This is a genomic window from Escherichia sp. MOD1-EC7011 (assembly GCF_002965005.1).
GTDB lineage: Bacteria > Pseudomonadota > Gammaproteobacteria > Enterobacterales > Enterobacteriaceae > Escherichia > Escherichia ruysiae.
Genome location: NZ_PTRD01000010.1, coordinates 56,740 through 287,425 on the forward strand (window position 1 = coordinate 56,740; position 230,686 = coordinate 287,425).

Annotated in this window: 225 protein-coding genes, 2 tRNA genes, 1 other RNA gene, 7 pseudogenes and 1 other annotated feature (2 of these 236 running past the window's edge); of the genes and pseudogenes, 112 read left to right on the forward strand and 123 right to left on the reverse strand. The window is 50.1% G+C overall.

Annotated elements, in window-relative coordinates:
• The 4 genes from A7098_RS04160 to pabB all read right to left on the reverse strand — a co-directional run.
• Positions 1-422, reverse strand: partial view of an EAL domain-containing protein gene (locus A7098_RS04160; protein ID WP_010345817.1) — the 5' end (the start) only. The gene continues 1,177 nt to the left of window position 1, outside the view; 422 of the gene's 1,599 nt are visible here — the first part of the coding sequence; its start codon is at positions 420-422; the stop codon falls past the left edge of the window.
• A 129-nt stretch (positions 423-551) separates the two neighbouring features.
• Entirely contained in the window at positions 552-1,916 is a 1,365-nt protein-coding gene (gene sdaA / locus A7098_RS04165) for an L-serine ammonia-lyase (protein WP_105280381.1), read from the reverse strand.
• 183 nt (positions 1,917-2,099) lie between these two features.
• Positions 2,100-2,678 carry a CoA pyrophosphatase gene (locus A7098_RS04170; RefSeq protein ID WP_105280382.1) on the reverse strand — a complete coding sequence of 193 codons (579 nt, stop codon included), beginning with the start codon at positions 2,676-2,678 and terminating at the stop codon, positions 2,100-2,102.
• A 3-nt stretch (positions 2,679-2,681) separates the two neighbouring features.
• On the reverse strand, positions 2,682-4,043 hold the full coding sequence (gene pabB, locus A7098_RS04175; protein WP_085460645.1) for an aminodeoxychorismate synthase component 1: 1,362 nt from the start codon (positions 4,041-4,043) through the stop codon (positions 2,682-2,684).
• A gap of 73 nt (positions 4,044-4,116) precedes the next feature.
• Here pabB and A7098_RS04180 point away from each other — a divergent pair, with 73 nt between their 5' ends.
• Positions 4,117-4,296, forward strand: coding sequence for a YoaH family protein (locus A7098_RS04180; RefSeq protein WP_000457334.1), 180 nt, complete (start codon positions 4,117-4,119; stop codon positions 4,294-4,296).
• 186 nt (positions 4,297-4,482) lie between these two features.
• Here the strand turns inward: A7098_RS04180 and A7098_RS04185 are convergent.
• Both A7098_RS04185 and A7098_RS04190 read right to left on the reverse strand, forming a co-directional pair.
• Positions 4,483-4,781: pseudogene (locus tag A7098_RS04185) on the reverse strand (DUF1889 family protein).
• Between the two features lie 441 nt (positions 4,782-5,222).
• The gene (locus A7098_RS04190; protein ID WP_024165131.1) at positions 5,223-5,567 is read right to left on the reverse strand and encodes a RidA family protein; all 345 of its coding nucleotides are present in this window, start codon (positions 5,565-5,567) and stop codon (positions 5,223-5,225) included.
• A 131-nt stretch (positions 5,568-5,698) separates the two neighbouring features.
• On the opposite strand from A7098_RS04190, the gene A7098_RS04195 reads away from it, so the two are divergent.
• From A7098_RS04195 to rnd, 5 genes are all read left to right on the forward strand, one after another.
• On the forward strand, positions 5,699-7,609 hold the full coding sequence (locus tag A7098_RS04195) for an ATP-dependent DNA helicase (RefSeq protein ID WP_000128845.1): 1,911 nt from the start codon (positions 5,699-5,701) through the stop codon (positions 7,607-7,609).
• 57 nt (positions 7,610-7,666) lie between these two features.
• Positions 7,667-8,362 (forward strand): tRNA (adenosine(37)-N6)-threonylcarbamoyltransferase complex dimerization subunit type 1 TsaB, encoded by a 696-nt coding sequence (gene tsaB, locus A7098_RS04200; RefSeq protein ID WP_001220989.1) that lies wholly within the window; start codon positions 7,667-7,669, stop codon positions 8,360-8,362.
• Positions 8,363-8,401: 39 nt separating this feature from the next.
• The gene (gene yeaY, locus A7098_RS04205; RefSeq protein WP_000290579.1) at positions 8,402-8,983 is read left to right on the forward strand and encodes a Slp family lipoprotein YeaY; all 582 of its coding nucleotides are present in this window, start codon (positions 8,402-8,404) and stop codon (positions 8,981-8,983) included.
• Between the two features lie 204 nt (positions 8,984-9,187).
• Positions 9,188-10,873 (forward strand): long-chain-fatty-acid--CoA ligase FadD, encoded by a 1,686-nt coding sequence (fadD, locus tag A7098_RS04210; RefSeq protein ID WP_010345823.1) that lies wholly within the window; start codon positions 9,188-9,190, stop codon positions 10,871-10,873.
• 81 nt (positions 10,874-10,954) lie between these two features.
• A complete protein-coding gene (gene rnd / locus A7098_RS04215; protein WP_021550660.1) occupies positions 10,955-12,070 on the forward strand; it encodes a ribonuclease D in 1,116 nt (371 codons plus the stop codon).
• A gap of 54 nt (positions 12,071-12,124) precedes the next feature.
• On the opposite strand, the gene yeaX is transcribed toward rnd, so the two are convergent.
• From yeaX to dmlA, 4 genes are all read right to left on the reverse strand, one after another.
• On the reverse strand, positions 12,125-13,090 hold the full coding sequence (gene yeaX, locus A7098_RS04220) for a carnitine monooxygenase reductase subunit YeaX (protein ID WP_105280383.1): 966 nt from the start codon (positions 13,088-13,090) through the stop codon (positions 12,125-12,127).
• A gap of 55 nt (positions 13,091-13,145) precedes the next feature.
• The gene (yeaW, locus tag A7098_RS04225) at positions 13,146-14,270 is read right to left on the reverse strand and encodes a carnitine monooxygenase, oxygenase subunit YeaW (protein WP_105280384.1); all 1,125 of its coding nucleotides are present in this window, start codon (positions 14,268-14,270) and stop codon (positions 13,146-13,148) included.
• 31 nt (positions 14,271-14,301) lie between these two features.
• Positions 14,302-15,912, reverse strand: coding sequence for a BCCT family transporter YeaV (gene yeaV, locus A7098_RS04230; protein ID WP_105280385.1), 1,611 nt, complete (start codon positions 15,910-15,912; stop codon positions 14,302-14,304).
• Positions 15,913-16,161: 249 nt separating this feature from the next.
• Positions 16,162-17,247 (reverse strand): multifunctional D-malate/3-isopropylmalate/tartarate dehydrogenase, encoded by a 1,086-nt coding sequence (gene dmlA, locus A7098_RS04235; protein WP_000978478.1) that lies wholly within the window; start codon positions 17,245-17,247, stop codon positions 16,162-16,164.
• Positions 17,248-17,349: 102 nt separating this feature from the next.
• Here dmlA and dmlR point away from each other — a divergent pair, with 102 nt between their 5' ends.
• The 5 genes from dmlR (at position 17,350) to A7098_RS04260 (ending at position 20,142) form a co-directional block, all read left to right on the forward strand.
• A complete protein-coding gene (gene dmlR / locus A7098_RS04240; protein WP_032225515.1) occupies positions 17,350-18,267 on the forward strand; it encodes a DNA-binding transcriptional regulator DmlR in 918 nt (305 codons plus the stop codon).
• 121 nt (positions 18,268-18,388) lie between these two features.
• On the forward strand, positions 18,389-19,027 hold the full coding sequence (leuE, locus tag A7098_RS04245) for a leucine efflux protein LeuE (RefSeq protein WP_000457214.1): 639 nt from the start codon (positions 18,389-18,391) through the stop codon (positions 19,025-19,027).
• 172 nt (positions 19,028-19,199) lie between these two features.
• Positions 19,200-19,559 carry a DUF1971 domain-containing protein YeaR gene (yeaR, locus tag A7098_RS04250; RefSeq protein WP_032225341.1) on the forward strand — a complete coding sequence of 120 codons (360 nt, stop codon included), beginning with the start codon at positions 19,200-19,202 and terminating at the stop codon, positions 19,557-19,559.
• Between the two features lie 3 nt (positions 19,560-19,562).
• Positions 19,563-19,745, forward strand: a complete 183-nt coding sequence (locus tag A7098_RS04255; protein WP_000513737.1) for a DUF1869 domain-containing protein — start codon at positions 19,563-19,565, stop codon at positions 19,743-19,745.
• 148 nt (positions 19,746-19,893) lie between these two features.
• Entirely contained in the window at positions 19,894-20,142 is a 249-nt protein-coding gene (locus A7098_RS04260) for a GlsB/YeaQ/YmgE family stress response membrane protein (protein WP_000512152.1), read from the forward strand.
• A 57-nt stretch (positions 20,143-20,199) separates the two neighbouring features.
• Here the strand turns inward: A7098_RS04260 and yoaJ are convergent, their stop codons facing one another.
• The 3 genes and pseudogenes from yoaJ to A7098_RS04275 all read right to left on the reverse strand — a co-directional run bounded on the left by yoaJ (position 20,200) and on the right by A7098_RS04275 (position 21,433).
• Positions 20,200-20,274 carry a protein YoaJ gene (gene yoaJ, locus A7098_RS04265; protein ID WP_001386836.1) on the reverse strand — a complete coding sequence of 25 codons (75 nt, stop codon included), beginning with the start codon at positions 20,272-20,274 and terminating at the stop codon, positions 20,200-20,202.
• 2 nt (positions 20,275-20,276) lie between these two features.
• Positions 20,277-20,375 carry a YoaK family small membrane protein gene (locus A7098_RS04270; protein WP_032225340.1) on the reverse strand — a complete coding sequence of 33 codons (99 nt, stop codon included), beginning with the start codon at positions 20,373-20,375 and terminating at the stop codon, positions 20,277-20,279.
• Between the two features lie 32 nt (positions 20,376-20,407).
• A pseudogene (locus A7098_RS04275) lies at positions 20,408-21,433 on the reverse strand (sensor domain-containing diguanylate cyclase).
• Positions 21,434-21,617: 184 nt separating this feature from the next.
• Between A7098_RS04275 and A7098_RS04280 the strand changes: the two are divergent.
• A complete protein-coding gene (locus A7098_RS04280) occupies positions 21,618-21,872 on the forward strand; it encodes a DUF333 domain-containing protein (RefSeq protein ID WP_000691925.1) in 255 nt (84 codons plus the stop codon).
• 21 nt (positions 21,873-21,893) lie between these two features.
• On the opposite strand, the gene A7098_RS04285 is transcribed toward A7098_RS04280, so the two are convergent.
• Both A7098_RS04285 and nimT read right to left on the reverse strand, forming a co-directional pair.
• Positions 21,894-22,241: a DUF488 domain-containing protein gene (locus A7098_RS04285; protein WP_010345838.1), complete on the reverse strand. Its 348-nt coding sequence runs from the start codon at positions 22,239-22,241 to the stop codon at positions 21,894-21,896.
• A gap of 54 nt (positions 22,242-22,295) precedes the next feature.
• On the reverse strand, positions 22,296-23,477 hold the full coding sequence (gene nimT / locus A7098_RS04290; RefSeq protein WP_105280386.1) for a 2-nitroimidazole transporter: 1,182 nt from the start codon (positions 23,475-23,477) through the stop codon (positions 22,296-22,298).
• Positions 23,478-23,573: 96 nt separating this feature from the next.
• Between nimT and A7098_RS04295 the strand changes: the two genes are divergently transcribed.
• Complete coding sequence (locus A7098_RS04295; RefSeq protein WP_105280387.1) at positions 23,574-24,368, forward strand: helix-turn-helix domain-containing protein; 795 nt, start codon at positions 23,574-23,576, stop codon at positions 24,366-24,368.
• Here the strand turns inward: A7098_RS04295 and A7098_RS04300 are convergent.
• The gene (locus tag A7098_RS04300; RefSeq protein WP_000460713.1) at positions 24,352-24,798 is read right to left on the reverse strand and encodes a DUF441 domain-containing protein; all 447 of its coding nucleotides are present in this window, start codon (positions 24,796-24,798) and stop codon (positions 24,352-24,354) included. The two genes, A7098_RS04295 and A7098_RS04300, sit on opposite strands and share 17 nt — an antisense overlap.
• A gap of 169 nt (positions 24,799-24,967) precedes the next feature.
• Here A7098_RS04300 and yoaI point away from each other — a divergent pair, with 169 nt between their 5' ends.
• Complete coding sequence (gene yoaI, locus A7098_RS04310; RefSeq protein ID WP_077629632.1) at positions 24,968-25,072, forward strand: small membrane protein YoaI; 105 nt, start codon at positions 24,968-24,970, stop codon at positions 25,070-25,072.
• Here the strand turns inward: yoaI and yeaK are convergent, their stop codons facing one another.
• The 5 genes from yeaK to yeaG all read right to left on the reverse strand — a co-directional run bounded on the left by yeaK (position 25,073) and on the right by yeaG (position 32,254).
• Positions 25,073-25,576, reverse strand: a complete 504-nt coding sequence (gene yeaK, locus A7098_RS04315) for a mischarged aminoacyl-tRNA deacylase (RefSeq protein WP_000138047.1) — start codon at positions 25,574-25,576, stop codon at positions 25,073-25,075.
• Positions 25,577-25,618: 42 nt separating this feature from the next.
• Positions 25,619-27,109: a diguanylate cyclase DgcJ gene (gene dgcJ, locus A7098_RS04320; RefSeq protein WP_010345844.1), complete on the reverse strand. Its 1,491-nt coding sequence runs from the start codon at positions 27,107-27,109 to the stop codon at positions 25,619-25,621.
• A 180-nt stretch (positions 27,110-27,289) separates the two neighbouring features.
• Positions 27,290-28,633, reverse strand: coding sequence for a GGDEF domain-containing protein (locus tag A7098_RS04325; RefSeq protein WP_105280388.1), 1,344 nt, complete (start codon positions 28,631-28,633; stop codon positions 27,290-27,292).
• A 280-nt stretch (positions 28,634-28,913) separates the two neighbouring features.
• Complete coding sequence (locus tag A7098_RS04330; RefSeq protein ID WP_000219690.1) at positions 28,914-30,197, reverse strand: YeaH/YhbH family protein; 1,284 nt, start codon at positions 30,195-30,197, stop codon at positions 28,914-28,916.
• Positions 30,198-30,319: 122 nt separating this feature from the next.
• Complete coding sequence (yeaG, locus tag A7098_RS04335) at positions 30,320-32,254, reverse strand: protein kinase YeaG (RefSeq protein ID WP_001019859.1); 1,935 nt, start codon at positions 32,252-32,254, stop codon at positions 30,320-30,322.
• Between the two features lie 435 nt (positions 32,255-32,689).
• Here yeaG and mipA point away from each other — a divergent pair, with 435 nt between their 5' ends.
• Positions 32,690-33,436, forward strand: coding sequence for a scaffolding protein MipA (gene mipA / locus A7098_RS04340; protein ID WP_105280389.1), 747 nt, complete (start codon positions 32,690-32,692; stop codon positions 33,434-33,436).
• A gap of 89 nt (positions 33,437-33,525) precedes the next feature.
• Positions 33,526-34,380: a methylglyoxal reductase YeaE gene (yeaE, locus tag A7098_RS04345; RefSeq protein WP_105280390.1), complete on the forward strand. Its 855-nt coding sequence runs from the start codon at positions 33,526-33,528 to the stop codon at positions 34,378-34,380.
• A 49-nt stretch (positions 34,381-34,429) separates the two neighbouring features.
• On the opposite strand, the gene A7098_RS04350 is transcribed toward yeaE, so the two are convergent.
• Together A7098_RS04350 and gapA are read right to left on the reverse strand one after the other, a co-directional pair.
• Complete coding sequence (locus A7098_RS04350) at positions 34,430-35,314, reverse strand: D-hexose-6-phosphate mutarotase (RefSeq protein WP_105280391.1); 885 nt, start codon at positions 35,312-35,314, stop codon at positions 34,430-34,432.
• An 83-nt stretch (positions 35,315-35,397) separates the two neighbouring features.
• Positions 35,398-36,393 (reverse strand): glyceraldehyde-3-phosphate dehydrogenase, encoded by a 996-nt coding sequence (gene gapA, locus A7098_RS04355; RefSeq protein ID WP_000153502.1) that lies wholly within the window; start codon positions 36,391-36,393, stop codon positions 35,398-35,400.
• Between the two features lie 341 nt (positions 36,394-36,734).
• On the opposite strand from gapA, the gene msrB reads away from it, so the two are divergent.
• Both msrB and A7098_RS04365 read left to right on the forward strand, forming a co-directional pair.
• Complete coding sequence (msrB, locus tag A7098_RS04360) at positions 36,735-37,148, forward strand: peptide-methionine (R)-S-oxide reductase MsrB (protein WP_001284610.1); 414 nt, start codon at positions 36,735-36,737, stop codon at positions 37,146-37,148.
• A 41-nt stretch (positions 37,149-37,189) separates the two neighbouring features.
• Entirely contained in the window at positions 37,190-37,462 is a 273-nt protein-coding gene (locus A7098_RS04365) for a YeaC family protein (RefSeq protein ID WP_010345857.1), read from the forward strand.
• A 156-nt stretch (positions 37,463-37,618) separates the two neighbouring features.
• Here A7098_RS04365 and pncA read toward each other — a convergent pair whose 3' ends face one another.
• The 3 genes from pncA to sppA all read right to left on the reverse strand — a co-directional run bounded on the left by pncA (position 37,619) and on the right by sppA (position 41,310).
• A complete protein-coding gene (pncA, locus tag A7098_RS04370; RefSeq protein WP_085460649.1) occupies positions 37,619-38,260 on the reverse strand; it encodes a bifunctional nicotinamidase/pyrazinamidase in 642 nt (213 codons plus the stop codon).
• 10 nt (positions 38,261-38,270) lie between these two features.
• Positions 38,271-39,287: an asparaginase gene (gene ansA / locus A7098_RS04375; protein ID WP_001170164.1), complete on the reverse strand. Its 1,017-nt coding sequence runs from the start codon at positions 39,285-39,287 to the stop codon at positions 38,271-38,273.
• Positions 39,288-39,453: 166 nt separating this feature from the next.
• Positions 39,454-41,310, reverse strand: coding sequence for a signal peptide peptidase SppA (gene sppA / locus A7098_RS04380; RefSeq protein WP_105280392.1), 1,857 nt, complete (start codon positions 41,308-41,310; stop codon positions 39,454-39,456).
• A gap of 161 nt (positions 41,311-41,471) precedes the next feature.
• Here sppA and A7098_RS04390 point away from each other — a divergent pair, with 161 nt between their 5' ends.
• The 3 genes from A7098_RS04390 (at position 41,472) to topB (ending at position 45,143) form a co-directional block, all read left to right on the forward strand.
• A complete protein-coding gene (locus tag A7098_RS04390) occupies positions 41,472-42,023 on the forward strand; it encodes an NAD(P)H nitroreductase (protein WP_032225327.1) in 552 nt (183 codons plus the stop codon).
• A 116-nt stretch (positions 42,024-42,139) separates the two neighbouring features.
• Positions 42,140-43,183 (forward strand): selenide, water dikinase SelD, encoded by a 1,044-nt coding sequence (gene selD / locus A7098_RS04400; protein ID WP_010345861.1) that lies wholly within the window; start codon positions 42,140-42,142, stop codon positions 43,181-43,183.
• A gap of 4 nt (positions 43,184-43,187) precedes the next feature.
• Positions 43,188-45,143, forward strand: a complete 1,956-nt coding sequence (topB, locus tag A7098_RS04405; RefSeq protein WP_105280393.1) for a DNA topoisomerase III — start codon at positions 43,188-43,190, stop codon at positions 45,141-45,143.
• Positions 45,144-45,215: 72 nt separating this feature from the next.
• Here topB and gdhA read toward each other — a convergent pair whose 3' ends face one another.
• Entirely contained in the window at positions 45,216-46,559 is a 1,344-nt protein-coding gene (gene gdhA, locus A7098_RS04410; protein ID WP_000373051.1) for an NADP-specific glutamate dehydrogenase, read from the reverse strand.
• Positions 46,560-46,881: 322 nt separating this feature from the next.
• Here gdhA and A7098_RS04415 point away from each other — a divergent pair, with 322 nt between their 5' ends.
• The gene (locus A7098_RS04415; RefSeq protein WP_000091758.1) at positions 46,882-47,154 is read left to right on the forward strand and encodes a YnjH family protein; all 273 of its coding nucleotides are present in this window, start codon (positions 46,882-46,884) and stop codon (positions 47,152-47,154) included.
• Here the strand turns inward: A7098_RS04415 and nudG are convergent.
• Positions 47,114-47,527, reverse strand: coding sequence for a CTP pyrophosphohydrolase (gene nudG / locus A7098_RS04420; protein ID WP_105280394.1), 414 nt, complete (start codon positions 47,525-47,527; stop codon positions 47,114-47,116). The genes A7098_RS04415 and nudG overlap by 41 nt on opposite strands.
• An 86-nt stretch (positions 47,528-47,613) precedes the next feature.
• Here nudG and A7098_RS04425 point away from each other — a divergent pair, with 86 nt between their 5' ends.
• Positions 47,614-48,234, forward strand: coding sequence for a CDP-alcohol phosphatidyltransferase family protein (locus A7098_RS04425; protein WP_000886996.1), 621 nt, complete (start codon positions 47,614-47,616; stop codon positions 48,232-48,234).
• An 8-nt stretch (positions 48,235-48,242) separates the two neighbouring features.
• On the opposite strand, the gene ynjE is transcribed toward A7098_RS04425, so the two are convergent.
• From ynjE to xthA, 9 genes are all read right to left on the reverse strand, one after another.
• Complete coding sequence (gene ynjE, locus A7098_RS04430) at positions 48,243-49,550, reverse strand: thiosulfate sulfurtransferase YnjE (protein WP_105280395.1); 1,308 nt, start codon at positions 49,548-49,550, stop codon at positions 48,243-48,245.
• A gap of 66 nt (positions 49,551-49,616) precedes the next feature.
• Positions 49,617-50,270, reverse strand: a complete 654-nt coding sequence (locus A7098_RS04435; RefSeq protein WP_085460653.1) for an ATP-binding cassette domain-containing protein — start codon at positions 50,268-50,270, stop codon at positions 49,617-49,619.
• A complete protein-coding gene (locus A7098_RS04440; RefSeq protein ID WP_105280396.1) occupies positions 50,270-51,805 on the reverse strand; it encodes a thiamine ABC transporter permease in 1,536 nt (511 codons plus the stop codon). Before A7098_RS04440 ends, A7098_RS04435 begins: the two co-directional genes overlap by 1 nt.
• The gene (locus A7098_RS04445; RefSeq protein WP_105280397.1) at positions 51,778-52,944 is read right to left on the reverse strand and encodes an ABC transporter substrate-binding protein; all 1,167 of its coding nucleotides are present in this window, start codon (positions 52,942-52,944) and stop codon (positions 51,778-51,780) included. Before A7098_RS04445 ends, A7098_RS04440 begins: the two co-directional genes overlap by 28 nt.
• Positions 52,945-52,953: 9 nt before the next feature.
• Positions 52,954-53,502, reverse strand: coding sequence for a carboxymuconolactone decarboxylase family protein (locus A7098_RS04450; RefSeq protein ID WP_000524100.1), 549 nt, complete (start codon positions 53,500-53,502; stop codon positions 52,954-52,956).
• Positions 53,502-54,209, reverse strand: a complete 708-nt coding sequence (locus A7098_RS04455) for a TVP38/TMEM64 family protein (protein WP_105280398.1) — start codon at positions 54,207-54,209, stop codon at positions 53,502-53,504. Before A7098_RS04455 ends, A7098_RS04450 begins: the two co-directional genes overlap by 1 nt.
• Positions 54,210-54,223: 14 nt before the next feature.
• On the reverse strand, positions 54,224-54,901 hold the full coding sequence (gene ydjY / locus A7098_RS04460) for a lipoprotein YdjY (protein WP_105280399.1): 678 nt from the start codon (positions 54,899-54,901) through the stop codon (positions 54,224-54,226).
• Between the two features lie 4 nt (positions 54,902-54,905).
• Positions 54,906-55,616 carry a TVP38/TMEM64 family protein gene (locus A7098_RS04465; protein WP_010345873.1) on the reverse strand — a complete coding sequence of 237 codons (711 nt, stop codon included), beginning with the start codon at positions 55,614-55,616 and terminating at the stop codon, positions 54,906-54,908.
• Between the two features lie 166 nt (positions 55,617-55,782).
• Positions 55,783-56,589 (reverse strand): exodeoxyribonuclease III, encoded by an 807-nt coding sequence (xthA, locus tag A7098_RS04470; protein ID WP_105280400.1) that lies wholly within the window; start codon positions 56,587-56,589, stop codon positions 55,783-55,785.
• 443 nt (positions 56,590-57,032) lie between these two features.
• Here xthA and astC point away from each other — a divergent pair, with 443 nt between their 5' ends.
• The 7 genes from astC to ves all read left to right on the forward strand — a co-directional run bounded on the left by astC (position 57,033) and on the right by ves (position 64,653).
• A complete protein-coding gene (gene astC / locus A7098_RS04475) occupies positions 57,033-58,253 on the forward strand; it encodes a succinylornithine/acetylornithine transaminase (protein WP_000082024.1) in 1,221 nt (406 codons plus the stop codon).
• Positions 58,250-59,284 (forward strand): arginine N-succinyltransferase, encoded by a 1,035-nt coding sequence (gene astA, locus A7098_RS04480; protein WP_105280401.1) that lies wholly within the window; start codon positions 58,250-58,252, stop codon positions 59,282-59,284. The genes astC and astA overlap by 4 nt, the downstream gene beginning before the upstream one ends.
• Entirely contained in the window at positions 59,281-60,759 is a 1,479-nt protein-coding gene (gene astD, locus A7098_RS04485) for a succinylglutamate-semialdehyde dehydrogenase (protein ID WP_105280402.1), read from the forward strand. The genes astA and astD overlap by 4 nt, the downstream gene beginning before the upstream one ends.
• The gene (gene astB, locus A7098_RS04490; RefSeq protein WP_105280403.1) at positions 60,756-62,099 is read left to right on the forward strand and encodes an N-succinylarginine dihydrolase; all 1,344 of its coding nucleotides are present in this window, start codon (positions 60,756-60,758) and stop codon (positions 62,097-62,099) included. The genes astD and astB overlap by 4 nt, the downstream gene beginning before the upstream one ends.
• Positions 62,092-63,060, forward strand: coding sequence for a succinylglutamate desuccinylase (gene astE, locus A7098_RS04495; protein ID WP_105280404.1), 969 nt, complete (start codon positions 62,092-62,094; stop codon positions 63,058-63,060). Before astB ends, astE begins: the two co-directional genes overlap by 8 nt.
• Positions 63,061-63,389: 329 nt before the next feature.
• Positions 63,390-63,875: an ATP-independent periplasmic protein-refolding chaperone Spy gene (spy, locus tag A7098_RS04500; RefSeq protein ID WP_001228965.1), complete on the forward strand. Its 486-nt coding sequence runs from the start codon at positions 63,390-63,392 to the stop codon at positions 63,873-63,875.
• Between the two features lie 202 nt (positions 63,876-64,077).
• On the forward strand, positions 64,078-64,653 hold the full coding sequence (gene ves, locus A7098_RS04505; protein ID WP_010345878.1) for an environmental stress-induced protein Ves: 576 nt from the start codon (positions 64,078-64,080) through the stop codon (positions 64,651-64,653).
• On the opposite strand, the gene cho is transcribed toward ves, so the two are convergent.
• Together cho and nadE are read right to left on the reverse strand one after the other, a co-directional pair.
• On the reverse strand, positions 64,613-65,500 hold the full coding sequence (gene cho, locus A7098_RS04510) for an excinuclease Cho (RefSeq protein ID WP_000252346.1): 888 nt from the start codon (positions 65,498-65,500) through the stop codon (positions 64,613-64,615). The genes ves and cho overlap by 41 nt on opposite strands.
• 229 nt (positions 65,501-65,729) lie before the next feature.
• Positions 65,730-66,557: an ammonia-dependent NAD(+) synthetase gene (gene nadE, locus A7098_RS04515; protein ID WP_000175015.1), complete on the reverse strand. Its 828-nt coding sequence runs from the start codon at positions 66,555-66,557 to the stop codon at positions 65,730-65,732.
• A gap of 200 nt (positions 66,558-66,757) precedes the next feature.
• On the opposite strand from nadE, the gene osmE reads away from it, so the two are divergent.
• The 7 genes from osmE to chbG all read left to right on the forward strand — a co-directional run bounded on the left by osmE (position 66,758) and on the right by chbG (position 72,642).
• A complete protein-coding gene (gene osmE, locus A7098_RS04520; RefSeq protein ID WP_001039038.1) occupies positions 66,758-67,096 on the forward strand; it encodes an osmotically-inducible lipoprotein OsmE in 339 nt (112 codons plus the stop codon).
• Between the two features lie 300 nt (positions 67,097-67,396).
• Positions 67,397-67,717 carry a PTS N,N'-diacetylchitobiose transporter subunit IIB gene (gene chbB / locus A7098_RS04535; protein ID WP_000412169.1) on the forward strand — a complete coding sequence of 107 codons (321 nt, stop codon included), beginning with the start codon at positions 67,397-67,399 and terminating at the stop codon, positions 67,715-67,717.
• An 81-nt stretch (positions 67,718-67,798) separates the two neighbouring features.
• Positions 67,799-69,157: a PTS N,N'-diacetylchitobiose transporter subunit IIC gene (chbC, locus tag A7098_RS04540; protein ID WP_105280405.1), complete on the forward strand. Its 1,359-nt coding sequence runs from the start codon at positions 67,799-67,801 to the stop codon at positions 69,155-69,157.
• A gap of 50 nt (positions 69,158-69,207) precedes the next feature.
• Positions 69,208-69,558 carry a PTS N,N'-diacetylchitobiose transporter subunit IIA gene (chbA, locus tag A7098_RS04545; protein WP_000968919.1) on the forward strand — a complete coding sequence of 117 codons (351 nt, stop codon included), beginning with the start codon at positions 69,208-69,210 and terminating at the stop codon, positions 69,556-69,558.
• 7 nt (positions 69,559-69,565) lie between these two features.
• Positions 69,566-70,408, forward strand: a complete 843-nt coding sequence (gene chbR, locus A7098_RS04550; RefSeq protein ID WP_105280406.1) for a transcriptional regulator ChbR — start codon at positions 69,566-69,568, stop codon at positions 70,406-70,408.
• A 119-nt stretch (positions 70,409-70,527) separates the two neighbouring features.
• On the forward strand, positions 70,528-71,880 hold the full coding sequence (gene celF, locus A7098_RS04555; RefSeq protein ID WP_032225306.1) for a 6-phospho-beta-glucosidase: 1,353 nt from the start codon (positions 70,528-70,530) through the stop codon (positions 71,878-71,880).
• A gap of 12 nt (positions 71,881-71,892) precedes the next feature.
• Complete coding sequence (chbG, locus tag A7098_RS04560) at positions 71,893-72,642, forward strand: chitin disaccharide deacetylase (protein WP_105280407.1); 750 nt, start codon at positions 71,893-71,895, stop codon at positions 72,640-72,642.
• A 46-nt stretch (positions 72,643-72,688) separates the two neighbouring features.
• On the opposite strand, the gene katE is transcribed toward chbG, so the two are convergent.
• Positions 72,689-74,950 carry a catalase HPII gene (katE, locus tag A7098_RS04565; protein ID WP_105280408.1) on the reverse strand — a complete coding sequence of 754 codons (2,262 nt, stop codon included), beginning with the start codon at positions 74,948-74,950 and terminating at the stop codon, positions 72,689-72,691.
• A 182-nt stretch (positions 74,951-75,132) separates the two neighbouring features.
• On the opposite strand from katE, the gene cedA reads away from it, so the two are divergent.
• Positions 75,133-75,396 carry a cell division activator CedA gene (gene cedA / locus A7098_RS04570; RefSeq protein WP_001241547.1) on the forward strand — a complete coding sequence of 88 codons (264 nt, stop codon included), beginning with the start codon at positions 75,133-75,135 and terminating at the stop codon, positions 75,394-75,396.
• Positions 75,397-75,441: 45 nt separating this feature from the next.
• Here the strand turns inward: cedA and tcyP are convergent, their stop codons facing one another.
• The 3 genes from tcyP to hxpB all read right to left on the reverse strand — a co-directional run bounded on the left by tcyP (position 75,442) and on the right by hxpB (position 78,387).
• A complete protein-coding gene (tcyP, locus tag A7098_RS04575; RefSeq protein WP_001010734.1) occupies positions 75,442-76,833 on the reverse strand; it encodes a cystine/sulfocysteine:cation symporter in 1,392 nt (463 codons plus the stop codon).
• Between the two features lie 132 nt (positions 76,834-76,965).
• The gene (locus tag A7098_RS04580) at positions 76,966-77,556 is read right to left on the reverse strand and encodes a metal-dependent hydrolase (protein WP_105280409.1); all 591 of its coding nucleotides are present in this window, start codon (positions 77,554-77,556) and stop codon (positions 76,966-76,968) included.
• Between the two features lie 162 nt (positions 77,557-77,718).
• Positions 77,719-78,387: a hexitol phosphatase HxpB gene (gene hxpB / locus A7098_RS04585; RefSeq protein ID WP_000106829.1), complete on the reverse strand. Its 669-nt coding sequence runs from the start codon at positions 78,385-78,387 to the stop codon at positions 77,719-77,721.
• A 146-nt stretch (positions 78,388-78,533) separates the two neighbouring features.
• Here hxpB and A7098_RS04590 point away from each other — a divergent pair, with 146 nt between their 5' ends.
• Positions 78,534-79,070, forward strand: coding sequence for a YniB family protein (locus tag A7098_RS04590; protein ID WP_105280410.1), 537 nt, complete (start codon positions 78,534-78,536; stop codon positions 79,068-79,070).
• Between the two features lie 40 nt (positions 79,071-79,110).
• Here A7098_RS04590 and A7098_RS04595 read toward each other — a convergent pair whose 3' ends face one another.
• From A7098_RS04595 to pfkB, 3 genes are all read right to left on the reverse strand, one after another.
• Positions 79,111-79,971 (reverse strand): fructosamine kinase family protein, encoded by an 861-nt coding sequence (locus A7098_RS04595; protein WP_105280411.1) that lies wholly within the window; start codon positions 79,969-79,971, stop codon positions 79,111-79,113.
• 105 nt (positions 79,972-80,076) lie between these two features.
• The gene (gene ghoS / locus A7098_RS04600) at positions 80,077-80,367 is read right to left on the reverse strand and encodes a type V toxin-antitoxin system endoribonuclease antitoxin GhoS (protein WP_000896962.1); all 291 of its coding nucleotides are present in this window, start codon (positions 80,365-80,367) and stop codon (positions 80,077-80,079) included.
• A 98-nt stretch (positions 80,368-80,465) separates the two neighbouring features.
• Positions 80,466-81,398, reverse strand: a complete 933-nt coding sequence (gene pfkB / locus A7098_RS04605) for a 6-phosphofructokinase II (RefSeq protein WP_000251748.1) — start codon at positions 81,396-81,398, stop codon at positions 80,466-80,468.
• 282 nt (positions 81,399-81,680) lie between these two features.
• Here pfkB and A7098_RS04610 point away from each other — a divergent pair, with 282 nt between their 5' ends.
• A complete protein-coding gene (locus A7098_RS04610) occupies positions 81,681-82,439 on the forward strand; it encodes a YdiY family protein (RefSeq protein WP_000771389.1) in 759 nt (252 codons plus the stop codon).
• 59 nt (positions 82,440-82,498) lie between these two features.
• On the opposite strand, the gene yniD is transcribed toward A7098_RS04610, so the two are convergent.
• A complete protein-coding gene (gene yniD, locus A7098_RS04615) occupies positions 82,499-82,606 on the reverse strand; it encodes a small membrane protein YniD (RefSeq protein WP_105280412.1) in 108 nt (35 codons plus the stop codon).
• 300 nt (positions 82,607-82,906) lie between these two features.
• Here yniD and thrS point away from each other — a divergent pair, with 300 nt between their 5' ends.
• The 14 genes from thrS to selO all read left to right on the forward strand — a co-directional run bounded on the left by thrS (position 82,907) and on the right by selO (position 95,663).
• A complete protein-coding gene (thrS, locus tag A7098_RS04620; RefSeq protein ID WP_001144207.1) occupies positions 82,907-84,835 on the forward strand; it encodes a threonine--tRNA ligase in 1,929 nt (642 codons plus the stop codon).
• 3 nt (positions 84,836-84,838) lie between these two features.
• The gene (gene infC, locus A7098_RS04625; protein WP_001700733.1) at positions 84,839-85,381 is read left to right on the forward strand and encodes a translation initiation factor IF-3; all 543 of its coding nucleotides are present in this window, start codon (positions 84,839-84,841) and stop codon (positions 85,379-85,381) included.
• A 92-nt stretch (positions 85,382-85,473) separates the two neighbouring features.
• Positions 85,474-85,671, forward strand: coding sequence for a 50S ribosomal protein L35 (gene rpmI, locus A7098_RS04630; RefSeq protein ID WP_001124225.1), 198 nt, complete (start codon positions 85,474-85,476; stop codon positions 85,669-85,671).
• 52 nt (positions 85,672-85,723) lie between these two features.
• The gene (gene rplT / locus A7098_RS04635) at positions 85,724-86,080 is read left to right on the forward strand and encodes a 50S ribosomal protein L20 (protein WP_000124850.1); all 357 of its coding nucleotides are present in this window, start codon (positions 85,724-85,726) and stop codon (positions 86,078-86,080) included.
• A gap of 116 nt (positions 86,081-86,196) precedes the next feature.
• Positions 86,197-86,321, forward strand: a sequence feature (Phe leader region).
• The gene (gene pheM / locus A7098_RS23840; protein ID WP_001386830.1) at positions 86,203-86,247 is read left to right on the forward strand and encodes a pheST operon leader peptide PheM; all 45 of its coding nucleotides are present in this window, start codon (positions 86,203-86,205) and stop codon (positions 86,245-86,247) included. It overlaps the preceding feature by 45 nt.
• A 210-nt stretch (positions 86,322-86,531) precedes the next feature.
• On the forward strand, positions 86,532-87,515 hold the full coding sequence (gene pheS, locus A7098_RS04645; protein WP_000018588.1) for a phenylalanine--tRNA ligase subunit alpha: 984 nt from the start codon (positions 86,532-86,534) through the stop codon (positions 87,513-87,515).
• Positions 87,516-87,529: 14 nt separating this feature from the next.
• Complete coding sequence (pheT, locus tag A7098_RS04650; RefSeq protein WP_105280413.1) at positions 87,530-89,917, forward strand: phenylalanine--tRNA ligase subunit beta; 2,388 nt, start codon at positions 87,530-87,532, stop codon at positions 89,915-89,917.
• A 4-nt stretch (positions 89,918-89,921) separates the two neighbouring features.
• A complete protein-coding gene (gene ihfA, locus A7098_RS04655; protein ID WP_001229265.1) occupies positions 89,922-90,221 on the forward strand; it encodes an integration host factor subunit alpha in 300 nt (99 codons plus the stop codon).
• A gap of 100 nt (positions 90,222-90,321) precedes the next feature.
• Positions 90,322-91,302 carry a vitamin B12 ABC transporter permease BtuC gene (gene btuC / locus A7098_RS04660; protein ID WP_000956541.1) on the forward strand — a complete coding sequence of 327 codons (981 nt, stop codon included), beginning with the start codon at positions 90,322-90,324 and terminating at the stop codon, positions 91,300-91,302.
• Positions 91,303-91,364: 62 nt separating this feature from the next.
• Positions 91,365-91,916, forward strand: coding sequence for a bifunctional thioredoxin/glutathione peroxidase (btuE, locus tag A7098_RS04665; RefSeq protein WP_001154183.1), 552 nt, complete (start codon positions 91,365-91,367; stop codon positions 91,914-91,916).
• A complete protein-coding gene (gene btuD, locus A7098_RS04670) occupies positions 91,916-92,665 on the forward strand; it encodes a vitamin B12 ABC transporter ATP-binding protein BtuD (protein ID WP_000029447.1) in 750 nt (249 codons plus the stop codon). Before btuE ends, btuD begins: the two co-directional genes overlap by 1 nt.
• Before the next feature lie 77 nt (positions 92,666-92,742).
• Complete coding sequence (locus tag A7098_RS04675; protein ID WP_001209788.1) at positions 92,743-93,207, forward strand: NlpC/P60 family protein; 465 nt, start codon at positions 92,743-92,745, stop codon at positions 93,205-93,207.
• Between the two features lie 243 nt (positions 93,208-93,450).
• Positions 93,451-94,164 carry an EAL domain-containing protein gene (locus tag A7098_RS04680; RefSeq protein ID WP_105280414.1) on the forward strand — a complete coding sequence of 238 codons (714 nt, stop codon included), beginning with the start codon at positions 93,451-93,453 and terminating at the stop codon, positions 94,162-94,164.
• A gap of 62 nt (positions 94,165-94,226) precedes the next feature.
• A complete protein-coding gene (gene selO, locus A7098_RS04685) occupies positions 94,227-95,663 on the forward strand; it encodes a protein adenylyltransferase SelO (protein WP_085460663.1) in 1,437 nt (478 codons plus the stop codon).
• Positions 95,664-95,666: 3 nt separating this feature from the next.
• Here selO and hemP read toward each other — a convergent pair whose 3' ends face one another.
• The 3 genes from hemP to ppsR form a co-directional block, all read right to left on the reverse strand.
• Complete coding sequence (gene hemP / locus A7098_RS04690) at positions 95,667-95,858, reverse strand: hemin uptake protein HemP (RefSeq protein ID WP_010345977.1); 192 nt, start codon at positions 95,856-95,858, stop codon at positions 95,667-95,669.
• 131 nt (positions 95,859-95,989) lie between these two features.
• Positions 95,990-97,036 carry a 3-deoxy-7-phosphoheptulonate synthase AroH gene (aroH, locus tag A7098_RS04695; protein ID WP_085460665.1) on the reverse strand — a complete coding sequence of 349 codons (1,047 nt, stop codon included), beginning with the start codon at positions 97,034-97,036 and terminating at the stop codon, positions 95,990-95,992.
• Positions 97,037-97,192: 156 nt separating this feature from the next.
• Positions 97,193-98,026, reverse strand: a complete 834-nt coding sequence (gene ppsR, locus A7098_RS04700) for a posphoenolpyruvate synthetase regulatory kinase/phosphorylase PpsR (RefSeq protein WP_000368057.1) — start codon at positions 98,024-98,026, stop codon at positions 97,193-97,195.
• 331 nt (positions 98,027-98,357) lie between these two features.
• Between ppsR and ppsA the strand changes: the two genes are divergently transcribed.
• Positions 98,358-100,736: a phosphoenolpyruvate synthase gene (ppsA, locus tag A7098_RS04710; protein ID WP_105280415.1), complete on the forward strand. Its 2,379-nt coding sequence runs from the start codon at positions 98,358-98,360 to the stop codon at positions 100,734-100,736.
• Between the two features lie 55 nt (positions 100,737-100,791).
• Here the strand turns inward: ppsA and fadK are convergent, their stop codons facing one another.
• From fadK to A7098_RS04735, 5 genes and pseudogenes are all read right to left on the reverse strand, one after another.
• On the reverse strand, positions 100,792-102,438 hold the full coding sequence (fadK, locus tag A7098_RS04715; RefSeq protein ID WP_105280416.1) for a medium-chain fatty-acid--CoA ligase: 1,647 nt from the start codon (positions 102,436-102,438) through the stop codon (positions 100,792-100,794).
• A 56-nt stretch (positions 102,439-102,494) separates the two neighbouring features.
• Complete coding sequence (locus A7098_RS04720; protein WP_085460667.1) at positions 102,495-102,788, reverse strand: ferredoxin family protein; 294 nt, start codon at positions 102,786-102,788, stop codon at positions 102,495-102,497.
• Positions 102,785-104,074, reverse strand: coding sequence for an FAD-dependent oxidoreductase (locus tag A7098_RS04725; protein ID WP_105280417.1), 1,290 nt, complete (start codon positions 104,072-104,074; stop codon positions 102,785-102,787). The genes A7098_RS04720 and A7098_RS04725 overlap by 4 nt, the downstream gene beginning before the upstream one ends.
• Positions 104,075-104,129: 55 nt before the next feature.
• A pseudogene (locus A7098_RS04730) lies at positions 104,130-105,067 on the reverse strand (electron transfer flavoprotein subunit alpha).
• Between the two features lie 19 nt (positions 105,068-105,086).
• Positions 105,087-105,851 (reverse strand): electron transfer flavoprotein, encoded by a 765-nt coding sequence (locus A7098_RS04735; RefSeq protein WP_032225288.1) that lies wholly within the window; start codon positions 105,849-105,851, stop codon positions 105,087-105,089.
• A gap of 315 nt (positions 105,852-106,166) precedes the next feature.
• On the opposite strand from A7098_RS04735, the gene A7098_RS04745 reads away from it, so the two are divergent.
• The gene (locus A7098_RS04745) at positions 106,167-107,078 is read left to right on the forward strand and encodes an AraC family transcriptional regulator (RefSeq protein WP_000284824.1); all 912 of its coding nucleotides are present in this window, start codon (positions 106,167-106,169) and stop codon (positions 107,076-107,078) included.
• Positions 107,079-107,120: 42 nt separating this feature from the next.
• Here A7098_RS04745 and A7098_RS04750 read toward each other — a convergent pair whose 3' ends face one another.
• The 9 genes and pseudogenes from A7098_RS04750 to ydiK form a co-directional block, all read right to left on the reverse strand.
• Positions 107,121-108,272: an acyl-CoA dehydrogenase gene (locus tag A7098_RS04750; RefSeq protein WP_000347836.1), complete on the reverse strand. Its 1,152-nt coding sequence runs from the start codon at positions 108,270-108,272 to the stop codon at positions 107,121-107,123.
• A gap of 13 nt (positions 108,273-108,285) precedes the next feature.
• The gene (locus A7098_RS04755) at positions 108,286-109,881 is read right to left on the reverse strand and encodes an acyl CoA:acetate/3-ketoacid CoA transferase (protein ID WP_000805716.1); all 1,596 of its coding nucleotides are present in this window, start codon (positions 109,879-109,881) and stop codon (positions 108,286-108,288) included.
• A 145-nt stretch (positions 109,882-110,026) separates the two neighbouring features.
• Entirely contained in the window at positions 110,027-110,785 is a 759-nt protein-coding gene (gene aroD, locus A7098_RS04760; RefSeq protein WP_000860206.1) for a type I 3-dehydroquinate dehydratase, read from the reverse strand.
• A 30-nt stretch (positions 110,786-110,815) separates the two neighbouring features.
• Complete coding sequence (ydiB, locus tag A7098_RS04765; RefSeq protein WP_105280418.1) at positions 110,816-111,682, reverse strand: quinate/shikimate dehydrogenase; 867 nt, start codon at positions 111,680-111,682, stop codon at positions 110,816-110,818.
• Positions 111,683-111,693: 11 nt separating this feature from the next.
• A pseudogene (locus A7098_RS04770) lies at positions 111,694-112,948 on the reverse strand (MFS transporter).
• 226 nt (positions 112,949-113,174) lie between these two features.
• Positions 113,175-114,386, reverse strand: a pseudogene (locus A7098_RS04775) (MFS transporter).
• A 99-nt stretch (positions 114,387-114,485) separates the two neighbouring features.
• Complete coding sequence (locus A7098_RS04780) at positions 114,486-114,842, reverse strand: YdiL family protein (protein WP_105280476.1); 357 nt, start codon at positions 114,840-114,842, stop codon at positions 114,486-114,488.
• Positions 114,843-114,977: 135 nt separating this feature from the next.
• An RNA gene (rprA, locus tag A7098_RS04785) (antisense sRNA RprA) lies at positions 114,978-115,085 on the reverse strand.
• A gap of 186 nt (positions 115,086-115,271) precedes the next feature.
• Positions 115,272-116,384 carry an AI-2E family transporter YdiK gene (ydiK, locus tag A7098_RS04790; RefSeq protein WP_105280420.1) on the reverse strand — a complete coding sequence of 371 codons (1,113 nt, stop codon included), beginning with the start codon at positions 116,382-116,384 and terminating at the stop codon, positions 115,272-115,274.
• Between the two features lie 388 nt (positions 116,385-116,772).
• Between ydiK and A7098_RS04795 the strand changes: the two genes are divergently transcribed.
• From A7098_RS04795 to ldtE, 10 genes are all read left to right on the forward strand, one after another.
• Positions 116,773-119,829, forward strand: a complete 3,057-nt coding sequence (locus A7098_RS04795; protein WP_105280421.1) for an FAD-binding and (Fe-S)-binding domain-containing protein — start codon at positions 116,773-116,775, stop codon at positions 119,827-119,829.
• Positions 119,826-120,236, forward strand: coding sequence for a 1,4-dihydroxy-2-naphthoyl-CoA hydrolase (gene menI / locus A7098_RS04800; protein WP_000637977.1), 411 nt, complete (start codon positions 119,826-119,828; stop codon positions 120,234-120,236). The genes A7098_RS04795 and menI overlap by 4 nt, the downstream gene beginning before the upstream one ends.
• 99 nt (positions 120,237-120,335) lie before the next feature.
• A complete protein-coding gene (locus A7098_RS04805) occupies positions 120,336-120,524 on the forward strand; it encodes a YdiH family protein (RefSeq protein WP_001296104.1) in 189 nt (62 codons plus the stop codon).
• Between the two features lie 552 nt (positions 120,525-121,076).
• Positions 121,077-121,445 (forward strand): Fe-S cluster assembly scaffold SufA, encoded by a 369-nt coding sequence (gene sufA / locus A7098_RS04810; RefSeq protein ID WP_105280423.1) that lies wholly within the window; start codon positions 121,077-121,079, stop codon positions 121,443-121,445.
• A gap of 8 nt (positions 121,446-121,453) precedes the next feature.
• Positions 121,454-122,941 carry a Fe-S cluster assembly protein SufB gene (gene sufB / locus A7098_RS04815; protein ID WP_024212343.1) on the forward strand — a complete coding sequence of 496 codons (1,488 nt, stop codon included), beginning with the start codon at positions 121,454-121,456 and terminating at the stop codon, positions 122,939-122,941.
• Positions 122,942-122,950: 9 nt separating this feature from the next.
• The gene (sufC, locus tag A7098_RS04820; protein WP_000948879.1) at positions 122,951-123,697 is read left to right on the forward strand and encodes a Fe-S cluster assembly ATPase SufC; all 747 of its coding nucleotides are present in this window, start codon (positions 122,951-122,953) and stop codon (positions 123,695-123,697) included.
• The gene (gene sufD, locus A7098_RS04825; protein ID WP_105280424.1) at positions 123,672-124,943 is read left to right on the forward strand and encodes a Fe-S cluster assembly protein SufD; all 1,272 of its coding nucleotides are present in this window, start codon (positions 123,672-123,674) and stop codon (positions 124,941-124,943) included. Before sufC ends, sufD begins: the two co-directional genes overlap by 26 nt.
• Positions 124,940-126,160: a cysteine desulfurase SufS gene (gene sufS / locus A7098_RS04830; RefSeq protein WP_000144611.1), complete on the forward strand. Its 1,221-nt coding sequence runs from the start codon at positions 124,940-124,942 to the stop codon at positions 126,158-126,160. Before sufD ends, sufS begins: the two co-directional genes overlap by 4 nt.
• A 12-nt stretch (positions 126,161-126,172) precedes the next feature.
• Positions 126,173-126,589, forward strand: coding sequence for a cysteine desulfuration protein SufE (gene sufE / locus A7098_RS04835; protein WP_000279732.1), 417 nt, complete (start codon positions 126,173-126,175; stop codon positions 126,587-126,589).
• A 148-nt stretch (positions 126,590-126,737) separates the two neighbouring features.
• Entirely contained in the window at positions 126,738-127,739 is a 1,002-nt protein-coding gene (gene ldtE, locus A7098_RS04840; protein ID WP_105280425.1) for a L,D-transpeptidase LdtE, read from the forward strand.
• Positions 127,740-127,802: 63 nt separating this feature from the next.
• On the opposite strand, the gene lpp is transcribed toward ldtE, so the two are convergent.
• The 3 genes from lpp to A7098_RS24130 form a co-directional block, all read right to left on the reverse strand.
• Entirely contained in the window at positions 127,803-128,039 is a 237-nt protein-coding gene (gene lpp, locus A7098_RS04845; protein WP_000648420.1) for a murein lipoprotein Lpp, read from the reverse strand.
• Positions 128,040-128,349: 310 nt separating this feature from the next.
• Positions 128,350-129,762 carry a pyruvate kinase PykF gene (pykF, locus tag A7098_RS04850; protein WP_010346010.1) on the reverse strand — a complete coding sequence of 471 codons (1,413 nt, stop codon included), beginning with the start codon at positions 129,760-129,762 and terminating at the stop codon, positions 128,350-128,352.
• A 7-nt stretch (positions 129,763-129,769) separates the two neighbouring features.
• The gene (locus A7098_RS24130) at positions 129,770-129,964 is read right to left on the reverse strand and encodes a hypothetical protein (protein WP_242664678.1); all 195 of its coding nucleotides are present in this window, start codon (positions 129,962-129,964) and stop codon (positions 129,770-129,772) included.
• Between the two features lie 354 nt (positions 129,965-130,318).
• Here A7098_RS24130 and fumD point away from each other — a divergent pair, with 354 nt between their 5' ends.
• The 7 genes from fumD (at position 130,319) to ydhT (ending at position 136,728) form a co-directional block, all read left to right on the forward strand.
• Complete coding sequence (gene fumD / locus A7098_RS04855; protein ID WP_000528337.1) at positions 130,319-130,528, forward strand: fumarate hydratase FumD; 210 nt, start codon at positions 130,319-130,321, stop codon at positions 130,526-130,528.
• Positions 130,529-130,985: 457 nt separating this feature from the next.
• A complete protein-coding gene (locus A7098_RS04860; RefSeq protein WP_001070270.1) occupies positions 130,986-131,612 on the forward strand; it encodes a ferredoxin-like protein in 627 nt (208 codons plus the stop codon).
• A 20-nt stretch (positions 131,613-131,632) separates the two neighbouring features.
• The gene (locus tag A7098_RS04865; protein WP_105280426.1) at positions 131,633-133,735 is read left to right on the forward strand and encodes an aldehyde ferredoxin oxidoreductase; all 2,103 of its coding nucleotides are present in this window, start codon (positions 131,633-131,635) and stop codon (positions 133,733-133,735) included.
• Between the two features lie 12 nt (positions 133,736-133,747).
• On the forward strand, positions 133,748-134,398 hold the full coding sequence (locus A7098_RS04870; RefSeq protein WP_123056745.1) for a YdhW family putative oxidoreductase system protein: 651 nt from the start codon (positions 133,748-133,750) through the stop codon (positions 134,396-134,398).
• Between the two features lie 63 nt (positions 134,399-134,461).
• Positions 134,462-135,130 carry a 4Fe-4S dicluster domain-containing protein gene (locus A7098_RS04875; RefSeq protein ID WP_050545344.1) on the forward strand — a complete coding sequence of 223 codons (669 nt, stop codon included), beginning with the start codon at positions 134,462-134,464 and terminating at the stop codon, positions 135,128-135,130.
• Complete coding sequence (gene phsC, locus A7098_RS04880; protein ID WP_105280428.1) at positions 135,127-135,912, forward strand: thiosulfate reductase cytochrome B subunit; 786 nt, start codon at positions 135,127-135,129, stop codon at positions 135,910-135,912. The genes A7098_RS04875 and phsC overlap by 4 nt, the downstream gene beginning before the upstream one ends.
• Positions 135,913-135,915: 3 nt before the next feature.
• On the forward strand, positions 135,916-136,728 hold the full coding sequence (gene ydhT / locus A7098_RS04885) for a protein YdhT (protein ID WP_105280429.1): 813 nt from the start codon (positions 135,916-135,918) through the stop codon (positions 136,726-136,728).
• Here ydhT and A7098_RS04890 read toward each other — a convergent pair whose 3' ends face one another.
• The 4 genes from A7098_RS04890 to A7098_RS04905 form a co-directional block, all read right to left on the reverse strand.
• Positions 136,729-138,333 (reverse strand): FAD-NAD(P)-binding protein, encoded by a 1,605-nt coding sequence (locus A7098_RS04890; RefSeq protein WP_105280430.1) that lies wholly within the window; start codon positions 138,331-138,333, stop codon positions 136,729-136,731.
• Positions 138,334-138,458: 125 nt separating this feature from the next.
• Complete coding sequence (locus A7098_RS04895; RefSeq protein WP_000212666.1) at positions 138,459-138,764, reverse strand: monooxygenase; 306 nt, start codon at positions 138,762-138,764, stop codon at positions 138,459-138,461.
• Positions 138,765-138,870: 106 nt separating this feature from the next.
• A tRNA-Val gene (locus A7098_RS04900) sits at positions 138,871-138,947 on the reverse strand.
• A 4-nt stretch (positions 138,948-138,951) separates the two neighbouring features.
• Positions 138,952-139,028, reverse strand: a tRNA-Val gene (locus A7098_RS04905).
• A gap of 307 nt (positions 139,029-139,335) precedes the next feature.
• On the opposite strand from A7098_RS04905, the gene A7098_RS04910 reads away from it, so the two are divergent.
• On the forward strand, positions 139,336-140,592 hold the full coding sequence (locus A7098_RS04910; protein ID WP_105280431.1) for an AIDA repeat-containing protein: 1,257 nt from the start codon (positions 139,336-139,338) through the stop codon (positions 140,590-140,592).
• Between the two features lie 38 nt (positions 140,593-140,630).
• On the opposite strand, the gene mdtK is transcribed toward A7098_RS04910, so the two are convergent.
• A complete protein-coding gene (gene mdtK, locus A7098_RS04915; RefSeq protein WP_085460687.1) occupies positions 140,631-142,004 on the reverse strand; it encodes a multidrug efflux MATE transporter MdtK in 1,374 nt (457 codons plus the stop codon).
• 215 nt (positions 142,005-142,219) lie between these two features.
• Between mdtK and A7098_RS04920 the strand changes: the two genes are divergently transcribed.
• A complete protein-coding gene (locus A7098_RS04920) occupies positions 142,220-142,846 on the forward strand; it encodes a riboflavin synthase (RefSeq protein WP_000493959.1) in 627 nt (208 codons plus the stop codon).
• 48 nt (positions 142,847-142,894) lie between these two features.
• Here A7098_RS04920 and cfa read toward each other — a convergent pair whose 3' ends face one another.
• Positions 142,895-144,043 (reverse strand): cyclopropane fatty acyl phospholipid synthase, encoded by a 1,149-nt coding sequence (gene cfa, locus A7098_RS04925; protein ID WP_000098889.1) that lies wholly within the window; start codon positions 144,041-144,043, stop codon positions 142,895-142,897.
• A gap of 289 nt (positions 144,044-144,332) precedes the next feature.
• The gene (gene punC / locus A7098_RS04930) at positions 144,333-145,544 is read right to left on the reverse strand and encodes a purine nucleoside transporter PunC (RefSeq protein WP_001182342.1); all 1,212 of its coding nucleotides are present in this window, start codon (positions 145,542-145,544) and stop codon (positions 144,333-144,335) included.
• 112 nt (positions 145,545-145,656) lie between these two features.
• On the opposite strand from punC, the gene punR reads away from it, so the two are divergent.
• Positions 145,657-146,589: a DNA-binding transcriptional activator PunR gene (punR, locus tag A7098_RS04935; protein ID WP_000269487.1), complete on the forward strand. Its 933-nt coding sequence runs from the start codon at positions 145,657-145,659 to the stop codon at positions 146,587-146,589.
• On the opposite strand, the gene purR is transcribed toward punR, so the two are convergent.
• Positions 146,586-147,611, reverse strand: coding sequence for an HTH-type transcriptional repressor PurR (gene purR, locus A7098_RS04940; RefSeq protein ID WP_000190978.1), 1,026 nt, complete (start codon positions 147,609-147,611; stop codon positions 146,586-146,588). The genes punR and purR overlap by 4 nt on opposite strands.
• 297 nt (positions 147,612-147,908) lie before the next feature.
• On the opposite strand from purR, the gene cydH reads away from it, so the two are divergent.
• Positions 147,909-147,998 carry a cytochrome bd-I accessory subunit CydH gene (cydH, locus tag A7098_RS04950; RefSeq protein ID WP_000102278.1) on the forward strand — a complete coding sequence of 30 codons (90 nt, stop codon included), beginning with the start codon at positions 147,909-147,911 and terminating at the stop codon, positions 147,996-147,998.
• A 165-nt stretch (positions 147,999-148,163) separates the two neighbouring features.
• The gene (locus A7098_RS04955; protein WP_000701028.1) at positions 148,164-149,333 is read left to right on the forward strand and encodes an MFS transporter; all 1,170 of its coding nucleotides are present in this window, start codon (positions 148,164-148,166) and stop codon (positions 149,331-149,333) included.
• A gap of 145 nt (positions 149,334-149,478) precedes the next feature.
• On the opposite strand, the gene sodB is transcribed toward A7098_RS04955, so the two are convergent.
• Both sodB and mepH read right to left on the reverse strand, forming a co-directional pair.
• Positions 149,479-150,060, reverse strand: coding sequence for a superoxide dismutase [Fe] (gene sodB / locus A7098_RS04960; protein WP_000007280.1), 582 nt, complete (start codon positions 150,058-150,060; stop codon positions 149,479-149,481).
• A 127-nt stretch (positions 150,061-150,187) separates the two neighbouring features.
• Positions 150,188-151,015, reverse strand: coding sequence for a peptidoglycan DD-endopeptidase MepH (gene mepH, locus A7098_RS04965; RefSeq protein WP_000101173.1), 828 nt, complete (start codon positions 151,013-151,015; stop codon positions 150,188-150,190).
• 334 nt (positions 151,016-151,349) lie between these two features.
• Between mepH and grxD the strand changes: the two genes are divergently transcribed.
• Positions 151,350-151,697, forward strand: coding sequence for a monothiol glutaredoxin 4 (gene grxD / locus A7098_RS04970; RefSeq protein ID WP_000108172.1), 348 nt, complete (start codon positions 151,350-151,352; stop codon positions 151,695-151,697).
• A gap of 50 nt (positions 151,698-151,747) precedes the next feature.
• Here grxD and A7098_RS04975 read toward each other — a convergent pair whose 3' ends face one another.
• The 5 genes from A7098_RS04975 to nemR form a co-directional block, all read right to left on the reverse strand.
• Positions 151,748-156,364: an ATP-dependent helicase gene (locus tag A7098_RS04975; protein WP_105280432.1), complete on the reverse strand. Its 4,617-nt coding sequence runs from the start codon at positions 156,362-156,364 to the stop codon at positions 151,748-151,750.
• Positions 156,365-156,456: 92 nt separating this feature from the next.
• Positions 156,457-157,110: a ribonuclease T gene (rnt, locus tag A7098_RS04980; RefSeq protein ID WP_032225261.1), complete on the reverse strand. Its 654-nt coding sequence runs from the start codon at positions 157,108-157,110 to the stop codon at positions 156,457-156,459.
• 102 nt (positions 157,111-157,212) lie between these two features.
• On the reverse strand, positions 157,213-157,620 hold the full coding sequence (gene gloA, locus A7098_RS04985) for a lactoylglutathione lyase (protein ID WP_001237802.1): 408 nt from the start codon (positions 157,618-157,620) through the stop codon (positions 157,213-157,215).
• 80 nt (positions 157,621-157,700) lie between these two features.
• The gene (gene nemA / locus A7098_RS04990) at positions 157,701-158,798 is read right to left on the reverse strand and encodes an N-ethylmaleimide reductase (RefSeq protein ID WP_105280433.1); all 1,098 of its coding nucleotides are present in this window, start codon (positions 158,796-158,798) and stop codon (positions 157,701-157,703) included.
• Between the two features lie 38 nt (positions 158,799-158,836).
• A complete protein-coding gene (gene nemR / locus A7098_RS04995; protein WP_032225259.1) occupies positions 158,837-159,436 on the reverse strand; it encodes a DNA-binding transcriptional regulator NemR in 600 nt (199 codons plus the stop codon).
• A 102-nt stretch (positions 159,437-159,538) separates the two neighbouring features.
• Between nemR and A7098_RS05000 the strand changes: the two genes are divergently transcribed.
• The 3 genes from A7098_RS05000 to sodC all read left to right on the forward strand — a co-directional run bounded on the left by A7098_RS05000 (position 159,539) and on the right by sodC (position 161,324).
• The gene (locus tag A7098_RS05000) at positions 159,539-159,778 is read left to right on the forward strand and encodes a DUF1289 domain-containing protein (protein WP_032225257.1); all 240 of its coding nucleotides are present in this window, start codon (positions 159,539-159,541) and stop codon (positions 159,776-159,778) included.
• Between the two features lie 48 nt (positions 159,779-159,826).
• The gene (locus tag A7098_RS05005; RefSeq protein WP_000250650.1) at positions 159,827-160,723 is read left to right on the forward strand and encodes an aldo/keto reductase family oxidoreductase; all 897 of its coding nucleotides are present in this window, start codon (positions 159,827-159,829) and stop codon (positions 160,721-160,723) included.
• Positions 160,724-160,802: 79 nt separating this feature from the next.
• On the forward strand, positions 160,803-161,324 hold the full coding sequence (sodC, locus tag A7098_RS05010) for a superoxide dismutase [Cu-Zn] SodC (protein ID WP_000819796.1): 522 nt from the start codon (positions 160,803-160,805) through the stop codon (positions 161,322-161,324).
• On the opposite strand, the gene A7098_RS05015 is transcribed toward sodC, so the two are convergent.
• The 3 genes from A7098_RS05015 to A7098_RS05025 are packed head-to-tail and all read right to left on the reverse strand — an operon-like array spanning position 161,325 to position 164,433.
• Positions 161,325-163,337, reverse strand: a complete 2,013-nt coding sequence (locus tag A7098_RS05015; RefSeq protein WP_105280434.1) for an FUSC family protein — start codon at positions 163,335-163,337, stop codon at positions 161,325-161,327.
• Positions 163,337-164,194 carry an HlyD family secretion protein gene (locus A7098_RS05020; protein WP_010346022.1) on the reverse strand — a complete coding sequence of 286 codons (858 nt, stop codon included), beginning with the start codon at positions 164,192-164,194 and terminating at the stop codon, positions 163,337-163,339. The genes A7098_RS05015 and A7098_RS05020 overlap by 1 nt, the downstream gene beginning before the upstream one ends.
• Positions 164,195-164,196: 2 nt before the next feature.
• Positions 164,197-164,433, reverse strand: coding sequence for a DUF1656 domain-containing protein (locus tag A7098_RS05025; RefSeq protein ID WP_000671001.1), 237 nt, complete (start codon positions 164,431-164,433; stop codon positions 164,197-164,199).
• A gap of 200 nt (positions 164,434-164,633) precedes the next feature.
• Here A7098_RS05025 and slyA point away from each other — a divergent pair, with 200 nt between their 5' ends.
• Complete coding sequence (slyA, locus tag A7098_RS05030; protein WP_016158207.1) at positions 164,634-165,068, forward strand: transcriptional regulator SlyA; 435 nt, start codon at positions 164,634-164,636, stop codon at positions 165,066-165,068.
• Positions 165,069-165,114: 46 nt separating this feature from the next.
• On the opposite strand, the gene slyB is transcribed toward slyA, so the two are convergent.
• Positions 165,115-165,582 (reverse strand): outer membrane lipoprotein SlyB, encoded by a 468-nt coding sequence (slyB, locus tag A7098_RS05035; RefSeq protein WP_000597203.1) that lies wholly within the window; start codon positions 165,580-165,582, stop codon positions 165,115-165,117.
• Positions 165,583-165,856: 274 nt separating this feature from the next.
• Here slyB and anmK point away from each other — a divergent pair, with 274 nt between their 5' ends.
• The 5 genes from anmK to pdxY all read left to right on the forward strand — a co-directional run bounded on the left by anmK (position 165,857) and on the right by pdxY (position 170,431).
• The gene (anmK, locus tag A7098_RS05040) at positions 165,857-166,978 is read left to right on the forward strand and encodes an anhydro-N-acetylmuramic acid kinase (protein ID WP_000835032.1); all 1,122 of its coding nucleotides are present in this window, start codon (positions 165,857-165,859) and stop codon (positions 166,976-166,978) included.
• Positions 166,979-167,068: 90 nt separating this feature from the next.
• Positions 167,069-167,392, forward strand: coding sequence for a C-type lysozyme inhibitor (gene mliC, locus A7098_RS05045; RefSeq protein WP_000734947.1), 324 nt, complete (start codon positions 167,069-167,071; stop codon positions 167,390-167,392).
• Between the two features lie 58 nt (positions 167,393-167,450).
• On the forward strand, positions 167,451-168,107 hold the full coding sequence (pdxH, locus tag A7098_RS05050; protein WP_001282324.1) for a pyridoxamine 5'-phosphate oxidase: 657 nt from the start codon (positions 167,451-167,453) through the stop codon (positions 168,105-168,107).
• Between the two features lie 128 nt (positions 168,108-168,235).
• Positions 168,236-169,510 carry a tyrosine--tRNA ligase gene (tyrS, locus tag A7098_RS05055; protein WP_001516333.1) on the forward strand — a complete coding sequence of 425 codons (1,275 nt, stop codon included), beginning with the start codon at positions 168,236-168,238 and terminating at the stop codon, positions 169,508-169,510.
• Between the two features lie 60 nt (positions 169,511-169,570).
• Positions 169,571-170,431 (forward strand): pyridoxal kinase PdxY, encoded by an 861-nt coding sequence (gene pdxY / locus A7098_RS05060; protein WP_085460694.1) that lies wholly within the window; start codon positions 169,571-169,573, stop codon positions 170,429-170,431.
• A gap of 38 nt (positions 170,432-170,469) precedes the next feature.
• On the opposite strand, the gene gstA is transcribed toward pdxY, so the two are convergent.
• The 12 genes from gstA to blr form a co-directional block, all read right to left on the reverse strand.
• The gene (gstA, locus tag A7098_RS05065) at positions 170,470-171,075 is read right to left on the reverse strand and encodes a glutathione transferase GstA (protein ID WP_000765735.1); all 606 of its coding nucleotides are present in this window, start codon (positions 171,073-171,075) and stop codon (positions 170,470-170,472) included.
• Positions 171,076-171,180: 105 nt separating this feature from the next.
• Positions 171,181-172,683, reverse strand: coding sequence for a dipeptide/tripeptide permease DtpA (gene dtpA / locus A7098_RS05070; protein ID WP_000100947.1), 1,503 nt, complete (start codon positions 172,681-172,683; stop codon positions 171,181-171,183).
• Positions 172,684-173,292: 609 nt separating this feature from the next.
• Complete coding sequence (nth, locus tag A7098_RS05080) at positions 173,293-173,928, reverse strand: endonuclease III (protein WP_001030332.1); 636 nt, start codon at positions 173,926-173,928, stop codon at positions 173,293-173,295.
• Positions 173,928-174,623: an electron transport complex subunit RsxE gene (rsxE, locus tag A7098_RS05085; RefSeq protein WP_001289640.1), complete on the reverse strand. Its 696-nt coding sequence runs from the start codon at positions 174,621-174,623 to the stop codon at positions 173,928-173,930. Before rsxE ends, nth begins: the two co-directional genes overlap by 1 nt.
• A 3-nt stretch (positions 174,624-174,626) precedes the next feature.
• Positions 174,627-175,247, reverse strand: coding sequence for an electron transport complex subunit RsxG (gene rsxG, locus A7098_RS05090; protein ID WP_000920784.1), 621 nt, complete (start codon positions 175,245-175,247; stop codon positions 174,627-174,629).
• A gap of 3 nt (positions 175,248-175,250) precedes the next feature.
• Positions 175,251-176,309, reverse strand: coding sequence for an electron transport complex subunit RsxD (rsxD, locus tag A7098_RS05095; RefSeq protein WP_032225245.1), 1,059 nt, complete (start codon positions 176,307-176,309; stop codon positions 175,251-175,253).
• Positions 176,310-178,436 (reverse strand): electron transport complex subunit RsxC, encoded by a 2,127-nt coding sequence (rsxC, locus tag A7098_RS05100; RefSeq protein WP_105280435.1) that lies wholly within the window; start codon positions 178,434-178,436, stop codon positions 176,310-176,312.
• A complete protein-coding gene (rsxB, locus tag A7098_RS05105) occupies positions 178,429-179,007 on the reverse strand; it encodes an electron transport complex subunit RsxB (RefSeq protein WP_000991799.1) in 579 nt (192 codons plus the stop codon). Before rsxB ends, rsxC begins: the two co-directional genes overlap by 8 nt.
• Positions 179,007-179,588: an electron transport complex subunit RsxA gene (gene rsxA, locus A7098_RS05110; protein WP_000133195.1), complete on the reverse strand. Its 582-nt coding sequence runs from the start codon at positions 179,586-179,588 to the stop codon at positions 179,007-179,009. Before rsxA ends, rsxB begins: the two co-directional genes overlap by 1 nt.
• Positions 179,589-179,664: 76 nt before the next feature.
• Entirely contained in the window at positions 179,665-180,105 is a 441-nt protein-coding gene (locus A7098_RS05115; protein WP_105280436.1) for a DUF2569 domain-containing protein, read from the reverse strand.
• 86 nt (positions 180,106-180,191) lie between these two features.
• Positions 180,192-180,407: a transcription modulator YdgT gene (gene ydgT / locus A7098_RS05120; RefSeq protein WP_000126621.1), complete on the reverse strand. Its 216-nt coding sequence runs from the start codon at positions 180,405-180,407 to the stop codon at positions 180,192-180,194.
• A 272-nt stretch (positions 180,408-180,679) separates the two neighbouring features.
• Complete coding sequence (gene blr, locus A7098_RS05130) at positions 180,680-180,805, reverse strand: division septum protein Blr (RefSeq protein WP_032155957.1); 126 nt, start codon at positions 180,803-180,805, stop codon at positions 180,680-180,682.
• 240 nt (positions 180,806-181,045) lie between these two features.
• On the opposite strand from blr, the gene A7098_RS05135 reads away from it, so the two are divergent.
• On the forward strand, positions 181,046-182,086 hold the full coding sequence (locus tag A7098_RS05135; RefSeq protein ID WP_001282509.1) for an oxidoreductase: 1,041 nt from the start codon (positions 181,046-181,048) through the stop codon (positions 182,084-182,086).
• A gap of 67 nt (positions 182,087-182,153) precedes the next feature.
• On the opposite strand, the gene add is transcribed toward A7098_RS05135, so the two are convergent.
• The 3 genes from add to malX form a co-directional block, all read right to left on the reverse strand.
• Positions 182,154-183,155 carry an adenosine deaminase gene (add, locus tag A7098_RS05140; RefSeq protein WP_000567476.1) on the reverse strand — a complete coding sequence of 334 codons (1,002 nt, stop codon included), beginning with the start codon at positions 183,153-183,155 and terminating at the stop codon, positions 182,154-182,156.
• A gap of 103 nt (positions 183,156-183,258) precedes the next feature.
• Positions 183,259-184,431: a bifunctional maltose regulon transcriptional repressor/cystathionine beta-lyase MalY gene (malY, locus tag A7098_RS05145; protein WP_105280437.1), complete on the reverse strand. Its 1,173-nt coding sequence runs from the start codon at positions 184,429-184,431 to the stop codon at positions 183,259-183,261.
• 9 nt (positions 184,432-184,440) lie between these two features.
• Complete coding sequence (malX, locus tag A7098_RS05150; RefSeq protein WP_105280438.1) at positions 184,441-186,033, reverse strand: PTS maltose transporter subunit IICB; 1,593 nt, start codon at positions 186,031-186,033, stop codon at positions 184,441-184,443.
• A gap of 174 nt (positions 186,034-186,207) precedes the next feature.
• Here malX and malI point away from each other — a divergent pair, with 174 nt between their 5' ends.
• From malI to uidC, 6 genes and pseudogenes are all read left to right on the forward strand, one after another.
• Complete coding sequence (malI, locus tag A7098_RS05155) at positions 186,208-187,236, forward strand: mal regulon transcriptional regulator MalI (protein ID WP_000179525.1); 1,029 nt, start codon at positions 186,208-186,210, stop codon at positions 187,234-187,236.
• Between the two features lie 111 nt (positions 187,237-187,347).
• Complete coding sequence (hdhA, locus tag A7098_RS05160; RefSeq protein ID WP_105280439.1) at positions 187,348-188,115, forward strand: 7-alpha-hydroxysteroid dehydrogenase; 768 nt, start codon at positions 187,348-187,350, stop codon at positions 188,113-188,115.
• A 231-nt stretch (positions 188,116-188,346) separates the two neighbouring features.
• Positions 188,347-188,934, forward strand: a complete 588-nt coding sequence (gene uidR, locus A7098_RS05165; RefSeq protein WP_105280440.1) for a DNA-binding transcriptional regulator UidR — start codon at positions 188,347-188,349, stop codon at positions 188,932-188,934.
• A gap of 371 nt (positions 188,935-189,305) precedes the next feature.
• Complete coding sequence (gene uidA / locus A7098_RS05170) at positions 189,306-191,117, forward strand: beta-glucuronidase (protein WP_105280441.1); 1,812 nt, start codon at positions 189,306-189,308, stop codon at positions 191,115-191,117.
• Positions 191,114-192,486 (forward strand): annotated as a pseudogene (gene uidB, locus A7098_RS05175) (glucuronide transporter). Before uidA ends, uidB begins: the two are co-directional and overlap by 4 nt.
• A gap of 38 nt (positions 192,487-192,524) precedes the next feature.
• A complete protein-coding gene (gene uidC, locus A7098_RS05180) occupies positions 192,525-193,790 on the forward strand; it encodes a glucuronide uptake porin UidC (RefSeq protein WP_085460700.1) in 1,266 nt (421 codons plus the stop codon).
• Positions 193,791-193,834: 44 nt separating this feature from the next.
• Here the strand turns inward: uidC and A7098_RS05185 are convergent, their stop codons facing one another.
• Both A7098_RS05185 and manA read right to left on the reverse strand, forming a co-directional pair.
• A complete protein-coding gene (locus tag A7098_RS05185; RefSeq protein WP_001043388.1) occupies positions 193,835-195,343 on the reverse strand; it encodes a YdgA family protein in 1,509 nt (502 codons plus the stop codon).
• A gap of 99 nt (positions 195,344-195,442) precedes the next feature.
• Positions 195,443-196,618: a mannose-6-phosphate isomerase gene (gene manA / locus A7098_RS05190; RefSeq protein WP_105280443.1), complete on the reverse strand. Its 1,176-nt coding sequence runs from the start codon at positions 196,616-196,618 to the stop codon at positions 195,443-195,445.
• Between the two features lie 198 nt (positions 196,619-196,816).
• On the opposite strand from manA, the gene fumB reads away from it, so the two are divergent.
• Together fumB and fumC are read left to right on the forward strand one after the other, a co-directional pair.
• A complete protein-coding gene (gene fumB, locus A7098_RS05195; protein ID WP_000066634.1) occupies positions 196,817-198,463 on the forward strand; it encodes a class I fumarate hydratase in 1,647 nt (548 codons plus the stop codon).
• Positions 198,464-198,605: 142 nt separating this feature from the next.
• Positions 198,606-200,009, forward strand: a complete 1,404-nt coding sequence (gene fumC, locus A7098_RS05200; RefSeq protein ID WP_105280444.1) for a class II fumarate hydratase — start codon at positions 198,606-198,608, stop codon at positions 200,007-200,009.
• Here the strand turns inward: fumC and tus are convergent.
• The 3 genes from tus to rstA all read right to left on the reverse strand — a co-directional run bounded on the left by tus (position 200,006) and on the right by rstA (position 203,034).
• Entirely contained in the window at positions 200,006-200,935 is a 930-nt protein-coding gene (tus, locus tag A7098_RS05205) for a DNA replication terminus site-binding protein (protein ID WP_000135175.1), read from the reverse strand. The genes fumC and tus overlap by 4 nt on opposite strands.
• A gap of 74 nt (positions 200,936-201,009) precedes the next feature.
• A complete protein-coding gene (rstB, locus tag A7098_RS05210) occupies positions 201,010-202,311 on the reverse strand; it encodes a two-component system sensor histidine kinase RstB (RefSeq protein WP_105280445.1) in 1,302 nt (433 codons plus the stop codon).
• A 3-nt stretch (positions 202,312-202,314) separates the two neighbouring features.
• Complete coding sequence (gene rstA / locus A7098_RS05215) at positions 202,315-203,034, reverse strand: two-component system response regulator RstA (protein WP_105280446.1); 720 nt, start codon at positions 203,032-203,034, stop codon at positions 202,315-202,317.
• A 128-nt stretch (positions 203,035-203,162) separates the two neighbouring features.
• Between rstA and A7098_RS05220 the strand changes: the two genes are divergently transcribed.
• The gene (locus A7098_RS05220; protein ID WP_000524885.1) at positions 203,163-203,498 is read left to right on the forward strand and encodes a GlpM family protein; all 336 of its coding nucleotides are present in this window, start codon (positions 203,163-203,165) and stop codon (positions 203,496-203,498) included.
• On the opposite strand, the gene folM is transcribed toward A7098_RS05220, so the two are convergent.
• The 3 genes from folM to ydgH all read right to left on the reverse strand — a co-directional run bounded on the left by folM (position 203,495) and on the right by ydgH (position 206,765).
• A complete protein-coding gene (folM, locus tag A7098_RS05225) occupies positions 203,495-204,217 on the reverse strand; it encodes a dihydromonapterin reductase (RefSeq protein WP_000520631.1) in 723 nt (240 codons plus the stop codon). The two genes, A7098_RS05220 and folM, sit on opposite strands and share 4 nt — an antisense overlap.
• Before the next feature lie 36 nt (positions 204,218-204,253).
• The gene (locus A7098_RS05230) at positions 204,254-205,636 is read right to left on the reverse strand and encodes an amino acid permease (protein WP_000412364.1); all 1,383 of its coding nucleotides are present in this window, start codon (positions 205,634-205,636) and stop codon (positions 204,254-204,256) included.
• Positions 205,637-205,820: 184 nt separating this feature from the next.
• The gene (ydgH, locus tag A7098_RS05240; RefSeq protein WP_000769335.1) at positions 205,821-206,765 is read right to left on the reverse strand and encodes a DUF1471 family protein YdgH; all 945 of its coding nucleotides are present in this window, start codon (positions 206,763-206,765) and stop codon (positions 205,821-205,823) included.
• A gap of 520 nt (positions 206,766-207,285) precedes the next feature.
• Here ydgH and pntA point away from each other — a divergent pair.
• Entirely contained in the window at positions 207,286-208,818 is a 1,533-nt protein-coding gene (gene pntA / locus A7098_RS05245) for a Re/Si-specific NAD(P)(+) transhydrogenase subunit alpha (protein ID WP_105280447.1), read from the forward strand.
• A 10-nt stretch (positions 208,819-208,828) separates the two neighbouring features.
• Positions 208,829-210,217 (forward strand): Re/Si-specific NAD(P)(+) transhydrogenase subunit beta, encoded by a 1,389-nt coding sequence (gene pntB / locus A7098_RS05250; protein WP_000014065.1) that lies wholly within the window; start codon positions 208,829-208,831, stop codon positions 210,215-210,217.
• A 24-nt stretch (positions 210,218-210,241) separates the two neighbouring features.
• On the opposite strand, the gene tqsA is transcribed toward pntB, so the two are convergent.
• Positions 210,242-211,276, reverse strand: coding sequence for an AI-2 transporter TqsA (gene tqsA / locus A7098_RS05255; RefSeq protein WP_105280448.1), 1,035 nt, complete (start codon positions 211,274-211,276; stop codon positions 210,242-210,244).
• 411 nt (positions 211,277-211,687) lie between these two features.
• Between tqsA and mdtJ the strand changes: the two genes are divergently transcribed.
• Together mdtJ and mdtI are read left to right on the forward strand one after the other, a co-directional pair.
• Positions 211,688-212,053, forward strand: coding sequence for a multidrug/spermidine efflux SMR transporter subunit MdtJ (gene mdtJ, locus A7098_RS05265; protein WP_000276160.1), 366 nt, complete (start codon positions 211,688-211,690; stop codon positions 212,051-212,053).
• Positions 212,040-212,369, forward strand: coding sequence for a multidrug/spermidine efflux SMR transporter subunit MdtI (mdtI, locus tag A7098_RS05270; protein ID WP_105280449.1), 330 nt, complete (start codon positions 212,040-212,042; stop codon positions 212,367-212,369). Before mdtJ ends, mdtI begins: the two co-directional genes overlap by 14 nt.
• Before the next feature lie 38 nt (positions 212,370-212,407).
• On the opposite strand, the gene A7098_RS05275 is transcribed toward mdtI, so the two are convergent.
• From A7098_RS05275 to asr, 3 genes are all read right to left on the reverse strand, one after another.
• Positions 212,408-213,229 (reverse strand): serine protease, encoded by an 822-nt coding sequence (locus tag A7098_RS05275; RefSeq protein WP_001260826.1) that lies wholly within the window; start codon positions 213,227-213,229, stop codon positions 212,408-212,410.
• A 99-nt stretch (positions 213,230-213,328) separates the two neighbouring features.
• Complete coding sequence (locus A7098_RS05280) at positions 213,329-213,412, reverse strand: hypothetical protein (protein WP_000233094.1); 84 nt, start codon at positions 213,410-213,412, stop codon at positions 213,329-213,331.
• A 92-nt stretch (positions 213,413-213,504) separates the two neighbouring features.
• Positions 213,505-213,813: an acid resistance repetitive basic protein Asr gene (asr, locus tag A7098_RS05285; RefSeq protein WP_000756321.1), complete on the reverse strand. Its 309-nt coding sequence runs from the start codon at positions 213,811-213,813 to the stop codon at positions 213,505-213,507.
• 269 nt (positions 213,814-214,082) lie between these two features.
• Here asr and A7098_RS24380 point away from each other — a divergent pair, with 269 nt between their 5' ends.
• Entirely contained in the window at positions 214,083-214,187 is a 105-nt protein-coding gene (locus tag A7098_RS24380) for a KPN_01571 family protein (protein WP_212592170.1), read from the forward strand.
• Positions 214,188-214,238: 51 nt separating this feature from the next.
• Here A7098_RS24380 and A7098_RS05290 read toward each other — a convergent pair whose 3' ends face one another.
• Positions 214,239-215,492 carry an MFS transporter gene (locus A7098_RS05290; protein ID WP_000091808.1) on the reverse strand — a complete coding sequence of 418 codons (1,254 nt, stop codon included), beginning with the start codon at positions 215,490-215,492 and terminating at the stop codon, positions 214,239-214,241.
• A 106-nt stretch (positions 215,493-215,598) separates the two neighbouring features.
• Here A7098_RS05290 and A7098_RS05295 point away from each other — a divergent pair, with 106 nt between their 5' ends.
• The 3 genes from A7098_RS05295 to bioD all read left to right on the forward strand — a co-directional run bounded on the left by A7098_RS05295 (position 215,599) and on the right by bioD (position 218,668).
• Positions 215,599-216,492, forward strand: a complete 894-nt coding sequence (locus A7098_RS05295; protein ID WP_105280450.1) for a LysR family transcriptional regulator — start codon at positions 215,599-215,601, stop codon at positions 216,490-216,492.
• A gap of 134 nt (positions 216,493-216,626) precedes the next feature.
• On the forward strand, positions 216,627-217,847 hold the full coding sequence (gene mlc / locus A7098_RS05300) for a sugar metabolism global transcriptional regulator Mlc (protein ID WP_000225268.1): 1,221 nt from the start codon (positions 216,627-216,629) through the stop codon (positions 217,845-217,847).
• A gap of 125 nt (positions 217,848-217,972) precedes the next feature.
• On the forward strand, positions 217,973-218,668 hold the full coding sequence (bioD, locus tag A7098_RS05305) for a dethiobiotin synthase (protein ID WP_000919217.1): 696 nt from the start codon (positions 217,973-217,975) through the stop codon (positions 218,666-218,668).
• Here the strand turns inward: bioD and clcB are convergent.
• The 4 genes and pseudogenes from clcB to A7098_RS05320 all read right to left on the reverse strand — a co-directional run bounded on the left by clcB (position 218,621) and on the right by A7098_RS05320 (position 221,200).
• Complete coding sequence (gene clcB, locus A7098_RS05310; RefSeq protein WP_105280477.1) at positions 218,621-219,913, reverse strand: voltage-gated ClC-type chloride channel ClcB; 1,293 nt, start codon at positions 219,911-219,913, stop codon at positions 218,621-218,623. The two genes, bioD and clcB, sit on opposite strands and share 48 nt — an antisense overlap.
• Before the next feature lie 157 nt (positions 219,914-220,070).
• The gene (dmsD, locus tag A7098_RS05315; RefSeq protein WP_000148722.1) at positions 220,071-220,685 is read right to left on the reverse strand and encodes a Tat proofreading chaperone DmsD; all 615 of its coding nucleotides are present in this window, start codon (positions 220,683-220,685) and stop codon (positions 220,071-220,073) included.
• Between the two features lie 42 nt (positions 220,686-220,727).
• A pseudogene (locus tag A7098_RS24140) lies at positions 220,728-220,866 on the reverse strand (dimethylsulfoxide reductase); the annotation flags it as partial.
• 28 nt (positions 220,867-220,894) lie between these two features.
• The gene (locus tag A7098_RS05320) at positions 220,895-221,200 is read right to left on the reverse strand and encodes a DUF1161 domain-containing protein (protein ID WP_000690952.1); all 306 of its coding nucleotides are present in this window, start codon (positions 221,198-221,200) and stop codon (positions 220,895-220,897) included.
• Between the two features lie 106 nt (positions 221,201-221,306).
• On the opposite strand from A7098_RS05320, the gene A7098_RS05325 reads away from it, so the two are divergent.
• Positions 221,307-222,017 carry a YnfC family lipoprotein gene (locus A7098_RS05325; RefSeq protein ID WP_105280478.1) on the forward strand — a complete coding sequence of 237 codons (711 nt, stop codon included), beginning with the start codon at positions 221,307-221,309 and terminating at the stop codon, positions 222,015-222,017.
• A 2-nt stretch (positions 222,018-222,019) separates the two neighbouring features.
• Here the strand turns inward: A7098_RS05325 and speG are convergent, their stop codons facing one another.
• Together speG and A7098_RS05335 are read right to left on the reverse strand one after the other, a co-directional pair.
• Positions 222,020-222,580, reverse strand: coding sequence for a spermidine N1-acetyltransferase (gene speG / locus A7098_RS05330; RefSeq protein WP_000199501.1), 561 nt, complete (start codon positions 222,578-222,580; stop codon positions 222,020-222,022).
• A 34-nt stretch (positions 222,581-222,614) separates the two neighbouring features.
• Positions 222,615-222,956, reverse strand: coding sequence for a DUF1283 family protein (locus A7098_RS05335; RefSeq protein WP_001027858.1), 342 nt, complete (start codon positions 222,954-222,956; stop codon positions 222,615-222,617).
• Positions 222,957-223,089: 133 nt separating this feature from the next.
• On the opposite strand from A7098_RS05335, the gene A7098_RS05340 reads away from it, so the two are divergent.
• The 5 genes from A7098_RS05340 (at position 223,090) to A7098_RS05360 (ending at position 228,854) form a co-directional block, all read left to right on the forward strand.
• Entirely contained in the window at positions 223,090-223,416 is a 327-nt protein-coding gene (locus A7098_RS05340) for a YnfA family protein (protein ID WP_010346477.1), read from the forward strand.
• Positions 223,417-223,632: 216 nt separating this feature from the next.
• Positions 223,633-224,847, forward strand: coding sequence for a starvation-sensing protein RspA (rspA, locus tag A7098_RS05345; protein ID WP_105280451.1), 1,215 nt, complete (start codon positions 223,633-223,635; stop codon positions 224,845-224,847).
• 14 nt (positions 224,848-224,861) lie between these two features.
• Positions 224,862-225,881 carry a Zn-dependent oxidoreductase gene (locus tag A7098_RS05350; protein WP_105280452.1) on the forward strand — a complete coding sequence of 340 codons (1,020 nt, stop codon included), beginning with the start codon at positions 224,862-224,864 and terminating at the stop codon, positions 225,879-225,881.
• Between the two features lie 57 nt (positions 225,882-225,938).
• On the forward strand, positions 225,939-227,306 hold the full coding sequence (gene ydfJ / locus A7098_RS05355; RefSeq protein WP_085460709.1) for an MHS family MFS transporter YdfJ: 1,368 nt from the start codon (positions 225,939-225,941) through the stop codon (positions 227,304-227,306).
• Between the two features lie 87 nt (positions 227,307-227,393).
• A complete protein-coding gene (locus A7098_RS05360; RefSeq protein WP_032225213.1) occupies positions 227,394-228,854 on the forward strand; it encodes a mannitol dehydrogenase family protein in 1,461 nt (486 codons plus the stop codon).
• Positions 228,855-228,889: 35 nt separating this feature from the next.
• Here A7098_RS05360 and ydfZ read toward each other — a convergent pair whose 3' ends face one another.
• From ydfZ to ydfG, 3 genes are all read right to left on the reverse strand, one after another.
• A complete protein-coding gene (gene ydfZ / locus A7098_RS05365) occupies positions 228,890-229,093 on the reverse strand; it encodes a putative selenium delivery protein YdfZ (protein ID WP_000214710.1) in 204 nt (67 codons plus the stop codon).
• Positions 229,094-229,267: 174 nt separating this feature from the next.
• The gene (gene rspR, locus A7098_RS05370; protein WP_000215570.1) at positions 229,268-229,954 is read right to left on the reverse strand and encodes a DNA-binding transcriptional regulator rspR; all 687 of its coding nucleotides are present in this window, start codon (positions 229,952-229,954) and stop codon (positions 229,268-229,270) included.
• Between the two features lie 88 nt (positions 229,955-230,042).
• A protein-coding gene (gene ydfG, locus A7098_RS05375; RefSeq protein WP_105280453.1) for a bifunctional NADP-dependent 3-hydroxy acid dehydrogenase/3-hydroxypropionate dehydrogenase YdfG crosses the window boundary here: on the reverse strand, positions 230,043-230,686 show its 3' portion. The gene runs 103 nt beyond the window's last position; the window shows 644 of its 747 coding nt (coding positions 104-747); its start codon lies beyond the right edge, outside the window — the gene reads right to left on this strand; it ends in the stop codon at positions 230,043-230,045.

The following is a 230,686-nucleotide window of genomic DNA, read 5'->3' on the forward strand; positions in this document are numbered from 1 at the left end:
ACGCGATCGGTGGAAAGACGCAGAAGAGGCCGTGGGGCAGGCAAATCGGCTTGAATATCATAAACAGGGACATTTCGATAGCCAAAAATACTGGAGCAATAGAGCGTACCGTTTTGAACCAGACCAATAGAACGCACGGTTTGCAGTTTTGCGGCCTGCTTGCGTAGAGGCAAATGAGCGACTGAGCAGGGGAGGCCAATCAACGGAAGTAAAAGCTCGCGTCCTTCCTGAAGGGGCTGCAAGACTTTATCCAGCTCTTCAACAGCGTGATTGGCGAAGAGGATCACCCGCTGTTGATTTAAGTTACGCTGTGAAATAAACCGCACGCTTAGTGTCGCTACAAGCGTAAAAAGTGCGCAAATTGTACAAACAATCATTCGATTACGGCGATAGGTTTTAATGATCCGTTGTGCTTTTTGCATGCGGGCCGCCCTGTAAGCGCATGGCAACAAACGCCTGACGCAACAGTGGAAGTGTAGTGGGGAAATTTACAGCAGACGAGAAAGCGAGAGAAATTCGCCCATCCGTTGCAGATGGGCGAAAGAAAAGTATTAGTCACACTGGACTTTAATTGCCAGACCGCCGCGAGAGGTTTCACGGTATTTGGCGTTCATGTCCTTACCTGTTTCGTACATTGTCTCGATGACCTTATCCAGCGAGACGCGCGGTGCACTGGTGCGGCGTAAGGCCATGCGTGCGGCATTGATCGCTTTCACAGAGGCAATGGCGTTACGTTCAATGCACGGCACCTGAACCTGACCTGCAACCGGGTCACAAGTTAGACCAAGGTTGTGTTCCATGCCAATTTCCGCCGCCACACAAACCTGTTCCGGGCTACCGCCCAACAGTTCTGCAAGACCCGCAGCAGCCATTGAACAGGCAACACCCACTTCGCCCTGACAACCCACTTCAGCACCGGAAATAGAGGCATTCATTTTATATAATGCGCCAATTGCCCCGGCCGCCATAAAGTAACGGGTATAGATGTCCGGGCTGACCGATTCAATAAAGTGGTCATAGTAAGCCAGCACTGCCGGAACGATGCCGCAGGCTCCGTTGGTTGGTGCAGTTACCACGCGACCACCGGCGGCGTTTTCTTCGTTTACCGCCAGCGCAAACATATTTACCCAGTCGATGACATTCATCGGATCGTTAGACAGTTTATCGCTGGAAACCAGCATCCGGCGCAGGGCAGACGCACGGCGTGGAACACGCAGCGGGCCAGGCAATACGCCTTCGGTATTCATTCCGCGATCGATACATGCCTGCATGGTTTGCCAGACATGAGCAAAATATTCATCGATCTCTTTTTTGCTGTGCAGCGCCAGTTCGTTTTGCATTGCCAGACCGGAAAGGGAATAGCCAGTTTCATTACAGTACGTCAGCAGCTCAGTGGCGGATTTGAACGGATACGGCACGCTCACGTCGTTTGCGGCATCCTGACCAAAATGTTCTTCATCGACGATAAAGCCGCCGCCGATGGAATAATAAGTTTTGCTGTAGACGACTTCATCACCGTTATAAGCATGGATTTGCATACCGTTTTCATGCAACGGCAGGTTGCCGTTATGAAAACGCATACCGTTGTCACGCGGAAAATCCACTTCATGCCGTCCCTGCGCCAGCAGCAGGCGTTCGCGCTCTTCTACGTCGCGAATAAAACCGGGAATACTGTCGATATCCACGGTGGCAGGTTCGTTACCTGCAAGACCCATAATAATGGCGATATCGGTATGGTGGCCTTTACCCGTCAGCGACAGTGAACCATAAACGTCCACGGCAACGCGGGTAACGCTATCCAGTAAGCCTTTTTCGACCAGATCATCGACGAACTGTTTACCTGCCTTCATAGGCCCTACGGTATGGGAAGATGAGGGACCAATCCCCACCTTAAACATGTCGAATAGACTAATCACGATAATACTCCTGACAAGGTGACTGGACTTCCAGTAACGAACTAATAACAACGCATAGTGTAAGAGGGAACGCGGCGACAGGCTTAACTATTCACATGAATTAAACTAATCAAAAACCGCGATTTAACTAATATTGCGATGATTGTCTCAAGTAGTGTTTTGTAGATGTAAAGATAAGTATAGTCAGGATTTCACACCAATTTGCAGCGCCAGCTCACGAATTATGCCTGCGGTCATTCCCCATACAAAATACTGTTCGTACCAGGAAAGCCATACCCGATGTGAATCACCACGGCGGTAGATATCTAACGGGTGATAACGACCCAGATGTAATGCCTGGGCGAGCGGCATTTCAAACACTGTGGAAACTTCATCTTCACTGGCACGATAAGGTAAATCAGGCGGGATAATGCCGACCACTGGCGTTACCTGGTAGCCAGTTACGCTATCGACGGGCGGTAGCACGCCGATAACTTCGACGGCGGAAGGGGGGATAGCAACCTCTTCTTCGGCTTCGCGCAACGCAGCGGCAATAACTGACGCATCAGTGTCATCTACTGCACCACCAGGAAACGCCACCTGTCCGGCGTGTTTGCGCAGATGAATAGAACGTTGAGTGAGCAATAACCCCGGCTGCGATCGGCGAACGATAGGGATTAACACGGCAGCCTGACGATGATTTAAGGTTTCCCGGTTTATTTGCGGGCGTAAAAGTTGAAAGCGCGATAAAAAATCATCAAGCGTCAGGCTACGGTAGTCCACGTCTTACTTCTCCAGTTGGCGTAATATCCTATTAACTTTATCAAAAGTTTCCTGATATTCCGCTTCTTCCTGACTATCGGCGACAATACCGCCGCCCGCAGAACAGTAAATTTGACCGTTAATGGCAGTCAGCGTGCGGATAGTGATGCTGGTATCCATATTGCCACAGAAGCTCAAATAGCCAATGCTTCCGCACCAGGCGTTGCGTCGCTGCGGTTCCAGTTCATCGATAATTTCCATTGCCCGAACTTTCGGTGCCCCGGTGATTGAGCCACCAGGAAAAGCCGCGCGCAGCAGATCGCTGGCATGAAGTTGTTCGGGTAGTTGAGCTGTAATGGTGCTCACCAGGTGGTGCACAGCGGGAAAAGGTTCCACCACAAACAGTTCCGGCACTTTTACTGAACCAGGCACCGCAACGCGACCAATATCATTACGCATTAAATCAACAATCATCAGGTTTTCAGCGCGATCTTTTGGCGAGTTCGCCAGTTTTTCTGCCTGTTTGCTATCTTCCAGAGGAGCGGGCAGACGTGGCAGTGTGCCTTTAATTGGACGGGTCTGGATCTCACCGTCATCACAAAGAATAAAACGCTCTGGCGAGAGGCTTAAAATTGTGCCTTGTTCCAGACGCAGGAATGCACTAAACGGCGCGTGATTGGCCTGATTAAGCTGAACGAATGCCTGCCATTCATCACCGCAATAGGTAGCCTGAAAACGCTGGGCGAGATTCACCTGGTAACAGTCGCCACTGTGCAAATATTCCTGCACCTGACGAAATTTTTCGCCATACTGTTCGCGGCTCATATTAGATTGCCAGGCTGAGGTTAGCGCAAAATCACCCTGCGGTGTGATTTGCTGGTTTTCCAGCCAGGCCAGACGGGCATTGACATCATCATGACTCAGCAAAGAAACAGTCTGGCGCTGGTGGTCGACAATCAGTGCCCAGTCGTAAATACCTACCGCCATATCAGGCAGGTCGATATCTCTCTGCGCCACTTCTGGCAGTGACTCAAAACGGCGACCCAGATCGTAACCAAATAAACCCAGCGCGCCACCCTGAAATGGCAAATCATCGTTATGCGACGGGTGAATGTTTGCACGCTCCAGCGCCTGCTGGAGTACTGTTAACGGATCGTCAGCGGTTGTTGTGCGGGTTTCGCCTTTACACAAAACAGTTTCACTGCCGTAAGTTGTTAAGGTGCAAATCGGGTCTGCCACCACAATATCAAAGCGGCTATACGGATGCTCGGCATAGCCAGAGTGCAAAAGCATCGCCCATGGCAGGTGGCTTAAGCGGGAAAAATAAAATTCAGCGGCGTCCTGACGCCAGGGTAAAGTAATCACAGCGGGAGATAACGTCTTCATCAGTCCTGACTCTACTGGCTATGTGCCGGGTAGCATGAAATAATTAGCGCCAACAATTTAGCAGGAGTTAACAATGTTTGCAGGTTTACCTTCACTCACCCATGAACAGCAGCAAAAAGCCGTTGAGCGTATTCAGGAACTGATGGCACAGGGGATGAGCAGCGGTCAGGCAATCGCACTGGTAGCTGAAGAGTTACGCGCCAACCATTCCGGCGAGCGGATTGTGGCGCGTTTTGAGGATGAAGACGAGTAATACAATGTTAGTTTCAACAGGGCGCATTATGACAAGCGAACCCTTTGGCCCGTAGCGTTTGAACCAGAAAATTGAGGGGCTGTACTGGTTGAATGAATTAAGTAGTGTTTTTGATGGTTAGAAAAAAAGGACGCTTTTATGTGATAAAAAAGCGTCCTGGCTCATTTGGGCTGGTAGAGATTTAACTTATACCAGTGCTTTAAGCTCTTCCTGCATATAGGACGAGAAGTATTCTGGATTTTTAATCACCACGCGTTCGCCAGATTCCATTTTTTTGCCCATCCCACCATTTTTTCCGTGAATCCAGGATTCCAGCCTTCCTGTTCGGCTCGCGCAGTAATATCGGCGGTACTCGCGGGTACTCCCAGTTCTTTCAAATATTTAAATATTCCCTTCGCCGTACTTTCATTCATAGAGCTGGGGGTTGGTGTTGATATATCCATGGCACCAATAAAATCCAGGGCTTTATCTATTACAGCAGGCATATTCTTGTCCTTAAATTAACCACGTGATCGATAAGGCTATATATGACATTAAATTGCGCCTAATATCAAAAGGATTATAACGATATCTCATTAGTTAACCTGTTGACATTCAGGTATTTTAAAGGTAGCAGGTCATGGCGGGTTATCTAGTGATGTGCCGAAAATTAACAGCAAATCGTAGTACCGCAGCCAAGTTGTTCAGGCAAGGAAGGGCAAGAAAGAAAAGCAGCGTAAGTTAATCAAGTGATTAACATAATGGTTTGATTTTTGCGATTAATATCATTTTTGTATAAATACAGCAGTAATCATAAAAATAAATTATCAGCCAGGGTACTACCCATTTAAAGTAAGACCTTAAGCACTGGCCGATTTGTTCATGATCGACCAGTTTTTCGATAAATTATCGTGTGATTTTTGCCTTGATATAATTATCTTCCGGAATTAAACCGCCGCAATAATTTTAATTTCAACTTTATACTTCGGGTTCATCAATCCCGCTTGCACCGTGCAGCGCACCGGCGCGTGACCCGCGACAACCCAGGCGTCCCAGGCTTTATTCATTGCAGCGAAGTCGTTTTTATCGGCCAGGAAAATCGTGGCATCCAGAATACTCGACTTATTGCTGCCCTGTTTTTCCAGTACCGCGTCAATTTGCGCCAGCGTATTCGCGGTCTGCTCAAACGCATCGGCGTCAAGGTTTTCCGGTACACCGGTGTAGTAGAGCGTGTTGTTGTGGATCACCACATCAGACCAGCGGGCTTCGGCGTCAATACGAACGATAGTCATCATTTTGTCCTCATCATCATTCCATTTTTGTGCTGCAAAGACTGCCACAATGTAAGGTCGCCGTCACCACTTCAGCTGGCGAAAAGCAACCTGGCCTGACATAATCCCTGTTCAAATCAACAGGGGGTAGTGTGACGGACGATTTTGCACCAGACGGTCAACTGGCGAAAGCGATACCTGGCTTTAAGCCGCGTGAACCACAGCGACAGATGGCGGTAGCCGTCACCCAGGCGATAGAAAAAGGCCAGCCGCTGGTGGTGGAAGCAGGAACCGGTACGGGCAAAACCTACGCTTACCTGGCTCCTGCGCTGCGGGCGAAAAAGAAAGTCATTATCTCGACTGGCTCAAAAGCGTTGCAGGATCAGCTCTACAGCCGCGATTTGCCAACAGTCTCAAAGGCATTGAAATATACGGGCAACGTGGCGCTGCTGAAAGGGCGCTCAAACTACCTCTGCCTCGAGCGTCTCGAACAGCAGGCGCTGGCGGGCGGCGATCTGCCGGTACAAATTTTAAGCGATGTGATCCTGCTGCGCTCCTGGTCCAATCAAACAGTCGATGGCGATATCAGCACCTGCGTCAGTGTCGCGGAAGATTCGCAGGCATGGCCGTTGGTCACCAGCACCAACGACAACTGCCTCGGCAGTGACTGCCCGATGTATAAAGATTGCTTTGTGGTCAAAGCACGCAAAAAAGCGATGGATGCCGATGTGGTGGTGGTAAACCATCATCTTTTTCTGGCGGATATGGTGGTGAAAGAGAGTGGTTTTGGCGAACTGATCCCGGAAGCAGACGTCATGATCTTCGACGAAGCCCACCAGTTGCCGGACATTGCCAGCCAGTATTTTGGGCAATCACTCTCCAGTCGACAATTGCTCGATCTGGCAAAAGACATCACCATCGCCTATCGCACCGAATTAAAAGACACTCAGCAGTTACAAAAATGCGCCGACCGTCTTGCCCAGAGTGCGCAGGATTTTCGTCTGCAATTAGGCGAGCCAGGTTATCGCGGTAACCTGCGTGAGCTGTTAGCTAATCCGCAAATTCAGCGGGCATTTTTACTGCTCGATGACACCCTGGAACTTTGTTACGACGTGGCGAAACTGTCACTGGGGCGTTCCGCCTTGCTGGATGCGGCATTTGAGCGCGCCACGTTATATCGCACTCGACTGAAACGGCTAAAAGAGATCAATCAGCCGGGCTACAGCTACTGGTACGAATGCACATCGCGCCATTTTACTCTGGCACTGACGCCGTTAAGCGTGGCGGATAAATTCAAAGAGTTAATGGCGCAAAAGCCCGGTAGCTGGATCTTTACCTCGGCAACATTGTCGGTGAACGACGATCTGCATCATTTCACCTCGCGGCTTGGGATAGAACAGGCGGAGTCGTTGCTATTGCCAAGCCCGTTTGATTACAGCCGCCAGGCGTTACTCTGTGTGCCGCGCAACCTGCCGCAAACCAATCAACCGGGTTGTGCACGGCAACTGGCGGCAATGCTGCGACCGATCATCGAAGCTAACAACGGTCGTTGCTTTATGCTTTGTACCTCGCACGCCATGATGCGCGATCTGGCCGAGCAGTTCCGCGCTACCATGACGCTTCCCGTTTTGTTGCAGGGGGAAACCAGCAAAGGACAACTGTTGCAGCAATTTGTCAGCGCCGGTAACGCGCTTCTTGTGGCGACCAGCAGTTTCTGGGAAGGGGTGGACGTGCGCGGCGATACGCTGTCGCTGGTGATTATCGACAAGTTGCCGTTTACCTCGCCAGATGACCCGCTGTTAAAAGCGCGCATGGAAGATTGCCGTTTGCGTGGCGGAGACCCGTTCGATGAAGTGCAGCTACCGGATGCGGTGATTACTCTTAAACAGGGCGTAGGGCGACTGATTCGCGACGCCGACGATCGCGGTGTGCTGGTGATTTGTGACAATCGGCTGGTGATGCGCCCTTACGGTGCGACGTTCCTCGCCAGCCTCCCGCCCGCACCGCGTACCCGTGACATTGCCCGTGCGGTTCGTTTCCTTGCGATACCATCCTCCAGGTAATTTGTTATTGAGTATGGTATGATGCGCGCCTTTTTATTGATCTAAGCACGAAGACCCATGCGAATTCTGGCTATCGATACCGCGACAGAGGCCTGCTCTGTCGCCCTGTGGAACGACGGTACTGTCAACGCTCATTTTGAGCTTTGCCCTCGTGAACATACTCAACGAATCTTACCGATGGTGCAGGATATCCTGACCACCAGCGGAACTTCCCTGACTGACATAAACGCTCTGGCTTACGGACGTGGCCCTGGTAGCTTTACCGGCGTGCGCATCGGTATTGGCATTGCGCAAGGGCTGGCGCTTGGCGCGGAGCTGCCGATGATTGGCGTCTCCACGCTAATGACGATGGCGCAAGGGGCGTGGCGCAAAAACGGCGCAACCCGCGTGCTGGCAGCCATTGACGCGCGAATGGGCGAAGTTTACTGGGCCGAATATCAGCGTGATGAAAACGGTGTCTGGCACGGTGAAGAAACCGAAGCCGTACTCAAACCAGAACTCGTTCATGAGCGGATGCAGCAGCTTTCCGGAGAATGGGTGACGGTGGGAACGGGCTGGCAAGCCTGGCCGGATCTCGGTAAAGATAGCGGGCTGGTTTTGCGCGATGGCGAAGTGTTACTGCCCGCCGCAGAAGATATGCTGCCGATTGCCTGCCAGATGTTTACCGAGGGTAAAACGGTAGCGGTGGAACATGCCGAGCCGGTTTATTTACGTAACAACGTCGCCTGGAAGAAACTTCCGGGCAAAGAATGAATCTTAAGAGTATGCCCTGAGAAAAAAAGGAGTCGCATCATGGCGGTTCAAAAGAATGTTATCAAAGGCATACTGGCAGGTACGTTTGCGCTAATGCTGAGCGGTTGTGTCACTGTGCCGGACGCCATTAAAGGCAGCAGTCCCACGCCGCAACAAGATTTAGTTCGGGTGATGAGTGCGCCGCAGCTGTACGTTGGTCAGGAGGCGCGTTTTGGTGGCAAAGTGGTCGCGGTACAAAACCAGCAAGGGAAAACCCGCCTGGAAATTGCTACCGTACCGCTGGACAGCGGAGCCAGGCCGACGCTGGGAGAACCTTCTCGCGGTCGCATTTATGCAGATGTGAACGGTTTTCTGGACCCAGTGGATTTCCGTGGACAACTGGTCACAGTTGTTGGGCCAATCACCGGTACGGTTGACGGCAAAATCGGCAACACGCCCTATAAATTTATGGTGATGCAGGTAACGGGTTATAAACGTTGGCATTTAACCCAGCAGGTGATTATGCCGCCTCAGCCGATTGATCCGTGGTTTTATGGCGGTCGTGGCTGGCCCTATGGCTACGGCGGATGGGGCTGGTATAATCCTGGCCCCGCGAGAGTACAAACAGTTGTAACTGAATAATTGCTTGTTTTTAAAGAAAAAGAAACAGCGGCTGGTCCGCTGTTTCTGCATTCTTACAGTAACGATAAAAATAAATAGTGACGCGCCTCGCAACCTTTTCGTTGGGTAATTATCAAGCTGGTATGATGAGTTAATATTATGTTAACGGCATGTATATCACTTGGGGTTGCGATGACGACGAACACGCATTTTAGAGGTGAAGAATTGAAGAAGGTTTGGCTTAACCGTTATCCCGCCGATGTTCCGACGGAGATCAACCCTGACCGTTATCAATCTCTGGTGGATATGTTTGAGCAGTCGGTCGCGCGCTACGCCGACAAGCCAGCGTTTGTGAATATGGGGGAGGTGATGACCTTCCGCAAATTGGAAGAACGCAGTCGCGCGTTTGCCGCTTATTTGCAACAAGGGCTGGGGCTGAAGAAGGGCGATCGCGTTGCGCTGATGATGCCTAACTTATTGCAATATCCGGTGGCGCTGTTTGGTATTTTGCGTGCCGGGATGATCGTCGTAAACGTTAACCCGTTGTATACCCCACGCGAACTTGAGCATCAGCTTAACGATAGCGGCGCATCGGCGATTGTCATTGTGTCTAACTTTGCCCATACCCTGGAAAAAGTGGTCGATAAAACCGCCGTCCAGCACGTTATTCTGACCCGTATGGGCGATCAGCTATCTACGGCAAAAGGCACGGTAGTCAATTTCGTTGTTAAATACATCAAGCGTCTGGTGCCGAAATACCATCTGCCAGATGCCATTTCATTTCGTAGCGCCCTGCACAACGGCTACCGGATGCAGTACGTCAAACCCGAACTGGTGCCGGAAGATTTAGCTTTCCTGCAATACACCGGCGGCACCACAGGTGTGGCGAAAGGCGCGATGCTGACTCACCGCAATATGCTGGCGAACCTGGAACAGGTCAACGCCACCTATGGGCCGTTGCTGCATCCAGGTAAAGAACTGGTAGTAACGGCACTGCCGCTCTATCACATTTTTGCACTGACCATTAACTGCCTGCTGTTTATCGAACTCGGCGGGCAGAACCTGCTTATCACTAACCCACGTGATATTCCGGGGCTGGTGAAAGAGCTGGCGAAATATCCGTTTACCGCTATCACCGGCGTAAACACCTTGTTCAATGCGTTGCTGAACAATAAAGAGTTCCAGCAGCTGGATTTCTCCAGTCTGCACCTTTCCGCAGGCGGTGGGATGCCCGTTCAGCAAGTGGTGGCAGAACGCTGGGTAAAACTGACCGGACAATATCTGCTGGAAGGTTATGGCTTAACCGAGTGTGCGCCACTGGTGAGCGTTAACCCGTATGATATTGATTATCACAGCGGTAGCATTGGATTACCGGTGCCATCGACTGAGGCCAAACTGGTGGATGATGACGATAACGAAGTACCACCGGGGCAACCGGGCGAACTTTGTGTCAGAGGTCCTCAGGTGATGTTGGGCTACTGGCAGCGTCCGGATGCCACCGATGAAATCATCAAAAACGGTTGGTTACACACTGGCGATATTGCGGTAATGGATGAAGAAGGATTCCTGCGCATTGTCGATCGTAAAAAAGACATGATTCTGGTTTCCGGTTTTAACGTCTATCCCAACGAGATTGAAGATGTGGTCATGCAGCACCCTGGCGTACAGGAAGTGGCGGCTGTTGGCGTACCTTCTGGCTCCAGTGGTGAAGCGGTGAAAATCTTTGTGGTGAAAAAAGACGCGTCGCTCACTGAAGAGTCACTGGTGACCTTTTGCCGCCGTCAGCTCACGGGCTACAAAGTACCGAAGCTGGTGGAATTTCGTGATGAGTTACCGAAATCTAATGTCGGAAAAATTTTGCGACGAGAATTACGTGACGAAGCGCGCGGCAAAGTGGACAATAAAGCCTGAGCGTTAAGTCAGTCGTCAGACGCCGGTTAATCCGGCGTTTTTTTTGACGCCCACTAAAGAGAATACAATTTGAATTACCAAATGATTACCACGGACGATGCGCTGGCTTCTTTGTGTGAAGCCGTCCGTGCCTTTCCGGCGATAGCCCTGGATACTGAATTTGTACGTACGCGCACCTATTACCCGCAGCTGGGGTTGATTCAACTTTTCGATGGCGAGCATCTGGCGCTAATCGATCCACTCGGGATCACCGACTGGTCACCGCTGAAAGCGATCCTGCGCGATCCGTCCATCACAAAATTTCTCCATGCAGGCAGTGAAGATCTGGAAGTATTCCTCAATGTCTTTGGCGAATTACCTCAACCCCTGATTGACACGCAAATCCTCGCCGCATTCTGCGGACGCCCGATGTCATGGGGTTTTGCCTCTATGGTAGAAGAGTATTCCGGCGTTACGCTGGACAAGAGTGAATCGCGCACCGACTGGTTGGCCAGACCGCTAACCGAACGTCAGTGCGAATATGCGGCGGCGGATGTCTGGTATCTGTTACCGATCACCGCAAAGCTGATGGTAGAAACGGAGGCCTCTGGCTGGCTACCTGCGGCGCTGGATGAATGTCGCCTGATGCAAACACGTCGCCAGGAGGTCGTTGCGCCGGAAGATGCCTGGCGTGATATCACCAATGCCTGGCAATTACGGACGCGCCAGTTGGCTTGTTTGCAACTGTTAGCCGACTGGCGATTGCGCAAGGCGCGGGAGCGCGATCTGGCGGTGAACTTTGTCGTGCGTGAAGAACACTTGTGGTCGGTAGCGCGTTATATGCCAGGGAGTCTGGGCGAGCTGGACAGTCTGGGCTTATCCGGTAGTGAAATTCGCTTCCACGGTAAAACGCTGCTGGCGCTGGTAGAGAAAGCGCAGGCATTGCCGGAAGAGGCCTTACCGCAGCCAATGCTTAACCTGATGGATATGCCCGGTTATCGCAAAGCGTTTAAAGCGATTAAGTCGCTGATTACTGACGTGAGCGAAACGCACAAGATCAGCGTCGAATTGCTGGCATCGCGTCGGCAAATCAACCAACTGCTGAACTGGCACTGGAAATTAAAACCGCAGAACAATTTGCCTGAGCTGATTTCCGGCTGGCGTGGTGAGTTGATGGCGGAAGCATTACATAATTTATTGCAGGAATATCCGCAGTAAAACGTTCGTAAGCCGGACAAGGCGCAACCAGCGCCGCATCCGGCTTCGGATAAACTACAGATCCAACACCAGTCGTTTACCCTTCGCGCGCGAACAACAGATCAACATACTCTGCTGGCTGGCGCGCTCTTCATCGCTAAAATACTGGTCCCGATGATCGGCTTCACCTTCCAGAATTGCTGTTTCACAGGTTCCGCATACCCCTTCACGACATAAACATTCCACTTTTGCCGCTTTGTTATTTTCAATGACCTGCAAAATGGTCATCTCTTCTGGTACTACAAACTCTTTTCCGGAACGGGCAAGCACCAGGGTAAAGGCATCGCCGGTTTTGTCTTCGATAGCAAATTGCTCAAAGTGCAGCGTATCGGCGGAGATGCCCAGACGCGCTGCTTCACTTCTTACCGCATCATTCAGAGCTTCGGGGCCACAGGTATAAATGTGTGTGCCAGGGGCGACACCCGCCAATAATCGCACTAATTCGAGTCGCGTTCCGATCGATGAGTGATGAAAATGAATCTTATCAGTCTGCGGATGTTGGTTTAATTCATCACGAAATGCGCAACTTTCTGGATTTCGCGAGCAGTAATGTAGCTGCCAGTCGACGTCGCTGTGCTGCAACTCTGCCATGTGCGACAGGAAAGGGGTGATACCAATACCGCCCGCGATAAACAGATGCTTTCTGGCCGAGGGAATTAGCGCAAACAGATTATTAGGCGTCGAAATGGTCAACCGATCGCCTGCTTTCACCTGCTGATGCAAAAAGCGGGAACCGCCGCGCGAGTTTTCCTCCAGCCGAACGGCAATCTGATAATGAGTTGTATCGAGCGGCGAACTCAGTAGTGAATACGCATTGCTGTACTGGTTATCACCATCACTCATCTGCACAATGACGTGACTTCCTCCGGTAAACGCAGGTAATGGTTTGCCATCGGTTGCCACCAGCGTGAAGCGTTTCACCTGTTCGGTAAGCGGTTCAATCTGGCTCACCTGTACTTCAAACATTTGATAGTCTGACATTGCTGTACTCCATCAAAAATCAGCCCAGCGGCGGAAAATACCGCCGCCGATGTCATTAGTCCTTAAACACCTGCGCCAGCAGATTATGGAAATGGGCGATACCATGTTCGGAAATTCCGCTACCGCTACTGTCGGCCATGATGCGCCCCTGACCACGATAGCCACGCGATTTCAGCCCTTTCTGTACGCTTTCAACCAGACGTAAATCTTCCGGACGGAACACATCGCGATACCACTCAATCAGCGATTTTTGCTCGTTGGTTAACTCTTCATTGGTGAAGTAAATATCGTAGTTTTGCAGGGTAGTTTCAGAATCCACCGGGAATTCATAAATGACCGTCATCATCCCTTTGATCGGCGTGACGTTAAGCATCGTGCACGGCCACAACCAGAAACCGTGGAATGCCGCATCCGTGCCCTCTTCGAATTTGAAAGACTGTTCTGACGGTTTGGCGAAACCGTATTGCAGCGTCCAGTTACCGTGCATGGTGTGCCAGTAACGATCAACCTGAACGGAGTCGGAGAAACCTGGATGCGCCGGACCACAGTGATAGCACTCGAGATAGTTATCGACAATGTTCTTCCAGTTGGCAGGCGTGCGGGTGGTAAAGCGGGCCGCCAGTTTCAGATCGTGGACTTCCGGGCAGGCTTCCAGCACTTTTGCCGCCAGGCCTGGTAACTGATCTTCTACGCTGGTGGCGTTGGGATCCATATTGATGAAGACGAATCCGGCATATTCTTCCAGACGCACCGGAACCAGTTGCGCTTTGTCACTATCGAAATTGGCGACGTTTTCACAGTTACGCGCATGAGCCAGGTTGCCATCGAGTTTGAATGCCCAGGCGTGATATGGGCAGGTAATTACATTTTTCGCTTTCCCTTCACCGCTCAATAACTGATGACCACGGTGCGGGCAAACGTTATAGAACGCGCGCAAAACCTTATCACGACCGCGTACCAGCACGATGCTTTCGCCAATGATCTCACGCGTTACGTAATCATTGGCATTCGCCAGCTCGCTACTGTGAGCGACGCAAATCCAGCTTTTGGCGAAGACGTTCTCTTTTTCGTGTTCAAAGGCGTTCTGATCAGTATAAAAGCGGGCAGGAATGGTCCACGCTTCCTGTGGGTTAGCGCAAAAATTTCCGGGTAGTACAAAGTCAGGGCTCAGATTGCTCATAGGGATACCTTTATCGTTAGGATGATGGCGCTCAGTTGTCGCCTTTGAATACGGTTCCTGCAGGGAGCACTGGCGTTTTTTCCGGGGCTTCAACCGGTGTCTGCGGGAGATAATGTTCAATTTGATGAGCCGGAATATCGGCGTAATCCTGTTTCAGCCAGCGAATAAATCCGCCCACTTTCACCAGTAAAATGGCGAGAAAGGGAAGGGCTGTAAGTACGACGGTAGTTTTCATGGTTTCCAGCGACGCGCCGGTGAACAGAATTGAAAGCGGGATCAGGGTGATTACCACGCACCAGAAAAGACGCAGCCCTCGGTCTGGATCATCACCTTCCTGAAGATTTCGCGTGCTGGTCGCCGCCATGGTGTAGGCCACCGCATCCATATGCGAGGCGAGGAAAATAATCATCACGCCCAGATAAGCGGCAAGGAACAATTTACCGGCTGGCAACGACATCAGAACTTGTTGAACAGCCGTTTCACCGCCCAACGTTTCCAGCACCTGCGGAACGTTGATTATCCCTTTGATAAACTGATGAATGGCGAAGCTTTCCATCACGCCGAAGAAGAACCAGCAGCCGACGGTGCTACCGAGGATCAGCCCCCAGATAACTTCTTTGATCTTACGACCACGTGATACGCGGGTGACAAACATTGCCACGCCGGGGGTGTAAGAGATCCACCACAGCCAATAGAAAACGGTCCAGTTGCGGGTAAATGAACCATCGCCAAGCGGATCGGTAAATAAGCTCATCTGTAAGAAGTTTTGTGTGGTCAGTCCGATGGCATTGATGATGCTGTTGGTAATAAACTCGGTTGGACCGACAATCAAAACCAGCAATGGCAGCAGGAACGCGCCCCAGCCGACCATTTTGCTCAGACGTTGTAAACCGTTGTTGATACCTATCCACGAGCTTAGGCAAAAAATGCCGCCGGAAAGCAGGATCACAAATGCCTGCACGGTGAAGTTATCGGGTAAACCGGTCAGCGCGGAAAACCCACGGGTAAAGGTTGCTGCGGTGACAACAAGGGAAATGGTCAGTGCGCCGACAGTGGCGATCAGGAACATTAAGTCCACCAGTTTTCCCCATGGGCCTTGCGGGCGAACGCCGGTAATAGCAGCAATAATGCCGGAAAGACTCAGCCCTTTATTTTTCCGCACATGAAAGTGGTAAGCCATGATTAATGAGGCCAGCGTATAAGTTGCCCAGGCGCTGATGCCCCAATGGAAAAAGGAGTAGGGAACGCTAAATTCCAGTGCCTGCTGTGAACGCGGCACGATATTTAAACCCGGCGTTTGATAATAATAGGCCCACTCCGCTACGCCCCAATAAAGCGTGGAGGAACCTAATCCGGCGCAAATAAACATAAACAGCCAGGAGAGCGTACTGTATTCCGGTTTACCTTCGCCAAGACGAATATTGCCGTATTTGCTGGTGGCTAAATAAATTACCAGCCCCATTGCCAGCAAAACTAATACCTGTACGGCGGAACCCAGCGTGCGGGTAACTAAACTGTATATTGCGTTGGCCGCGTCGGCCGACTGTTGCGGAAAAAGGCTTAATGTGGCTGCGATGAAAAGAATGGCCACCAGGCTGATGCTAATCAGCGGCAAATCTTTTTTCTTAACATTGCTCATCATGAGTCATCTCCTGGGCATAAAAGCCCGTCGCTGGCTTTTGCCAGTTGTAATTATTTGCAGGGTAATGAACTTTTGTTGTGTTTAACAAATTGATTATTTGCATGTTACATAAATTAAACAATTAAGAATACGGAAAGCCATAAAACACGAAACGGAAACAATAAAAGGTGAAATGACGCAGGTTATTTACTGTAAAGAACGAATAAAAAAACCGCGTCAGTGACGCGGTTCAAATAAACTGGTTTGACCTTAACGCAAAATAATTTTGCAAATCGCGTCGGCAACCTGTGGCGTGGTGGCATTACCTTTCATATCGGGTGTTTTCGGCCCGTGAGCAATCACTTCTTCAATCGCTGCCAGAATGCCGTTGTGCGCTTGCTGGAAACGCTCATCGCCATTGCCAAGGAAATCCAGCATCATTGCCCCGGCCCAAATCGTCGCGATAGGGTTGGCAATATTTTTACCGTAGATATCCGGCGCAGAGCCGTGGACTGGCTCGAAGAGCGACGGGAAAGTGCGTTCCGGATTCAGGTTGGCGGATGGGGCAATGCCGATGGTGCCGGTGCAGGCCGGGCCAAGATCGGAAAGAATATCGCCAAATAAATTGGACGCTACCACCACATCAAAGCGTTCCGGCTGCATCACAAAGCGCGCGCAGAGAATATCAATATGCTGCTTGTCCCAGTGGATTTCCGGGTAATTTTCTGCCATTGCTTCTACTCGCTCATCCCAGTACGGCATACTAATGGCTAAACCGTTAGATTTCGTGGCAGAAGTCAGGGTTTTGCGCGGGCGGCTTTGTGCCAGCTCAAAAGCATATTGCAAAATGCGATCGACGCCACGGCGGGTAAATACCGATTCCTGGATGACAACCTCATGTTCCGTTCCTTCATTCAGTCGACCGCCCAGAGACGAGTATTCGCCTTCCGTATTTTCGCGCACCACGTAAAAATCGATGTCGCCAGGCTGTTTACCCGCCAGTGGGCAGGGAACGCCGGGAAAGAGGCGTACCGGGCGCAGGTTAACGTACTGATCAAACTCGCGGCGAAATTTCAGCAGCGATCCCCATAACGAAATATGATCCGGAACGGTGTCCGGCCAGCCGACGGCACCAAAGTAGATAGCGTCGAAACCGCTGAGTTGTTCATGCCAGTCGTCCGGCATCATTTTGCCGTGATGGCTGTAATACTCGCAACTTGCCCACTCCATCTGCTCAAAACTTAAGGCAAAGCCCCAGCGTTCAGCAGCAGCTTGTAACACACGAATCCCTTCAGGAAGGACTTCTTTGCCAATCCCGTCTCCAGGGATCGCAGCAATACGCATCGTTTTCATCATTAGGTTCTCACTTCCTGATCAGCAAAATTGACAACTCCACCATCCTATAATTGACTGATCAGGAATTAATCCCCGCAACTGGTGAAACATAAAACACGAATCATGAATAATTTACCGCTGCTGAACGATTTGCGCGTCTTTATGCTGGTGGCTCGCCGGGCCGGTTTTGCTGCCGTGGCGGAAGAACTGGGCGTTTCACCGGCCTTCGTCAGCAAGCGCATCGCCTTGCTGGAGCAAACCTTGAACGTGGTGCTATTACACCGCACCACCCGTCGCGTCACCATTACCGAGGAAGGCGAGCGGATTTATGAATGGGCGCAGCGGATTTTGCAGGATGTCGGGCAGATGATGGATGAGCTTTCCGACGTGCGCCAGGTGCCGCAGGGAATGCTGCGTATTATCAGCAGTTTTGGTTTTGGACGGCAGGTGGTAGCTCCGGCACTGTCAGCACTTGCGAAAGCGTATCCGCAACTGGAGTTACGTTTTGATGTGGAAGACCGGTTGGTCGATTTGGTCAATGAAGGGGTCGATCTGGATATTCGTATTGGCGACGACATTGCACCTAACTTAATTGCCCGCAAACTGGCGACCAATTACCGTATTCTCTGCGCATCGCCGGGGTTTATTGCGCGATATGGTGCACCGAAACATTTAACGGATCTTTCTGCGTTACCCTGCCTGGTCATAAAAGAGCGCGATCATCCGTTTGGTGTCTGGCAATTGCGCAATAAAGAAGGTCACCATGCCATTAAAGTCACCGGACCGATGTCGTCTAATCATGGTGAAATTGTCCATCAGTGGTGTCTCGATGGGCAGGGAATTGCGTTGCGCTCCTGGTGGGACGTTAGTGAAAATATTGCCAGTGGGCATCTGGTACAGGTTTTACCTGAATATTATCAGCCAGCAAATGTCTGGGCTGTTTATGTCTCAAGGCTGGCGACATCCGCAAAAGTACGGATTACGGTAGAGTTTTTGCGCCAGTATTTTGCAAATCATTACCCGAATTTTTCACTGGAATGAGTGCAATTTTTTACTCTATTCTCAGGTTACAACCTGATTTTCTCCTTTCTAAGCCGTTGCGGATTGGTTAGCATATTCACCTTTAATCGCGCATGATCCAAAGAGAATTAAAGAGGTTAATGTGTTCGCAGAATATGGGGTTCTGAATTACTGGACCTATCTGGTTGGGGCCATTTTTATCGTGCTGGTGCCAGGGCCGAATACCCTGTTTGTGCTTAAAAATAGCGTTAGTAGTGGAGTGAAAGGCGGTTATCTTGCGGCCTGTGGTGTATTTATTGGCGATGCAGTATTGATGTTTCTGGCGTGGGCCGGTGTAGCAACCTTAATTAAGACCACACCGATATTATTCAATATTGTACGTTATCTTGGCGCGTTTTATTTGCTCTATCTGGGGAGTAAAATTCTTTACGCAACTCTGAAGGGTAAAAATAGCGAGGCCAAATCAGATGAACCTCAATATGGCGCTATTTTCAAGCGTGCGTTAATTTTGAGTCTGACCAATCCAAAAGCCATTTTGTTCTATGTGTCGTTTTTCGTACAGTTTATCGATGTTAATGCGCCACATACGGGGATTTCATTCTTTATTCTGGCGACAACGCTGGAACTGGTAAGCTTCTGTTATTTGAGCTTCCTGATTATTTCAGGTGCTTTTGTCACGCAGTACATTCGTACCAAAAAGAAACTGGCTAAAGTGGGCAACTCACTGATTGGTCTTATGTTTGTGGGTTTTGCCGCACGACTGGCGACGCTGCAGTCCTGATGCTTTCAGCCCGCGATGCTGCGGGCTTCCCTCCTCAAATACATCTATATTCACCGCCTGGATGACGCTAAAAAGTAACCAATAAATGGTATTTAAAATGCAAATTATCAGGCGTACCCTGAAACGGCTGGAATAAATGGTTTTCAGCACATTTACCGAAGGAGGGAAAAGGATGCTGCAAATCCCAAAAAATTACATTCATACGCGCTCAACACCGTTCTGGAATAAACAAACTGCGCCTGCCGGAATATTCGAACGTCATCTTGATAAAGGAACGCGTCCGGGTGTTTATCCACGCCTGTCCGTTATGCATGGGGCGGTCAAATATCTCGGCTACGCCGATGAACACAGCGCAGAACCTGATCAGGTGATCCTCATCGAAGCAGGTCAATTCGCAGTGTTCCCGCCGGAAAAGTGGCACAATATTGAAGCCATGACTGACGATACTTATTTTAACATCGACTTCTTCGTTGCTCCTGAAGTCCTGATGGAAGGTGCAAAACAACGGAAAGTCATTCATAGCGGGAAATGAATTATGGGCAAAGCAACGTATACCGTAACCGTCACCAATAACAGTAATGGCGTTTCTGTCGATTACGAAACAGAGACGCCGATGACATTACTGGTGCCAGAAGTGGCGGCCGAAGTGATCAAAGATCTCGTCAATACCGTGCGCTCTTATGACACGGAAAATGAGCATGATGTTTGTGGTTGGTAATTATTGCTAATGTAGATGGCGCTAATTCTGCGCCATTGTAAAAAAAAATGCTCTGTGACACATATCACAATTCTTGCCTCTCTTATGTTGTGCTATGCTTTTTATCAGCGACTAACCCGCTAATGCAAAACAGATAAGTGAGGAAACAATGGGCATTCTGTCATGGATTATTTTTGGACTTATTGCCGGTATTCTGGCGAAGTGGATCATGCCTGGTAAAGATGGTGGTGGATTCTTTATGACCATCCTGCTGGGAATTATCGGTGCCGTAGTTGGTGGATGGATCAGTACACTGTTTGGTTTTGGCAAAGTCGATGGCTTCAACTTTGGTAGTTTTGTGGTTGCCGTGATTGGTGCGCTTGTCGTGCTGTTTATCTACAGAAAAGTCAAAAGTTAATACTGAAAAGTACAAAGGCTGCCTACAGGCAGCCTTTGCTATTTTATCGACGCGGTATTACCACCATCCCAGCTCGGTGCCAAGAACGACAATAATCGCCACGCCCATCATAATAATCGTTGTTTTTTTCATCTTTATGCCCCTGGGGCCGCATAGCCACCAATAAAAAACCACGCTAAAAATACGACTGCCGTAATAAAGATCACGACGGGAAAAACAATACCGATTCGCATGTTACCACCAAAGAAAAGGATGTGAATACGCCTCAGGAATGCCTGTCTGAATGCGCGACAAAAGGGGTTTTCAGTTTGTGTTTTTTCTCCTGATACATCGCGATATCGGCAGCATGTAGGGCACTGTCGGCATCGGTGGTTTCAGGATCCACTTCTACTACGCCAAGACTGGCGCCAGGATAAAACAGGTCAATATCACCCAAGTGATATTCTCCACGTATTTGCTGTTGGATACGCTCACGCAGTGACTGGATATCGGCGTTTTCATTAGCCAGGGAAACGACCAAAAATTAATCACCGCCAAGACGACCAATAATCTCGCCATTCTGATGTAGCCTGGTGAGGCGCTCGCCAACCTGAATAAGAAACAGATCGCCACTATTGTGGCCAAATCGGTCGTTGATTAATTTGAAGTTATCCAGGTCGATAAAAGCAATAATTGCCTTACGCTTCAGATGCCGAGCGAGGGAAAACAGCGTCGTCAGATTATCAAAAATCGCCCGTCGATTTGGTAGGCCAGTCAACGAGTCTGTGTAAGATTGCGCAATCAGGGCGGCATTGGCTTCGCGCAGTTGTTCAACCAACACCTCTTTTTGAATATATTGTGCAATCAGCCCGGCGAATAGCTGCAAAACCTGCTCTGCGCGTTCACTCCACGGGCGCTTTTCACTGCTGGCGGCGCAAAGCGTGCCATAGAACGAACCATCCGGTAAGTGAACCGGCGTGCTCAGGAATGTGGTAATACCGAGATTGCGCGCCGCAATGCAGTCACCCCAACGGTCGGGAACTTCATCGCTGAAAAAACAGTTTTCATCAATGGCGCGTTTGCACAACGAGTAATCCCACGAGACGGTAAAATTCTCCGGGATGTGCATTTTCTGGCTGTTACGGGCAAACAGGATATGTTGCAGACGTGCGTCAATATCCACCTTTGTCAAATAGGTCGATTCCATGTCGGTAACCATTTCCAGCATCTCCAGAAGTTGCCGAACCAGACTTTCCAGAGAATGTTCTGAGGCGAGTGACTGCGAGACGCGGGCAATAATCTGATCTGACACGAAAGAACTCCAGGATACGGCGGGTAAAATGCTGATTATTTAATCTTTGCAGGCATGATAAAACATCATCAAAAAAGATGAAACTAGCCGTAATATATTTTAAGTGAATGTAAAATAAATAGTGCTGCAAAACAAAACGATACCGCGATACTCTAAGGCGTAGATAAACGTGTGAGATCAACGAATGAAAATTATCAGTTTTACTCTGCCTTGCCTGTTAATTCTTGCGGGATGTTCAACCACTTCTCAGCCCGATGCACCAAAACCGCCGCATGTTGGGATGGCGAATCCGGCGTCGGTCTACTGCCAACAGAAAGGCGGTACGCTCATTCCCGTGCAGACATCGCAAGGGGTCAGCAACAATTGCAAATTACCGGGCGGTGAAACCATTGATGAATGGGCATTATGGCGACGGGATCATCCGGCTGGTGAAAAATAACCGCCGGATGCCAGGCTAAAATCACAAGCTTCGCAGCCAGTCGGCCAGCACCAGCGCATGGTTTTGCGTGGTATTTTTTGCTGAGTAGAGCAGGGTCAGCGGCTGTTTTTGGGCGATTTCCGCCAGCCGCTTCCCTTCTGGCTCGTGTTGCGCCAGTTCTGCAATATATTGTTCGCGAAAGGTTTTAAAATCGATCGCTTCGCCGTGAAAGGCTTTGCGCAGTTCCGTTGACGGCGTGATCTCTTTGTCCCACTCATCAAGTGCTAAGTCTGTTTTCTTGATACCACGCGGCCAGAGACGGTCGACCAGTACGCGATAACCATCGCTCTGTTCAGCCGGATCATAAACGCGTTTACACTGAATATTCATCGTGTTTGTTCTCCCTTTCACGCATGATTTGCCACGTCACTATAGCACCGGACATCAACGAATTTCTTTGTCTCTTCCGGCGCAAAGTCCAAAAATCGCCATCAGCAGCGAAAGAATTGCGACAACAATCAGTGGCGTGGACCAGTCACCGTTAGCATCGTGTATTTTGCCCATTAGCGGCGGCTCACAAGCTGCCAGCAGATACCCGACGGATTGTGCCATACCCGAAAGAGCAGCAGCCTGATGCGCAGAGCTTGCTCGCAGTCCGATAAACGTTAGTCCAAGTATCATTGTTGCTCCGGAACCAAAACCGAAAAGCAGAGTCCAGGTGACAGCGTGTGCTGGCATAAAGCAGAGCCCAACCGCACCCACTGCGCACATTAAGGCGACCAGAGCGGCAATACCGCGCTGATCTTTCACATGATGTAAGAAAAGTGGGATCAGCAAACCGGGAGCAGCAGTGGCTAATTGCAACAAACCATGCAGCGAACCAGCCTGTGCCTCGCTGTAGCCGTGGCTGATGAGGATCGCCGGAAGCCAGCCGATAATCACGTAATAGACCAGTGAGTTGATACCGAGAAACAACGTCACTTGCCAGGCAAGCGGCGAACGCCAGATATGCCGGGTATGTAAGGCGCGTGAGGTACTCAAATTCACATGTTGTTGATTACGCCATTGCGGCAGCCATATAAATAGAGCCAGCAGAGGAAAACACATCAGCATAAGCAACGCGCCCTGCCAGCCAAAACCGTTCAAAGCCAGCGGCACCACCAGAGCTGACCCCAGCGCCGCTGCAGCGCCCATCGTCAGGGAATATGCGCCGGTAAGTCTGGCGACGGAATGGGGAAAATCGCGTTTAATGAGACCAGGTAGCAAGACATTCCCTAATGCAATCCCACAGCCAATGATAATCGTACCGCCAAATAATAAGTAAGCAGAAGGAAGAGAGCGAATTGCTATGCCAGCACAAATCAAAAGTAATGCAGCCACCAGACTGCGCTCTATACCAAAACGACGAGCCACCGACGCGGCAAGAGGGGATATCAGGGCAAAGGCTAATAAAGGTAAGGTCGTCAGTAACCCTGTTTGCGCCGTCGTCAGTGAGTAAGCGGAACGAATGGTATCCAGTAACGGTGCTACGCCGGTGAAGGTAACACGGAGTGTGGTGGCAATCATTAGAACGCCGGCTATCAGGACAATCCTGTTTTTGCCGCTTAATGAAGTTGAACGGATCATAGATATCTCATTGTTACAAGCGAGGCTGTACCTTAGCGTTTTTATTGCTATGTTGAATCAAGCTAAAATGACAAATTATCGCTAAATTCGGACAAAATGATGCACAGGTTAAATCTCAATGGTTATGAACCCGATCTTCACCATGAAACGGCGGTCGCATTTTGTATTCATGCCGGAAAGGATGAATTGACCAGTCCTGTACATCAGCACCGCAAAGGACAACTGATACTGGCGCTGCGTGGAGCCATTACCTGTACGGTGGAAAATGCGCTGTGGATGGTGCCGCCACAATATGCAGTATGGATTCCCGGTGGTGTGGAGCATAGTAATCAGGTAACAGCGAATGCCGAGCTTTGTTTTTTATTTATTGAATCCAGTGCGGTGATAATGCCGGGCAAATGTTACACGCTGAAAATTGCGCCTTTATGTCGTGAATTAATTTTAACGCTGGCAAAAAGAACAGCAGCTCAACGTGCTGAACCAATGACGCGCAGATTAATTCAGGTGCTGTTTGATGAACTTCCTCAGCAACCGCAACAACAGTTGCAGTTACCCGTTTCTTCACACCCCAAAATCCGCGTGATGGTGGATACGATGGCAAAAGAGCCCGTTGAATGGGGGACATTGGGGCAATGGGCAAATTTTTTTGCGATGAGTGAACGCAATCTCGCCAGATTGATAGTTAAAGAGACGGGGTTGAGCTTTCGTCAGTGGCGTCATCAGTTGCAGCTCATTCTGGCACTTCAGAGGTTAGTGAAAGGCGATAGTGTTCAGAAAGTGGCGCATATGCTGGGGTATGATTCAACAACGGCTTTTATTACCATGTTTAAGAAAGGCCTGGGGCAAACCCCAGGCCGATATATTGCAGGATTAACTACTGTTTCCCGATGATCAGGGAGACCAGACCTGCGGCAATAAGCGGACCGACCGGCACACCGCGAAACAGCGCCACGCCTAAAATCGTGCCCACCAGCAGCCCGGCAACCAGTTGCGGCTGGCTGCCCATCAAGGTCACGCCGCGTCCGCCAAGCCAGGAAACAATAACGCCTACTGCAATTGCCACCAGCGATTTCCAGTTCAGAAACGAGTGAATAAGTGTCGAGGGTGGCAGTGTCCCGCTGGCTACAGGAGCCATTACGCCGATAGTCAGAATGATTATCCCGATACTCAGTCCTTGTTTTTCGATCCACGGGAAAAAGGTGCTTAACGGTGTGACGCGGACAATGATCAACACCAGAATTGAAACAGCGACAGTGGTGTTGTGGCTGATAAAGCCCAGCGCAGCTAACCCGAGCAGGATCAGCAAAGTGACATCAAACATCGTGGTTTCCTTGCCAAAAAATAATAAACCTGCCTACTTTACGCCTGCTGATGAGAGGAAGCAGAGAACAATTACGTGCTATGCATAAAAAATCAGGCAAATTGTCATCAAATTGCCATTTGTGCGCGCTAACAATAACGTGAAAACAGGTATCTCCTGGGATAAGACCATGAACGATCAAATGCTCGTTGAGACACTGATTATCACGTCATCGTTTTTTGCCATTGCAGTTGTGCTGGTGCTGTCTGTTCTGCTTATTGAACGGAGCAGCTAGTTACGTAGTACGACGGAATTTGACCAGCTCTGGTTGTGCAATGCGTAAATAATCTGCGGTGTTCAGGATAACGGATTTATCCAGCATACCCGCATTGAAGGCGATCTCATCGAATCGCTCAAAAAGTAGCGGGTCGGCGACCAGTTTGAGTTTTGGATGGAAGCTGAATGGAGGGATAGCACCGAAGACACAGCCTGTCAGTTCATCGACTTCAGCCGGGCTGGCCAGCGAAGCACGCAACCCACCGATATGGCTGGCGAGTTGGCTAAGGTCGGCCTGTTGATCGGCAGCGAGGATCGCCAGAACATGCTGATTTACGCCATTACCTTTGACTTTACACACCAGTGCCTTAGCACCCTGACCCAAAGCGGTGCCACGAATTTCTGACACCGCTTCGCATTTACCCACCGCGTCGTGGGTAACGATGCGGAAGTTAGCGCCTTCTTGTGATAATAAAGCGATTAACCGCTGATGCGTCACGCTTCCTTTAGCCATTTCAGTCATTTCACGCTCCTGGGATTACAAGCAAACAACCACAGAAGATTATCATGAACGGCTGTTTTTGTTCTGCTTATTGACATATAAACGCTCATCGGAAGCTTTATATGCATCATGCAGCGTATCGTTTTCTTTCATCGCGTAAATACCGGAAGAGAAGCCGATCTCTTTCTGCGGCGCGATATGTTGCAGACGTTTTTCGATACGTTCAGGCAGTTGTGCTGCAATTTGCGGCGTCGAATCGACAAGAATGATACAGAATTCATCGCCACCGAGACGGATAGCATAATCGCTTTTACGAATCGACTGTTTAATCGCCTGAGCTAATAACGTAATGGCTAAATCCCCCTCCTGATGACCGAGGGTGTCATTTATTTGCTTTAACTTGTCCATGTCAATTGCAATAAACATCACCGAAGAACCGGACTGCACCAGTTTCTGCAAACGCTGCTCAAGTTCAGGCGTTAATATTTTGCGATTATACAGTCCGGTCATCGCATCACTGATATTTTCACGAGTCACGTTTTGGTACAGGCGGAAGTGCATCCGTACCATGTTGAGTAATATCAATGCTGTCAGCAGCCAGAATACAACGCTTTTCCATGATGATGTAATAAAGTAAAGAATATCAATGGATAACGAAACACGAATGCCGCCAGGTAAGTCATGGACGTAACTGACATACTGAAACAGATTATCTTCGCTCTGATTGATAATAATGTCGCGTCCCGAATCTGTATCGGTTAGCGTAACATTGAGAAAACGCCAGAGGAGAGGGCGGTCATGAGTGTAAAAAATATTGCGCAGATTGTTTTTACTAATATCCAGCAACACAATACCTTTTAATTGTCCGGCAACATAGACGGGCGTCAGCAAACTCATCACGTTCTGTTTAGTACGCTGATCCTGGTAAATGCTTGATAATACGGTGCGACCGGTAAATACTTTTTCAATATCTTTACGATCAATACCAATGCTTCCTGACTGCAAGAAGGACCAGTTATTCATCGCGAAGTATTCAACATTTACCGGCTCATAAAAATAGACATAGCGATCATTGAGATCGAGATAATAGTGAAATTTCTCTTCGGCCATCCCAAGGCCGGAACCGTAATCATCCTGGTGGCGGTTACCTTCCACCGCCTGATCAAATGCCGGTAATAGCGCCGCTGCTTCGACAATTGTGTCGCAGTCAGTGGATGCAGTCTGCAATGTTCCGTGTAAATCTGCATAAGTATGGGCAGTCAGGTTTAAGCCATGGGTATTGTTGGCAGACTCAAAAGCCTCACAGATGGCTCGTCGCTGTTCTGGCGACACCTCAGACTGTTTAGCAGCAAGCGCGCGCATCACATGTGCGGCAATACTCTGATTTTGATACTTGTCGTAGAGAAAGGAGGAGTCTGCTTTCTGGACGATATAGCGCAAATAAGCACTCATTGCCCTGTCGCTGGCGACAAGTTCAAAAATAAGGAAGGAAGATGTCAGCACAATGACACTTGCGGCGATAAAATGCCGGAGCATTCTATGGTGCAATTTCATGATAAATGGCACTCCTTCGGTTAGTGAAACGAGAAAACCAGATAAAGTTCGATTGCGGCCTGGTACAGGGGCGCTAATTATACTCATCTCTGCGCCGCTGGGGAGGGGAAATTTAGGGGTATTGGTAATAAATTGTATGCCAAAGCCACGCAAAATGCATGGCTGTGAATAATTTTGCACTCAAATATGATGAATAATCACTTTGTTACCGCCATCGGTTTTCGCCTCACGTAACGCTTTATCTGCTTCTGTCATGACAAGCGAGATATTACGCGTATCACCCGTGGAAAAAACACAGCCAATGCTGATGGTCATTTGTTCAGGGACATTATATCTATTACTAAAACCGGTCAGGAGCTCGACATTTTTACGCACCCGATCGGCGATAATTTTTGCCTGGGCGGTATTCAATTCGGTAAATATCAAGCCAAACACTTCACCATCCAGACGTGCGAAGATGTCATCGGGGCGGATACTTTGCTGGATAATATCGACAATTGAAACCAGAACTTTATCGCCCACATGATGACCCCATTGAGCATTTATGCGTTTGAACTGGTTAATATCTACCAGCATAATACAAAAATCCTTCACAACAGGGCGAGAGAGTAATGACTCTACACTGTTGAAAAAGTGACGACGGTTATAAATATTGGTTAGTACATCATGAACCGCCAGTTTGCTGGAAAGTTGTAGTTCCTGAAATATGTTATATATCAAGAAGGTGACAACAAACAGTTTACTCGAAACCTCAATGCCACGACTGATATACCAGATGGTATAATTATATTCATCCAGAGTCAGTAGTAACAAGTTACAGCAGAGCGATGCCAGACATAATAATGCAATTGACGGCCACATCTCGCTTGCTAATTGTGTACGCATGATAATAAAAAACAGTAAACACGCCCACAGACAGACCAAAATCTTGGTGTAGTTAATTCCCCAGCTCGCCGTATGACTATCCGGACAGTAATCTACGACATATAAAGAGTAGTCAGGATTATAGCTGCTCAGGTTATGTGCCAGAAAAGGGAAAAATATAAAAGGTATCAGCGCCAGCAACAAGATACAGGTTTTTTTCTTGTTGTTCGTCAGGATGCTATTTCGTCCATAACAGTAGAGAGCCAGTGCGGTTAAGAAAATAAAACTTAGCTGGCGAAATAGATATAATATGGAAACATCATTCGCCTTCGTCTGAATAAGGATGTTATCATTGATAGGTTTATGAATAATGAAAATGGTTTCAGTTAAATAGAAAAGACCACTTAAAAAAGCAAGGCTTAAAATGAGTGTTGGAAAAATATCACGATTAGTGAAATATTTCATTAGCATGAAAAGAAAGATGATGGAGTTGAGGAAAAATAAAGCCACAACAACCATCAGGTAATTCATCTGTGGGATGAGTTTTACATTGGTTTTTTCATTATATAAGGTGGTGATGCAAAATAAAATTAATGTCAGTAACAAGCTGAAAATAAAAAAGCTTTGTGCTTTTAATTTTTGTGTACCCATAGGAACCATAAAAAGGAGAGCAATGTGAGTGCTGGATTTTATTGATGGCAGAGATATATAGTTTTGACCAGGATCAAATTTCTTTGCCGATGAAAAAATAATTAAAGAATACCCCTGAAAAAAAGCGTGTTAACAGAATCATTTTTTCCGAATGATTTTTTTATGGAACTAAATTCTGTAAAGCTGATGCTGACATATTTAAAACAATTGTAAGGTAATGTATGTAATAAATGAATTAATTTACAGTGAGCTAAAAATCAGCCAGGTAACAATGACCCGACTGACTATTTTAGTCTTTAGTCGTTGCATTTTGTTTATGGAATAGCTCGCGGAACACGGGATAAATATCATCCTGATCGCGTATATGCTGCATCGCAAAGTTTTCGAAAGTAGATTGCAGATGCTCATATTCCCGCCACAATGTTTGATGAGCGCGGCGGGTAATTTCGATATAGCTGTAATAACGAACAACGGGCAACAATTTTTTCGCCAGAATCTCATGGCAAAGCGGAGAGTCATCAGCCCAGTTATCGCCGTCTGACGCTTGTGCAGCATAGATATTCCACTGCGCCGGGTTATAACGCTCTTTCACCACCTCATCCATCAGTTTCAGGGCACTGGAAACAATGGTGCCGCCAGTTTCCTGTGAGTAGAAAAACTCATGTTCATCAACTTCTTTCGCCTGGGTATGGTGGCGGATGTAAACGACTTCGACGTTCTTGTATGTTCTGCTGAGAAACAGATACAGCAATATATAAAAACGTTTGGCCATATCTTTGGTGGATTGATCCATCGAACCGGAAACGTCCATCAGGCAAAACATTACCGCCTGACTGGAGGGATCGGGGCGTTTCTCATAATTCTTGTAACGTAAATCGAAGGTGTCGATGAATGGAACGCGTTCAATTTTGGCGCGTAATTCGGCAATCTCTTTGCGCAGCCGTTCCTCCTCCAGTAATTGCGCAGGTTCACTGTTGCTGATGATGGCCAGATTTTCTTCCAGAGCATGAAGTTCCCGTCGCTTGCCTGCGGTCATCGCGGTACGCCGCGCCAGTGAGTTCTGCAATGAACGCACCACGCTGATATTGGCAGGAACGCCGTTAGCGGTGTAGCCTGCCCGATGCGTTTTATATTCGGTCAACTGGCGTTGCTGGTTTTGTTTCAGATTTGGTAAGGCTAAATCTTCAAACAGCAGGTCGAGATATTCGTCTTTCGAAATCTGGAAGACAAATTCATCCTGACCTTCACCGTCCTGGCTGGCTTGACCCTGACCACTGCCGGAGCCACCTCCGCCGCCCTGGGGACGTTCAATTCTGTCATTCTGTACAAAATGGTCATTGCCCGGATGAACGCGATGGCGCAGGCCGCCACGCCCCTGATGAAACATCGGTTCGCTAATATCTTCCGTTGGGATAGAAACGGACTCGCCGCTGTCGACGTCGGTCACCGAACGCTTATTGATGGCCTCGGAGATCGACTGTTTAATTTGCGCTTTATAACGGCGTAAAAAACGCTGGCGATTCACCATGCTTTTGTTTTTGCCGTTCAGACGCCGGTCAATAAACCAGGTCATATGCCCCCCGTACTGCATTTGCCAACAGTATGTTGCACCTGTATTGCCGGATGCGCTCTGCTTTTCCGGCCTACGGTTCGCTGTCATTGTCGGCCCGGTAACATGTGCACCGGGCCATTGTGTTAAGACGATTTACGTACGCGCAAATACCATTCGCACAGTAAACGCACCTGTTTACGGGTGTAGCCTTTTTCCATCATACGGTCGACAAAATCGTCGTGTTTCTTCTGCTCGTCGGTTGAGGTTTTGGCGTTAAACGAAATGACCGGCAACAACTCTTCGGTATTGGAGAACATTTTTTTCTCGATAACCGTGCGCAGTTTTTCGTAGCTGGTCCAGTTCGGATTGCGTCCGCTGTTATTCGCTCTGGCGCGCAGCACAAAGTTGACAATCTCGTTGCGGAAATCTTTCGGATTGCTGATCCCCGCCGGTTTTTCGATTTTCTCCAGCTCGGCGTTAAGAGATTCGCGGTCAAACAACTGACCGGTATCCGGGTCGCGATACTCCTGATCCTGGATCCAGAAATCCGCATAGGTGACATAACGGTCGAAAATGTTTTGCCCATATTCGGAATAGGATTCGAGATAAGCTGTCTGGATCTCTTTACCGATAAACTCGGCATATTTCGGGATCAGATAACCTTTCAGGAACTCCAGATAGCGTTCTGCCTGCTCTTGCGGGAACTGCTCGCGCTCAATCTGCTGTTCCAGGACGTAGAACAGATGAACCGGGTTAGCCGCCACTTCTACGTGATCGAAGTTAAACACGCGCGAGAGGATCTTAAACGCGAAACGCGTGGACAGACCATTCATCCCTTCATCGACGCCTGCGTAATCACGATATTCCTGATACGACTTGGCTTTCGGGTCGGTATCTTTCAGGCTTTCGCCATCGTAAACGCGCATCTTTGAATAAATGCTGGAGTTTTCCGGCTCTTTCAGACGCGAAAGAATGGAAAAACGTGACAGCGTTTCCAGCGTACCAGGCGCGCATGGGGCGTGAGTCAGTTCACTGTGATTAAGCAGTTTCTCGTAGATTTTGATCTCTTCGGAAATGCGTAAGCAATACGGAACCTTCACGATATAGACACGGTCGAGGAAGGCTTCGTTGTTCTTGTTATTACGGAAAGTGACCCATTCGGATTCGTTCGAGTGAGCGAGAATAATCCCGTTAAATGGCAGGGCGGAGATACCTTCCGTCCCGTTGTAGTTACCTTCCTGGGTGGCGGTCAACAGGGGATGCAGCACTTTGATCGGTGCTTTAAACATCTCGACAAATTCCATGATCCCCTGGTTTGCACGGCACAGCGCACCGGAATAACCATAGGCGTCCGGATCGTTTTGCGCGTAGTGTTCGAGCTTCCGAATATCGACTTTCCCTACCAGCGCGGAGATGTCCTGGTTATTCTCATCGCCCGGTTCCGTTTTGGCGATGGCAATTTGTTGCAGAATAGACGGCCAGACCTTCACAACCCGGAATTTTGTGATGTCACCACCAAACTCATGCAGACGCTTCGCAGCCCACGGCGACATGATGGTGCCGAGATAACGGCGAGGAATGCCATACTCTTTTTCCAGAATCTGCGCATCTTCCTGTGGATTGAACAGACAGAATGGATGATCGTTGACCGGGCTACGCTCACCATTGGCGCTCAATACATAAATAGGCACGAGCTGCATTAATGATTTCAGTCGCTCAGCAAGCGATGATTTACCCCCACCTACAGGCCCCAGCAGATACAGGATTTGTTTCTTCTCTTCCAGCCCCTGAGCCGCGTGTTTCAGATAAGAGACAATCTGTTCAATCGCGTCTTCCATGCCGTAAAACTCTTCAAACGCCGGATAACGTGCAATGACCCGGTTGGAAAAGAGTCGAGAAAGTCTGGGTTCCTGGGCCGTATCGACCATGATCGGCTCACCAATAGCCATCAATAGCCGCTCAGCCGCGTTGGCATAAGCACTGCGATCTTGCCGACAAGTGGTAAGAAACTCCTGCAGTGTGAACTCTTCGTCCTTGGCAGCTTCATATCGCTGGCGATAGTGATCGAATATATTCATGGTATGCCGTCCTTTCGTTTTTTAGCACAGGTTAAGAGCCGTTCATATGAATAGTAGAGGCTCCCGGAAGAGGTAAACTGAACGACGTCGCTTGCTAAAACACAGCAACTCTCATGCCATCTTACCGACTGTGAGAACAACGTGCCCGGTGATACACCTTCAAAATTAAGCGTAGATGGCAATTGGAAAACTTGCCTGCATGGCTTTCTGGATTTCAATGGCATATCAACAACTCATCCATAAAAATTGCATAATTAATGTAAAGAATATTGCCGCCAGTAACGCAAAATTCATTCAGGTGTAAGCCCGATGTCATCAGCGTCAGGAAAATTAAACAGTTACCTTTAGAAATGAAAATGTAAAAAGGTTGGGTTTCGATGTATTGACGGGTAAACTTTGTCGCCCGCTAAACATTTGTTTAAGGAATGATTAATTGTGACCAAACTCAAACTTCTGGCACTTGGAGTGCTTATCGCAACGTCTGCAGGCGTAGCGCACGCTGAAGGTAATTTTTCCCTGGGCGCAGGCGTAGGTGTCGTTGAACACCCCTATAAAGATTACGATACCGATGTTTACCCAGTACCAGTAATCAACTATGAAGGCGATAACTTCTGGTTCCGTGGCTTAGGTGGTGGTTACTACCTGTGGAATGACGCAACGGATAAACTTTCAATTACCGCTTACTGGTCGCCGCTCTACTTCAAAGCCAAAGACAGTGGTGATCACCAAATGCGCCACCTGGATGACCGTAAGAGCACTATGATGGCTGGTCTGTCCTACGCACACTTTACCCAGTACGGTTATCTGCGTACCACCCTGGCAGGAGACACACTGGATAACAGCAACGGTATCGTGTGGGATATGGCCTGGTTGTACCGTTACACCAACGGCGGCCTGACCGTGACTCCGGGTATCGGTGTGCAGTGGAACAGCGAAAACCAGAACGAATACTATTATGGCGTATCGCGCAAAGAGTCCGCTCGCAGCGGTCTGCGTGGCTATAACCCGAATGACAGCTGGAGTCCTTACCTGGAGCTGAGTGCCAGCTACAACTTCCTCGGCAACTGGAGTGTTTACGGCACCGCACGCTACACCCGCCTGTCTGATGAAGTTACTGACAGCCCGATGGTGGATAAATCCTGGACTGGTCTGATTTCTACCGGGATCACCTACAAATTCTGATAATGCATCTTTCCAGGGCATTTTGTGCATAAAAACAGGGCGTCACGCCCTGTTTTGCATTACGGTGGTGCAAAAACCGGGAGGAAACAATGCAACAAAAAATGATTCAGTTCAGTGGCGATGTCTCACTGCCAGCCGTAGGGCAGGGAACATGGTATATGGGCGAAAACGCCAGCCAGCGCAAAACCGAAGTGGCTGCACTACGCGCGGGCATTGACCTCGGTTTAACCCTCATTGATACCGCCGAAATGTATGCCGATGGCGGTGCCGAGAAGGTGGTCGGTGAAGCATTAACCGGTCTGCGTGATAGAGTCTTTCTCGTCTCTAAAGTCTATCCGTGGAATGCTGGCGGACAAAAAGCGATTAACGCATGTGAAGCCAGTTTACGCCGCCTCAATACTGATTATCTCGATCTTTACTTATTACACTGGTCTGGCAGTTTCGCTTTTGAAGAGACTGTCGCAGCAATGGAAAAATTGATCGCCCAGGGAAAAATCCGCCGCTGGGGCGTTTCCAACCTTGATTATTCTGACATGCAGGAGCTCTGGCAGGTGCCGGGTGGAAATCAGTGTGCCACTAATCAAGTGCTTTATCATCTCGGCTCGCGAGGGATTGAGTATGATCTACTCCCCTGGTGCCAACAACAGCAAATGCCAGTGATGGCTTACAGTCCGTTGGCGCAGGCCGGGCGCTTACGTAATGGTTTGCTAAAAAACGCAGTGGTCAACGAAATAGCTCATGCTCACAATGCCACTGCCGCGCAAGTGTTGCTGGCGTGGGTAATCAGCCATCAGGGCGTGATGGCGATTCCAAAAGCGGCAACTATCGCCCATGTTCAACAAAATGCAGCTGTGCTTGAGATTGTGCTTTCGTCAGAGGAATTAGCCATGCTGGACAACGCGTATCCGGCACCAAAAGGCAAAACTTCGCTGGATATGGTGTGATGTTGGGAAATGCCGGATGCATCGCACCCGGCACATAAACTAGCACAAATTAACGTTTGGCAACGCGAATGGATTGTGCCAGATGGGAGGGGTGCTCTTTAGTCACTTTTTGAGTTTCTGAAGCGTAAGCTGTTTCTACACAAACAAAGGTCTTGTAGCCATCATCCGGCATATCGCCCATGCTGACTGAAAGTGCCGGGCCAGGGTTCCAGCCGACGACGTTCAGATGATGCTGGTGACCAACGGTAATAGTACGATTCAACGCTTCGTCATTAATCACACTGCAATCTTGCGGATTCAGATACACGCGATCGGTACGATCAGGGAAGGTCTGAATACCGTCGGTCAGTACATCTTCTTTCGCATCGTTCACTTTATCAATGAAGCGATCGCCCAGACCACTGACGCTTACCTTAGCAATATCACCCACGTTAAAGTAAGTATGCAGAGCAGAGGTGGTTTCAAATTCGCCGTGCGCTTCAAGATCGATTTCACAGGTTTCACCCACGCGGAAATGCGCTAACAGCGTAAAGTCGTGCGGCCAGTATTTTTTTGTCTCGTCGCTTTGCGTCAGTTCGAAAGTCAGTGTCACGCTATCGGCATCTTCACTATGCGATTTCAGCGTCCACGGCAGAATACGGGCAAAACCGTGCGCAGGCAGACCTTGTTGTGCTGCCGGACCAAACCACGGCCAGCAAACCGGCACGCCACCGCGAATGGCGACGCCATTTTTGAACGGAGTGTTATTGCTCAACCACAGGACGTCTTCTTCACCCGCAGGTTTCCACGAGAGAAGGTGTGCGCCCTGTAATGTAAAAGAGGCTTTTACCTGGGGATGTTCGACCACAATAAGGTCCAGTTCATCCAGTTTACGACGGGAGAGGACAGGGGAAATTTGTTCGATGACCGAAAGGGCGAAAATTTTCTTAATCATGACGCAGTCCTTTAACTTCATTTCATCAGGTAAAAAAAAGAGCGACCGAAGTCGCTCTTTTTAGATCACAAAGTCATCTCAACTTATTTGGAGATGTGAGCGATCAGATCCAGAACTTTGTTGGAGTAACCGGTTTCGTTGTCGTACCAGGATACCAGTTTCACGAAGTTGTCGTTCAGAGCGATACCCGCTTTAGCATCGAACACGGAAGTGCAAACTTCGCCGTTGAAATCGGTAGATACTACGTCATCTTCGGTGTAGCCCAGGACGCCTTTCATTTCGCCTTCAGCAGCAGCTTTAACGGCAGCTTTGATCTGCTCGTAAGTTGCAGCTTTTTCCAGACGAACGGTCAGGTCAACTACGGAAACGTTCGGGGTTGGAACGCGGAACGCCATACCAGTCAGTTTGCCATTCAGTTCTGGCAGTACTTTACCTACAGCTTTAGCAGCACCGGTAGAGGACGGGATGATGTTCTGGGAAGCGCCACGGCCGCCGCGCCAGTCTTTGTGAGACGGGCCGTCAACGGTTTTCTGAGTAGCAGTAGTAGCGTGAACGGTGGTCATCAGACCTTCGATGATGCCGAAGTTATCGTTGATAACTTTAGCCAGCGGAGCCAGGCAGTTGGTGGTGCAGGAAGCGTTGGAAACGATGTCCTGGCCAGCATATTTGTCGAAGTTAGCGCCTTTAACGAACATCGGAGTGTTGTCTTTAGACGGACCAGTCATAACCACTTTTTTCGCACCAGCGGTGATGTGTTTACGAGCAGTTTCGTCAGTCAGGAACAGACCAGTTGCTTCAGCGACAACGTCAACACCAACTTCGTCCCATTTCAGGTTAGCCGGATCACGTTCAGCGGTAACACGGATTTTTTTACCGTTAACGATCAGATGACCGTCTTTCACTTCAACGGTGCCGTCGAAACGACCGTGAGTGGAGTCATATTTCAGCATGTATGCCATGTAATCAGCGTCTAACAGGTCGTTGATTGCAACGATCTCGATGTCAGAACGTTTCTGAGCAGCACGGAAAACAATGCGACCGATACGGCCAAAACCGTTGATACCTACTTTGATAGTCATATATTCCACCAGCTATTTGTTAGTGAATAAAAGGTTGCCTGTAAAATTACAAAAACCTTACGCAGCGTCAAGCGGAATCGTGTCAATCATTGCGACAAATCAATCCTGTGCCTAAGCATTACGCGACTGACTCGCCTCACTCTTCCTTTGGGCTTGAGACCACATGGGGTCGGCGCCCCGAATTTTAAAGGGCAATTACGATAAAAATGTGATTTTTATCACGTTTTAAGTGCTGCCATTTCGTTGAGATCAAGTTTAGAACAAAATTTTGCGAGTTGGTGTTAATGTTTTGTTAGAATAAGCCACGTAATGTGAGCGTGATTAAAGTGAGATGTGAGCAAATGGCTAACAAACCTTCGGCAGAAGAACTGAAAAAAAATTTGTCCGAGATGCAGTTTTACGTGACACAGAATCACGGGACTGAGCCGCCATTTACTGGACGTTTATTGCATAATAAGCGCGACGGCATTTACCACTGTTTGATCTGCGACGCCCCTCTGTTTCATTCTCAAACCAAGTATGATTCAGGCTGTGGCTGGCCCAGTTTTTATGAGCCGGTGAGTGAAGATTCAATCCGTTATATCAAAGACTTGTCACATGGAATGCAGCGGATAGAAATTCGTTGTGGAAACTGTGATGCTCATCTGGGGCATGTTTTTCCCGACGGCCCACAACCCACAGGCGAACGCTATTGTGTTAACTCGGCATCATTGCGTTTTACTGATGGCGAAAATGGCGAAGAAATCAACGGTTGAAAAAACGATTCAGCAACTTATTCCACAGGAGCGGGAAAATTATGAATCTTGATGAAATAATCAACAGCATGACGCCTGAGGTTTACCAGCGTTTATCGACAGCCGTTGAACTGGGTAAATGGCCAGACGGTGTTGCCTTGACGGAAGAACAAAAAGAGAACTGTCTGCAACTGGTGATGCTGTGGCAAGCCCGTAACAATACCGATGCGCAGCATATGACTATTGATACGAACGGCCAGATGGTCATGAAGAGCAAACAACAGTTGAAAGAAGATTTTGGTATCACGGCAAAACCAATTGCCATGTTTAAGTGAATGAATTGTCCCCTTTGTAGCGCGTTTACGAAGGGAGGGGATAATCTTTACTGTCACGTGTTGGTTGTTTGATTTAACAACCAACATGCCAGAGGCACCGCTGCCGCACTTTATTTGGCCTACAACGACAGTACAGAATTGTAGGCCAGCGTAAAATTATCCCTGCGTCTCTTCCCAGTCCGCCAGTGTATATAGCGTTGCCCCAGCCGCTGACATCTCCATAAACGCGTGCGCGCTGTCCTGTGGCTGGATATTCACGCCGCGACAGCCATCGGTAATCACGTTCACGCTATAACCTGCCTGCAATGCGTCCAGCACGGTAAACTTCACGCAATAGTCGGTCGCCAGACCCATAACGATCAATTCATTGATTTCATGATCGCGCAACCAGTCATCGAGCGCGGTTTTCTGCCGACGGCCGTTATCAAAAAAAGCACTGTAACTGTCAACTAAAGGGTTTTCGCCTTTATGGAACACGGCTGCGATCGCTTTTTGATTCAGTAACGGATGTAATTGTGCGCCTTCACTGTTCTGCACACAGTGTTCAGGCCAGAATGTTTGCGCCAGGCCGTCGAGTTGTCCCTGCGTATAAGGCTCTACACCGTGCTGGCGGGCAAAGCTGCCATGATCAGCCGGGTGCCAGTCCTGACTGGCAATCACCGCTTCTCCGCGCGACTGACACCAGTCAATCAGGCGGTTAGCAACATCCACTGTGCTGTCACCTTCCGGTACGGCGAGCGCGCCACCAGCACAGAAATCATTTTGTAAATCGACCAGTAACAGGGCGCGATGGGGCATTGCAGTCTCCTTAATCATCCGGCGTCAGTTCGCCGCGCAGGTTTTGGCTCATGGCCTTGCGAATGGTTTCGGTATCCAGTCCCTGGCTAAGCAGGTAGTGCAGTTTGGTTAATGTGGCTTCTACAGTCATATCCGCGCCGCCAATAACGCCGGCATGGGCGAGGGCATTACCGGTAGCATAACCGCCCATGTTCACTTTACCGGACATACATTGTGTCAGGTTGACCACCACAATACCGCGATCGCTGGCCTCTTGTAATTCTTGCAGGAAGGCTTTGTTTTGGGGCGCATTGCCCACGCCATATGAGCGCAAAATCAACGCTTTCACCGGTTGACGGAGGAAATTGCGCACAACGTCAGCAGAAATCCCCGGATAAATTGTTACCACGCCGATCGGTTGTGGCGTGATTGGATGAACGATCAGTTCACCTTCGCCGTGCGGTGCGGGTGGCGTATTTAAACGACGGATGTGAATACCCGCTTCCAGCAATGGAGGAAGATTTGGTGACGCGAAGGCATCAAAACCATCGGCATGGGCTTTGGTGGTGCGGTTACCGCGATACAGACGGTTATTAAAAAAGAGTGTTACTTCGTTGATCGGGTAATTCGCCGCAACGTATAACGCATTCAACAGATTGATTTGTCCGTCAGAGCGTAACTCGGCTAATGGAATTTGTGACCCTGTCACAATGACCGGTTTGCCGAGGTTTTCCAGCATGAACGACAGCGCAGAGGCGGTATACGCCATCGTATCGGTGCCGTGCAGAATGACAAAACCATCATAGTCGTCATAGTGCGCTTTAATATCTTCAGCAATATGCTGCCAGTCTTCCGGCGTCATATCAGAAGAATCCATCAGCGGCGTATATTCATGAATAGTGAAATCTGGCATCTCCGGGCGATGGAACTCCGGCATCAGCGCCAGTTGGCGTTGTAGATGACCTGACACCGGAATATAACCCTGCTCGGAACGCTGCATCCCGATGGTCCCGCCCGTGTAGGCAACGTAAATTGATTTCTTTTGCATGATATTGATATGAATGATATCGAAAGAGCAAAAGTATATACGTGAGGCAGGGGGAGCGCACCTGATACTATGCGGATAAGGAAATATGGGGCGAAACAGCGGGAAGGGGGATTCGTAGACGTAAAAAATAAGTGGCCGACGATCTGTCGACCACTCAGTACAAGACTTAACGCACGTTGGCGCAGGTCAGGCAAAACGCATAACGGTTTTGCGGATCGTTAAACGCTGCCAGCTTGTCGCTTTCGCTTTTCACGGTAGAGGCTACCGAGGCCAGCGGGGCAGGTAACATGGCCTGGAGCGCATCTGGCAACATCGCCCGGACAGAACCTGACATGTTGTCCATCACTTTGTCGAAGAAGGTCGGTTCATCGACGTAATATTCCAGATGCCACTGCTTCAGTTTTGCCAGTTCTGCCGCTTTTGCGACCGCATCATCGAAATCACCGAGGCTATCGACCAGGCCGTTAGCTTTCGCATCCTGACCCGTCCAGACGTGCCCCTGAGCGATTTTATCAATCTGTTCCGGCGTCGATTTGCGCGCATCGGCAACCAGCGTGATAAAGCGTTTGTAGCCATTCTCAATGCTTAGCTGCATCATCTGCTGCGCTTCCGGCGGCAGTGCTTTAGTGATGGAAACATCCGCCAGCGGTGAAGTTGAGACGCCATCGGTATGAACACCAATCGAATCCAGACTGTTTTCTACGGTGGTGATCACGCCGAAAATACCAATAGAGCCGGTCAGGGTACTGGGGTTAGCCACAATGTAATTAGCCGGAGTGGAGATCCAGTAGCCACCGGATGCCGCCATGCCGCCCATTGACACGACCACAGGTTTGCCCGCTGCTCTGGCTGCTGTCAGTTCAGAGCGGATCACCTCAGAAGCCGTAACGCTGCCACCAGGGCTATTAACGCGCAGAACAATCGCTTTCACTTTTGGATCAAGACGAGCATCGCGGATTTGTGCCGCAGTGGTATCACCGCCTACATTCCCCTGAGTTTCCTCGCCATCCATAATTGCACCATTGGCAAACACTACACCGATGCCGTCACCGCTATCTGCCGGCGTTTTCAATGCGTAATCGTAATAGCTAATGGCGCGATAATTTTTATCAGCCTTACTCCAGCCAAACTCTTTGGTCAGGGCTTTTTCGATTTCGGCACTTGACGCCAGCGCATCCACCAGTTTGTTATCCAGCGCATATTTTGCGGTATCGCCGCCAGTTTTGGTTAAACCATCAAGCAAACCTTGCGCCCCAGGGAATACCTGCTGGGCAGGGATCTGGCGGTTAGCGGCAACGGTATTCAGATAGTTTTGCCACAGCTCACCAATCCAGCGGCTGTCAGCTTCGCGGGCTGCCGGTGACATATCATCACGAATAAACGGTTCAACGGCAGATTTATACGTACCTACGCGAAACACATGAGTGGAAACTTTTAACTTATCCAACAACGATTTGTAGTACAGACCGTTGGTGGCAAGGCCATGCAGATCGACCACACCCTGCGGGGAAAGCCAGATTTTATTGGCGAAACTGGCAAGATAATACTGCCCCTGACTGTAGTTCTCGCCAATGGCATAAACCGGTTTACCGCTGTCACGAAACTCTTTCAGAGCTTTGCCGATGTACTGCATGGAAGGCTGATCGCCGCCCGCGAAGTTTTTCAGATCCATCACGATACCGGTGATATTGCGGTCGTCCTTTGCCTGGCGAATGGTGTTTACAATGTCAAACAGCGAGTTTTCCTGCAGACGATCGGAACTGGCACCAAGCAACTGACGACTTAGCTTACTAAACCGCTGCGAACTGTCGGGCTTATCGACGATCACACCAGAAATATCAAGCAGCAGCGCGCCACGGCTGGCGGTTTCTTTCGAATCACCACCGCTGACTTGCATCCAGATCCCCACGCCAACCAGCACGAGAAAAATAAAGAACAGGTTAAGTACCATTTCACGGACGAAATTCAGCAGACGCCACGTCCATTTAAAAAATCCGGCAATAAATCGCCAAAGGGTTCGCATGTATTCTCCCAGACTAAAAGTTACACCTGTTACAGGTGCAAGTGATGTGGTTATCGTAATGACCCAACCGGCACTTGTCAGCAGGAATCATGGACTGTGCTGTAACAAAATCCACTCTCGTGTTAATTTTGTGAATAAACATCATGACAGGAGTTAATCAAATGGATGCACTCGAACTATTGATCAACCGCCGTAGCGCCTCCCGTCTGGCTGAGCCAGCGCCAACGGGTGAGCAACTGCAAAATATCCTGCGCGCGGGTATGCGTGCGCCAGACCATAAATCCATGCAACCGTGGCATTTCTTTGTGATTGAAGGGGAAGGGCGTGAGCGTTTCAGTGCCGTTCTGGAGCAGGGGGCGATTGCTGCCGGTAACGATGAAAAAGCAATCGACAAAGCGCGTAATGCGCCGTTCCGGGCGCCGCTCATCATAACGGTGGTGGCGAAATGCGAAGAAAATCATAAAGTCCCGCGCTGGGAGCAGGAAATGTCGGCGGGTTGCGCGGTTATGGCAATGCAAATGGCGGCGGTTGCCCAGGGCTTTGGCGGCATCTGGCGCAGTGGCGCATTAACTGAAAGCCCGGTGGTGCGTGACGCATTCGGCTGTCGCGAGCAGGATAAAATTGTCGGATTTCTCTATCTCGGTACGCCACAACTGAAAGCGTCAACATCGATAAGCATTCCGGACCCGACACCGTTTGTGACTTATTTTTGATAAAAACGGCAAAACTGTGTGGATTGTGAGCAAAGGCGCAGTAATTCAGACACTCTCACTTATCACTTCACGGAATGAGGGTTACCATACCCGAATTGCATTGACAGGAGATGTCCATGAGCGAGAACTCGATTCGTTTGACCCAATACAGCCACGGAGCCGGTTGCGGCTGTAAAATTTCCCCAAAAGTGCTGGAAACCATCCTGCACAGCGAACAGGCGAAGTTTGTTGATCCGAATTTGCTTGTGGGTAACGAAACCCGCGACGATGCGGCGGTATACGATCTGGGCAATGGCACCAGCGTTATCAGCACCACCGACTTCTTTATGCCGATCGTTGATAATCCTTTCGATTTTGGCCGCATTGCCGCGACTAACGCCATCAGCGATATCTTCGCGATGGGCGGAAAACCGATTATGGCAATTGCGATCCTCGGCTGGCCGATTAACAAACTGTCCCCGGAAATTGCCCGCGAAGTCACCGAAGGTGGTCGCTACGCATGTCGTCAGGCGGGTATTGCGCTGGCTGGCGGTCACTCCATCGACGCGCCGGAACCGATTTTCGGTCTGGCGGTAACGGGGATCGTTCCAACTGAGCGGGTGAAGAAAAACAGTACCGCACAAGCCGGATGTAAACTGTTCCTGACGAAACCGTTGGGGATTGGCGTTCTTACCACTGCGGAGAAAAAATCACTGCTGAAACCGGAACATCAGGGGCTGGCGACGGAAGTGATGTGCCGGATGAACATCGCAGGCGCGTCCTTTGCCAACATCGAAGGCGTAAAAGCGATGACTGACGTGACTGGTTTTGGTCTGCTGGGGCATTTGAGCGAAATGTGTCAGGGCGCAGGCGTACAGGCACGTGTCGACTATGACGCGATCCCGAAACTGCCTGGCGTGGAAGAGTACATTAAGCTGGGTGCAGTACCTGGCGGCACCGAACGCAACTTTGCCAGCTATGGTCATCTGATGGGTGAAATGCCGCGTGAAGTGCGCGATCTGCTGTGCGATCCGCAAACCTCCGGCGGTCTGCTGCTGGCGGTGATGCCAGAGGCTGAAAACGAAGTAAAAGCTACCGCTGCCGAATTTGGTATCGAACTGACGGCGATTGGCGAACTGGTGCCTGCGCGCGCTGGTCGTGCCATGGTTGAGATCCGTTAATTCAATGCGGTTATTTATTGCCGAAAAACCGAGTCTGGCGCGCGCTATTGCTGATGTCCTGCCCAAACCGCACCGGAAAGGCGATGGCTTTATCGAGTGCGGTAATGGTCAGGTGGTGACCTGGTGTATCGGTCACCTGCTTGAGCAGGCGCAGCCAGACGCCTACGACAGCCGCTATGCGCGCTGGAATCTTGCGGATTTGCCGATTGTCCCGGAAAAGTGGCAATTACAGCCCCGACCCTCCGTGACCAAACAACTTAATGTCATCAAACTCTTTTTGCATGAAGCCAGCGAAATCGTTCATGCCGGGGACCCGGATCGTGAAGGGCAATTGCTGGTGGATGAAGTGCTGGACTATCTGCAACTGGCACCGGAAAAGCGCCAGCAGGTGCAGCGTTGCTTGATAAACGACCTGAACCCGCAGGCGGTTGAACGGGCGATCGATCGTCTTCGTTCCAATAGCGAGTTTGTACCGCTATGCGTTTCTGCGCTGGCGCGAGCGCGTGCCGACTGGCTGTACGGCATCAATATGACCCGCGCGTACACCATTCTCGGTCGCAATGCGGGTTATCAGGGCGTACTTTCCGTTGGACGCGTGCAGACGCCAGTGCTCGGGCTGGTGGTGCGCCGCGACGAAGAAATTGAAAACTTCGTGGCGAAAGATTTCTTTGAGGTCAAAGCGCATATCGTGACGCCTGCCGATGATCGATTTACCGCTATCTGGCAACCGAGCGAAGCGTGTGAGCCGTACCAGGATGAAGAAGGGCGCTTGCTGCATCGTCCACTGGCGGAGCATGTGGTTAACCGCATCAGCGGTCAACCGGCGATTGTCACCAGTTATAACGATAAACGGGAATCAGAATCCGCGCCGTTGCCGTTTTCACTTTCGGCGTTGCAGATTGAAGCAGCAAAACGCTTTGGTCTGAGTGCGCAGAACGTACTTGATATCTGCCAGAAGCTGTACGAAACGCACAAACTGATCACTTATCCGCGTTCCGATTGTCGTTATTTGCCGGAAGAACATTTTGCCGGACGTCAGGCGGTGATGAATGCCATCAGCGTTCATGCGCCGGGCTTGTTACCGCAGCCGGTGGTTGATCCAGATTTACGCAATCGCTGCTGGGATGACAAAAAGGTCGATGCGCACCACGCCATCATCCCGACCGCGCGGAGTTCTGCCATCAACCTGACGGAGAACGAAGCGAAGGTCTATAACCTGATTGCCCGTCAGTATTTGATGCAGTTCTGCCCGGATGCGGTGTTCCGCAAATGTGTTATCGAACTGGACATTGCCAAAGGCAAATTTGTCGCTAAAGCCCGTTTTCTTGCTGAAGCAGGCTGGCGCACGCTGTTAGGCAGCAAAGAGCGTGATGAAGAAAACGATGGTACACCGCTGCCGGTGGTAGCGAAAGGCGATGAGTTATTGTGTGAAAAAGGTGAAGTGGTAGAGCGGCAAACTCAGCCACCACGTCATTTCACCGATGCAACGCTGCTTTCAGCGATGACCGGGATCGCGCGCTTTGTGCAGGACAAAGATCTGAAAAAGATCCTTCGTGCGACCGATGGACTGGGGACGGAAGCAACTCGTGCCGGGATTATTGAACTGCTGTTCAAGCGTGGTTTCCTGACCAAAAAAGGGCGCTATATCCACTCCACCGACGCCGGAAAAGCGTTATTCCATTCGCTGCCAGAGATGGCGACGCGACCGGACATGACGGCACACTGGGAATCGGTGCTGACGCAAATCAGCGAAAAGCAGTGTCGCTACCAGGACTTTATGCAGCCGCTGGTGGGGACGCTTTACCAATTGATTGATCAGGCAAAACGTACGCCGGTGCGGCAGTTTCGCGGCATAGTGGCACCGGGTAGTGGAGAAGAGAAGAAAAAGGCTTCACCACGCAAGCGAGCGGTGAAAAAAAGCCCGCCATCAGAAGACGCGGGCAGTGGAGCGATAACATAAAGGTCTGATGCAGTAGATTTTTGTAGGCCGGATGAGGCGTCCACGCCGCATCCGGCGCAAACGCCTGATGACTTAAATTACGCCCTGCGCCAGCATCGCATCGGCAACCTTCACAAAGCCTGCAATATTCGCGCCCTGCACGTAGTTGGTTTGCTCACCTTCACCACCGTGTTCAACACAGGCATGGTGGATATCCAGCATAATATGGTGCAAACGCGCATCAACTTTCTCGGCTTTCCAGCCCAGACGTGCAGCGTTTTGCGCCATTTCCAGCCCCGATGTCGCGACGCCGCCAGCATTAGCCGCTTTGCCCGGTGCAAACAGTACGCCTGCCTGCTGGAACAGTTCAGTCGCTTCGATGGTAGTTGGCATATTTGCCCCTTCCGCCACCGCTTTAACACCATTAGCGATAAGCTGGTGCGCGGCATCTACATCCAGTTCGTTCTGGGTCGCGCATGGCAGGGCGATATCCACCGGCACAGACCACGGCTGTTGGCCTTCGAGATAGACCAGGCCAAATTCTTTGGCGTAATCTGCCACGCGACCATCGCGGCTGGCTTTGATTTCGATAAGACGCGCCAGTTTCTCTTTCGTGAATCCGCTTTCATCAACCACGGTGCCGCTGGAATCTGATGCGGTAACCACGCGAGCGCCAAATTCCATCGCTTTTTCGATAGCGTACTGGGCGACGTTGCCGGAGCCAGAAACGGAAACGCGCATTCCTTCAAAACCCATACCGTGGCGTTTCAGCATCGCTTCAGTGAAATAAACCAGACCGTAACCGGTCGCCTCCGGGCGAATCAGACTGCCGCCAAAAGATAGCCCCTTGCCGGTGAAGACGCAGGCGGTATTGTTGGAGAGCTTTTTCATCATCCCCGCCATAAAGCCGACTTCACGACCACCAACGCCGATATCGCCCGCCGGAACGTCGGTATCTGCACCCAGATGACGGTACAGTTCGGTCATCAGCGCCTGGCAAAAACGCATCACTTCGCCTTCACTTTTCCCTTTTGGATCAAAATCACTGCCGCCTTTACCACCGCCCATCGGCAGGGTAGTCAGGGCATTTTTAAAGGTTTGTTCGAAGCCGAGGAATTTAAGAATGGAGAGATTTACGGACGGATGGAAACGCATACCGCCTTTATACGGGCCAATGGCGGAGCTGAACTGGACACGCCAGGCACGGTTAACTTGTACCTGATTGCGATCATCAACCCACACCACGCGAAACTGGATCACGCGCTCCGGTTCAACCAGGCGCTCCAGTAACGACATCTGGCGATATTTTGGATTTTGTTCAAGAAAAGGCCAGAGAGTGGTCATTACTTCACGAACGGCTTGCGCGAACTCGGTTTGATTCGGGTCGCGCTTTTGGACATGGTTGAGGAATGACTCCAGAGAATATGTCTGATCCATAGATATAAAACCCTTATATATTAATACGATTGTGCTTATGTTGTTTATGTCATGTGCTTTTGCAGTTTTTGACTATACCATCAAGAATGTGACGGTAAGCAAGAAAAAAATGACACCGGAAAGCAAATTAATAATGTGTGGTAGTTATAAAAGTCACCTAATGTCAGGTGCGTTTTATCAGACCTGAAAAAACGGGCGCATTTTCAAGAGTGGAGCGTAGGCGGATAAGGCGTTCACGCCGCATCCGGCTACCAGATGCTAAAGTTTTTCCGCCTGGTAACCGTTATCAGTACCAGAGGCAACGAAAAATAAGGAGTTTCCTGTGAGTCGAACATTACTCGCCGTAGCGTTGGTATTTCCATTATTTGCGCTGGCTAACCCGCAATACCGTCCGGATGTGGAAGTGAATGTGCCGTCGGAGGTGTTTAGTTCTGGCGGGAAATCGGCGCAGCCCTGTAACCAGTGCTGCGTTTATCAGGATCAAAATTATTCGGAGGGCGCAGTGATTAAAGCGGAGGGGATACTGCTGCAATGCCAGCGGGATGACAAAACCATTAGCACCAATCCGCTGGTCTGGCGGCGCGTAAAGCCATAAACGCATGAAGTAGTGGAATATCAGCAGGAGCCAGCGGATATTGCAATGCTTCCTCTGGCAGACACCAGACCAGCGCCTGATGTTCGTGTGCCTGTAACGTTCCGTGGAAGTCCGGTACGTGCCAGGCATGAAGATGGATAATCCGGCCAGACACTTCCCGCTGATGGCTGGCAACATATTCACTAACCGTTGCGTCAATGCCCAGTTCTTCGCGCAATTCCCGTACCAGCGCCTGTGGCTGACTTTCATCCGCCTCGACTTTGCCACCGGCAAACTCCCATAACCCCGCCTGATCGCTATGGGCGGGGCGTTGTGCGAGTAAAATTTTGCCATCCCGTTCGATAATGGCGGCAACAACTTCAATCATTTTCATAAATTACCCACGGTCGAATACAGGAAAAATGTCATAATATCCGCAGTGTTGCCCGATCAGAAGGGCTTTATATGTAAGGAGTACCTGTGTTAGACCGCCATCTTCATCCGCGAATTAAACCGTTGTTGCATCAGTGTGTGCGGGTTCTTGATAGACCCGGTATAACGCCAGATGGTTTAACGTTAGTGGGGTTTGCCATCGGCGTGCTGGCCTTGCCGTTTCTGGCACTGGGATGGTATCTGGCGGCGCTGATTGCCATTTTGCTCAACAGGTTGCTTGATGGACTGGACGGCGCGCTGGCGAGGCGCAGAGGGTTAACTGACGCAGGCGGTTTTCTTGATATTTCTCTCGATTTTCTCTTTTACGCGCTGGTGCCGTTCGGGTTTATTCTCGCCGCACCAGAACAAAACGCGCTGGCCGGAGGCTGGCTGTTGTTTGCGTTTATCGGCACGGGCAGCAGTTTTCTCGCATTTGCTGCGCTGGCGGCGAAACATCAGATTGATAACCCCGGTTATGCGCACAAATCGTTTTACTATCTGGGCGGGTTGACTGAAGGCAGTGAGACGATTTTGCTGTTTGTTTTAAGTTGTCTCTTTCCGGCGTATTTCCCGTGGTTGGCGTGGGTATTTGGCGCGCTGTGCTGGATGACAACATTTACGCGAGTGTGGAGTGGGTATCTGACGCTGAAGTCGCTTCAGCGTCAGTAATTGCCGTGTTATTTGCTACTGTCCGGGGCGCGTTCACCGGTTGCTACCGGATTTTTCGGATCGCTGCTCCATTCATACCAGCCGCCGTCGTAAACGGAGACATTTTTCCAGCCCAATGCGCGCGCATACATAAAGGTTTCTGAGGCGCGCCAGCCGGTGCCGCAATAGAACGAGACTTGTTGATCTGGCCGGATATTCCATTCTTTCCACATTGCCGCGACGTCATCCGCAGTACGCATGGTGCCGTCCGGGTTATGGAAATCTTCCATATGCGTTGAGTCGCTGCCCGCATGACCCCAACGAGCACCTGGGATATCACCTTTTGGCTTGATGTAGTCATAGCCGCTGGTGGTGCCAATAAATTCAGCCCATGAACGAACGCTTACCAGTGAAGCATCCTGACGATGCAGCAGTCCACGTGCCTGCTCCATATCGAGCATCAGTTGCGGTTGCGCCGGGATCTTCACGCCGAAGTCAGGTTCCGGCTTCACTTTCGGTGGCGTACCGCGCTCAACGGGCAGCCCCGCATCGGACCAGGTTTGCCAGCCGCCGTCCAGAAGGCGTACATCTTTCACGCCTGCGTACAGCATAATCTGCGCCACACGTGCTGCTGCGTAAACGTCTCGCCCGTACAGAATGACCGTGGTGTCATGGCGAATGCCGTGTTTTGCCAGCATCGCTTTCAGTTGCTCATCGGAAACTTTGTTCCACAGCGGTTCGCTTTCAACTTCGTTGGTATCGATGTAGTCAGCGCCGGGAATATGGCTGATAAGGTAAAACTTTGGTGCGCCCCAGGCTGCTTCAATGACTTTCCAGTCACCGGCAGGTTTTGCCGTAACCTCTTTACCTTGTTGCAGGTCATGCAGCCATTGCGGATAAACCAGTTGCTCAAAGTGCGGCAATTTTTGCAGGCGGGAAGGTTCGCTGAGCGCGTCACTCAGGATGGAGATATGCGTAAAGCCTGCTTTTTGCAGACGCGTTTTGACGGCGTCGACGTCTTTGTCATTACCGTATAACGCCACCGGCACATCGGTTTTCAGGTTATGCTGCTTGATCCACTCGTTGAGCTGTTCGGCGCTCATTTTGTCGAGCCAGCTTGCAGAAAGGTTTAAGGCGGCAGGCTCATGACCGGAAGGGCCATTTAAAGTTTGTTGCCAGCCGTTATAAAACGCGCTGGGGCGAGTATCTATCGCTTTGCCATTTTGTTGTTGAAGCTGGTCAAGAGTAAGAGGCTTCGCCAGTTCAGCGGCCCACGAAGAAGCGCAAGCCAGCCCTAAAGCCATTGCCAGCGCGGTCATTTGAGAAACACGTTTCATCGAAAATCCCGACATTGTAGTTTTGAGTGCGCCATTCTGAACTGACGCATTGAGAAAAACTTTGCGTTATCGCAGTTTGTTGTAATTTTCTGACCACTGCGCCATATCCAGAACAGAACTATCAGGAGGAACATCCTGGAGATCGTGAGTTACCTGAACGACGGGGATCGCCAGGGCGCGAACTTCGCTGAACACCCACTGGCGAAAATTATCGCGCAGAGCCACATCAAGACGGCTGAACGGTTCATCGAGTAATAATGCTTTGGGTTGGGCGAGAAGGGCGCGTAGCAGAGCTACCCGTGCCCGCTGACCACCAGACAGAGTTGTCGGATCCTGATGGAAAGTATCACCAAGTCCCGCACGCTCAAGCGCATCATTCACGGCATTGCGCCTTGCAACACCTTTTAGTGTCGCCGGTAGCGCCAGCAGCAAATTTTGCCCGACGCTGAACTGGTCAAATAGCAGCGCATCCTGGAAAAGGATACCAATCTGGCGCTGTGCAGTCGGCAGGCTATCGAGGCGTTGCTCATTGAGCCAAAGCTCACCTGTACAAGAAAACTGCCCGGACAGCGCGCCAATCATCCAGGAAAACAGCGTAGATTTCCCACAGCCAGACGGCCCCATTAACGTGACAATGTCACCTTTAGTGACCGTAAAGTTGACGTCCTTTAGTAAGCAGGTTCCTGGCAAACGTAGCGAAACATCTTTCACGCAGAGCATTAGCGGAGTCCTTGTCTGACATAACCTAACCATTTTGCAAGCAGGGCGGTCAGGGCAAAAATAATAAGCGGCAACAGCAGTTGCCATAAAGCCTGGGCGGCGAGAATACCGTTGCTGCCGCCGCTGCTTAACGCCACCGCTTCGGTCGTCAGCGTCGGGAAACGTCCCGCACCGAGCCACTGCGTCGGCATATATTGCGCAATACTCACTGAAAATCCGACAGCGAATGCAATTAGCGCAGGGCGTAGCATAAGAGGACATTTCACGTAAAAGAAGATTTTGGCACGCGACCAGCCTAGCGTCTGCGCAATTAAAATTAACCGTGAGTCAATACGCCGCCAGGCAGGTTGCAGGATAAACAGCATCCACGGCATTACCCACAGCAGATGCCCCCAGACCACCGCAATCCAGCTACCATCCAGATTCAACCATAATGCCAGCGTGTACTGGCCTGCCACTAATGGCAGTGCCGGTAATAAAATGGGCAACAATAACCACAACTGGCGACGCTGTGGCCCCCATTCCAGCCATAGCAGTAACAGGATCAAAGCGATGAACGTCGCTACCAGTCCCATCGTCAGGCTATTGAGCAGCGCCACGTGATTGTTAGTCGACTGATCTGCGAGGATCGCCAGCAGAACCACACAGAGCACACCGGTTAAGGGTAAAAACCACGCCAGCGTATAGCCGGGCAGTAAAGGCGTAGCCGGCTTGCGAACGCCATCTTCACGGGGAATGGTGTGCCGCCAGGTGCGCCATAACAGATAGCCCAGCAAAACACAGGCGGCGAGTAACGCCATCAGTAGCAGGCTGGCAAGTGCGCCTTTCATTTGTTGAGCGGTGTCGCCCTGGGTTAACCACTGCCAGCTTATTACCGCCAGCGTCGGTGGATTACCTGGCCCGAGGATAATTGCCACATCCACGACCGACAGCGTCCATGCGACAATTGCCAGCATCGCCATTGCCAGCGCAGGAGCGGCGGAGGGCAACAGCAGCCAGTTCAGGGATTGCCAGCGGCTGTAGCCCAGTGAATCCATCACTATAACCTGCTGTAGCAGCCGTTTTTCACTTAGCGCGGCTGACAAGATCCATAGCAGAAATGCGCTTTCTTTCACCGCCAGAGTGAAACCCAGCCCAATACCCAATTTGTCCATTGGTGGAGTGAAATACGGGAAATAGTCGTAAAGCAGGCCGCCGTCAGCAAAGAGCAGAAGGGCGCTGGTGGCAAAAGCCACGTGGGGAATGGCGAGCAGCCACGGCAGACGGGCGCACATACGCAGCCATTTTGCGCCAGGCCACAGCGCCACAATCACCAGCAGGGCAATCAACAGCGCCCCGACCGCCGCGATAGTCGTCGAAACCAGCGTCGCCAGTAATGCCTGCGGTAACTGCGGGTCGGCAAATAACGCCTGCCAGTGCGTCAGCGACAAGGCTGGCGCTATCAGCGTGAAAGCAGCAGGGATCAGCGGTGCATAAATCACCGCCACCATCGCCCACAGCAGAAAGATTAATGCGTACCGTAACGGCGTAGCCATTCTTGTTCCAGCGCATTTACCCAACCCGCGTGCGGTTCAGCCAGTACCGGTGGCAGCTCCTGCGGCATTCTTGATTGCAATGTTTCACGCTGCGTGTCAGGCAGTTTTTGTGGATCGAGAACCGAAGGATCGCCCCAGACAGCAGGATCTGCTTTACGCAGTTGCGCATCGGGTGAGAGCAGGAAGTTGGCGACAACTTTCGCCGCAGCACTGGCATTAGCGTTGGCAGGAATGGTGACGAAATGCACGTTGCCAATCATCCCCTCGCTAAAGCCGAAGCTGTAACTGCTTGCTGGCAAATCGTCGCTGGCTATTTTTTGTTGGGCATGAGCGGGGTTAAAGGTTAGCGACAGGCGCAATGTACCGGCTTTTAGCAGGGCATCCATCCGTGCAGGCGAGGGCGGAAAATCCTTTCCTTCGCGCCACAAATACGGATGCAGTGCATCAAGATATTGCCACAAGGGCGCAGTGATCCGGGCGAAAGTCGCATCGTTCGGCGCTGCTTTTAATGCGGCGGGGTCTGGCGTCAGCATAATCAGCAACTGTTCCAGAAACGCCGTGCCTGTGAAGTCTGGTGGGCGCGGATAAGTAACCGTGCCGGGATTGGCTTTGGCAAACTCCAGCAATGCTTGCGGCGTTTGTGGTGGCTGTGGCGTAACATCGCGGCGGGCGATAAACGTCAGTTGTGCGCCACCCCACGGAGATTCTGCACCTTCGACAGGTACAGAAAAATCTTCCCGTACCGGCAGTTGCGTATCGACGTAATGCCAGTTGGGTAGAGTCTCCGCCCAGCCCGTTTGTAATAAATTGGCCTCTTTTAAGGTGCGGAAGTTTTCGCCGTTCACCCAGAGCAGATCCACCGAACCGCCTGTTTTGCGCCCAGCTGCGGCTTCGGTCTGAATGCGTTTTACTGCGTCTGCGGCATCCGCCAGACGGACAATCTTCAGGTTTATAGCGTAATGGGTTTTCATCTCGCCGCTAACCCAGTCGAGATAGCGGTTAATTGCGGTATCGCCGCCCCAGGCGTTAAACCAGACGGTTTGCCCTTTGGCGTCGTTTTTGATTTCCTGCCAGTCACTGGCATGTGTTGCCAAAGAAAACAGCGATAACAATCCCAGCAACCACACACAATGGCGCATCATCTCTCCTTAAGAACGTTTTTCAGGAATACGGCACAGCCCCTGAGCGGGAATGTCCATGGCAGAGTTAAAACGGGCTGACAGATTTTGCAGGCCGATCAATGCTGTCAGCTCGGTGAGCGCCTGAGCGTCAAAATGGGCAGCCAGTCGGGTACGCAGGGCATCATCGACCGTTGGCGGTGTAACGCTCGCGGCTTCGGCGTATTCCAGCGCCAGCCGCTCCTCATCGCTGAACAGCGGGCTTTGCCGCCAGTCAGCCACCGCCAGCAGTTTGTCAGTGCTGCCGGTACGCTCCGCGACTTTCATACTGGTGATATCTACGCAAAATTCACACAGACACATTTGTGCAATGCGTGCGCTGACAAGCGATCGCACCACCGGATCGAGCGGTGAGCGTTTGCGCTCCAGCCAGCCGACAAACATCGACACCAGATAAAAGATAAACGGAATTCGCCCCCACCAGCGAATAGGACTTAGCACCTCGCCATAATGGCGACGATGCAGCCACGCCTGCGGACGTAAAATCAAAGGAATTTTGCTAAGCGGCGGTAAACCCATCAGGCATTCCTCTTCTGGCGTTCAAGCCATATTTTTTTCGCCATAAATATCACCACGGTCAGGGCAAACAGAATAAACAGCCCGGTGACAAACCAGAATGTGCCTCCCGTTAACATGCTGCCCGCCCAGGAATAGACGATGGTTGCGGGTAGCTGACCAAGCCCGGTGGCGATAAAAAACGAGCGAAAACGTATTGAAGTCAATCCGGCAGCATAGCTGATAGGATCGAAAGGGACAAAAGGCAATAACCGACATACCAGGATGGTGTGTTTGCCGTAGCGAGTAAAAAAGCCGTCCATGCTGTTAAGCACGGTTTTGCCGGTTAACTTTTCCACCACTTCGCGGCTCATCACTCTGGCGATAAAAAAGCACAGCGCCGCGCCCGCCATCGAACTGGTCCAAGACAGCAAGCCGCCCCAGAATGCGCCAAACAGCGACGCATTGGCAAAGGTTATCAAAAACGCAGGCAGCGGCGCGGCAATGGCCTGTAAGATCATCAAGAAGAACGAGACCACAGCCGCTTGTGTGCCGTAAGACTGAATAAAGCGTTCTATACCCTGTTGATCGACGGCGGCAAACGCCGCAATGCTGCGATTGATAAACTCATGGACGCCAGGAAGCAGCGCCCATGCCAGCAGCGAAGCGATCAACAGGATGATGATGGTGGCACGGTAGTACCAGATTTTACGCGATTGCATTTTCATCATCCTTTATCCTGGTTTTATTCGGCGATTTTAAAGGTAACCGTTGCCAGCGTATTATCTGTCGGTAATACCGACTCATTGCCTTTGAATTTCACTTCACCGCGTTTTTCCACTGCCCCATAAGTGTATGTCGCATTGCTGACGATACCGACCGGGCAGCTATCGAGACACACCAGGCAACCAGTTTTCTTCTCTTCTGCCGCTGCTAAATTACCGCCAAAGCGCATGTCCAGTTTCTTGCCATTGCTATCGACAATCACTTCATCAAAGGAATACGCTTTTGCCGCCCCTTGCCAGTTGACCGAAATATCCAGTTTGCTGCCTGTGACATGAGTCGTTTCTTTATTATCCATCGTCATGTTTTCGCCCGGTGTACCACCGGCCTGTTTCAGGGCTTCATAAAATGCTTTCGGGGTCGCATAACCCATAAACAGCGATTTATGTCCGTTGGAGCCATCTTTAAACACAATGCCGTGGCGGGTATCGTCTGTCAGAAAACGGCCATTAATTTGCACTAACATGGTGACCGTATGGTTATTGGCATCGACACGCAGTGGCTGGCTGGCGGAAAGCCCGTCGTATTCCACTTTTGCTCCGGTGTTCTCTTTTTGATCGCAGCCACTAAGCCCTGCGGCTGCCAGTAAACACAGTGCAGCCAGTCCTTTTTTCCATGACGCTGAATAATGTTGCAACATCGTTCTATCCTTCATTTTTGGGGTGAGTTAGTGGGCTGCGGCGCGAAGCAGACAGATCCACGTGTTTGTGTCGGGCGTAGAGTCTGGCGAACTGGACGAGAATAAACAGCGCCAGTCCTGCCAGACAGAGTTTTAAAATAAAGCGCAGCGTAATGCCTTCACTGGCGAGATCGCTTGCCATTACGGTATAAATTACTATTCCGGGCAGAGTAGTTAATGCCGAAATAAGGGTATAAGGCCAGAAGGAGATGGCGGTTAATCCATAAGCATAATTTTGAATATTGTAAGGAAATAGCGGGATTAAGCGGGTCAAAATAAGAAAATCGATACCGTTACGCGTAATACCTTTTTCTATGGCCTGGAAAGTGTGGCTATGACCAACGTATTTCAGCAGTAAATCACGCCCCAGCCAGCGCGCCAACAGGAAGGAGCATGATGAGGCCAGCGTGGCGGCAATTAGTGAAAGAAACGTCCCTAAGAGCGGGCCAAAGACTATTCCACCGGCGATCACCAGTATGCTACCCGGCAACAGAAAGAGGGTGGCGATGATGAATAACAGAATATAGAGGCTATAACCGAAAAATCCGCTCTGGCGAATGAGTGTCTGCAAGTGGGGTAAATCGGTGAGCAGATCGAATAAACCGAAAGTGTGGATAGCGTAAATGACCAGCGCAAAAATAAGGCAGGCAAAAAGAAATTTACGCTCAGCGTTCATCGTGGAGTTTCCTATATCAAACTTGATAATAGAGAAGTGGTCAGACAACTAAAAACGCAGTGACGGTATAACAAAGGACGGCAGGCAACAAATCATTACTGACAGTTTGTTGATTTTTCTCAAGGTTAATTCTCCTGACCCAGAGCGAGTCAGGAGAACAGAGAAATTAGCGGCGGAAGGTCGCCCACACCGGGGCGTGATCTGACGGTTTTTCCATACTGCGGATTTCATAATCAATGCCGGTTTCTACGCAGCATTCCGCCAACGGCTGGCTGGCGAGCAGCAGGTCAATGCGCAGACCACGGTTATCATCAAAACCTTTTGAGCGGTAATCAAACCACGAGAAGCGATCTGCCGTTTCCGGGTTCGCATGGCGGAAAGTATCCACCAGACCCCAGTTAATCAGTCTCTCCATCCATTCGCGTTCTTCCGGCAGGAAAGAGCATTTACCGGTACGCAGCCAGCGTTTGCGGTTCTCTTCACCAATGCCGATATCGAGGTCGGTGGGGCTGATATTCATATCGCCCATAATCAGCACCGGATTGTCACGCTTGAGTTCGGTTTCCATGTAGTTTTGCAGGTTCTGATAGAACTGCGCTTTCGCCGGGAATTTAATCGGATGGTCACGGCTTTCGCCCTGCGGGAAGTAACCGTTGATTACGGTGACATTACCCAGCGGCGAGGGAATTTCCGCCATAATAATTCGTCGTTGAGCCTCTTCGCCGTCGCCGGGGAAGCCGCGACGCACAGTAATCGGCGTCTCTTTGGTCAGCAGCGCCACGCCATAATGGCCTTTCTGCCCGTGGTAAAAGACGTTGTAGCCAAGCTTTGCCACTTGTTCGAGCGGAAACATATCATCATGAACTTTTGTCTCCTGCAGACCAATAACATCCGGTTGGTGCTTTTCGACGATGGCTTCAAGCTGGTGTGGTCTGGCGCGCAGACCGTTGATATTAAAAGAGACAAATTTCATAGTCGCTGCCATTTATTCAGATAAAGAGTGCGTGGATGTTAGCAGAAATTCGCCGTGCTTACTGCCTGTTGTTAAGTGATTTGATCGATGGTTGTTAATGATGCCAACGATGGCGCAAAAAATGCCCGTTTTTGGTGCGGCTGCGTCAGAATGGCGCAGTAATTTCCAGTAAATTTCGTCAACGATCACAATTCCAGAATTATATTTTACTTCTGCATAACATTTCGTTTTTTATTCTTTTTATTCATCAGTATCGCAAACGTATTCACTTTATATGCACTTCAGGTGCATATCGCTGGGTTGTAACGCCTTGATTTCCAGTTAACTGCCGCCGTTTATGCACTTTTACCACTGGCTGGCACGAACCCTGCAATCTACATTTACAGCGTAATCGTCACTTGTTATTAACATATAAATAACTATTTATTTACTGTAGGGGCGCTATGTCTCAGCCAATTACGCGTGAAAATTTTGATGAATGGATGATACCTGTTTACGCTCCGGCACCGTTTATTCCGGTACGTGGCGAAGGTTCGCGCTTGTGGGATCAGCAGGGGAAAGAGTATATCGACTTCGCGGGTGGCATTGCAGTGAACGCACTGGGTCATGCGCATCCGGAACTGCGGGAGACGCTGAACGAGCAGGCGAGTAAGTTCTGGCATACCGGTAATGGTTACACCAACGAGCCGGTATTACGGCTGGCGAAAAAGCTCATTGACGCGACGTTTGCCGATCGCGTGTTCTTTTGTAACTCCGGCGCGGAGGCCAACGAAGCGGCGCTGAAGCTGGCGCGCAAATACGCTCACGACCGCTACGGTAGCCATAAGAGCGGCATCGTGGCGTTTAAAAATGCTTTCCACGGGCGCACGCTGTTTACCGTTAGTGCAGGCGGGCAGCCAGCCTATTCACAGGATTTCGCGCCACTGCCACCGGATATCCGCCACGCCGCGTATAACGATATTAATTCTGCCAGTGCGCTGATTGACGACTCCACCTGCGCGGTGATCGTCGAGCCAGTACAGGGCGAAGGCGGCGTGGTGCCAGCCAGCAAGGCATTTTTGCAGGGATTGCGTGAGTTATGCGATCGTCACAATGCATTGCTGATTTTCGATGAGGTACAAACCGGCGTCGGGCGCACCGGTGAACTGTATGCCTATATGCACTACGGGGTGACGCCCGATCTGCTGACCACCGCTAAAGCCCTGGGCGGCGGTTTCCCGATTGGTGCGCTGCTGGCAACCGAAGAGTGCGGCCGGGTGATGACCGTTGGCACTCACGGCACCACTTATGGTGGTAATCCGCTGGCCTCGGCGGTGGCGGGTAAAGTGCTTGATCTCATCAACACGCCAGAGATGCTTACTGGTGTCAAACGGCGTCACGACTGGTTTGTTGAGCGTCTTAATACCATTAATCATCGCTGCGGTTTGTTCAGTGAAATTCGCGGATTAGGTCTGTTGATTGGCTGTGTGCTGAATGCGGATTACGCCGGACAAGCGAAACTGATCTCTCAGGAGGCGGCGAAAGCAGGCGTGATGGTGCTGATTGCGGGTGGCAACGTGGTGCGTTTTGCACCAGCGCTCAACGTCAGCGAAGAAGAGGTGACGACCGGCCTGGATCGCTTTGCCGCTACTTGCGAACACTTTGTTAGCCGGGGTTCATCATGATGGTCATCCGTCCCGTTGAGCGCACCGATGTCGCGGCGTTAATGCAGCTTGCTGGTAAAACGGGCGGCGGCCTGACGTCGCTCCCTGCCAATGAAGCCACGCTTTCGGCGCGTATCGACAGATCCATTAAAACCTGGCAGGGCGAATTACCCGAAAGCGAGCAGGGTTATGTGTTCGTGCTGGAAGAGAGCGAGACAGGCACCGTGGCGGGTATTTGTGCCATTGAGGTGGCTGTCGGGCTGAACGATCCCTGGTACAACTATCGCGTCGGTACGCTGGTTCACGCTTCGAAAGAGTTGAATGTCTATAACGCGCTACCGACGCTGTTTCTCAGTAATGATCACACCGGAAGCAGTGAGTTATGCACGCTGTTTCTCGACCCGGAGTGGCGCAAAGAGGGCAATGGCTATTTGCTGTCGAAATCGCGCTTTATGTTTATGGCGGCTTTTCGTGACAAGTTTAACGACAAAGTGGTCGCCGAAATGCGCGGCGTGATTGACGAACACGGCTATTCGCCGTTCTGGCAAAGCCTCGGTAAACGCTTCTTTTCGATGGATTTTAGCCGCGCTGATTTTCTCTGCGGTACTGGTCAAAAGGCGTTTATCGCTGAACTGATGCCAAAACATCCGATCTATACGGACTTTTTATCCCAGGAAGCACAGGACGTTATCGGCCAGGTGCATCCGCAAACAGCCCCCGCGCGTGCGGTGCTGGAAAAAGAAGGTTTTCGCTACCGTAACTATATCGATATCTTCGACGGTGGGCCGACGCTGGAGTGTGACATCGACCGCGTTCGCGCCATCCGCAAAAGTCGGCTGGTGGAAGTAGCGGAAGGGCAGCCAGCGCAGGGGGATTTCCCGGTCTGTCTGGTCGCCAATGAAAATTATCACCATTTCCGCGTGGTACTGGTGCGTGCCGATCCGGCAACCCAGCGTTTGATTTTAACCGCCGCACAACTGGACGCTCTCAAGTGCCACGCCGGGGATCGCGTTCGTCTGGTGCGCCTGTGCGCAGAGGAGAAAACAACATGACTTTATGGATCAACGGCGACTGGGTGACGGGGCAGGGCGCACTTCGCGTGAAGCATAATCCGGTATCGGGCGACGTATTATGGCAAGGCAATGATGCCGATGCCGCTCAGGTGGAGCTGGCTTGTCGTGCTGCACGCGCCGCGTTTCCGCGTTGGGCGCGGCTCTCCTTTGGCGATCGTCAGGTAAGAGTTGAACGCTTTGCCGGACTGCTGGAAAGTAATAAAGCCGAATTAACGGCGATTATTGCCAGAGAAACGGGTAAGCCGCGCTGGGAAGCGGCAACCGAAGTGACGGCGATGATCAATAAAATCGCGATATCAATCAAGGCATATCATGTGCGCACGGGCGAGCAGCGCAGCGAAATGCCAGACGGTGCGGCGAGTTTGCGCCATCGCCCGCACGGCGTACTGGCCGTGTTTGGACCGTACAATTTCCCAGGGCATTTGCCGAACGGGCATATCGTTCCGGCGCTGCTGGCAGGCAACACAATTATCTTTAAACCCAGCGAACTGACACCGTGGAGTGGCGAGGTGGTAATGCGCTTATGGCAGCAGGCAGGCTTGCCGTCGGGGGTGTTGAATCTGGTGCAGGGTGGGCGCGAAACGGGTCAGGCGCTGAGTGCGCTGGAAGACCTCGACGGTTTGCTGTTCACCGGCAGCGCCAACACGGGCTACCAGTTGCATCGCCAGCTTTCTGGTCAGCCGGAAAAAATCCTCGCCCTTGAAATGGGCGGCAATAACCCGCTGATTATTGATGACGTGGCGGATATCGACGCCGCAGTGCATCTGACTATTCAGTCAGCATTTGTCACTGCCGGGCAACGCTGCACTTGCGCCCGCCGTTTAATGCTTAAACGCGGGGCGCAGGGCGATGCGTTCCTTGCTCGCCTGGTTGCCGTCAGCCAGCGGTTAACGCCGGGTAACTGGGATGACGAACCACAGCCATTTATTGGCGGGCTGATTTCTGAACAGGCCGCGCAGCAGGTTGTTTCTGCCTGGCAGGAACTGGAAGAGATGGGGGGGCGAACGCTGCTTGCGCCACGCTTACTGTGCGCAGGAACATCGTTGCTGACGCCGGGGATCATCGAAATGACGGGCGTTGCTGGCGTGCCGGATGAAGAAGTGTTTGGGCCGCTATTGCGCGTCTGGCGTTATGACACCTTTGATGAGGCGATTAAGATGGCGAATAACACTCGCTTTGGCCTCTCTTGCGGGCTGGTGTCACCGGAGCGGGAAAAGTTCGATCAACTGTTACTGGAAGCGCGGGCGGGGATCGTCAACTGGAACAAACCGCTTACCGGCGCTGCCAGTACTGCACCATTCGGTGGCGTTGGCGCTTCCGGCAACCACCGACCAAGTGCCTGGTACGCCGCTGATTATTGTGCCTGGCCGATGGCAAGTCTTGAATCATCTTCATTAACGCTGCCCACTACGCTTAATCCCGGGCTTGATTTTTCCGATGAGGTGGTGCCATGAACGCCCGGGAAGTGAATTTCGACGGGCTGGTGGGGCTGACGCATCATTACGCGGGGCTGTCGTTTGGCAATGAAGCCTCTACCCGCCACCGTTTTCAGGTCTCTAATCCGCGACTGGCGGCAAAACAGGGCTTATTGAAAATGAAAGCCCTTGCTGATGCGGGATTCCCGCAGGCGGTGATGCCACCGCACGAGCGACCGTTTATTCCTGTTTTGCGTCAACTGGGATTCAGCGGCAGCGATGAACAAGTGCTGGAAAAGGTTGCCCGTCAGGCTCCGCACTGGCTTTCCAGCGTCAGTTCCGCTTCGCCAATGTGGGTAGCGAATGCAGCCACGGTAGCGCCATCCGCTGATACGCTGGATGGCAAAGTGCATCTGACCGTCGCCAACCTGAACAATAAATTTCACCGTTCGCTGGAAGCGCCCGTCACCGAGTCGCTGTTAAAAGCGATTTTTAACGATGAAGAGAAGTTCACCGTTCATTCTGCTCTGCCGCAGGTGGCGATGCTGGGGGATGAGGGGGCGGCAAACCACAATCGGCTCGGTGGTAACTATGGTGATCCGGGTATACAGGTTTTCGTCTATGGCCGAGAAGAGGGCAATGGCACGCGACCTTCCCGTTATCCGGCGCGGCAAACCCGCGAAGCCAGTGAGGCGGTCGCCAGGTTGAATCAGGTGAATCCGCAGCAGGTGATTTTCGCCCAGCAAAATCCGGACGTCATCGACCAGGGGGTTTTTCATAATGATGTCATTGCGGTGAGCAACCGCCAGGTGCTGTTTTGCCATCAGCAGGCGTTCGCCCGCCAGGCGCAATTACTGGCAAACCTGCGCGCGCGGGTGAACGGTTTTATGGTGATAGAAGTTCCGGCGGCACAGGTTTCCGTAGCGGATGCTGTCTCGACTTATCTGTTTAACAGCCAGTTACTGAGCCGTGATGATGGTTCGATGGTGTTGGTGCTGCCACAGGAGTGTCGGGAACATGCTGGAGTATGGCGTTATCTCAATGAATTGCTTGCTGCCGATAACCCGATAAGCGAGCTGAAAGTTTTTGATTTACGCGAAAGCATGGCAAACGGCGGAGGCCCGGCGTGCCTGCGGTTACGTGTGGTGCTGACGGCAGAAGAATATCAGACGGTAAACCCGGCTGTGATGATGAACGATACCTTGTTTAATACGCTCAATGACTGGGTGGATCGCTACTATCGCGATCGTCTTACTGCCGCCGATCTTGCCGACCCGCAATTGCTGCGTGAAGGAAGGGAAGCCCTGGATTCGCTGACCCGTTTACTGAATCTCGGTTCGGTTTATCCGTTTCAGCGTGAGGGAGGGAGCAATGGATAATTTTCTTGCCCTGACCTTAACGGGCAAAAAACCAGCCATGAGTGAGAGGGAAAGCAACGGTATTCGCTGGCGCTGGCTGGGTGATGGTGTGCTGGAACTGACGCCGTTAACGCCACCGCAAGGTGCGCTGGTGATTTCTGCGGGAATACACGGTAATGAAACCGCGCCGGTAGAAATGCTTGATGCTTTGCTTGGCGCGATTCTCCACGGCGAGATCCCTCTACGCTGGCGGTTACTGGCGATCCTTGGAAATCCCCCGGCGCTGAAGCAAGGAACACGTTATTGCCATAGTGATATGAATCGCATGTTTGGCGGACGCTGGCAGCGATTTGCCGAAAGCGGCGAAACGTGCCGTGCGCGCGAGCTGGAACAGTGTCTGGAAGATTTTTATGAACAGGGTAAAGAGTCTGTCCGCTGGCATCTTGATCTGCATACCGCGATTCGTGGTTCGTATCACCCACGGTTTGGTGTTTTACCGCAACGTAATATTCCCTGGGACGAAAACTTTCTTACATGGCTGGGTGCGGCAGGGCTGGAGGCATTGGTGTTTCACCAGGCGCCGGGGGGCACGTTTACCCATTTTAGTGCCGAACATTTCGGTGCACTGGCGTGTACGCTGGAACTTGGTAAAGCATTGCCATTTGGCAAAAACGATCTTCGCCAGTTTTCACCCATCGCCAGCGCGATTGCTGCGCTGTTATCTGGCGTGAGTGTCGGTACTGAGAGAAAGTCGCCGCTACGCTATCGGGTCGTTTCGCAAATTACCCGCCACTCATCATCCTTCGAACTGCATATGGCAAGCGAGACGCTGAACTTCACGCCGTTTAAGAAAGGAACGTTGTTGGCGCAGGATGGTGAGGAACACTTTACTGTGACTCATGATGTTGAGTATGTGTTATTCCCTAATCCATTGGTGGCGACGGGATTACGTGCGGGATTAATGCTGGAAAAAATAACCTAATACTTGCCCGCAGAAATCATTCTGCGGGTATTTACTGGCTTTTTAATGAAATAATGCGGATTAATCCTGGTTATTTGCTTTATTTATCACCAGTCATCAGGTATAGTTCTTCATAATTTCTGCAAAATCAGTGTGTTGTAATATTTCATCATCACTCTCCATCAAATTTTCTTTTTTTCTCCATAATTGGCGCAAAAGTGTTTTTTACACTTTCATTGTTTTACCGTTGCTCTGATTAATTGACGCTAAAGTCAGTAAAGTTAATCTCGTCAACACGGCACGCTACTGAAGAAAGCCGTAATAAATAACTGAAAGGAAGGATATAGAATATGCGTAAATTAACTGCACTGTTTGTTGCCTCTACCCTGGCTTTTGGCGCGGCTAACCTGGCCCATGCCGCCGATACCACTACTGCAGCACCGGCTGACGCGAAGCCGATGATGCACCATAAAGGTAAATTCGGTCCGCATCACGACATGATGTTTAAAGATCTGAACCTGACCGACGCGCAGAAACAGCAGATTCGCGAAATCATGAAAGGTCAGCGTGACCAGATGAAACGCCCGCCGCTGGAAGAACGCCGCGCAATGCATGACATTATTGCCAGCGATACCTTCGACAAAGCGAAAGCTGAAGCGCAGATCGCAAAAATGGAAGAACAGCGCAAAGCTAACATGCTGGCGCACCTGGAAACCCAGAACAAGATTTACAACATCCTGACGCCGGAGCAGAAAAAGCAATTTAATGCTAATTTTGAGAAGCGTCTGACAGAACGCCCTGCGGCAAAAGGTAAAATGCCTGCAACTGCTGAATAATCTTTCAGCCTGACAACTTAAGACCGCCGGTCTTGTCCACTACCTTGCAGCAATGCGGTGGACAGGATCGGCGGTTTTCTTTTCTGTTCTTCAACTTTTGCAAAAAAAGTCTAATCACCACTAAGGTAAATCACCCGAGTTGCCGATAACAATCCACGGTTGCCTGAACGATAACAATGAAAAGAGCATGCCGGGAGCGAGTATGGAATACTTTGATATGCGTAAAATGTCGGTGAACCTGTGGCGAAACGCTGCCGGTGAAACTCGTGAAATCTGTAGCTTTCCTCCGGCAAAACGTGATTTTTACTGGCGTGCCAGCATTGCTTCCATTGCGGCAAATGGTGAGTTTTCTTTGTTTCCGGGAATGGAAAGGAGCGTGACGCTGCTGGAAGGCGGTGAGATGCTCCTTGAAAGTACTAACCGTTTTAGCCATACCTTAAAACCGCTACAGCCTTTTGCTTTCGCTGCGGATCAGGTGGTAAAAGCGAAACTGACTGAAGGTCAGATGTCGATGGATTTCAACATTATGACGCGCCTTGATGCCTGTAAGGCGAAAGTCAGAATTGCCGATCGCACGTTCACCACTTTTGGCTCACGCGGTGGGGTGGTGTTTGTAATTAGTGGCGCGTGGCAACTGGGCGACAAGCTGTTGACTACCGACCAGGGCGCGTGCTGGTACGACGGAAGGCACACCCTGCGGCTTTTGCAACCGCAAGGCAAACTGCTGTTCAGTGAAATTAACTGGCTGGCAGGCTATTCTCCGGATCAAGTTCAGTGATTTCATAGTTACCGGAAAGCAGAGGTTTACAGAGGATTTTATAACCGTCGTGATCAAACCCGGCGGGTGTGCGAATTAACGTTGCTGCCTCTTCCGGCGAATTAACGGCACCCAGCCACAGCCAGTTATGAATAATATGATATTGCGTCATTTCCGGATGCTGTTCTTTCAGCGCCACCGCACCTCGCCATGGCCAACAAACAACCCGCAAACGCTCCAGAGACTGACGCAAACGTAGCGCATGAGCGTCATGGCTCTCTTTACCGCAGCACGCCCCGGCGCAACGTTTTAGCGCCGAACGAAAACAAGCGCGCCCGCGACTTAACGGTTCCAGCCCGAGCAAGCCATAACAAAGTTTTTGTTCATCGGCGATGGTCTGTAATGCTTGTAAAGCCGCACGACGGTTGGCAAACAGGCCGAATAAGTTTGCTGCGGCAGAAAAATCCACGTCTTTGGCATACACCACATCGACACGCTTTTCATTCAGTTGCAGGGCACAGAGCTGGCGATTACGGCGCAAGCGTTTATTAAACAGTGGCTGTTGTTCTTTAATTAATCGCGCTTCAAGGAGTAGCGCACCGATTTCGCCTGCGGTGCAGATCCAGCTAATTCGCCGGGATTGCCGCAGCATGGCGGCTTCATCCGGAGTGCGTAAATGAGAAAGCACCCGGCTGCGGATATTAACGCTTTTGCCGATATAGAGCGGCATGGTGTCACTTTCGCCATGAAACAGATACACCCCTGGTCGGGTGGGTAAGTCATTAAGGAATGAACGTAAATGTTCGGGATATTCGTAGATTGCCGCCGCTTCAAATTCTGGCCGCAGGGAAGTTAAACGCCGTACCACTGTTGACTCCAGGTGCTGGTTATCTATCCAGTGTAACAGGTGGGAAACGATTAAAAAAGAGGCGGGTCGATGACAAAAGTAACACCGCCTGATGCGCTACGCTTATCATGCCGACTCGCCCCCTGCAATGAATTGAATTTGCGAAGTTTTGTAGGCCGAATAAGGCGTTCACGCCGCATCCGGCATGAACAAAGTACGTTTTTGCGTACAAGCCATTATGTGCAAATTATTACTTTTTCCAGAAATCATCGAAAACGGTAATTGGCGGACGGCGTTTATGTTCGGTTTTCAGATACCAGTTTTCTATTGTTCTGGCGACCTGTTCGGGCACGGCTTTCCCTTCCAGATAGTCATCAATGTTGTCATAAGTGACGCCAAGCGCCACTTCATCCGGCAGAGAAGGGCGGTCATCTTCCAGATCGGCGGTGGGTGCTTTCTTATAGAGATGTTCCGGGCAACCTAATGCCGCCAGTAACTGTTTACCCTGACGCTTGTTCAGACGGTATAGCGGGTTAATGTCAGTACCACCGTCACCGTATTTAGTAAAGAATCCGGTAATGGCTTCTGCCGCATGATCGGTGCCAACCACGACACCGTTGGTCATGCCTGCAATGCTGTATTGCGCTTTCATCCGCTCACGCGCTTTTTCATTGCCGCGAACGAAATCGCTTAATTCAATACCTGCTTCGCGCAGCGCCTGTTCGCTGGCCAATACCGCGCCCTTGATATTCACGGTTAATACGCGATCCGGTTGAATAAAGGCAATGGCGTCCTGACAATCCTGTTCATCAGCCTGAACACCGTAGGGCAGGCGCACGGCAATGAATTGCAGTGCCTCGTTGCCCGTTTCCTGACGAAGCTCGTTAATTGCCATTTGACACAGTTTCCCGGCAAGAGTGGAGTCCTGACCACCACTAATACCAAGTACGAGTGATTTAATGAACGGATAGGTTTGCAGATAGCTTTTCAGAAAATCGATGCTGCGGCGAATTTCCTCTTCGGCATTAATCTGCGGTTTTGCGCCCAGCGCCTTTATTATTTGTTGTTGCAATGTCATTGAACCCCTCCAGACAGAAAAATAAAACTTCCTTAAAGCTAACCCGTTGCTACTGAAACGACAAGTGACAGCAGGTTGAATGGCGGTTAAAACGTCATACAGGAATCCTCTGAAAGCGGAGCCGTTTCGTTCACAGGCTTGAAAAAGCCCCCGATGTGTTCCAGGCTTATCTAACACGCTGATAAACAAGAGGACGGAATATGAACAAGAATATGGCAGGAATTCTGGGTGCAGCGGCGGTATTAACCATGCTGGCAGGTTGTACGGCGTATGATCGTACCAAAGACCAGTTTGTACAGCCTGTGGTGAAAGACGTCAAAAAAGGCATGAGCCGGGCGCAGGTTGCACAAATTGCGGGTAAACCTTCGTCTGAAGTGAGCATGATCCATGCTCGTGGTACTTGCCAGACCTATATCCTGGGTCAACGTGATGGTAAAGCAGAAACCTATTTTGTCGCCTTAGATGATACCGGACATGTTATCAACTCTGGCTATCAGACCTGTGCCGAATACGACACCGATCCACAAGCAGCGAAGTAATTTCTTCGCCTGAAAGCTTGAGTTACACCGGAAACCGGCCATTGCGCCGGTTTTTTTTTGCCCCGTGTTCTTATTTATTGTCGCGAATTATTTAACCGAAATGTGAAGGAGGTCATAACAACAGGTCAAGGAGAGACAATTTGTATGGTCAAAGAAATACTATCGTTCAGGTCAATACCGTATACTCTTTTCAGCCACCAAAAAAAGTCATGTTGGTTTCGCAAGTTACCCAGAGCATGGAAGCAGGTGAAGGCTTGCGGAGTGTCTGGCTGACAGATAATCGTTGATGAGGGCAGTTTTATGGAAAAGAAACACATTTATCTGTTTTGTTCTGCGGGCATGTCTACCTCTTTACTGGTATCAAAAATGCGCGCACAGGCAGAAAAATATGAAGTTCCGGTCATTATTGAAGCATTTCCGGAAACACTGGCGGGTGAAAAAGGTCAGAATGCCGATGTCGTGTTATTAGGGCCGCAGATTGCTTATATGTTGCCCGAAATCCAGCGTTTGTTACCCAACAAACCCGTTGAAGTCATTGATTCACTGTTATATGGCAAAGTCGATGGTTTAGGCGTGCTTAAGGCTGCAGTTGCAGCAATTAAAAAAGCCGCAGCAAATTAATTTTTAAATTTTTCCGTCAAAGAGTTATTTCATAAATCTATACCGCAATACTTTAATTGCGGTTTTTAAGGGTATTTTTCTATGAGTAATGTTATTGCATCGCTTGAAAAGGTACTCCTCCCTTTTGCAGTCAAAATAGGAAAACAGCCACACGTTAATGCAATCAAAAACGGATTTATTCGCTTAATGCCGTTAACCCTTGCGGGGGCCATGTTTGTATTAATCAATAACGTTTTTCTGAGCTTTGGGGGGGGGGCGTTTTTTTACTCCTTAGGTATTCGCCTCGACGCTTCAACCATTGAAACACTTAATGGCCTGAAAGGTATTGGCGGAAACGTATACAACGGAACATTAGGGATTATGTCTCTAATGGCGCCGTTTTTTATCGGTATGGCGCTGGCAGAAGAGCGTAAAGTCGATGCGCTCGCGGCAGGGTTGTTATCCGTTGCGGCATTTATGACCGTCACGCCTTATAGTGTCGGTGAAGCTTACGCGGTCGGCGCTAATTGGTTAGGTGGCGCGAATATCATCTCCGGGATTATTATCGGCCTGGTGGTGGCAGAAATGTTTACCTTTATTGTCCACCGCAACTGGGTGATTAAATTACCCGACAGTGTACCGACATCGGTCTCACGTTCTTTCTCAGCATTAATTCCCGGCTTTATTATTCTTTCTGTGATGGGGATTATTGCCTGGGCGTTGAATACCTGGGGCACTAACTTCCATCAGATTATTATGGATACCATCTCGACGCCGCTGGCATCGTTGGGTAGCGTGGTCGGCTGGGCGTATGTGATCTTTGTTCCGCTGCTGTGGTTCTTCGGTATTCACGGCGCACTGGCGCTGACCGCGCTGGACAACGGCATTATGACGCCGTGGGCGCTGGAAAACATCGCCACCTATCAACAATATGGCTCCGTCGAAGCGGCGCTGGCAGCCGGTAAGACCTTCCATATCTGGGCCAAGCCGATGCTGGATTCCTTTATTTTCCTTGGTGGCAGTGGTGCGACTTTAGGCCTGATCCTGGCTATCTTTATCGCTTCTCGCCGTGCTGATTATCGTCAGGTGGCAAAACTGGCGCTGCCGTCGGGCATCTTCCAGATTAACGAACCGATTCTGTTTGGCTTGCCGATTATCATGAACCCGGTGATGTTTATCCCGTTTGTTCTGGTGCAACCGATTCTGGCGGCAATTACTCTGGCGGCGTACTACATGGGCATCATCCCACCGGTGACTAACATTGCACCGTGGACCATGCCAACCGGTCTGGGAGCCTTCTTTAATACTAACGGTAGCGTCGCCGCATTGCTGGTCGCACTCTTCAACCTTGGCATCGCAACGCTGATATATCTGCCATTTGTCGTGGTGGCAAACAAAGCGCAGAACGTGATTGATAAAGAAGAGAGCGAAGAAGATATTGCTAACGCCCTGAAATTTTAATCGATGCCGGCACGGGCAATCGTGCCGGTAAGAATAGAGAGGAACGATGTATGATGGATCTCGATAATATTCCTGATACGCAAACGGAAGCTGAGGAACTGGAAGAAGTGGTGATGGGGCTTATCATCAACTCCGGACAAGCGCGCAGCCTGGCGTATGCGGCGCTGAAGCAGGCGAAGCAGGGTGATTTTGCAGCGGCAAAAGCCATGATGGATCAGTCGCGGATGGCCTTGAATGAAGCGCATCTGGTACAGACGAAACTGATTGAAGGCGACGCGGGTGAAGGCAAGATGAAAGTGAGTCTGGTGCTGGTTCACGCCCAGGACCATTTAATGACTTCCATGCTTGCACGTGAACTGATTACCGAATTAATTGAGCTTCATGAAAAACTGAAGGCATAAGGAGTCGATGATGCAGCCAGTGATTAATGCGCCGGAAATTGCCACTGCCCGTGAACAGCAGTTGTTTAATGGCAAAAATTTCCATGTGTTTATCTACAATAAAACGGAAAGTATTACTGGATTGCATCAGCATGACTATTATGAATTTACCCTGGTTTTAACTGGTCGTTATTTCCAGGAGATTAACGGTAAGCGCGTGTTGCTGGAACGGGGCGATTTTGTTTTTATTCCGTTAGGATCACACCATCAAAGTTTTTATGAGTTTGGTGCCACGCGCATATTGAACGTTGGGATCAGTAAACGTTTTTTTGAACAGCATTATTTGCCGTTGTTGCCTTATTGCTTTGTTGCTTCACAGGTTTACCGAACTAATAATACTTTTCTTACCTATGTGGAAACTGTGATTTCTTCATTGAATTTCAGCGAAACCGGTCTGGAAGAATTTGTTGAGATAGTCACTTTTTATGTCATTAACCGTTTACGTCATTACCGCGAAGAACAGGTGATTGATGATGTGCCACAGTGGTTAAAAAGTACGGTTGAAAAGATGCATGATAAAGCGCAGTTCAGTGAAAATGCGCTGGAAAATATGGTGATGTTATCGGCTAAATCGCAGGAGTATTTGACGCGTGCGACTCAGCGATATTATGGCAAAACGCCGATGCAGATTATTAATGAAATCCGCATTAACTTTGCCAAAAAACAACTGGAAATGACCAACTATTCTGTGACTGATATTGCATTTGAAGCCGGTTATAGTAGCCCAAGTCTGTTTATTAAAACGTTTAAGAAACTAACATCTTTTACACCAAATAGTTATCGTAAGGAATTGACTGAATTTAATCAGTAGCTATTGTCACTGATCATTAAATTTACATGCGTGCCTTATTTATCCTGGGGAGACCGGGATATTCCTGACGTAGAGGCAGGTATGAAGAATATCAGTATTTCCTGATGAAGGGAGAAATTATGAGCCAGAAATTAAAAGTCGTCACTATTGGTGGCGGGAGTAGTTATACCCCGGAACTGCTGGAAGGGTTTATTAAGCGTTATCACGAATTGCCAGTGACTGAATTATGGCTGGTGGATGTCGAAGGTGGTAAGGCAAAACTGGATATTATCTTTGATCTCTGCCAGCGAATGATCGATAACGCTGGTGTACCGATTAAACTTTATAAAACGCTTGATCGTCGTGAGGCGCTGAAAGGGGCTGATTTTGTCACTACCCAACTGCGCGTAGGTCAATTACCAGCACGCGAACTGGATGAACGTATTCCGTTAAGTCATGGTTATCTTGGCCAGGAAACTAATGGTGCGGGTGGCCTGTTTAAAGGTCTGCGCACCATTCCTGTGATTTTTGACATCGTAAAAGATGTCGAAGAACTTTGTCCGAATGCGTGGGTGATCAACTTCACTAACCCAGCGGGAATGGTCACTGAAGCGGTTTATCGTCATAGCGGATTTAAACGCTTTATCGGCGTATGTAATATTCCGATTGGCATGAAAATGTTTATCGGCGATGTTTTAGCCTTGAATGAGAACGATGATTTATCTATCGATCTGTTCGGCCTGAACCACATGGTGTTTATTAAGGATGTGTTGGTAAATGGCAAATCACGTTTTGCCGAATTGCTCGACGGCGTGGCGTCAGGGCAGTTAAAAGCGTCTGGCGTAAAAAACATTTTCGATCTGCCGTTTAGCGAAGGCTTAATTCGGGCACTGAACCTGTTGCCGTGTTCCTATTTGCTTTATTACTTCAAGCAAAAAGAGATGCTGGCGATTGAAATGGGTGAGTATTACAAAGGCGGCGCGCGTGCGCAGGTGGTACAGAAAGTCGAGAAGCAACTCTTTGATCTGTATAAAAACCCGGATCTGAAAGTGAAACCGAAAGAGCTGGAGCAGCGCGGTGGAGCTTATTACTCTGATGCAGCGTGCGAAGTCATTAACGCTATCTACAACGACAAGCAAACGGAACATTACGTTAATATCCCGCATCATGGGCATATTGATAATATTCCGGCAGACTGGGCGGTAGAAATGACCTGCACGCTGGGGCGCGATGGCGCGACGCCACATCCGCGCATTACGCATTTCGATGACAAAGTGATGGGGCTGATTCACACCATCAAAGGCTTCGAGATTGCGGCCAGCAACGCAGCACTTAGCGGGGAATTTAACGATGTGTTACTGGCGCTAAACCTTAGCCCGTTGGTGCATTCCGATCGCGATGCTGAGTTGCTGGCGCGTGAGATGATTCTGGCGCATGAGAAATGGCTGCCAAATTTTGCCGACTGCATAGCAGAACTCAAAAAAGCACATTAACCGGGGCTGATTATGGAACGCTTACTGATTGTTAATGCCGATGATTTTGGCTTAAGCAAAGGTCAGAACTACGGCATTATCGAGGCCTGTCGCAATGGGATTGTCACGTCGACGACGGCGCTGGTGAATGGGCAGGCTATTGACCATGCGGTGCAGTTGAGTCGTGATGAACCGAGTCTGGCCATAGGGATGCACTTTGTCCTTACTATGGGCAAGCCACTGACAGTTATGCCGGGGTTAACTCGCGATGGTGTGCTGGGAAAATGGATCTGGCAGTTGGCAGAAGAAGATGCTTTACCGCTGGAAGAAATTACTCAGGAGCTCGCCAGTCAGTATTTGCGTTTCATTGAGCTATTTGGACGCAAACCTACACATCTTGATAGCCATCATCATGTGCATATGTTCCCGCAGATTTTCCCGATTGTTGCCAGGTTTGCGGCTGAAGAGGGGATTGCGTTGCGGGCGGATCGTCAGATGGTGTTTGATTTGCCGGTCAACCTGCGCACTACCCAGGGATTCAGTAGCGCGTTCTATGGTGAAGAGATTAGCGAGTCACTGTTTCTGCAAGTGCTGGATGATTCCAGCCATCGCGGTGAACGTTCGTTGGAAGTGATGTGCCATCCGGCGTTTGTCGATAATACAATTCGCCAGAGTGCTTATTGCTTTCCACGGTTAACGGAGCTGGAAGTGTTGACATCAGCATCGTTGAAGTATGCCATTGCCGAGCGAGGTTATCGGTTGGGTAGTTATCTTGATGTGTAAGGAAGTTTGTAAAGTCACTCCACTGGGGGAGTGACTTTATTCATATTTACGCCGGAATTTTATCAATCTTAGGAATACGTGACCATACGCGGTGCGCTGCCATTAGCGTTAATAGTTCATCCATAAAACTACCGTCGGCTCTGTCGGCTTCCACGATCCCTTCTTCACCCTGGTCATCAACCTTGATTGTCGCCTTAAACTTGCGTGCGTCTCCTGCCAGCGCAATCGGTTTAAGGTGTTTGTAGGCTTCCATCAGGTAATAGTTTGCATCGCCGTTGTCGGCAATATCGGCGATATTGCCGCAAGGGACAATCACCGCATCGACCGTCAGCGATGGTGCCCCGGCAAAGGTAGCGGCTATTGGCAGCACCGTACCGTCATCGGCAGTCACTTCCCCCATCCGCGAATAAAGCAGTTTGGCATGAACGCCTTTAGCTTTCAGCGCATTGAGGATTGACAGAAGGTCTGCCGATCTCACTTCATCATTAAGCAAAATCGCTACCACACGACCTTTCACATCACCATCAGGAATGGCATACAGACTCAACGCAGGATCTTTTATCAGCCCGTTTACGTCAGGTGGCGGCGTAATATTTAGCTGATCGTCAGTCAGTTCGATACCGAGATTTTTTGCTACCGCCTGCGCCAGAGTCAGATCAATATGCGCCAACTGGTCAACGACGCGTTCACGAATATAAGGTCGTACAACTTTGCTTAACTCAAAGCTGAAACCATCGACAATATGGCGTTGCTCGAACGGCGTCTGACTTAACCAGAACAGGCGCGGATGCGAATAGTATTCGCCAAATGATGGGCTGCGCTCCCGCACTTTATTGCCTTCCACGCGCTCCTGGTATGATTCAAATCCACCGCGTTTTGGCCCCGGCGGCGTTTCGCGCGGCCAGTTATCGTTGATCGAGTTCGGTTCGTAATTCGCCGGGTTAGTGTCGATTCCCATCCGATGCATACCGTCACGCTGGAAATTGTGGTACGGGCAGGTAGGGCGATTAATCGGAATTTCATGAAAATTCGGCCCGCCAAGACGGCTGATTTGTGTATCGGTATAGGAGAACAAACGCCCCTGCAACAGCGGATCGTTGGTGAAATCCAGACCGGGGACAATATGACCAGGATGGAAAGCTGCCTGTTCGTTTTCGGCAAAGAAGTTATCCGGGTTACGGTTAAGCACCATTTTGCCGACGCGCTGAACGGGGACTAACTCTTCCGGGATGAGTTTCGTTGGGTCAAGCAGGTCGAAGTCGAATTTGAACTCATCTTCTTCGGGGATCAACTGGAAGCCCAGTTCATACTCCGGGAAGTCGCCTGCTTCAATGGCTTCCCACAGTTCGCGGCGGTGGAAGTCTGGATCACGTCCGGTAAGTTTCTGCGCTTCATCCCAAACCAGCGAGGCTTTACCTGCCAGTGGTTTCCAGTGGAAACGCACAAAGGTTGCTTTACCTTCGGCGTTAATCAGGCGGAAGGTGTGAATGCCGAAGCCTTCCATGGTGCGGTAACTGCGTGGTATTCCGCGATCTGACATCGCCCACATCACGTTGTGGAGCGTTTCTGGTTGCAGGGAAACATAATCCCAGAAGGTGTCGTGGGCGCTTTGCCCTTGCGGAATTGCCCAGTGCGGTTCTGGTTTTACCGCATGAACAAAGTCCGGAAATTTGTGTGCATCCTGAATAAAGAAGACAGGCGTGTTGTTACCCACAAGATCAAAAATGCCTTCTTCGGTATAGAACTTGGTGGCGAAACCACGGATATCACGCACCGTATCTGCCGAACCTGCGCCACCCTGAACGGTAGAGAAACGCACGAACACCGGGGTAATTTTGTTCGGATCTGACAGGAAGTCGGCTTTGGTGATATCGCTTAAGTTTTTATATGGCTGGAAATAACCGTGAGCGGCTGACCCACGCGCGTGAACGATACGTTCCGGGATACGTTCATGGTCGAAGTGGGTGATTTTCTCGCGCAGAATAAAATCTTCCAGCAGCGTTGGACCACGGCTACCGGCTCGCAGTGAGTTTTGATCGTCGGCGATGCGCACGCCCTGATTAGTGGTCAGCGCATAATTTTCACTGCCTTTGCGTACGTCTTCCAGAGAGTTTAGTTTTTCGTTACGCGTATCAGGAGCTTTCAGACTCCCAGGGGCGGTAGGTTGTGCGCCTGGCGGGGTCGGTTCAGCCGCTGGACGATGAGATCCGTCTTCAGGTGCCAGTGAGTCCATTCCCGGTTTCGCTTCGCTGGAGTCGTGTAGTGGTGACTGGTGCTGATGTGGGTTCTTTTCGTTATGTTGCGACATTGAACTCGTCTCCTTAATTCATTACTGAAAGGGCCGCTGTTTTGGTCAAAAAACCCTCTAACTATAGACCATCAGGGTGATCTCGCTCTGGAAGCGGTGCCAGAGAAGGTATTCGGGAATATACGCAAAGCAGGACGGACGGGGGGGAAATCAGCTAAACTACAATTTTTCTGATTTTTAATATGCGTTTAGTGAAGCCAGTAATGAAGAAACCGCTACGTCAGCAAAACCGCCCGATTATTAGCTATGTTCCTCGCACGGAACCTGCGCCGCCAGAACATGCGATTAAGATGGATTCGTTTCGCGATGTCTGGATGCTGCGTGGCAAATATGTTGCGTTTGTGCTGGTTGGGGAATCATTCTTGCGCTCACCTGCGTTTAATGTGCCGGAGTCGGCTCAGCGTTGGGCTAATCAGGTGCGCCAGGAAAATGAGATCGAAGAATAAATAAACGCCTGTCGAAGGACAGGCGTTTTGCGTTATAAACCAGGATTAACGGTGTGCCAGTTCGGCGTCGTCTTCGCTGTCCAGAATGGACTTATCGGTTTGCTTAAGCCACTGGCTGGTCAGCGTACCTGCGGTCATTGAGCCGCTCACGTTCAATGCAGTTCGACCCATATCGATAAGCGGTTCAACGGAGATTAACAAAGCCACCAGCGTTACCGGCAAGCCCATTGCTGGCAGAACAATCAACGCGGCGAATGTCGCACCACCACCAACACCTGCAACACCGGCAGAACTGACGGTAACAATACCGACCAAAGTTGCAATCCACATCGGATCCAGCGGGTTAATACCCACCGTTGGCGCTACCATTACGGCCAGCATTGCCGGATACAACCCGGCACAGCCGTTTTGACCAATGGTCGCCCCGAAAGAGGCGGCAAAACTGGCGATAGATTCAGGAACACCCAGACGACGCGTTTGTGCTTCAACGTTCAGTGGAATAGACGCAGCACTGGAACGGCTGGTGAAAGCAAATGTCAGCACCGGCCACACTTTGCGGAAGTATTTCAGCGGGCTGACGCCATTAATACCCAGCAGAATGCCATGCACCGCAAACATAATGATAAGACCCAGGTAGGACGCGACAACGAAGCTACCCAGCTTAATGATGTCTTGCAGGTTGGAACCGGCAACCACTTTGGTCATCAGCGCAAGCACGCCGTAAGGGGTGAGTTGCATGACCAGGCGAACCAGTTTCATCACCCAGCTTTGCAGTGTGTCGATAGCTGTTAAGACGCGTTCACCTTTCGGCGCATCATCTTTCAGCAGTTTCAGCGCAGCTACACCCAGGAATGCCGCAAAAATTACCACGCTGATAATTGATGTCGGATTCGCACCGGTCAGATCGGCAAACGGATTTTTCGGGATAAAAGACAGAATGAGTTGCGGAACACTTAAATCTGCGACTTTACCGACATAGTTGCTTTCAATAGCGTTCAGGCGAGCAGTCTCAGCGCCACCCTGAACCAGACCTTCAGCAGTCAGACCAAACAGGTTAGTCACCAGCACACCGACCAGCGCCGCAATCAGCGTGGTAAACAGCAGCGTACCGATGGTCAGAAAACTGATTTTTCCTAACTGAGATGCGTTATGCAGGCGAGCAACCGCGCTCAGAATAGAGGCGAATACTAACGGCATAACGATCATTTGCAGTAGCTGAACATAGCCGTTACCGACAATGTTAAACCACTGTACAGAATCTTTAAGTACCTGGCTGTCAGAACCATAAATGGTATGCAGAGCAAGGCCAAAGACCACGCCCATCACCAGACCCACCAGCACTTTTTTTGCCAGACTCCACTGTTTGTGGCGGGCCTGAGCCAGCACAAACAGCAGAACAACGAACACTACGATGTTCGCAATTAATGGAAAGTTCATCCCCGTTCTCCTGATCTTATTATTTCTATCACTGTGTAACAGTCATAGTGTTGGCGCAAGATTAACAGAACTGTGAGCTGGCTCTTATATTCAAATGGAATTGCTTATTCCAGAAAGGTGATTTTTGCCTTTTTAGTATTCAATCTGGTGCTTAATAAGGCGATGAAACTGGATCTGCAAGGTATTGATCATTTGCGATGACCAACGAACCGCGCTGTTTTCAGGCAGGGAATGGGGCATCCACACCGACCAGACAAATAATGCCATGCAGAGAAAACGTTCCAGCTGATTGCCCTTTTGTGGCACCAGAATTGGCAGGCGAAAGCGCCAGCGACACGGCCAGAGCAGGGGAACACCAGCCGGTGTCAGCATATCGGCAAGAATATGACTCAAATAACCCAGCACCATACCTTGCAGTGCATCAGCCGGAATAAACCAGCTTTCCGGCACCTTGAGATAAAAAGTTGCCAGCAGGGCAAATACAGCCAGCAAACTGTGGGTAAATCCACGGTGTCCAAATGCGCGGGCAATGGGTTTTGATATCCACCTTAATCGCTGCCCAAGAAACGATTTTGGGTGGTCGATGTCCGGTAACAGACACGTTAAGATCGCGGAAGGGACAATATGCCACCAGTCACCCAGTGCCAGCACGGGCGTCAGCTCGGCATTTTTGGCAAATACCGCACAAGCAATAGAAAAGAGAAGGTGACCTTCCGCCGTCATGATAAAACTCACTAAACTGTCGATACGTACAGTATAGGATTTTTATACAGTGCGCGGAAGTGGTGACGGTGTAACTCTTTATCACAAAATGATGATAAATCCGCCAGTTGAATAAAAATTCAGATAAAAAGCCAGGGGCAGTTATGGCACTGCCCGATTTTATTAGCCGAGGAGGTCGGTCGCGGTCAATTCGGTGAGAGAGGAAAGTTTTACGTTCGCCAACACAAAACGGGGATCATTTTGCGCTTCGGGCGCGGGGACGACGATAGAACGCATACGTGCCGCTTTAGAGGCGATCATGCCGTTTACAGAGTCTTCCAGCGCCACGCAGGCGAGAGGATCAACGCCCAGTTTTGCTGCACAGTCGAGATACACTTGTGGATGCGGCTTGCTGTAAGGCAGCTTTTCGGCGGAGGCGAGGGCATCGAAACTATCACGTAAGTCAAACATGGTCAGTACTTTCTCCAGCATATGTAACGGTGACGCGGAGGCCAGACCTACCAATAATCCTTGTTCTTTGCATAGCGCAACGGCCTCACGCACACCAGGCAGTAATGGTCGTGTCTCTTCAACCAGTGAAATGGCACGGGCAATAACCCGTTCAACTACCTCCTGACGACTCGGCCCATTCCACGGTTGCCGGGCATACCACAGATCGACCACCATATCGATGCGTAAACCTAAGGTGTCCGGTAGCTCGTTACGACGGGAGATATCTACCCCCAGGCTTGCCATCACATCCAGTTCGGCTCGATCCCATAAAGGTTCTGAGTCGATAAGTAATCCATCCATATCGAAAATTGCAGCAAGAATCTGACGCGGGGTTGACATTACAACCTCTCCTTTAGAGCATTATGTGTAAGGTATTAAGCAGTGCTTATGATTAAGTGCCTATCATATCGCCTTTAAAGAATGGGCGAAAACAGATATCTACAGGTAAACTAATTGAAACGACGCGTCTTAATCAAGGAGAACTCATGACGTATCAACAAGCTGGACGCATTGCTGTTTTGAAAAGGATTTTGGGTTGGGTGATTTTTATACCGACACTTGTTTCCACGTTAATTTCCTTGCTGAAGTTTATGAATGTCCGGCAAGAATCCCAGGAAGGTATCAATGCTGTAATGCTCGACTTTGCGCATGTCATGATCGATATGATGCAGGCGAATACGTCTTTTCTGAATCTGTTCTGGTACAACTCACCGACGCCCAATTTTAATGGTGGCGTGAACGTTATGTTTTGGGTGATTTTCATACTGATATTTGTGGGGCTTGCGCTGCAAGACTCTGGTGCCCGTATGAGCCGCCAGGCGCGCTTTTTGCGCGAAGGTGTTGAGGATCAACTCATTCTGGAGAAGGCTAAAGGGGAAGAGGGGTTAACGCGTGAACAGATTGAGTCACGCATTGTTGTGCCACACCATACTATTTTCTTACAGATTTTCTCACTCTATATCCTGCCGGTAATTTGTATTGCTGCGGGGTATGTGTTCTTTTCTTTGCTTGGATTTATTTAAGCAAAAGGCCGCATGGGGCGGCCATTATCATCAATTCACATCACGCTGCTAACAATCTATCCAGTGACTGCTGGGCAATAACCAAATGCTGCCCGCCAAACAACCTTGCACGGTTAAGCAACGTGTAGAGTTGGTAAATTGGTTGACGTTCGAGGAAATCTGCCGGTAGCGGTGAAACGGACTGATAGCCGTCATAGATTTGTGGCGGCTGTTCGGTATGCAGTGGCAACATCGCCAGATCGCACTCTCTGTCGCCCCAGTAACAAGCAGGGTCGAATATATACGGCCCCTCCGGGCCCAGAGCGCAGTTTCCAGACCATAAATCGCCGTGTAACAGTGATGGCTGTGGCTGATGAGAGCTCAGGCGTTGCTTAATATGCTCGACGATGGAGTCGATATTGCCGAAGGCGATCCCTTTTTCTGCTGCCAGTTCCAGTTGCCAGCCAATACGTTGTTCAGCAAAGAACGTTGACCAGCGACGTTGCCAGGTATTGGGTTGTGGAGTAGTGGAAAGTGCGTTATCGAAATCGAGGCCAAATTGCGGCTGGTCACTCCATTGATGCAGGCGCGCAATTTGCTGTCCTAAAATAAATGCGTTATGTGCATCCAACGGGCGGGGCGGGAGATAGTCCATCACCAAAAAACTGTAGTCGCGGTCAGCGCCAACAGCCCATACTTTAGGCACGCTGACCGTTTTACTGCGCGACAGTAATTCCAGCTGGTCGGCTTCGGCGGTAAAACCGGAAAGCAGTTCCCTTTCATCACATTTGACGAAAAAGTCACGTCCTGCGTAGCGTAAATGCCATGCGGCATGGACTTCTCCGCCAGGCAGTTCATTACGCAGTTCGATTTCGCCTTCACCTAACTGCTCGCTCAAAAGACGACTGATTGCCTGCCACATGATGTCTCTCCCATGTTGTCTGCCAGATCATAAGGTTAGCGCAGGAATGTGGTGCAAAAACACGAGCTAACGCACACCACAGACTGATTATTGCCCAAAAACCATTTATTTTCTGTTGCTATGCCAGTCCTCCCAGGTGGTGATTATGATCTCTGGGTCTTTGCCTGTGGCGCTTTGGGTGAGTGCGGCAACCAGCTCTCTTATTTCATCTTCACTTTGAGTACTGATAAGCCCAAAGGTGTTCGTTCCCAGCTCATGGATATTTCCGTCATCATCCGTCATGGTCAGTAAAAAACCGTCGCGTGTCAGAAAGTTATTTAACTCATTAATTTCAGTTAATGTGTCTTCATGCAACATGACAGTAATGACATAACGGACAAGATCGCCACCAGCCATAATTCACCTCTTTGTTATCACGTGATTTTTTAGCATAGTCGGAGAAACGCGTTGTCGACAGGTTTATGGTGATTCCCCCAATGATTGGGGGAATATCGCTATAAGTGGGAAAGGTAAGCGTAAATTTTTTGCGTATCGTCATGGGAGCACAGACGAGTTCCTTGATTGAGCGTGGCGGCACTGCCCGCAGCGACCCCAAAACGAACCATCTCTGCAAGAGAGGCATTTTCTGCCAGCTTCAGCGTCATCGCGCCGACCATGCTGTCACCTGCACCGACGGTACTCTGGCTTTTCACCGGTGGTGGCACAACCTGAATGCAGTTTTCGCTGTCCACCCCCAGCGCGCCCTGCGGGCCAAGGGAAACGACAACCCGTTTGGCCTTGCCGCTATTAACGATTTCCTGCGCGGCTTTGCGTACATCATCAGGCTGGGTGAGTTCGCGGTTAACCAGTGCGCTTAGCTCTTTCTGGTTAGGTTTAACCAGTTCAATATTGCCAATGGCCAGGGCTGCACTTAAAGCCTCGCCAGAACTGTCGACGATGCAGCGAATCCCTTGTCTTTGCGCAGCTGAAATAAGCTGAGTTAATTTTTCCAGCTTCACACCTGGGGGCAGGCTTCCGCTTATGACCAGAATGGCTCCAGATTCAATTTCCAGAACTTGCTCTTCAAGTTGACGAAATTCATCGTCACTTAATGTCGCGCCAGGCATGACAAATCGGTACTGTTCACCTGTAGACTCCACATGTACGTGCAGATTCTGGCGGGTCCAGTCTTTTGCTTCGACAGTCGCAACCGGGACATTTTCATCAGACAGCAGTGAAACCAGATGTTCGCCAGTCGCTCCGCCAGCCGGGAAGATTGCCGTGGCGCTCCCACCAAGGTGGGCAATGGCGCGGGCGACGTTAATACCGCCGCCACCAGGCTCGAACACCGGTGCGGTACAACGCAGTTTTCCTTCGGGATAAATTTGCGGGGTAATTGTTGCGCTATCGAGAGAGGGCGCAAGTGTCAACGTATAGATACGTACCATCATTTCCTCCTATAGGCTGATTTCAGTCTGGCACTGAATCAGTGGAAAGTGAAGAAATTAACAATATGATTTATTGGATATTTATATGAAATTAATAAGATAAAGATAAATAAATATTTGTTTTCATAATGTGCTTATTCAAAAAATGAAATAAGAAGTCGTTGCTAAGTTTTTCACTCCTTTTTATAATTTGTCACCTTTCCAGGGACGCTACTCTTTGATCCTTAAGAAAGTTTCCGGGACCGCGATGGTCTCTTTTTTTGTTGTACGGACTTTTAATAAATGAAGCTTTTGAAGACAGTTCCTGCCATCGTTATGCTGGCGGGGGGTATGTTTGCGTCTCTGAATGCAGCTGCCGATGATTCCGTTTTTACTGTCATGGACGATCCTGCCAGCGCCAAAAAACCTTTTGAAGGTAATCTGAATGCAGGCTACCTTGCACAATCAGGTAACACGAAAAGTTCTTCACTAACGGCTGATACCACTATGACCTGGTATGGGCATTCTACTGCCTGGTCGCTGTGGGGGAATGCCAGTAATACTTCTTCTAACGATGAGCGTTCTTCGGAAAAATATGCGGCGGGCGGGCGTAGCCGTTTTAATTTAACTGACTATGACTATTTATTTGGTCAGGCAAGCTGGCTGACAGACCGCTATAACGGTTATCGCGAACGCGATGTGTTGACTGCGGGTTATGGTCGCCAGTTTTTGAATGGCCCGGTACACAGCTTCCGCTTTGAATTCGGTCCTGGCGTGCGTTACGACAAATATACCGACAATGCCAGTAAAACCCAGCCGCTGGGTTATGCTTCCGGGGCTTACGCGTGGCAGTTGACCGACAACGCGAAAATTACCCAGGGTGTTTCCGTCTTTGGCGCAGAAGATACGACATTGAACTCGGAAAGCGCGTTAAATGTGGCTATTAATGAACATTTCGGTCTGAAGGTGGCGTACAACGTTACATGGAACTCTGAACCGCCTGAATCGGCTCCAGAACATACCGATCGCCGAACAACGTTATCGCTGGGATATAAAATGTAATTACTGCCGGGCCGCGACGAGCGGTCTGGCTTTTTCGTTAGCTAATAGCGTTCTACCATTCAACCCCAAATCATTGCCGCCCAACGCAGTAACAGCATAGCGTCACAAATAGCCAGTAGCACCACCACCATCTTCCAGTGTTTTTTGTCAAAACGTTTTGTCGGCATGTGTTTTCCTGCGTATTTCGAGTGGTCAATATCCGAGTGTAACAAAATGGGCAGGCGTTGCCTGTATTGATTTATATCATTTCGATCATGATGATTGCCGCTTTGCCCGATAACAAATACCGTGTAAACTGCCAGACGGTATTATCAGAAAGTGGGTGTAGGTCTGGCATCGCTAATCAGCATGTTGTGACATATTTCGCAGAGTGAAGCGGGAATCAGCCCAAACCTTTTTGGTAAATTTCATATGAATCTTTGTATGTGATCTTGCGTATGGGTCACCACTGCAAATAAGGATATAACATGCCTGTTATTACTCTTCCTGATGGCAGCCAACGCCATTACGACCACGCTGTCAGTCCCATGGATGTTGCGCTGGACATTGGTCCAGGTCTGGCGAAAGCCTGTATCGCAGGGCGCGTAAATGGTGAGCTGGTTGATGCTTGCGATCTGATTGAAAACGACGCACAACTGTCGATCATTACCGCAAAAGACGAAGAAGGTCTGGAGATCATTCGTCACTCCTGCGCGCACCTGTTAGGGCACGCGATTAAACAACTTTGGCCGCATACCAAAATGGCAATCGGCCCGGTTATTGACAACGGTTTCTATTACGACGTTGATCTTGACCGCACGTTAACCCAGGAAGATGTCGAAGCACTCGAGAAGCGGATGCATGAGCTTGCTGAGAAAAACTACGACGTCATTAAGAAGAAAGTCAGCTGGCACGAAGCGCGTGAAACGTTTGTTAAACGCGGCGAGAGCTATAAAGTCTCCATCCTGGACGAAAATATTGCCCATGATGACCAGCCAGGCCTCTATTTCCATGAAGAATATGTCGATATGTGCCGTGGTCCGCACGTACCGAATATGCGTTTCTGCCATCATTTCAAACTGATGAAAACGGCAGGCGCTTACTGGCGCGGCGACAGCAACAACAAAATGTTGCAGCGTATTTACGGTACTGCGTGGGCAGATAAAAAAGCCCTCAACGCTTACCTGCAGCGCCTGGAAGAAGCCGCTAAACGCGATCACCGTAAAATCGGTAAGCAGCTTGACCTGTATCATATGCAGGAAGAAGCACCGGGTATGGTCTTCTGGCACAACGACGGCTGGACAATCTTCCGCGAACTGGAAGTGTTCGTTCGTTCTAAACTGAAAGAGTACCAGTATCAGGAAGTAAAAGGTCCGTTCATGATGGACCGCGTCCTGTGGGAAAAAACCGGTCACTGGGACAACTACAAAGATGCGATGTTCACCACGTCTTCAGAGAACCGTGAATACTGCATTAAGCCGATGAACTGCCCGGGGCACGTACAAATTTTCAACCAGGGGCTGAAGTCGTATCGCGATCTGCCGCTGCGTATGGCCGAGTTCGGTAGCTGCCATCGTAACGAGCCGTCAGGTTCTCTGCATGGCCTGATGCGTGTACGTGGTTTTACCCAGGATGACGCGCATATCTTCTGTACTGAAGAACAAATTCGCGATGAAGTTAACGGATGTATCCGTTTAGTCTATGATATGTACAGCACTTTTGGCTTTGAAAAAATCGTGGTCAAACTTTCCACTCGTCCTGAAAAACGTATTGGTAGCGACGAAATGTGGGATCGTGCTGAGGCGGATCTGGCGGTTGCGCTGGAAGAAAACAACATCCCGTTTGAATATCAACTGGGTGAAGGCGCTTTCTACGGTCCGAAAATTGAATTTACCCTGTATGACTGCCTCGATCGTGCATGGCAGTGCGGTACAGTACAGCTGGACTTCTCCTTGCCGTCTCGTCTGAGCGCCTCCTATGTAGGCGAAGACAACGAGCGTAAGGTTCCGGTAATGATTCACCGCGCAATTCTGGGGTCAATGGAACGTTTCATTGGTATCCTGACCGAAGAGTTCGCTGGTTTCTTCCCGACCTGGCTTGCGCCAGTGCAGGTTGTTATCATGAACATTACCGATTCTCAGTCTGAATACGTTAACGAATTGACGCAAAAACTATCAAATGCGGGCATTCGTGTTAAAGCAGACTTGAGAAATGAGAAGATTGGCTTTAAAATCCGCGAGCACACTTTGCGTCGCGTCCCATATATGCTGGTCTGTGGTGATAAAGAGGTGGAATCTGGCAAAGTTGCCGTTCGCACCCGCCGTGGTAAAGACCTGGGAAGCATGGACGTAAATGAAGTGATCGAGAAGCTGCAACAAGAGATTCGCAGCCGCAGTCTTAAACAATTGGAGGAATAAGGTATTAAAGGCGGAAAACGAGTTCAAACGGCGCGCCCTAACCGTATCAATGGCGAAATTCGCGCCCAGGAAGTTCGCTTAACAGGTCTGGAAGGCGAGCAGCTTGGTATTGTGAGTCTGAGAGAAGCTCTGGAGAAAGCAGAAGAAGCCGGAGTAGACTTAGTCGAGATCAGCCCTAACGCCGAGCCGCCGGTTTGTCGTATCATGGATTACGGCAAATTCCTCTATGAAAAGAGCAAGTCTTCTAAGGAACAGAAGAAAAAGCAAAAAGTTATCCAGGTTAAGGAAATCAAATTCCGTCCTGGTACAGATGAAGGCGACTATCAGGTAAAACTCCGCAGCCTGATTCGCTTTCTGGAAGAGGGTGACAAAGCCAAAATCACACTGCGTTTCCGTGGTCGTGAGATGGCGCACCAGCAAATCGGTATGGAAGTGCTTAATCGCGTGAAAGACGATTTGCAAGAACTGGCAGTGGTCGAATCCTTCCCAACGAAGATCGAAGGCCGCCAGATGATCATGGTGCTCGCTCCTAAGAAGAAACAGTAAGGCCATCAAGTAATCATTCCTGTGAGCTTCGGCTCACAGGGTGATTCGCCTTTGTTTCTGTTTATCAACAATGCGAAGTGGAAGTTATTAAAATGCCAAAAATTAAGACCGTACGCGGTGCTGCTAAGCGCTTCAAAAAAACCGGTAAAGGTGGTTTTAAGCACAAGCACGCTAACCTGCGTCACATTCTGACCAAAAAAGCGACCAAACGTAAACGTCACCTGCGTCCGAAAGCCATGGTTTCCAAAGGCGATCTGGGTCTGGTAATCGCGTGCCTGCCGTACGCATAAGCCGTTAACGTTTTTAACTTTTTAATTAGAATATAGATACAGGAGAGCACATATGGCTCGCGTAAAACGTGGTGTTATTGCACGCGCACGTCACAAGAAAATTTTGAAACAAGCTAAAGGTTACTACGGTGCGCGTTCTCGCGTATACCGCGTTGCCTTCCAGGCTGTTATCAAAGCTGGTCAGTATGCTTACCGTGACCGTCGTCAACGTAAGCGTCAGTTCCGTCAACTGTGGATTGCGCGTATCAACGCAGCAGCACGTCAGAACGGTATTTCTTACAGCAAATTCATCAATGGCCTGAAAAAAGCCTCTGTTGAAATCGACCGTAAGATCCTGGCTGATATCGCTGTATTCGACAAAGTAGCGTTCACCGCTCTGGTTGAAAAAGCGAAAGCAGCTCTGGCATAAGCCAGTTGGAAGAGGGAGCTAGTCTCCCTCTTTTCGTTTCAACACCATCAGAACATTGACTTTTATCGTCGCAGCCTTTTCAATAAAGGTCTTTTGAAGAGTACCAAAAGGTAACGCAAGCAATGAATGCTGCTATTTTCCGCTTCTTTTTTTACTTTAGCACCTGACACCAGGAGGCTAGCGCGTGAGAAGAGAAACGGAAAACAGCGCCTGAAAGCCTCCCAGTGGAGGCTTTTTTTGTATGCGCGTTTTGAAGAATAAAAAGCTTGTCTCATCAGGCGTAATTATCGCCGCCATTCTGGACACGGACAGTGCGGAGAAACCGGAGCGTACTTTTCAGTACGTGAGGCTTTCGAGCACTGCCCAGGACAAAATGGCAAGTAAAATAGCCTGATGGGATAGGCTCTAAGTCCAACGAACCAGTGTCACCACTGACACAATGAGGAAAACCATGTCACATCTCGCAGAACTGGTTGCCAGTGCGAAGGCGGCCATTAGCCAGGCGTCAGATGTTGCCGCGTTAGACAATGTGCGCGTCGAATATTTGGGTAAAAAAGGGCACTTAACCCTTCAGATGACGACCCTGCGTGAACTGCCGCCAGAAGAACGCCCGGCAGCCGGTGCGGTTATCAACGAAGCGAAAGAGCAGGTGCAGCAGGCGTTGAATGCGCGTAAAGCCGAACTGGAAAGCGCGGCGCTGAATGCGCGCCTGGCAGCGGAAACTATTGATGTCTCCCTGCCTGGTCGCCGTATTGAAAACGGCGGTCTGCATCCGGTGACTCGGACCATTGACCGTATCGAAAGTTTCTTCGGTGAGCTTGGCTTTACCGTGGCGACCGGACCGGAAATCGAAGACGATTATCATAACTTCGATGCTCTGAATATTCCTGGTCACCACCCGGCGCGCGCTGACCACGACACTTTCTGGTTTGATGCGACCCGTCTGCTGCGTACCCAGACTTCTGGTGTACAGATCCGCACCATGAAAGCTCAGCAGCCGCCGATTCGTATCATCGCGCCTGGACGTGTTTATCGTAACGACTACGACCAGACCCACACGCCGATGTTCCATCAGATGGAAGGCCTGATTGTTGATACCAATATCAGCTTCACCAACCTGAAAGGCACGCTGCACGATTTCCTGCGTAACTTCTTTGAAGAAGATTTGCAGATTCGTTTCCGTCCTTCTTATTTCCCGTTCACCGAACCGTCTGCAGAAGTTGACGTCATGGGTAAAAACGGCAAATGGCTGGAAGTGCTGGGTTGTGGGATGGTGCATCCGAACGTGCTGCGTAACGTTGGTATCGACCCGGAAGTTTACTCTGGTTTCGCCTTCGGGATGGGGATGGAGCGTCTGACCATGTTGCGTTATGGCGTCACCGACCTGCGTTCATTCTTCGAAAACGATCTGCGTTTCCTCAAACAGTTTAAATAAGGCAGGAATAGATTATGAAATTCAGTGAACTGTGGTTACGCGAATGGGTGAACCCGGCGATTGATAGCGACGCGCTGGCGAATCAAATCACCATGGCGGGTCTGGAAGTTGACGGTGTAGAACCGGTTGCCGGTAGCTTCCACGGCGTGGTTGTTGGTGAAGTGGTTGAGTGTGCCCAGCATCCGAATGCGGACAAACTGCGTGTGACCAAAGTCAATGTCGGCGGCGATCGCCTGCTGGATATCGTCTGCGGTGCGCCAAACTGCCGTCAGGGGCTGCGTGTGGCGGTAGCGACCATTGGTGCTGTTCTGCCGGGCGATTTCAAAATTAAAGCGGCGAAACTGCGTGGCGAACCGTCTGAAGGGATGCTGTGCTCCTTCTCTGAGCTGGGTATTTCTGACGATCACAACGGCATTATCGAACTGCCAGCGGATGCGCCAATTGGCACCGACATCCGCGAATACCTGAAACTTGATGATAACACCATCGAAATCAGCGTTACGCCAAACCGTGCCGACTGCTTAGGCATCATTGGTGTTGCGCGTGACGTGGCTGTGCTGAATCAACTACCGCTGATTGAACCGGAAATCGTTCCGGTTGGTGCGACCATCGACGACACGCTGCCGATTGCAGTAGAAGCGCCGGAAGCCTGCCCGCGTTATCTTGGCCGCGTTGTAAAAGGTATTAATGTTAAAGCGCCAACCCCGCTGTGGATGAAAGAAAAACTGCGTCGCTGCGGTATTCGTTCCATTGATGCGGTAGTTGACGTGACCAACTATGTGCTGCTCGAACTGGGTCAACCGATGCACGCTTTCGATAAAGATCGTATTGAAGGCGGCATTGTGGTGCGGATGGCAAAAGAGGGTGAAACGCTGGTGTTGCTTGACGGTACTGAAGCGAAGCTGAATGCAGACACCCTGGTCATTGCCGATCACAACAAGGCGCTGGCGATGGGCGGCATCTTCGGTGGCGAACACTCTGGCGTAAATGAAGAAACGCAAAACGTCCTGCTGGAATGTGCTTTCTTCAGCCCGCTGTCTATCACCGGTCGTGCTCGTCGTCATGGTCTGCATACCGATGCGTCTCATCGTTACGAGCGTGGTGTTGATCCGGCACTGCAGCACAAAGCGATGGAACGTGCGACCCGTCTGCTGATTGACATCTGTGGCGGTGAAGCTGGTCCGGTAATCGATATCACTAACGAAGCAACGCTGCCGAAGCGTGCGACCATCACTTTACGTCGCAGCAAACTGGATCGTCTGATTGGCCATCATATTGCAGATGAGCAGGTGGCCGACATTCTGCGCCGTCTCGGCTGTGAAGTGACCGAAGGTAAGGACGAGTGGCAGGCAGTTGCGCCGAGCTGGCGTTTCGACATGGAGATTGAAGAAGATCTGGTCGAAGAAGTGGCGCGTGTTTACGGCTACAACAACATCCCGGATGAACCGGTACAGGCAAGCCTGATTATGGGCACTCACCGTGAAGCTGACTTGTCACTCAAGCGCGTGAAAACGCTGCTCAACGACAAAGGCTATCAGGAAGTGATCACCTATAGCTTCGTTGATCCGAAAGTCCAGCAGATGATCCATCCGGGCGTTGAAGCGTTACTGCTGCCAAGCCCGATCTCCGTTGAAATGTCGGCAATGCGTCTGTCTCTGTGGACTGGCCTGCTGGCAACCGTGGTGTACAACCAGAACCGTCAGCAAAACCGCGTGCGCATTTTTGAAAGCGGTCTGCGTTTCGTACCAGATACTCAGGCACCGTTGGGCATTCGTCAGGATCTGATGTTAGCTGGTGTGATTTGCGGTAACCGTTACGAAGAGCACTGGAACCTGGCAAAAGAGACCGTTGATTTCTATGATTTGAAAGGCGATCTTGAATCCGTACTCGACCTGACCGGTAAACTGGCTGACGTTGAGTTCCGTGCAGAAGCGAATCCGGCACTGCATCCGGGACAATCCGCAGCGATTTATCTGAAAGGTGAACGTATTGGTTTTGTTGGGGTTGTTCATCCTGAACTGGAACGTAAACTGGATCTTAACGGTCGCACTCTGGTGTTCGAACTGGAGTGGAACAAGCTCGCAGACCGCGTGGTGCCTCAGGCGCGCGAGATTTCTCGCTTCCCGGCGAACCGTCGTGACATCGCCGTTGTGGTCGCAGAAAACGTTCCTGCTGCGGATATTTTATCCGAATGTAAGAAAGTTGGCGTAAATCAGGTAGTTGGCGTAAACTTATTTGACGTGTACCGTGGTAAGGGTGTTGCGGAGGGGTATAAGAGCCTCGCCATTAGCCTGATCCTGCAAGATACCAGCCGTACACTTGAAGAAGAGGAGATTGCCGCTACCGTCGCCAAATGTGTAGAGGCATTAAAAGAGCGATTCCAGGCATCATTGAGGGATTGAACCTATGGCGCTTACAAAAGCTGAAATGTCAGAATATCTGTTTGATAAGCTTGGGCTTAGCAAGCGGGATGCCAAAGAACTGGTTGAACTGTTTTTCGAAGAGATCCGTCGCGCTCTGGAGAACGGCGAACAGGTGAAACTCTCTGGTTTTGGTAACTTCGATCTGCGTGATAAGAATCAACGCCCGGGACGTAACCCGAAAACGGGCGAAGATATTCCCATTACAGCACGGCGCGTGGTGACCTTCAGACCCGGACAGAAGTTAAAAAGCCGTGTCGAAAACGCTTCGCCCAAAGACGAGTAATCTGATCTAACTAAAAAGGCCGCTCTGCGGCCTTTTTTCTTTTCACTACTGGCGAGTCACCGTAAAATCAACGAAATGACTCTTCAGCAGAACGGATACCATGCTGACACTTGCCCGCCAACAACAGCGACAAAATGTACGCTGGTTATTTAGCCTGTCAATATTAATGCTGCTGGCGCTTCTTTTAAGCCTTTGTGCTGGTGAACAATGGATCTCGCCAACTGACTGGTTTACTCCACGAGGCGAGCTTTTTGTCTGGCAAATACGTCTTCCACGCACGCTGGCTGTATTGCTGGTTGGTGCTGCGCTGGCGTTATCCGGCGCAGTAATGCAGGCGCTATTTGAAAACCCGCTTGCAGAACCAGGGTTACTCGGCGTCTCTAATGGTGCAGGTGTAGGGCTTATCGCCGCTGTATTGCTGGGGCAAGGGCAATTACCTGAGTGGGCGCTGGGGCTTTGTGCCATTGCTGGTGCACTCATTATCACTTTAATTCTCCTGCGTTTTGCCCGCCGTCATCTTTCGACCAGCCGATTATTGCTGGCGGGAGTTGCATTAGGGATTATCTGTAGCGCATTAATGACGTGGGCCATTTACTTTTCCACATCGGTTGATTTACGTCAGTTAATGTACTGGATGATGGGCGGCTTTGGCGGCGTTGACTGGCGGCAAAGCTGGCTGATGGTGGCGTTGATCCCGGTGTTGTTGTGGATTTGCTGTCAGTCCAGACCGATGAATATGTTAGCTCTTGGCGAGGTCTCGGCGCGACAGCTGGGGTTGCCTCTTTGGTTCTGGCGCAATGTGCTGGTAGCAGCGACCGGCTGGATGGTCGGCGTCAGTGTGGCGCTTGCTGGTGCTATTGGATTTATTGGTCTGGTGATCCCACATATTCTGCGGCTGTGTGGGTTAACCGATCACCGTGTTTTACTTCCTGGCTGTGCTCTGGCAGGCGCTACGGCATTGCTACTCGCCGATATTGTCGCTCGTCTGGCACTGATTTCCGCCGAGCTGCCAATTGGTGTAGTCACCGCTACGTTGGGCGCACCGGTGTTTATCTGGCTATTGTTAAAAGCAGGACGTTAGCCGCAAAAAGACGGTCTATGATTAAAAGCTAAGATTTTTACTGACCACATCCAGGAGACACGATGCAAGATTCCATTCTGACCACTGTAGTGAAGGATATCGACGGTGAAGTGACCACGCTGGAGAAATATGCCGGTAATGTACTGTTGATTGTCAATGTCGCCTCAAAGTGTGGCTTAACGCCGCAATATGAGCAGCTGGAGAATATTCAGAAAGCCTGGGCCGATCGTGGTTTTGTCGTGCTGGGATTCCCGTGTAACCAGTTTCTGGAGCAAGAACCGGGCAGCGATGAAGAGATTAAAACTTACTGCACCACCACCTGGGGGGTGACGTTCCCGATGTTCAGTAAGATTGAGGTCAATGGCGAAGGTCGCCATCCGCTGTATCAAAAACTGATTGCCGCAGCGCCGACCGCAGTCGCGCCGGAAGAAAGCGGATTCTATGCGCGCATGGTCAGCAAAGGTCGTGCACCGCTGTACCCTGATGATATTTTGTGGAATTTTGAGAAATTCCTGGTAGGCAGAGATGGCAAAGTCATCCAGCGTTTTTCCCCGGATATGACGCCGGAAGATCCCATTGTGATGGAAAGTATTAAACTGGCGTTGGCAAAATAATGTCTATTGTGATGCAGTTGCAGGATGTAGCGGAATCAACCCGCCTGGGGCCGCTTTCGGGTGAGGTTCGGGCAGGGGAGATCCTGCATCTGGTGGGGCCGAACGGCGCGGGTAAGAGTACCTTGCTGGCGCGAATGGCCGGAATGACCGGCGGTAAGGGAAGCATTCAGTTCGCGGGGCAACCACTGGAAGTATGGTCCGCAACAAAACTCGCGCTGCATCGCGCCTATCTTTCACAGCAACAAACACCGCCATTTGCTATGCCGGTCTGGCATTACCTGACCCTGCATCAGCATGATAAAACGCGTAGCGACCTGTTAAACGATGTCGCCGGGGCGCTGGCTCTTGATGACAAACTCGGACGCAGCACCAATCAACTTTCCGGCGGTGAATGGCAACGTGTACGTCTTGCTGCGGTAGTGCTGCAAATCACACCACAAGCCAATCCCGCAGGCCAATTACTGCTTCTTGATGAGCCGATGAACAGCCTTGACGTTGCGCAACAAAGTGCGTTAGACAAAATTCTGAGCGCGCTGTGCCAGCAAGGGCTAGCGATTGTGATGAGCAGTCACGATCTCAATCACACATTGCGTCACGCGCATCGGGCATGGCTGCTAAAAGGTGGAAAATTATTGGCCAGTGGACGCAGGGAGGACGTTCTGACACCGCCGAACCTGGCGCAGGCCTATGGGATGAATTTCCGCCGTCTGGACATTGAAGGTCACAGAATGCTGATTTCGACAGCCTGATAACAATAGCATCTTGAAAATCGGGTAATTTCGACGCTAAATTAATGCAAGAATAAAAAACAGAGGATTCGTACGGAATGCGTTTCTGCCTTATTTTAATCACAGCACTGTTTCTGGTCGGGTGTAGCCACCATAAAGCGCCGCCACCAAACGCCAGACTTTCTGACTCTATTACCGTGATTGCTGGTTTGAACGATCAACTACAAAGCTGGCATGGTACACCTTATCGTTATGGTGGTATGAGTCGTCGCGGGGTTGACTGCTCAGGCTTTGTGGTCGTAACGATGCGCGATCGTTTCGATTTGCAGTTGCCGCGTGAAACAAAGCAACAGGCCTCTATCGGTACTCAAATTGATAAAGACGAGTTGCTGCCAGGCGATCTGGTTTTCTTCAAAACCGGCTCTGGGCAAAATGGTTTACATGTGGGTATTTATGATACCAACAACCAATTTATTCACGCCTCTACCAGTAAAGGGGTGATGCGCTCTTCCCTTGATAATGTCTACTGGCAGAAAAATTTCTGGCAAGCGAGACGAATCTAGTATGTCGAAAAGGACGGTGATGATACATCACCGTCCTTTTACTTCTGAATACCGTAGTATTTTTCAGACAAAAATTCCGTAAATGGAATATTCGTTTATAATTAGAATAATCTAAAAAAGGACCCATGAAAAAGTGGTTAACAAGGAACAAATGAAAGTTATCCCTTCTGTTTTTTTTATACTTTATGGCCTCATCCTTTTTAGCCGGATTTGTAAAAATATTTCTGGAGAAGGGCGATTACCATGAAGATTTTACTGGATAATGTTTATCATTCTGATTGCTATTTCCTGCCGATAAGAGATAGCCGGCAAAATCTTGTTGGGGTTGAAATAATAACCCATTTCTCCAGTGAAGACGGTATGGTTCGCATCCCGACGACGCGGGTTATGGCGCAGCTTTCTGAGGAACAGCATTGGCAGCTATTTGCAGAGCAGTTAGAATTACTTAAATCATGCCAACATTTTTTTATTCAACACAAAATTTTTGCATGGATTAATTTAACGCCACAAGTAGCAAAATTATTATTAGGTGCTAATAATTACGCAAACCAACTATTAAAATTTCCTTTTGTTGAATTGCGGATTAATGAAAATTATCCACAACTTAATGAGGGGAAAGATAATTGTAATCTCTTGCGCTTATCTCAAATTTGTCCATTGGTGTTGGGGGATTTAGGTGCGGGTAACAGCACCATGAAAGCAATATTTGATGGTCTTTTCACTCGAGTTATGTTGGATAAAGGCTTTGTTCAGCAACAAATAGCTAATACATCCTTCGCACCATTTATTCGTGCTATTCATACGCAAATTTCGCCTTGTTGCAGCTATATCATTGCGGCAGGTATCGATACCCCAGGAATGTTGGCGCGAATCACACCGTATGGTTTTCATGCCCTACAAGGATGCTTATGGCCTGCAGTTCCCGTAAGTCAGGTAACAACGCTGGTTCAGCGATAACCCTTTTGTTTGCTGGTGTTTAAGATGAGGGTAACCGTCTACACTATCAGACAGGAGGATCTATGACCCTGTCTTTTATTACCCGCTGGCGCGATGAATTGCCAGCAACCTATACAGCACTTTCCCCCACGCCTTTAAATAACGCCCGGTTGATTTGGCATAATGCAGAACTGGCTAACACGCTGGGTATTCCCTCGTCGCTGTTTGAAAGTGGCGCCGGCGTGTGGGGGGGAGAAACATTACTACCTGGCATGTCGCCACTGGCGCAGGTCTACAGCGGTCATCAGTTTGGCGTCTGGGCGGGCCAGTTGGGTGACGGGCGTGGCATTCTTCTCGGTGAGCAACAACTCGCCGATGGCACAACAATGGACTGGCATCTGAAAGGGGCGGGGCTGACGCCTTATTCGCGAATGGGCGATGGACGGGCGGTATTGCGCTCTACGATTCGTGAAAGTCTCGCCAGTGAGGCGATGCATTATCTGGGTATTCCTACGACGCGCGCTTTAAGCATTGTTACCAGCGATACGCCAGTTTATCGGGAAACGGTAGAATCAGGCGCGATGTTAATGCGCGTGGCACAAAGCCATCTGCGATTTGGTCACTTCGAACACTTTTACTATCGCCGCGAGCCGGAAAAGGTTCGCCAGTTGGCTGACTTTGCCATCCGACATTACTGGTCACATCTTCAGGATGATGAGGATAAATACCGTCTCTGGTTTACCGATGTTGTCGCACGTACCGCGTCGTTAATGGCTAACTGGCAGACAGTCGGTTTTGCTCATGGTGTTATGAACACTGACAACATGTCGATTCTTGGCCTGACCCTCGATTACGGGCCGTTCGGCTTCCTCGATGATTACGAGCCTGGCTTTATCTGTAACCACTCGGATCATCAGGGGCGTTATAGTTTTGATAATCAGCCTGCCGTCGCGTTGTGGAATTTACAGCGTCTGGCACAGACATTGTCGCCATTTATTTCTGTAGATGCGCTCAATACGGCGCTGGACAGCTATCAACAGGTTCTGTTGACGCATTACGGACAACGTATGCGGCAGAAGCTGGGCTTTATGACGGAGCAGAAAGAGGATAACGCGCTGCTGAATGAATTATTCAGTCTGATGGCGCGTGAGCGCAGCGACTATACCCGTACATTCCGCATCCTTAGCCTGGTTGAACAGCGCAGTCCGGCATCGCCACTGCGTGATGAGTTTATTGATCGTGCGGCATTTGATGACTGGTTTGCCCGTTATCGGGCGCGTTTGCAGCAAGATAACGTCACCGACAGCGAACGTCAGCAACTTATGCAAAGCGTCAATCCGGCGCTGGTGTTGCGCAACTGGCTGGCACAACGAGCCATTGAGGCGGCGGAACAGGGCGATATGACGGAATTACACCGCCTGCATGAGGCGTTGCGAAATCCTTTCAGCGACAGAGATGATGATTATGTCAGCCGCCCACCGGACTGGGGCAAACGACTGGAAGTCAGCTGTTCGAGTTAAACGCTACTTTGTCAGCAGCAGCTTGCCAGCCTGTGTTTTACGGAGCAGATATTCTTGTCCGTCATGATCAATGATCAGTTTGCCATCCGGACCTAACAGTGTCTGGCTGGCAATCCGTCGAACAGGCTGTGGGGAAGAGATCTTCTGATTTGCATCCGTTTTAGGCGTGAGTCTGCTGCTGTCCGTATAGCTCATAAAAACTAATAATAATTGATATAACAATGATTCTTATTATCAATACAATCTTGCGCCAGGGCAAGTAATAATTCATTGATAAGACAAGATATTGAGTAGAAATGCCCATTCCCGACGGAATGGGCACGCATTCAGAAGCGGGTATCTACCGCAGAGGCGAGTTTTTCGATCAGGTGTTCAGTATCTTCCCAGCCTAAACATGGATCGGTAATTGACTGACCGTAGGTGAGTGGCTGACTGCTAACAATTTTTTGTGTACCTTCACGCAGGAAACTTTCCGCCATAATTCCGGCAATCGCCGTAGAGCCATTGCGGATTTGCTGGCAAATATCCTCACAAACTTCTAACTGACGGCGGTGCTGCTTCTGACAGTTGCCGTGGCTGAAATCCACCACCAGATGTTCTGGTAAATCAAATTCGTGCAACGTATCGCAGGCGGCGGCGATATCATCGGCATGATAATTTGGTTTTTTGCCACCACGCATAATAATGTGCCCATACGGGTTGCCACTGGTCTGGTAGATGGTCATCTGGCCGTTCTTATCTGGCGAGAGGAACATATGGCTGGCGCGCGCCGCGCGAATCGCGTCCACGGCAATACGCGTGTTGCCATCAGTACCATTTTTAAAGCCTACAGGGCATGAGAGCGCGGACGCCATTTCGCGGTGGATCTGGCTTTCGGTAGTGCGTGCGCCAATCGCGCCCCAGCTAATTAAGTCGGCAATAAACTGACCGGTCACCATATCGAGAAATTCGGTCGCGGTGGGGACGCCCAGCTCATTTACCTGTAACAGTAACTTACGCGCCAGTTCGAGGCCGTGATTTACGCGATAGCTGCCGTTTAAATCCGGGTCGGAAATTAATCCTTTCCAGCCGACAACGGTTCGTGGTTTTTCAAAATAGGTGCGCATTACGATTTCCAGCCGTGACTGGTACTGGTTGCGCAGTGCCTGCAGACGGGTGGCGTACTCCATTGCAGCGGTAAGATCGTGGATCGAGCAGGGGCCAATAATGACCAACAGTCGCTTGTCTTCACCATTCAGTATTTTTTCAATTCTACGGCGGGAATCGGTGACATGGCTGGCGACGCCAGGCGTTACGGGATACCGTAGCGCGAGTTCGGCGGGCGTTACCAGACTCTCGATACGCGCAGTACGGAGTTCGTCAGTTCTGTTCATTACAAGTCTCAGAAATTTGTTGCTTCAACGGCAGGGATGCCAAGAAGTGATGCGCATCACGATAAACCAATCCCTGCTGATTTCAAGTGCGAGGCAGGCAACACTTCGCTCAATTGACGGCATAATAACAAAAAAACGAACTCTTATACTAGTTCTCTAGTACATTCGGCGGCTAAGACCCATGATATCGAGGATCTTGGTGGCAATCTCTTCTACCGAATAATTGGTACTGTTGATCCACGGGATCTGATTTTTACGGTACAACGCTTCTACTTCCGCGACTTCCATCCGGCACTGACGAAGCGAGGCATAGCGGCTGTTTTCCCGACGCTCTTCACGAATAGCCGCCAGACGCTCTGGGTCGATGGTCAGCCCGAACAGTTTATGCTGTAGCGGTTTAAGTGACGTGGGCAGCACCAGATTATCCATGTCATCAGCAATAAAGGGGTAGTTTGCTGCGCGGATACCAAACTGCATCGCCAGATACAGACTGGTGGGAGTTTTACCGCAGCGAGAAACGCCGAGCAGGATCACCTGTGCCTGATCCAGATTGCGCAACGAAATACCGTCATCGTGGGCGAGGGTGTAATCAATCGCCGCAATACGTGCATCATATTTATTCAGATTATTGGGATTCAGGCCGTGAGTACGGTGAGCAATCGGCGTTGGGTCCAGTTTCATCTCTTGTTGTAGCGGGGCAACCAGCGCCTGAACGATATCCTGGCAAAAGCCTTCACTTTGCAAAATGATGGCGCGAATTTCCGGCAACACGATGGAGTAGAAGACCAGCGGGCGCACACCTGTCTGCTGATAAATCGCGTCTATTTGGTCTTTCACCGCCCGTGCACGGCTCTCATTTTCGACAAACGGCAGCGTAATGCTGCTGATAGTAACAGGAAATTGCGACATCACTGCGTGTCCTAATACCTCCGCAGTTATTGCCGTACCATCAGAAATATAAAAAACGTGGCGATCAACAGCATTATCCATTTTGTTCTTCCTGTGATGCAGACATAATTCTATGAAAGCATAAATTAAAAATGCACAGAAGCGTAGAACGTTATGCCGGGTTTATAAAATGAACCTTCAATTTTATTTTTTATGAAAACAGCATTTCATTTTTCGGTTTCGTTTATACCGATGGTTTATGTGGGAATTATCGAAGATAACAGATTTGCGCAACGCTGGGATCAGTCTTAAAAAGTAAAAAAATATATTTGCTTGAACGATTCACCGTTTTTTTCATCCGGTTAAATATGCAAAGATAAATGCGCAGAAATGTGTTTCTCAAACCGTTCATTTATCACAAAAGGATTGTTCGATGTCCAACAATGGCTCGTCACCGCTGGTGCTTTGGTATAACCAACTCGGCATGAATGATGTAGACAGGGTTGGGGGCAAAAATGCCTCCCTGGGTGAAATGATTACTAACCTTTCCGGAATGGGCGTTTCCGTTCCGAATGGTTTCGCCACAACCGCCGATGCGTTTAATCAGTTTCTGGATCAAAGCGGCGTAAACCAGCGCATTTATGAACTGCTGGATAAAACGGATATTGACGATGTTACCCAGCTTGCGAAAGCAGGTGCGCAAATCCGCCAGTGGATTATCGACACTCCCTTCCAGCCTGAGCTGGAAAACGCCATCCGCGAAGCCTATGCACAGCTTTCCGCCGATGACGAAAACGCCTCTTTTGCGGTGCGCTCCTCCGCCACCGCAGAAGACATGCCGGACGCCTCCTTCGCCGGTCAGCAGGAAACCTTCCTCAACGTTCAGGGTTTTGACGCCGTACTGGTGGCAGTGAAGCATGTCTTTGCTTCCCTGTTTAACGATCGCGCCATCTCTTATCGCGTTCACCAGGGGTACGATCACCGTGGCGTCGCGCTCTCCGCCGGTGTTCAGCGGATGGTGCGTTCCGACCTCGCGTCCTCTGGCGTGATGTTCTCCATTGATACCGAATCCGGTTTCGACCAGGTGGTGTTTATCACTTCCGCATGGGGGCTCGGTGAGATGGTTGTGCAGGGCGCGGTTAACCCGGATGAATTTTACGTGCATAAACCGACGCTGGCGGCGAATCGCTCGGCTATCGTGCGCCGTACCATGGGGTCGAAAAAAATCCGCATGGTCTACGCGCCGACCCAGGAACACGGCAAACAAGTTAAAATTGAAGACGTACCGCAGGAACAACGTGACATCTTCTCGCTGACCAATGAAGAAGTGCAGGAGCTGGCAAAACAGGCCGTACAAATTGAGAAACACTATGGTCGCCCGATGGATATTGAGTGGGCGAAAGACGGCCACACCGGCAAACTGTTTATTGTGCAGGCGCGTCCGGAAACCGTGCGTTCACGCGGCCAGGTCATGGAACGTTATACGCTGCATTCACAGGGCAAGATTATCGCCGAAGGCCGTGCTATCGGTCATCGCATTGGCGCGGGGCCGGTGAAAGTCATTCATGACATCAGCGAAATGAACCGCATCGAACCCGGTGACGTTCTGGTCACTGACATGACCGACCCGGACTGGGAACCGATCATGAAGAAAGCATCAGCCATCGTCACCAACCGTGGCGGTCGTACCTGTCACGCGGCGATCATCGCACGCGAACTGGGTATTCCGGCGGTGGTTGGCTGCGGCGATGCGACCGAACGGATGAAAGACGGTGAGAATGTCACTGTTTCTTGTGCTGAAGGCGATACCGGTTACGTTTATGCCGAGTTGCTGGAATTTAGCGTGAAAAGCTCCAGCGTGGAAACCATGCCGGATCTGCCGCTGAAAGTGATGATGAACGTCGGTAACCCGGATCGTGCGTTTGACTTCGCCTGCTTGCCAAATGAAGGCGTAGGTCTGGCGCGCCTGGAATTTATCATCAACCGCATGATTGGCGTTCACCCGCGTGCACTGCTTGAGTTTGACGACCAGGAACCGCAGCTGCAAAACGAAATCCGCGAGATGATGAAAGGCTTTGATTCTCCGCGTGAATTTTACGTTGGTCGTCTGACTGAAGGGATCGCGACGCTGGGCGCAGCGTTTTATCCGAAGCGCGTCATTGTCCGTCTCTCTGATTTTAAATCCAACGAATATGCTAACCTGGTCGGTGGCGAACGTTACGAGCCGCATGAAGAGAACCCGATGCTGGGCTTCCGTGGCGCCGGTCGCTACGTTTCTGATAGCTTCCGCGACTGCTTCGCGCTGGAGTGTGAAGCGGTGAAACGTGTGCGCAACGACATGGGGTTAACCAACGTTGAGATCATGATCCCGTTCGTGCGTACCGTTGACCAGGCGAAAGCGGTGGTTGAAGAACTGGCGCGTCAGGGACTGAAACGTGGTGAGAACGGTCTGAAGATCATCATGATGTGTGAAATTCCGTCCAACGCCTTGCTGGCAGAACAGTTCCTCGAATATTTCGACGGCTTCTCTATCGGCTCAAACGACATGACGCAGCTGACGCTTGGCCTGGATCGTGACTCCGGCGTGGTGTCTGAACTGTTCGATGAGCGCAACGATGCCGTGAAAGCACTGTTGTCGATGGCAATCCGTGCCGCGAAGAAACAGGGCAAATACGTCGGGATTTGCGGTCAGGGGCCATCTGACCACGAAGACTTTGCAGCATGGTTGATGGAAGAGGGAATCGACAGCCTGTCTCTGAACCCAGACACTGTAGTGCAAACCTGGTTAAGTCTGGCTGAACTGAAGAAATAAAATATAGCCCCGGCGGCATATTGTCGCCGGGGCTAGCTATTCGCGGATACGAATCTTATTCAGTAATTCCGCAATGACCCTCGGTTAATCGCTGAATAATATCTTTCCTGAGTAAAAATTTTTGTATTTTACCGGATGCAGTGCGGGGTAACTTTTCAGTTATCACGATATGCTCAGGGTATTTATATTTCGCGACCCGTTTACGGCTAAAAAATGCTACCACATCTTCCAGAGATAATGAATGATGTGGCGATTTTAATACAATATAAGCACACGAGCGTTCGCCTAAGCGTTCATCGGGCATCGCAACCACGCAGGCATCATGAATTTTGGGATGCTGCAACAATATATCTTCCACTTCACGGCTGCTAATATTCTCGCCGCCACGGACAATAATATCTTTCTTACGTCCGGTTATTTTTATATAGCCAGCCTCATCCATGCGGCAGAGATCACCGCTGTAATACCAGCCTTCTTCATCCAGCGCGCGGGCGGTTAATTCAGGTTCATCAAAATAACCCATAAACACATTGGGGCCACGCGAGGCCTCTTCACCTTCACAACCGGCCGGTAAGGTCTTGCGTGCGTCATCGACGACTTTGATTTCCACGCCAGCGGCAGCGTAACCATCGGTATGCATAAAGCGTGACAACGGATCGTCGAGATTCACCACCGCGTGCGGCGAGCTTTCTGTGGAGCCATAAACACTTAACAATTTAATGCCGCGCTGTTGGCATTCACGCGCCACTTTTTTTGGGATCGTGGTGCCACCGCAAAGGAAGAAACGCAGCGCAGAAAGATCTGCGGGCTGTTTCTCCAGTAAATTCAAAAGGTCATAGACAAACGGCGTTGCGCCGAGCATACAGGTGCAACGTTGTTGCTCAAGTAGCGAGAGACAGGCTTCAGGGGTGAAAATATCTAACAATACGCTCCGTGCGCCTACCAAAAACGGCGCCGTTACGCCATGCAGAAAACCTGTCGCATGACCCAGCGGCGCAGGCATCATAAAAACATCCTGCCATGTCAGATTCAGCCGCGCACAATATGCCCGCTCGCTGGCGAGAATATTATTATGTGTCAGCATCACGCCCTTTGGCATACCTTCAGTTCCGGAGGTAAACAGCACTGCCGCTAATTCATCGCCGTGAACCGATATCGACGTCGTCAGCGGGGTATTATCGGTAATAATCTGGCGTAACGAGAGAGACGATGTGGCGGGAGCCAGTTTGTCCACGCCGACAATTTGTTGCAGATGTGGAAGCTGATTTTGCAGCGGCAGGATTAAATCTACCGGACGCGTTTGTTTAAACAACGTCGGGGCAAAAAACATTTTTGCCTGGCACTTATTGAGCACCCACACCAGTTCCGCTTCTCGCCAGGAAGGTAACAGCGGCACGGATACCGCACCGGTTTTCAGGCAGGCAAGATAGATAACGGTAAATTCACACCAGCCCGGCAGTTGAAACGCGACGCGATCGCCGGCTTCAATACCGTTCGCCAGCATCCAGCTTGCCAGACAGCTTGCGGCCTGATCGAGCGCGCTATAGGTGTACGATGCACCATGATTATCGACCACAGCTATTTTGTCAGGCATCGCTCGCACAGTTTGCTGCCAGTAGTCAGCCAGCGAAGCATCACCCCATAACCCTTGCTGCCGATAGGCAGCACGACGCTGCGCGTTAAACGTTAATGTTACTTTCATTTTGGAATCTCGAAACAAAACGTCAGGCCCGACGTACAGGCCTGTGGGATGCGTGATTAACCGTAGCGGAAATCAATACCGAAAGTGCCAGCAGGGTATTGCCATTGTTCGAGGATAGTGTTGCCGCAAAGCACCCGACAGGTGCCGCACTCCAGACAACCGGCAGAATCAAAATGAATATTTCCTGCGTCATCCTGCTTATAAAGTCCGGCCGGGCAGGCTTTCATTAATTTACGAAATTCATTGATATCGGGATTTGCCGCCAGAATGATGTGCGGATGTCCCTCATCAACATGGAATTTATTGACGCCTAATTTGACGTCAACATTAACCGTAGCATTCTGGCTCATAGTGCGGTTGCTCCCTTAATGCCATCTTTAAGCAAGTTGACCAGCCCAATTTTCTTCGCGTGTCCCATGATCATTTTGCGTACCGGCTGGTTAGGTTTACCGTCGATGGTGAACATATCGTTCATGATGTCAGCGACCATTCGTGGGTATTGGCTAAACAGGCGCGGGTTTTCCATCAGCGCCGGGATTTTACGAAAATGCTGCATATCGCGCATGACGCAACTCTGTTCCAGCTCACGTTTGTATTGCGCCAGGCTGCGGGTGGAGAAATCCGCGCGTTCTTTGGCGGCAATCACCGTTGTGGCAGCAGCCTGTGCCGACGCGATGGCTAAATCCATTCCGCGAACCGTAAAGCCAAGATTGAGGCAGAAACCGGCGGCGTCACCGACGATCATCACACCATCGTTAACCAGTTGCGGCACCATCGCCAGGCCACCTTCCGGCACCATATGTGCGGAATATTCAAGCAGTTTGCCACCGCTAATCAGCGGACGTATGGCGGGGTGCTGTTTAAAATCTTCCAGCATTTGCGGCACGCTTTTTTGCGCATGGGCGATATCACCCAATCCGCAGACCAGACCCAACGATACGGAATCGTTGTTGGTATAGAGGAATCCACCGCCCATAAGGCCGTCAGAAGGGGAACCGGCAAACAGCCAGGCGGCACCTTCATCGCCGGTGACGTTAAAGCGATCGTTGATTTGTTCTGGCGTGAGGCCAATGACCTCTTTAACACCAACAGCGTAATGATGCGGATCGGAGGCGGGAACCATGCCCAGCGAACGACCAAGTATTGAGTTAACGCCATCGGCCAATATGACCACATTCGCTTCGAGAATATCATCCCCGGCCTGAACGCCAGTGACCTTGTTTCCCTCACGAACCAGGGCATCGACGCGAACGCCCGGGATAAACTGCGCACCCGCCTGTTCTGCTTGTTCCATCAGCCACGGATCGAGGCTGTTGCGCAATACGGTATAAGACGCTTGCTGCGGGGCATCCGGTTGCTCACGGTGAAAATCGAGGGTAACGGCGCTTTCTTCGGTTAAGAAAGAGATTTTCTCGCGTGTGACCTTACGTTCAACCGGTGCAGATGCAGCAAAGCCGGGAATAATAGCCTCAAGCGTGTGGGCATAAAGACGCCCGCCAGTCATATTTTTGCATCCGGCGCTATCGCCACGTTCTATTACCAGGACATCCAGCCCGGCTCGCGCCATCACCAGTGCGGCGACGCTACCGGCAACGCCCGCACCGACCACAATGGCATCAAATTTGTCATCCGACATGCGTTATGCTCCCTTCCCGCTGCGTTTACAGCGGGAGATGTGGTTGAAAGGGGAATTAGCGGCTCAACTGGCTAATCAGGGCGGGGACGACTTTGTAGATATCGCCCACCAGACCGTAGTCGGCATAGTTGAAGATTGGCGCGTTTTTATCTTTATTGATGGCGACAATCACTTTTGCGCCGTTGCCGCCGACCATATGCTGGATCTGCCCGGAGATCCCCAGCGTCAGGTAGAGTTCGGATTTCAGCAACACCCCGGAGACACCGATATAACGTTCACGTTCCATCCAGTTCTCGCCTTCGGCAATCGGGCGTGAGCAGCCGACTTCAGCATTCAGCGCCGCCGCCAGTTCGTGAACCATTTTCAGGTCATCCTGCGCCGCCAGACCGCGACCGACGCCGACCACGCGTTTTGCTTTACTCAGATCCACACTGCTTGCCGCTTTCGCACGGCGTTCGCGACAGAGAATTTCATGACGCGGGGCAACGTAAGGCACGGTTTCAATCGGGCATTGATGAGAAGCATTGCTCGTGCACGGTTCCTGAACACCGGGCGCAAGGGTAATTATCGCCAGCGGGCTGGTGATCTTTTCCTGAGCGAACGCTAGCCCGCCATACATACGGTGTTCGGCGCAAATGTGACCATCGACAATATCCACCGCCGTAGCATCGTTCACCAGCGCCGCATTCAGTTGCACACTTAACCGTGCTGCCAGAGCTTTACCGCGTTTCGTCGCGGCCATCAGCAACATAGCGGGGTGTTTATCTTTAAGCAGGGCAGCAATGCTTTCAGCGTAATTTTCAGTGCGTTGCAGCGCATCGTTTTGCTCAAGAACATAAATACATTTTGGGCCATAAGGCATAACCGCCTGCGCCTGGTCGGCATTTTGCACAATGGTATACACCTGTTGCCCCATTGCTGCGCACCGCCAAACAGTTCAGCATAACGATCAGGGTTATCGCTAAAGACCCAGACGCTGTTTAATTGACTCATCGTTTCTTCTCCGTTGGCTTTAGTTCAGGGCTTTCTTCAGGTGTTCCGCCAGCTCGGCAATCGCTTCCGGCGAATCGTTATCGAGAATGATGTGTTTACGTTCTGTTTGCGGCGGTACGCGAATGCCGGTCAGTTCAGCAAGTGGCGTGGTCTGGCTACAGCCGATGTCACTCGCCTGCCACTGGTTCACCGGTTTTTTGCCTGCACCGAGAATGGCTTTCATGGAGGGGATACGTGGAACGTTGATATCAGACGTGACGCAAAGTACGGCGGGAAGCGAGAGTTCAATAACTTCAACTTCCTCTTCGAGTGTGCGTTCAACCACCAATGTATCGCCCTGACGCGCAATGGCACTCACTGCATTAATCACCGGAAGTTGCAAGATTTCCCCTACCAGCAGACCAACCTGCTGGGCATAGAGATCGCCGGAACCTTCGCCAAAGATCAGTAAATCAAAGCCGATTTTTTCTGCTGCGGTTGCCAGCGCCTTTGCGGTATCGACGGGCAGCGCGTGTTCAAGTTGGGCATCCTGCACCATATACAGGCTGTGTGGCCCGCGTGATAACACGTCTTTGCGCACCTTCGAGTTCTGCAATAACGAACCGCCAACGGTCAGCGCGGCTATCTCATCGTCATCTGTTGCAAGCTGGCTTGCAGCTTCAATGGCATTGAGATCGAACTGGCTGATTTTGGCGTCGGCATTGTCGAAATTAAGGGTGTATTCGGGAGTGACAACAATGTCCTGTTCTTCAGGCACCAGCTTAAAGCAGGTTATTATTTTCATGATTTCTCCTGTGGGTCGCATACGGAACCATCTCCGATGGAAGGTAAAAATGGCCTGAAAATAGTGTGCGATAGCAGGAAGGCGTTTTCGACGGAGCAAGCTGTTTTCCTTGCCAACAATCTTGCAAAAAAAATGCGATCGCTAAAACAAAAGTGCAGTGAGCGGCAATATTGTTATGCCGTGACCGTACAATCTTGCATTCGGTGTAAATAATCTTGTTTAGCTCTCGCTAAACGCGGTTGTATAACCGTAATACACGCCGTATTTTATCCGGCATATATTGCTTTTGCTTGCTCATGGAATAGGGAGGTTGTCATGTATCAACGCTGTTTTGATAATGTCAGCGAAACGCTGTTTGTCGCTGGAAAAACGCCACGGCTTTCACGTTTTGCATTTAGCGATGATCCAAAATGGGAGTCTGGACATCACGTTCATGACAATGAAACTGAGCTGATTTATGTCAAGAAAGGCGTGGCAAGGTTTACCATTGACTCCTCGTTGTATGTAGCCCATGCCGATGACATTGTGGTGATAGAACGCGGCAGACTTCATGCGGTGGCTTCTGATGTCAACGATCCTGCTACGACCTGTACCTGTGCACTGTATGGCTTTCAGTTTCAGGGGGCAGAGGAAAACCAGCTTCTGCAACCGCATTCTTGCCCGGTAATTGCCGCAGGGCAGGGAAAAGAGGTCATTAAAACCTTATTTAATGAGCTAAGCGTTATTTTGCCGCAAAGTAAAAATAATCAGACATCTTCATTATGGGACGCTTTTGCCTATACATTAGCAATTCTCTACTACGAAAATTTTAAAAATGCGTATCGTTCGGAGCAAGGGTATATTAAAAAAGATGTGCTGATTAAAGATATTCTTTTCTATCTAAATAATAATTATCGCGAAAAAATCACTTTAGAACAGTTATCGAAAAAATTTCGTGCCAGCGTCAGTTATATTTGCCATGAATTTACCAAAGAGTATCGCATTTCCCCTATTAACTATGTTATTCAACGGCGTATGACGGAAGCGAAATGGTCACTCACCAATACTGAATTATCACAGGCAGAGATCTCCTGGCGTGTGGGTTATGAAAATGTCGATCACTTTGCCAAACTGTTTTTGCGCCATGTCGGCTGTTCACCCAGCGATTACCGCAGGCAATTTAAAAACTGTTTTGCGGAACAAGAAATCTTATCTGAATTTCCTCAACCCGTAAGTCTTGCCGGATAAATCAGGCGGCGCAGTTTTGTAAGAAGCTGCGCCGCCTGGAGATTATTTATTCTGGTAATCTTTCAGAATCTGCCGACCTGCAACGTAAATCATAATTTCGTCTGTACCGCCGCCGATACGTTCACAGCGAACATCGCGCCAGAAGCGGGAGACGCGCGCCTCATCGGTATAGCCCAGACCACCCATGATTTGAATCGCATCATCAATGACTTCCATCGCGGTACGTGCGCAGTACAATTTTGCCAGCGCCGCGCTGGTGCGCAATGACTGATGCTGGTCAGCTTGCCATGCCACTTTCAGCACCATATTGCGCATGTTGTCGATCTTAATCGCCATCAGTGCCAGTTTTTCCTGGATCATCTGGTTATGCCCAATCGGCTTACCAAAAGCGATACGCTGGTTGGCATAGCGGGCGGCATCTTCAAAGGCACACTCGGCAAAGCCGGTGCTGCGCGCGGCGTTGATCAGGCGTTCCATCTCAAAGTTGTACATCACATTGAGGAACCCCATTCCTTCTTCGCCCACCATGTCGCTCTCTTCAACTTCCACGTTGTCGAGATAGACTTCGCAGGTGCTGAGCATATGCCAGCCGATTTTATGCAGCGGGTTAATCTTAATGCCGGGCTTACTGGAGTCGACCCACCACAGGGTGAAGGCCTTTTTCGGATCTTTCGGTTCTGGATCGCGCGCCAGCACCAGCATATACGGGTACTCTTTCGCACCGGTAATAAAGGTTTTCTGTCCGTTGATGTAAACCTTGCCATTTTTACGCGTGTAAGTGGTAGTGGCACTGTTGTTGTCTGAGCCTGCGCCTGGCTCCGTCAACGCCAGGGCATAGGCGGGATCACCCGTTTCCAGTGTGCTTTCTGCCGTTTTGCGTAGCTGCTCCGCAGAACCGAAACGGCGCATACTGTGAATACACTGACCGTTGGTAATCAAAAACGCCGGAGCACCGCATTTTGACACTTCCATCAGCGCCAGCATTTGGGTGACGTAATCCGCAGGGATACCACCAAATTCTTCCGGCACGCCAAGCATGGAAATACCGTTATCCGCCAGTGCCCGCATAAACTCACGCGGATATGTACCGTTTTGATCGCAGGTGCGGAAATACTCTTCCGGAAAGTTAGTCGTAATCAGTTCGCGAATACTGGCCAGCAGCAGTTCTTGTTCTTCAGTTAAAGAAAAATCCATCATTATACTCCTGTTAATGAGCCGCTTCAGGCAGGACAAAACCCATCGCCGCATCGATAAATAATCTCTCATCCATCAGTTTGAGTTCTGGTGAAATAACTGGGGTGAAATCCATTTTGTCGAGAATATCTTTTTTCAAATCGACACCAGGGGCGATTTCGATTAAATGCAGACCGTCTTCTTTCAGCGTGAAGACGGCACGTTCGGTGATATAACGAACATCCAGTCCCCGTTCGAGAGCGATTTTTCCGCTGAACGTGATTTCCGGTAGTTCACGGATAAACTTCTTCACCCGTCCTTCCTGGATAATATTTAATTTGCCGTTGGCAATTTCTGTTTTTAAACTTCCTGCGGTTAACGTGCCACAGAAAATAATTTTCTTCGAGGTGGCGCTGATATCAATAAATCCGCCGGTGCCCATGATTTTGCCATTGAATTTATGCACACCGACGTTGCCGTGCTGGTCGACTTCGGCAAAACTCAAATAACAAACATCCAGACCACCGCCGTGATAAAAATCGAACTGGGACGTCATATCCAGAATGGCGCGGGTATTAACATTTGCGCCAAAGGCGATACCTTGCGAGGTAATACCGCCAATCGGACCCGTTTCCACCGTCAGAATAAAGTCATCAGCACATCCTTCTTCACGGGCGACCAGGCCAATGCCGTCGGCAATACCGACACCGACATTTCCCACCGCGCCTTTGCGCATTTCGAATAATGCACGCCGCGCAACTAATTTACGTTGGTTTAGGGGCAGGCTAAGTTTGGTGCTGTCATCAAGGGTGAAGTCACCAGAAATAAAGCGGTTAACCGGCGCACCGCCATACAGTTGGGTTTGATCCGGATCGACCACCACAATATCCACCAGATAACCCGGAATACGGACAGATTTAGGATGCAGCGTGGCTTTCTTAACCATTTTCTGCACCTGCATCATCACAATACCGCCGTTATTGTGCACCGCCTGGGCAATAACCAATGCGTCGAGATACATCACCTCATCTTCAAAAGTGGCGTAGCCTTCGCTGTCGCAGGTGGTAGCGCGAATAAAAGCGATATCCGGCGCAATCGCTTTGTAATAGAGATATTCTTTATTATCAAACTCGACCAGTTTAATCAGCTCTTCTTTGGTCACTTCATTCAGTTTTCCGCCTTGTTGGCGAGGGTCAACAAATGTACCGATACCAATATCGCTAATAATTCCCGGCTGGTGGGCAGCGGCGGCGCGCAATGTTTGGGTGAGTACACCTTGTGGATAGTTATAGGCAACAATTTTATTTTGTTCTGCAAGGTCAGAAATACGCGGCGATTGTCCCCAGTGTCCGCATAATGCCCATTTCACCAGACCTTCTTGCGCCAGCGGACTAATACCACGGTCGGCGCGATCGCCAAGCCCCGTAGGACTAATAATTGATAAATTACGCGGTGTCTGGGTCTGCTTATATTTATCAGCAAGAGCGGTAATTAATGTGGTGGCTTCCAGAATACCTCCGCCTGCACCTAATACACAAAGCGTCGCTTCATCGGGAATATAACTCACCGCTTCCTGTGCCGACAGGACCGGCACTCGTCCATTAATACGAGGTGGTTTTACAGGTTTCATTATTTTTTCCTGATTCAGGTGTGAGTTTCCCTGCGTCAGCCAGAAAAATAGCGCGCAGATACTCACGGAATATTATTATTAAACACTCTTAAAACACTTATTTTTATTTCGGCGGGTGAGGGTGTTCCCGCCGGAACGTTATTGATTATGCCTGATGCAAAATAGTTAATACTGTGCGCAAATCATTCACCGATATTTGTCCAGGGGCAGAGGCTTTTTTTACTGCGCCAAAGGTTGCCGCCGAACCGAAAACTTCACCCGCCAGACGGGAAATTACGCCAGTTTTTGCCATCGACATGGTAATGATTGGACGATCGGCATACTGCTCCTGCATCTCCAGGGTCGCGGCAAGCAACGTCAGCACATCGCTGGTACTTTGCGGCATCAGCGCAATCTTAGGAATATCGGCGTCGAAGGACTGCATTTTGCGCAGACGGGCAATGATTTCTTCGGCTTCCGGCGTTTTATGGAAGTCATGGTTGGACATGACAACTTTCACATCATGCGCGTGGGCGTAGGCGACGGTTTCTTTAACCTGATCATCGCCGGTAAATAACTCCAGATCGATCATATCCACCAGACCGCCGTCGATGGCTGCACGATTGAGAGCAATATAAGCTTCGGTGGAAATCGCCTGCTCGCCGCCTTCTTTGGCACTGCGGAAGGTAAACAGCAGCGGTTTTTCTGGCATGGTCTCACGGAGAATTTTTGCCGCCGCCATGACCGACTCCACACAGGTGAGGTCGGCAAAGTGATCCACGCGCCATTCCAGAATATCAAAGTCCGCTTCACGATAGACAAGAGCTTCAGATTTCACGCTGGCGATATCTTTCGCCATCAGCGAGACGATGATTTTTGGTGCACCCGTGCCAATGACGAGATCTTTTACAGTTACGGTTTTCATTTCTTACCCTTTCTGCACGCGGTCAGCCTCTCAGGCGCCGAACCCCATGACCTGTTTAACGTATTCCAGAGGGAAATCTTTGCCAGTCCATAACGTGAACTGTTCTGCCCCTTGCCACAACAACATGCCGTATCCATCAATCGTTTTGCAACCTGCTTGTTGCGCCTGCTGCAATAACTTCGTCATATGCGGGTTATATACGCATTCGGTGACCAGAAGTCCTGGATGTAACAGACTGATATCATTAACCAATGATTCATTTTCAAGGGGTTTCATACCCACTTTAGTACCGTTGGTTAAAATATCGGCAGAAGCCAGCGCCTCGGCAAAGGCCTGCTGATCGGCGAGATCCGTCACTGTGACGACGCAATCGGTGTTTTCGTTGACCCGTTGCGCGAAGGCGAGGGCTTTATCGAAAAACTCATCCCGACGGTTAAAGAGTTTAATTTCTTTTAACCCTTCAATCGCACCCTGCGCGCCAATCGCCGTTGAGGCGCCACCGGCACCTAACAGCACCATCGTTTTTCCTTTGATATCAAAACCGCTCTCTTTTATGGCGCGAATATGGCCTGTGCCGTCGGTGTTATAACCACGCAGGTAGCCGTTATCATTAACGATGGTATTGATGGCGCCCACCAGTTTCGCCGCAGGCGTTAATTCATCAACATATTCACACGCCAGTTGTTTGTTCGGCATCGACACACCGGTGCCGCGCATTTTGAGGGCTTTTAATCCTTCAATTGCTCCGGCAAAGCTATCGTTATCCACTTCAAAGGCCATATAGGTAAATGGCAATCCCGCTTTTTCTAAGGTTTTATTCTGCATTTCAGGCGATAAACTGTGGCGGATAGGATAGGCCATCAACCCAATCAATTCGTATTTTGCGGTAACATCCATAATTCACTCCTTTAACCTCTGTGCTTAATTGTGTTTAAAATAACGTTCGCCTAACCGGATATCATTTTTGGGAATAATGAATACGCGGTAATAGCGAATGAAAACAATAATCGCGGTAATCAGGGCCAGCAGCGCGAAAGTAAAATCGAGAACGATGATATATTGCAGGCCGATATTTGACAGATAACCGGTAATCAGTGGAATAACAAAGTTAGCCAGACCGCCCATCATCATATAAATACTGGTGACTTTGGCCTTGCTTTTGGGAAAAAACTCTGACATGACCGAAACGCCGAGTTGTAAAATGCCGCCAGCCGCTGAGAAACCGATAACAAAGGCTCCGGCATTACACACTAGCGGAGAAGGGTAGAGATATATAATGGCGGCAGTTACCGTTGCCAGTGCAGAGTTAAATACGTTAGCCCAGATGGGGCGTACTATTTTTTTCAGTAACGCGGCAAATATAAAGACACAGACCAGCGAACCCATACTGTAATAAGAGATGGTTTTTAATGCTTCGGCTTCCGACATACCGGCAAATGCCATTGCATATTTGGGCATCCACACCACAATCACATAAAAGGTCGAGAATGCGGCAACACCGAACAGTACCGACGAAACACCTTCCAGCCAGACTAACGGTTTACTGTTCATTATCGGCAATTCATTGGCAACGCTGGCGTCCACCAACTGGCTGGGGAATTTGCTTTTCAACAGCATCAGCGTGATCAGTACGAACAGGATGCCAGGAATAATCAGCCCATAGCCGTACCAGATGTTATTCAGCAGCATATAACTCACCAGCATTGGATAGAACATTTGCCCGAATGACACCATTGCTTTAACCAGTATTACCGCCGACCCGGAGGCTTTCGGAAAGCATTCCATCAACGCCGGGTAACCACCGGTATCCAGCGCCGAGTTAGCGATACCTACGCACACTGCCAGACAGTAAGCGAGCGTTAAATTCGGGCAAGCGGGAATACCAAAGAAGAACAGTAGATACATTATTACTGCCATTAATATGACTGCGCGCCGTCCAAATTTGTCGGAGATTACACCGAAGAATAAAATACTGATCAGGCGACCCAAGCCAATACCGGAAATTAAATAAGCAATACCCGCGTTGTCCGTTGAAAATTTTTCTGCCAGAGATGACATGTTCTGTGCAAGTGTAATAACACTAATGCCGTGCAGGAAATAGCTGAAGTATATACAAAGAACAGCCAGGATAAATGGCGTGCTGAAAGCCTTATTTTGAGACATTTTCACAGCTCCTTGCTGAAAGATAATTTTGTTACTGTACGTATTGTTCTTCGACGGTTTACATAATCACTATACTGAAGATGATTTTCTCCGGATACATGGCATAAAGTTTATGTTTCCAGGTATATTGCATGAGATAGTTTGTTTTGGATCGTGATTTCCCTTAATTAGTGCAGAAAGATTAATTTATCCGTAAGATCTTGCATGTCCTGAAAATAATATTGCATTACCCGCCCGTGGCGACATTTCCCTTTAGCGATGGATGTTGTGTTTCCTTGTGGCTGCGTAAGCCAATAAACAGCGCCAGTAAAAAACCGACGGCAGCGATGCCAGTATCGAACCACATAATATCGGCAATACTTCTTTGTGATAGATGAGCCGTAATCAACGGAATGGTAAAGGTTGCAATACTTCCCGCACTGTAATAAATCCCGGTTGCTTTACCTTTAGCGTAGGGAAAACGTTCAGCCATTAACGTCAGGCCAATTTGTACAACGCCTCCAGCGGAGGTAAAACCAATAACGAAAGCAAATGTTATTACCACATAAAATATGGGATACAGGCAAACGGTGAGCAGGGCAATAAATGAGATAAACGTGTACAGCATCAACAATGTTGTCGGGTGAATCGCTTTACGAATGAGCGGTGCACTAATAAATACGCAAAGCAGCGATCCCACGGTGTAGATGCTGAGTAATTTGATCGACATTGTGTATGACATGCCAGCGACAAATTGTCCGTATTGTGCCAGCCACTGGCTGACCAGATAAAACGTTGCCATTGAGATATAGCCATATAAGGTATAACTGGCTAAATCGATTATTGAGCAGCGATGCCCCGAAGTGGTTGTTTTATTTACTGCCGGTAAGCGACGACCCGGATGCGGTGGAAAGGTACTGCGGTATAAAAACAGACCGTTAATAATCATAATGCCTGCGGCAATCATAAAAGACTAACCAAACCACAGTTCGGCCCATACCAACAAACTAATGATTAACGGCAATAAAAATTGTCCGCAGGAAACAAACGCTTTAATTAAAATATTGGCTGTACCCGGTGAATGAGGAAAGGCTTCCATCAGGCTGGGATAAGTACCTGCATCGAGAAAACTGTTTGCCATTCCGGCCAGAAAGCCAAAAACATAAGCGATAATGATGTTATTGGTGTGCAGGATGCCAAAAAAGAAGGCGATATAGCAGCACATACCGAGAATGATAAACGGTCGGCGACCGAATCTATCGGATAATAAGCCAGAAAGAAACAGGACGCTTAACCGACCAATGCCTAATGATGAGATAACAATCGAGACACCTGCCGCATTGGTATGCCAAAGCGTCTCCAGCGAGGCCATATTCAGGGTCATCAAAATGACGCCCATACCATGCACCAGGTAATTGAAATACAACCCCAGCGCGGTAGGGAAATAGGGATTTTTCATAAGATCCACTTAGCAACTGTGTTTTAAAAAATGTGGCGATATTGCGTCAATATTCGGTCATTATTCTTGTAATAATGGCTATTGATTCCCGTTAAAATATCAACAAAGGCGTTCAAGATCGTGCGCATATAATTCTGCGGCTACTGATTGATAAATCTTCCAGTCAATAAAATCGCCGTCAGGGTAGACACGTTGAAACGCGGTTAAGTCAGGGAAAAAACGCATGGTGTTATTGCCGATGCGGTTATTTATTTTCTCTATGATGGCGTGAAGATGTTTTTTTCTTTGCTGACGCATAGCCAGCAATTTTTCAACGACGCTATCAGGAATGGCGCTTTTGCCATTTTCCCACCGCCGCCAGCTTTCGCTGTCATCTGTCTGGGCAATCCAGGTCGCGCATTCATCAACAGTCATGGCAAAAATATGGCGTAGTGCCTGGAGTTCATAAGCGTTCATAGGTAATGGCTGCATCAAAAAATAGAATAAAATATAAATAACATTATCAGCCTGCTAACGGCTTGAAGAGAGTCACAGTATCTTGTGCAACATTATTGGAAAGAATGAATGGCGAGGTAAGGAAACGGAAAAATGTTAAAAAAAAGCCCATCGTGGGAGATGGGCAAAGACTACACACAGCAATTCGTTGTTTCACTCAGGGGATTTCCATGCTTATAAATCAATATGTTGATTTATAACCGTGAGCTAATAGTAGGCATACGGACTTTTTGCGTCGATCAGATTCGTCTCATTAGTTTAAAAACTGTAAAGAATTTGCGACAGGTACTACCAGCTGAATGGAGGTAAGCAGGGAAATACGAGGTTGAGAAATGAAATATCAATTAGCGATGTTTAACAATCAGGCGGCAGAGCCGCCTGATGAGAGAGTTACTTATTCGGCTTTTCAATTTCGCCCAGTTCTTCGAGAATTTCTTCCGGCTGGTCAGTCGGTGGCGGGACTTCTTCCACCCACGCAGCAAACAGACGCCAGGAAACGGCTAACAGAACCGGACCAATAAACAGACCAATCATCCCGAAGGCAATCAAACCACCGATAACCCCGGAGAGGATCAGGATCAGCGGTAAATCGGCGCCCATGCGAATTAACATCGGGCGAATCACGTTATCCAGTGTGCCAACCACACCACTCCACACCAGCAATACCGTGCCCCAGGTGGTATCACCGCTCCAGTAGAGCCAGATAATCGCCGGAATCAACACCGGCAGCGGGCCAAGCTGGACAAGGCAGGAGAGGATCATTAACACCGTCAGCAGCGTTGCGTAAGGAACGCCGGATACCGCCAGACCGATACCGCCAAGTACCGCCTGCACCAACGCTGTTACCACTACACCCAGCGCCACCGCGCGGATAGCCTGCGCCGCCAGCAGGACTGCGGCATCACCGCGAGCGCCTGCCAGACGAGTTGCAAAATGGCGAATGCCTTGCGCTACCTGTTCACCGCGCCAGTACAGCAGGGCGCTGAAGAGAAGCATTAATGCACAATGCACCATAAAGCGCCCGATATGCGCCGCCTGCCCAACAAACCAGGTGGTGGTGGTGCCAATATAAGGACGGACTTTCGCCATGATCGCCGTACCCCCCATATCCAGCAAATTGTGCCAGCCTGCATACAGCTTCGCACCAATCACTGGAATGGTATTAAGCCACGCCAGATCGGGTAACGTCATGTCGCCGCTGGAAATGGCTTTAATCAACGGCCCACTGCCATCGACGATACTGTTAACCAATAAGGCGATAGGGATGATAAACACCATCACTAATAACAGCGTCATCACCAGAACGGCGAGCGAACGGCGACCAAACATGATCTTTTGCAAGCGTAACAATACCGGCCAGGTAGCGATAACCACCGTACCGGCCCACGCAAAGCCGAGAATGAAGGGTTGAACAATCCACAGACATGCCACAATCATGATGGCTAAAAACAGCACCGAAAGCAGAATTTGTGCGACATCCCTGGGCTGACGAACATTTACCATAACTACTTTTCACCTTTTTTGTGCGTCAAATCGTCGACGCGACGTGAACACGCGAAACTCACCTGCATAATGATGAGCAATTTCAGCGGTTTTTAACAGGCCGATTCTGCCCTTAATTCTGATGGGCGTGTAAGAAAAAAATGTGGTACAACAATTCAGGCAACACGCAAACGGTTTACTCGTCGTATTTCAAGTTGCATGTGCTGCGGCTACGTTCGTTCACCCCAGTCACTTACTTTTGTAAGTTCCTGGCGTTCACTCGCTTGCCGCCTTCCCGCAACTCGAAATCCATAGAGTAAACATACATCACCTTTCAGTGCGCTATTGCAGCAGCCTGAAAGAACTGTGTATCGACCTACATCACAGACCGCAGGAAAGGGTCAATATAATGATTCCACAGATTTCCCAGGCACCCGGCGTCGTTCAACTGGTGCTTAATTTTTTGCAAGAGCTGGAGCAACAGGGTTTTACCGGCGATACGGCGACAAGTTATGCCGATCGTCTGACAATGTCGACCGACAACAGTATTTACCAACTTCTCCCCGACGCAGTGGTATTTCCGCGTTCGACCGCAGATGTGGCATTAATCGCCCGTCTGGCTGCGCAGGAACGCTATTCATCGTTGATCTTCACCCCGCGCGGTGGCGGCACCGGCACTAACGGTCAGGCGCTCAACCAGGGGATTATTGTTGATATGTCCCGTCATATGAACCGCATCATCGAAATTAACCCTGAAGAGGGCTGGGTGCGCGTTGAAGCGGGGGTTATTAAAGATCAGCTTAACCAGTACCTGAAACCGTTCGGCTACTTTTTTGCACCAGAACTTTCGACCAGCAACCGGGCAACGCTCGGCGGGATGATCAATACCGATGCTTCCGGTCAGGGCTCGCTGGTCTATGGCAAAACGTCAGATCACGTGCTCGGCGTGCGGGCAGTGTTGTTGGGGGGGGATATTCTCGATACGCAACCTTTACCCGTCGAGCTGGCGGAAACGCTGGGCAAAACCAATACAGCTATCGGGCGTATCTATAAAACGGTTTATCAACGCTGCCGTCAGCAACGGCAGTTAATCATCGACAAATTTCCCAAACTTAACCGCTTTCTTACCGGTTACGATCTGCGTCATGTCTTTAACGATGAGATGACCGAGTTCGACCTGACGCGCATTCTGACGGGTTCAGAAGGGACGCTGGCCTTTATTACCGAAGCGCGACTGGATATTACTCGCTTGCCGAAAGTGCGCCGTCTGGTGAACGTCAAATATGACTCTTTTGACTCCGCGCTGCGTAACGCGCCGTTTATGGTTGAGGCGCGCGCGCTTTCAGTTGAGACGGTGGATTCTAAAGTGCTGAACCTTGCGCGGGAAGATATCGTCTGGCATTCCGTCAGTGAGTTGATTACCGATGTGCCCGACAAAGAGATGCTCGGACTGAACATTGTGGAATTTGCTGGTGATGATGAGGCGCTGATTGACGAGCGGGTAAATGCACTCTGTGCGCGGCTGGACGAACTTATCGCTAGTCAGCAAGCAGGTGTCATTGGCTGGCAGGTGTGCCGCGAGCTGGCGGGTGTTGAACGTATCTATGCGATGCGCAAAAAAGCTGTTGGCCTGCTTGGCAATGCTAAAGGCGCCGCTAAGCCAATTCCGTTTGCCGAAGATACCTGCGTGCCGCCAGAACACCTGGCGGATTATATTGCTGAATTTCGCGCGCTGCTCGACAGTCACGGCTTAAGCTACGGTATGTTTGGTCACGTCGATGCGGGGGTTTTGCACGTTCGTCCGGCGCTGGATATGTGCGATCCGCAACAAGAGATGTTGATGAAGCAAATTTCTGATGACGTGGTGGCGCTGACTGCGAAATACGGTGGTTTGTTGTGGGGCGAGCACGGCAAAGGTTTTCGCGCCGAATACAGCCCGGCGTTTTTCGGTGAGGAACTTTTTGCAGAACTGCGCAAAGTGAAAGCGGCATTTGACCCGCATAACCGACTCAACCCAGGAAAGATTTGCCCGCCAGAAGGTCTCGACGCGCCGATGATGAAAGTGGACGCGGTAAAGCGCGGTACATTTGATCGGCAGATCCCCATCGCGGTACGCCAGCAGTGGCGCGGTGCGATGGAGTGTAACGGCAACGGTTTATGCTTCAACTTTGATGCCCGCAGCCCCATGTGCCCGTCGATGAAGATCACCCAGAACCGGATTCATTCACCGAAAGGGCGCGCAACGCTGGTGCGTGAATGGCTGCGTTTGCTGGCTGACCGTGGTGTTGATCCTCTAAAACTGGAACAAGAACTGCCGGAATCGCGAGCCAGTTTGCGGACGTTAATTGCCCGCACGCGCAATAGCTGGCACGCAAATAAAGGCGAATATGACTTCTCCCACGAAGTGAAAGAGGCGATGTCAGGCTGTCTGGCCTGTAAAGCCTGTTCGACCCAGTGCCCTATCAAAATAGATGTGCCAGAGTTCCGCTCTCGTTTCCTGCAACTCTATCATACCCGTTATTTACGCCCGCTGCGTGACCATCTTGTGGCGACGGTCGAAAGTTATGCGCCGCTGATGGCGCGAGCGCCAAAGACCTTTAACTTCTTCATTAACCAGCCTCTGGTTCGCAAACTGTCGAAAAAACATATCGGCATGGTCGACTTGCCGCTGCTTTCGGTGCCGTCGCTGCAACAACAAATGGTGGGGCATCGCTCGGCAAACATGACGCTGGAACAGCTTGAAGCTCTCAATGTCGAGCAGAAAGCGCGCACGGTGCTGGTGGTGCAAGATCCTTTCACCAGCTATTACGATGCGCAAGTGGTGGCGGATTTTGTGCGTCTGGTCGAAAAATTAGGTTTCCAGCCGGTACTGTTGCCATTTTCACCAAATGGTAAAGCCCAGCACATCAAAGGATTCCTCAATCGTTTTGCGAAGACGGCGAAAAAGACGGCGGATTTTCTCAACCGTATGGCGAAGCTGGGAATGCCAATGGTGGGTGTCGATCCGGCGCTGGTACTTTGTTATCGCGACGAATACAAACTCACTCTCGGCGAGGAACGCGGCGAGTTTAACGTTCTGCTGGCGAATGAATGGCTGGCAAGCGTACTTGAGTCACAGCCAGTGGCTGCGGTCAGCGGTGAACCGTGGTATTTCTTTGGTCACTGTACCGAAGTCACCGCCTTGCCGGGCGCGCCAGCACAATGGGCCGCGATATTTGCCCGTTTTGGCGCGAAGCTGGAAAATGTCAGTGTGGGTTGCTGCGGTATGGCGGGGACTTACGGACATGAAGCGAAAAATCATAAAAACTCGCTTGGGATCTATGAGTTATCCTGGCATCAGGCGATGCAGCGTCTGCCGCGAAATCGCTGTCTGGCGACCGGATATTCCTGCCGTAGTCAGGTAAAACGGGTTGAAGGTACGGGGGTACGCCATCCTGTGCAGGCATTACTGGAGATTATTAAATGATATGGAAACGTAAAATCACCCTGGAAGCACTGAATGCCATGGGTGATGGAAACATGGTGGGATTGCTGGATATTCGCTTTGAACATATTGGTGATGACACTCTGGAAGCGACAATGCCGGTAGATTCGCGGACAAAGCAACCTTTCGGGCTGCTGCATGGCGGTGCGTCCGTGGTGCTGGCCGAAAGTATTGGCTCCGTTGCCGGTTATTTATGTACCGAAGGTGAGCAAAAAGTCGTTGGTCTGGAAATCAATGCTAACCATGTTCGATCAGCGCGAGAAGGGCGAGTTCGCGGCGTTTGCAAACCGCTGCATCTTGGTTCACGTCATCAGGTCTGGCAGATTGAAATATTCGATGAGAAAGAGCGTTTGTGCTGTTCGTCACGATTGACGACCGCTATTTTGTGACGTTGTCACCAGAAAAGTGTGACGCATATTGCCGTTGGTTATTATCTGCACAGTAAACGGTGGTATACTGTGCAGGTCTTGTCTAAAAGCGAGGATGCTATGTCTACTCAACTTGATCCCACCCAACTGGCCATTGAATTTTTACGCCGTGACCAGAGCAATCTTTCACCTGCCCAATATCTCAAACGTCTGAAACAACTAGAACTTGAATTCGCTGATCTGCTTACTCTCTCTTCTGCTGAATTAAAAGAAGAAATCTACTTTGCCTGGCGTTTGGGCGTGCATTGATTCTGGCTGAACGCAGTTAGTGTGCCCCATCGACCTGGATTAACTCCAGTCCAGGTCTGACGACTTTCTTCTGACTTCTCCCATTTTTACCCGCTTGATTTTGTTTAAAAAGAATACAAATCGCAGGTTGTGTTAAAACGCTGGCTTAGCTTTATGAGATTATTCTTATCGCCCCTTCAAGAGCTAAGCCACTGTGAGTGCCGGAGATAAGCGCCGGATGGGGTAGAAACCCTTAAGTCTGTGTTGAACAGACTTAAGGGTTTTCTTATTTCTGAACGAGCCGCTTTTTTACCTATCTCTTAAATAGTCATTTTCAATACAACTTTTTCTTTTCCATCACAGTCTTAAATGTCCTCCAGTAATAATCATTAACTAACAATGAGATACCTAATTCTTAGCGTGCCTGTTAAGCCGCACATCAGGGTCTATGCTTATTAAATGCAGGCAAAAAGCATGTTTTACGGTAAAGCCCCTGCGTTTGTTGGGTTGAACTGATAATCATTATCACTAACATGCTGTTATACGCTGAAAGCGATGAAGTGAGGTAAATCGATGGACATGCATTCAGGAACCTTTAATCCACAGGATTTCGCCTGGCAAGGCTTAACGCTGACACCCGCAGCGGCGGTGCACATCCGCGAGCTGGTGGCAAAGCAGCCAGGTATGGTCGGCGTGCGCTTAGGCGTGAAGCAAACGGGTTGCGCGGGCTTTGGCTATGTACTCGACAGTGTTAGCAAGCCGGACAAAGACGATCTGCTGTTTGAACACGACGGCGCGAAGCTGTATGTCCAGCTACAAGCAATGCCGTTTATTGATGGCACGGAAGTCGATTTCGTTCGCGAAGGACTCAATCAGATATTCAAATTTCACAACCCGAAAGCCCAGAATGAATGTGGCTGTGGCGAAAGCTTCGGGGTATAGGCGGTACTATGTCTCGTAATACTGAAGCAACTGACGATGTCAAAACCTGGACTGGCGGCTCGCTGAATTATAAAGAAGGATTCTTCACCCAGTTAGCCACTGATGAGCTGGCTAAGGGCATAAACGAAGAGGTGGTGCGCGCAATCTCGGCGAAGCGTAATGAACCGGAGTGGATGCTGGCGTTTCGTCTCAACGCCTTTCGTGCATGGCTGGAGATGGAAGAGCCGCACTGGTTGAAGGCGCACTACGATAAGCTGAATTATCAGGATTATAGCTATTACTCCGCGCCTTCATGTGGTAACTGCGATGACACCTGTGTTTCTGAACCGGGCGCGGTGCAACAAACCGGCGCAAACGCTTTTTTAAGTAAAGAGGTTGAAGCGGCATTTGAGCAGTTGGGCGTACCGGTGCGGGAAGGCAAAGAGGTGGCGGTGGATGCCATTTTCGATTCTGTTTCGGTTGCCACCACTTATCGCGAAAAACTGGCGGAGCAGGGGATCATTTTCTGTTCCTTTGGCGAAGCGATTCATGAGCACCCGGAGCTGGTGAAGAAATATCTCGGCACCGTGGTGCCTGGGAATGACAACTTTTTTGCTGCGCTCAATGCGGCGGTGGCTTCCGATGGTACGTTTATTTATGTACCTAAAGGCGTGCGCTGTCCGATGGAGCTTTCCACCTATTTTCGTATTAACGCAGAAAAAACCGGGCAGTTTGAGCGCACCATTCTGGTAGCCGACGAAGACAGCTACGTCAGCTACATTGAAGGCTGCTCCGCACCAGTGCGTGATAGCTACCAGCTACACGCGGCGGTGGTGGAAGTCATCATCCATAAAAACGCCGAGGTGAAATATTCCACGGTGCAAAACTGGTTCCCTGGCGATAACAACACCGGCGGTATTCTCAACTTCGTCACCAAGCGTGCTCTGTGCGAAGGCGAAAACAGCAAAATGTCGTGGACGCAATCGGAAACCGGTTCAGCGATTACGTGGAAATACCCAAGCTGCATTCTGCGCGGCGATAACTCTATCGGTGAGTTCTACTCGGTGGCGCTGACCAGCGGTCATCAGCAGGCTGATACCGGCACCAAGATGATCCACATCGGTAAGAACACCAAATCGACCATTATCTCGAAAGGGATCTCTGCCGGACACAGCCAGAACAGCTATCGCGGCCTGGTGAAAATCATGCCGACGGCAACCAATGCGCGCAACTTCACTCAGTGCGACTCAATGCTGATTGGCGCTAATTGCGGGGCGCATACCTTCCCGTATGTCGAATGTCGCAATAACAGCGCACAACTGGAGCACGAGGCAACGACATCGCGTATTGGTGAAGATCAGCTCTTTTACTGCCTGCAACGCGGGATCAGCGAAGAAGACGCCATCTCGATGATTGTTAACGGTTTCTGCAAAGACGTGTTCTCGGAACTGCCGCTGGAATTTGCCGTTGAAGCACAAAAACTCCTCGCCATCAGTCTTGAACACAGCGTCGGATAAGGAATAAACATGTTAAGTATTAAAGATTTACACGTCAGCGTGGAAGATAAAGCTATCCTGCGCGGATTAAGCCTCGACGTTCGTCCCGGCGAAGTTCACGCCATTATGGGGCCAAACGGTTCGGGCAAAAGTACCTTATCGGCAACGCTTGCCGGGCGAGAAGATTATGAAGTGACGGGCGGCACGGTGGAGTTTAAAGGCAAAGATTTGCTTGAACTGTCGCCGGAAGATCGTGCAGGCGAAGGGATCTTTATGGCTTTTCAGTATCCAGTGGAAATCCCTGGCGTCAGTAACCAGTTTTTCCTGCAAACGGCGCTCAATGCGGTGCGTAGTTATCGCGGTCAGGAAACCCTCGACCGCTTCGATTTTCAGGATTTGATGGAAGAGAAAATCGCCCTGTTGAAGATGCCGGAAGATTTATTAACCCGTTCGGTTAACGTTGGTTTTTCCGGTGGCGAGAAAAAGCGCAACGATATTTTGCAAATGGCAGTGCTGGAGCCGGAGTTATGCATTCTTGATGAGTCGGACTCCGGGCTGGATATCGACGCATTAAAAGTGGTTGCCGATGGCGTGAACTCGCTGCGTGACGGCAAGCGTTCATTCATCATTGTTACGCACTACCAACGCATTCTCGACTACATCAAGCCTGATTACGTCCACGTGCTGTATCAGGGACGAATTGTGAAATCCGGCGATTTCACGTTGGTCAAACAACTGGAGGAGCAGGGTTATGGCTGGCTTAGTGAACAGCAGTAACGTGCTGCAACAGTGGCATCACTTGTTTGAGGCTGAAGGGGCAAAACGCTCCCCGCAAGCGCAGCAGCATTTACAACAATTGCTGCGTACCGGTCTGCCGACCCGTAAACATGAGCACTGGAAATATACGCCGCTGGAAGGGCTGACCAATAGACAGTTTGTCAGCATTACGGGGGAGATATCCCCACAGCAGCGTGATGCCTTAGCCATAACGTTAGACGCCGTGCGACTGGTGTTTGTCGATGGACGTTACATGCCAGCACTGAGCGATGCAACTGAAGGCAGCGGATATGACGTGAGCATAAACGACGAACGCCAGGGGCTGCCCGATGCTATTCAGCCAGAAGTGTTTCTGCATCTGACGGAAAGCCTGGCGCAAAGCGTTACGCATATTGCGGTGAAGCGCGGTCAACGGCCTGTAAAGCCATTGCTGTTAATGCATATTACCCAGGGCGTGTCAGGTGAAGAGGTGAACACTGCCCATTATCGCCATCATCTGGAACTGGCGGAAGGCGCGGAAGCGACGGTGATTGAACATTTTGTCAGCCTTAATGATGCCCGCCATTTTACCGGCGCGCGCTTCACTATTAACGTCGCAGCGAACGCCCACTTGCAGCATATCAAGCTGGCGTTTGAAAACCCGGTCAGTCACCACTTTGCCCATAACGATTTGCTGCTGGCAGACGATGCCACCGCATCTAGCCACAGTTTTCTGCTTGGTGGCGCCGTGTTACGGCACAACACCAGTACGCAACTTAATGGCGAAAACAGTACGCTGCGGATTAATAGCCTGGCGATGCCGGTGAAAAATGAAGTGTGCGATACCCGCACCTGGCTGGAACACAATAAAGGTTTTTGTAACAGCCGCCAGTTGCACAAAACTATCGTCAGCGACAAAGGGCGCGCGGTATTTAATGGTTTGATTAATGTCGCGCAGTATGCCATCAAGACTGACGGCCAGATGACCAATAATAATCTGCTGATGGGCAAGCTGGCGGAAGTGGATACCAAACCGCAACTGGAAATTTATGCCGATGATGTGAAATGCAGCCACGGCGCAACGGTCGGGCGTATTGATGATGAGCAAATGTTCTATCTGCGTTCTCGCGGGATCAATCAGCAGGATGCCCAGCAGATGATCATCTATGCCTTTGCCGCCGAACTGACGGAAGCCTTGCGCGATGAGGGTCTTAAACAGCAGGTGCTGGCTCGAATCGGCCAACGGCTGCCGGGAGGTGCAAGATGACTTTTTCCGTTGAGAAGGTACGGGCCGATTTTCCGGTGCTCTCGCGTGAGGTGAACGGTTTGCCGCTGGCTTATCTCGACAGCGCCGCCAGTGCGCAGAAACCGAGCCAGGTGATTGACGCCGAGGCTGAGTTTTATCGTCACGGCTACGCGGCGGTGCATCGCGGTATTCATACGTTAAGCGCCCAGGCGACCGAGAAAATGGAGAACGTGCGTAAGCGTGCATCGCTGTTTATCAATGCCCGTTCGGCGGAAGAGCTGGTGTTCGTCCGTGGCACGACGGAAGGGATCAATCTGGTCGCCAATAGCTGGGGCAATAGCAACGTGCGGGCAGGCGATAACATCATCATCAGTCAGATGGAACACCACGCTAACATTGTTCCCTGGCAGATGCTTTGCGCGCGCGTTGGCGCAGAGCTGCGGGTGATCCCGCTTAATCCGGACGGCACGCTGCAACTTGAGACGTTGCCTAATTTGTTTGATGAGAAAACCCGCCTGCTGGCGATTACTCACGTGTCTAATGTGCTGGGGACGGAAAATCCGCTGCCGGAAATGATCGCACTTGCGCACCAGCATGGCGCAAAAGTGCTGGTGGATGGCGCTCAGGCAGTGATGCATCATCCGGTGGATGTGCAGGCGCTGGATTGCGACTTCTACGTTTTTTCCGGGCATAAACTGTATGGCCCCACCGGCATTGGCATTCTTTATGTTAAAGAAGCCTTGTTGCAGGAGATGCCGCCGTGGGAAGGGGGCGGGTCTATGATTGCCACCGTCAGCCTTAGCGAAGGTACTACCTGGACCAAAGCGCCGTGGCGGTTTGAGGCCGGCACGCCCAATACGGGGGGCATTATTGGTCTTGGTGCGGCGCTGGAGTATGTATCAGCTCTGGGGCTTAACAACATTGCTGAGTACGAACAGAATCTGATGCATTACGCGCTGTCACAATTGACAGCAGTGCCGGATCTTACTCTGTATGGGCCACCGGACAGACTTGGCGTTATCGCCTTTAATCTCGGTAAACATCATGCCTATGATGTTGGCAGTTTTCTTGATAACTACGGTATCGCTGTGCGTACCGGCCATCACTGCGCGATGCCGTTGATGGCGTTTTATAACGTTCCGGCTATGTGTCGGGCGTCGTTGGCTATGTATAACACCCATGAAGAAGTGGATCGTCTGGTGACAGGATTGCAACGCATTCATCGTCTGCTGGGATAACAGGGAGGCTCTATGGCTGTATTGCCGGATAAAGAAAAATTGCTGCGTAATTTTTTACGCTGCGCCAACTGGGAAGAGAAATATCTCTACATTATTGAACTGGGTCAGCGTCTGCCGGAATTACGCGATGAAGACAGAAACCCGCAAAATAGTATTCAGGGCTGTCAGAGTCAGGTATGGATTGTAATGCGCCAGAATGCGCAGGGAATTATTGAATTGCAGGGTGACAGCGATGCCGCCATTGTGAAAGGGCTTATTGCGGTTGTTTTTATTCTCTATGACCAGATGACGCCGCAGGATATTGTTAATTTTGACGTGCGCCCGTGGTTTGAAAAAATGGCGCTTGCTCAGCATCTCACCCCATCTCGTTCACAAGGTCTGGAAGCGATGATTCGTGCAATCCGCGCTAAAGCCGCTGCACTTAGCTAAACTAAAGGAACAGCTTTCATCTGGATGACTCACATTGCCGGATGGTCGATGTTTACTCTGACCAGCACAGGAGTGTTTCGGCTTCAGGTAAGCAAAAGCACCATCCGACGTCTTAGCGTGAGTCTCCGGCAAATACAGGAGGTTTACAATGAAACGCGCGTCTCTGCTTACACTGACCCTTATCGGCGCGTTTAGCGCCATACACGCTGCCTGGGCGGTAGATTATCCACTCCCACCAACCGGCAGCCGACTGGTTGGGCAAAATCAAACGTATACGGTGCAAGAGGGGGATAAAAACCTTCAGGCCATTGCCCGACGTTTTGATACTGCGGCAATGTTGATTCTGGAAGCCAATAACACGATCGCCCCGGTGCCAAAACCAGGTACGACGATAACGATTCCTTCACAACTGTTATTACCTGATGCGCCGCGTCAGGGGATTATCGTTAACCTTGCCGAGCTGCGTCTTTATTATTATCCGCCAGGAGAAAATATCGTGCAGGTCTATCCGATAGGCATTGGCTTGCAGGGGCTGGAAACGCCAGTGATGGAAACGCGGGTTGGGCAGAAAATCCCTAACCCTACCTGGACACCGACCGCTGGTATTCGGCAGCGTTCGCTGGAGCGTGGCATTAAATTACCGCCAGTCGTTCCTGCCGGGCCAAATAACCCACTAGGACGCTACGCAATGCGCCTGGCGCACGGCAATGGCGAATATCTCATTCATGGCACCAGTGCGCCGGACAGCGTCGGTTTGCGCGTCAGTTCGGGCTGTATTCGTATGAACGCACCGGATATTAAAGCCTTGTTCTCCAGCGTGCGGACGGGGACGCCGGTGAAAGTGATCAACGAACCGGTGAAATACTCTGTAGAACTGAACGGAATGCGTTATGTGGAAGTACATCGCCCCCTGTCGGCAGAGGAACAGCAGAACGTTCAGACGATGCCGTACAAACTGCCTGTTGGCTTTACGCAATTCAAAGATAATCAGGCTGTTGATCAGAAACTGGTGGATAAAGCCTTATATCGTCGGGCGGGATATCCGGTCGCGGTAGGCAATGGAACGGCACATGTCAGCAACTCGCCCGCAGTTGAGTCAGCTCAAAATGGCGAGCCTGAGCAGGGAAATATGTTACGCGCGACGCAATAGCAGTAATTAGCAGGCAAAAAAAATGGCGCACAATGTGCGCCATTTTTCACTTCACAGGTACTATTACTTGCGGTATTTAGTAGCCATGTTGTCCAGACGCTGGTTAGCACGAGCTGCGTCATCTTTAGCAGCCTGAACGTCGGAACGCATTGCGTTCACGTCGTTGCTCAGCTGGTCAACTTTAGCGTTCAGAGTCTGAACGTCAGAAGACAGCTGATCGATTTTAGCGTTGCTGGAGCAACCTGCCAGCAGAGTAGAACCCAGGATTACCGCGCCCAGTACCAGTTTAGTAGCTTTCATTATTAATACCCTCTAGATTGAGTTAATCTCCATGTAGCGTTACAAGTATTACACAAAGTTTTTTATGTTGAGAATATTTTTTTGATGGGAAGGCACTTATTTTTGATCGTTCGCTCAAAGAAACATCGAACGCTGGGTTTTAGATAAAAAAATTGAGAGAAAACAGGATGCTTCCATCGGATTCATCTTAGATAAAGTGAGATTATATAGTGAAATCCGATTTGATTTTTTATTGCTTCTGGTTATCGATTAAATAAAAAAAGCGCCCATCAGGGCGCTTGGATATACAAATTAATTCACAAAAGCAATATTACAGGACGTGAACAGATGCGGTGTTGGTAGTGCCGCTCGGTACAAGTGCACCGGAAACCATTACTACAACGTCACCTTTGTGCGCCAGACCGCTCTGCAGAGCCAGTTCTTTACCCAGGCGGTAGAAATCATCAGTAGAAGTGATCTCTTTAACCAGCTGCGGCACAACGCCTTTGCTCAGCACCAGCTGATGTGCAGTTTTTTCGTTAGTGGTCAGCGCCAGGATGGTTGCATCCGGGAAGTATTTACGCACTGCACGAGCAGATTTACCGCCCTGAGTTGCTACGACGATCAGCGGAGCATCCAGTTTTTCAGCAGTTTCAACCGCACCACGGCAAACTGCTTCGGTAATGCGCAGTTTACGGTTGTCGTTGTTGAACTCGAGACGGCTGTTCATCACGCGGTCGGTACGTTCGCAAATGGTTGCCATGATAGAAACAGCTTCCAGCGGGTATTTACCTTTTGCGGATTCACCAGACAACATTACTGCGTCAGTACCGTCGAGGATGGCGTTCGCAACGTCACCGGCTTCTGCGCGGGTCGGACGTGGGTTTTTGATCATGGAATCCAGCATCTGGGTCGCAGTGATAACGACTTTACGTGCGCGGATACATTTTTCGATCATCATCTTCTGGGCGAAGATAACTTCTTCAACCGGGATTTCAACACCCAGGTCGCCACGTGCAACCATGATGCCGTCAGAAGCTTCGAGGATTTCGTCGAAGTTGTTGAGGCCTTCCTGGTTTTCGATTTTGGAGATGATTTGGATGTTTTCGCCGCCGTGCGCTTTCAGGTGCTCACGGATTTCGATAACGTCAGAACGCTTACGGATAAAGGAAGCAGCAACAAAGTCTACGCCTTGTTCGCAACCAAAGATGAGATCCTGTTTGTCTTTTTCAGCCAGTGCCGGCAGGGCAATAGAAACGCCTGGCAGGTTCACACCTTTGTTTTCGCCCAGGTCACCGTTGTTCAGTACCTTACAGATAACTTTGTTACCTTCAATGGCGGTAACTTCCATACCGATCAGACCATCGTCAACCAGTACGGTGTTGCCGACGGACAGATCAGAAGTGAAACCTTCATAAGTTACCGCAACCATTTCGCTGTTGCCGATAACAGATTTGTCAGTGGTGAAAGTAAAGGTCTGGCCTGCTTTCAGAGAAACGTCATTACCGCCTTCCAGTTTCATGGTGCGGATTTCCGGACCTTTGGTATCGAGCAGGATAGCGGCAGTTTTACCTGTTTTGCTCATCACGTTGCGCAGGTTCTGAATGCGCTGACCGTGTTCTGCATAGTCACCATGAGAGAAGTTCAGACGCATGACGTTCATGCCCGCGTCCAGCATTTTAGCTAACATCTCTTCAGATTCGGTTTTTGGTCCGATGGTGCAAACAATTTTGGTCTTTTTCATGACAGTCTTAGTCTTTAAGTTGAGAAGGATAGGAAAAACTTGCTTTCTGGGCGCACTGCCGGAAAGCGAATCCGGTATTACGAAAGTGATGGTGCCTCGCTCTAAGGATAGGTGACATCGAAAAAGCGTGCAGAGGAATGTGTGCTTGTGTCTCAGCCCAACGTGAGTGCCTGTTTTTGAGTCGTTGAGTTCTACAGTCCAAAGTGCTGAAACCATTCAAGAGTCAATTGGCGCGCATTATACGCTGAAATTAATCCAAAAGGAAAACAAAAACAGCGTTTCAAAAAATATACAAGTCGCCAGACAATAAATTGTTATCAAAGATTTAACGTTCCTGGGAAAAGATTACGCAAAAACTTCGTTGTTTGCGCAACATCTGGAGGTGAGGTCGCCAGAGTGGGGAGGAGTGTATGTTCATCAGGTGTATAAATACACCATCGCTCAATCGCTACAGTCAAAATAATTTATCGCGTTATTTATATGATTTTATTTGGTTTTTGTTTAATTGATTAGATTGATATATGCTGATAGTTGGCATGATAAATAGGTATAAAGAATGGGAAATCGAACAAAAGATGACGAACTGTACCGCGAGATGTGCAGGGTAGTCGGTAAAGTTGTGCTGGAAATGCGCGATTTGGGACAGGAACCAAAACATATTGTCATCGCTGGCGTATTACGCACGGCTTTAGCCAATAAACGCATTCAACGTAGTGAACTGGAAAAACAGGCGATGGAAACCGTCATTAACGCGCTGGTAAAATGATCGTTCAGGATGAAGTGCAACGCTTCATCCTGATACGTTTCTTTCAATCGCAGTCACAGCTAATTTTCATAAATAGCAACTGATGAAATTATATCAGTTGCGATATGTATTAAAGTGTATAACGATAATGTTATTTTTATTTTCTGGAATGAATATCACAAATAATTGTCGCTTAAATGAAATTAATTTCAGATGATAATAAATATCAGTCCACTTTTAATTTTTCACTTTGTGATTTTAATTGATAATGATCAATGTTAAGAGCTCAGAATAATCACATTATTTTTTTCTCCTAACCATAAAGGATTAGTTTATCAGCGTTAAATCTTTTCTCATACACTATCGGGTTAGGGAAAATATCTGGTGTTGGGGACAGAGTCAGCAGCGTATTAGTTGAATGCTTAATATCAGGCTGCTGAATTGTCAGCACTGTGTTTGCGAAGAGGATGCGAAATAAATGAACCCGGTTGGACGTCCACTATTAGATATTGGCTTAACGCGATTAGAATTCTTGCGTATATCAGGAAAAGGCCTTGCTGGTTTAACAATTGCCCCTGCGTTACTGTCACTTTTGGGTTGCAAACAGGAAGATATTGATAGCGGCACGGTTGGGTTGATAAATACCCCCAAAGGGGTGCTGGTGACTCAGCGAGCGAGATGCACAGGCTGTCATCGCTGTGAAATCTCTTGTACTAACTTCAATGATGGCTCAGTGGGCACTTTTTTCTCCCGCATTAAAATTCATCGCAATTATTTCTTTGGCGACAATGGAATAGGATCAGGCGGTGGACTGTATGGCGATCTGAACTATACCGCTGACACCTGTCGTCAATGCAAAGATCCGCAATGCATGAACGTTTGCCCGATTGGCGCGATTACCTGGCAGCAGGAAGAAGGCTGTATTGTCGTCGATCATAAACGTTGTATTGGGTGTAGCGCCTGTACCACAGCATGTCCGTGGATGATGGCTACCGTAAATACCGAAAGTAAAAAATCCTCGAAATGTGTGCTATGCGGTGAATGCGCAAATGCCTGCCCAACAGGGGCGTTAAAAATTATCGAGTGGAAAGATATTACTGTGTGAATCTTGCAAAGGAAAAAATCATGGCTAACGGTTGGACAGGTAATATATTAAGAGTCAATCTTACGACAGGAAATATTACCCTCGAAGATTCCAGTAAGTTTAAAAGTTTTGTCGGTGGCATGGGCTTTGGCTACAAAATTATGTATGACGAAGTGCCTGCTGGCACTAAACCTTTCGATGAAGCGAATAAATTAGTCTTCGCTACAGGGCCATTAACTGGCTCTGGTGCTCCCTGTAGTTCTCGCGTAAATATCACCTCACTTTCCACTTTTACCAAAGGAAATTTAGTCGTCGATGCCCATATGGGCGGCTTTTTTGCCGCGCAAATGAAATTCGCTGGATACGACGTCATTATTATCGAAGGGAAAGCGAAATCACCGGTTTGGCTGAATATTAAAGATGACAAAGTTACCCTTGAAAAAGCAGATTTCCTATGGGGTAAAGGGACGCGAGCCACGACGGAAGAAATTTGTCGTTTGACCAGCCCGGAAACCTGTGTGGCAGCTATTGGTCAGGCTGGTGAAAACCTTGTGCCGCTCTCTGGCATGTTGAATAGCCGTAATCACAGCGGTGGCGCGGGAACTGGCGCAGTAATGGGGTCGAAAAACCTCAAGGCGATTGCAGTTGAAGGGACTAAGGGGGTCAACATTGCCGATCGTCAGGAAATGAAACGTCTCAATGACTACATGATGACCGAACTTATCGGGGCTAATAACAACCATGTGGTGCCAAGTACACCGCAATCGTGGGCGGAGTACTCCGATCCCAAGTCTCGCTGGACGGCGCGTAAAGGTTTGTTCTGGGGAGCGGCGGAAGGCGGCCCGATTGAAACAGGAGAGATCCCGCCGGGAAATCAGAACACGGTCGGTTTTCGCACCTATAAATCCGTTTTTGACTTAGGTCCGGCGGCAGAGAAATACACGGTAAAAATGAGCGGCTGCCACTCTTGCCCAATTCGTTGTATGACCCAGATGAACATTCCTCGGGTCAAAGAGTTCGGCGTGCCCAGCACCGGCGGTAACACTTGTGTAGCAAACTTTGTCCATACCACCATCTTCCCGAACGGGCCGAAAGATTTTGAAGATAAAGACGATGGTCGTGTCATTGGTAATCTGGTTGGTCTGAATCTGTTTGATGACTATGGTCTGTGGTGTAACTACGGGCAGCTACATCGAGATTTTTCGTATTGCTACAGCAAAGGCGTGTTCAAACGCGTTCTGCCTGCTGAAGAGTATGCGGAAATTCGCTGGGATCAGCTGGAAGCGGGTGACGTTAACTTCATCAAAGATTTTTACTACCGTCTGGCGCATCGCGTGGGTGAGCTGAGCCACCTGGCTGATGGCTCATATGCCATTGCGGAACGCTGGAATTTGGGCGAAGAGTATTGGGGTTACGCGAAAAATAAACTCTGGTCACCATTTGGCTATCCGGTTCACCATGCTAATGAAGCCTCGGCGCAAGTTGGTTCCATTGTTAACTGCATGTTCAACCGCGATTGCATGACGCACACCCACATTAACTTTATTGGTTCCGGTCTGCCGTTGAAATTGCAGCGTGAAGTGGCGAAAGAGCTTTTTGGCTCTGAAGATGCTTACGACGAAACCAAAAACTACACGCCGATCAATGACGCAAAAATTAAATATGCCAAATGGTCACTGTTGCGGGTCTGTTTGCATAACGCCGTCACCCTGTGCAACTGGGTCTGGCCAATGACCGTTTCGCCGCTGAAGAGCCGTAATTACCGTGGTGACCTTGCTTTAGAAGCCAAATTCTTCAAAGCGATCACCGGTGAAGAGATGACCCAGGAAAAATTAGATTTAGCCGCTGAACGTATCTTTACACTGCATCGTGCTTACACGGTAAAACTGATGCAAACCAAAGATATGCGTAATGAGCACGATCTTATTTGCTCCTGGGTATTCGACAAGGATCCGCAGATCCCGGTCTTTACCGAAGGAACTGACAAAATGGATCGCGACGATATGTACGCGTCTCTCACGATGTTCTACAAGGAAATGGGCTGGGATCCACAACTCGGTTGTCCGACACGTGAAACGTTACAGCGTCTGGGGTTGGAAGATATTGCCACCGATCTGGCTGCACACAATCTGCTTCCGGCGTAAGGAATAGGTGAGATGAGCCATCAGGATGAGCTGCCGCTACCCGGCGTCAGCGAAGTTGATGAGGTGAAGCGTCAATGGTTGCAGGGGATGCGTCACACCGGTGATACGGTCAGTGAAGACATCGCAGAACCAGAACCTACAGACGTCCTGGCAGAGTTTATCCGCCAGCATTCGGTAACGGGTCAACTGGTGGCGCGCAGCGTGTTTCTCTCGCCACCCTATTCGGTTGCTGAAGAGGATCTGTCTGTTTTGCTGGAAGGCATAAAACAGAACGGAGACTACGCGGATATCGCCTGTATCACGGGAACTCACGATGATTACTATTACTCAACGCAGGCCATGAGCGAAAACTACGCGGCGATGTCTTTGCAAGTTGTGGAGCAGGACATTTGTCGCGCCATTGCTCATGTCGTTCGTTTTGAGTGCCAGACGTATCCGCGACCCTACAAAGTCGCCATGCTGAGGCAAGCGCCATATTACTTCCAGGACGCGCAGATTGAAGCCGCGATAGCCGCGATGGATGTTGCCCCTGAATATGCCGATATACGCCAGGTTGAGTCATCGACAGCGGTGCTGTACCTGTTTAGTGAGCGGTATATGAGCTATGGCAAGGCTTATGGCTTATGCGAATGGTTCGAGGTAGAGCAGTTTCAGAATCCCTGAAATTTCAGGGAAATGTCATGGACAGGGTGGACAGTTGCAGCCACTGCATTAGGGGATAATCAGATGTCCTTCACTCGACGCAAATTTGTTCTGGGGATGGGAACAGTAATCTTTTTTACTGGTTCTGCGTCTTCGCTGTTAGCGAACACCAGGCAAGAAAAGGAAGTTCGGTATGCCATGATTCACGATGAGTCACGGTGCAATGGTTGTAATATTTGCGCCCGTGCATGTCGCAAGACCAATTACGTTCCTGCTCAGGGAAGCCGTTTATCGATAGCACACATTCCTGTCACCGATAACGACAACGAAACGCTGTATCACTTTTTTCGCCAGTCATGCCAGCACTGCGAAGATGCTCCTTGCATTGACGTTTGCCCAACAGGGGCGTCGTGGCGTGATGAGCAGGGGATCGTGCGGGTAGAAAAATCGCAGTGCATCGGCTGCAGTTATTGCATTGGCGCTTGTCCGTACCAGGTTCGTTACCTTAACCCTGTGACTAAAGTAGCGGATAAATGTGATTTCTGCGCCGAGTCCCGGCTGGCAAAAGGGTTTCCGCCCATTTGCGTCAGCGCCTGCCCGGAACACGCATTGATCTTTGGCCGCGAAGATAGCCCAGAAATTCAGGCGTGGTTACAGGAAAATAAATACTATCAATATCAGCTACCTGGTGCCGGGAAACCGCATTTGTATCGCCGGTTCGGTCAACATTTGATTAAGAAGGAAAATGTATGAACCCGTCGCAAAATGCTGAACAGTTTCAGAGCCAATTGGCGAACTATGTACCACAGTTCACCCCTGAATTTTGGCCGGTGTGGCTGGTCATTGCCGGGCTATTGCTGGTTGGGATGTGGTTAGTCCTGGGCCTGCACGCTTTGCTTCGTGCTCGTGGTGTGAAGAAATCAGCCACCGATCATGGTGAGAAGATTTATCTTTACAGCAAGGCGGTCAGATTATGGCACTGGTCGAACGCATTACTCTTCGTATTGTTGCTGGCAAGTGGGCTAATTAATCACTTTGCGCTGGTGGGCGCAGCTGCGGTCAAAAGTCTGGTTGCTGTGCATGAAGTTTGTGGATTCTTGTTACTGGTATGCTGGCTTGGCTTTGTTCTGATTAATGCCGTTGGGGGTAATGGTCACCACTATCGCATTCGTCGTCAAGGGTGGCTGGGGCGAGCGGCGAAACAAACGCGATTTTATCTGTCTGGCATTATGCAGGGGGAAGTGCACCCTTTTCCAGCGACAATGCAGTCTAAATTTAATCCCTTACAGCAGGTAGCCTATGTCGGGGTGATGTATGGATTACTGCCGTTGTTACTGGTGACGGGGCTGTTGTGTCTCTATCCGCAAGTCGTGGGCGATGCGTTTCCTGGCGTAAGATACTGGTTATTACAAGCGCATTTTGCTCTGGCATTTATTAGCCTCTTTTTCATCTTCGGTCATCTCTATCTTTGCACTACGGGGCGTACTCCGCACGAAACCTTTAAATGTATGATCGATGGCTATCACCGACATTAACGTATGATCATTACGCGAGAGAACCTGCGAGAGTGGCGTGTAGGAGCGGTCATATACCGCTGGTTTTTGCGCCATTTTCCGCAGGACGGCAGCTATGCCGATGTTCACCATGCGCTGATCGACGAAGGGTATACGGATTGGGCAGATAGTCTGGTTGAGTATGCATGGAACAAATGGCTGACAGACGAAAACTTTGCCCGCCAGGAAGTTTCTTCTATGCAAAAACTGGTCACAGAACCAGAGGAACCGACATTTTGCCGCCAGTTCTCCAGTGCCGAGGATAACGCACGCGTCGGGTGTTGCGACGATAACGCCAGAATAGTTACAGCAGGTTATGCGGCGCAAATTGCCAGCACGGGCTACAGCGTACGGATGGCTAGTGTGGGTTTTAACAGCCATATTGGCAGCTCAGGCGAGCGTGCCCGCGTGGCAGTGGCGGGTAACTCGACTCGAATCAGCAGTGCCGGAGATGGTAGTCGTATTGCAAATGCCGGGATGCGAGTACGCGTCTGTACTCCAGGTGAAAGGTGTCATGTCGCCAGTAATGGCGATCTGGTACAAATTGCCAGCTTTGGCGCAAACGCGAAAATTGCTAACAGCGGTGATAATGTTCACATCATTGCCAGCGGTGCTAACTCAACAGTAGTCAGTACGGGCGTGGTTGACTCGATTGTCCTCGGGCCTGGTGGCAGCGCCGCACTGGCATATCATGATGGCGAAAGAGTGCGCTTCGCCGTCGCCATTGAAGGTGAAAACAATATCCGTGCCGGAGTCCGCTATCGTCTCAATGCACAGTATCAGTTTGTTGAGTGCTGATTAATCAACCGAAAGACGCCGACGTGCACGGGATGCAGGTTTTACAATGGCCTGCGCCATAGCCTCGCCAATTTCTGCACAAGCCGTAAGTCCCTGGACGAAAGGCCGGTTGTGCATCAGCCAGGGTAAAGCACCGAACGCCACGCGACCACGAACTTCTTCAGGTTGCTGTAGCGTATAATCTTCACCAACATCAGGGATTTCCTCGCCTGTTTTCTGCAATTGTTCGCGTAGCCCAGGGAAAGGAATATCTTTCACTTTGAGTGGACGTTGACCTCGGGCATCAATAAAAACATCAAACGAGTAGCTGTTATCCGCTGTTTTCAGAATTGTGCGCGTTTCGTTGTTTTCCATCTCGTAGTCCTCACCGAGGGCGAGAATATGAATGATCCCCGCTTCGCGTAAGGCCAGTAATCGTCTTATAGATTCTGAAGGGATTGCCGCATAATTATCGATAAAGACTCTGGCAAGACCTTTACTGAATCGCTTATGGTCGTGTTCATTCAGATGCGGCACAATTTCCTGTACAGCTTCATGCAAACGCAGAATGACATAACGCCAGGGGACGGTATGTTTTTGCCGTTTATGTTGCTCGACTTCGGCTAAGTTTTCTTCCGCCCAGCCAAAAGGGTCATGCTGTTTACGCTCGGCAAACCAGGTTTGCGCAAAGGTATCGACATTGAGGCGCTCTAACGCTATGCGTTGGCTCCAGTCTGGATCGGCAGAATTAATTTCTTGCTGTATCAATTTGAATACCCGATCCAACAGGCCTTCTGCACCTTTTTCTATTTCTGTATTTAAGGCCTGTTCTGTGACGATGCGTAACGGTTCGTAGGGGATGGGGCAATAGAAATCGGCTTCCGGTAAAATGCCCGTGCGCGACATCAACGTAATGTGCAGATTTTCACTGTTGCTATCATGTTGAAAGATAACTCGTTGTTTATCTTCTTCAATAAACGAACCATGCTGAATAGCCACTGCCATTGCCGCATCCAGTCCGCTCAAGGATGTTCCCATAATGCCCACGTTACAGGCATCGATCTTTGCTTCCATCAGACCCGACCACGGGCTGGGAAAATACGTTCGGGTTGCTTCTTCTTCATCAGGCCAGACGTGACCGGTGGCTATTACCGCTAAATCAAACGTCTCTGTGTGTAAATCCTGATTTGTAGCAAGTATCACGCCAGCATTTGTAATTTGCAGATCGGTAACCTGGCATGATTCATAAATAGCCACTTCAAATTTTTGCTGTCGCGCCTGATCTACTAATCGTAAAAATCGATCGCGGAAATATTCTCCCAGCAAAATACGCGGTAAAAACTGACGATCGTGCAAGGTTTCTTTTTTAACGCCGTAACGTTGTAGATGGCTGGCATCTTGCTTTTGTAGCCATTCGAGATACGTACAATAAATCGGCGGTATTTCAATGCTGGCAATATTTGCCAGCATTAATTTAGAGTTTTCTTCGTCGTTGTACGGCATTCCGACACCGGCCTCGTCAGCCTGTTCGAAGATGGAAATAGAAAGCGGCGTTGGTTGCTGTAAAAGCGAGAAGAGAGTGTAGATCCCTGTTGGCCCGGCACCCACAATGGCAATTTTTTTCATTGTTACTTACCTGAATGTATTCTTTTGAATTTAGTGTTATCAGATAAGTTTGGTTGATATTTTTAGAATTTGGGAAATTTCAGACAGAGATGAAAAGGGCGCTAACCGCCCTTCATGGAGACTTGTCAGGCGAGTTTTGCTTGATTGATTTGACTCAGTGGCTCATTGATATCGAAAACTTTGGCGATAACTTCTGCAACGCCGAGGTTCTTCAGACGGGCAGTATGTTTATCCAGATAGGCAAGGGCGCTTTTTTCATCAGTGAAAAGGTAGATCCCACCGGCTTCGCGGTTCTTTTCACTTTCCGTCCATACCTTCCACAGAAAACCAGGTTCCTGATTAATCGACTCGGCAAGCGGTTTAAGCTGCTCAGCCATTGCGTCGCCAAATGGGCCATTAAAAGCAAAATGAAGTTGTAACAAAGTTGCCATAGCGATTCTCCTTCTGATAACGCATACGAAGACAGTGTAAATCTTTTAACGTATTGGATACAGAGAAGAAACAGAGGGAAAAGGGAGAAGACCAGATTAAGAAATCTGGTGCGTCCGAGTGGACTCGAACCACCGACCCCCACCATGTCAAGGTGGTGCTCTAACCAACTGAGCTACGGACGCAGGATGGTGCGTTCAATTGGACTCGAACCAACGACCCCCACCATGTCAAGGTGGTGCTCTAACCAACTGAGCTATGAACGCAACGTTGTAGGTGACAACGGGGACGAATATTAGCGGCAGAGTGGGAAGGTGGCAAGAGGCAAAACGTAATTTTCTGCGGTATTTCGACCGTTTGCAGAGCTTTTAAGCAAATTGGCTATATTTTGTTGATTTGCAAGGGCGATTTTTATTCAGGATCGCATTTACATCTGACACAACCCACTATCTCGCGCATCAGGATATAAACCGAGTCGTTTGCCAGCAAATCAATTCTATCGTGGATAAATCCTCCGTAGCCTTTACACTTAGGTAGCGATAAGGGCACACAGATGCAGCAAAGGAATAAATCATGGGATCTGATGCAAAAAACTTGATGAGCGACGGGAAAGTGCAAATTGTTAAGACCGGCGAGGTCATTGGCGCGACTCAACTTACTGACGGTGAGTTGCTCGTTGAGACAGGCGGAAGAGCAGAAAACACCGTAGTGACAGATGCGGGTTGGCTGAAAGTGGAAACGGGTGGGATCGCTAAAGGCACACAATATGGCAACAATGGCACGCTATCGGTCAGTGACGGTGCAATTGCCACAGACATTGTTCAATCTGACGGTGGAGCAATTAGCCTCTCAACGCTCGCTACTGTTAATGGTCGCCATCCCGAAGGTGAATTTAGCGTTGATAAGGGCTATGCCTGCGGTTTGTTGCTGGAGAATGGCGGAAATTTGCGCGTACTGGAAGGTCATCGGGCAGAAAAAATTATTCTCGATCAGGCTGGTGGTTTATTGGTCAACGGGACGGCTTCATCAGCAATAGTGGATGATGGCGGTGAATTGTTGGTGTATCCGGGTGGGGAGGCCGGCAATTGTGAGATTAATCAGGGCGGCGTTTTTATGCTGGCGGGGAAAGCCAGTGATACGTTGCTTGCTGGTGGCACCATGAATAATCTCGGTGGTGAAGACGATAATACCATTGTTGAAAATGGAGCCATTTACCGTCTGGGGACGGATGGCCTTCAGCTTTATAGTTCCGGTAAGACGCAAAACCTGGCCGTTAATGCTGGTGGTCGGGCTGAAGTGCATGCTGGTACGCTGGAAAACGCGGTCATACAAGGTGGGACGGTGATCCTGATGTCACCCACCAGCGCGGACGAAAATTTTGTTGTAGAAGAAGATCGAGCACCGGTTGAACTGACCGGGAGTGTTGCCGTTCTGGACGGTGCTTCAATGATTATTGGCTATGGTGCAGATCTGCAACAATCAACGGTTACGGTACAGCAGGGTGGCGTGTTGATTCTCGATGGCAGTACGGTAAAAGGTGACAACGTCACTTTAAATGTTGGCAACGTCAATCTCGATGGCGGAAAAGTGTGGCTGATCACGGCAGCAGCCACACATGTGCAACTGAAAGTGAAACGCCTGCACGGAGAGGGAACGATTTGCCTGCAAACCAGCGCGAAAGAAATTTCACCTGACTTCATCAATGTGAAAGGGGAAGTTAGTGGCAATATCCTCGTTGAGATAACGGATGCCAGTCGGCAACCAATTTGCAGTGCGCTTAAACTGCAACCTGACGAAGACAGGATTGGCGCAACGCTCCAGCCCGAATAAAAACGAAGGCGCAATCTGTGAAGGTTGCGCCTTGTTTTTTAGCGAGCTGCGCGTTGCAGAATGATGGCTGATGGCAGACGTTGCAGGAAACGCATACGCAGCATCATCATAATAGCGGCAGAAGTCAGGCCAATAATAAAGCCGATCCAGAAACCTGCTGGCCCCATTGGCTCAACCACCAGATCGGTCAGCGCCAGAATGTAGCCGCTCGGCAAGCCTAATACCCAATACGCCGTAAAGGTAATATAAAAAATCGACCGCGTATCTTTATAACCACGCAAAATCCCACTGCCGATAACCTGTATGGAATCAGAAATCTGATACACCGCCGCCAGCAACATTAAATGTGCCGCCAGCGTTACGACCTCTGGATTATCGTTATACAGCAGGGCAATCTGTTCCCGCAGTGAAACCGTGAAAATTGCGGTCAGAGTCGCCATACAAACACCAACCATAAGTCCTGTCCGCGCGGCTGTTTGTGCATCCAGCGTTGAACCCTGGCCCAGACGATAACCTACACGGATGGTTACCGCTGCGGCCAGCGACATTGGAAGCACGAACATCAGTGAACTAAAGTTCAGTGCAATCTGGTGGCCTGCCACATCGATAATACCGAGCGGAGATACCAACAGCGCCACTACAGCAAACAGTGTCACTTCAAAGAACAACGCCAGCGCGATAGGTAGACCAAGCTGCACCAGTCGTTTCAATGCGGCGGAATCGGGTTTCGCGGTGCCTTTTTCGTTGCGGATATCGCGCATGGAACGGGCATGTTTAATATAAGAAACCATGGCGAGGAACATCACCCAATACACAGCCGCCGTCGCTACACCACAACCGACGCCACCGAGTTCAGGCATTCCGAAATGACCATAAATAAAGATATAGTTAACCGGAATGTTCACCAGCAGGCCAATAAAACCCATCACCATCCCAGGTTTGGTTTTTGCCAGCCCTTCACACTGGTTACGCGCGACCTGAAAGAACAGATAGCCCGGAGCACCCCACAGCAGTGCACGCAGGTAACCTACCGCTTTATCGGCGAGCGCCGGATCGATATTTTGCATGGAGCGGATGATATAACCCGCATTCCACAGAACCACCATAATGAGCACCGAGACAAAGCCGGCTAGCCAGAAACCTTGTCGTACCTGATGCGCTATGCGTTCACGGCGACCAGAACCATTCAATTGCGCGATCACTGGCGTCAACGCAAGCAGCAGTCCGTGACCGAAAAGAATAGCCGGGAGCCAGATAGATGTACCAATGGCGACCGCCGCCATGTCGGTGGCGCTATAGCCGCCCGCCATGACAGTATCGACAAAACCCATCGCTGTTTGGGCGATTTGCGCGAGAATCACCGGGATTGCTAATGCTAATAACAGACGCGCTTCACTGATATACTTCTGCACGTGAACACCTTTTATATTGTTGTTATATGAGAGACTAAAAAGCCGCCTGAATGGGCAGCAAAAAGAAGAAGCAGGGGAAATTCAGTCTATTGTAGCGAGGATTTATTAATTCTCCAGTGAAAAAATAACCATTCAGCCCCCTTTACTGGTAAGGGTGTTTCCCACCTGCTATTGTGCTGAACAGAATGCCTTAACTGATTTCAGGAGTTGTAAGTATGTTTACGGGGATAGTGCAGGGCACTGCAAAACTGGTGTCGATTGACGAGAAACCAAATTTTCGTACTCATGTGGTTGAGTTACCTGACTATATGCTGGATGGTCTGGAGACCGGTGCGTCTGTGGCACACAACGGTTGTTGCCTGACCGTGACGGAAATCAACGGTAACCATATCAGTTTTGATCTGATGAAAGAGACGTTACGCATTACTAATCTTGGCGATTTACAGGTTGGGGATTGGGTAAACGTAGAGCGTGCGGCTAAATTCAGTGATGAAATTGGCGGGCATTTAATGTCGGGTCATATTATGACCACCGCTGAAGTAGCGAAAATATTAACCTCTGAAAATAATCGCCAGATCTGGTTTAAAGTGCAGGATAGTCAGTTGATGAAATATATCCTGTACAAAGGATTTATCGGAATCGACGGTATTAGCCTGACCGTCGGCGAAGTAACGTCAACACGTTTCTGCGTGCATTTAATTCCAGAAACGCTGGAACGTACCACCCTCGGTAAGAAAAAACTCGGTGCACGCGTCAATATTGAAATCGATCCACAAACTCAGGCAGTGGTAGATACGGTAGAACGTGTGCTGGCGATGCGGGAAAAGGCGTTGAATCAATAACGGACTGAAATATGATATCGCCCCCAAACGGGGGCGATAGAATAACATTTAGCGTGCAACCCGAAGACCGTTTTCGACTCCTCGAGAGAACACCACTTGCCAGAGTTGAATATCACGGGCGCGGAAAGCACCAGCGCAAGCATTCAGATAATAGGTAAACATCCGTTTAAAGCGTTCACTGTAATTATCCGCAATTTCCGGCCAGGCGGCGAGGAATCGTTCATACCAGGCCATCAGCGTGGTATCGTAATCGGCGCCAAAGTTATGCCAGTCTTCCATCACAAAGTGTGGTTCGCTGGATTGAGCGATCTGGCGCACAGAGGGCAGGCAACCGTTCGGGAAAATATATTTATTAATCCACGGATCAACATTCAGATCGGTTTTTTTCGAGCCGATAGTATGTAACAGGAAAATACCTTCCGGTTTCAGATTGCGATCTACCACCTCAAAATAGGTGTTGTAATTTTTCGGCCCGACGTGTTCGAACATTCCCACTGAAACAATGCGGTCAAATTGATCGTTCAGGTCACGGTAATCTTGCAGCAATATGGTGACATCCAGACCTTCGCAGCGATCCTGAGCCATTTTCTGCTGTTCAGCAGAAATGGTGACACCCACCACACTTACGTCATAGTTAGACGCCATGTAGTGCGCCAGTCCGCCCCAGCCGCAGCCAATATCCAGTACGCGCATCCCTGGTTTCAACTGCAATTTTTCACAGATCATTTTAAGCTTCGCTTGTTGGGCAGATTCCAGATTATCGGCATCTTTCCAGTAAGCGCAGGAATACTGCATGAAGGGATCAAGCATACGGCTGAACAGGTCATTACCCAGATCGTAATGCTCTTTGCCGACTATCCAGGCACGTTTTTTACTCTGCAAATTGAAGAGACGAGCGCCTGCGATGCGCAGAGTGTCTTTGAAATGATGGGGGAGTTGGTTTTCGAGACCTGCGCGTAAGACTTTGCTAAAAAACATATCCAGTCGGTCACATTCCCACCAGCCATCCATATAACTTTCGCCTAACCCCAACGATCCTTCCTGCAGAACGCGTTTAAAAAAATCGGGGTTTTTAACACGAATATCCGCCGGGGCAGAACCGTTGATGGCTATACCGGCGCGGCTAAGTAATTCGTTGGCGATTCTGTACCAGTTGTCATCCGGTACGCTGACTTCTTCTATACACGATGAACTCATAGTTTCTCCATCACTGGTCGGTGATCAGAACCTTAAAACAGCGTAGACGCTTTTTGGGCTTTGTGAGAAATCTCGCAGAAAATCCGCGAGTCTATAATCCGACGTAGAACAGAGGGAAAGGAGGAACCCTTGCCGAAATGACCATCCATAGCAATCCGGGAACGCTCCTGTCCCCGTAAAAACATAATATTTATCGTAATCTTAACAACTGGAAATTAGTATAGGCCGCTAATTTCAATCATACAACAAAATTTTGTTAGCAGCCTAAGTATAAAGATGTCGATATAGATCAATGTGATTCGCTATGAGCGACTTCGGCATTGCCATGATTCTGGCAACCAGGTTCTTCACAACGTTGCATCATGTAACCCAGAGAAGCCAGTACCACGGTCGATAACATCACGCAGGTGGTGGTGAGCAGTGGTGTGCTAACGCTGATAAGCCAGGAAACCACAAGGCTTGCGAGGAAGCACAGTCCCAGTTGCAATGTGTTCTGCAATGCTGCAGCGCGGCCGGTCGCATGTGGGAAGGGGCGCAGCGCCTGGGCGACAACAATCGGGTAGATTGCGCCGTTGGCAATAGCCATCACACAGAATGGGATCAGGATTTCGACCAGCGAAACATGGCTAATGAAGCCAGCAGCCCAGGTCGCCACGACACTGACAGCAAACAGCGCCAGCAGCCACGGTAATAATTGTTTGCCTTGCCATTTCTGCAATGCTGCGCGGCAGCCATAACCACCAATCAGAAACGCGATGGTTTGTGGTACATAACTTAAACCAATGACTGCCGGGCTATAGCCCATCTCGCTAAGGATGAACGGTGAACCGGTCAGCCAGGCAAAGAAACTGGCTGAACAGGCTGCATAAATCAGCACGTTGCCGCGATAGGTTTTTGAACGCAGCAGATCGGTAAAGGTCAGTCCATCCTGACTATCGTTACGTGCTTTAGTCGTGGGTTTAAGCCAGAAAATGGGCAGAATAAGTACTACGGTAATGGCAAACAAGGTGGCGAAAATCGCCTGCCAGGAAAAATGAACCAGCAGCCAGCTACCTAAAAGAGGAGCAAGGGCAGGAGAGAGTCCCACCAATGGCATGATCGTGGCGAAAATACGATTCACTTTTTGTGAAGGATAGTAATCCGTCACCAACGCCTGCCAGATAACTGCGGCGGCACAGACACCAACCGCTTGCACAAACCGTAATACCAGCAGAGTGATGGCGTTATCCACCCATAACATCCCCAGACTACCTAATGCAAAAATTGTCAGGCCGATTAATAACACCGGTTTACGACCATAACGGTCGGAGAGCGGCCCCCACAGAAGTTGGGCTGCGGCAAAACCGGCAAGGAACAGACTAAGGCTGGCACTGACAGCAGACGCAGGCGTTTGCAAATCGGCCTGAATGGCGGCGAAAGCGGGCAGATACATATCGGTTGCCAGAAAACCGAGTACGCTCAAACCCGCCAGCCAGACTAAAAATCTTTTCCCAGGTTGCATGTATATTCTCTAAATTTCTCAATTAAACACCGTCGCAAAGTGTAGGGAGTGAAATTCCTGTTGTGAAACGGTAATATTTGATGACTGGTTTCAAAAATTTTGCAGGCAAACTATGTGGTCTGAGTATTCTCTCGAAGTGGTTGATGCGGTAGCGCGTAATGGCAGTTTTAGTGCTGCGGCACAGGAGTTGCATCGCGTTCCTTCTGCGGTCAGCTATACCGTGCGTCAGCTGGAAGAGTGGCTGGCGGTGCCGCTGTTTGAACGACGTCACCGTGATGTGGAACTGACCGCTGCCGGGGCGTGGTTTCTCAAAGAAGGGCGCTCTGTTGTCAAAAAAATGCAGATCACCCGGCAGCAATGTCAGCAGATAGCGAACGGCTGGCGCGGTCAGTTAGCTATCGCAGTGGATAATATTGTCAGGCCAGAACGTACACGGCAGATGATCGTTGATTTTTATCGCCATTTTGATGATGTCGAACTTCTTGTCTTTCAGGAAGTGTTCAACGGTGTCTGGGATGCGCTTTCCGACGGGCGCGTGGAACTGGCAATTGGCGCAACACGAGCGATTCCGGTGGGCGGTCGTTACGCCTTCCGTGATATGGGGATGTTGAGCTGGAGTTGTGTTGTTGCCCGTCATCATCCGCTTGCGTCAATGAATGGGCCATTCAGCGATGATACGTTGCGCAACTGGCCATCGCTGGTGCGCGAAGACACCTCGCGGACGCTACCAAAACGTATTACCTGGCTGCTGGATAACCAAAAGCGCCTTGTTGTACCGGACTGGGAATCATCGGCAACGTGTATTTCGGCTGGGTTATGCATCGGTATGGTGCCGACACATTTCGCCAAACCGTGGCTTAATGAGGGGAAGTGGGTAGCTCTAGAACTGGAAAATCCATTCCCTGATTCAGCATGTTGTCTGACCTGGCAGCAGAATGATATGTCGCCTGCTTTAACCTGGTTGCTTGAGTATCTCGGCGATAGTGAGACGCTGAATAAGGAGTGGCTGCGGGAGCCGGAAGAGACTCCCGCAACGGATGATTAACGACGATAGTCGCGGAACGGGCCATCAGCCACGGAGCGACGTTCAATCAACCGTGGATGAACTTCAATTGACTGCGGTTCTTCGCGTTTGTTGACGATACGATCCAACAGCATATTGAACGCCGTTTCACCCAGCGAATCTTTTGGCTGATGGATAGTGGTCAGTGCCGGGGTAAAGTAGCGAGCGTTGCGCACGTTATCATAACCGATCAGCGAAACATCCTGCGGAACGCGCAGCCCCATTTCATCAGCGGCACAGAGTGCGCCCATTGCCATAATATCGCCGCCACAGAAGACAGCGGTAGGTCTGTGTGGTTGCGACAGGATTTGCTGCATGGCGCGATAACCTGATTCAGGCTCAAAGTCACCTTGCACAATCCAGTTTTCCGGCACTTTGATCATGGCTTCTTCCATCGCTTTCATAAAGCCCGCCAAACGACCTGCACCGGTGTTACGCTCCAGAGGACCAGGAATAACGCCAATTTCGCGGTGACCGCGTTCAATCAGATAGCGCCCGGCCATGTAACCGCCTTCAAAAGCGTTATCGATAACCGCATCGGTAAAGTCTGCTTTTGCTTCACCCCAGTCCATCACCACCATCGGGATATGGCGATACTCTTCCAGCATCGCCAGCAACGGTTCCGGATACTCCGAACACATCACCAGCAGGCCATCGACGCGTTTTTGCGCCATCATCGACAGATAAGCCCGCTGTTTCTCAAGATTGTTCCACGCATTGCCCAGAATCAGCGTGTAGCCTTTCTGGAAGCAATTTTTTTCTACCGCTTCAATGATCTCGGCGAAATAGGCCGCTTCGCTGCTGGTCGCCAGCAAACCGATAGACTTGGTGTGGTTAACCTTCAGGCTACGCGCCACCGCGCTAGGGGAGTAGTGTAATTCTTTGATCGCTGCCCACACAGCATTGCGCGTTTCTTCAGCGACGAAACGTGTTTTGTTGATTACGTGTGACACAGTTGTAGTGGAAACGTTTGCTCGTTTCGCTACATCTTTTATTGTTGCCATTCCATTTCACTCCAGACCCTAACTTCAGCTCCTGCAAAATCGCAAGGTAAACGTTTGCCTTTACACACCTTACGCACAACAAAAGTGTTGCGGTACGCCGGGAAAATGACACAGAGCGTCAGGAAGGGGTCAATGGCCAGTACGCAAATAGTGTAAGCGTGGAATTTTGGCCGATCTTGATGAAAAGGGGAAGTAGTAAAAACACTTATCATTATAAATGGCGGGAGATTTTTTCATCACAGTATGTAAAAATGCGTAATATCACTTTTTGTGGGGTAATAAAAAGGAGAAAACTTGATGAGCACCGACCTTAAATTTTCACTGGTAACAACCATTATCGTTCTTGGTTTGATCGTGGCCGTGGGTTTGACTGCCGCGTTACACTGATTTCCCCTCGAGGGAGCGCGTTCTCCCTCACATCTCCTTCCTCTTTGTTAGCAAAATGGCAAAAGTGTTTTCTCTTTTTGTTATTTTCATTCTTTTGTGATTGATGTCATGCTTTCGCCACTTTGATGAACATCGCGTGATGACGCGAAGAGGTGGAGATTAGGCATGAAAATTAACTATCCGTTGCTGGCGCTGGCAATTGGCGCATTTGGTATCGGGACAACGGAATTCTCGCCAATGGGCTTGTTGCCCGTTATTGCGCGTGGTGTGGATGTCTCGATTCCCGCTGCCGGAATGTTAATCAGCGCCTATGCGGTTGGCGTGATGGTTGGCGCGCCATTGATGACGCTTCTGCTTTCTCATCGTGCCCGCCGTAGTGCGCTGATTTTCCTGATGGCGATTTTCACGCTCGGTAACGTACTTTCTGCCATCGCACCGGACTATATGACGCTGATGCTTTCACGCATTTTAACCAGCCTGAATCACGGGGCGTTTTTTGGTCTGGGGTCTGTCGTGGCAGCAAGCGTGGTGCCAAAACATAAACAGGCCAGCGCAGTTGCAACTATGTTTATGGGCTTAACACTGGCGAATATCGGTGGCGTTCCGGCGGCAACCTGGCTTGGGGAAACTATTGGCTGGCGTATGTCATTTCTGGCAACGGCGGGGCTGGGTGTGATTTCAATGGTGAGCCTGTTCTTCTCTTTACCTAAAGGTGGCGCAGGGGCGCGGCCTGACGTGAAAAAAGAGCTGGCGGTGCTGTTGCGTCCACAGGTGCTGTCTGCATTGCTGACGACGGTGCTGGGCGCTGGCGCAATGTTCACCCTCTACACCTATATTTCTCCGGTACTGCAAAGTATCACTCACGCAACGCCGGTGTTCGTCACGGCAATGCTGGTGCTGATTGGTGTCGGATTCTCTATCGGTAACTTTCTCGGCGGCAAACTTGCAGATCGTTCAGTTAACGGCACGTTGAAAGGCTTTTTGCTGCTGCTGATGGTGATTATGCTCGCGATCCCGTTCCTGGCGCGAAATGAGTTTGGCGCGGCTATTAGCATGGTGGTGTGGGGCGCTGCAACCTTTGCGGTTGTACCACCGTTGCAGATGCGTGTAATGCGCGTTGCCAGCGAAGCGCCGGGTTTGTCTTCATCAGTAAATATTGGTGCCTTTAACCTTGGAAATGCGCTGGGTGCCGCAGCCGGTGGTGCAGTGATTTCCGGTGGTCTGGGATACAGTTTTGTGCCGGTGATGGGGGCGATTGTCGCGGGGCTGGCATTGTTGCTGGTATTTATGTCAGCCAGAAAACAACCTGAAGCAGTTTGCGTTGCCAACAGCTAATAAACAAAAACGCAGAAGGATAACCTTCTGCGTTACAGTTTGCAGGCAAAGTGCGATTTATCTTGCCGGATGTGGTGTTAATGCCTCATCCGCGTAGGCCTGATAAGCGTAGCGCATCAGGCAATGCTGCATTTGCCATCAGTGATTATGCGGCGAGATTTTTCGCTACGAATTCCCAGTTTACCAGCGCCCAGAAGTGCTCCAGATAACCCGGACGTGCATTGCGATAGTCGATGTAATAAGCGTGTTCCCAGACATCAACGGTCAGCAGTGGAGTCGCATCGGTGGTCAGCGGAGTACCCGCGTTAGAGGTGGAAACGATAGCCAGTTTGCCATCGCTGTTTTTCACCAGCCAGGTCCAGCCAGAACCAAAGTTTTTGATCGCAGCATCAGTAAACTGAGCTTTGAAATCGGCAAAGCTGCCAAAAGAAGCGGCGATAGCTTCAGCCAGTTTACCCGTCGGTTCGCCACCCGCGTTTGGCGCCAGGCAGTTCCAGTAGAAAGTGTGGTTCCAGACCTGAGCGGCGTTATTGAATACACCACCTTCAGAGCTGCGAATAATCTCTTCCAGTGATTTACCTTCAAACGCAGTACCTTTGATCAGGTTGTTCAGGTTAGTGACATAAGTCTGATGATGTTTGCCGTAGTGATACTCGATAGTTTCCGCAGAAATGTGCGGTGCCAGAGCATCTTTAGCATATGGTAGTGCAGGTAATTCAAATGACATTGCTACTCTCCTTTATTATTAATTGGCATACGTACAATAGCCTTATTGTGCGTATGGATAGGGTAGCAAATTAAAAGGTGATACAAAAGATGAACTTACCCTGTTGCCGTAACAACAGGGTAAAGTTTTAGCGAAGTGTTTTTGGGGTCATCACCCGACGAGCGCCAACATAGTGGCGTTGCCAGTAATCTTCACTTAACGAAGTGATTTTAATTTCCTGACCACTGCGTGGTGACTGAATAAATTTGCCGTTGCCGACATACACGCCAACGTGATCGGCGGTTCCGCGCCCCTGAGTGCGGAAGAAGACAAGATCGCCGTTTTTCAGTTCGCTGCGATCGATCGGCGCGGCGTCACGCAGGTGATACATTTCGTTAGCCGTGCGTGGAATACGGATCTTCACCAGATCTTTATACGCGTAATAAACCAGTCCGCTGCAATCAAAACCGGTACGCGGTGAGCTGCCGCCCCAGCGATATGGTTTGCCAATTTGCTGCATCAGCTTATTCATAGCCACTTTTGTGGCTTTCTGTACTTTGGCTTTATGCGCGTCGGCGATGGTTCCCTGTGTGGCATTCTTGACTTTCACACAACGTGACTTATAGCCTTTACGTTTGGTGCATTTTTCCGTAAAGCTGACTGACGCCGTTTTATTGACGGCTTGTTTGCTGCGAGTTTTGGCGTTTTTAGAAGCTGTAATGGAGGATTTTTTAACGGAAGAAGCAGTTTTATTTTTAGTAGTACTTTTACTGGCGGCTTTTTTCGCTGTTTTCTGGCTGGCTTTATTGGTCTTTTTGGTGGTTGCCGTGCTTTTCTTTTTATCTGCTTTTTTGGTGATGTGAGTGGTAGCAGAACTCTCCCTGGCTTGCTTTGAAGCATGTGCCATAGGCGTTAAAGGCAGGGTGGTAAAAAGTAAAGCACAGAGCGTGATCGAAATACGGTTTATCCGCGCCACTGAGCGTCCCTCTGTTAAGGCAGGTCTATCATGCCTGCGTCTGATTTACAAAACTTGATGATTCTAATGCATAGAAGAAGAGAAAGTTAATAGCTTTTATTGTTAAAAAATACGTTTCGTCGGCGAGCGCAAAAAAATGCAGCAGGCAAAGCTAAAAATGGTTATAAAAACACCACGTTGCTGCGTGCCAGAGAAGAAAAGAATATTTGAAATGCAACATATAGAGCAAAGGGATAAAATAGCAAAAGCGTGATGAAAATGTTATTTTCCGTTGCCGCACTGACCCGCTACAATGTCAGATTACTGCCGTAAAGAAGTTTGAGGAAGCAAGACAATGAGCACCACTATCGAAAAAATCCAACGCCAGATTGCTGAAAACCCGATCCTGCTGTACATGAAAGGTTCACCGAAACTGCCGAGCTGCGGTTTCTCTGCCCAGGCAGTCCAGGCGCTTGCCGCATGTGGCGAACGTTTTGCCTATGTTGATATCCTGCAAAATCCGGACATTCGTGCGGAACTGCCGAAATACGCTAACTGGCCGACTTTCCCGCAACTGTGGGTTGACGGCGAACTGGTAGGCGGCTGTGATATCGTGATCGAAATGTATCAGCGCGGCGAACTGCAACAGCTGATCAAAGAAACTGCTGCTAAATACAAGTCTGAAGAGCCGGACGCGGAGTAATCCGTCCTGCAATACTGACGGATGCAAACAAGCATCCGTCAGTGCTTTATCTATCCCCAATCCAGCCCTTGTGGCGAACTTGAAAATCCCGCTTCACGCAGCAGCGTAAACATCGGCGTTTGCCGGACGGGTTGATCATTCACTTCTGTCAGCGTAAAGCGCAGCCGTGGTTCGCGACGCAGTGCGGTAGTCAGCGCCTGGAAAACCTCTGGGGCGAGTAATTCCTCTTTTTCCTGCCAGACCAGCATTTTTTTGCCACCTTGCGCCAGATAGAGTAACAATTTGCCGCCAGAAACGACCACCAGCGCACCCGCCCGACGCGTTGGAACCAGCGTTGCCGGATGTGCAGGCCAGGGCAGGAGAGTTCCCCACACATTAGCCGGATCGTTGGCAGAGAGCGCCACTGGCGTATAGTGCCGCGTCTGCGTGGCTTGTGTCGCCAGATCGCGCAATCGGTCAATAGTCAGGCGATCAGCAAATTGCGCGCCGCCAAGACCTTCAACAAAACGACCACGCATAATTCGCCCGGAGTCTTCCATGCTGCGACAAAGCGTTTGCATTGACGGAAATCCGCCAGGGATATTCTCGGCTATCACCGCCTGACGACTGACGATGCCGTAGCGGTCGAGCATATTTTCCGCCAGCGCCAGCATCCTTTCAGTATCGTTCAGTGGCTCCACCTGTAATAACGACCAGCGTCCAGCCAGCTTCGGCGTGTTGTAAGATACCAGTGGCGAGATGGACGACGTATAGGCAGGACGTCCACGCCGAGCCCGGTGACTGCGGCGAGTTGAGGGACGCGCGCTGGTACTGCTGCGGGTGAGGGCGCGTAACGGTGCCCAAATATCGCAGGAAATGACGCCTTGCCAGACCAGCTCCCATAACGCTTCTTGCAGGGGCGAAGCATCTACCGGTTGACCGATTTTCTCGCCTACCCGTTGAGCGATTTGTTGCGCAAACCAGGCGCCGCCGTCAGCCAGAACCGCGATAATCGCTTGCTGAATCGCTGAACGTTTTGCGTGATCATTTTCTACTGGTGTTAACGATTCTGCGGCATATTCCTGCAAATGCAGAGCCACCAGACCGTCATCATCGCCCAGTTTTTTTTGCCCCGACCAGATAACTGCGCCGGTTGCCAACAGTTCATCGAGCATTTCTGGCGAATAGTCGCGCACGCGGGCTGGCAGGATCTGGCTTTCCCAGAGCGAGGCGGGTAAACCAACACCGGCAAGTTGTTCGATTACCCGCATGACACCATCCACCCCCTCATAAACGCCTGTAGACGTTGCGGCAAAAAGCGCCGGGCTGCCATCGGTAGCGGGCAACACGCCCTGACGTTCCAGCAGCAATCGCGCATAGACTGTAGACGGAACTGGACGCGTCGCTTCTCTGGCAGCCTGCAGCGAGCGTAAGCGCAGACGACGGAAAACTTCGTCGCTCACCCAGACGTCTTGTTGCAGATTCATCACCAGCCCCCGTTCGCGCAGTTGCTGAAGTTGCTCTTCGACAATGGCAATACCGAGGCCAAAATCACGGGCAAGTTGTTCCGCCGTGACCAGAGCATGAGTCCGGAGATAGCGCAGAAAGAGATCGCGAAGCGGGTAATTTACGCGGTGCAGGTAGATTTCGGGTAGTGAGTGCGGCAATGGTACACCGAGGGCGTCTCGTAGCCTGGCTGCGTCATCCATGCAGGCCAGGTGCTTCTGACCTGCAATCATCGCCGGGAAGATTCGTTTTGCCGCGAGAAGGTTTTCCACATACGTCTCAATCTCTTCACTGCTGCCTGTATGCCGTTGTACCAGATCCTCAACGGTCATTGGCCCCAGTTCGCGTAGCAGGTCAAACAAACCTTCTTCACCTTTCGCTTCTCTGCCAGCCGCTAGCCGCTGTAACTCTTCTTCCACCTGGCGTATGACCTGCGGGTCGAGTAATTCACCCGGATCGACCTGACCGAGTAGATCGCGCAGTAACTCGCTGTCCAGCGACAGTACGGATGCCCGGCGCTCTGCCAGCGGGGCGTCGCTCTGGTACATAAATTCCGCGACATAGCCGAACAATAAACTGGCGGCGAAAGGCGAGGGCGTAGTAGTCGTTACATCGGATATTTGTATTTCGCCACCGTTCAGGCGACGCATCAAACGTTCCAGCGCGGGAAGATCATAAACATCTTGCAGGCATTCACGTAGGGTTTCGAGAATGATCGGAAAATCAGGATAACCCTGGGCGATTTCCAGCAACTGGCTGGCTCGTAGTCGTTGTTGCCACAGTGGCGTGCGATGCCCCGGCGTGCGGCCGGGCATCAGCAATGCCCGCGCGGCACATTCACGGAAACGAGCGGCGAAAAGAGCCGAGCTGCCTACCGCTTCGCGGACAATTTGCAGCAATTTTTCTGGTTCAAACAAGAAAATGGCGGCGTCAGGCAATTTACCATCGGTGTCAGGAATGCGCGCAACAATGCCGTCATCACTGGCAACTACTGAGGCGTCAGCGCCCCATAGTGCATGTATTCGTCCTGCAATCGCCAGCGCCCAGGGTTCATGCACGCGTCTCCCATAGGGAGAGTGCAAAATAATACGCCAGTCGCCAATTTCATCACGGCACCGTTCGAGAACCAGATGACGGCTGCCAGGAACAATGCCCGTTGCTTTGCGCTGCTCGTCAATCAGTCCCTTAATATTGGCGAGCGTATTTTCTTCCGCCAGCCACGGGGGAATACTCCCGGAAAAGAACGCGCCATCCGCCAGCAAATGGAGAAAATCGCCGATCATCTCGCCTAATTCAGACGGACGTCCGTTTCCTTCGCCGCGCCAGAAGGGAAGTCTGGCGGAGCGTCCGGGCGCAGGCGTCACAATCACCTGATCGCGGGTAATTTGCTGGATCCGCCAGGAGGTAGCACCGAGGGTGATAATGTCATTCACCCGCGATTCATACACCATCTCTTCATCCAGTTCTCCTACCCGACGAGATCCGGCCTGTTCTTCACCTTCCGGTAATAACACGCTGTACATGCCACGATCCGGAATGGTGCCACCGCTGGTCACCGCCAGCAGTTGGGCGCCTGGACGCGCAGTTAATATTCCACTTTCCCGATCCCAGATAAGTTTTGGGCGAAAAGCGGAAAAATCACCAGAAGGATAGCGCCCGGAAAGCATATCCAGCGTGGTGTCAAAAACGCGCCTCGGTAGATCTTTCCACGGTGCGGCACGGCGCACGCGGGCGTACCATTCGTCCACCTGTAATGCGTCCATCGCCGCAGCGGCAACAGTTTGCTGCGCCAGAACGTCGAGTGGATTATGCGGTGGTGTAAGGTTTTCCAGCTTGCCTGCGAACATACACTCCACAATGACGACGGAATCGATTAAATCACGCCGGGTTCGGGGGAAGAAAAGCCCGTTGGAGATGCCACCGACCTGGTGTCCGGCGCGCCCAATGCGTTGTAACCCACTGGCAACAGAAAGCGGCGTTGCCACCTGAATCACCAGATCCACCGCGCCCATATCAATCCCCAGTTCGAGACTGGAAGTGGCGACCACGCAGCGTAATTCACCCGATTTCAGCGCCTGTTCGGTGATTGCTCGTTGTTCTTTAGAGACGGAACCGTGATGCGAACGGGCAATATAAACGTCGCTACTTTGCACGCGGTTAGAGGTTGCGCCGGAGGTAGACTCAAAATTTGCCGCATCAACGGCGATAGTCGGGGAACGCTGTAATCGTGCAGCGTAAAGCTCATTTAGTCGTGCCGTCAGTTTTTCCGCCAGTCCGCGAGAATTGGTGAAAACAATGGTCGAGCGATGGCGCAACACTTCATCAAGAATGCCGGTTTCAATATATGGCCAAATTGATCCTTCTCTGCCTGCATGGCTGTCTTCGCCGGTGCCGATGGTGACTGATGAGACATCATCCATATTGGCGACAGGAACGACAATCCGGATTTGCGGATGGCGCATTGCGGGCGGGTTGACTACCGTGACCGGGCGATCGCCACCCAGAAATTCCGCCACATCGCTGGCTGAGCGCACAGTGGCAGAAAGGCCAATTCGCTGTGCTGAGGTGTGGAGCAGCGCATCGAGTCGCTCCAGACTTAACGCCAGATGCGCACCACGTTTACTGCCCGCTACCGCGTGGACTTCATCAATAATTACCGTTTCGACGCCGCGTAGCGTTTCGCGTGCGCGGGAGGTCAGCATCAGATAGAGTGATTCGGGCGTGGTTATCAGAATATCCGGCGGATTACGGGTCAGTTTGCTGCGTTCTTGTGCGGGAGTATCGCCAGTGCGGATACCCACACGAATGTTGACTTCCATTTCGCCACGCCGCCGCCGCTCATCCGCAATGCCCTGTAACGGGATCTGTAAGTTGCGTTGAACGTCGGTGCCTAAGGCTTTAATTGGTGAAATATAGAGGATGCGCGAGGTTTTACGCTTATGCGCTTCGCTTGCATGTTCTCCGCCTTCGCGGAAGAGTTGATCGAGGGCGTAGAGAAAAGCGGCCAGCGTTTTTCCGGAACCTGTCGGTGCAATCACCAGCGCATGTTCACCGTGTGCCGCCACATGCCAGGTTTGTGACTGAACAGCGGTCGGCTGTTTAAAGGCGCGAAGAAACCAGTCGCGGGTCGCCGGTGAAAAAACGTCCGGCAGCGACGATGAAGGATTTGGGTTATCTGCCATTAACGCTATTCCCCGTGAATATCATGCATGATGCGTGGAATAGCCTCACTATAGATGCCTGATTCATTGCATGTCATCAGGCATCGACTCGATTACACCTCTTCGGCTTCGGCGGCAGGCAGCGGCCAACCTCCCAGCCGTTTCCAGCGGTTGACGATTTCACAAAACAGCACAGCGGTGCGTTCGGTATCGTACAGCGCGGAGTGTGCCTGAGTGCTGTCAAACTCCATGCCAGCGGTCTGGCAGGCTTTTGATAATACGGTTTGTCCGAGCGCCAGCCCGGCCAGTGCAGCAGTGTCAAAAGTGGCGAAAGGGTGGAACGGGTTACGTTTCAGTGAGGCGCGTTCTGCGGCGGCCATCATAAAGCTGTGGTCGAAATTGGCGTTGTGCGCCACCATAATGGCACGGTTACAGCCGCTCGCTTTAATGCCTTTACGTACAACTTTAAAAATCTCATGCAGTGCCTCGTATTCACTGACCGCGCCACGATCGGGATCGTTCGGGTCAATGCCGTTGAAGGCGAGGGCTTCTGGTTGCAAATTAGCGCCGACAAACGGCTCGACGTGGAAATGTAATGTGGTGTCCGGCATCAGCCAGCCTTGTTCATCCATTTTCAGGGTGATGGCGGCAATCTCAAGCAGCGCATCGGTTTTGGCGTTAAATCCGGCTGTTTCAACATCGATCACAACAGGATAAAAACCACGAAAACGGTCGCACAGACCGGTAAGTTGAGCGTTATCGGACATCTGATTCTCTTAATACGGATAAATTGCAGCGCGCATTATGACAAATATTACTTGCCGATGCAGTAAAGATGCGGGCGTGATGAGTGCACGCCCGGCAGGAGATTAGTTGCCCAGACCGCGACCGGCGTCTTTCTCTTCGATCAATTCAATTTTATAACCGTCCGGATCTTCCACAAATGCGATAACCGTAGTACCGCCTTTTACCGGACCGGCTTCACGGGTCACGTTACCGCCGTTCTGACGGATTTTTTCGCACGCTTCAGCGGCGTTATCAACGCTAAGGGCGATGTGACCATAAGCGGTGCCGAGTTCGTATTTATCCACGCCCCAGTTATAGGTCAGCTCAATCACCGCTTCTTCGGTTTCCGGGCCGTAGCCAACAAACGCCAGTGAGTATTTATATTCCGGGTTTTCGCTGGTACGCAGCAGTTTCATGCCCAGCACGTTGGTATAAAAATCGATGGAGCGTTGCAGATCGCCAACGCGCAGCATGGTGTGAAGAAGACGCATCTTTATATCCTCAAAATGGCTAACAGATTCAAAATGTTGTTTTAGTATAGCGGCGGCTTTGCGCCGCTCGCAATGTTAGATCACAGCGTAGGGTAATCGGTATAACCTTCTGCGCCGCCGCCGTAGAAACTTTCGGCACGCTGTGGGTTAAGTTCGGCTTTGCGCTGCAGGCGAGCGACCAGATCCGGATTCGCAATCCAGTCGCGACCAAATGCCACCGCATCAATTAACCCTTTGCCGATCAGCGTTTCCGCTTTTTCTACCGTATATGCACCAGCCCCGATAATCGGGTCGTGGAAACGGGCGCGTACTTTTTCGCGGAAAGCCTCGGTATATGGTTTGCCGCCTGCCCAGTCAGGTTCGGACATATGCAGATAAGCAATGCCGCGTTTGCCCAGTTGTTCAATCAGATACAGTGCATCGGCTTCTTCATTCGGGCCGTTATCCGTATTCTGGAAAGTACCGATTGGCGAAACGCGAATGCCAATGCGATCGGCACCCCATTCTTCAATCCCGGCATCAACAACTTCCAGTACCAGACGTGCGCGATTTTCCACGCTACCGCCGTACTGATCGGTACGATGGTTTGAAGAAGGCGACAGGAACTGATGCAGTAAATAACCGTGAGCGGAGTGAAGCTCTACCAGATCAAAACCGGCTTCACGCGCGTTAGCAATGGCCTGACGGAAATCATTGACGATCCCCGGAATCTCTTTCAGCTCCAGTGCACGCGGCATAGATGTCTCGACGCGGATCGCCTGACCATTTTCATCGCGCAGAGAAGTACGCGTTCCCGCACTAAGTGCCGAAGGTGCTACCGGAGCCTGGCCGCCAGGTTGCAGGCTGGCGTGAGAAATGCGCCCCGTATGCCAAAGCTGTACGGCGATATGACCATTTTCAGCATGAACACCAGCGGTGATTTTTTTCCATGCCGCGATTTGCTCCGGGCTATGAATACCAGGTGCGCCCGCATACCCTTTTGCCTGAGCGGAAACTTGAGTGGCTTCGCTAATAATCAAGCCGGCACTGGCACGTTGGCGATAGTATTCCGCCATCAACGGAGTAGGGATGTCACCCGGCTCAATGCTGCGCAGACGTGTCAGAGGGGCCATAAAAATACGGTTTGCCGCCGTGATCGCGCCCACTTGCAGTGGGGAATACAGTTTTTCAGATGACATAAAGGCTCCCGGTCGTCTGGTGATGAAAAAAATGCCTGCTAAACGGCAGGCGTCGCAATAATGGTTTTTACATGTGTTAGCGCGTTTTCCAGCGGCCCGGAACTGCGCGAAATTTTGGCCTGCAGATTGGCGCCCAGCCACAGCGCGTAAAGTACTTGCGCTTGTTGTAGCGGTTCACCACAAAAGGTTAAACAGTGGCTGGCACGGCCATTTTCCAGTGCCTGAGAGAGCAGGGCGATCACGCCACGAGCGCCTTTATCCATCGCGCTGCGCATATCTTCTGACAGATCGCACACTTCGGCAGAGAGCTTTACTGTCAGGCATCCGCTGATAGTTCCATGCTGGCTAAACTGGTTAAGTGTCTGCTGGTAATAAGCCAGTATGCGGTCGCGGTAGTTACCTTCGCCGGATTGCAGCAACTCCGCTAGTCGCAGGTGATACGCCGCGTAATGACGCTCAAGCATGGCAACGCCAAACGCTTCTTTAGAGCGAAAGTAGTGATAGAACGACCCTTTCGGCACTTCAGCGATTTTCAGTAACTCGCTTAATCCCATCCCGGTGAATCCACGTTGCAGGCAAAGCTGCTCACCCGTAGCCAGGAGGTGTTCGCGAGTATCATGTTCGGTGTGTTTATTCATGTGTTTGAGTGTAGTAGACCGGTCGGTCTAGTGCAAGTAAAGTTGCTACTTTGGGCATTAACAGCTTCAATAGTGGTAATAATCTTATCTTAGGAGGGCGAAGTGGCGGAGCAATTAGAGTTCTTTCCCGTCCAGAGCCCGTGCCGGGGAATTTGCCAGTCCGATGAACGCGGATTTTGCCGTGGCTGTTATCGTAGCCGGGATGAGCGTTTTAACTGGAATAAAATGAGCGATGGCGAAAAACAAGAAGTGTTGCGCCTTTGTCGGCAACGACTTATGCGTAAATTACGCGCGAATAAGCCAGCGCCATCAGACGAACCTGAGCAACCATCACTCTTTTGAGCCTAATCTTGCGTATACTCCTCTCATATCTGATAAGAGGAAGCGATTATGGTTCAGCGTATTACTATTGCGCCGCAAGGCCCGGAGTTTTCCCGTTTTGTGATGGGCTACTGGCGATTGATGGACTGGAATATGTCCGCCCGCCAGTTAGTCAGTTTTATTGAAGAGCATCTGGATCTCGGCGTGACTACTGTGGATCACGCTGATATTTATGGTGGCTATCAGTGCGAAGCGGCGTTTGGCGAGGCGTTGAAACTGGCGCCTCACCTGCGTGAACGGATGGAAATCGTCAGTAAATGCGGTATCGCGACGACCGCGCGTGAAGAAAACGTCATTGGTCATTACATCACTGACCGCGACCACATCATTAAGAGCGCCGAACAGTCGCTGATTAATCTTGCGACCGATCATCTGGATCTGCTGCTGATCCATCGCCCCGACCCGCTAATGGATGCCGATGAAGTGGCAGATGCGTTTAAACATCTGCATCAGAGCGGAAAAGTACGCCATTTTGGCGTCTCCAACTTCACGCCTGCGCAATTTGCGCTGTTGCAATCGCGCTTGCCGTTTACCCTTGCCACTAATCAGGTGGAAATATCCCCGGTGCATCAGCCGTTACTGCTGGATGGCACGCTCGACCAACTGCAACAACTGCGTATTCGCCCGATGGCCTGGTCTTGTCTTGGCGGTGGTCGTCTGTTTAATGATGATTATTTCAGGCCGCTACGTGATGAACTTGCTGTGGTGGCGGAAGAATTAAACGCGGGCTCTATCGAGCAGGTGGTTTATGCCTGGATATTGCGTCTGCCATCGCAGCCGCTGCCGATTATCGGCTCCGGTAAAATTGAGCGCGTGCGGGCTGCTGTCGAAGCGGAAACATTGAAAATGACCCGCCAACAATGGTTCCGTATCCGTAAAGCGGCACTGGGTTACGACGTACCGTAAACACTTTTAGGAATAGCCGCCGTTCAAATATGTGTCACTGGTTTACACTTAACGGGTATGCACATTGAACGGAGGTCCTATGAAACGTTTTAGTCTGGCCATTCTGGCGCTGGTTGTTGCAACCGGCGCACAAGCTGCCAGTGAAAAAGTCGAGATGAACCTCGTCACGTCGCAAGGGGTTGGGCAGTCAATCGGTAGTGTAACAATTACTGAAACCGATAAAGGTCTGGAGTTTTCACCCGATCTGAAAGCATTACCACCCGGTGAGCATGGCTTCCATATTCATGCCAAAGGAAGCTGCCAGCCAGCAATGAAAGATGGCAAAGCCAGCGCCGCAGAATCCGCAGGCGGGCATCTTGATCCACAAAATACTGGTAAGCATGAAGGGCCAGAAGGTGCAGGACACTTAGGCGATCTGCCGGCACTGGTGGTTAACAATGACGGTAAAGCAACCGATGCCGTCATCGCGCCTCGTCTGAAATCACTTGATGAAATCAAAGACAAGGCGCTGATGATCCACGTTGGCGGCGATAATATGTCCGATCAACCAAAACTGCTGGGCGGTGGCGGTGAACGCTATGCCTGTGGTGTCATTAAGTAATTAAGAGGTCAGCGTACCTTGCGGCGGCGCTTGCTCAAGTTGCGAAAGCGAGCAGTACAGACGCCAGACAATCGCCGCCAGCTCACGGGCTGCGGGTTGATGATGGTGGGCAAGGCTGTCGCATATCCGCTGTAATTCTTCAAGTGTGGCCGCCAGTGATTTTTGCTGAACGCCACGCTCATTCATTACTTCCCGCAACAGAAAAATACAGTTATCCCGCACTCGCGATAACGGATCGGAACGCGATTCCCAGTCCCGCAATTGCCAGACAACATGTGAACAGTTCAGCAGCACCACGCCCCAGCGTAATAACCAACGGCGAGCCAGTGCATCCTGGCTGTTGCTCAACTGACTAACGTGGTGATAAGTGAGCGATTCAAATTCGCTTTCACTCAGGGTTGGATGGCGGCTTAGTTGGTCGACAAAATCCCGGCGCAGTGCGCGAATATGACGACGACTTTTACGGGCATCAGATCCAGGTCGCAGAATGGCGAACGCTAACCACGCCAGTGCCACGCCAACAATTTTCGCCAGATTATCGTTAAGAAAGTCAGCAAAATCATACACCGGGGGATTAGTGACAGCGATGAACGAACCCATAAATACGATCAGTTGTCCCCACAACGCGGCAAATTTTGGCATCTGTAATTTGAGAAGTTGCATCGTCGCCAGTAGCGGGAAGAGAAACAGCAAAAATTGCCACAGGTCGCTAATCTGAACCATCAGACCAAACTTAACCACAAAGCTAAATAGCGAAAGTAATACCAGCGTGCGCATAAGTAGCGACAGTGACTTAAACGGTGCCGCGACGGCGGAGTAGAGTACGCAGCTAATTGCTGCCAGTGTTAATGCATTGGCACCGGCATCCCATTGCGAGGTAATACTCCATGCGCCAATTATCATCAACGTACAAAATGTGCGCAGTCCACTCCACATAGCTTCGGCGTTATCGGTATGACGTGCCAGGCCGGCTGTTCGTGGGAGTCTGGCACGATCATCTGTACCGCTTTCCAGACGATGTAGTTCCTGACTGCTTTGCAGATAAAGGCGGCAAAAATAGCGTAGTCGCTGCCAGAAGGCGACGTGCCGATAGTCGGCTAAGTTGGTTGGGCGCAGTGGGGCAATGATACGTGCGACGGTGTAAAAATCAGTTTGCGAACTGGCAAGCGCCGTCAGCAACTGTTCGAGAATTTCACGTGTGGCGGCGGGCGTTGATGACCAGTTGAGCAACATACGTCGCAGGCTGGAGATGACGCTGGTCATGCGTAATTGCTGGTGGAGTAGCGCATTCAGGCGTGCATTTTGCTGGCGGAAACGATAGTGACTCCAGAACGCCTGAATGCGCAGCAAATTCATGGTTAATATTTGCCCAATGATTCCTTCATGTGCTGTGCGAATGGCATCGGTTGTTTCAGGCTGCCAGAGCAAGCTGGCATGTTCCAGTAAACGGGCATGCATGTTTTTCAACGCGGTTAAAAGCGCAGTGGCGTCGGAGCTACTCGGCAGGATCATCATCATCATGCCGCCGCAGAGAATACCGACGATGACTTCGCAAACGCGTGCCTGAGCGATATCCCATAACTGGCTTGCTTCCGTGATATTGACCATCGGAAAGGCGATAATGGCCGCAGTGTAGCCCGCCAGTTGGAAGGCATACGCCACGTTATTCGTGAAGTGCGCGCAAGCCCAGGTACAAAAGCCAAGCCACGCCGACATGCTCAATAGAAAAAACCACGGCTCGTTAAGCGTATGCCCGGCAAGAATCAGTGCCGCGATGGCTCCCAGCAAACTACCAGCGATGCGTCCGAGACTTTTGCTGATGACACCGCCAACGGTGGGAAAGCTTACCACCGCAGCCGAGGTCATCGCCCAGTAGGGTTCATCGAGATTTAAATAATAGGCAACCGTCAGCGCCAGGCACATGGCAATGGTATTGCGTAACGCATAACGCCATTGCGCCAGCGAGGCCCTGCACCAGGGCAAATTGCGCAAGGACCATAACGATGCGTTCATTATTGACCTACGGCGATGCTACATGTTGTACCGGATACCAGCGTGACATCGCTGGGAACATTATCCAGAGCAAAGCGGACGGGAACGCGTTGGGCGAGACGCACCCAGGGGACGTTAGGTTTCACATCCGGAATCAGGCTGGAATCACTTTCAATGCTCTGATCATAAATCGCCCGACCGATACTGGAAACGTGACCCTGTAACGTTTTGTTGTCGCTATAGAGCGTAATTTGTGCTGGTGCACCGTCGTGGATATGGCGCAATTTGGTTTCTTCAAAATAACCAATGACGTAAAACGAATGGCTATCCACCAGGGCAAACAGGGGTTTTCCGGTGTCGGCGTAGTCGCCGATGCGGGTAGTGAGATTAGTTACCCATCCACTCACCGGAGCGCGAATTTCCGTTTGCGCCAGTTGCCATTGTGCCTGTTCAAGCGTCGCCTGTGCGGCATCAACACTGGCCTGCATCGCTTTAACATTGAGGTTAGCGGTATCCAGCTCTTCGGCAGAGATAAAATTATGTGAGAGATGACGGCGACGATTAGCTTCGTTATTGGCTTTGGCGAGGTCAGATTGCGCTTTCGTTAACTGAGCCTGGGCGTTCAGTTCGGCTATCTGGAAGGGCGTTTTATCGATGGTGAGTAAAATATCACCAGCATTAACCAACTGGTTGTCTTTTATATTCATCGCAACAATACGTCCAGACACCTGAGGCGTGATAGAAACCTGTTCTGCGCGTATTTTTCCGTCGCGTGTCCACGGTGACTGCATGTAATAGTTCCATAGCCACCATCCGGCAAGAATCGCAACAACCGCTACAATAATTGTTGAGAAATACTTAATTGTTTTAATTGACATAGTTACCACGCAATCAGTATTGCCAGAGCAAGGCAAACGCAAATCGCAAACAGCGATAAATCCATTAACAAGGGATGCCAGATGTCACCGGCGTAGATCCAGCCGCGAAGCAGGCGGTGTATAACAAGCCAGAGGACAAATCCAAGCGCGAACGCTTTGAAAAACGGAGGAAAATAGACGGACGCACCGAACACCAGATCTTGTAAGGGCAATCCCGTTGCATTAAGCATAAACTTCACAAAATAGATTCCTTTACGACCGAATATATTGCGTTAGATTAATAAATATTCTTTAAGTGCGAAAAAGTTACGCGCAATTTCTGAAAAGCATGTCTGACGGTAAGCAAATGCAGCAATACATTTGTTTTAGCAATACAATTGCTGCACACTATTCTAAAAGCTGTATAATATCTTAGCAAGCTAATTATAAGGAGATGAAATTGGAATCGCCACTAGGTTCTGATCTGGCACGGTTGGTGCGCATATGGCGTGCTCTGATAGACCATCGCCTGAAACCGCTGGAGTTAACGCAAACCCATTGGGTAACGTTGCACAATATCCATCAGTTACCTCCAGACCAGTCGCAAATTCAACTGGCAAAAGCGATCGGCATTGAGCAGCCTTCACTGGTTCGTACGCTGGACCAACTGGAAGAAAAAGGGTTAATTTCGCGTCAAACTTGCGCCAGCGATCGTCGGGCTAAACGTATTAAACTGACGGAAAAAGCGGAGCCGCTGATTAGCGAAATGGAAGCGGTTATTAACAAAACCCGGGCGGAAATATTGCATGGAATTTCCGCAGAGGAAGTAGAACAGTTGATTAAGCTCATTGCAAAACTTGAGCATAATATTACTGAGCTGCAGGCCAAAGGGTGAAATGAAGAAGGCGTGTGGTCAGTGACCTGACCACACGTCAACTTATTTAGCGCGGAGAGACAGTCACCTGGCTACCGTTGCTGGCCAGGATAACACGTTGTCCCGGAGAGAAGTGGGTATTGCCCTGTTTCTGTACCACCATAATGGTGTTGCCATCATCTTTACGAATTTCCAACTCCACACCCTGAGTTTTGTTCATTGCGCTCTGCACGCCCTGACCCGCTACGCCACCTGCGATAGCGCCTGCCGCAGTTGCCAGAGAACGCCCAGTTCCGCCACCAACGGTATTCCCAAGGAAGCCACCGAGAACCGCACCGCCAATTGCGCCGATAACGTTGGAATCATCACCGCCCTGAATTTGTACCTGTCGTACATTAACGATTGTGCCATAGCTGACATTCTGCACTTGCTTCGCTTCAGAGGCGGTATAGACATCGCCAGAAAGGGTATCGTTATTAACACAACCGACAAGAGACAGACCTACCATTGATACAACCAGTACGCGCTTAATCATTGAAAAATCTCCTGATTACCATGAAACGCCTCACAAGCATCCCTCATGGCCAAAGTAAATGGCATTGGTATAACTATGATTACATGTTCCACTAAAACATGATGGAATCATAATTAGAATACGGTTAACCAAGTATAAACAAAACATTCATAGTAATTATTGATATGAATATAATGTTTTCCTGGTAATGGTAAAAATCGGCGCTCATGCATGGAATTCGTGAGAGGTTTGTGTTTGAGTGGAGCGCAAACGACAGGTTGAAAAAGGATGAACTATGAAATCAGGCCGCTTTATTGGCGTAATGTCAGGTACTAGCCTGGATGGTGTCGATGTTGTACTGGCGACTATCGATGAACACAGGGTGGCGCAGTTGGCAAGTTTGAGCTGGCCGATTCCCCCATCACTTAAACAAGCAGTACTGGATATTTGTCAGGGGCAGCAGCTTACGCTTTCTCAGTTCGGTCAACTGGATGCTCAACTTGGTCGCTTGTTTGCCGATGCCGTTAACGCACTGCTCAAGCAAGAAAATTTGCAGCCAAAAGATATCGTCGCCATCGGGTGTCACGGACAGACTGTCTGGCACGAACCTACTGGCGTTGCACCGCATACTCTACAGATTGGTGATAACAATCAAATTGTGGCGCGCACTGGAATTACTGTCGTTGGTGATTTTCGCCGTCGCGATATCGCCTTAGGTGGTCAGGGTGCGCCGCTGGTGCCAGCGTTTCATCACGCATTGCTGGCTCATCCGACAGAGCGGCGAATGGTTCTCAACATTGGTGGTATCGCCAATTTGTCGTTGTTGATTCCAGGGCAGCCGGTGGGGGGATACGATACCGGTCCAGGTAACATGTTGATGGATGCGTGGATCTGGCGTCAGGCCGGGAAACCTTACGATAAAGACGCTGAGTGGGCGCGAGCGGGTAAAGTTATTTTGCCACTGTTGCAGAATATGCTTAGTGATGCGTATTTTTCCCAATCCGCGCCGAAAAGCACCGGGCGCGAATACTTTAACTACGGTTGGCTGGAACGGCATTTGCGCCATTTCCCGGGTGTTGATGCGCGCGATGTCCAGGCGACGCTGGCGGAACTTACTGCCGTGACCATTTCTGAACAGGTATTATTGAGTGGCGGCTGCGATCGTTTGATGGTCTGTGGTGGCGGAAGCCGTAATCCATTGGTGATGACGCGACTTGCTGCCTTGCTGCCAGGAACCGAAGTGACCACCACTGACGCCGTCGGCATTAGTGGTGATGACATGGAAGCATTGGCCTTCGCGTGGCTTGCCTGGCGGACGCTGGCGGGGCTACCCGGCAACCTGCCTTCGGTCACCGGCGCAAGCGAGGCGACGGTGCTGGGCGCAATTTTCCCTGCAAACCCGCGATATCAGAGTTAACTGAATTTTTCCTACTGCGTCTGCCGTTACACTTGGAAGTTGAGGAGAGCGTTTTGCTCTCCGGACCAGGAAAGTCTTCGGGATGTGTTTATGAAAAAACTGTTACTGATCTGTTTGCCGGTGCTTCTCACTGGCTGTGGCGCGTTTAATCAACTGGTTGAACGTATGCAAACTGATACGCTGGAATACCAGTGTGATGAAAAACCGTTGACGGTAAAACTGAATAATCCGCGTCAGGAAGTCAGTTTTGTCTACGACAATCAATTAATTCACCTTAAACAGGGAATTTCAGCCTCTGGCGCACGTTATACCGATGGCATTTATGTTTTCTGGTCAAAAGGTGATGAGGCAACGGTCTATAAGCGTGACCGCATCGTCTTGAATAACTGTCAGTTACAAAATCCGCAGCGTTGAGATTTTTCCAGGGGCGGCGCACAATAGCGTCACCCACTGACAATCCGTAAAGAAAACCATGTCTGATAACGACGAATTGCAGCAAATCGCGCATCTGCGCCGTGAATACACCAAAGGCGGTTTACGCCGCCGCGATCTTCCCGCCGATCCTTTAACCCTTTTTGAACGCTGGCTCTCCCAGGCCTGTGAAGCCAAGCTGGTTGACCCCACCGCGATGGTCGTCGCAACCGTTGATGAACATGGTCAGCCTTATCAGCGCATCGTGTTACTCAAACATTACGACGAAAAAGGGATGGTGTTTTACACCAATCTCGGCAGTCGCAAAGCGCATCAAATCGAAAATAACCCGCGCGTTAGCCTGCTTTTCCCGTGGCATACTCTTGAGCGCCAGGTAATGGTGACCGGTAAAGCGGAGCGTCTTTCGACTCTCGAAGTGATGAAATATTTTCATAGTCGTCCGCGCGATAGCCAGATTGGCGCGTGGGTATCTAAGCAGTCCAGCCGTATCTCTGCGCGAGGGATCCTTGAGAGCAAATTTCTTGAGCTGAAGCAGAAGTTTCAGCAGGGCGATGTCCCTTTACCGAGTTTCTGGGGCGGTTTTCGCGTAAGTCTTGAACAGGTTGAGTTCTGGCAGGGCGGTGAGCATCGTCTGCATGACCGCTTTTTGTACCAGCGTGAAAATGAGGCGTGGAAAATCGATCGTCTCGCACCCTGAAAAGATGCAAAAATCTTGCTTTAATCGCTGGCACTCCTGATTCCGGCACTTTATTCTATGTCTCTTTCGCATCTGGCGAAAAGTCGTGTACCGGCAAAGGTGCAGTCGTTATATACATGGAGATTTTGATGGCAAGCAGTAACTTGATTAAACAATTGCAAGAGCGGGGGCTGGTGGCCCAGGTGACGGACGAAGAAGCGTTAGCAGAGCGACTGGCGCAAGGCCCGATCGCGCTCTATTGCGGCTTCGACCCTACCGCTGACAGCTTGCATTTGGGGCATCTTGTTCCATTGTTATGCCTGAAACGCTTCCAGCAGGCGGGCCACAAGCCGGTTGCGCTGGTAGGCGGCGCGACAGGTCTGATTGGCGACCCAAGCTTCAAAGCTGCCGAGCGTAAGCTGAACACCGAAGAAACTGTTCAGGAGTGGGTGGACAAAATCCGCAAGCAGGTTGCCCCGTTCCTCGATTTCGACTGTGGAGAAAACTCTGCTATCGCCGCGAACAACTATGACTGGTTCGGCAATATGAATGTGCTGACTTTCCTGCGCGATATCGGTAAGCACTTCTCCGTTAACCAGATGATCAACAAAGAAGCGGTTAAGCAGCGTCTCAACCGTGAAGATCAGGGTATTTCGTTCACCGAGTTTTCTTACAACCTGTTGCAGGGCTATGACTTTGCCTGTCTGAATAAACAGTATGGTGTTACGTTGCAGATTGGCGGTTCTGACCAGTGGGGTAACATCACCTCTGGTATCGATCTGACCCGTCGCCTGCATCAGAATCAGGTTTTTGGCCTGACCGTTCCGCTGATCACCAAGGCTGACGGCACCAAATTTGGTAAAACTGAAGGCGGCGCAGTATGGCTGGATCCGAAGAAGACCAGTCCGTACAAGTTCTACCAGTTCTGGATCAACACCGCTGATGCCGACGTTTACCGCTTCCTGAAGTTCTTCACTTTCATGAGCATTGAAGAGATCAACGCCCTGGAAGAAGAAGATAAAAACAGCGGCAAAGCACCGCGCGCCCAGTATGTGCTGGCGGAGCAGGTGACGCGTCTGGTTCACGGTGAAGAAGGTTTGCAAGCCGCGAAACGTATTACCGAATGTCTGTTCAGCGGTTCCTTGAGTGCGCTTAGCGAAGCGGACTTTGAACAGCTGGCGCAGGACGGCGTACCGATGGTTGAGATGGAAAAAGGCGCTGATCTGATGCAGGCGCTGGTCGATTCTGAACTGCAACCGTCCCGTGGTCAGGCGCGTAAAACTATCGCCTCCAATGCCATCACCATTAACGGTGAAAAACAGTCCGATCCTGAATACTTCTTTAAAGAAGAAGATCGCCTGTTTGGTCGTTATACCTTACTGCGTCGCGGCAAAAAGAATTACTGTCTGATTTGCTGGAAATAATGCACTAAGTGGAAAGGGGGAGTGAGAAATCACTCCCCTGATTTTTATACAGGGAGCACAATGAAAAATATTCTCGCTATCCAGTCTCACGTTGTTTATGGTCATGCGGGTAACAGTGCGGCAGAGTTTCCGATGCGCCGCCTGGGCGCGAATGTCTGGCCGCTGAATACCGTTCAATTTTCTAATCATACTCAATACGGCAAATGGACTGGCTGTGTGATGCCGCCCAGCCATTTAACCGAAATTGTGCAGGGCATTGCCGCCATTGATAAATTACACACCTGTGATGCCGTACTCAGTGGTTATCTGGGATCGGCGGAGCAGGGCGAACATATCCTCGGTATTGTCCGTCAGGTAAAAGCGGCGAATCCACAAGCGAAATATTTTTGCGATCCCGTAATGGGGCACCCGGAAAAAGGTTGCATCGTTGCGCCAGGCGTGGCGGAATTTCATGTCCGTCACGGTATGCCAGCCAGCGATATCATCGCGCCGAATCTGGTCGAGCTGGAAATTCTTTGTGAACATCCAGTACATAACGTCGAAGAGGCCGTTAACGCTGCGCGTGAGCTTATTGCGCAAGGGCCACAAATCGTATTGGTTAAACACCTTGCACGTGCGGGCTACAGCACAGATCGTTTTGAAATGCTGCTGGTTACTGCTGATGAAGCCTGGCATATCAGCCGTCCGCTGGTCGATTTCGGTATGCGCCAGCCGGTAGGTGTTGGTGATGTGACGAGCGGTTTACTGCTGGTGAAATTGTTGCAGGGGGCAACGCTGCAGGAGGCACTGGAACACGTGACGGCTGCAGTATACGAAATTATGGTAACCACCAAAGCAATGCAGGAATATGAACTGCAGGTGGTTGCCGCGCAAGATCGTATAGCCAAACCGGAACACTATTTCAGCGCAACGAAGCTCTGAAATACCTCGGCCCACAGCTTCCTGTGGGCCGATGACGATTACTGCAAGCCTTCCGCCGTCAACGCGGCTTTCACCGCCGGTCTTTCAGCCATACGCTGCATAAAGGCTGCAATGTGCTCTAAACCCTCCAGATTCAGTTTCACCGCGTATGCCCAGCGCAGAACCGTAAACAGATAGGCGTCAGCGATGGTGAAACGTTGCCCGCAGATCCAGTGCTCATCTTTCAGCGCGTCGTTAACATACTGCAGCTTTTTCTCCAATTGTGCACGGGCAGCCTGTTTATACTCTTCCGGGGTATCCGGGCGGAACAGTGGTGTGAACCCTTTATGCAATTCGGTGGCGATATAGTTCAGCCATTCGATGGTTTTATAGCGAGAAATACTGTTTACCGATGCCAGCAACTGGCGGTCGGGAACACTGTCAGCAAGATACTGCATAATTGCTACGCCTTCCGTCAGCAAAGTACCATCGTCCAGTAGCAACGCAGGAACCTGTCCCTTAGGGTTAATGGCAAAGTAATCATCACCGTTCTCGAGACGTTTTTTCATCAAATCCACACTGACGAGCGTAAAGTCCTTTCCGCTCTCACGCAGGGTGATATGGGAAGCAAGAGAGCAGGCGCCCGGTTTGTAGAACAGTTTCATCGGTAACTCCTTTTGGCTGTGGTTTAAAGTATGGTAGTGCGTTGCTGAACAAAAAAAAAGCCGCTAACGAAAAGTTAGCGGCTTGTAAAAGAGTTTCCCTGAAATTTACGCTACGGCAGCTTTCGCCGCTTTGTCTGCAGCATCGTCCTGGGTCATGCGATGCAGTTTCGGCGCGGTCAGCAGCATCAGCACAGCAATAACGGCAGTGGCGACACCAATCTGCAAGAACACGCGACCATACACTTCCAGCGACATCAGCGGATCGGTTACGTTATCCGGAACAGCCATCATACCCGCAACATAACCACCAATCAGGTTTGCACCGGCAGTGGTCAGGAACCAGCTACCCATAATGAAGCCCATCAGACGCTGCGGAACGAGCTGTGCAACCATCGCCAGACCCAGACCAGAGATCATCAGTTCACCGATACTCTGCAGGCCGTAGCTAGCTACCAGCCAGCTTACAGAAACGATACCGGCGTCAGACGCGAATTTCGCACCCAGCGGCAGGATCAGGAACGCACCAGAACACATCACCATACCGATTGCAAACTTGGTCGGCATCGGCAGGGTATCGCCCATCTTGTTATAGATAGCGGCCAGAATCGGGCTACCAATGATGATCCAGAATGGGTTCAGCGCCTGATACTGCTCTGGCTCGACGGCCAGACCAAGAATAGTGTGTTCAACGTTACGAATCGCAAAGAAGTTCAGCGACGTCGGCATCTGGCTGTACAGCACGAAGAAGATGATTGCTTCAAGCATCAGGATGAAGGCGACGATCATTTTACGACGCGCAGCACCTTTCATGGCGAACGCTTCTTTACCGAAGATAACCACGATACCCAGGGCAACAACGCCCAGCGCCATACGTGCTACTTCCTGGTTGTGCAGCAGCCAGGTTGCAACTGCGATCAGGGCTACAACACCAATAATGGTCAGCAGCAGGTTACGGTAGTTGACTGGTTCAAAGTCAGGTTTTGAGCCGTACTGCTTAACCCAGCGTTGGCAGAAGGCGAAGTTAACGATAGTGATTAACAGACCTACTACGCTAAGGGCGAACGCGACGCTCCAGCCATATTTGGCAGCCAGCCATGGGGTTGCAATCATAGAGAAGAAAGAACCGATGTTGACGGACATGTAGTACATGGTAAATGCACCGTCCAGACGCGGGTCGTTTTTCTCATAGCAAGTAGAGAGCAGCGAAGACGGGTTGGCTTTAAACAGGCCGTTACCTACGGCAATAGCCGCCATACCCATATAGACGATACCGGCGTCGTGACCAGACCATGCAACCAGCGCATAACCAATGGCCAGTACAATAGCACCAAGCATAATAACGCGTTTAGTACCCAGTACCTTGTCACCTAACCAGCCGCCGATAGCGACCAGACCATAAACCAGGGCGCTAAAGGAAGAGAAAAGGGTGATTGAATCCGCTTCAGACATACCCAGTTGTTTAACCAGGTAGACAGCCATAATTCCTTGTAGGCCGTAATAACCAAAACGTTCCCATAACTCAATCGAGAAGATGAGATAGAACGCCTTCGGTTGTTTGAAAGCGTTCAAACTGACGCTTTCTGTTGGTTTTTGGTTTGCAGTGGACACTTTTACCTCTTTTTTTACATCCCATATTAACGGGGGTGCTTTCTCGCGTGATGTCTAAAAAACATACGCGCAATTGTTATAGTGGGAGGGGAAACGGCAGGTAATGTTCACTATCTTGCACTTTCAGACAAGTCCTTTGTAATAATCTGTTACATATAACTGACGTGGAGAATTCATCGGCTCCGGGAAATGTTATCCAGCGTTAAATTTTTCAAAAAACGTAAAGGCAGATTTTTTCACTACTGAGACAGTGTAATAATTCCAGTTTGGCGATATGTTCTGCTATAAGGTGTTTTATGTAGTGGGATAGTCCATTATCTGAAAAATAGCCAGTGTAATGTTTTGTAGGTTTCAGGACGGATTGAATCAATGCTTTGTCAAATTTAACTTTTAAAATGCATTGTTTTTACATTTTAGTATCAGTGTGATCTTGATCACGAATAGATAGAAAATTTCGCTATTAAAAAAACAATTAACCTGCATTTTTGGTTATTCACAAACGGATTGCCTGATGATGCCGCAGCGAGGCGGCATCATTAACGTTAGAGGGATGTTTTTGAAGAAGATAAGGAAAGGTAATGGATGGGTAGACGACACCATCTATTTGTGTCAGATGTCAACTTTCTCTTTGTATTCACAAAGATCTTCAATAATGCAGGAGCCACAGCGCGGCTTGCGGGCAATGCAGGTATAACGCCCGTGAAGAATTAACCAGTGGTGGCAATCGACTTTAAATTCTGCCGGAACCACTTTCAGCAATTTTTCCTCAACCTGCTCGACATTTTTTCCTGGCGCAAATTGGGTGCGGTTGCAGACCCGGAAAATGTGGGTATCTACAGCGATGGTCGGCCAACCGAAAGCGGTATTTAACACCACGTTAGCTGTTTTACGTCCAACGCCGGGTAAGGCCTCCAGCGCCGCGCGATCTTCCGGAACTTCGCCATTATGCTGTTCCAGTAAGATACGGCAGGTCTTAATGATATTTTCCGCTTTGCTGTTATATAACCCAATAGTTTTGATATACGTTTTTACGCCGTCAACACCCAGTTCGAGCATTGCCGCAGGCGTATTAGCCACCGGGTAGAGCTTCGCCGTCGCCTTATTAACGCTGACATCGGTGGCCTGAGCGGAAAGCAGTACGGCAATCAGCAATTCAAAAGGCGAACTGAAATTAAGCTCGGTTGTGGGGTGAGGATTGTTCTCACGCAGACGTGTGAGGATCTCCAGGCGTTTTGCTTTGTTCATCAGACATTCCCTGTTTCACCGTTCGGCAAGCCGCGTTCGGCGATTGCTTCAGCGCGGCGCTTTTTCATTTTTTCATCAATCAGATATTTCACAGCCAGCATCAGTCCCAGACCAATAAATGCGCCTGGTGGTAACATTGCCAGCAGGAAAGGGGAATCAGTGTGGAAGATCTCCACCCGCAATACTTTTGCCCAGTTACCCAACAGCGCATCGGCACCGTCAAACAACGTTCCGTTGCCGATGATTTCGCGTAGTGAACCCAGCACGAACATTGCGCAGGTTGCGCCCATGCCTATCGAAAAACCATCAAGAGCCGAAAGCGCCGGACCTTTTTTGGCGGCGAAGGCTTCAGCGCGACCCACAACGATACAGTTAGTGACAATCAGTGGAATAAAAATCCCTAACGATTGATACAGGCCGAAGGCGTAGGCGTTGATCAGCATCTGTACGGCGCTGACCACCGAGGCGATGATCATGACGTAAATGGGGATACGGATCTCAGCTGGCGTCCAGTGACGCAGCGTCGAGATAGTCAGGTTGGTAAGCGTCAGCACCAGTGTCGTCGCAAGCCCTAAACCCAGAGCGTTGGTGGCAGTGGACGTGACCGCCAGCAGTGGGCAGAGGCCAAGCAACTGAACCAGTGCGGAGTTGTTCTTCCATAACCCCTGAACAATAACATCTTTAATTTCGCTCACGGTTTATTCTCCACAGGCAGGAAGTTGAGAAAGTTGTGCCGGTAACGTCTGAGCGTACAATCCGGCGCGTTTTACCGCATTCACCACCGCGCGAGGCGTAATGGTCGCCCCAGTAAACTGGTCAAAATCACCGCCATCTTTCTTCACCGCCCAGTGCGCGTCGTCAGCACCGCTGATTTTTTTACCCGCAAAATGGGTGATCCAGTCTGAAAGGCGCAGTTCGATTTTATCGCCAAGCCCTGGCGTTTCGTGATGTTCTGTCACGCGAGTGCCAAGTACCGTGCCGTTAAAGTCGGCTCCGACCAGTAGCTGAATCGCACCGGAATAGCCATCCGGCGCGGTCGCTTCCAGAACGGCGGCTACCGGCTTGTCATCCTGTTTAGCGATGTAAACCCGATGCTCACCTTTACCTAACTCTGGTGCCGTCACCAGGTAGCAACTCTGCGCCAGCGCATTGTTATAGCGTTCGGCTGGCAACACCTGATCAAATAACGCCTTTTGTTGCAGGCTGGCCTGTTCAGCAATCGTCGTTTTGGTCATCTGGTTGATGGCCGCCGTTAAACCTGTTGAACCCGCAGCAAACAGCGCCAGTGTAATACCGTGTTTTCGGATAGTTTTCAGCATGGTTTATCCTTTGCGATGGCCGTAGACACGCGGACGCGTGTAGTAATCGATCAGAGGAACCGTGATGTTCGCCAGCAAGACAGCAAAAGCCACGCCGTCAGGATAGCCGCCGAAACTGCGGATCAACCAGACTAATAAGCCCGCCAGTGCACCGAAAATCAGACGACCACGATTGGTCGTAGAAGCGGTCACCGGATCGGTCAGAATAAAGAATGCGCCGAGCATGGTCGCGCCAGACAGCAGGTGAATTTGCGGTGATGCCAGTGTTTCTGGTGAGAACAACCAGCCCAACGTTGCGCATAACGCCAGCGTTACTAAGAAGCTGACCGGAATATGCCAGCGAATCGCTTTCTGCCATAGCAACCACACGCCGCCAATCAGCCAGGTGAGGTTTACCCATTGCCAACCAGCACCCGCCAGAATACCGCTGTAGATCGGATACTGCATAATCTGCTCAACCGAATGACCGGCGCGGACAGAAGTTTTGAACGTATCCAGTGGCGTTGCCTGGCTAATGCCATCAATACCTAAGCGTAGCGTGTTCATATCACCGCCGCTGGCAGTATGACCGCTGAAGATAACCTGTATGGCGTCGATGAAGCCAGGGATGTTGACCGCAATTTCATGCGGTGGCAGCCAGCTGGTCATCTGCACCGGGAAGGAGATCAGTAAGACCACATAGCCAATCATCGCCGGGTTAAAAGGGTTTTGCCCCAGACCGCCGTACAACTGTTTAGCGATGATCACCGCAAACACCGTACCCAGCACGACCATCCACCATGGTGCGAGGGGCGGAATACTTACGGCGAGTAACAGCCCTGTTAAAAGCGCCGAATTATCTTTTAAGGTTGTGGAAACAGGCTGTTTGCGCAGTTTCAGCACAAGAGCTTCGGCTAAAAGTGCACTGACCGACGCCAGGAGGATCTGAACGAGAGTACCCCAGCCAAAAAACCAAAGTTGCGCAGCGATTCCGGGCACGGCTGCGATCAGTACCAGCAACATAATGCGCGATGTCTGGCGCTGGTTATGGGTATAAGGGGAGCTAGCTATTCTGAATACCATTTAGTCCTCGTTTACAACCTTTTGCTGAGCGGCTTTTTTGGCCTGAACGCGGGCGATAGCCGCAGCAACTGCCGCTTTGCGCGGGTCAACCTGTTCTTCTGGTTCTGCGTTAGCCTGCTGCTGCTCCAGCTTGCGTGCTTTGGCGCGGGCAATAGCGGCTTCGACGGCGGCTTTGCGCGGGTCAACCTGTTCTTCTGGTTCTGAGTTTGCCTGCTGCTGTTCCAGTTTGCGTGCTTTGGCACGGGCGATAGCAGCTTCGACAGCGGCTTTGCGCGGGTCAACCTGTTCTTCTGGTTCTGCGTTTGTCTGCTGCTGCTCCAGCTTGCGTGCTTTGGCGCGGGCGATAGCAGCTTCGACAGCGGCTTTGCGCGGGTCAACCTGTTCCTGCGGCGATTCGTTAGCAGGTTGTTGTTCCAGCTTGCGTGCTTTAGCTCGAGCAATTGCGGCTTCTACTGCCGCTTTACGTGGATCAGCAACGGTTGCGGTGTCGTTAGTTTGCTGCAATTCTGCCTGTTTTGCTCTGGCTTGTGCTTTACGGGCTTCCCGTGCCGCAATAATCGCGCTGTTATCCGGGCGTTCACCCGCTTTAATCACAATCGGTTGCGTGGCCTGAGCTTGTTTTTCTTTCACACGTGCCAGTGCGGCAGCAATCGCATCTTTGTCTTTGGCTGCCGGTTGGACTGCTGCGCTCTTATGTCGTTCAAGACGCGCCGCTTTTTCGCGTTCCAGGCGTGCCTGACGAGCTTCAAAACGCGCTTTAGCTTCTGCGGCGCGTTTCTCTTCCTGACGAATGGCGGCAATCTCGGCTTTTTCCTGACGGAAATATTGCACCAGGGGAATATTACTCGGGCAAACCCACGCGCAGGCACCGCATTCAATGCAGTCGGCAATGTTATGCGTGGTGGCTTTGTCGTGCTGTTGACCTTTGCTGAACCAGTACAACTGCTGCGGCAAAAGATCCGCAGGGCAGGCATCGGCACAGGCGCTACAGCGGATGCAGCTTTGTTCTTCCTGCGGTTCGCCCAGTTCACTGGCGGACGGAGCTAACAGGCAGTTGGTGATTTTAACTACCGGTACATCCAGCCACGGTAAGGTAAAGCCCATCAGTGGGCCGCCCATTATCACCATTTGATCGGCAGAAGGGCAGAATCCGGCATCGTTCAATAAATGACGCACCGGCGTACCCAGACGCGCCCAGACGTTGCCTGGACGTGCAATCGCTTCTCCGGTCAGCGTCACCACGCGCTCGGTAATCGGTTCACCATCGATTACTGCGCGTTTTACTGCGTAAGCCGTGCCAACGTTTTGCATTAACACGCCGATATCCGACGAGCGACCGCCGTGCGGCACTTGTTTCCCGGTCAGGATGTACGTTAACTGTTTGGCGCCGCCGGAAGGATATTTGGTTGGAATCACCCGCAGAGAAATATCGTGGGAATCCGCCAGCACCGCGCGAAGCATGGAAATCGCCTGCGGTTTGTTATCTTCAATACCGATAAGAATTTCGCGCGGCTGTAAGATATGCGCAAGAATGCGAATGCCTTCCACCACCTGAGCTGCGCAATCCTGCATCAGACGGTCATCGGCGGTAATATACGGTTCGCACTCGGCTGCATTAATAATCAAGGTTTCGATTTTATCGCCGCCGCCCTGCAATTTAACGCCTGTCGGGAAGCCCGCACCACCCAGCCCGGCGACGCCAAACTGATGAATGCGTTCAATTAATTCTTCCCGACTGCGTGAGCGGTAATCGATCCAGCCGTCACGAGGGAACCAGCAATCTTCACCATCGGCATCAATAATCACGCTTAATTCAGCTAAGGCTGAAGGATGAGCCGTAGAATGGGGCGCAATAGCCGTAACAATGCCAGACGTTGGCGCGTGAACTGGCAGCATTTTGCCGCGACCACGGGTAAGCGGCTGGCCGCGCAATACTTTATCGCCGACGCTAACGCACAGCTCACCTTCAGCGCCAATATGCTGTTTCAGTGGAATGACAAAACGCTGCGCCAGCGGAACCTGGCGCAGGGGAGTACCGTTGGACTGGGTTTTCATCTCCGGTGGATGGATGCCGCCGTTGAAATCCCAGATTTTATTTTTTTTGAATGCAGAGAATAACTTAAGCATGGTGTTCCACGGGAATAATGCGCACGGGAATGGTGTTCAGATCCCATTTCCAGGAGTCAGGCGTTTCTGCGACCGGTTGCAACGAGATGCAGTGCGTCGGGCACGGGTCAACGCATAAATTGCAGCCCGTACAGAGATCACTCATTACCGTATGCATGGCACGGGTAGCGCCAACGATGGCGTCTACCGGACACGCCTGAATGCACTTGGTGCAGCCAATACAGTTATTTTCATCAATAACCGCCACCATCCGCGCAGGCGTCAACTCTTGCGCATCGCCATCCAGCGGCTGCGGCTCGACATTAAGCAGTTCGGCAATTTTTAGCATTACAGCTTCGCCGCCAGGGGCGCAGCGGTTGATTTTTTCACCATTACAGCTGATGGCTTCGGCATAGGGGCGACAGCCAGGATAACCGCACTGCCCACACTGGCTCTGCGGTAAGATTTCGTCAATTTTCTCAACGACCGGATCGTCTTCCACCGCAAAACGGCGGGAGGCATAACCCAGAATGGCGCCAAACGCCAGACCCAGCAGGCTCACGGCGGCAACGGCAATCCAGATAGCATTCATTACAACTTCACCAAACCACTAAAGCCCATAAAGGCCAGAGACATAAGACCTGCGGTAATGAGAGCAATGGCATTACCGCGAAAAGGTGCCGGGACATTAGCCACAGCAAGGCGTTCGCGAATGGCGGCGAAAAGCACCATCACCAGCGAGAAGCCGACAGCAGCAGAAAAACCGTACAGTGCCGACTGCAAGAAATTGTGTCCGAGATTGATATTCAGCAATGCCACGCCGAGCACCGCACAGTTGGTGGTGATAAGCGGTAGAAAAATCCCCAGCAGTCGGTAAAGCACCGGGCTGGTTTTACGTACCACCATCTCGGTGAACTGCACGACCACAGCAATCACCAGAATAAAGGCCAGGGTGCGCAGGTAAATCAGATTGAGCGGGATCAAAATCCACGTGTCGATAAGCCAGGCGCAAATAGACGCCAGCGTCATCACAAATGTTGTTGCCAGCCCCATGCCCATTGCGGTTTCCAGCTTTTTGGAAACGCCCATAAACGGGCAAAGCCCCAGAAACTTGACCAGTACAAAGTTATTGACCAGTACAGTTCCGACAAACAGTAACAGGTAGTCAGTCATTTTTCGGCCTGAAATAAAAAAGCCGCCTATTATCCGTTAATCCAGAGCAGGCGACAACAGGTTAACTGTAAGGTTATTACGGATTCACAAACGTCGCTTTCACCCGTGACGAGCGTTTGAAATAGGGGACGATCAATGCGGTTCCCAGCAAAGTAAACAGCAACTGGCGAACGGCGACACCATCTTCAACTGGCGAAAACGCAAAGGCTTTAACCGCCAGTAATACGGAAATCAGTAACCAGATAATATAGTGTTTAGGAACACAACGCCGGCGTTTAAAGAACGCGATAGTTAACCACAAGGTGTAATACCACATGGCAATAGCGGTAATAAACGAAACGCCCCATAAGATTTGCGTCGTCAGTGTTTGTTCGCCGAGCGTTTTAAATGTTTGAGGAGAGGATAACGCTGCACAGTACAGCAACAACGCCAGCGTCGTACTCAATAGGGCGACTAACAGCCAGGCCAACGGCCCAAGCAACCAGCCTCCAATACGTTGTGGCGTTGTGGTGATCATACGTTCTCCAGAATAGCGACAGCAAACAGGCAAATCTAATTTTAGGGGCGTTATTATAAGGCTTTTATAACCAATCGCTACTTTCTTTATTGAACATAGTGCCAGACTGACTTTGGAACCTGGCCAAGGTCAAACAATCGACCGCCAGAGACCAGTTCAGCACGGCGGTGATCGGCTGCGCGATACATATTGATAATATCCTGATCGTCCGTCAGGGTGTAATTAAGGTGGTCGTAGAGTTTTTCCAGACTTTCGAGAGAATTGATTTTACGAAACTTTAATAAGTATTCCTGAGCAGTCATAAAAGATCCATAAAATAACTAATACCAAAGTGGTAGGCATTATATGTTATGATAAAATTTCACCAGCGGTGAACGCTTTTGCAATAACAATAATAAGAATGTGCTGATGGCAAATATTCAGGGATAAAATACTGCTAATAAAAGAGTAACGCGCTTTACTATTCCTGACAATCGTCAACTCCATCGAGCAAGATAATAAATTCCTGGTTTAAATACCTGTCAAGTTAAAACATGCACCCGAATGGCTGCATGTTGTCTTGCAAACGCAGAGATTACTTGTGTTGCACCTGGGTACTCTGTTCTGGCGGCTGGTAGTTGTCAATGTGACTCGCCACGCCAAGAAGAATGACTGAAACAACAAGAACGATCCAACCTGTTAATTCAATAAGACGATTCATTACTGCCCACATCTATGTTGATTGATCCATTAACTAAGGCCGTAAATGTTACTTAGCAATAATTGCTCCAGCAAGATTTTTACTGATGTTTTTGCGATATTTATCTTTTTCCTTCGGAAAATTAGCTATTTTTTGACTTAAGTTAAATAACATCCCTTATTGCTGGCAGGTTATTAAACTGTTGAGAGAGGGTAAAGGATAGTGTCAAATAGCAATCATACTTCAATGAGAGGCAATGACATGAGCGACAACATCCGTGTTGGGTTGATTGGGTACGGTTATGCGAGTAAAACCTTCCATGCGCCCCTGATTGCGGGCACGCCCGGGCTGGAGCTGGCAGTTATCTCCAGCAGTGACGAAACAAAAGTAAAGGCCGACTGGCCAACGGTTACGGTTGTCTCTGAACCGAAGCATCTCTTTAATGATCCCAATATTGACCTGATTGTCATTCCTACGCCCAACGATACTCATTTTCCGTTAGCGAAAGCGGCGCTGGAAGCGGGTAAACACGTAGTCGTTGATAAGCCCTTTACCGTGACACTGTCACAAGCGCGAGAACTGGATGCGCTGGCAAAAAGCCTTGGACGCGTGTTGTCCGTGTTTCATAACCGTCGCTGGGACAGTGATTTTCTGACGCTGAAAGGATTACTTGCGGAAGGTGTGCTGGGTGAGGTTGCTTACTTTGAGTCACATTTTGATCGTTTCCGTCCGCAGGTACGCGATCGCTGGCGTGAACAGGGCGGTCCTGGCAGCGGTATCTGGTACGATCTGGCACCGCATCTGCTCGATCAGGCCATTACGTTGTTTGGCTTACCTGTCAGCATGACCGTGGATTTAGCACAGTTACGTCCAGGAGCGCAGTCGACCGATTATTTCCACGCCATTTTGTCCTATCCACAACGGCGGGTTATTTTACACGGCACTATGCTGGCGGCGGCAGAGTCGGCGCGTTATATCGTTCATGGCTCTCGCGGCAGCTATATTAAATATGGCCTCGATCCACAGGAAGAACGCTTGAAAAATGGCGAGCGTCTGCCACAAGAGGATTGGGGCTACGATATGCGTGACGGCGTACTTACCCGCGTTGAAGGTGAAGAACGTGTCGAAGAAACACTGCTGACGGTGCCGGGAAATTATCCGGCTTACTATGCTGCTATTCGAGATGCGTTGAATGGCGATGGAGAAAATCCGGTTCCGGCAAGTCAGGCAATCCAGGTGATGGAGCTGATTGAGCTGGGCATTGAATCCGCCAAACATCGCGCGACGCTGTGTCTGGCGTAAATAATGTAGACATTCTTGATGAGTTTAATGCCTGATACGACGCTTACGCGTCTTATCAGGCATGTTCTTATTTCCCCGCTACTTTTTCTTTCAGTGCGCGTTTTTCCTCTGCACTGAGGAAAGCCATTTCCAGACCATTAATCTGCGCCTGGCGGATTTGCTCGCGGGATAACCCAGCAGCCGGCGCGGCAACGGTATATTCGTGAATGATATCCACGCCCTGTACGCCTGGATCGTCAGTGTTAATGCTGGCACAAATACCATGCTCAAGGAACGTTTTCAGCGGATGTGCCGCCAGAGACGCTACGGTGCTGGTCTGAATATTTGAGGTCAGACAAGATTCAATACCAATTTGCTGTTCAGCGAGGAAATCCATCAGCGCCCGATCTTCAATGGCTTTTACGCCATGTCCAATACGCTGCGCCCCCAGTTCACGAATAGCCTGCCAGATGCTTTCTGGCCCGGCGGCTTCGCCCGCATGGACAGTAATATGCCAGCCTGCATCACGCGCGCGATTGAAGTGAGAAAGGAACAGACTCCCCGGGAAACCAAGCTCATCACCGGCTAAATCCAGTGCGGTAATCTGATCGCGATGAGCTAAAAATGCTTCCAGCTCTTGCTGACAGGCGGCTTCGCCAAAGGTTCGGCTCATAATACCGATAAGTTTCGCCTGCACGCCAAAGGTGCGGCAACCTTCACGTACGCCATCAATGACTGCTTCAACGACGCCTGCGACAGGCAACTGATGCGCCATCGCCATATAACCCGGCGAAAAACGCAGTTCAACATAGTGCAGGCCATTACGGGCAGCATCTTCTATATTTTCAAACGCCACGCGACGGCAGGCGTCGAGCGTGGCAAGAACTTTAACGCCCCAGTCAAGTTTGGTCAGAAAGCTAACCAGATCGGGTTCGTTGGCGATGACCTGAACGTGAGGGATCAACGTGTCCAGGGACTGTGCAGGAAGCGAGATATTATACTGGCGGCCAAGTTCAAGAATGGTCTGGGGACGAATGTTGCCATCAAGGTGGCGATGGATATCGGTTAATGGCAGGGTGGTATCAATCATGGTCGCACTCTTTTTCTGTATATAAAAGTGCGCACCATTATAAAAACAAAACCGGGTAAAAATCTACGATTGCGCAACGATTATTTACGTTGCGCAATCGTAATCAGCGTACAGTTCGGATGGCGTTAATCAAACCGGCAATACCTTTTTCCAGTTTTGAACGCGGGCATCCGGCATTGAGACGAACAAAGCCACGACCCTCTTCACCGTAGGTATATCCCGGCATGATCGCTACTTTTTCTTGCTCAATCAGGGCTTTTTGCAATGCGTTGTCGTCGATATTCAACGGACGTAGATCAAGCCAGGCCAGATAAGTGGATTGTGGGATCTGCCAGTTGAGTTCCGGGAACGCTGCATTCATCGTATTTGCGATATATGTCAGATTGTCTTGCAGATAGACACGTAAGGCATCCAGCCACGGCGCGCCTTGTTGATAGGCGGCAATATGGGCGGTAAGCGCCAGTACGGCTGGTGAGGACAATCCATCACGACCTTTCAGTGCCGATAAATACGTCTCGCGACTATCGCTATTTTCAATGATGCCGTAGGCTCCGGTCAGAGCGGGTATGTTGAAGCTTTTTGAGCCAGAGGTCAGCAGCGCCCAGTTTCCGCGCGCCACGTTGCTCCAGGGAATATGCGGTTGCTCGCCCCATACCATATCCATATGGATTTCATCGGAGATAACGCGCACATCATGCCGCTCGCACAGGTCTGCCATTATCTCCAGTTCGTCACAACTCCAGACCTTACCGGTGGGGTTCTGCGGGCTACACAGGAGCATAATTTTACACTCCGGTTTTGCCAACACCGCTTCCAGTTTGGTCATATCGCAAAACCAGCCGTCTGCTCGTTTCTCTAAAGCAACGGGCATCACGGTGCGCTGATTACCTTCGATGGCTTTGTAAAATGCGTCGTAAGCTGGGGTATGGATCACTACACCTTCACCGACAGCAGACCACTGGCGAATCAATTCCGACACCATATAGATAACAGAAGGACCATAAATCACCGACTGCGTATCAATGGCGGTGTTATGCTGGGTGGAGAACCAGTGGGCAATAGCCGCGAGAAACTCATCGTTTTTCCAGCGGCTGTAGCCAAATACACCGTGCATCAGACGTTGATTAAGCGCCTCGATAATGCAGGGGGCGGTGGCAAAATCCATGTCTGAAATCGTGAACGGTAACAGGTCAGCAGTGCCGAAACGGTCAGCGACATAGTCCCACTGTGTACACCATGTCCCATGACGATCCACGACCTTTGAAAAATCGAACATATTTTATCCTTATGCCTGAACAGTACGCATCAGACCAGCCATTTCGTCTTTTACTGACTGAACTTGCGGCCCGATAACAACCTGCAGGTTATGTTGATTAAGTTGTACTACGCCAATTGCCCGATTGTCCTTTAGCGCCTGTACATTAACAAGCGACATATCTTTCACTGACAAACGCAGACGGGTAATGCAGTTATCCAGGCTGACAATATTGTCGGCACCGCCTAAGGCTTCGAGGATTGCCGGAACGTTGTAACCCGATTTACCCGGCGCACCGGTAACGGCTTTTTCGATTGAGCTGGCGATTTCACTGTCGCGACCCGGTGTTTTCAGATTGAAGCGGGTGATAGCGAAACGGAAGATGACGTAGTAAACGACAAACCAGATTGCCGCCACCACTGGCACCATGTACCACTTAGTCGACAGGCCATGCAAAATACCGAACACCACAAAATCGATGATATTGCCATCGGTATTACCGATGGTGACGCCGAGCACAGACATGACGGTGAAGCCGAGGCCGGTTAACAGCGCGTGGATGACGTAGAGAACTGGCGCTACGAACAGGAACAAGAACTCCAGCGGTTCGGTGGTGCCGCCAACAACACAGGCGATCAGGCCAGAAATCAGTAGACCTTTAATTTTATGACGGTTTTCCGGGCGAGCACAGTGATACATGGCTAATGCAGCACCTGGCAGACCGCCGAGGAACGCAGGCATTTTACCCTGGGAGAGGAAACGCGTGGCGCTTTCAGAGAAACCGTGAGTGGTCGGGCAGCTTAATTGCGCCTGGAAGATGGTGAGTGCGCCGCTGACGGTTTGTCCACAGACTTCCTGCGTGCCGCCCGCGTCAGTAAAGCGAATTAATGCCACCAGAATGTGATGCAGACCAAACGGCAATAGCAGACGTTCACCCGTACCAAACAGCATAGGTCCGAAATCACCCGCGCTGTTGATCATATGACCTAAGCCGCTAATACCCATGGCAAAAATCGGCCAGACTAACGGAATCACCAGACCGACAAGCCCCATCACCAGCGAGGAGATAATTGGCACGAAGCGCGTACCGCCGAAGAATGCCAGCGCATCCGGCAGGCGGATATTATGAAAACGCTCATGCAGCATCCAGACGATAATACCGGCGATCACCGCACCGAGGATCCCGGTGTCGATCGACTGGATCCCAAGAATGCTCTGGATGTTATTGGCTTTCAGAACGGCTGCATCGGTGGTTGGCAGAATGCCTTTATTGGTCAACCAGAAGTTAACCGCCAGGTTCATTACCGCATAACCCACGAAACCAGCGAACGCCGCTACGCCTTTGTTCTCTCGCGCCAGTCCTAGCGGGAGCGCAATACAGAACATCACCGGCAGAAAGCTAAAAGCGAACGAGCCAATTTTACTCATCCAGGTAAAGATAGCCTGCAACACGGGGTTACCCAATGCCGGGATGAGGGTGATGACATCATGGCTACTAAGGGAACTACCAATCCCTAACATAATTCCGCAGAACGACAGTAATGCGACGGGTAACATAAAGGTTTTGCCTAACTGCTGGAAAAATTCCCACAGCGTGACTTTCGGTGCTGCTTTCGCCGTCATAAAACGACTCCTTGTTAAGAACAGTCTGGATTCAATAAATTGCGCGAGAAGATAAAACGTTTTATCAAACTTTAGTGAGGCATAAATCACATTACGCGACGATAATAGCGGGTATAAGATAAATTAAAGGTAAAACGTTTTATCTGTCACAAAATCAGGGAGTAGGTCATCTGTATGGCTACCGCCAAAAAAATCACCATTCATGATGTTGCGCTGGCTGCGGGAGTATCGGTCAGTACCGTTTCGCTGGTACTTAGCGGAAAAGGACGAATATCTACCGCTACGGGGGAACGGGTTAACGCAGCGATTGAAGAGCTGGGATTTGTGCGCAATCGCCAGGCGTCGGCACTGCGCGGCGGGCAAAGCGGCGTCATTGGTTTGATCGTCCGTGATTTATCTACGTCATTTTACGCTGAATTAACGGCCGGATTGACGGAAGCTCTGGAGGCGCAGGGGCGGATGGTTTTTTTGCTTCACGGCGGTAAAGACGGCGAGCAGTTGGCACAGCGGTTCTCACTGTTGCTCAACCAGGGCGTCGATGGTGTAGTGATTGCCGGTGCGGCGGGAAGCAGCGATGGCCTGCGGCGGATGGCAGAAGAAAAAGGTATCCCGGTGATTTTCGCTTCCCGTGCCAGTTATCTTGATGATGTCGATACTGTTCGCCCGGACAACATGCAGGCTGCGCAGTTATTGACGGAGCATCTCATTCGCAATGGACATCAGCGTATCGCCTGGTTGGGAGGGCAAAGTTCCTCATTAACCCGCGCGGAGCGGGTGGGGGGATATTGCGCGACATTATTAAAATTTGGCCTGCCGTTTCACAGCGATTGGGTACTGGAGTGCACTTCCAGCCAGAAACAAGCTGCGGAAGCTATCACAGCACTTTTGCGCCGTAACCCGACTATCAGCGCCGTGGTTTGCTATAACGAAACTATTGCGATGGGGGCATGGTTTGGTTTGCTGAAAGCAGGGCGGCAAAGCGGGGAGAGCGGAGTCGATCGTTACTTTGAGCAACAGGTTTCGCTGGCGGCATTTACCGATGCGACGCAAACCACACTTGATGACATACCCGTTACCTGGGCAAGTACACCTGCGCGGGAACTTGGTACAACACTTGCGGATCGCATGATGCAAAAAATCACCCATGAAGAGACGCATTCACGTAATCTTATTATCCCCGCCCGGCTCATTGCGGCGAAATAATCCTCTCTTTATCTGCTATACCTGGTAGTGTCCTTTCCTCAAGGTTAATGATAAAAAATGTGGCACACAGGCGGTGCCTTTTATTTTTACTGAAGTTCACAGGAGGTTTATGTGTTTAATTCTGACAACCTGAGACTCGACGGAAAATGTGCCATCATCACCGGTGCGGGTGCAGGTATTGGTAAAGAAATCGCCATTACATTCGCGACAGCAGGTGCATCTGTAGTTGTCAGCGATATTAACGCCGATGCAGCTAATCATGTTGTAGATGAAATTCAACAACTGGGTGGCCAGGCATTTGCGTGGCGCTGTGATATTACGTCCGAACAGGAATTATCCGCTCTGGCAGACTTTGCCGTCAGTAAACTGGGTAAAGTTGATATTCTGGTTAACAACGCCGGTGGCGGTGGGCCTAAGCCATTTGATATGCCAATGGCGGATTTTCGCCGCGCTTATGAATTGAATGTCTTTTCTTTTTTCCATCTTTCACAACTCATTGCGCCAGAAATGGAAAAAAATGGCGGTGGCGTTATTCTGACTATCACTTCCATGGCGGCAGAAAATAAAAATAAAAACATGACCTCGTATGCGTCATCTAAAGCTGCGGCCAGTCATCTGGTCAGGAATATGGCGTTTGACCTGGGTGAGAAAAATATTCGGGTGAATGGTATTGCGCCGGGAGCAATATTAACGGATGCCCTCAAATCCGTTATTACACCAGAAATCGAACAAAAAATGTTGCAACACACGCCAATCAGACGTCTGGGCCAACCGCAAGATATTGCTAATGCGGCGTTGTTCTTGTGTTCACCCGCAGCCGGCTGGATAAGTGGACAAATTCTCACTGTCTCTGGCGGTGGGGTACAGGAACTCAATTAATTCAAATAAACCAGAAAACAACGCAACTCAGCGTTGTTTTCTGATGCTGATGGGTTATCAGAAAAGTGCATCCATCTCGCTACTGGTTGCCATATTTTGATTGCTGGTTGACCAATTATCGTGTGAATAATACTCGAATGCGGGGGGCTTCGCACATTTGACCTGCAATGTTAGGCGCTTGCATGGCAAAGCAGTAAACTACTTATTCACGCTAACTATAATGGTTTAACGATGGATAACATGCAGACTGAAGCACAACCGACACGGACCCGGATCCTCAATGCTGCCAGAGAGATTTTTTCAGAAAATGGATTTCACAGTGCCTCGATGAAAGCCATCTGTAAATCTTGCGGCATAAGCCCAGGAACGCTCTATCACCATTTCATTTCTAAAGAAGCCTTAATTCAGGCGATTATCCTTCAGGATCAGGAGAGAGCGGTGATCCGCTTCCGCGAACCTATCGAAGGGATTCATTTTGTTGACTATATGGTCGAGTCGATAGTTTCTCTCACTCATGAATCCTTTGGACAGCGGGCGCTGGTGGTCGAGATTATGGCGGAAGGGATGCGCAATCCACAGGTCGCCGCCATGCTTAAGAATAAGCATCTGACGATTACGGAGTTTATCGCCCAGCGTATGCGCGATGCCCAGCAAAAAGGTGAGATAAATCCTGACATCAACACGGCAATGACCTCTCGCTTACTGCTGGATTTGACCTATGGCGTACTGGCCGATATCGAAGCCGAAGACCTGGCGTGTGAAGCGTCATTCGCACGGGGATTACGCGCGATGATTGGTGGTATTTTAACTGCATCCTGATTCTGTCTTTTCGCGGGTCGGTGAAGACTGGCCCGCTTAATCCTGCATAGAAACTCTTTCCGTTTCGTCACCAAACCACCGTTAACACATACACAGTAGCCATATGGCACGTGAATTTATCATTTAAAACCCATTCGAATGAACGTTCGATTGCTTATTTTGTGGCTTCTGTCAACGCTGTTTTAAAGATTAATGCGATCCGTATCACGCTGTGGGTATTGCAGTTTTTGGTTTTTTGATCGCGGTGTCAGTTCTTTTTATTTCCATTTCTCTTCCATGGGTTTCTCACAGATAACTGTGTACATCACAAAATTGGTTAACTAATCAGATTAAAGGTTGACCAGTATTTTTATCTTAATGAGGAGTCCCTTATGTTACGTCCTGTAGAAACCCCAACCCGTGAAATCAAAAAACTCGACGGCCTGTGGGCATTCAGTCTGGATCGCGAAAACAGTGGAATTGATCAGCGTTGGTGGGAAAGCGCATTACAAGAGAGCCGGGCAATTGCTGTGCCGGGCAGTTTTAACGATCAGTTCGCCGATGCGGATATTCGTAATTATGTGGGTAACGTCTGGTATCAGCGCGAAGTCTTTATACCTAAAGGTTGGGCGGGCCAGCGTATCGTGCTGCGTTTCGATGTGGTCACTCATTACGGCAAAGTGTGGGTAAACAATCAGGAAGTGATGGAGCATCAGGGGGGATATACGCCGTTTGAAGCCGATGTCACGCCATATGTTATTGCCGGGAAAAGTGTACGTATCACCGTTTGTGTGAACAACGAACTGAACTGGCAGACTATCCCGCCGGGAATGGTGATTACCGACGAAAACGGTAAGAAAAAGCAGTCTTACTTCCATGATTTCTTTAACTACGCCGGGATCCATCGCAGCGTAATGCTCTACACCACGCCGAACACCTGGGTAGACGATATCACCGTGGTGACGCATGTAGCGCAAGACTGTAACCACGCGTCTATTGACTGGCAGGTGGTGGCAAATGGTGATGTCAGCGTTGAACTGCGTGATGCGGATCAACAGGTTGTTGCAACAGGACAAGGCAACAACGGAACCTTGCAAGTGGTGAATCCGCACCTCTGGCAACCGGGTGAAGGTTATCTCTATGAACTGTACGTCACAGCTAAAAGCCAGACAGAGTGCGACATCTATCCACTGCGCGTCGGTATCCGGTCAGTGGCAGTGAGTGGCGAACAGTTCCTGATCAACCACAAACCGTTCTACTTCACTGGTTTTGGTCGCCATGAAGATGCTGATTTACGCGGCAAAGGATTCGATAACGTGCTGATGGTGCACGACCACGCATTAATGGACTGGATTGGTGCCAACTCTTACCGTACCTCGCATTACCCTTACGCTGAAGAGATGCTCGACTGGGCAGACGAACATGGCATTGTGGTGATTGATGAAACTGCAGCTGTCGGCTTTAACCTCTCTTTAGGCATTGGTTTCGAAGCGGGCAACAAGCCGAAAGAACTCTACAGCGAAGAGGCGGTCAACGGGGAAACCCAGCAGGCGCACTTACAGGCGATTAAAGAACTGATTGCGCGTGACAAAAACCACCCTAGCGTGGTGATGTGGAGCATTGCCAATGAACCGGATACCCGCCCGCAAGGTGCACGGGAATATTTCGCGCCACTGGCGGAAGCAACGCGTAAACTCGACCCGACGCGACCGATCACCTGCGTCAATGTGATGTTCTGCGACGCTCACACCGATACCATCAGCGATCTCTTCGATGTGCTGTGTCTTAACCGTTATTACGGTTGGTATGTACAAAGCGGCGATTTGGAAACGGCAGAGAAGGTACTGGAAAAAGAACTTCTGGCCTGGCAGGAGAAACTGCATCAGCCGATTATCATCACCGAATACGGCGTGGATACGTTAGCCGGTCTGCACTCGATGTACACCGACATGTGGAGTGAAGAGTATCAGTGTGCATGGCTGGATATGTATCACCGCGTCTTTGATCGCGTCAGCGCCGTCGTCGGTGAACAGGTATGGAATTTCGCCGATTTTGCAACCTCGCAGGGCATTTTGCGCGTTGGCGGTAACAAGAAAGGGATCTTCACCCGCGACCGCAAACCGAAGTCGGCGGCTTTCTTGCTGCAAAAACGCTGGACTGGCATGAACTTCGGTGAAAAACCGCAGCAGGGAGGCAAACAATGAATCAACAACTCTCCTGGCGCACCATCGTCGGCTACAGCCTCGGTGACGTCGCCAATAACTTCGCCTTCGCAATGGGGGCGCTTTCCTGTTGAGTTACTACACCGACGTCGCTGGCGTCGGTGCCGCTGCGGCGGGCACCATGCTGTTACTGGTGCGGGTATTCGATGCCTTCGCCGACGTCTTTGCCGGACGAGTGGTGGACAGTGTGAATACCCGCTGGGGAAAATTCCGCCCGTTTTTACTCTTCGGTACTGCGCCGTTAATGATCTTCAGCGTGCTGGTATTCTGGGTGCCGACCGACTGGAGTCATAGCAGCAAAGTTGTGTATGCATATTTGACCTACATGGGTCTCGGGCTTTGCTACAGCCTGGTGAATATTCCTTATGGTTCACTTGCTACCGCGATGACCCAACAACCGCAGTCCCGCGCTCGTCTGGGCGCGGCTCGAGGAATTGCCGCTTCGCTGACATTTGTCTGTCTGGCTTTTCTGATAGGACCGAGCATTAAAAACTCCAGCCCGGAGGAGATGGTGTCGGTGTACCATTTCTGGACGATTGTACTGGCAATTGCCGGTATGGTGCTTTACTTCATCTGCTTCAAATCGACGCGTGAGAATGTGGTACGTATCGTGGCGCAGCCGTCCTTGAAGATCAGTCTGCAAACGCTGAAACGGAATCGTCCGCTGTTTATGTTGTGCATCGGTGCACTGTGTGTGCTGATTTCGACCTTCGCGGTCAGCGCATCGTCGTTGTTCTATGTTCGCTATGTGCTGAATGACACCGGTCTGTTTACTGTACTGGTACTGGTGCAAAACCTGGTCGGTACAGTGGCGTCGGCACCGCTGGTGCCAGGAATGGTCGCCAGGATCGGTAAAAAGAATACTTTCCTGATTGGCGCTCTGCTGGGAACCTGCGGTTATTTGCTGTTCTTCTGGGTTTCCGTCTGGTCGCTGCCAGTGGCGTTGGTCGCGTTAGCCATCGCTTCAATTGGTCAGGGCGTTACCATGACCGTGATGTGGGCGCTGGAAGCTGATACCGTAGAATACGGTGAATACCTGACCGGCGTGCGAATTGAAGGGCTTACCTATTCGCTATTCTCATTTACCCGCAAATGCGGCCAGGCAATAGGCGGTTCAATTCCCGCCTTTATTTTGGGATTAAGCGGATATATCGCCAATCAGGCGCAAACGCCGGAAGTTATTATGGGCATCCGCACATCAATAGCCTTAATACCTTGCGGATTTATGCTACTGGCATTCGTCATTATCTGGTTTTATCCGCTCACGGATAAAAAATTCAAAGAAATCGTGGTTGAAATTGATAATCGTAAAAAAGTGCAGCAGCAATTAATCAGCGATATCACTAATTAATATTCAATAAAAATAATCAGAACATCAAAGGTGCAACTATGAGAAAAATAGTGGCCATGGCCGTTATTTGCCTGACGGCTGCCTCTGGCCTTACCTCTGCTTACGCGGCGCAACTGGCTGACGATGAAGCGGGACTACGCATCAGACTGAAAAACGAATTGCGCAGGGCTGATAAGCCCAGTGCTGGCGCGGGAAGAGACATTTACGCATGGGTACAGGGAGGATTGCTCGATTTCAATAGTGGTTATTATTCCAATATTATTGGCGTTGAAGGCGGGGCGTATTATGTTTATAAATTAGGTGCTCGTGCTGATATGAGTACCCGGTGGTATCTTGATGGTGATAAAAGTTTTGGCTTTGCCCTGGGGGCAGTAAAAATAAAACCCAGTGAAAATAGCCTGCTTAAATTAGGTCGCTTCGGGACGGATTATAGTTATGGTAGCTTACCTTATCGTATTCCGTTAATGGCTGGCAGTTCGCAACGTACATTACCGACTGTTTCTGAAGGAGCATTAGGTTATTGGGCTTTAACGCCAAATATTGATCTGTGGGGAATGTGGCGTTCACGAGTATTTTTATGGACTGATTCAACAACCGGTATTCGTGATGAAGGGGTGTATAACAGCCAGACGGGAAAATACGATAAACATCGCGCACGTTCTTTTTTAGCCGCCAGTTGGCATGATAATACCAGTCGCTATTCTCTGGGGGCATCGGTACAGAAAGATGTTTCCAATCAGATACAAAGTATTCTGGAGAAAAGCATACCGCTCGACCCGAATTATACGTTGAAAGGGGAGTTGCTCGGATTTTACGCGCAGCTCGAAGGTTTAAGTCGTAATACCAGCCAGCCCAATGAAACGGCGTTGGTTAGTGGACAATTGACCTGGAATGCGCCGTGGGGAAGCGTATTTGGCAGTGGTGGTTATTTGCGCCATGCAATGAATGGTGCCGTGGTGGATACCGACATTGGCTATCCCTTTTCATTAAGTCTTGATCGTAACCGTGAAGGAATGCAGTCCTGGCAATTAGGTGTCAACTACCGTGTAACTCCGCAATTTACGCTGACATTTGCACCGATTGTGACTCGCGGCTATGAATCCAGTAAACGAGATGTGCGGATTGAAGGCGCGGGTATCTTAGGTGGTATGAACTATCGGGTCAGCGAAGGGCCGTTACAAGGGATGAATTTCTTTCTTGCTGCCGATAAAGGGCGGGAAAAGCGCGATGGCAGTGCGCTGGGCGATCGCCTGAATTACTGGGATGTGAAAATGAGTATTCAGTATGACTTTATGTTGAAGTAAGAAATAACGCCGGAGAGAAAAATCTCCGGCGTTTTGGCTGTGAATTACTGCTGCGGAATAGCGGGTACAGCCGGAACGTTTAATGCCGGCATCGCAAACATCCCAACAAAATCTTCCAGTGGCATTTTCTGCCCGTTTAACGTGATCTGACCGTTAGCATATTGCAGGCTGGTGGTGATGGTATTGTCCTGCAAGGTGGTCAGACGAAACATTTGACCCATTGCTGACGCGCCTTCAACTTGCTGTTTTGCCAGTTTTTTCGCTTGATCTTCCTGATAACCTTCCAGCTTCGCTACCTGGGTCATCAGCTCAGTTGCCATATCGACCGGAATGGTTAGTTTTGCCTCCAGAGACTTAACCGAGCGATCAACTTCCTGAGCCAGTGTCTGCGGCGCTTCTTTAGTCGTTGCCGGATCTTTCAGGAACAGCGACAGATTCAGCGCACTTTCACCCTGACTGTTTTTCCAGCTTAACGGAGCGACAGTTATCACCGGATCGCCTTTCAACATCAGCGGCAGGGCGCTAAAGAAGGCTTCCGTCACTTTCTCCTGATAAAGTTCGGGATTGTTGGCAATCTCTGGCTGTGCCAGCAGAGCCTGGGTTTGCGCGTTATATTGCTGGCTAAACTGGTGCCAGGCTTCGCCATCAATCTGACCAACTTTTAAAGTCAGCTTGCCGCTGCCCAGATCCTGATTCTGTACTTTCAGGCTGTTTAGCGAGTAATCCAGTTGGCTATTGATCGTTTTACCGTCATTGACCAGGTCTGATTTACCGCTGATCTCCATGCCTTCCAGCAGTGCCAGTTCTTTGCCTTCTACCGAAATGGTCATTTTTTCCAGTGACAGTTTTTGGTTACCCACGCGCTCACCAAAACTTGCCAGTGTGCTGGAACCGTCGGTTTTCAGATTATTAAAGGTCAACTGCACTTTCTGGTTGTATTCGTTAACCGCATCCACCCGGCCGCTTTGTGCCTCCCCGGAAAGGGAGATAGCTTTGCCGTCTCTGTCAGCATTTAACTGGAACTCGCCGCCGCTAAAGGCGACTTTTTCATCTTTTTGTTCGTAATTCAGTGGCTTGAGAGAGATATCTGAGCTGGAATCACCGCTGTAACCAATGCGGGAGTTAATCTCAAAAGGTGTTTCTCCTTTTGCCATATCAAACAGTGGCTTGCTCACATTGTTGTTGACAAGCGTGGTTTGAATCGACGCCATCGACGGGATCAGGTTCAGTTTTTTAAGCTGGGCCAGGGGGAAGGGACCATGATCAACCGATTCGTTGAAGATGACGCTCTGACCACTTTTAATCCACGGATTTTCTTTCCCGGCAACGGGCTTCACCACCAGCTGTAACTGGCTGCTGAACACGCCGCGATGATAGTTTTGATAACTCACTTCCAGGTTGGATTCAGGAGCCGTCAGTTTAAGTTGCGCATTCGCCTGCGCGACCATGTCCTCGAGATGGGTTTCTATTTTCTTGCCTGTGTACCATGCGCCGCCTGTCCAGACTACGCCGAGCGCAACAATGACGCCTACCGCTACCAGCGATTTATTCATAGTGATTATCCATAAAATGAAATCAGGCGGACTGACCGCCTGAAGTGTTATAAGCCTTTAATAAGCTTAGCAAGAGATGTTAATTTTTTCAGTAAGCTCTTACAGCTTGTTGTAAACACGGGCTAAACGTCCGTGGCCTTTCACTGTCACCGGTGACTCGTTGGCGGCAATAAACGCTGATTCACCCGGTTTAAGCGGTAACAGCTGAGAACCTTTACACAGAGTTGCTTCACCTTCAACGCAGAACAAAATGGCGGCACTTTGCTGGCTGATAGTGGTTTCTTTATCACTAAGATCATGCAGCGAGAAGGCAAAATCATCCACTGGAATCGGGAAGTCCAGTTCTGCACCTTGCTTCACCGGCTGGGTCAACAACTGGTTAGCTGGTTTGGCTTCGAACTTCACGTTGGCAACCAGCTCAGGAATATCAATATATTTTGGCGTCAGACCCGCACGCAGCACGTTATCAGAGTTCGCCATCACTTCCAGCGCCACGCCTTGCAGGTAGGCGTGCGGTGTTTCAGCGAACAGGAACATCGCTTCGCCAGGGTTCAGTTTCACCACATTCAGCAATAGCGGGGAGAACAGACCGCTGTCATCCGGGTAAAATTCAGAAATTAAACGAATCGTTTGCCACGGTTCACCCTGCTGGCTGCCGAGGGCCGATTTTAAAATCGCCAGCGCGCGGGATTTTTCTTCACCCTGCATATTCAACAGGCTGGCGAACAGGTCGCTTAAACGTTCGGCACTGGGCTGCTGTAAAAAGTGAGCAATCGCCGGATGCGCGCCCGCGACAGGCTGGAGCAGGGAGACAATCTCGGAGAACTCACGAAACGCGTTCATCGCGAGGAATGGTGTCAGGGCAAAAACCAGCTCCGGCTTGTGGTTAGGATCTTTATAGTTACGCTCGGCGGCATCCATCGGAATACCTGCGGCATTTTCTTTAGCAAAACCGATTTCAGAATTGCGTTTGTTCGGATGAACCTGAATGGAGAGCGGCTGGGCTGCGCATAATACTTTGAACAGGAAAGGCAGTTCGCCAAAGCGTTTGGCAACGGCCTCTCCAAGCAGAGTCGATTTGTCACTCTCAATCACATCACGCAGTGAAACGATATCTCCGGCAGCATTGTGCACACGGGAACTGCTTTTCGGATGTGCCCCCATCCACAGCTCGGCCATCGGTTGGCTGGACGGATTTTCCATACCATAAAGTTCAGTCAACGCCGTTTTGCTGCCCCAGGCATAGTTTTGCACTGAGTTAATGAGTTTTTGCATGATCAATCCCTGTTTAAATGTGGAAATTAATCCCGCTATTAAAGCAAGAATCCTACGGGAAGTAACCTGGAGCCGCAAAAAGTCGTACTTGTCTCAGTTTTTGTTAAAAAAGTGTGTAGGATATTGTTACTCGCTTTTAACAGGGCAACGGAACACCCGCCCAGAGCATAACCAAACCAGGCAGTAAGTGAGAGAACAATGTCAAACAAACCCTTTCATTATCAGGCTCCTTTCCCACTCAAAAAAGATGATACCGAGTATTACCTGCTGACCAGCGAACACGTTAGCGTATCTGAATTTGAAGGGCAGGAGATTTTGAAAGTCGCACCCGAAGCGTTAACTCTGCTGGCGCGTCAGGCGTTTCATGATGCGTCATTTATGCTGCGACCGGCTCACCAACAGCAGGTGGCCGACATTTTGCGTGACCCGGAAGCCAGCGAAAACGATAAATATGTGGCGCTTCAATTCCTGCGTAACTCCGATATCGCGGCAAAAGGCGTTCTGCCAACCTGTCAGGACACTGGCACCGCGATTATCGTTGGTAAAAAAGGGCAGCGCGTATGGACCGGTGGCGGTGACGAAGCGGCGCTGGCGCGCGGTGTCTATAACACCTATATCGAAGATAACCTGCGCTACTCGCAAAATGCGCCGCTGGATATGTATAAAGAGGTGAATACCGGCACCAATCTGCCAGCGCAGATCGATCTTTATGCTGTTGATGGCGACGAGTACAAATTCCTCTGTATCGCCAAAGGTGGCGGTTCGGCAAACAAGACGTATCTCTATCAGGAAACCAAAGCGTTATTGACGCCGGGGAAACTGAAAAATTACCTGGTTGAGAAAATGCGCACGCTGGGTACGGCGGCGTGTCCTCCGTATCATATTGCGTTCGTTATTGGCGGAACGTCTGCGGAAACTAACCTTAAAACGGTGAAACTGGCTTCCGCTAAATACTATGACGAACTGCCAACGGAAGGGAATGAGCACGGTCAGGCGTTCCGCGATGTGGCGCTGGAAAAAGAATTGCTGATCGAAGCGCAAAATCTTGGACTGGGCGCGCAGTTTGGTGGTAAATACTTCGCTCACGACATCCGCGTGATTCGCCTGCCGCGTCATGGTGCATCCTGCCCGGTCGGAATGGGCGTCTCCTGTTCTGCTGACCGTAATATCAAAGCGAAGATCAACCGTCAGGGGATCTGGATCGAAAAACTGGAACATAATCCAGGCAAATATATTCCGGAAGAGCTGCGCAAAGCGGGAGAAGGCGAAGCGGTTCGCGTTGACCTTAACCGTCCGATGAAAGAGATCCTCGCACAGTTGTCGCAGTATCCCGTTTCTACGCGCTTATCGCTTAACGGCACGATTATCGTCGGTCGTGATATTGCCCACGCCAAACTGAAAGAGCGCATGGACAACGGCGAAGGGCTACCGCAATACATCAAAGATCACCCGATTTACTACGCGGGTCCTGCAAAAACGCCAGAAGGTTATGCTTCCGGTTCTCTTGGCCCAACGACCGCCGGACGGATGGATTCTTATGTCGATCAACTGCAAGCGCAGGGCGGAAGTATGATCATGCTGGCGAAAGGCAACCGCAGCCAGCAGGTGACGGATGCCTGTAAAAAACACGGTGGCTTCTACCTCGGCAGTATTGGCGGCCCGGCGGCAGTGCTGGCGCAGGGCAGTATTAAGAGTCTGGAATGTGTTGAGTATCCTGAACTGGGAATGGAAGCGATCTGGAAAATTGAAGTGGAAGATTTCCCGGCGTTTATTCTTGTGGATGATAAAGGAAATGACTTCTTCCAGCAGATACAGCTCACGCAGTGCACCCGCTGCGTGAAATAAACAGAGCCGTCCTTCGGGGCGGCTTTTTTACATGGCACGAAAGACCAAACATTTGTTATCAAATAGTAAATAATGAGTGAGCTAAAAGTTGCTTAACGTAAGCAAAACAGAAAGAAAAAATTAATCAGGTGAGGAGCAGTCCATGAAAACAGTACGCAGCGAAAAAGATTCGATGGGTGCGATCGATGTCCCGGCAGATAAGCTGTGGGGCGCACAAACTCAACGCTCGCTGGAGCATTTCCGCATTTCGACGGAGAAAATGCCAACCTCACTGATTCATGCGCTGGCGCTAACCAAGCGCGCAGCGGCAAAAGTTAATGAAGATTTAGGCTTGCTGTCTGAAGAGAAAGCGAGTGCCATTCGTCAGGCGGCAGATGAAGTGCTGGCGGGACAGCATGACGATAAATTTCCGCTGGCTATCTGGCAGACCGGTTCCGGTACGCAAAGCAATATGAATATGAACGAAGTGCTGGCTAACCGCGCGAGCGAATTGCTCGGCGGCGTGCGCGGGATGGAACGTAAAGTTCACCCTAATGACGACGTGAACAAAAGCCAAAGTTCCAACGATGTCTTTCCGACAGCGATGCATGTTGCGGCGATGCTGGCGCTGCGCAAGCAACTCATTCCGCAGCTTAAAACCCTGACACAGACGCTGAGTGAAAAATCGCGTGCATTTGCCGATATCGTCAAAATTGGTCGTACCCACTTGCAGGACGCCACGCCGCTGACGCTGGGGCAGGAGATTTCTGGCTGGGTAGCGATGCTGGAGCATAATCTCAAACATATCGAGTACAGTCTGCCGCACGTGGCGGAACTGGCGCTGGGTGGTACAGCAGTAGGGACGGGGCTGAACACTCATCCGGAATATGCGCGTCGCGTTGCGGATGAACTTTCGGTAATTACCTGCGCGCCGTTTGTTACCGCGCCGAACAAATTTGAAGCTCTGGCGACCTGTGATGCGCTGGTTCAGGCGCACGGCGCCTTGAAAGGGTTGGCTGCGTCACTGATGAAAATTGCCAATGACGTTCGTTGGCTGGCATCTGGCCCTCGCTGCGGAATTGGTGAAATCTCAATCCCGGAAAACGAGCCGGGCAGTTCAATCATGCCTGGGAAAGTGAACCCAACGCAGTGTGAAGCGTTAACCATGCTTTGCTGTCAGGTGATGGGGAACGACGTGGCGATCAACATGGGTGGCGCTTCCGGAAACTTTGAACTGAACGTCTTCCGCCCGATGGTTATCCACAATTTCCTGCAATCGGTACGCTTGCTGGCAGATGGCATGGAAAGTTTTAACAAACACTGTGCAGTGGGGATTGAGCCGAATCGTGAGCGAATCAATCAATTACTCAATGAATCGCTGATGCTGGTGACCGCACTCAACACCCACATTGGCTATGACAGAGCCGCCGAGATTGCAAAAAAAGCGCATAAAGAAGGGCTGACCTTAAAAGCTGCAGCCCTTGCGCTGGGCTATCTTAGCGAAGCCGAGTTTGACAGCTGGGTACGACCAGAACAGATGGTCGGCAGCATGAAATCCGGGCGTTAATCTGCAACATACAGGTGCAGCCGTGGAATGATCAAACGAAGCGGCTGCGCCTGCGGTTTATAACGGTGCTGCACATTGTCGGCATCGTAATTCAACAACTCGCCAACGTCCGGTACGCCCGCGCCATTATCCCGATTAATCAGTGCAATAAGCGGCGTAGGGCAGGCGTGTTGTACCTGTTTTTGATCTCCCTTGTACCAGACGCGGGCAATCGGCTGCACCTTTACCGGACGTTTGATTTTTAACTTCACGTCCTGTGGCAGGGCAGCAATATCCTGATATTCACGCTCCAGTTTTCCCTGCCACTCCTCACGCGTCCACGGTGCGACGCTGCGGGGTGATTTCAGACTTTTTTCCAGCTGCGCCAGCACTTCATCACGATGCAAATTCTTAATGATATGTTTATTCGCCCAGCCAAAACGTAAAGTTGCGGGGTCATGCAGAACGGTGAGGGTGCGGTAAGCGTTCAGTGTGATCAGCCCCGGCAAATGGCGATGCACCCATTCAAAACGCGCCGCCGTAGGAAGTTCTGACTCAACCGTGACGATATGCTCGAAAGTGGTTTTAAGTTGATTGATGCGCTGGATATGACTTACCAGCGCCGCTTGTGAAAGGTTATCAACCTGATAACACAACACGCCGGGCAGACGAACAGCGGCCTTGCTGCTGCGATTTTCAGACTGTTGCTGAATAAACAAATGGCGGAAATGACGTAGCGCGAGCGCCTGCGCCTCTTTGCCGAGATGTTGCTTAACTTCAATGCAATTCAGCGGATTATGCTCATCCTCTTTTTTGACTTCCGGTAAAGAGAATACCCGGGCAACCAGCAACTTGTGCTGTTCAAGCTCAGCGGCAAATGCGGCCAGTTCTTGCTCCATCTGGCGAAAGGTAGTATTGAGTCGATCTACGAGATCGTAACGAGCCATAAAATCACCACTTTAGTTACAACATACTTATGTTATAGCACAGTGGCGACGACTTGACCACCGTGCGCGTAGCGTCAGGCAGAGGTAAATTGCGCAATGTTGTGCCATAACGGCCAGCTAAACGAGAAGCGGGCGCCGCCCAGTTCGCTGGTGTCACAATTAACCGTGCCGCCCATTGCCAGTGCAATTGAGTGGACAATTGCCAGTCCCAGCCCGCAGCCGCCGGTTGCACGGTCACGGCTGGGGTCGAGGCGAACAAAGGGTTCAAAGATATGCTCTCGATCCTGTGGTGCAATCCCTGCACCATCATCTTCAACAATTAATGTCGCTTTGTTTCCTGCCAGTAGCAGGCTGGTTTCGACTGTTGAATGGCAGTAGCGCAGGGCATTATTGAGCAAGTTATCCAGCACGCGCTCCATCAAGCGCATATCCAACGCCGCATAATGACCTTGCATGATGGTTTTTATCCGTACCGTTTTATCGGGAGTTAGTGCCTGAATGTCGGCCAGATGCGTTGACAGCCACAACGGCAGGTCTGGTTCGCTAAGATGGAGCTCATTTTGCGGGCGATCGAGTCGGGCATAAGTCAGCAACTCTTCAATTAAGGCTTCCAGTTGGCTGATATCGCGATTCAACGCCTGAGATTCTGTTGCGCTCAGATTTTCGCTCATCTCCAGTCGATAACGCAGGCGCACTAACGGCGTTCGCAGTTCGTGGGCGATACCGTCAATAAGCTGTTTTTTACTGGCAATCAAGGCGTTGATATTATCCGCCATCTGGTTAAACGCCACGCCAAGCCGTTCAAAACTCGAACCTTCATCAAAGTGAATACGTTCATTGAGACGCCCATCGCCAAATCGTTGCGCCGCTGCTTCCAGTTTTAACATGTCCTGCCAGTGCGGACGCATCCAGATAAACACGGGAAAGGCGAGGGAGATGGCAATAAAAGCGATCAGCGCGATATCCAGTAATCGCATTTGATGGAGGTAATAAAGATAAGGCACGGGACCGACTGCCAGCACGTAGTGGCTGCGCGGTATACGCTGTAAGAATGTGTACTGATCGTCCAGGGCGACAATTTCGCCGCCACGCAGTCGATGCATGGAGATTTCATCGAGATGATATTTACTCAACGGTTCGACGCGCAGATCAAAAGAGAGATTTAAATCCATCTCTTTCAGCGTTTTTCCCCAGTCGTGTGGGGGGATCTCGCGCAATTCGCTACGCATCAGGTATAGAGAACTGTTCATCAAATCATCCAGCGACTGTTTGCCCGCGCGTTCGGCGGTAAATTTGTACACCAGCCCAACCAGTAGGGACATCACCAGAAAGCAGACAAACAGTAGAAGATAAAACTGGATAAACAGTTTTTTCATCGCTTATTCCCACGCATGAGGCGCAAACAGATAGCCTTTGTTTCGCACGGTTTTAATGCGATAAGGTTCGGCAGCGTTATCGCGCAGTTTTTTTCTTAACCGCGAAATAGCCACGTCCACGCTACGATCCAGACCGTCGAAACTGACGCCGCGTAAATTTTTCAACAACGCATCTCTGTCCATAATTTGCCCCGCGTGGGTGGCTAATTCCCAGAGCAGTTCAAAATCGGCGGTAGAGAGTGAAATTTCGCAGTCAGCAAGCGTAACTACACGGTTAATGGGATCGATGGTTAACGTGCCGAAATGCAATGCCTTATAAGGAGTAAGAGGTGCTTCTTGTATACCTTTGGTCAGCGTGGTTTGCTCGTTCTGACGCAAATGTAAACGTAACCGCGCCAGCAGGACTGCGGGGGGCGTTGTTTTGAGAATATAGTCGCAGGCGCCCATTTCCAGAGCCAGAATGTGGTTCATATCACTATCGAGAGATGTCAGCAGAACTATAGGCCCGCTCCATTTAGTGCGTAAATCACGACAGACAGTCATGCCGTCCTTGCCTGGTAGCATGATATCGAGGAGCACCAAATCCGGATTTTCCCGCAGAATTGTTTCTTCTGCATGGTCGCCGCGAGGTTCAATGGTTACCTGTATATCATGTTTCGCCAAATACGCGGCAATCAGTGAACCGACTTCCGCGTCATCTTCCACAAATACGATAGTGTTCATATTATTCACGGTAGATATAAAAACGTCACAATACACCGCGTTGTTTTTACTTACTATCAATCGTTCCTAAACAAGTTTTCATCAGGTATTCTAGGGATGACTTGTTATGGAAGTGTTAAGGTAAAAAGATGGGGCTGGTAATCAAAGCCGCGCTTGGTGCGCTGGTGGTGGTGTTAATTGGTGTATTAGCAAAAACGAAAAATTACTATATCGCCGGGCTGATTCCGCTTTTCCCGACCTTTGCGCTTATTGCGCATTATATTGTTGCCAGCGAACGCGGCATTGAAGCCTTACGCGCAACCATCATTTTCAGCATGTGGTCGATTATTCCCTATCTTATTTACCTGGCGTCGCTGTGGTATTTCACCGGAATAATGCGCTTGCCCGCCGCTTTTGTGGGTTCCGTTGCGTGCTGGGGGATAAGCGCATGGGTGTTGATTATATGCTGGATGAAGCTGCATTAACGCAGATGTCGACCGCCATCAAGCGGAAAACTGCGTCCGGTAACAAAGCAACTGGTGAGTAAATAATCGACCAGGTCGATCACTTCTTTCTCGCCTGGTGCGGTTTTCATCAGTGATTTATTCAGCGCCTGTTGACGATATTCAGCATCATCATGCTCATTAAACAGGATCAGCGATGGCGCGATAGAATTCACTTTCACTTCCGGTGCCAGCTTGCGGGCAAACGAGCGTGTCATATTATCCAGCGCCGCTTTGCTCGCAGCATAGGCAATATGTTTGTCGCTTCCGCGCTCCACCACATAATCGGTAAAGTGAATGATATCGCTGGCGGCGTGTCCGTGCCCACGCAGTAATCTTTCCAGAGCGTGGTTAAGAAGGTATGGGGTATTAACGTGGATTTGCATCATGCAGGCCAGCACGTCAGTCAGTGGCGTACCTGGTTTTTCAGCCATCCACGCGCTGGCGTTGTGCAAAATAGCACGCAGGCCATGGGTGCTTTTTAGTACCTCATCGGCAAACGCCATCACACCGTCGTTGGTTGAAAAATCAGCCTGAATACATTGCGCACCCGCATTAATCAGTCCATCAATGGCAGGATAGCGCGTCCGATAGCTGACAATCACCGGTTGCTTTTGATTAATGAAATGCCAGGCGAGGGCGAGGCCAATGCGACGGCCTCCGCCAGTAATTAATATTGGCAAGGGGTGGGTTTTACCCATCGTTATCTCCTTTGCTATCCAACGATGGGACGAACGTTATCCCACCAGCATCCAGGTCGCCGGAACTGCGGCAATTAACAACATGCTAATTAACACCATTTCCTGACGATTCAGTACATTATCATGTGTATGCGTTTTACGCGCGTACAGGAACACCAGAAGCCCAGGTGCATACAGAACGACGGATAACAGCAGGTGCATTGGGCCAGAGGCGTACAATAACCATAAGCCATAAATGCAGGCACCGATACCTACTGCTTTATGCAGTGGACGGGTAGCGATTTTCAGCAGGAACGCGCCAACCAGGAAATAGGGCACCAGAATCATTTCTGAGGCGATGGTGAGCAATGTGTTGTAATCGGAACCGGTTAGCCAGATGAGTACCAGGCAAATTTGCACGCAGATGTTGGTCAGCCACAGTGAGGCAGACGGCGCAGCTTGCGCATTCTGGCGAGCAAAAATGCGCGGGAATGCTTTATGAGTGGCAGCCAGGAAGGGGACTTCTGCCGCCATAATGGTCCAGCTTAAGTACGCGCCGCAAACGGAAACGATCAGTCCGGCAGCGATGATAATCTCACCCCACGGCCCCATCATTTTCACCATCAGGCCGGCCATAGAGGGATTACGGATTTCAGCCAGTTCAGGGCGTGCTACCACCCCCAGCGAAAGCAGAGTTACCAGTAAATAAACGCCCAGCGCGGAAAGTACCGCCAGAAGTGTTGCTTTGCCGACATCATGTTTATTACGCGCTCGCGCAGAAACCACCACTGCACCTTCCACGCCAATGAATACCCACAGTGTGATCAACATTGTGTTTTTCACCTGTTCCCATACCGGTATACCAAGTGCAAGGCCAGTGAAGTCGAGTTTGAAGGTGTCCAGTTTGAACATCATCATCGCCAGAACAATAAACAGACCTAGCGGTAATAATTTTGCCAGCGTCGCCACCAGGTTAATACTGGCAGCGGTCTGCACACCGCGCAGGATCAAAAAGTGAACAATCCATAATAAGGCGGATGCACCGACAATCGATTGCCAGGTATTGCCATCGCCAAACAGGCGCAATTCCGGCGTATCGGTGAAGAAACTCAATGCGGAAAAGACGATCACCAGATAGGAGACGTTGGCGATAACTGCGCACAGCCAGTATCCCCATGCGGAGCAGAAACCAATCAGTTCGCCAAACCCTTCACGGGCATAGGTAAAGATACCGCCGTCAAGGTCGGGACGAATACGCGTCAGGATCAGCATAGCGAAGGCCAGTAATAAAATCCCTGCGCCGGTGATACCCCAGCCGATCAATAATGCTGCCGGGCTGGCTACCGCCGCCATATTTTGCGGCAGACTGAAAACACCTGCGCCCAGCATTGAGCTTAATACCAGCGCAGTGAGCGCGCTCAGTCCCAGTTTCTTTTCCATCTGTATCCAGTGATCAAAACGTGTTTGGAAGAATAAATATTAGGACAAAACGCATAAAAATGGTGTTTGTCACTAAGGCGCGGGATTTTACGAAGAGATGTATCGTCATGCAATGGTTAGGGGAAAATTTGTGACTAAAAATGCTAAAGGCGGCATAAAGCCGCCTTATCGTGATACTGAATAGTTATTTATACAGATCTGCGCTGATGGTCAGGTTATTGCCACGTTCCTGCCACTGGCGGGTGATGTGGTAATACTTAGCCCCTTTCTTCGCGGCACGTTTAGCAACCTGGTAGGAAACTTCGGTCATGTTGCCGTAGTTACCTGAGAACTTAATGCTGTCGAACGGCACCATCATCGCTGCGGTCGCTTTGTTCAGTTCTTCTACTTTAGTGCCGTCAGGTAGCGTGACAGTGTAACGCCCGCCTTTTGATGACTGGGTTTCAAAGAAGCGACCGACTTCGGAACTTGGTGACGCAGTAGTGGCAACGCCTGGGATTTCAACTTTCTTCGCAGCTTCGCCACCGGCCGCCAGGGCTGCACGTCCCGCGTCGGAATCCGCCGGGATCACATCCGGGCTTTGTACTACGCGTTTCTTAGCATCTTTTTTATAGATGAAGGCCGTAATGCGCTGGTTACCGCCCTGGTTGGCATCGATTTGACGAACAATATAGAAAGAGTATGCGCCTTTTGCTTTCGCCGCTTTGGTGATGGCGTCATTAACTTCAGGTTGGCTACGGTAAAAGCCCTGGACGGTAACTGTATCAAACGGTTCGATCAGAACGGCCTGGTCTTTTGGCAGTTCCACCACACCGTTAATCACACGATTCTTTTCAGTTTCTGCTTTTTCAGCATCAGACTTATAGAGATCGGCAACTACACGCCAGTTACCGCTGTTACCGAAATCTGACGTATCGACAACATAAAAAGAGGCTGCGCCTTCTTTATCAGCGCGGCGGGATACGGCTTTGACCGCCTCGCCAATGGCATTGAAACGTCCGGTAACCACTACACGGTCAAAAGGTTTAACCGCTGCCGCTTGCTCCGGTGTCAGTTCTGTTGCTGCGTTAACGGAGAATGCCGTAGCAGAAAGCAGTGCCGACGCCAGGAGGGTGTTCTTAAGCTTCATAAAAATAATCCTTCGCCTTGCGCAAACCAGGTACTGGTATTGTTATTAACGAGAAACGTGGCTGATTATTGCATTTAAACGGTGTAACTGTCTGCGTGATTTTTCATATCAGACTTCTTGATTTGATTTTAAACCTGTTCGAATAATCATCTGTGATTAAAAAGTAACCGCAGTAACATAAAATGGCTGAAATGGCTGAATTGTATAAGTTAATTTAATGTTAACTGGCGGCTCGCGACGGGGTGATCTCATGTTTTACCTGGCTATCGAAGACAATTATCGCCCCTTATCCTGTATTCTATGGTGTTTATCCCACTATCAAGGCTGAATCGTTAATATTTTTCGAGTTAACGCCGAGATACTGATTTTTGGCGCTAGATCACAGGCATTATTTTCAGTACGTTATAGACGTTTGTTACTAATTTATTTTAACGGAGTAACATTTAGCTCGTTCATGAGCGGCTTGTGTACTTGAAACACAGGCAAACCATCATCAATAAAACCGATGGAAGGGAATATCATGCGAATTGGCATACCAAGAGAACGGTTAACCAATGAAACCCGTGTTGCAGCAACGCCAAAAACAGTGGAACAGTTGCTGAAACTAGGTTTTACCGTCGCGGTAGAGAGCGGCGCGGGTCAACTGGCGAGTTTTGACGATAAAGCGTTTGTGCAAGCGGGCGCTGAAATAGTAGAAGGGAATAACGTCTGGCAGTCAGAGATCATTCTGAAGGTCAATGCACCGTTAGATGATGAAATTGCACTACTAAATCCAGGTACAACGCTGGTAAGTTTTATCTGGCCTGCGCAGAATCCGGAGCTAATGCAAAAACTTGCGGAACGTAACGTCACCGTGATGGCGATGGACTCCGTACCGCGTATTTCTCGCGCCCAGTCGCTGGACGCGTTAAGTTCGATGGCGAATATCGCAGGTTATCGCGCTATTGTCGAAGCTGCTCATGAATTTGGTCGCTTTTTTACCGGACAAATCACTGCGGCAGGTAAAGTGCCGCCGGCAAAAGTCATGGTGATTGGTGCGGGTGTTGCTGGTCTGGCGGCCATTGGTGCAGCAAACAGTCTCGGCGCAATTGTGCGTGCGTTCGATACTCGTCCGGAAGTGAAAGAACAAGTTCAGAGTATGGGCGCGGAATTCCTTGAACTGGATTTTAAAGAGGAAGCAGGCAGCGGCGATGGCTATGCCAAAGTGATGTCGGAAGCGTTCATCAAAGCGGAAATGGAGCTTTTTGCTGCGCAGGCAAAAGACGTCGATATCATTGTTACCACTGCGCTTATTCCAGGCAAACCGGCACCGAAACTGATTACCCGTGAAATGGTGGACTCCATGAAGTCGGGCAGTGTGATTATCGATCTGGCAGCACAAAACGGCGGTAACTGTGAATACACCGTGCCGGGGCAAATATTCACTACGGAAAATGGCGTCAAAGTCATTGGTTATACCGATCTTCCGGGGCGTCTGCCGACGCAATCCTCACAGCTTTATGGCACTAACCTCGTCAATCTGCTGAAATTGTTGTGCAAAGAGAAAGACGGCAACATCACTGTTGATTTTGATGATGTGGTGATTCGCGGCGTGACCGTGATCCGTGCGGGCGAAATTACCTGGCCGGCACCGCCGATTCAGGTATCAGCTCAGCCGCAGGCGGCACAAAAAGCAGCACCGGAAGTCAAAACCGAGGAAAAATGTGCCTGTTCGCCGTGGCGTAAATACGCCTTGATGGCGCTGGCAATTATCCTTTTCGGTTGGCTGGCGAATGTTGCACCGAAAGAGTTCCTCGGACACTTCACCGTGTTCGCGCTGGCGTGCGTTGTGGGCTATTACGTGGTGTGGAATGTTTCGCACGCGCTACATACGCCATTGATGTCGGTCACCAATGCGATTTCAGGGATTATTGTTGTCGGAGCACTTTTACAGATTGGCCAGGGCGGCTGGGTTAGCTTCCTTAGTTTTATCGCGGTGCTTATAGCCAGCATTAATATTTTCGGTGGCTTCACCGTGACTCAGCGTATGCTGAAAATGTTTCGCAAAAACTAAGGGGTAACATATGTCTGGAGGATTAGTTACAGCTGCATACATTGTTGCCGCGATCCTGTTTATCTTCAGTCTGGCCGGGCTTTCAAAACATGAAACGTCTCGCCGGGGTAACAACCTCGGTATCGCCGGGATGGCGATTGCTTTAATTGCAACTATCTTTGGACCGGATACTGGCAACGTTGGCTGGATCTTACTGGCAATGGTCATCGGTGGGGCGATTGGTATCCGTCTGGCGAAGAAGGTCGAAATGACCGAAATGCCGGAACTGGTGGCGATCCTGCATAGCTTCGTTGGTCTGGCGGCGGTGTTGGTTGGTTTTAACAGCTATCTGCATCACGACGCGGAAATGGCGCCGATTCTGGTGAATATTCACCTGACGGAAGTGTTCCTCGGCATCTTCATCGGTGCGGTAACCTTCACGGGGTCAGTCGTGGCGTTCGGTAAGCTGTGCGGTAAAATTTCGTCTAAACCGCTGATGCTGCCAAACCGTCACAAAATGAACCTGGCGGCACTGGTTGTTTCCTTCCTGCTGCTGATTGTGTTTGTTCGCACTGAAAGCGTTGGCCTGCAAGTTCTGGCATTGCTGATAATGACCGCCATTGCGTTGGTTTTCGGCTGGCATTTGGTGGCTTCCATCGGTGGCGCAGATATGCCCGTGGTGGTGTCGATGCTGAACTCTTATTCTGGTTGGGCAGCGGCAGCGGCGGGCTTTATGCTCAGTAATGACCTGCTGATTGTGACCGGTGCGCTGGTCGGTTCGTCGGGTGCCATCCTTTCTTACATCATGTGTAAGGCGATGAACCGTTCCTTTATCAGCGTCATTGCGGGTGGTTTCGGCACAGATGGTTCTTCCACCGGTGACGATCAGGAAGTTGGCGAGCATCGCGAAATCACTGCGGAAGAGACGGCAGAATTGCTGAAAAACTCGCACTCGGTGATCATCACCCCAGGCTACGGCATGGCGGTCGCGCAGGCGCAATATCCGGTGGCAGAAATCACCGAGAAATTGCGTGCCCGTGGTATCAATGTGCGTTTCGGTATTCACCCGGTTGCAGGTCGATTACCGGGGCATATGAACGTATTGCTGGCAGAAGCGAAAGTGCCGTATGACATCGTGCTGGAAATGGACGAGATCAACGATGACTTTGCTGATACCGATACTGTGCTGGTGATTGGCGCTAACGATACGGTTAACCCGGCGGCGCAGGATGATCCGAAGAGTCCGATTGCTGGTATGCCTGTGCTGGAAGTGTGGAAAGCACAGAACGTGATTGTCTTTAAACGCTCGATGAACACCGGCTATGCTGGCGTGCAAAACCCGCTGTTCTTCAAAGAAAATACCCACATGCTGTTTGGTGACGCCAAAGCCAGCGTGGATGCAATCCTGAAAGCCCTGTAACCCTGACGGCCTCTGCGGAGGCCGTTACTCTTTATTGAGATCGCTTAACAGGACGGCGATGCTTTGGCCTCCCGCCGTTTGTTCAAGCGCAATTTTGACAATAATCGTCAACGGCACGGAAAGCAGCATTCCCACCGGTCCTAACAACCATCCCCAAAAAATTAACGACAAAAAAACTACCAGTGTGGAAAGCCCCAGTCCGCGCCCCATGATGCGCGGCTCCAGAATATTGCCGAAGACCAGATTAATCAGCAGATATCCCGCCAGTACCAGTAACGCCTCATAGAAACCATTAAACACCAGTACCTGAGCGATAGGGGGGATAGCCGCGAGAACCGAACCAATGTTAGGGATGTAATTAAGCGCGAAGGCCAGTAATCCCCAGACAAAAGCGAAGCGAACATCGAGTGCGGCGAGCATCGCCCAGGCGACCAGACCGGTGATGATGCTGATGGCTGTTTTCAGCACCAGATAATGCGACACACTGTCAATGGCGCGCTGGATCGCCGCCATACCTTCGACCGGGCATGCCATCATTTGCTTGAGTTTGCCGGGAAGTTGTGGCACTTCGAGCAGCATAAACAGCACCGTCAGCAACAATAAAAATATGGATGACATGGCATTAGATAACTGTGTCAGCAAGTTGGTGAGCAACGTCATCGCCGCGTTCGGATCAATGTAATGCGCCAGTTGGTCAACCGAGACATCAATACCCGCGCGTTGTAATAAAGGCTCCAGAACTTGCAGAGGCTTTATGATTGAGCTGCGATACTGTGGCAAAGTGCGGGTCAGCTCATTAAGCGTTGAGCCGAGATAGGCCAGTAATAGCACCATCGCCATCACGATGATTATCATTAAAATCGACACAGCCAACACACGCGGCACGCGCCAACGAACCATGCGTTGTACCAGCGGATGAAGAATGACTGCGATAAATAGGGCAAGGATAAAGGGTACGATGATATCGGCGGCAAAACGGATACCGCAGAGAATAATGACCAGCATTCCCAACATAATGACTATTTTTAGACCATTGAGCGTGATGATCGGCTTTGCCATGCGTATCCCCATTTTTTCTTTCTTCGCTAATAATATTTTCTTTTTAGCCGTGGCATTATAACGAAAATCAAACTCCTCAGGTAAAGAAATGAAAATGTTTTGAGTTAATTCTTAAGCTATGATACAAATCAGACGTGTACAACTACCGAGGACAATTATCATCCGCGATGACGAGAAGCAACACTGCGGATAATTGTAATATTATGGACAATTTGTTCAGGACGTTATTTTCTACATTTACTCATTTTCGTACCTCAACCACCATCTTGCTCGCAGGTGAGCAACACTGGCGCAACGCGCTTTAGTCCCTTCCTCTGCCAAAGCTGGCGCTCTGCGCTGGGCTGAATACTTTTCTTTTGGTTTCGCTGAGTCGAGCGAATGTTAAAATAATTCTCTTGCAGGGGAAGGACGATGTATATTTATTGGGTTTTATTAGGTCTGGCTATTGCCACAGAAATTACCGGCACGCTGTCAATGAAATGGGCGAGCGTTAGTGAAGGAAGCGGCGGTTTTATTTTAATGCTGGTGATGATTTCGCTGTCATATATATTTCTCTCTTTCGCCGTGAAAAAAATAGCACTTGGCGTGGCTTATGCTCTGTGGGAAGGTATCGGTATTTTATTTATTACACTATTTAGTGTTCTGTTATTTGACGAAAGCTTATCGCTGCTAAAAATTGCCGGGTTAACAACCCTGGTGCTCGGGATTGTGTTGATTAAATCTGGTACTCGCAAAGTGCGTAAACCCTCGCTGGAGGTGAATCATGGCGCAGTTTGAATGGGTTCACGCCGCCTGGCTGGCACTGGCAATCGTGCTGGAAATCATTGCTAACGTCTTTTTGAAATTTTCTGACGGCTTTCGCCGCAAAGTCTATGGCTTGCTTTCGCTGGCAGCGGTGCTTGCGGCCTTTAGCTCACTCTCCCAGGCAGTAAAGGGCATAGATTTGTCGGTGGCGTATGCGTTGTGGGGCGGGTTTGGTATTGCGGCCACGTTAGCCGCTGGTTGGATCTTGTTTGGTCAACATTTAAATCGCAAAGGCTGGGTTGGTCTGGTCTTGCTGTTGGCTGGAATGATTATGGTGAAACTTGCCTGATGAACACGCTGCCCGATAATGCGGGCAGCGTTTGAACGTTATTTCCGGGTCAGTTCTTCCAGTTTGTCGCGAAAACCGGTGACAGAAATGGCCCGGTTATCGGCGCGCCAGCGATCTTTTGCTGCAGGAGCTGAACTTTGTACCCCAATTAACTGCCAGCCGTCATCAGTATGAAGCATCAGTGGCGAACCACTGTCACCTGGTAGGGTATCGCACTGGTGCGACATTACCGAGGTTTGCGCCCAGCCGGTTATTTCGCAATTTTGATGACTGTACAACGTATCGAGATGATCTTCAGGGTATCCCGCCTGAGTCACTTTACGACCCGCAGCTTTTAATGCAGCGGTAAGCGCGGTTTTATCTCCCTCAAATAACGGCAACGGCGTAATGCCCGAAGGGGGATTGCGCAGCACAATCAAACCGAAATCCCACGGCGCGGCTGCGGGGGGAACAATCCAGCCATCCCCATCCGGCTTTAACCGCTTCCCTAGCGTCGGATCAACGCGGCCTTCGATGTCGTGGATCTCATAGCGCCAAAGACCTTTATTTGACACAAAACGCAACGCAACTGCTTTATCCGCTTTGCCCTTCGGCGGCGTTAATAAACAGTGTCCTGCCGTTAATGCCAGGTTCGGCGCAATTAGTGTCGCCGTACACAAATTGCCGCTGGCCGTTTCTAGTTGCCCAACCGCATCCCACGGCGATTGGCTCGTGTTATTTACTGATACACGATCATCATGACCAAAAAATAGGGTGCTGACCTCATTATTGGTCGATTTATGATCGTCCGGTTTATCCGCAAACACAAATGCAGATGTCAGACTAATTGCACCCAGTACTACAGCAATGGTTGTACGCATATCACACTCTGGTGAGTAATTATGATTATTAAAAGCAAACCCTCGTAAATACTATAGACGGGACGGGATGAAAGTGGGAGTAAAATCAGATAACTACGCTCAGGAAAGATAAAAACAGGTGGCAATCAGGGCGCATAAAATAAGGGTGATAAGAATGAACTCAAAGCGATAACGGCCCACCATAGTACCCTCCGCTAAAGGCGGTGTTAAACGTTATCCGTTTAACACCGTAATTTTCAGGCGCGAGGGGGCGCGCCATTATTACTGCCGAAAACTTACGCGGCTGGTTGTACAACTGGTTTTGCAGATTGCTGCTGGCTGTGTTTTTTGCTGTGCTTTTTGGCTGCCTGTGCTTTTTGCTCAGGCGCTTTCTGTTCATTTTTCGCTTTTTTATGATGCTTTTTAGCCGCCTGCGCTTTTTGGGCAGGCGCCGCTTTATGCTGTTTTTTATGATGCGTTGTTTTTGCAGCCGCTGCTTTGGTGACTGTAGCAGTCGGAGCAGGCGTGGTCGCAGTTTCTGCAGCAAATGCGACAGAAGAGAGACCCATAGTAGCGGCAACAACCAGAGCTAATACTTTTTTCATTGTCATACCCTCAATTTTGTTTTTTATGCAACCCCACTGCGGGGCCGATGTCATGACTATATCTCTGGAAATGACAGGTTTCCGTGAGTGGTTGGTTTCGGCATGTAACGATATGTACAAAGCGGATAACGATGACGAAGGAAATAATAACGCATTGTGACGTAAGGCGAATTTCCCACCAATATAGGTAGTATTGAAGAACTTAACTTTTTCACTACCTATAAATTGGTAGAATCACTGTGTATTTGCAATAAATGACACACAGCAAAATGAATCCGCTAATTTGGGTATTTATTATCCTGATGACGTTAGATGCTCTGCGAGAAATGGCAGGCGCTTCGTCTATTTTGGGGTGGTTATTAACGTTGAGTTGAGCAAGCAATAAGTCCGGACAGAAATTTAACACATCGTCCGGACTTATTTTTTCAGGCGTGCAGCCGATGATGTAAACGTGTTCCGACCAGAATAGCGACCACCAGCATCAGGGCAATAAATGCACCGACGCCGTTCCAGCCATAGTTATGCCAGAAGACGCCACCTAATGTTCCGGCAATGCTTGAACCCAGGTAGTAACAGAATAGATAAAGCGAGGAAGCCTGGCCTTTGGCGCGTTTAGCACGAGGGCCAATCCAGCTACTGGCAACAGAATGAGCGGCAAAAAATCCGCTTGAGAAAAGCATCATACCGATAAAAATGAGCCAAAGTGAGCTGAACAATGTCAGGATAAGACCCAAAAGCATAACACCTGTCGAAAATAACATCACCGGGCCACGACCGAAGCGGGTAGTCATGGTGCCTGCTTTTGGCGAACTCCAGGTGCCTGTCAAATAGACCAGCGATAATAACCCAACCACTGCCTGGCTAACATGCCATGGGGAGAGCATCAACCGATAGCCGATGTAATTAAACAGCGTTACGAATGAGCCCATCAGCAAAAAACCTTCGACGAATAATAAGGGGAGTCCCCGATCGCGCCAGTGCAGACGGAAGTTAATAAACAGTGTTTTTGGGCGCAGTGAAGAAGGACGGAAATGACGTGATTCCGGGAGAATTTTCCAGAACATTAACGCCGAGGTCAGGGCGAAACAGCCGATAGCCGCCAGCGCAATTCGCCAGTTAAAGAAGTCAGTAAATACACCGCTGATTAAGCGCCCGCTCATGCCGCCAATCGAGTTGCCGCTGATATACAGTCCCATTGAAAAGGCCACAAAACTGGGGTGGATCTCTTCGCTAAGGTAGGTCATACCAACAGCAGCTACACCACTTAACGACAGGCCAATCAAGGCGCGCATAATCAAAATGCCGTGCCAGCTGGTCATCATTGTCGAAAGTAACGTACAGATGGAGGCCAACAGTAGCGCCGTCACCATCACTGGCTTGCGACCAATGGCATCGGATAGCGGGCCAGTAAACAGCAAACCGATAGCTAACATCGCCGTTGAAATGGACAGTGAAATACTACTGTTAGCAGGCGTTAAGCCAAATTCTTGCGAAAGCACCGGAAGAATAGGTTGCACGCAATAGAGAAGCGCGAAGGTTGCCAGCCCGGCAGAGAATAGCGCCAGGGTGACACGCATAAATTGCGGTGTACCGCGTTTAATGAATTCGTTTGGCTGGGAAAGGGGTTGCTCGTCAGTGTCGCTTGCCGGAGCGCCATCAACAGTTGTAGTACGACTCACTTGAAATCCTTGCTAATTATGCCCGTGATGTGGGATTAGGAATAGAGTAGGAAAATCGAATTGTTATGTCTAATATATTAATAATCTCAAATAAGATGTTTAAGATATGAATATTGAATTGCGTCACCTCCGGTACTTTGTTGCCGTTGCGGAAGAGCTGCATTTTGGACGCGCGGCTGCCCGCCTGAACATTTCGCAACCGCCGCTAAGTCAGCAGATTCAGGCTCTGGAGCAACAAATTGGCGCGCGACTGTTGGCACGAACCAACCGCAGCGTGCTGCTTACGGCAGCAGGAAAGCAGTTCCTTGCTGATAGTCGGCAAATCCTGTCTATGGTGGATGACGCAGCCGCTCGCGCTGAGCGTCTGCATCAGGGAGAGGCGGGAGAGTTACGCATTGGCTTTACCTCGTCGGCACCCTTTATTCGCGCAGTGTCTGATACCTTATCGCTATTTCGCTGTGAATTTCCTGATGTCCATTTGCAGACGCGTGAGATGAATACTCGCGAGCAAATAGACCCTCTTACCGAAGGGACGCTCGATATGGGGTTGTTACGAAACACCGTGTTGCCGGAGACGTTGGATCACGTGGTAATCGTGCATGAACCGCTTATGGCGATGATCCCGCACGATCATCCTTTGGCAAATAAACCGAAGGTAACGCTGGCGGAACTGGCAAAAGAACCGTTTGTTTTTTTTGATCCGCACGTAGGGACGGGGCTGTATGACGACATTATTGGCCTGATGCGGCGTTATAATCTGACTCCGGTCATCACCCAGGAAGTGGGCGAGGCGATGACGATCATCGGTCTGGTTTCCGCCGGTCTTGGTGTTTCGATTTTGCCCGCCTCTTTTAAACGTGTCCAACTCAATGAAATGCGCTGGTTACCTATTGCTGAAGAGGATGCGGTTTCTGAAATGTGGCTGGTTTGGCCAAAGCATCGTGAACAAAGCCCGGCAGCGCGAAACTTTCGTATTCAGCTGATGAATGCACTCCGGTGAGGGATAATTCAGCAAAAAAAACCGAAAAATGTGCTGTCAATCACATGACGAAGTAAAAATTTGACGACGCATATTGAAGTACTTCACCATAACCTACAGATTATTTCGGAGCGCGAAAATATAGGGAGTATGCGGTGGTTGCTGAAAACCAGCCTGGGCACATTGATCAAATAAAGCAGACCAACGCGGGCGCGGTTTACCGCCTGATTGATCAGCTTGGTCCAGTTTCGCGTATCGATCTTTCCCGGCTGGCGCAACTGGCGCCAGCCAGTATCACCAAAATTGTCCGTGAAATGCTCGAAGCGCACCTGGTGCAAGAGCTGGAAATTAAAGAAGCGGGGAACCGTGGTCGTCCAGCGGTGGGGCTAGTGGTTGAAACCGAAGCCTGGCACTATCTTTCTTTGCGCATTAGTCGCGGGGAGATTTTCCTTGCCCTGCGCGATCTGAGCAGCAAACTGGTGGTGGAAGAGTCGCAGGAGCTGGCGTTGAAAGATGACTCGCCACTGCTGGATCGCATCATTAATCATATTGATCAGTTTTTTATCCGCCATCAGAAAAAACTGGAGCGTCTAACTTCGATTGCCATAACCTTGCCGGGAATTATTGATACGGAAAATGGCATTGTGCATCGTATGCCGTTCTATGAGGACGTAAAAGAGATGCCGCTCGGCGAAGTACTGGAGCAGCACACCGGTGTACCGGTTTATATTCAGCATGATATTAGCGCATGGACGATGGCTGAGGCCTTGTTCGGCGCATCACGCGGAGCACGCGATGTGATTCAGGTGGTGATTGATCACAACGTGGGTGCTGGTGTGATTACCGATGGTCATTTGCTACACGCGGGAAGCAGTAGCCTTGTGGAAATTGGTCACACTCAGGTCGATCCCTACGGGAAACGCTGTTATTGCGGTAACCACGGCTGCCTGGAAACCATTGCTAGTGTTGATAGTATTCTTGAGCTTGCACAATTACGTTTGAATCAATCTATGAGTTCGATGTTACATGGGCAGCCATTAACTGTGGATTCATTGTGTCTGGCTGCGTTGCAGGGCGATCTGCTGGCAAAAGATATTATTACTGGCGTGGGGACGCACGTCGGGCGGATTCTTGCCATTATGGTGAATTTATTCAACCCACAAAAAATACTGATTGGTTCGCCGCTAAGCAAAGCTGCAGAGATCCTGTTCCCTGTAATTTCTGACAGTATCCGTCAGCAGGCGCTTCCCGCCTACAGCCAGCATATTAGCGTCGAGAGCACCCAGTTCTCTAATCAGGGGACGATGGCGGGGGCGGCGTTGGTAAAAGACGCGATGTATAACGGTTCTTTGTTGATTCGTCTGTTGCAGGGTTAACATTTTTTAACTGTTCTACCAAAATTTGCGCTATCTCAAATTGAGCCAGGAACGCATAACTTAGACTTCCAAAGTTGAATTATTTTCCTGGCTTATATTTGTGAAGCATAACGGTGGAGTTAGTGATGCTGAAGCGTTTCTTTATAACAGGTACAGACACTTCTGTTGGGAAAACAGTGGTTTCCCGCGCATTGCTACAAGCGTTAGCCTCCCAGGGAAAAACGGTTGCGGGGTATAAACCCGTGGCGAAGGGGAGCAAAGAGACACCTGATGGGCTACGTAATAAAGATGCCCTGGTGTTGCAGAGTGTTTCATCAATTGAACTGCCTTATGAAGCAGTCAATCCCATAGCGTTAAGCGAAGAAGAAAGCAGTGTGGCGCACAGTTGCCCGATCAATTACACCCTTATTTCAAATGGCCTGGCTAATCTGACTGATAAAGTCGACCATGTGGTTGTTGAAGGTACTGGTGGCTGGCGTAGCCTGATGAATGACCTGCGTCCGCTCTCTGAATGGGTGGTTCAGGAGCAGCTACCCGTGTTGATGGTGGTAGGTATTCAGGAAGGTTGTATTAACCATGCGCTTCTGACCGCACAGGCGATTGCCAACGACGGACTGCCGCTGATTGGCTGGGTGGCTAACCGTATCAACCCAGGGTTAGCACATTACGCTGAAATCATTGATGTATTGGGTAAAAAACTCCCGGCACCGCTTATTGGTGAGCTTCCTTATCTGCCTCGCGCAGAACAGCGTGAACTGGGGCAATATATCCGCTTATCCATGCTGCGTAGTGTGCTGGCGGTAGATAGAGTCACGATGTAACGTCCGCGACATTACTGACGCAATCACACAAGCAATCAATAAACCGGGGAGTAGCTGATACTCCCCGGTCATTTCACATATCATCAGTGTCGACATAATGGGCGCATGTGTAGTCGCAGCCAGTAGTGTTGCCATCCCGGTTAGCCCAAGTAAAAGCGTAATTCCTTCACTGTCAGTAAACCATAACCCCAGACTCCGGGCATACAACATGCCAATTGCCAGTCCGATAAATAAGGTCGGCGTAAACACGCCCCCAGGCGCGCCGGAACCACTGCTGGCCAGCACGGCAACTAGCTTGCAGAGGAAGATCACGGCAATGCCCATAAACAGTGGCGGGGCTGTTAAAAAGGATTGCACCGTACTATAGCCGTTGCCCCACACGGCAGGCGTGAGCAGGGAAAGCAGACCCACGATTAACCCTCCCAATGCCAGTTGCCAGGGCGGTGCAAGTTTTAGATTAATAAAACCCTGATGACTGGCGTTCATTAGCTTTAAAAACAATGGACCGCACAAACCCATCAGCACGCCTGTACTGATAATCAGTGCATAGTCACGAGCCTGAATCATCATGGAGAGTTGCACGCTGTAGAGCAAAGCATTGCTGTGATTAAGAAGATTGCTAATAAGCAATGCCACTACGGCAGAGATCACTACTGGTGCAAGGGAGGCCAGCATCATGGTGCCAAACAATACTTCGGCAATAAATAAACTCCCGGCAAGTGGGGCGCGATAGGCTGCTGCCATCCCCGCAGCCGCGCCACAGGCAATCCACAATTTCCACTCTTCGCGTGGGGTAAAACGTTGGGCAAACCAGGATGCAGCAAGTGCCGCCAACAGGATCATCGCACCTTCACGACCAATGGCGCTGCCGCTGGTCACCACCAGCAAAGAAGCGAAGGATTTAATCAGACTGGTGGCGTAATCAAACTGCCCATCGGTTTGTAACGCCTCCATATAATCGGTAGGCGCATGGGGGCGTTGTTGAGTGAGTTTCTGCCAACCCATCAGCAACAAACCAGCCGCCAGTCCGCCGAGCGCCGGCGTTAGCAGCCGACGCCACGGAGAAAGGTTCGTTGCTGCATTGACCAGACTGCCGGAGTCATTATTGAGGAACAGCCACTCCAGTAGCAGCATCGCATGACGAAACCCTGCAACGGCAAAGGCCGCCAGAATGCCTACGACCATTGCGATAAGCAGGCGGCGGAACATGGTGCGCAGATCCGGGGAGACATGTAGATGTTGCATGAGCAGAAACGGCAAATTAAACACGGGTCTCTATTTTGCGGGAAAAGAAGCCTGGCGCAAAAGCTGTGCGTGCTTTATGTGGTATTAAGCGTGACGTTGTCACTTACCGGAGCCGAAAGGCGTGCAGTTTACGCCCTTCGGTCTTACTCAGGATTATTCAGCGAAACAGGGGTTTTACCGCGACAGGAATCAGCAACTGTGACTGCCATTGTGTCAGCGTTAAACGAGCCAGCTCACCGAGCGTGCGATAAAAAGGGTGTTCCGCCTTCTCGATAAACACCTCAAGAAAGCGTGTTGACCACGGTAAAAGATGCCAGGCCAACAACTCTTCGCACTCGGTCTGACGACCGTTCTCTGCCAGCCATGCTGCCATCAACAGCAGCGAACCAAAATGATCTTCCGGTTCGTTTTGTTTCATTTCAAACTGAATGCCTTTTTCGCGCATCCATTGACGAAGCGCCAAAGTAGAATCGCCAAACAGCACCGATTCGCGATCCAGCCAGACAGATCCCCACGGAGGAGAGGGTAGCGCCCACGGCCCGACAAATAATCGTTGCCAGGCCTGAGTACGCGACTCTTCACATTCTTCCTTAAAAGCCGTTGCCAGCGGCGCTAATGACGTTTGTGATAAAGGCCACTGGGTGACCCAATCGTCACTGGTTAGCGCAGAAACCAGTGGAGAGGCTTCTTTACTCTCAGGAGCGTAATAAAACAGCGCGCCCAGCACGCGCGCCGCGACAGAAAAATTATCTTGTTGTGAGAAATGCGTCATTCCTATCATCCTGAAACGTGCGGTTTATCCCGCACCAATTTGTTAACCTGCGATGGTCATTCCGGACGTCATTTGCAGGCCATAAACGAGCGCACGCCCGATCATCTCACCGCAGGTGTCCCAGCTAGCGGACACTGCCTGCGCATAACAATACCACACGGCAGGCCTGATATGATGCGTAAGCATCGTATCAGGCAGTCACAGGTTTATTAATGCGATTCAGCAGGCTCATTATCATGGGTTGGCTGGGTGTGGGCAGAAACATTACCGCTGGTGGTGCGGGTGTAGAGGATTTTATGCGTGTCGTTAGCGCAATGCCCGACGACCTGTGAATCAGGCTGGTCGACCTGATCATTCGGCACAATACTTAAAGTGAAGCCACTTTCGGGTACGCCGTTATTGATAATACGCTGTGAAATATCACTTTTTATGCGCTCACATGAATCCGACGCGGCGAGCACTGTGGATGAGGCCAGGGTGAGCAGAAGTGCGGCACTGCAGGCTATGATTTTCATCATTGGCTCCTTACATGAATATTACTAAATAAGCATAGCATTTCACGTGTAAATTACTGTATTTACTACTATGATTGAGAATCATCTCTACTGTCTGGTGATTGATGTGAATTACAAATTACTGCCATGTTTGCTTGCGATAATACTCACAGGATGTGACCGTACAGAGGTAACTCTTTCATTAACGCCAGAAATGGCCAGTTTCTCTAATGAATTTGATTTTGACCCGCTGCGTGGGCCGGTTAAAGATTTCACTCAGACGTTAATGAATGAGCAAGGGGAAGTCACGAAACGTGTTTCGGGGAATTTATCGGAAGAGGGCTGTTTTGATTCCCTCGAATTACTGGATCTGGAAAATAATACCGTGATTACCCTGGTGTTGGATGCAAATTATTACCGGGATGCACAGACGCTGGAGAAAAGAGTACGTCTACAGGGAAAATGCCAGTTAGCAGAATTACCTTCTGCCGGTGTAAGTTGGGAAACTGATGATAATGGTTTCGTGGTTAAGGCCAGCAGCAAACAGATGCAGATGGAATATCACTATGATGATCAGGGTTATCCGCTGGGGAAAACGACGAAAAGTAACGACAAAACGTTATCTGTCAGCGCCACGCCATCAACGAACCCGATCAAAAAAATGGATTATACGGCAATTACTTTACTGAATAATCAACAGGTTGGTAATGTCAGACAGACTTGTGAATATGACAGCCACGCGAATCCAGTGGACTGCCAATTAATCATTGTGGATGAGGGAGTAAAACCCGCCGTCGAACGGGTTTACACCATCAAAAATACCATTGATTATTATTAATACTATTGCGCGGTCGGTTTTAGTAGAGTTTGCCCTTGCGTTTTATGTTCCGCCAGATACTGATGCTGGAATATGCACATGCGAATGGCATTACGATATTGACCGTTAATAAAGAATTCATGCATCAGTTCACCTTCGACCGTAAAACCGAGCTTACGATATATATGAATCGCTTTCTCATTCTCTTTATCAACAATCAGATAAAGCTTATAAAGATTAAGAACAGTGAAACCATAATCCATCGCTAATTTCGCGGCGCGGGTTGCCAGACCTTTACCCTGGTATTCCGGGGAGATGATTATCTGAAATTCTGCGCGGCGATGGACGTGGTTAATTTCTACCAGTTCCACCAGACCTGCCTTTTCGCCATCACATTCCACGACGAAACGACGTTCACTCTGATCGTGAATATGTTTATCGTACAGATCAGAGAGTTCAACGAAGGCTTCGTAGGGCTCCTCAAACCAGTAACGCATCACGCTGGCGTTATTGTCGAGTTGATGCACATAGCGTAAATCTTCACGCTCCAGCGGACGTAGCTTAACACTGTGGGCGCTAGTCATAACGTGTCCTTACATTCCTTATATCAATAACAGGTTAGGGGATGATTACGCGACCAGTACGACGATCCAGGCAGCGTAAAGTATTCGGCTCCCAGTAGGCATTAATGTTGGCACTCTGCTCGCATTTATCGCGGTTATCAAATGCGGCGTCAGCTTTATCCCATTCTTTCTCGGTGCGTTTGTTGATTTTTTGACGCAGATTACGCGTGTCATTCCATTGCTCTTTTTCCATTGCTGCCTGCTGGCGACTCTGTGCGCTGTCGCCAGATTCAATCACCAGTTTGTTGGTTTCTGCATGGGTAGTTGCGCTAAATGCCAGTGCGCAAGGCAGCAGAAAAGCGAGCAGGCTGAGTTTTTTGCAGAGAGTGATATTCATGATCTATTCCTTACATGAATGATTAAGGGCGATTTTACACGATCCACTGTGAACGCGAAACGTACCAGAGGATGTCTATGTTGATGATATTATGTCGTCCTATAAATATACATGATGTCAATGAGTGACAAAGATGATTAAAACAACGTTACTGTTTTTTGCTACCGCTTTGTGTGAAATCATTGGTTGTTTTTTGCCCTGGCTGTGGCTGAAACGGAATGCCAGTGTCTGGTTGTTGGTTCCGGCGGGAATTTCCCTGGCGCTTTTCGTCTGGCTGTTAACGTTGCATCCAGCAGCAAGTGGGCGAGTTTATGCAGCATATGGCGGTGTTTATGTCTGTACGGCGCTCCTGTGGCTGCGGGTTGTGGATGGAGTGAAGCTCAGTCTCTACGACTGGACGGGAGCGATAATTGCACTTTTCGGCATGTTGATTATTGTTGCTGGCTGGGGACGCGCCTGACTTATCTGATATAACTCATGTTTTGTTATCAATAATATACGCACTAGTCGATCCCCGAAAAAACAATAAAGTTTGACTGTTTTTAGAACTATTCACGGCGCAAATATGCGCCTTTTTTTGTGATCGCTCTGGCTTTTCTTGATCTTAATACTTGTATGGTAGTAGCTCAGTTGCGTAGATTTCATGCATCACGACAAGCGATGCAAGGAATAGAACATGAAGATCGTAGGGGCTGAAGTTTTTGTTACCTGTCCGGGACGTAATTTCGTCACCTTAAAAATCACCACCGAGGACGGTATTACCGGTCTTGGTGATGCCACTCTGAACGGGCGCGAACTTTCCGTTGCGTCCTATTTGCAGGATCATATCTGTCCGCAACTTATAGGCCGCGATGCCCATCGTATCGAAGATATCTGGCAGTTTTTCTATAAAGGCGCTTACTGGCGTCGCGGCCCTGTCACCATGTCGGCTATTTCCGCTGTTGATATGGCGCTGTGGGACATTAAAGCCAAAGCCGCAAACATGCCGCTTTACCAACTGTTAGGTGGGGCTTCCCGTGAAGGCGTAATGGTCTATTGTCATACCACCGGTCACAGTGTTGATGAAGCACTGGATGATTACGCTCGCCATCAAGAACTGGGATTCAAAGCTATCCGCGTGCAGTGCGGTATTCCCGGTATGAAAACGACTTATGGTATGTCCAAAGGAAAAGGGCTGGCTTATGAACCCGCGACCAAAGGGCAGTGGCCAGAAGAGCAGTTGTGGTCAACGGAAAAATATCTCGACTTTATGCCAAAACTGTTCGACGCAGTGCGCAATAAGTTTGGCTTTAATGAGCATGTACTGCATGACATGCACCATCGTTTAACACCCATTGAGGCGGCACGCTTTGGCAAAAGTATTGAAGATTATCGCCTGTTCTGGATGGAAGATCCGACACCCGCAGAAAACCAGGAATGCTTCCGACTCATTCGCCAACATACCGTAACGCCAATTGCGGTGGGTGAAGTCTTTAACAGCATCTGGGACTGCAAACAGCTGATTGAAGAACAACTTATCGACTATATCCGTACAACGCTGACCCACGCTGGCGGCATCACAGGTATGCGCAGAATTGCCGATTTTGCTTCGCTTTACCAGGTACGTACTGGTTCACATGGTCCTTCCGATTTGTCGCCAGTCTGCATGGCTGCGGCGTTGCACTTTGACCTGTGGGTGCCGAATTTCGGCGTCCAGGAGTATATGGGCTATTCAGAACAAATGCTTGAAGTCTTCCCGCACAACTGGAGCTTCGATAACGGCTATATGCATCCTGGTGATAAGCCAGGCATTGGCATCGAATTCGATGAAAAGCTGGCGGCAAAATATCCCTACGAACCTGCCTATCTGCCAGTCGCACGTCTGGAAGATGGCACGCTATGGAACTGGTAAGGAGTCATACAATAATGAAAAGTATTTTAATTGAAAAACCGAATCAACTGGCGATTATCGAACGTGAAATTCCGACCCCGGCAGTGGGTGAAGTACGAGTGAAAGTGAAACTCGCGGGAATTTGTGGATCGGATAGTCACATTTATCGCGGTCATAATCCGTTTGCGAAATATCCGCGCGTCATTGGTCACGAATTTTTTGGCGTGATTGATGCCGTAGGTGAAGGTGTGGATAACGCCAGAGTTGGCGAACGTGTTGCGGTAGATCCCGTAGTCAGCTGCGGACATTGTTATCCATGCTCAATGGGTAAACCCAACGTTTGCACAACTTTAGCTGTATTAGGTGTTCACGCTGATGGCGGTTTTAGCGAATATGCAGTCGTTCCGGCGAAGAATGCGTGGAAAATTCCCGATGGGGTGGCTGATCAGTTCGCTGTAATGATCGAACCTTGTACCATTGCGGCGAACGTTACTGGACACGGTCAGCCGACTGAAGATGACACCGTGCTGGTTTATGGTGCCGGCCCGATTGGTCTGACTATCGTTCAGGTATTGAAAGGTGTTTATAACGTTAAAAATGTGATTGTCGCCGATCGTATTGATGAACGACTGGATAAAGCGAAAGAGAGCGGGGCAGACTGGGCGATTAATAACAGCCAGACATCGCTTGGCGAAATATTCGCTGAAAAGGGCATCAAACCAACATTAATTATTGATGCTGCTTGCCATCCTTCCATTTTGAAAGAAGCGGTTATGCTGGCTTCTCCGGCGGCACGAATTGTGTTAATGGGCTTCTCCAGTGAACCGTCTGAAGTCATTCAGCAGGGAATTACCGGCAAGGAACTCTCTATTTTTTCTTCCCGGTTAAATGCCAATAAATTCCCGGTAGTTATCGACTGGTTAAGCAAAGGGTTAATTAATCCTGATAAATTAATTACCCATACATTTGATTATCTGCATGTTGCTGATGCCATTTCATTATTTGAAAAGGATCAAAAGCATTGTTGTAAAGTTTTACTCACGTTTTCTGAATAATACCAATAATAGCGAATAAGCATTACGCATCTTACCTCTTATTTAGAGATAACAATTATGACAATAGATAAACATGAAAGAAGCACTAAGGATTTAGTGAAGGCAGCGGTATCAGGATGGTTAGGTACGGCACTTGAATTTATGGATTTTCAGTTATACTCGCTCGGTGCAGCGTTAGTATTCCATGAAATATTTTTTCCGGAATCGTCAACCGCAATGGCGTTAATTCTGGCAATGGGAACTTACGGTGCTGGTTATGTTGCACGTATTGTCGGAGCATTTATTTTCGGCAAAATGGGCGACAGAATAGGGCGTAAAAAAGTGCTCTTTATTACCATCACCATGATGGGAATCTGTACTACCTTAATTGGTGTGTTGCCGACCTATGCGCAGATTGGTGTTTTTGCGCCAATCTTGCTGGTGACGTTGCGTATTATTCAGGGGCTGGGGGCAGGTGCGGAAATTTCCGGTGCCGGTACGATGCTGGCGGAATATGCGCCGAAAGGTAAGCGCGGAATTATCTCCTCATTTGTGGCTATGGGTACTAACTGCGGAACCTTGAGCGCAACGGCAATCTGGGCCTTTATGTTCTTTATTCTTAGTAAAGAAGAACTGCTGGCATGGGGATGGCGTATACCGTTCCTGGCGAGCGTTGTCGTGATGGTCTTTGCTATCTGGTTGCGAATGAACCTGAAAGAAAGCCCGGTTTTTGAGAAGGTTAACGACAGCAACCAACCTACAGCAAAACCTGCACCTGTCGGTAGCATGTTCCAGAGCAAATCCTTCTGGCTGGCAACAGGTCTGCGTTTTGGACAGGCAGGAAACTCAGGTCTGATTCAAACTTTCCTTGCTGGTTATTTAGTGCAAACTTTGCTGTTTAATAAAGCAATTCCCACAGATGCATTAATGATCAGTTCTATTATCGGTTTTATGACGATTCCTTTCCTCGGTTGGTTATCCGATAAAATTGGCCGTCGTATTCCTTATATCATTATGAATACTTCAGCTATTGTCCTGGCGTGGCCAATGCTTTCTATCATTGTAGATAAAAGCTATGCACCGGGCACCATCATGGTTGCTCTCATTGTGATTCACAACTGTGCGGTGTTGGGATTATTTGCCCTGGAAAACATTACCATGGCAGAGATGTTCGGCTGTAAAAACCGCTTTACCCGAATGGCAATATCTAAAGAAATTGGTGGTCTTATCGCTTCAGGGTTTGGTCCTATTCTGGCCGGTATTTTCTGTAACATGACAGGATCCTGGTATCCGATTGCAATAATGATTATGGCTTATTCCGTCATCGGCTTAATTTCCGCGCTGAAAATGCCAGAAGTTAAAGACCGCGATTTGAGTGCGCTGGAAGATGCTGCAGAAGATCAACCGCGCGTTGTAAGAGCTGCGCAACCTTCAACAAGTCTGTAAATCCAGAATCCCTTCTCTTAGTGAGGAGGGATTCTTATTCATATAACAAACCATTCAGCTTGCCATATTTAAATTAAAGGAAACATCATGGGAAATAATTTGTTATCCGCAAAAGCGACACTCCCTGTTTATGATCGTAATAACCTGACGCCAAAAATTGTTCATTTAGGGTTTGGCGCATTTCATCGCGCGCATCAGGGCGTGTATGCCGATATCCTGGCTGCCCAGCATCACAGCGATTGGGGCTACTATGAAGTGAATCTGATTGGCGGCGAACAGCAAATCGTCGATCTTAAACAGCAAGATAATCTCTATACCGTTGCGGAAATGTCGGCTGATGCGTGGACCGCTCGCGTCGTTGGCGTCGTGAAAAAGGCGCTGCACGTACAAATTGATGGCTTAGAAGCCGTGCTGGCCGCGATGTGTGAACCGCAAATCGCAATTGTCTCTCTGACAATCACCGAAAAAGGGTATTTCCACTCTCCGGCGACCGGACAGTTAATGATGGATCACCCGATGGTAGCTGCCGACTTGCAAAATCCCCACCAGCCGAAAACAGCAACAGGCGTGATTGTCGAGGCGCTGGCTCGCCGTAAAGCCGCAGGATTTCCCGCGTTTACCGTTATGTCATGCGACAACATGCCAGAAAACGGTCACGTTATGCGTGACGTTGTCACTTCATACGCCAGAGCAGTGGATGTAAAACTGGCGCAATGGATAGAGGAAAACGTGACTTTCCCATCGACAATGGTGGATCGCATTGTACCCGCAGTGACGGCGGAAACGCTGGATAAAATCGAACAACTTACCAACGTGCGCGATCCGGCAGGCGTGGCGTGTGAGCCGTTCCGTCAGTGGGTGATTGAAGATAATTTTGTTGCCGGACGCCCGGAATGGGAAAAAGCAGGCGCTGAACTGGTCAGCGATGTGCTGCCTTATGAAGAGATGAAACTGCGTATGCTCAACGGCAGCCACTCCTTCCTGGCTTATCTGGGCTATCTGGCGGGATATCAGCACATTAACGACTGTATGGAAGATGAAAATTATCGTCATGCAGCACATGCCTTGATGTTGCAGGAACAGGCGCCCACGCTGAAAGTACAGGGTGTAGATTTGCAAAATTATGCCGATCGATTGATTGAACGCTACAGCAACCCGGCTTTACGCCACCGAACCTGGCAGATTGCAATGGACGGTAGTCAGAAACTGCCACAGCGGATGTTGGATTCAATTCGCTGGCATCTGGCGCATGACAGCGCGTTCGATCTGTTGGCGCTGGGCGTCGCTGGTTGGATGCGTTATGTTGGTGGTGTTGATGAACAGGGAAATCAGATTGAGATTAGCGATCCGTTACTAGCGGTCATTCAAAAGGCTGTGCAAAGTAGTGCCGAAGGGAAAACTCGTGTGCAGTCGTTGATGGCGATTAAGGCGATATTTGGTGATAATTTGCCGAACAATAACTTGTTTGTTGCAAAGGTGACGGAAGCGTACTTGTCTCTATTAGCGCATGGCGCGAAAGCGACCGTGGCGAAATATATCGAGAGGTAAAAACAGCAATGCCGCCATCGGCGGCATTCACACGCTTAGTTCATGCCGAGACGAATCAGGTCCAGAGGCGCGAGTTTTTCATCACAACCTTCAACAACCACGGTTTTACCGCGACGGATTTGCTCTGCGGTCAGACCTTCAGTGTCAATCGACAGGATCTTGCCAGTGTGACCGGTGCCGCTAACCATAACACGGCTGCCAGTGGTGATTGCGTTACGGTTACGATCGTAGGTCGTCATAGGTGTTTTCTCCTTTCTGATTTACAGTCGAAGCCCACGTAACGGGCGCAATATAAATACTCCTGTCGAGTGAATATTTTTTTGTTTATGATCAAGTTCACATCTTTTTTGATGCTTGCATGAACCAGAAGAAAGGGATGGGCTCTCACCCCGGATGGGATGAGAGGAAATGAATTACTCTTCGCTAAACCAGTCGCTATTTTCCTGGCGGATCAGCTGCACGGATTCACTTATTTCCTGCAAATGCAGAGTCATTGCTTTTTCTACCGCATCACCATCATGTTTTTGTAGAGCAGTAAAAATATCCATATGTTGACGTAACAACATATCAGGTGGCGATACGTGGTCAAAGCTCATATAGCGCACGCGGTCAACAGTTGCTTTCAGGTTTTCAATGGTGTCCCACGCAAGCTGACAGTCGGCAATCTGCGTCAGAATTTGATGGAAGTTATCATCCAGCTCAAAAAAATCATCCAGTTGTTTGCGTTCAATGGCAATACGTTGTTGGTGGAGATTTTGCTCAAGCTGATAGCACTGGCTATCGGTAATCATGCTCGCCGCCCGGCGGGCGACGGCACACTCAATAGCCTGACGAATAAAACTACCGTTGCGTACCTGAGTCATGGAAATTTTATTGACGTAGCTGCCACGCTGCGGGCGAATTTGAATCAGGCCGTTTTCTGCCAGTTTTATGAAGGCTTCACGAACCGGCTGGCGTGACACATTGAAACGAACAGAAACTTCTTTTTCCGACAACGGTGTGCCCGGTGGAATTAGACAATGGACAATGTCGCGGCGAAGAATACGATAAATCTGCTGATTGACAGGTTGTGTGGGATTAAGTTGCGTTTCGACGGTCATTCGTTCTTGCTTGTGAGTGGGTTAACTCAGTGAGTCTACCACTTTTTTGTGACAAGCAATAACCCGGCGGTTAAGCCGGGTATAAAAATTAATGGCGATGGACATTCAGTCCGGCATAGCTTTGGGTAACCGGCATCATTTCCAGTGTGTTGATGTTGACGTGAGCAGGGAGTGTAGCAACCCACCAGACTGCTTCGCTGACATCTTCTGGCGTCAGCGCAACGGTGTTTTGATAGGTTTTTTCCACTTTATCGTCGTCACCTTTAAAGCGAACATTGGAAAACTCGGTGCCACCCACCAGCCCCGGTTCGATGTCGGTGACACGTACTGCCGTACCATGCAAGTCAGTGCGCAGATTCAGGCTGAACTGACGAACAAACGCTTTTGTCGCGCCATAAACGTTACCACCAGCATACGGCCAGCTACCCGCCGTTGAGCCAATGTTAATAATATGACCATGATTACGCTCGACCATGCCAGGCAGGACAGCGCGGGTCATATACACCAGGCCTTTGTTGTTGGTATCAATCATAGTTTCCCAGTCTTCAACGCTGGCTTTATGTGCAGGTTCCATACCCAGCGCCAGTCCAGCATTGTTTACCAGAATATCGATATTACGCCACTCGGCAGGAAGCGAAGTCAGCATCTCTTCAATGGCGGCGCGGTTGCGAACGTCCAGTTGGGCGATATACAAATTATCTCCCAGTTCGTCTTTTAACTCCTGCAACCGTT

What these genes read in the sequence shown, in the direction of transcription:
- sufD (WP_105280424.1), top strand. Translation starts at nt 123,672, where the DNA reads ATGGCTGGCTTAGTGAACAGCAGTAACGTGCTGCAACAGTGGCATCAC.
- A7098_RS04680 (WP_105280414.1), top strand. Translation starts at nt 93,451, where the DNA reads ATGAAGATTTTACTGGATAATGTTTATCATTCTGATTGCTATTTCCTG.
- A7098_RS05020 (WP_010346022.1), bottom strand. Translation starts at nt 164,194, where the DNA reads ATGTCAATTAAAACAATTAAGTATTTCTCAACAATTATTGTAGCGGTT.
- A7098_RS05275 (WP_001260826.1), bottom strand. Translation starts at nt 213,229, where the DNA reads ATGCGTACAACCATTGCTGTAGTACTGGGTGCAATTAGTCTGACATCT.
- pntA (WP_105280447.1), top strand. Translation starts at nt 207,286, where the DNA reads ATGCGAATTGGCATACCAAGAGAACGGTTAACCAATGAAACCCGTGTT.
- fadK (WP_105280416.1), bottom strand. Translation starts at nt 102,438, where the DNA reads ATGAAAGTAACATTAACGTTTAACGCGCAGCGTCGTGCTGCCTATCGG.
- A7098_RS04675 (WP_001209788.1), top strand. Translation starts at nt 92,743, where the DNA reads ATGCGTTTCTGCCTTATTTTAATCACAGCACTGTTTCTGGTCGGGTGT.
- gdhA (WP_000373051.1), bottom strand. Translation starts at nt 46,559, where the DNA reads ATGGATCAGACATATTCTCTGGAGTCATTCCTCAACCATGTCCAAAAG.
- menI (WP_000637977.1), top strand. Translation starts at nt 119,826, where the DNA reads ATGATATGGAAACGTAAAATCACCCTGGAAGCACTGAATGCCATGGGT.
- pykF (WP_010346010.1), bottom strand. Translation starts at nt 129,762, where the DNA reads ATGAAAAAGACCAAAATTGTTTGCACCATCGGACCAAAAACCGAATCT.
- A7098_RS04270 (WP_032225340.1), bottom strand. Translation starts at nt 20,375, where the DNA reads ATGCGAATCGGTATTGTTTTTCCCGTCGTGATCTTTATTACGGCAGTC.
- gstA (WP_000765735.1), bottom strand. Translation starts at nt 171,075, where the DNA reads ATGAAACTGTTCTACAAACCGGGCGCCTGCTCTCTTGCTTCCCATATC.
- speG (WP_000199501.1), bottom strand. Translation starts at nt 222,580, where the DNA reads ATGACTAGCGCCCACAGTGTTAAGCTACGTCCGCTGGAGCGTGAAGAT.
- topB (WP_105280393.1), top strand. Translation starts at nt 43,188, where the DNA reads ATGCGGTTATTTATTGCCGAAAAACCGAGTCTGGCGCGCGCTATTGCT.
- A7098_RS04350 (WP_105280391.1), bottom strand. Translation starts at nt 35,314, where the DNA reads ATGATTAAGAAAATTTTCGCCCTTTCGGTCATCGAACAAATTTCCCCT.
- mdtJ (WP_000276160.1), top strand. Translation starts at nt 211,688, where the DNA reads ATGTATATTTATTGGGTTTTATTAGGTCTGGCTATTGCCACAGAAATT.
- A7098_RS04860 (WP_001070270.1), top strand. Translation starts at nt 130,986, where the DNA reads ATGAACCCGGTTGGACGTCCACTATTAGATATTGGCTTAACGCGATTA.
- yeaW (WP_105280384.1), bottom strand. Translation starts at nt 14,270, where the DNA reads ATGAGCAATCTGAGCCCTGACTTTGTACTACCCGGAAATTTTTGCGCT.
- A7098_RS05335 (WP_001027858.1), bottom strand. Translation starts at nt 222,956, where the DNA reads ATGAATATCACTCTCTGCAAAAAACTCAGCCTGCTCGCTTTTCTGCTG.
- astB (WP_105280403.1), top strand. Translation starts at nt 60,756, where the DNA reads ATGAACGCCCGGGAAGTGAATTTCGACGGGCTGGTGGGGCTGACGCAT.
- astA (WP_105280401.1), top strand. Translation starts at nt 58,250, where the DNA reads ATGATGGTCATCCGTCCCGTTGAGCGCACCGATGTCGCGGCGTTAATG.
- nemR (WP_032225259.1), bottom strand. Translation starts at nt 159,436, where the DNA reads ATGAATAAACACACCGAACATGATACTCGCGAACACCTCCTGGCTACG.
- A7098_RS24380 (WP_212592170.1), top strand. Translation starts at nt 214,083, where the DNA reads ATGAATCCGCTAATTTGGGTATTTATTATCCTGATGACGTTAGATGCT.
- A7098_RS05115 (WP_105280436.1), bottom strand. Translation starts at nt 180,105, where the DNA reads ATGATCACCACAACGCCACAACGTATTGGAGGCTGGTTGCTTGGGCCG.
- ldtE (WP_105280425.1), top strand. Translation starts at nt 126,738, where the DNA reads ATGAAACGCGCGTCTCTGCTTACACTGACCCTTATCGGCGCGTTTAGC.
- A7098_RS04455 (WP_105280398.1), bottom strand. Translation starts at nt 54,209, where the DNA reads ATGATGAAAATGCAATCGCGTAAAATCTGGTACTACCGTGCCACCATC.
- cydH (WP_000102278.1), top strand. Translation starts at nt 147,909, where the DNA reads ATGAGCACCGACCTTAAATTTTCACTGGTAACAACCATTATCGTTCTT.
- rsxG (WP_000920784.1), bottom strand. Translation starts at nt 175,247, where the DNA reads ATGCTGAAAACTATCCGAAAACACGGTATTACACTGGCGCTGTTTGCT.
- gloA (WP_001237802.1), bottom strand. Translation starts at nt 157,620, where the DNA reads ATGCGTCTTCTTCACACCATGCTGCGCGTTGGCGATCTGCAACGCTCC.
- sufC (WP_000948879.1), top strand. Translation starts at nt 122,951, where the DNA reads ATGTTAAGTATTAAAGATTTACACGTCAGCGTGGAAGATAAAGCTATC.
- A7098_RS04725 (WP_105280417.1), bottom strand. Translation starts at nt 104,074, where the DNA reads ATGTCGGATGACAAATTTGATGCCATTGTGGTCGGTGCGGGCGTTGCC.
- rpmI (WP_001124225.1), top strand. Translation starts at nt 85,474, where the DNA reads ATGCCAAAAATTAAGACCGTACGCGGTGCTGCTAAGCGCTTCAAAAAA.
- fumD (WP_000528337.1), top strand. Translation starts at nt 130,319, where the DNA reads ATGGGAAATCGAACAAAAGATGACGAACTGTACCGCGAGATGTGCAGG.
- clcB (WP_105280477.1), bottom strand. Translation starts at nt 219,913, where the DNA reads ATGCAACATCTACATGTCTCCCCGGATCTGCGCACCATGTTCCGCCGC.
- pdxH (WP_001282324.1), top strand. Translation starts at nt 167,451, where the DNA reads ATGTCTGATAACGACGAATTGCAGCAAATCGCGCATCTGCGCCGTGAA.
- A7098_RS04870 (WP_123056745.1), top strand. Translation starts at nt 133,748, where the DNA reads ATGAGCCATCAGGATGAGCTGCCGCTACCCGGCGTCAGCGAAGTTGAT.
- xthA (WP_105280400.1), bottom strand. Translation starts at nt 56,589, where the DNA reads ATGAAATTTGTCTCTTTTAATATCAACGGTCTGCGCGCCAGACCACAC.
- ydgT (WP_000126621.1), bottom strand. Translation starts at nt 180,407, where the DNA reads ATGACTGCTCAGGAATACTTATTAAAGTTTCGTAAAATCAATTCTCTC.
- A7098_RS04180 (WP_000457334.1), top strand. Translation starts at nt 4,117, where the DNA reads ATGTTTGCAGGTTTACCTTCACTCACCCATGAACAGCAGCAAAAAGCC.
- sufS (WP_000144611.1), top strand. Translation starts at nt 124,940, where the DNA reads ATGACTTTTTCCGTTGAGAAGGTACGGGCCGATTTTCCGGTGCTCTCG.
- rsxA (WP_000133195.1), bottom strand. Translation starts at nt 179,588, where the DNA reads ATGACTGACTACCTGTTACTGTTTGTCGGAACTGTACTGGTCAATAAC.
- A7098_RS04755 (WP_000805716.1), bottom strand. Translation starts at nt 109,881, where the DNA reads ATGAAACCTGTAAAACCACCTCGTATTAATGGACGAGTGCCGGTCCTG.
- slyB (WP_000597203.1), bottom strand. Translation starts at nt 165,582, where the DNA reads ATGATTAAGCGCGTACTGGTTGTATCAATGGTAGGTCTGTCTCTTGTC.
- ydfJ (WP_085460709.1), top strand. Translation starts at nt 225,939, where the DNA reads ATGACAATAGATAAACATGAAAGAAGCACTAAGGATTTAGTGAAGGCA.
- yoaI (WP_077629632.1), top strand. Translation starts at nt 24,968, where the DNA reads ATGAACGATCAAATGCTCGTTGAGACACTGATTATCACGTCATCGTTT.
- A7098_RS04300 (WP_000460713.1), bottom strand. Translation starts at nt 24,798, where the DNA reads ATGTTTGATGTCACTTTGCTGATCCTGCTCGGGTTAGCTGCGCTGGGC.
- A7098_RS04750 (WP_000347836.1), bottom strand. Translation starts at nt 108,272, where the DNA reads ATGGATTTTTCTTTAACTGAAGAACAAGAACTGCTGCTGGCCAGTATT.
- A7098_RS04260 (WP_000512152.1), top strand. Translation starts at nt 19,894, where the DNA reads ATGGGCATTCTGTCATGGATTATTTTTGGACTTATTGCCGGTATTCTG.
- A7098_RS04875 (WP_050545344.1), top strand. Translation starts at nt 134,462, where the DNA reads ATGTCCTTCACTCGACGCAAATTTGTTCTGGGGATGGGAACAGTAATC.
- A7098_RS04720 (WP_085460667.1), bottom strand. Translation starts at nt 102,788, where the DNA reads ATGAGCCAGAATGCTACGGTTAATGTTGACGTCAAATTAGGCGTCAAT.
- yeaR (WP_032225341.1), top strand. Translation starts at nt 19,200, where the DNA reads ATGCTGCAAATCCCAAAAAATTACATTCATACGCGCTCAACACCGTTC.
- folM (WP_000520631.1), bottom strand. Translation starts at nt 204,217, where the DNA reads ATGGGTAAAACCCACCCCTTGCCAATATTAATTACTGGCGGAGGCCGT.
- tqsA (WP_105280448.1), bottom strand. Translation starts at nt 211,276, where the DNA reads ATGGCAAAGCCGATCATCACGCTCAATGGTCTAAAAATAGTCATTATG.
- nemA (WP_105280433.1), bottom strand. Translation starts at nt 158,798, where the DNA reads ATGTCATCTGAAAAACTGTATTCCCCACTGCAAGTGGGCGCGATCACG.
- A7098_RS04280 (WP_000691925.1), top strand. Translation starts at nt 21,618, where the DNA reads ATGAAAATTATCAGTTTTACTCTGCCTTGCCTGTTAATTCTTGCGGGA.
- nudG (WP_105280394.1), bottom strand. Translation starts at nt 47,527, where the DNA reads ATGAAAATGATTGAAGTTGTTGCCGCCATTATCGAACGGGATGGCAAA.
- A7098_RS04895 (WP_000212666.1), bottom strand. Translation starts at nt 138,764, where the DNA reads ATGGCAACTTTGTTACAACTTCATTTTGCTTTTAATGGCCCATTTGGC.
- fumB (WP_000066634.1), top strand. Translation starts at nt 196,817, where the DNA reads ATGTCAAACAAACCCTTTCATTATCAGGCTCCTTTCCCACTCAAAAAA.
- yeaG (WP_001019859.1), bottom strand. Translation starts at nt 32,254, where the DNA reads ATGAATATATTCGATCACTATCGCCAGCGATATGAAGCTGCCAAGGAC.
- A7098_RS05135 (WP_001282509.1), top strand. Translation starts at nt 181,046, where the DNA reads ATGAGCGACAACATCCGTGTTGGGTTGATTGGGTACGGTTATGCGAGT.
- mdtI (WP_105280449.1), top strand. Translation starts at nt 212,040, where the DNA reads ATGGCGCAGTTTGAATGGGTTCACGCCGCCTGGCTGGCACTGGCAATC.
- A7098_RS04595 (WP_105280411.1), bottom strand. Translation starts at nt 79,971, where the DNA reads ATGTGGCAGGCAATCAGTCGTCTTTTGAGCGAGCAGTTAGGTGAAGGC.
- A7098_RS04325 (WP_105280388.1), bottom strand. Translation starts at nt 28,633, where the DNA reads ATGGTTCCTATGGGTACACAAAAATTAAAAGCACAAAGCTTTTTTATT.
- selD (WP_010345861.1), top strand. Translation starts at nt 42,140, where the DNA reads ATGAGCGAGAACTCGATTCGTTTGACCCAATACAGCCACGGAGCCGGT.
- aroH (WP_085460665.1), bottom strand. Translation starts at nt 97,036, where the DNA reads ATGAACAGAACTGACGAACTCCGTACTGCGCGTATCGAGAGTCTGGTA.
- selO (WP_085460663.1), top strand. Translation starts at nt 94,227, where the DNA reads ATGACCCTGTCTTTTATTACCCGCTGGCGCGATGAATTGCCAGCAACC.
- A7098_RS05360 (WP_032225213.1), top strand. Translation starts at nt 227,394, where the DNA reads ATGGGAAATAATTTGTTATCCGCAAAAGCGACACTCCCTGTTTATGAT.
- A7098_RS04745 (WP_000284824.1), top strand. Translation starts at nt 106,167, where the DNA reads ATGTATCAACGCTGTTTTGATAATGTCAGCGAAACGCTGTTTGTCGCT.
- ydjY (WP_105280399.1), bottom strand. Translation starts at nt 54,901, where the DNA reads ATGTTGCAACATTATTCAGCGTCATGGAAAAAAGGACTGGCTGCACTG.
- pdxY (WP_085460694.1), top strand. Translation starts at nt 169,571, where the DNA reads ATGAAAAATATTCTCGCTATCCAGTCTCACGTTGTTTATGGTCATGCG.
- A7098_RS05295 (WP_105280450.1), top strand. Translation starts at nt 215,599, where the DNA reads ATGAATATTGAATTGCGTCACCTCCGGTACTTTGTTGCCGTTGCGGAA.
- chbC (WP_105280405.1), top strand. Translation starts at nt 67,799, where the DNA reads ATGAGTAATGTTATTGCATCGCTTGAAAAGGTACTCCTCCCTTTTGCA.
- yniD (WP_105280412.1), bottom strand. Translation starts at nt 82,606, where the DNA reads ATGCCGACAAAACGTTTTGACAAAAAACACTGGAAGATGGTGGTGGTG.
- fumC (WP_105280444.1), top strand. Translation starts at nt 198,606, where the DNA reads ATGAAAACAGTACGCAGCGAAAAAGATTCGATGGGTGCGATCGATGTC.
- grxD (WP_000108172.1), top strand. Translation starts at nt 151,350, where the DNA reads ATGAGCACCACTATCGAAAAAATCCAACGCCAGATTGCTGAAAACCCG.
- ansA (WP_001170164.1), bottom strand. Translation starts at nt 39,287, where the DNA reads ATGCAAAAGAAATCAATTTACGTTGCCTACACGGGCGGGACCATCGGG.
- hxpB (WP_000106829.1), bottom strand. Translation starts at nt 78,387, where the DNA reads ATGTCAACCCCGCGTCAGATTCTTGCTGCAATTTTCGATATGGATGGA.
- aroD (WP_000860206.1), bottom strand. Translation starts at nt 110,785, where the DNA reads ATGAAAACCGTAACTGTAAAAGATCTCGTCATTGGCACGGGTGCACCA.
- A7098_RS04805 (WP_001296104.1), top strand. Translation starts at nt 120,336, where the DNA reads ATGTCTACTCAACTTGATCCCACCCAACTGGCCATTGAATTTTTACGC.
- pheS (WP_000018588.1), top strand. Translation starts at nt 86,532, where the DNA reads ATGTCACATCTCGCAGAACTGGTTGCCAGTGCGAAGGCGGCCATTAGC.
- A7098_RS05280 (WP_000233094.1), bottom strand. Translation starts at nt 213,412, where the DNA reads ATGGTGGGCCGTTATCGCTTTGAGTTCATTCTTATCACCCTTATTTTA.
- astE (WP_105280404.1), top strand. Translation starts at nt 62,092, where the DNA reads ATGGATAATTTTCTTGCCCTGACCTTAACGGGCAAAAAACCAGCCATG.
- sufB (WP_024212343.1), top strand. Translation starts at nt 121,454, where the DNA reads ATGTCTCGTAATACTGAAGCAACTGACGATGTCAAAACCTGGACTGGC.
- uidR (WP_105280440.1), top strand. Translation starts at nt 188,347, where the DNA reads ATGGATAACATGCAGACTGAAGCACAACCGACACGGACCCGGATCCTC.
- asr (WP_000756321.1), bottom strand. Translation starts at nt 213,813, where the DNA reads ATGAAAAAAGTATTAGCTCTGGTTGTTGCCGCTACTATGGGTCTCTCT.
- rspR (WP_000215570.1), bottom strand. Translation starts at nt 229,954, where the DNA reads ATGACCGTCGAAACGCAACTTAATCCCACACAACCTGTCAATCAGCAG.
- A7098_RS04590 (WP_105280410.1), top strand. Translation starts at nt 78,534, where the DNA reads ATGACGTATCAACAAGCTGGACGCATTGCTGTTTTGAAAAGGATTTTG.
- yeaY (WP_000290579.1), top strand. Translation starts at nt 8,402, where the DNA reads ATGGCGGTTCAAAAGAATGTTATCAAAGGCATACTGGCAGGTACGTTT.
- pntB (WP_000014065.1), top strand. Translation starts at nt 208,829, where the DNA reads ATGTCTGGAGGATTAGTTACAGCTGCATACATTGTTGCCGCGATCCTG.
- A7098_RS04910 (WP_105280431.1), top strand. Translation starts at nt 139,336, where the DNA reads ATGGGATCTGATGCAAAAAACTTGATGAGCGACGGGAAAGTGCAAATT.
- A7098_RS04190 (WP_024165131.1), bottom strand. Translation starts at nt 5,567, where the DNA reads ATGACTATCGTTCGTATTGACGCCGAAGCCCGCTGGTCTGATGTGGTG.
- A7098_RS04450 (WP_000524100.1), bottom strand. Translation starts at nt 53,502, where the DNA reads ATGGGTTTACCGCCGCTTAGCAAAATTCCTTTGATTTTACGTCCGCAG.
- punC (WP_001182342.1), bottom strand. Translation starts at nt 145,544, where the DNA reads ATGCAACCTGGGAAAAGATTTTTAGTCTGGCTGGCGGGTTTGAGCGTA.
- A7098_RS05230 (WP_000412364.1), bottom strand. Translation starts at nt 205,636, where the DNA reads ATGGAAAAGAAACTGGGACTGAGCGCGCTCACTGCGCTGGTATTAAGC.
- chbB (WP_000412169.1), top strand. Translation starts at nt 67,397, where the DNA reads ATGGAAAAGAAACACATTTATCTGTTTTGTTCTGCGGGCATGTCTACC.
- sppA (WP_105280392.1), bottom strand. Translation starts at nt 41,310, where the DNA reads ATGCGAACCCTTTGGCGATTTATTGCCGGATTTTTTAAATGGACGTGG.
- tus (WP_000135175.1), bottom strand. Translation starts at nt 200,935, where the DNA reads ATGGCTCGTTACGATCTCGTAGATCGACTCAATACTACCTTTCGCCAG.
- ppsR (WP_000368057.1), bottom strand. Translation starts at nt 98,026, where the DNA reads ATGGATAATGCTGTTGATCGCCACGTTTTTTATATTTCTGATGGTACG.
- gapA (WP_000153502.1), bottom strand. Translation starts at nt 36,393, where the DNA reads ATGACTATCAAAGTAGGTATCAACGGTTTTGGCCGTATCGGTCGCATT.
- thrS (WP_001144207.1), top strand. Translation starts at nt 82,907, where the DNA reads ATGCCTGTTATTACTCTTCCTGATGGCAGCCAACGCCATTACGACCAC.
- chbG (WP_105280407.1), top strand. Translation starts at nt 71,893, where the DNA reads ATGGAACGCTTACTGATTGTTAATGCCGATGATTTTGGCTTAAGCAAA.
- nth (WP_001030332.1), bottom strand. Translation starts at nt 173,928, where the DNA reads ATGAACAAAGCAAAACGCCTGGAGATCCTCACACGTCTGCGTGAGAAC.
- btuD (WP_000029447.1), top strand. Translation starts at nt 91,916, where the DNA reads ATGTCTATTGTGATGCAGTTGCAGGATGTAGCGGAATCAACCCGCCTG.
- astC (WP_000082024.1), top strand. Translation starts at nt 57,033, where the DNA reads ATGTCTCAGCCAATTACGCGTGAAAATTTTGATGAATGGATGATACCT.
- A7098_RS05320 (WP_000690952.1), bottom strand. Translation starts at nt 221,200, where the DNA reads ATGAAAATCATAGCCTGCAGTGCCGCACTTCTGCTCACCCTGGCCTCA.
- A7098_RS05015 (WP_105280434.1), bottom strand. Translation starts at nt 163,337, where the DNA reads ATGAACGCATCGTTATGGTCCTTGCGCAATTTGCCCTGGTGCAGGGCC.
- A7098_RS04365 (WP_010345857.1), top strand. Translation starts at nt 37,190, where the DNA reads ATGAATCTTGATGAAATAATCAACAGCATGACGCCTGAGGTTTACCAG.
- bioD (WP_000919217.1), top strand. Translation starts at nt 217,973, where the DNA reads ATGCTGAAGCGTTTCTTTATAACAGGTACAGACACTTCTGTTGGGAAA.
- manA (WP_105280443.1), bottom strand. Translation starts at nt 196,618, where the DNA reads ATGCAAAAACTCATTAACTCAGTGCAAAACTATGCCTGGGGCAGCAAA.
- dmlA (WP_000978478.1), bottom strand. Translation starts at nt 17,247, where the DNA reads ATGATGAAAACGATGCGTATTGCTGCGATCCCTGGAGACGGGATTGGC.
- sodB (WP_000007280.1), bottom strand. Translation starts at nt 150,060, where the DNA reads ATGTCATTTGAATTACCTGCACTACCATATGCTAAAGATGCTCTGGCA.
- ydgH (WP_000769335.1), bottom strand. Translation starts at nt 206,765, where the DNA reads ATGAAGCTTAAGAACACCCTCCTGGCGTCGGCACTGCTTTCTGCTACG.
- ydiK (WP_105280420.1), bottom strand. Translation starts at nt 116,384, where the DNA reads ATGGTAAATGTTCGTCAGCCCAGGGATGTCGCACAAATTCTGCTTTCG.
- yeaX (WP_105280383.1), bottom strand. Translation starts at nt 13,090, where the DNA reads ATGTCAGACTATCAAATGTTTGAAGTACAGGTGAGCCAGATTGAACCG.
- tyrS (WP_001516333.1), top strand. Translation starts at nt 168,236, where the DNA reads ATGGCAAGCAGTAACTTGATTAAACAATTGCAAGAGCGGGGGCTGGTG.
- A7098_RS05005 (WP_000250650.1), top strand. Translation starts at nt 159,827, where the DNA reads ATGGTTCAGCGTATTACTATTGCGCCGCAAGGCCCGGAGTTTTCCCGT.
- yeaE (WP_105280390.1), top strand. Translation starts at nt 33,526, where the DNA reads ATGCAACAAAAAATGATTCAGTTCAGTGGCGATGTCTCACTGCCAGCC.
- ppsA (WP_105280415.1), top strand. Translation starts at nt 98,358, where the DNA reads ATGTCCAACAATGGCTCGTCACCGCTGGTGCTTTGGTATAACCAACTC.
- A7098_RS04890 (WP_105280430.1), bottom strand. Translation starts at nt 138,333, where the DNA reads ATGAAAAAAATTGCCATTGTGGGTGCCGGGCCAACAGGGATCTACACT.
- phsC (WP_105280428.1), top strand. Translation starts at nt 135,127, where the DNA reads ATGAACCCGTCGCAAAATGCTGAACAGTTTCAGAGCCAATTGGCGAAC.
- malI (WP_000179525.1), top strand. Translation starts at nt 186,208, where the DNA reads ATGGCTACCGCCAAAAAAATCACCATTCATGATGTTGCGCTGGCTGCG.
- msrB (WP_001284610.1), top strand. Translation starts at nt 36,735, where the DNA reads ATGGCTAACAAACCTTCGGCAGAAGAACTGAAAAAAAATTTGTCCGAG.
- A7098_RS04865 (WP_105280426.1), top strand. Translation starts at nt 131,633, where the DNA reads ATGGCTAACGGTTGGACAGGTAATATATTAAGAGTCAATCTTACGACA.
- A7098_RS04735 (WP_032225288.1), bottom strand. Translation starts at nt 105,851, where the DNA reads ATGAAAATAATAACCTGCTTTAAGCTGGTGCCTGAAGAACAGGACATT.
- celF (WP_032225306.1), top strand. Translation starts at nt 70,528, where the DNA reads ATGAGCCAGAAATTAAAAGTCGTCACTATTGGTGGCGGGAGTAGTTAT.
- rspA (WP_105280451.1), top strand. Translation starts at nt 223,633, where the DNA reads ATGAAGATCGTAGGGGCTGAAGTTTTTGTTACCTGTCCGGGACGTAAT.
- A7098_RS04255 (WP_000513737.1), top strand. Translation starts at nt 19,563, where the DNA reads ATGGGCAAAGCAACGTATACCGTAACCGTCACCAATAACAGTAATGGC.
- ynjE (WP_105280395.1), bottom strand. Translation starts at nt 49,550, where the DNA reads ATGAAACGTGTTTCTCAAATGACCGCGCTGGCAATGGCTTTAGGGCTG.
- ydfZ (WP_000214710.1), bottom strand. Translation starts at nt 229,093, where the DNA reads ATGACGACCTACGATCGTAACCGTAACGCAATCACCACTGGCAGCCGT.
- A7098_RS04610 (WP_000771389.1), top strand. Translation starts at nt 81,681, where the DNA reads ATGAAGCTTTTGAAGACAGTTCCTGCCATCGTTATGCTGGCGGGGGGT.
- rnd (WP_021550660.1), top strand. Translation starts at nt 10,955, where the DNA reads ATGATTACCACGGACGATGCGCTGGCTTCTTTGTGTGAAGCCGTCCGT.
- rstB (WP_105280445.1), bottom strand. Translation starts at nt 202,311, where the DNA reads ATGAAAAAACTGTTTATCCAGTTTTATCTTCTACTGTTTGTCTGCTTT.
- rstA (WP_105280446.1), bottom strand. Translation starts at nt 203,034, where the DNA reads ATGAACACTATCGTATTTGTGGAAGATGACGCGGAAGTCGGTTCACTG.
- A7098_RS04580 (WP_105280409.1), bottom strand. Translation starts at nt 77,556, where the DNA reads ATGACGGCGGAAGGTCACCTTCTCTTTTCTATTGCTTGTGCGGTATTT.
- btuC (WP_000956541.1), top strand. Translation starts at nt 90,322, where the DNA reads ATGCTGACACTTGCCCGCCAACAACAGCGACAAAATGTACGCTGGTTA.
- chbA (WP_000968919.1), top strand. Translation starts at nt 69,208, where the DNA reads ATGATGGATCTCGATAATATTCCTGATACGCAAACGGAAGCTGAGGAA.
- purR (WP_000190978.1), bottom strand. Translation starts at nt 147,611, where the DNA reads ATGGCAACAATAAAAGATGTAGCGAAACGAGCAAACGTTTCCACTACA.
- astD (WP_105280402.1), top strand. Translation starts at nt 59,281, where the DNA reads ATGACTTTATGGATCAACGGCGACTGGGTGACGGGGCAGGGCGCACTT.
- ves (WP_010345878.1), top strand. Translation starts at nt 64,078, where the DNA reads ATGGAATACTTTGATATGCGTAAAATGTCGGTGAACCTGTGGCGAAAC.
- rplT (WP_000124850.1), top strand. Translation starts at nt 85,724, where the DNA reads ATGGCTCGCGTAAAACGTGGTGTTATTGCACGCGCACGTCACAAGAAA.
- pncA (WP_085460649.1), bottom strand. Translation starts at nt 38,260, where the DNA reads ATGCCCCATCGCGCCCTGTTACTGGTCGATTTACAAAATGATTTCTGT.
- malY (WP_105280437.1), bottom strand. Translation starts at nt 184,431, where the DNA reads ATGTTCGATTTTTCAAAGGTCGTGGATCGTCATGGGACATGGTGTACA.
- chbR (WP_105280406.1), top strand. Translation starts at nt 69,566, where the DNA reads ATGATGCAGCCAGTGATTAATGCGCCGGAAATTGCCACTGCCCGTGAA.
- sufA (WP_105280423.1), top strand. Translation starts at nt 121,077, where the DNA reads ATGGACATGCATTCAGGAACCTTTAATCCACAGGATTTCGCCTGGCAA.
- tcyP (WP_001010734.1), bottom strand. Translation starts at nt 76,833, where the DNA reads ATGAACTTTCCATTAATTGCGAACATCGTAGTGTTCGTTGTTCTGCTG.
- A7098_RS04295 (WP_105280387.1), top strand. Translation starts at nt 23,574, where the DNA reads ATGATGCACAGGTTAAATCTCAATGGTTATGAACCCGATCTTCACCAT.
- punR (WP_000269487.1), top strand. Translation starts at nt 145,657, where the DNA reads ATGTGGTCTGAGTATTCTCTCGAAGTGGTTGATGCGGTAGCGCGTAAT.
- rnt (WP_032225261.1), bottom strand. Translation starts at nt 157,110, where the DNA reads ATGTCCGATAACGCTCAACTTACCGGTCTGTGCGACCGTTTTCGTGGT.
- A7098_RS05340 (WP_010346477.1), top strand. Translation starts at nt 223,090, where the DNA reads ATGATTAAAACAACGTTACTGTTTTTTGCTACCGCTTTGTGTGAAATC.
- dmlR (WP_032225515.1), top strand. Translation starts at nt 17,350, where the DNA reads ATGAATAATTTACCGCTGCTGAACGATTTGCGCGTCTTTATGCTGGTG.
- A7098_RS05350 (WP_105280452.1), top strand. Translation starts at nt 224,862, where the DNA reads ATGAAAAGTATTTTAATTGAAAAACCGAATCAACTGGCGATTATCGAA.
- A7098_RS04975 (WP_105280432.1), bottom strand. Translation starts at nt 156,364, where the DNA reads ATGGCAGATAACCCAAATCCTTCATCGTCGCTGCCGGACGTTTTTTCA.
- A7098_RS04780 (WP_105280476.1), bottom strand. Translation starts at nt 114,842, where the DNA reads ATGAACGCTTATGAACTCCAGGCACTACGCCATATTTTTGCCATGACT.
- rsxD (WP_032225245.1), bottom strand. Translation starts at nt 176,309, where the DNA reads ATGGTATTCAGAATAGCTAGCTCCCCTTATACCCATAACCAGCGCCAG.
- A7098_RS04955 (WP_000701028.1), top strand. Translation starts at nt 148,164, where the DNA reads ATGAAAATTAACTATCCGTTGCTGGCGCTGGCAATTGGCGCATTTGGT.
- cedA (WP_001241547.1), top strand. Translation starts at nt 75,133, where the DNA reads ATGCGTTTAGTGAAGCCAGTAATGAAGAAACCGCTACGTCAGCAAAAC.
- add (WP_000567476.1), bottom strand. Translation starts at nt 183,155, where the DNA reads ATGATTGATACCACCCTGCCATTAACCGATATCCATCGCCACCTTGAT.
- nadE (WP_000175015.1), bottom strand. Translation starts at nt 66,557, where the DNA reads ATGACATTGCAACAACAAATAATAAAGGCGCTGGGCGCAAAACCGCAG.
- dgcJ (WP_010345844.1), bottom strand. Translation starts at nt 27,109, where the DNA reads ATGAAATTGCACCATAGAATGCTCCGGCATTTTATCGCCGCAAGTGTC.
- rsxB (WP_000991799.1), bottom strand. Translation starts at nt 179,007, where the DNA reads ATGAATGCTATCTGGATTGCCGTTGCCGCCGTGAGCCTGCTGGGTCTG.
- A7098_RS04330 (WP_000219690.1), bottom strand. Translation starts at nt 30,197, where the DNA reads ATGACCTGGTTTATTGACCGGCGTCTGAACGGCAAAAACAAAAGCATG.
- ydiB (WP_105280418.1), bottom strand. Translation starts at nt 111,682, where the DNA reads ATGGATGTTACCGCAAAATACGAATTGATTGGGTTGATGGCCTATCCT.
- pabB (WP_085460645.1), bottom strand. Translation starts at nt 4,043, where the DNA reads ATGAAGACGTTATCTCCCGCTGTGATTACTTTACCCTGGCGTCAGGAC.
- sodC (WP_000819796.1), top strand. Translation starts at nt 160,803, where the DNA reads ATGAAACGTTTTAGTCTGGCCATTCTGGCGCTGGTTGTTGCAACCGGC.
- yeaV (WP_105280385.1), bottom strand. Translation starts at nt 15,912, where the DNA reads ATGATGAGCAATGTTAAGAAAAAAGATTTGCCGCTGATTAGCATCAGC.
- A7098_RS04465 (WP_010345873.1), bottom strand. Translation starts at nt 55,616, where the DNA reads ATGAACGCTGAGCGTAAATTTCTTTTTGCCTGCCTTATTTTTGCGCTG.
- A7098_RS04390 (WP_032225327.1), top strand. Translation starts at nt 41,472, where the DNA reads ATGGATGCACTCGAACTATTGATCAACCGCCGTAGCGCCTCCCGTCTG.
- mliC (WP_000734947.1), top strand. Translation starts at nt 167,069, where the DNA reads ATGAAAAAACTGTTACTGATCTGTTTGCCGGTGCTTCTCACTGGCTGT.
- uidA (WP_105280441.1), top strand. Translation starts at nt 189,306, where the DNA reads ATGTTACGTCCTGTAGAAACCCCAACCCGTGAAATCAAAAAACTCGAC.
- sufE (WP_000279732.1), top strand. Translation starts at nt 126,173, where the DNA reads ATGGCTGTATTGCCGGATAAAGAAAAATTGCTGCGTAATTTTTTACGC.
- A7098_RS04445 (WP_105280397.1), bottom strand. Translation starts at nt 52,944, where the DNA reads ATGCGCCATTGTGTGTGGTTGCTGGGATTGTTATCGCTGTTTTCTTTG.
- tsaB (WP_001220989.1), top strand. Translation starts at nt 7,667, where the DNA reads ATGCGAATTCTGGCTATCGATACCGCGACAGAGGCCTGCTCTGTCGCC.
- cfa (WP_000098889.1), bottom strand. Translation starts at nt 144,043, where the DNA reads ATGAGTTCATCGTGTATAGAAGAAGTCAGCGTACCGGATGACAACTGG.
- btuE (WP_001154183.1), top strand. Translation starts at nt 91,365, where the DNA reads ATGCAAGATTCCATTCTGACCACTGTAGTGAAGGATATCGACGGTGAA.
- lpp (WP_000648420.1), bottom strand. Translation starts at nt 128,039, where the DNA reads ATGAAAGCTACTAAACTGGTACTGGGCGCGGTAATCCTGGGTTCTACT.
- A7098_RS05185 (WP_001043388.1), bottom strand. Translation starts at nt 195,343, where the DNA reads ATGAATAAATCGCTGGTAGCGGTAGGCGTCATTGTTGCGCTCGGCGTA.
- pheT (WP_105280413.1), top strand. Translation starts at nt 87,530, where the DNA reads ATGAAATTCAGTGAACTGTGGTTACGCGAATGGGTGAACCCGGCGATT.
- ydhT (WP_105280429.1), top strand. Translation starts at nt 135,916, where the DNA reads ATGATCATTACGCGAGAGAACCTGCGAGAGTGGCGTGTAGGAGCGGTC.
- A7098_RS04440 (WP_105280396.1), bottom strand. Translation starts at nt 51,805, where the DNA reads ATGGCTACGCCGTTACGGTACGCATTAATCTTTCTGCTGTGGGCGATG.
- pfkB (WP_000251748.1), bottom strand. Translation starts at nt 81,398, where the DNA reads ATGGTACGTATCTATACGTTGACACTTGCGCCCTCTCTCGATAGCGCA.
- osmE (WP_001039038.1), top strand. Translation starts at nt 66,758, where the DNA reads ATGAACAAGAATATGGCAGGAATTCTGGGTGCAGCGGCGGTATTAACC.
- rsxC (WP_105280435.1), bottom strand. Translation starts at nt 178,436, where the DNA reads ATGCTTAAGTTATTCTCTGCATTCAAAAAAAATAAAATCTGGGATTTC.
- hemP (WP_010345977.1), bottom strand. Translation starts at nt 95,858, where the DNA reads ATGAGCTATACGGACAGCAGCAGACTCACGCCTAAAACGGATGCAAAT.
- nimT (WP_105280386.1), bottom strand. Translation starts at nt 23,477, where the DNA reads ATGATCCGTTCAACTTCATTAAGCGGCAAAAACAGGATTGTCCTGATA.
- ghoS (WP_000896962.1), bottom strand. Translation starts at nt 80,367, where the DNA reads ATGGCTGGTGGCGATCTTGTCCGTTATGTCATTACTGTCATGTTGCAT.
- A7098_RS04795 (WP_105280421.1), top strand. Translation starts at nt 116,773, where the DNA reads ATGATTCCACAGATTTCCCAGGCACCCGGCGTCGTTCAACTGGTGCTT.
- yeaK (WP_000138047.1), bottom strand. Translation starts at nt 25,576, where the DNA reads ATGACTGAAATGGCTAAAGGAAGCGTGACGCATCAGCGGTTAATCGCT.
- malX (WP_105280438.1), bottom strand. Translation starts at nt 186,033, where the DNA reads ATGACGGCGAAAGCAGCACCGAAAGTCACGCTGTGGGAATTTTTCCAG.
- spy (WP_001228965.1), top strand. Translation starts at nt 63,390, where the DNA reads ATGCGTAAATTAACTGCACTGTTTGTTGCCTCTACCCTGGCTTTTGGC.
- uidC (WP_085460700.1), top strand. Translation starts at nt 192,525, where the DNA reads ATGAGAAAAATAGTGGCCATGGCCGTTATTTGCCTGACGGCTGCCTCT.
- A7098_RS05220 (WP_000524885.1), top strand. Translation starts at nt 203,163, where the DNA reads ATGGGGCTGGTAATCAAAGCCGCGCTTGGTGCGCTGGTGGTGGTGTTA.
- A7098_RS04920 (WP_000493959.1), top strand. Translation starts at nt 142,220, where the DNA reads ATGTTTACGGGGATAGTGCAGGGCACTGCAAAACTGGTGTCGATTGAC.
- dmsD (WP_000148722.1), bottom strand. Translation starts at nt 220,685, where the DNA reads ATGACGCATTTCTCACAACAAGATAATTTTTCTGTCGCGGCGCGCGTG.
- blr (WP_032155957.1), bottom strand. Translation starts at nt 180,805, where the DNA reads ATGAATCGTCTTATTGAATTAACAGGTTGGATCGTTCTTGTTGTTTCA.
- ihfA (WP_001229265.1), top strand. Translation starts at nt 89,922, where the DNA reads ATGGCGCTTACAAAAGCTGAAATGTCAGAATATCTGTTTGATAAGCTT.
- A7098_RS04285 (WP_010345838.1), bottom strand. Translation starts at nt 22,241, where the DNA reads ATGAATATTCAGTGTAAACGCGTTTATGATCCGGCTGAACAGAGCGAT.
- anmK (WP_000835032.1), top strand. Translation starts at nt 165,857, where the DNA reads ATGAAATCAGGCCGCTTTATTGGCGTAATGTCAGGTACTAGCCTGGAT.
- katE (WP_105280408.1), bottom strand. Translation starts at nt 74,950, where the DNA reads ATGTCGCAACATAACGAAAAGAACCCACATCAGCACCAGTCACCACTA.
- A7098_RS04435 (WP_085460653.1), bottom strand. Translation starts at nt 50,270, where the DNA reads ATGCTCTGCGTGAAAGATGTTTCGCTACGTTTGCCAGGAACCTGCTTA.